Source organism: Enterococcus sp. DIV0187, from assembly GCF_051713785.1.
GTDB classification, from domain to species: Bacteria; Bacillota; Bacilli; order Lactobacillales; family Enterococcaceae; genus Enterococcus_A; species Enterococcus_A avium.
In genome coordinates, this window is sequence record NZ_JBIOQO010000001.1 from 2,905,001 (window position 1) to 3,135,686 (window position 230,686).

The following is a 230,686-nucleotide window of genomic DNA, read 5'->3' on the forward strand; positions in this document are numbered from 1 at the left end:
CAGGCAAAACACTGCGCCAAATGAATTCAAACGAAAATGATATCCGTGAAGAAATCGAGCATATGACTGGATACGGATCAGTTAAGTCTTATCCTGAAGGCGGTTATCTACCCTATTCCCCTAGAGCAAAGCAAATTTTAATTTTTGCTGATGATGAAGCTAAACGCTTCAATGCAAAATTGGTTGGAACTGAACACGTATTATTAGGGCTATTACGAGATGATGAAATCTTAGCTTCTCATATTTTAGTTAATTTAGGACTTAGTTTGCCTAAGATGCGTCAACTTCTATTAAAGAAGATGGGTGTAAATGAAACATCGAATGGAAATCAAGGTACTGGTAGTAGACGAAAAGCACCAGCGAAACCTGTACAAAGCAATTCACAAGGAACACCAACTTTAGATGGATTGGCTCGGGATTTAACAAAATTAGCACGGGAAAAACGACTGGATCCAGTGGTAGGTCGAGATAGTGAGGTTCGCCGTGTAGTTCAAATTTTAAGTCGTCGAACTAAAAATAATCCGGTATTAGTTGGAGAGCCAGGTGTTGGTAAAACAGCGATTGTCGAAGGCTTAGCTCAGCGAATTATTTCTGGAGATGTACCAGAAGATATGCGCGGAAAACGTCTGATGATGCTTGATATGGGTGCCTTAGTCGCTGGAACGAAATATCGTGGAGAATTCGAAGATCGCTTAAAAAAAGTGATTGATGAAATTTATCATGATGGTCAAATCATTCTATTTATTGATGAACTGCATACCTTGATTGGTGCTGGTGGAGCTGAAGGTGCAATTGATGCTTCAAATATTTTAAAACCTGCGTTAGCTCGCGGTGAATTGCAAACAATTGGTGCAACAACGTTAGATGAATATCAAAAGTATATTGAAAAAGATTCTGCTTTGGAGCGTCGTTTTGCTAGAGTGCAAGTGGAAGAACCAACACCGGAGGAAGCGGAAGAGATATTGAAAGGCTTACGTCCTCGTTATGAGGATCATCATGGAGTTGAAATTACTGATGAGGCTCTGCATGCGGCAGTATCTTTATCCGTTCGATATATCAACTCGCGTCAATTACCAGATAAAGCGATTGATTTGATGGACGAATCTTCTGCGAAAGTTCGTCTAGATTCGACAGATGAAGTTTCTGAGCTTACTGAGCTAGAAGATGAAATTCAAGATTTAGTAATAGAAAAAGAAAAGGCGATTCAAAATCAAGACTTTGAATCGGCGGCTCGTTTACGTTTACGGGAAAAACAACTATCTGAAACATTGGAGCAAGCCAAAATTAAAGCTGCTAAGCAAGAAAACGGCTATATTGATCAGGTTACTGATGAGGATGTCGCAGCAGTTGTTTCTCAATGGACAGGTGTGCCGCTACAGCAATTAGAGAAAAAAGAAAGTCAACGACTGTTAGATTTGGAAAAAGTTTTGCATAAACGAGTCGTTGGTCAAGAGGAAGCTGTTAAAGCTATCTCGCGGGCGATTCGTCGAGCGCGCAGTGGATTGAAAGATCCAAATCGTCCGATTGGTTCTTTTATGTTTTTAGGACCAACTGGTGTCGGTAAGACAGAATTGGCGAAGGCACTGGCTGAAGCAATGTTTGGCAGTGAGGAAGCATTGATTCGAGTCGATATGTCTGAATATATGGAGAAATATAGTACGAGTCGTTTAATCGGATCGCCTCCTGGTTACGTAGGATATGAAGAAGGTGGACAATTAACCGAAAAAATTCGTCAGAAACCTTATTCAGTTATTTTGTTAGATGAAGTGGAAAAAGCTCATCCAGATGTTTTCAATATTCTTTTACAAGTCTTAGATGATGGTCATTTAACAGATTCGAAGGGTCGGAAAGTTGATTTCCGTAATACGATCTTAATTATGACTTCTAACATTGGAGCGACGGAAATTCGTGAAGAAAAAAATGTTGGTTTCAATGTGAAGGATATCAGTAAAGATCATGCAATGATGGAAAAACGAATTCTAGAAGAATTGAAAAAGGCTTTCCGTCCAGAATTTCTCAATCGGATTGATGAAACTGTAGTGTTCAAATCATTAGATCAAGAACAAATTCATGAGATTGTAAAAATCATGAGTCGTGCTGTTTTAGATCGTATGAAGGAGCATGAAATCAAAGTGAAGATTACATCGGCAGCTTATGATGTTATTGGAAAAGTTGGATTTGATCCTGAATATGGGGCACGGCCAATTCGTCGGGCATTGCAAAAAGAAATTGAAGACCGCTTAGCTGAAGCACTCTTATCTGGTCAAATTCAGCTGGGAGATACGGTGACTATTGGGGCTAGCAAAGGCAAGATTACATTAACTGTTAAAAATCCAAAAGAAGAAAAAATACCAGAAAAAGTTTAAAAAACTTGGGAATGATGTTTTAACGTCATTCTCTTTTTTTGTCATCAGTTGGAAACTTTTTGTAGCTATGATAGTATGAGAAAGTCTAAAAGGAGGACATACCATGATCGAACTAATTGCGACAGCAGAATCAATGGCGCAAGCTGAAGAATTATTAGCTGTCGGAGTGGATACACTATACATAGGAGAAGAGGATTTTGGATTACGACTGCCCTACTCTTTTTCTCGTGAAGAACAAAAGGCTTTGATTGATTTGGCGCACGCCAATGGGAAAAAAGTGAACGTTGCTATAAATGGTATCATGCATCCTGATAAGATGAAGAAGATACCAGAATATTTAGCCTTTTTGGCAGATGTAAAGCCAGATCACGTAGTTGTTGGTGATACGGGTGTGATTTATTTATTACAGGAATACGATTTGCCATACATTTATGATGCAGAGACTCTAGTTACCAATGCACGACAAATCAATTTTTGGCAGAAAAAAGGAGCAGTTGGAGCGGTGTTGGCTCGCGAAGTCCCTTTTGAAGAAATGCAGCGTTTGAGTCAACACGTCGAAGTTCCAGTGGAAGTTTTGGTTTATGGTGCTACTTGTATTCATCAATCAAAACGCCCGCTATTAGATAATTATTTCAATTATACGAAGCAATCGGAAAGTACTTCTAAGGAACGTGGATTGTTTATTTCGGAACCCAAAAAGGCAGAAACACATTATTCGATTTACGAGGATCAACATGGCACACATATTTTTGCTGATAATGATTTGAATTTGATTAAGGAATTGTCAGAGCTTAATCAAGCAGGTTATCAAACATGGAAATTAGATGGTTTGTTTACACCTGGAGCGAATTTTGTGGCGATTGCTAAAGTTTTTGCAGAGGCTAAGGCAGCAATAGAAACGAATTCTTGGGATGATGCGATGGTTGACAACGCTCAACAAGAAATTCAAAAATATCATCCTGTTGGTCGAGGAATGGATACAGGTTTTTATCATTTAGACCCAACAGCGATTAAATAGGAGTAATAGCAATATGACAGAAAGAAAATTGAAGCGGCCGGAAGTTTTAGCACCAGCCGGGACATTGGAAAAATTGAAAACCGCCATTCACTACGGTGCAGATGCAGTATATATCGGTGGAGATGCATATGGGTTGCGTTCTCGGGCTGGAAATTTTTCATTTGAAGAGATGGAAGAGGGGGTGGCTTTTGCGAATCAGTATGGAGCTAAGGTTTATGTAGCTGCGAACATGGTGACCCATGAAGGTAATGAAGAAGGAGCCGGAGCGTTCTTCAAGAAGTTGCGTGACATTGGAATCTCGGCTGTGATTATTTCTGATCCTGCTTTGATCGAAATTTGTGCATCAGAAGCCCCTGGGTTAGAGATTCATTTATCAACACAGGCGTCTGCAACTAATGCGGAGACATTGAAATTTTGGCAAAATGAGGGTCTGGAACGAGTTGTGTTGGCCCGGGAAGTCTCAATGGAAGAATTAGCTGAGATACGCCGCAATACGGATATTCAAATTGAAGCATTTATCCATGGAGCAATGTGTATTTCTTATTCGGGCCGTTGTACACTATCCAATCATATGTCAATGCGAGATGCTAATCGTGGTGGTTGCTCTCAATCTTGTCGCTGGAAGTATGAATTATTCGATATGCCTTTCGCTCAAGAACATCGTTCATTAACAGAAAATGGTGATGTTACGGAAGAATTTTCTATGAGTGCCGTAGATATGTCTATGATCGAACATATTCCTGATTTGATTGAAAATGGCGTTGACAGCTTAAAAATCGAGGGTCGGATGAAATCAATTCATTACGTTTCAACTGTATCTAATGTTTACAAAGCAGCCGTTGACAGCTATATGGCTGATCCAGATAATTATGTCTGTAAACAAGAATGGATCGATGAACTGTGGAAAGTAGCTCAACGAGAATTATCGACTGGATTTTATTACCATGTACCGACTGAAAATGAACAATTATTTGGTCCGCGCCGAAAGATTCCTGTTTACAAATTTATTGGTGAAGTTCTGAGTTATGATGAAGCTAGCGGAATAGCGACTGTCCGCCAACGAAATCATTTTAAAATAGGTGATGAAATTGAATTTTACGGACCACATTTTCAGCATTTTGAACAGACAGTTACAGAAATGAAAAATGATGAGGGCGAATCAATCGACAGGGCACCTAACCCTATGATGGTTTTAACGATGCCTGTTGCTCAACCAGTCAAACCTGGTGATATGATTCGTAAGAAAAAAGACTGATAAATAAATCACTCGCTAAATTGGGAAGAAAGCTGATTTTTAGTGGGTGTTTTTTTAGAAAATAGCATCGGGCAAAAATCAATTCTTTTTTTACAGAATGTATTAAAATGAACGTAAACATGAATTAGGAGGTAGATGAATGAAGGATTATGATTACATAGTTATCGGTGGCGGAAGTGGCGGGATCGCCTCGGCTAATCGTGCTGGTATGCATGGAGCAAAAGTCTTGTTAATCGAGGGGAATAAAATCGGCGGAACCTGTGTCAATGTTGGTTGTGTTCCGAAAAAGGTAATGTGGCAGGCTAGCAGTATGTTAGAGATGATTGAGCGAGATGCGCCTAGTTATGGTGTACAGGCTGATGTTGGAAAATTTGATTTTAATGAGTTGGTTGAACGTCGTGAAAAATATATCGACTTTTTACATGGAGCCTACTACCGTGGACTTGATAGTAATAATGTAGAACGAATTGAAGGGTATGCGACGTTCAAATCAGATCATGTTGTCAGTGTAAACGGTGAAGAATACACTGCGCCCAATGTCTTGATTGCGACTGGCGGAAGACCAAGTCAGATGGAGATTCCTGGCGGTGAATACGCTATTGATTCTAACGGATTCTTTGAAATGACCGAACAGCCGAAAGAAGTTGTTGTTCTAGGGGCTGGTTATATCGCAGCGGAATTGAGCGGTGTGCTACAGGGGATGGGTACGCAAGTTTATTGGGCTTTCCGCCATAGTCGCCCATTACGGACATTTGATAAAATGTTGGCCGATAATTTAGTGGACATTTATCGTGAGAATAAGATGAAGTTGTATGATCATCATGTGGCAAAAGAAATCAAAAAAAATGAGGATGAAACCTATACTGTCTATTTTGAGAATGGGAATACACTGACAGGAGATAAGGTGTTGTTTGCTGGCGGTCGTATACCAAATACTGACAAGTTAGGTTTAGAGAATACTTCTGTGACGTTAAACGAGAAAGGCTTTGTCATTGTCGATAAATACCAAAATACAACGAGTGAAGGTGTTTATGCAGTCGGGGATGTGATTGGTAAGATTGATTTAACACCAGTAGCTATTGCCGCGGGGCGCCGTTTATCAGAACGGGTCTTTAATGGTAAGTCAGAAGAATTTTTAGATTATGAAAATGTTCCAACGGTAATTTTTACACATCCAACGATTGCAACAATCGGTTTAACGGAAGAAGATGCGCTTGAACGTCATGGGAAAGATCAAATAAAAATCTATCATTCGCGTTTTACACCAATGTATTTTGCATTAAGCGACTATCGTCAAAAATGTGATATGAAATTGGTATGTCTTGGGAAAGAAGAAAAAATTATTGGCTTGCACGCGATTGGTGTGGGTGTTGATGAAATGCTACAGGGATTTGCTGTAGCGATTAAAATGGGGGCAACGAAGAAAGACTTTGATGACACCGTTGCGATCCACCCAACTGGCAGCGAAGAATTTGTAACAATGAGATAAATAAAAAGACTGTAGACAAGATCCGTTTTATGGACAATGTCTACAGTCTTTTATTGAATGGAGCTTAAGCTGATTTCGCCAGAGGAGAGATGAACTTTTTCCTCCCCTAAATCGACTACTAGCTCACCAGTATCAGTGATCGCGATGGCAGTCCCCATGTAGGATTGATCTTTCCGTTTAAAAGTGATTTTTTTACCTAATACGAATGATTTCTTTCGATAAACATCCAGGTAAGTCGTTTGATCTGCCAATAAATTAAAGAATCGATTCCAGATGTTAATGATCAATTGATTTCTTGTTATGGTTGCTTGACCATTCGGAAACAAAGAAGTCGCTTTTTCCTGCAACTCATCAGGGTAGTTTTCCTGAGGAATGGAGAAGTTGATTCCCATACCAATAATAATGTATTTTAGTGAGTTGGTTTCAATATCGGTCATCGCTTCTGATAAAATGCCGACGATTTTTTTATGATTCAAATAAATATCGTTGACCCATTTAATTTGTGTATCCACGCCTAATAATTCATCGATTGCTTCGGATACAGCAACTGCCATCAAGATTGTATATTGTGGTAATTCTGTTAATTGCTCCTTAGGCTCCAAGAGCAAACTCATATAGATGCCCTGCTGTTTTGCAGCAAAGAAAGGGCGATTGAAACGCCCTCGAGGCGCTTCCTGCATATCTGCTACGATTAGTAAAGGTGATCTTTTACCATCCATCACAGCCTGCTGAGCATCTTTCATTGTTGAAGTAGAGGTTTCTAAAACGGTTATATCGACGTCTTGATGAATGCCTTCATGAATTTCTTTTGCATCTAAAATATCAGAAGCCTGGTAACGATAACCGTTCGCGGAATGTTGAATCTGATACCCCTTTTTTTCTAATTCTTTGATTGCTTTCCATATTGCGGTACGAGATACCCCTAATTCTTGAGCTAAGGTTTCGCCGGATAAAACATTTTTTACTGCTTTTAAACGGGCTAAAATTTTTTCCTTCGTCGACAATTTTTTCGCTCCTTTATTTTCATTCTGGGCTCAGTGTAACAAAAAAACAGGCGACATAAAAGTAGCCTGCCAAGAAAGAAGGGGGTGTATTAACTTAGTAACAAGGCATCGTCTTTTAGTTCGACACCGGAGTTTTGATGGAAGAGCTCCATCAATTTTGGTACAGTCAGATTTTGTTTTTCCTCTTGTTTCAAGTCCAAAGCAATCTGTCCCTGATGAAGCATAATTAAACGATTACCATATTTGATGGCATCCTCCATATTATGGGTTACCATAAAAGCTGTTAATTCTTGTTCACGAATCAAGCGCTCGGTTAATCCCATTACAGTTAATGAAGTTTTGGGGTCGAGTGCCGCTGTATGCTCATCTAATAAAATCAGATCAGGGCGTTGCAGCGTTGCCATTAATAGTGTGATAGCTTGGCGCTGTCCTCCAGATAGTAAACCAATCTCAGCATCTAATCGATTTTCCAAGTTCAGATTTAGCATGGCCAATTGTTCTTGGAAATAACTACGATCTTTACTTTTTACACCTAGTGAGAAGCCGCGTTTGTGACCGCGTTTCATGGCTAATGCTAAATTTTCTTCTACTGATAGACGAACTGCGGTACCCATTTTAGGATCTTGGAAGACACGACTGATTTTTTTTGAGCGACGTGTGACAGAATGTTTAGTGATATCTTCTTCATTTAAAAACATTTGACCTTCTTCGATCGGTAATGTGCCGGCTACACTATTTAGCAAGGTAGATTTGCCCGCACCGTTTCCACCGATAATCGTGACAAATTCGCCAGGGGCTAGACTCAAATTGATTCCACGCAGCACATGGTTTTCATTAACTGTTCCACGTTCGAAATATTGATGCAAATTCTTAATTCTTAATACTGGTTGCATTGGTATCAGCCCCTTTCTTTTTTGATTTCAAGGTAAATTTTGATCGAATTTGCGGTAATGATAAGCAAATCACCAAGACGATCGCTGAAGCCAATTTAGAGTCTGTTGGCTCGACGTTCATTTCGAATACTAATGCTAAAATGAAGCGGTAAATAATTGCTCCAGCAACAATCGTGATCAGTCGGACAAGGATCGGCTTATTATGGAGCAGAACTTCTGCAATAATGATTGAAGCGAGCCCGATAACGATTGTACCAACTCCTGAGTTCAAATCAGCAAAGCCGTTATTTTGAGCCAGCAATGCCCCTGAAAGAGCGATGCTTCCGTTTGAGATCATGTAGCCTAACAGCTTCATATTTTCGGTTTTGATCCCGTTGGCTTCACTCATATCTGGATTATCCCCTGTTGCTCGAACGGCTAAACCAATCTCTGTTCGGAAAAATAAAACTAATAACAAAATGACCACCAATACGATTAAGAGCCCGACTAGAATCACGGCATTATTTTTTGTCAATCCGAGATCTTGAGCTCCTGTAAAAACAGTACTTTCGCCTAATAATGCAATATTTGGAGCCCCCATTACACGGGAAGTAACAGAATATAAACCAGTCATGGTGATAATCCCTGCCAATAAAGCCGGAATTCTGAATTTTGTATTTAAGATACCTGTAACTAAACCAGCTAGCATTCCACCGCCAAATGCCAATAAAGTAGCTAATGCTGGATGCATACCGTTAACGATCCCGATCGCTGCGATCCCCCCGCCTAAAGGAAAACTTCCTTCGGCCGTCAAATCGGCAATATCTAAAATTCGAAAGGTCATGTAAACTCCGATAGCTAATAAAGACCAGAGCATACCTTGTGACGTCGCTGATAATAATAAAGTGATAACATTCATGATTCTTCCTTCTTTCTTTGCGAAGCTAGATTTAACTCATTCCTTTATTTAGGTTCCTTAATGCTGTCTGGGTCAATTCCCAAAGCTTCTGCCATCTCTTTATTGACTACTAATTTTAGGGTATCGGCAGATTCTACCGGAGTATCTTCAGGTTTTGCGTCCCCGTCTAAGATTTTTGCAGCCATTTTCCCAGTTTGTTTGCCTAGTGATTTGTAGTCAATCCCTACGGTTGCTAGGCCGCCTCCGTCAATTTGTTCTGTTGACCCTGCAACTAATGGAATTTTCTTTTCTTTAACAACATCTCCAATGACCGCTGCGGCGCTTGCGAAGGTATTGTCTGTAGGTACATAGATTCCATCTGTTTCACCAGCTAAAGATTCAGTAACTTGTTGTACATCATTTGTTGTATTTGCAGTTTTGACTTTTACATCAACGCCCGCCTTTTTCAAAGCTTTTTCAGCAAGATCTGCTTGGATTTTTGAATTGGCTTCGCCAGCGTTGTACATGATTCCGATCGATTTTGCATCTGGAACTATCGATAATAGTAGTTCAATTTGTTTGTCGATGGGAACCATATCTGTTGTACCGGTTACGTTTCCGCCAGGTTTTTTATCACTTTTAACTAATTTTGCCTCTTCTAAATCGGTCACGGCAGTTACAGTGATCGGAATTTCAGTTGTGGCGTTTAGCAAAGATTGAGCTGCTGGAGTAGCAATGCCTAAAAGTAAATCTGGTTCCTCTTTGACTAATTTCTCACTCATACTTTTCAGGTTGTCCTGATTATTTTGCGCATTTTGGTATTCGATTTTTAAATTATCGTCTTCTTTGTAGCCGCCTTCTTCTAACCCTTCTTTGAATCCTTCATAGGCATTGTCTAACGATGGATGCTGCACTAATTGTAAGACGCCTACTGTTTTCGTACTATTATTATCGTCTGTTTTATTTCCACCGCCACAAGCACCTAATATTAGTAAACTTACCAATCCAATTCCTGCCAATACTGTCTTTTTCATTATGTTCTCTCCTTTTTTAACTGGTGAAGCTAGATTTCCATCCTTTTTCATTCATAAAAAAATCACCCGCTTAGAAGTATCGAAACTCTAAGTGGGTGATACGAATACAAAAATAGTATACTTCTTCAGCCACTTAGATTTCTCTATGCGGCCGTTGGTACATCGAAATGCTCTAGCCATCATAGATACAAAAACACTCAAGTTGTTTGTATCCATCGTGATGAATACAAACCTATCTAAAATAGCTAAAGTAATAGCGGTTATTCGGTTGTGAGTTTTTCATATTCAGCATGGGAACAACCTCCAACATGTTTAAGATGTAGATTAGTATACGTTAAGAAAAATGAGATGTCAATAATAAATAGTCGAATATTCTGAATATTCAAAAATGTAAGCCGAATTGAATCAATTATTAGTTGCTGAAAGTTTTAAGAAAAACTTGCGAAGCTCTGATCAAAGCCTTGAGACTATTGACTTTTATGTTTACCTCATGTATTATATGAGTTTGCTAAAACTATCTGAAATGATAAAAGGCAGGAACGAAATATTGTCCGTTCCGGTTTTTAATAGGGAAACAAAAGTAGAAGCTCGCGAATAATTTTTCAAGAGAACGTTCTATTTTTGGTTTTTTTTTGCCTAAAAGCCGCAAAAAATGTCGCTTGTTACACTAATTTAATTTTTGTAACATTATTGTAATTTATCTTCGGATCGGTTTTCAAACTTTTAAGAGGGGTGAAGAACTTGGCTGGACACGTAGTAAAATACGGGAAACACCGAGAACGTAGAAGCTTCGCACGAATCAGTGAAGTGTTGGAATTACCGAATTTGATCGAAATTCAAACAGATTCTTATCAATGGTTCCTAGATGAGGGCTTGCGAGAGATGTTTGAAGACATTTTGCCAATTGAAGACTTTAATGGAAACTTGTCACTTGAATTTGTTGACTATGAATTGAAAGAACCTAAATACACGGTTGCAGAGGCTCGTTCACACGATGCAAACTATTCTGCGCCATTACATGTTGTCTTACGTTTAGTAAACCGCGAAACTGGTGAAATCAAATCTCAAGAAGTATTCTTTGGCGATTTCCCATTAATGACGGAACAAGGAACCTTTATCATCAATGGAGCGGAACGGGTTATCGTATCTCAATTAGTTCGTTCTCCTGGCGTTTATTTCCACGGAAAAGTGGATAAAAACGGAAAAGAAGGATTTGGTTCAACTGTAATTCCTAACCGTGGCGCATGGTTAGAAATGGAAACAGACGCAAAGGATATCTCATATGTTCGTATTGACCGTACACGTAAAATTCCTTTAACGACATTAGTTCGTGCTTTAGGATTTGGTTCTGATGATACGATTTTTGAAATCTTTGGCGAAAGCGAATCTTTGCGCAATACGATCGAAAAGGATTTGCACAAAAACCCAAGCGATTCTCGTACCGAAGAAGGTTTGAAAGATGTTTACGAACGTTTACGTCCTGGTGAACCAAAAACAGCTGATAGCTCTCGTAGCTTGCTAACTGCGCGTTTCTTCGATCCAAAACGTTACGATCTAGCAAATGTTGGTCGTTACAAAGTAAATAAAAAATTAGACCTTAAAACACGTCTATTGAACTTAACTTTAGCTGAGACATTGGTTGATGCTGAAACAGGTGAAATCATTGTTGAAAAAGGAACTGTTCTTACTCACCAAGTGATGGAAGAATTGGGACCAAAACTTGAAGGCGGCTTAAATTCAGTTACTTACTATCCATCTGAGGATGCAGTTGTAACTGATCCTATGACCGTTCAAGTGATCAAAGTCTTTTCACCAAAAGATCCAGAACGTGAAGTAACAGTGATTGGTAATGCGTATCCTGACTCTTCAGTACGTACAGTTCGTCCTGCTGACATCATCGCTTCAATGAGCTATTTCTTGAACTTAATGGAAGGTATTGGCAATGTCGACGATATCGACCATTTAGGAAATCGTCGTATCCGTTCAGTTGGTGAATTATTGCAAAATCAATTCCGTATTGGTTTAGCTCGTATGGAACGTGTTGTTCGTGAGCGTATGTCAATTCAAGACCAAGAAACATTGACACCGCAACAACTGATCAATATTCGTCCAGTTGTTGCAAGTATCAAAGAATTCTTTGGTTCTTCTCAGTTGTCACAGTTCATGGATCAAACGAATCCTCTAGGCGAATTGACCCACAAACGCCGTCTATCAGCCTTAGGACCTGGTGGTTTGACTCGTGACCGTGCTGGTTATGAAGTCCGAGACGTTCACTATTCTCACTATGGTCGTATGTGTCCGATTGAAACTCCCGAAGGTCCAAACATCGGGTTGATCAACAGCTTGGCATCTTATGCGAAGGTCAATAAGTTTGGTTTCATCGAAACACCTTACCGTCGTGTGGATCGTTCAACTGGTAAAGTAACGGATAAAATCGATTACTTAACAGCCGATATCGAGGACCATTACGTAGTAGCCCAAGCCAATAGCAAGTTGAACGATGACGGTACATTTGCTGAAGAAGTCGTTATGGCTCGTGCTACATCAGAAAACTTGGAAGTTACGATTGATAAAGTTGACTACATGGACGTGTCACCGAAACAGGTTGTCGCAGTCGCAACAGCTTGTATTCCATTCTTGGAAAACGATGACTCCAACCGTGCCTTGATGGGTGCCAACATGCAGCGTCAAGCAGTACCATTGATCCAACCACGTTCTCCATGGGTTGGTACTGGTATGGAATACAAAGCAGCTCATGACTCAGGTGCCGCTTTATTATGTAAAAATGATGGTGTCGTTGAATTCGTAGATGCGCACGAAGTACGTGTACGTCGCGACAATGGCGCATTAGATAAATACGACATCACGAAATTCCGTCGTTCAAACTCAGGAACTAGCTACAATCAACGTCCTTTAGTTGGTTTAGGTGAACAAGTTGAAGTCGGCGACATCTTAGCTGACGGACCTTCAATGGAAAATGGCGAATTGGCATTAGGCCAAAACGTCGTCGTAGCCTTCATGACTTGGGAAGGGTACAACTATGAAGATGCGATCATCATGAGCCGTCGTTTGGTGAAAGATGATGTTTATACTTCAATCCATATTGAAGAATACGAATCAGAAGCACGTGATACAAAATTAGGGCCTGAAGAAATCACTCGCGAAATCCCGAACGTTGGGGAAGACGCATTAAAGAACTTAGACGAAATGGGTATCATCCGTATTGGTGCTGAAGTTCATGACGGTGATTTATTAGTCGGTAAAGTCACGCCTAAAGGGGTAACAGAATTATCAGCTGAAGAACGTTTATTGCATGCGATCTTTGGTGAAAAAGCTCGTGAAGTTCGTGATACATCTCTTCGTGTACCGCATGGTGGAGGCGGGATCGTTCACGATGTGAAGATCTTTACTCGTGAAGCAGGCGATGAATTATCTCCAGGTGTGAATATGTTAGTGCGCGTGTACATCGTGCAAAAACGTAAGATTCATGAAGGGGATAAAATGGCCGGCCGTCACGGAAATAAAGGGGTCGTTTCTCGCATTATGCCAGAAGAAGACATGCCTTTCTTACCAGACGGTACGCCAGTTGATATCATGTTGAACCCATTAGGTGTGCCATCTCGGATGAACATCGGACAAGTATTGGAATTACACTTGGGAATGGCGGCTCGCCAACTAGGTATCCATGTTGCGACACCAGTCTTCGATGGTGCGCAAGATAGCGATGTTTGGGAAACAGTTCGTGAAGCTCGTATGGCAGCAGATGCTAAGACCGTTCTTTATGATGGACGTACGGGTGAGCCATTTGATAACCGTATCTCTGTCGGCGTTATGTACATGATTAAATTGGCCCACATGGTCGATGATAAATTGCATGCTCGTTCAATTGGACCTTACTCTCTTGTTACGCAACAGCCATTAGGTGGTAAAGCTCAATTTGGTGGACAACGTTTCGGGGAAATGGAAGTTTGGGCACTGGAAGCTTATGGTGCTGCTTATACCTTACAAGAAATCTTGACTTACAAATCAGATGATGTCGTTGGTCGTGTGAAAACTTACGAAGCCATCGTCAAAGGTGAACCTATTCCAAAACCAGGTGTGCCTGAATCTTTCCGCGTATTGGTGAAAGAATTACAAGCTCTTGGTTTAGATATGCAAGTCTTAGATATTAATGATAAAGAAATTGAGTTGCGAGATATGGACGATGATGATGATGACTTGATCACAGTTGACGCGTTGACGAAATATGCAGAACAACAACAGTCTGCAAAAGAAGTCGAAGAGCAAGCAGCTGCTGAAAAAGCGGAACAAAAATCTGATTTGATCCAAGAAATCGAAACTGCAGAAGACTTATAAGAGAGTCGCACTTGTCTGAAGAGGTTGTATCAGAAGTGTTTAGCTTTATGGAATTTAGACTTATTTCCGAAGCAGCTACTTCTGGAACGCCGTTTATGCATACGTAAGTCAGCTACTCCCTAGCTGACTTACGATAAAATGAAATGGAGGGAAACCCTTTTGATCGATGTAAATAAATTCGAAAGTATGCAAATAGGTTTGGCTTCTCCTGAAAAAATCAGAAGCTGGTCATACGGTGAAGTAAAAAAACCGGAAACCATTAACTATCGTACATTGAAACCTGAACGCGAAGGGTTATTCGATGAAAGAATTTTTGGGCCAACCAAAGACTGGGAATGTGCCTGCGGGAAATACAAACGAATCCGTTATAAAGGGATTGTCTGTGACCGTTGTGGTGTTGAAGTCACACGTTCAAAAGTCCGTCGTGAACGCATGGGTCACATTGAACTAGCAGCTCCCGTAACACATATCTGGTATTTCAAAGGAATTCCTTCTCGAATGGGTCTTGTGTTAGACATGAGTCCGCGTGCGTTAGAAGAAATTATCTACTTTGCATCGTATGTCGTAATCGATCCAGGTAATACAAGCCTAGAGAAGAAACAATTACTGACTGAACGTGAATATCGTGAAAAACGTGATCAATATGGTCAAGAATTCCACGCAGCAATGGGTGCAGAAGCCATTAAACAGTTATTAGATCATGTAGATCTAGATGGGGAATCAGCGGAATTAAAAGAAGAGTTGAAAACAGCGCAAGGACAAAAACGAACACGTGCTATTCGTCGTCTGGATGTCTTAGAAGCGTTCCGTTCTTCTGGTAACCAACCAGGTTGGATGGTTATGGATGTTATTCCTGTTATTCCGCCAGATCTACGTCCGATGGTTCAATTAGAAGGTGGTCGTTTTGCGACTTCTGACTTAAATGATTTGTATCGTCGTGTAATCAACCGTAATAATCGTTTGAAACGTTTATTAGATTTGAATGCACCAAACATCATCGTTCAAAATGAAAAACGTATGCTGCAAGAAGCGGTAGATGCACTGATTGATAATGGTCGTCGTGGCCGTCCAGTTACTGGACCAGGTAATCGTCCATTGAAATCTTTGTCTCACATGTTGAAGGGGAAACAAGGTCGTTTCCGTCAAAACTTGCTGGGTAAACGTGTGGACTACTCTGCCCGTTCAGTTATCGTTGTTGGACCTTTCTTGAAGATGTATCAATGTGGTCTGCCAAAAGAAATGGCGATCGAATTGTTCAAACCATTTGTAATGAAAGAACTCGTTCAACGTGAAATTGCATCAAATATCAAAAATGCGAAACGTAAAATCGAACGTCAAGAAGACGTTGTATGGGATGTCTTAGAAGAAGTTATCAAAGAACATCCAGTTTTACTTAACCGGGCACCTACGCTTCACAGATTAGGTATCCAAGCATTCGAACCAATCCTAGTTGAAGGTCGTGCAATCCGTCTTCACCCATTAGTGTGTGAAGCTTACAATGCCGATTTCGATGGGGACCAAATGGCTGTCCATTTACCTTTAGGTGAAGAAGCACAAGCCGAAGCTCGTATGCTGATGCTTGCTGCAACGCATATCTTGAACCCTAAAGATGGAAAACCCGTTGTTACACCATCTCAAGATATGGTCTTAGGTAACTACTACCTAACAATGGAAGAAGAAGGCCGCGAAGGTGAAGGAATGATCTTCCGTGACATGAATGAAGCTGTTTTAGCATGGCGTAATGGCTATGTTCACTTACATTCACGTGTGGCTGTTGACCCTAATACATTGGGCGACAAGCCATTTACTGAAGAACAAAAAGAACGCATGCTGATCACAACTGTTGGGAAAATTATTTTCAACGAGATTATGCCGCAAGAATTCCCTTATTTGAACGAACCAACTGATTTCAACTTAACACAACATACACCTGACAAATATTTTGTCGAAAAAGGTGCCGATATTCCTGCAGCGATCAAAGAACAAGAAATCATCTTGCCATTTAAGAAGAAAAATCTTGGAAACATTATCGCGGAAGTCTTCAAGCGTTTCAAAGTTACTGATACGTCAATGATGCTTGACCGCATGAAAGACTTAGGATATAAACACTCAACCCATGCTGGTATGACCGTTGGTATTGCCGATATCATGGCGTTAGCAGAAAAACAAGAAATCATCGACAATGCTCACAAACAAGTCGGCACGATCACAAAACAATTCCGACGTGGTTTGATTACTGATGATGAACGTTATGAACGAGTTATTGCTGTATGGAATGCAGCCAAAGATGAAATTCAACAACGACTAATGGAATCTTTAGATGCGAAGAACCCAATCTTCATGATGTCTGATTCTGGAGCCCGTGGTAACATCTCCAACTTTACTCAGCTTGCTGGTATGCGTGGTTTGATGGCCGCTCCGAATGGACAAATCATGGAATTGCCGATCATCTCGAACTTCCGTGAGGGTCTATCTGTCTTGGAAATGTTTATCTCGACTCACGGTGCTCGTAAAGGGATGACTGATACGGCCTTGAAGACAGCCGATTCAGGTTACTTGACTCGTCGTTTGGTAGACGTTGCCCAAGATGTTATCGTACGTGAAGAAGATTGTGGTACTGATCGCGGTCTAGAAATCTCTGCGATTCGTGAAGGTAATGAAATCATCGAATCATTAGAAGAACGTCTAGTCGGACGTTATACGCAAAAATCCGTGATGCATCCTGAAACTGGTGAAGTTCTATTGCCTGCTGATGCACTGATCAGCGAAGCAGATGCGAAACGTATTATTGATGCTGGCGTTGAGAAATTAACGATTCGTTCAGTCTTCACATGTAATACAAAACATGGTGTATGTAAACATTGTTATGGACGCAACTTGGCAACTGGTGATGACGTTGAAGTCGGTGAAGCGGTTGGTACTATTGCTGCTCAATCAATCGGTGAACCTGGTACTCAGTTAACTATGCGTACATTCCATACCGGTGGGGTTGCCGGAGATGATATTACACAAGGTCTTCCTCGTGTCCAAGAAATCTTCGAAGCACGTAATCCTAAAGGTTTGGCGGTTATTACTGAAGTTACTGGTGAAGTCGTTGAGATTGCTGAAGATGCTGCGACTCGTACGAAAGAAGTTACCGTCAAAGGTGAAACGGATACTCGTACGTATACGGTTCCTTACACTGCTCGCATGAAAGTTGTCGAAGGTGATATGGTTCATCGTGGTGCGCAATTAACAGAAGGATCAATTGATCCTAAACACTTATTGCAAGTACGCGATGTAATCTCCGTTGAAACATACCTGTTGCGTGAAGTTCAACGTGTTTACCGGATGCAAGGGGTAGAGATCGGCGATAAACATATTGAAGTAATGGTTCGTCAAATGTTGCGTAAAGTCCGTGTTATGGACCCAGGTGACACAGATATCTTGCCAGGTACATTGCTTGATATTGCTGACTTTAAAGATCAAAACTACAATACATTGGTTGCTGGTGGCACACCTGCGACATCTCGTCCAGTCTTGCTTGGTATTACAAAAGCTTCATTAGAAACAAACAGCTTCTTATCTGCCGCATCATTCCAAGAAACAACTCGTGTCTTGACGGATGCTGCGATCCGCGGTAAGAAAGATCCATTACTTGGATTGAAGGAAAATGTTATCATCGGTAAAATCATTCCTGCTGGTACAGGTATGTCAACTTACCGTAACATGGAACCAAAGGAAGTTGTTGTAGCTAGCGAAAATGTCTACAGTATCTCTGATATTGAAGCGCAAATGGCAGCTGAAGACGCTTTGAATAATCCATTAGGCTAGAAAATTCTGGCTTTAAAAGACCACAAGATTCTGAAAAAGAATCTTGTGGTCTTTTTATTTTCAGGCTATTATAAGAAGGTATCTGGCAAATAAGCAAGCTCACGTTGAACAGATGTTAAATTTCGTTTAGAGCGCTGTATAAAGACTATTGCCAAAAGTCATTTTATGAGAGAATGACAAAAAATATAGGGATATAAAATTTCTGAGGTGCCATATGAGCAGAGCAAAGAAAATCATCTTGATTGTCGTGGGAATCATCGTGCTACTTGTTGGAACGGCGACTGTCTATTTATTAAAAGTGAATAATGATGTTGATCAAGCAATCAATAAAATGACTAAAAAAGTCAATTATAAAAGTACACGTTCGGCTAAGGTCGATTTAAAAAGTGGGGAACCATTCTCTATTTTACTAATGGGAACAGACACAGGTGATAAAGGGCGGAACTATCAAGGACGCTCGGATTCCATGATGTTAGTTACTATTAATCCTAAGAAAAAACAAACGCTAATGACAAGTTTGGATCGCGATATTTATACTCAGATTGTTGGGTATAAAGGGGACAAGAATAATTATGTCGCGAAGGGCGATACCTATTATGATAAATTGAATGCGGCCTATTCACTAGGTGGTACTAAGATGGCGATCGAAAGTGTTCAAGAAATGCTAGATGTTCCTGTTGATTATTATGTTGAGATCAATATGAAGGGGCTAAAAACATTAGTTGACGCGGTTGGCGGAATTGAGGTCGACAACAAGATTGATTTTACTTTGGACGGTGTGCATGTCAAAAAGGGAAAGCAGGTTCTAGATGGCAGACACGCATTAGAATATGTGCGGATGCGCCACGAGGACCCAAAAGGTGACGTGGGCAGACAGGCAAGGCAACGAGAAATTTTATCTAAGATCATTCATAAGATTCTTTCTGTTGACTCTGTCACAAAGTATAAAAAATATTTGCGTGCAGTGGAAGATTATGTAAAGACCGATTTGAGCTGGAGTGAGATGCTGACGATCGCAACAGATTACACACCTGCTGCAAAGAACATCCAACAGACACAGCTAGAAGGCCAGGGCGAGATGATCAGTGATATTTATTTCCAAATTTTGGGATTGAATAATCTGTTAGAGGAACAAAATATCGTGAAGAAGCAGCTCGGATTGCCTACAAAGAAAAAATTGCCGAACCTTGATGAAGATGACGACAATCAATTATTCTTTGATGACAGCAGTGTGGATAAAATTAGTGCTGGGACGCATTATGATTATACTGGTTACGGAAAAATAATCTATCCGATTGATCCAGATAATTATTAAAAAAGCGAAATACTATTTATGGGAATGTCTCAATAATCTGGGACATTCTCTTTTTTTACGAGTGTCTGAGCAGATTCATTTCAATTTTTCTAAAAAGGGTTATGATGAGATCAAAAGGAGGCATATTTTATGGCAGAAGAAAAAGCAATTTTTGCTGGAGGCTGTTTTTGGTGTATGGTGAAACCATTTGACCAGATGCCTGGTATCAAGCAAGTTATTTCCGGTTACACAGGCGGACATGTACCAAATCCAACCTATGAAGAAGTTTGCAGTGGTACGACAGGCCATACGGAAGCCGTAGAGATTACATTTGATCCAGCGGTGATTTCTTATCAACAGCTGGTAGAAATCTATTGGCAGCAAACCGATCCTACAGATGCTTTTGGTCAATTTGCGGATCGGGGAGATTCCTATCGGCCGGTAATTTTTTATGCTACTCCAGAACAAAAAGAAGTGGCAGAGGCTTCAAAGGAACGATTACAGGCTAGTGGTCGTTTCAAAGAACCAATCGTAACATCGATTGAACCGGCTCAAACCTTTTATCCTGCTGAAGCGTATCATCAGGATTTTTATCGAAAAAATCCCGAACACTACGATGCTTACAGTGAAGGTTCGGGACGTAAGGGCTTTATCCGTAATCATTGGAACGCTTAACGGTTTTTTAGCAGGAATAATAGAAGGCCGATAAATAGGAAGGGTAAAAACGGCAGCTGTTCAGGAATCTTTTTACGCAAGGTCTGATAACCGAAAAAAATCAAACCACTGAGTGAAGCGATAAATAGAACCTGCAACAATTCATACCAAGATAAAAAGAAACTCCATAATCCAATTACCCAAAGATCTCCCAGACCTAAACTGTCTGGGAGTATTTTTTGGCTGAAGAAAAATACTCCGCAAACAATTAATGGTTGGAACCAATGCGGATGAAATAGAACCGCTCCGCTAATTAATAAAATCACTCCCGTTCCCAAAAAAATTCTCATCTCGACAATCATATAATCCCAGTCGATTACGGCTAAAACAAGGGAGCTCAATAACCAGAATACTTGCCATAGGCTTTTCCAATCTAAATCCTGTAAAAAAATTACAAAGAGAATCCCGCAAAATAATTCTAACCAAAAACTTCGCGCAGAGAATCTTTGCTGACAGTGAGTACAATGGAATCTTTGCTTCAAAGCTGAGAGTAGTGGAATCAGTTCAATCGCTCGAAGCGGGTGACCGCAATGATCACAATGTGAAGGTGGATAAATCAAAGACTCATTTCAAGGAATGCGAACACAAACGACAGCTAAAAATGAGCCAATAATTGTACCAAAAATGAAATTTACGATTGTTCTCACCTCCTTTTTCAATAAGATACGAAAAAAAAGCACTTTACCAGCATTTTCTTTGTACTTTTATCATAATTGTATTATGCTTTTATTAGAGTAAAAATTAGGAGGTACAAAGGAATGAAATTTGAGAAAACCAAAGAAGTATTGAACCAATTAGTTGCCGATTTAAGTCAAATGTCTATGGTCATTCACCAAACTCATTGGTATATGCGCGGCCCTGGCTTCTTGACATTGCACCCAATGATGGATGATTTTATGGATGATGTAAATGATCAATTGGATGAGATCTCAGAACGCTTGATTACATTAGATGGCTCACCTTATTCAACATTACGCGAAATGGCAGATAATACAAAAATTTCTGATGAAGTAGGACGCTGGGATCGTACGATGGAAGAACGGTTAGCAATTCTTGTTAAGAACTATCGTTACTTGGCTGATCTTTATCAAAAAGGGATTGACGTTACTGGCGAAGAAGGCGATGATCCAACACAAGATATCTTCATCGAATTCAAAACAGCCACTGAAAAACGCATTTGGATGATCCAAGCTCATTTAGGAAAAGCACCAGAAATCGATGCTTAATTCGTTCAGAAAAGGCACACATCATTAATGATGTGTGCCTTTTCTGTTGCTTAAATTCTTTTTACTAAATTAATCCATTTTATTCGAACATATGTTGTTACATATTAACTATCCGCAACTCGTAAAGCATAGGAATCCAATAAAATTCTCGCGATGATTTGTAAGGGGAGCCTCGATCGAACTTCATAATCAGGAAAATAAGATCCTTCAGACTTGAAGCCGACCAAAGCAATCTCGCAATAGTTCATTAGACTGGAGGCATTGTTGGCGGTTAATAAAATTGAACCGATTTCGGACTCATAACAATTTTTGGCGGCGACAACGAGTTCTTTAGTCTCTCCATTTAATGAAATGAAAATGACAATATCTCGCTTGGTTAGTTTTCGACTGATATTTTTGATGATCTCTGGGTCGTTATGCATTTGACAATTCTTCCCCGTCAATTGAAATTTCACCATCATTTCCTGGCCGATCATCTCTGAGAATCCTCGAGCAAAGATGATTACTCGTTCCGCGAATTTGATTTTTTGGATGGCATCTTCAATATTGCCAATTTCTATCATATTGATGGTTCGGACGACTTCCTGTTCATTCTTTAGAATAGCCCGTCGAATCCCTTTATCGACTTTATCTAATGAAGAGAAATTGATATTTTTATTTTCTTGTTCTTTTAGATGATGTTTAAAGGCAGTGAATCCTTCATAGCCTTTCTTTTTCATTGTGCGAACAATCGTAGCCGTAGAAACATTGGCCTGTTCGCTAAGTTTGACGATCGAGTAGTTGGGAATATCGAGAATGTGACTTTCAATGTAATCCCAAAGGTATTGTTCTGTTTCGCTCAATTTATGATCCATTGCTTCATTAACCTTCTTTCAATTATCACGAGTTAAAGGTATCACGAGTAATTAAAAGATGTAAAGCTTTTCAGTCATTAGCTTAAAATATGAAAACCTTTTCGTTTATGACTGCCTCATAATAAGATCAAGGAGGTCGTCACTTATGTCCATTTACACTTGTACCTTGAATTTAGCAATCGATCTATTTATTGAAACAGATACTATGGAGCCTTTTACTGTAAACCGAACAAAGGATGATGATATCCAAGCAAATGGAAAAGGAGTCAACGTTTCACTGATCCTAAAAATGCTGGGAGTTGATACAACTGCACTAGGTTTTCGTGCCGGGTTTACTGGGAATTATATAGAAGATTATTTACAGGAAAAGGAGATCAGCACTGATTTTATTGAAGTTCCTGGGATGACACGGATCAATGTGTTTACTCAAGTCAATCAAACAAAGGAGGAATACAAATTAGTCAATCAAGGTCCAGAAATACCGCAGCAAAAGGTTGAAGTTTTTTTGGATCAAATTAGAAACTTGCAGGCTGAAGATTATCTCTGTATCTCGGGAAGTTTGCCGAGGGGGATTGAATCGACAATATTAGTCGATATTAGTCGGATTTGTCAAGAACGTGATGTTCATCTGATCATTGATAGCAGCTACAAGGAGATCATGGACTGTTTGCCCTACCACCCCTTTCTACTGAAGCCAAACGAAGAGGAGCTAGCTTCATGGTTTGGCGAAATTATTGATTCAGAAGAAGCCTATTTATTTTATGGACAGCAATTGATAAAAGCAGGAGCGCAAAATGTGCTGCTATCACTTGGCAGTGGAGGAGCAATTTTTTTCAGTCAGACTAAGATTATTCGTGGGAATTCGCCAATAGGAAAAGTAGTCAACACAGCTTGTGCCGGAGATACATTATTAGGAACCTTTTTGGCTGGTTATTTAACGGAGCAGCCGCTGGAAGAGACGTTACGCAAAAGTTTAGCCGCAGGAAGTTCTACTGCATTTCGCAAGGGGCTGACTGATTTTTCGGATGTAAAAGAACTAAGTAAACAAATTGAAATCAAAGAAGAGGGGTTAAAAACATGGGAAATTATCAATTAATCGCAGCAACAGGTTGTCCGACAGGTATTGCTCACACGTATATGGCGCAAGAAGCATTGGAACAAGCGGCTAAGAAAAAAGGCGTGACCATCAAAGTCGAAACCCATGGTCAGATTGGGATTGAAAATGAACTGACTGCTGAAGAAATCAAGCATGCAGAAGCCGTTATTATCGCGGCAGACAAAGATGTTCATCCAGAACGATTTGCCGGGAAACGAATTATTGATGTGTCGGTTAGTACCGGAATCAAAGATGCGGAACGTTTAATTGATGATGCTTTGGCTGGAAAAGGCTCAGTAGCATCAGAGAATCAAGCAGTGGACACTTTAGAAGAAGAGACGGGAACTAACACAAGTTTCGGTCGCAGCATTTATAAAAATTTGATGAATGGTGTTTCCCACATGCTTCCTTTCGTAGTGGCAGGCGGTGTTTTGATCGCAATCTCATTTGCTGTTTGGGGAATTTATTCCTTCGATCCAGAGAATGTACAATATAATGCGACGGCCGCGATGCTGAAAAGTGTCGGTGATGCAGCAATGGGAATGATGGTTCCCGTCTTGGCAGCTTATATCGCGGAAGGAATCGCTAAACGACCGGGGTTAGTAGTCGGTTTTGTCGGTGGAATTGTCGCAACTAATGGAGGGACCGGGTTCCTAGGCGGAATTCTGGCAGGTTTTCTTGCGGGTTACTTGATCTTACTTCTGCAAAAAGTGATGGCAGGCTTACCAAAACAACTGGATGGCTTAAAAGCAATCTTCTTATATCCAGTGATCGGAGTTGCAGTAATTGGTATTATCATGTCGCTATTAGCTGATCCGATGAAGGCTGTCAATGAAGGTATGATGAGCTTCTTAGCCGGCTTTGAAAATTCTAATCCGTTAATTCTTGGTGTAATCGTCGGCTGTATGTGTGCCTTTGATATGGGGGGACCAGTCAATAAAGCAGCGTATGTTACGGGAACGGCGTTATTAGCGCAAGGCAATACGACTTTCATGGCCGGTGTGTCAGCAGCTTGTATCGCGCCACCGTTGATTACAGGCTTCGCGACATTATTCTTTGGAAAATATTTTGATACAAATGATCGTAATGCCGGATTAGTTAACTTTATCTTAGGTTCTACACATATTACCGAAGGGGCAATTCCATTTGCCGCAAAAGATCCGATTCGTGTATTACCGACGATGATGCTAGGTTCTTCGATTGCCGCTGTTCTTACCTATATGTTTGGTGTTCAAGTGCCTGCACCTCATGGTGGATTCTTAGTGTTGCCAGTTGTTACAGGGAAAATTCAATGGGTCGCTTCGATTTTGATTGGTGCGCTTGTCGGCGGTGTGATCTTAGGACTCATCCAAAAGAACAGTGTAGCTAAAAAAGAAAAGCAGACGACAGAACAGGTAGAAAAATCAGCAGTGGCTAAGTAAAGGAGTAAATGATGGGGATTATTCAAGAAGAAAAAATATTTTTAAATCAGTCTTTGACGACACAAAAAGAGGTCTTTGAATTTTTAGCCAATCAAGCGGTAGAGACGGGGATCTCAGCAGATGAGAAGCACGTTTATCAAAAACTGGTGGAAAGAGAGAACGAAGGCACTACCGGAATGATGGACGGCTTTGCTATACCCCATGCGAAAGATCAATCGATCAGCGAGCCAAGCATTCTCATTGTTACTTTAAATAAAGGAATTGAATGGAATAGTTTAGATGGACAATTGATCGACTTTATTATTGCGCTATTTATTCCAGACACAGAAGCAGGGACCACACACTTGAAATTATTATCCGCGATTGCACGATTATTGATGCGCAATGAAGTGACTGAAAAACTAAAAGCTGCGCAATCAAAAGCGGAAATTGCGACACTACTAAATGAAAAAATAGGTGAAAATGAATGAAGACAATCAGTGCAGGAAAGAAAAAATATCTCGATCAGCTAACGAATGAGAATGGTGTTATCGGGGCTTTGGCGATTGATCAGCGGGGCGCTTTGAAGAAAATGATCGGTAACTATAAGGAAGCGACAACGGATGATGTAATCAAATTCAAAGAGTTGGTTTCTCAACAGCTCACGCCTTATGCTTCAGCGATCTTATTGGATCCGGAATACGGGTTGCCAGCAGCAGAGGTGCGCGACGCCGAATGCGGTTTGCTTCTGGCTTATGAAAAAACTGGCTACGATGCGACAACACCGGGGCGCTTGCCTGATGTATTGAATGTTTGGTCAGTGAGACGTTTGAAAGAGGCTGGGGCAGATGCTTGTAAGTTCTTACTCTATTATGACGTGGATGAACCAGAAGAGATCAATGAACAAAAACGTGCGTACATGGAACGAATCGGCTCAGAATGTACAGCAGAAGGTATTCCATTTTTCTTGGAGATTGTTTCTTATGATGCAGAGATCGCAGACGCGACTTCCCAGGAGTATGCTCAAGTAAAACCACGTAAGGTGATTGGCGCGATGCAGGAATTTTCACAGGAACGTTATCAGGTTGATGTGTTGAAAGTGGAAGTGCCGGTAAATATGAATTTTGTTGAAGGGTTTGGCGAAACAGTCTGCTATACACAAGCAGAAGCAGCGGCGTATTTTAAAGAACAATCTGATGCAACCGAGTTGCCATTCATTTTCTTGAGCGCTGGTGTTAGTGCCGAGTTGTTTCAGGAAACGTTACGTTTTGCGAAGCAGTCAGGTTCAACCTTTAATGGCGTATTATGCGGCAGAGCAACCTGGGCGAATGGCGTCGAACCATTTGTGAAAGAGAGCGAAGAAAAGGCAATTGCTTGGTTATCTGAACAAGGGAAACAAAATATCATAGAATTAAATGAGGTTTTAAAAGAAACCGCAACCTCGGTTTATACAAAGGCATAAGCAAAAGGACTGTCCATTGCGGATAGTCCTTTTGACACTTTATAAGGCTGTTTTAGCTAGTTCGATTTGCTTTTTGACTTGGTCGAAACCAGTTCCGCCTAATGAATGGCGGCGAGTAACTGCTGTTTTTGAAGCTAGCGTATCATAGATGTCTTCTTCGATCACCGGATTGATGGCTTGATATTCTTCTAATGAGACGTCTTGCAGGTAGATTCCCTTTTGCGTACACTCTAATACAAGTTTTCCAACAATTTCGTGTGCTTGGCGGAAAGGAATGCCTTTTGTCGCTAAATAATCCGCTAGTTCCGTCGCATTTGAAAAATCTTTTTCCGTCGCATCGTGCATGATCTGGGTGTTAACGGTCATTGTATCAATCATCCCGGCCATGATATCTAAGCTTGTCGCTACAGTATGGACTGTATCAAACATGCCTTCTTTATCTTCTTGCAGGTCTTTGTTATAAGCCAGCGGTAAGCCCTTAATTACGGTGAGCAAGCCAATTAAATCACCAAATACTCGTCCTGATTTGCCGCGGATTAATTCCGCCATATCGGGATTTTTCTTTTGAGGCATGATGGAGCTGCCCGTTGAAAAGGTATCGGTCAGTTCGACAAATTTAAATTCATGGCTGCACCATAATATGATTTCCTCACAAAAACGTGAAAGGTGCATCATTAAAATCGAACTATTGCTTAAAAATTCTAAAATGAAGTCACGATCACTGACGCCATCAAGGCTATTCATGTATAGGTCGCTGAAGCCTAGCTCATCTGCGGTCATCTGACGATCAATTGGAAATGTCGTACCAGCTAAAGCTGCACAGCCTAACGGCGAGATATCCACGCGCTTCATACTTTCCTCCAAACGTGCCTGATCACGTGTCAGCATGCCATAATAGGCCATTAAGTGATGCCCAAAAGAAATCGGCTGAGCATGTTGCAGGTGAGTGTAGCCGGGCATGATTGTTTCGACATGCTCTTCAGCTTTATTAACTAAGACCGCTCTGAAATGGTGGACTTTCTCAATAATCTCAGTTAGATGTTCCTTCAAATATAAATGCATATCTGTCGCAACCTGATCGTTTCGGCTGCGAGCAGTGTGGAGTTTTCCAGCGACAGGTCCAATCTCGTCATGAAGCATTTTTTCCAAGTTCAAATGAATGTCTTCATTTTCAATCGTAAAGGTCAGTTCATCCTTTGCGGCTTTTTCTGCTAATATATTGAGACCCGTAGTGATTTGCTGCGCTTCTTCTTTTGTGATGATGCCCGTTTCGCCGAGCATTTTGACATGTGCTAAGCTGCCGGTAATATCTTGTGTTGCTAATTGCTGGTCAAAGGGAATCGAAGCACCAAAAGCGTCGATCCACGCTTCGTTTTTTCCATCAAAACGTCCGCCCCATAATTTTGCCATTGTTTTATCCTCACTTTTGTCTATGGATTTTTAACAAAAAAGACCGTCGCAACGGTCTTTTAATGTCTAGCTGAACGGATGTCGTACAGCTTTTCTTTTTCTAGCATGCAGGCTAGCTCTCTTATTGCTTGAGAACTGAACGTGCCTGCGTAGCTTTTAGTCTAGGGAGGAGGCATCTTTTCAGATACCTCAGGATGAAAACATTGCTGGTTTCCTTATTTCCTGACCGGAAAAGAAACTCTCCTATGAGCAATGGCAAGATGTGAAACCGGACGGCCTTATTTACCGGCAAGTAAAAGCCGCCTCACATCTGGTTTCTCTTGCACTTTCATGATTTCAAATTTTTCTTATTGTACAGTGGTCTGTTTGTTTTCAGTTTGCACTTCAGCATTTACTTTGGTTGGCAGGCCCCATAGTTTTATGAAGCCGATTGCTGCTTCTTGGTCGAACGTATCGGCAGATGTATAAGTCGCCAAATTTTCGTTGTATAAGCTGTTGTCAGATTTGCGCCCTTCAACAATTACATTGCCTTTGAATAATTTTACACGTAATACGCCGTTTACGACTTCTTGTGATTGCTTCAAGAATGCGATCAAAGCATCCATTGTTGGATTAAACCATAGACCATCGTAGATCATTTGACATAGTTGTTGTTCAATGACTGGTTTGAAATGAGCCATCTCGCGAACAAATACCAAATCTTCTAATTCTTTATGTGCCTTCATTAATACTTCTGCACCTGGGCATTCGTAAACTTCCCGAGATTTGATGCCGACCAGACGATTTTCAATATGGTCGATTCTGCCAATGCCATGTACACCTGCGATGGTATTTAGCTTCATGATCAATTTAGCTAATGATAATTTTTCTCCATCTAATGCAGTTGGTACCCCTTTTTCAAACGTGATCTCAAGGATCGTTGGCTTATCTGGTGTATCTTCTAGTTCAGCAGTAATCGCATAGGCACCCGCTGGCGGAGTTGCCCACGGATCTTCTAGGATGCCGCATTCGCAGGCACGTCCCCATAAATTTTGGTCAATTGAATAAGGATTATCCAAATCCGCTGGAATCGGTACTCCTTTTTCAGCTGCATAGTTGATTTCTTCTTCCCGGGACCATTTCCATTCACGGACCGGTGCAATGATCTTCAAGTTCGGATCAAGAGCGGCGATGGAAACTTCAAAACGGACTTGGTCATTTCCTTTACCAGTACATCCGTGAGCAATTGTCGTTGCGCCCGTTTGGTGAGCCAATTCAACTAATTTCTTTGAAATCAACGGACGAGACAAAGCAGAAACTAGCGGGTAAGAATTTTCGTAGTATGTATTGCCTTGCAATGCGACTAAAACAAAATCTTGCGAGAACTCCTCGCGCGCATCAATTGCATAAGATTCTGTTGCCCCAACCTGCAATGCTTTATTTTTAATAAATTCGGTGTCGCGACCTTCGCCAATGTCCAAACAGCAGGCAATCACGTCGTAGCCTTCGTCGACGAGCCATTTGATTGAAACCGAAGTATCTAAACCACCTGAGTATGCTAAAATCACTTTTTCTTTCATCCTGATTGCTCCCTTATCGCTTTTTCATTAAATTCTAATTAATGTGTTGAAGTCATATTAGCATCGTAAAATACAAAAAGCAAGCACTTTTTAAATATTTATGCAAAATATTTTCGAAAATACGTTTCTTTATTCATTTAAGTCTGTATAAAAGACAGGATTATGTATAGTAGGAGAAGTTAGAGAAAATGAAAATATTTTGCGTTTTCAAAGAGAAAAACATTGACATGGCAAGGCTTTGCAAGTATTATGGTAAATGGTATTGTTTGCCCCACGAGAGCCCCGGAAACTCAAGTGTTTGTCAAACATTCGAAATCGAAATTGGAGGAAAAAAACGTGCGTACAACATATATGGCTAAGCCAGGCGAAGTAGATCGCAAATGGTACGTAGTAGACGCAACTGATGTTCCTTTAGGACGTCTTTCAACAGTTGTTGCATCAATGCTACGCGGAAAAAATAAACCAACATTCACACCACACATTGACACTGGTGATTTTGTAATTGTAATTAATGCAGATAAAGTTAAATTGACAGGTAAGAAAGCAACTGACAAGATTTACTACCGTCACTCAAACTTCCCTGGTGGATTGAAATCAATCTCAGCAGGCGAAATGCGTGCTAAAAATTCTCGCCGTTTGGTCGAAACTTCTGTTAAAGGTATGCTTCCTAAAAACACTTTAGGTCGCGCTCAAGGCATGAAACTTCACGTTTACGGTGGAGCAGAACATCCACATGCAGCACAACAACCAGAAGTCTTAGACATCACAAACTTAATTTAATAGGAGGGAAATTCATTGGCACAAGTTCAATATAGCGGCACAGGCCGTCGTAAAAATGCAGTTGCTCGCGTACGTTTAGTACCAGGAACTGGTAAAATTACTGTAAATAAAAAAGACGTTGAAGAATATATCCCACACGCTGACCTACGTTTAGTAATCAACCAACCATTTGGTGTTACTGAAACAGCTGGTTCATATGATGTATTCGTAAACGTAAACGGTGGGGGCTACGCAGGTCAAGCCGGCGCTATCCGTCACGGTATCTCACGCGCTTTATTAGAAGTAGATCCTGATTTCCGTGCACCATTAAAACGCGCTGGATTACTTACTCGTGATTCACGTATGGTTGAACGTAAAAAACCGGGTCTTAAGAAAGCTCGTAAAGCTTCTCAATTTAGTAAACGTTAATCGTTGTTATATCAACGGTTTTGGACATCTGCCAATTGGTGGGTGTCTTTTTTTTCAAAAATCCCCACCAAATTCCCCACCAATTCCCCACCATTTGATTTTACAAGTTGGTTATAGGTAAAGTCAGCAGGTGTTAGTTTAATCACATTGTTTGCATTAATATACGTTTTTGTTGTTGCTATTTCTGAATGTGTGAGTGCTTCAGAAATGTTTTCTAAAGACATGCCATTTAATTTAGCAAGTGTTGCTGTGGTGTGTCGTAGCTTATGTGGAGAACAAGGCTCAAGGTTCGGATGACGTCTTTTAATTGATTTCATACGATAGTTTAAAAAATCTGTATGCACACATTGATTTACATTCCCTTTACGGTCACAATACGTAAATAGAAATTGGTCGCGTGTCTGCTTGATTCTTAATTGAGATAATTCTTTCTTTTGAACGTTTTTCCATTCCAACAATAATTGTTTCAATACGGCTGGTAGGTTTAAATCAGTTGATTTGTTTCCTTTGGTACTTTTGACGTTTCCAAATTTATCTAATGCTTGTACAAGATAGATTTGATTGTTTGAAAAATCTATATGTTTCCATTGCAAAGCATAGGTTTCGGATTTACGGTCAGATAGGAAGTAGGTAGTCCAGAATAATACATAGTCTTGAAAGGTTAAATCTTCATTATCATAATCTTCTTGTACAGCTTGAAACCATTCTAAAAGTTGTGATTCGCTTAGATATTTTTCTTCATTGCGCGTATTCTCTTTTATATGATTTTTTCTAATAGATTTGATTTTTTTCAGACTTTTGCTTAAACGATTATGTTCAATGTATTCATACTCTTCCGCTAAATCAAATACTTGATTGACATAGCTACGAATCACTTTGAAATTGGCATATTCTTTAGCTTTAGCGTTCATTTTTTGGATAACCAATTTCCGATTATGATTCAAATAGTTCAATGTGTAATTCCCAAACATAGGTAGAATATGCAAACGGAAAACATCTTCTGTGTTACTAATCGTTACTTTACTTGGTGGTGTTGGGTAGGAACTGGTTAATCCTGTTTTATAATCATTTAGCCAAGTGTCTTTATAAAAATCTTTGAATAAAACTTCTCCTCCAAGCTCAAAAGAACTAATATCTTGTGTGTTACGCAACTGTTGGATTCGATTTTCAAAATCTAATTCGGCTTGTTTTGCTTCTTTTCGAGTTTTGAAAATCTTATCGTAGTTAGCATTTGATAGACCCAATAGTTGTACAGCATCTACAGGATATTTTTTACGTACCCTGTAGCTATTATTTTTTGTTTTAGTGATACTCATTGAAAAAAACTCCTTTGTTTGCGAGTCAAAGGTGTGACTCAATTATACTTGGTCAGATAACCATTTATCAATGGACAATCTATCAAAACGAATGACACCATTGATTTTAATTTCAGGTAAACCATTTTCTATCCAACGGTCAAGTGTATTATTAGAAATTTGAAGGTAATCACAGGTTTGTTTTTTATTCATATATCGCTGATTGTTATCTGTTGTGTTATTTCTCATTTGTGAAATTTCATGCGAGATAAGACCGCGTAGGTACTGTTGAATTATTTTTGCTTGTTCATCATTAAGAATAATTTCTAATTTTGACATATTGCTTCTCCTCGTCATGTATAATGAAGGAAGCAAGTTTTAATTACTTGCTATCCTTAGAATTGCTTGTCACAGTTGTTTTTGCGGACGCTTGTGACAAGCTTTTTGCTTTGAGTAGATAATTGGTATCTGTTTGAAATAGTTCTCCTGTTTCTTCGTTTCTTTGTAGCTTGTAAATCCTTTTTTCAAGAACATTGTTGCCGTGACTATCAGTTGAAACTATTCCAAAATTTGGTGTGAAATCTTTTAAGTTATTTGCTTCTGAATCAATATATTCAACAGAGGGTTTCTTTAACCCTTGACTATTGAAATACCTTTTTTTACGGAACATCTCTTTGTTTGTCATCAATTCTTTGGTAATATATTTTGTTAAATAGCTTGCTGTTTTCTCTGAATCGACTATTTTTTCGCAATCTGTAAAGCCATATTGCCAATCTGCAAGATTATAAACTTGTCGTTCGTTACGTAGCAGAGGTTTTTCACTTTTGGGATAGGTTGCTTCTACAAAGTTGGCAGCGAGATTTCCTAGCAAGCCATGAAAATGAACAGCACCGCTTTTATGAAATTCAGGAATAATAATGTAATCAAATTTTCCGTATGTATCACGCATATAGCGACACCATTTTAATAATAATTTCTTGGAATTTTCGTAGTTGAAACTATCATTCTTCTTAGGGTCAAGCGTTAATGTTACAAACCATTCAAAATCATTCGCAAGGGCATATCCTCGTATTCTTCGCTTGATTGTATAGCTTTGTTTTTGTGTTCGTTCTTCCTGTGCTTCATCACTGATTTCGGATTGTTCATTCGCACCGCCTTTATGTTCAATGCTTCCAACTTGTTTGATTTGTGGAATGGCATAGGCGGTTACTTCAATCATTCCGTTACCAAAAGTGACAATTTTTTGATTGTATTGTTCAAATAGAGTTTCTCTGTAATCGTCTTTATTAAACTTCATCATATTCCTCATTAGTTGTTTATTTTTGTTCCTCTAGACTTTTCCGTCGTAACGTCGCCTTTTGTCGAGTAAGGCGACGGAAACTGACTCGAAGCCATGCCCCAGTGTTGCGAAACCTGCGAGGGGCACCCCTAGACACCGCTCTGGTATGCGTGCCAGCAGCGCGTGTTCGAGTGGTCTGACAAGTCTGACCACTCGAACAAAAAACACTGCACGCATGATCAGAGCGTTGTAAGGTGTGCTGTTCGCAGGTTCGCCTACTGGGGAACAGCATCGAGCATGGCTACTTCGTCCGTTTCCGAAAGCCTGCACTAAAATAATAGTCTTGCGACAATAGAGCCACATAAAGTCCTTGTTGAGCTAATTGTGGCTTATCAACAAAGTAATCTAAGGCAAACCATCGAGCCATTTGACGCTTGTCTGAGTTGATTACACGAACACTACCATCATCAAATTCGGTCACTTGGAAACTTTTAATCACTTTTGCCATCGCTCATACCACTCCTTTGAAAGAGATAAATCAACTGCCGAAAATCATTCGGTTTGTAATTCATGTAAGGTGCTTCAAAATAGCTAAGACCTAACTTAGGTGTAACAGCATAACCTTTTCCGACATCGCCCAAATAAGAACTTGCTAAATCTTTTTTATAGGCACCAGTTCCAATATGAAATAATTCTTCTGATACATTCGCACCCATCACATATCGTGTCTGACATTGTTCAGTAACAGCTTTGGGCAGGTCGGTAGCTAACAGTCGTTGAGAAGTCAGTACAATGACATAGCCCGCTAAACGTCCTTTTAGAGCCAACAATTTAAGCAAACGTTCCATTTCAGCTTTTTGCTTCTTATCGCCACTTTCAAGTGCTGAAAGAACTTCATCAAAAATGAGAACGTGAGCAGGTAGGTTCAAATCTGAGAAATTTGTGTCTAATCCTACTTGGTCGGTGGAATAGATTGTTTCATAATCGTGTTCCATTTGTTCGACAAGTGAGGTTAATAAATAAAGGATTTCTTCAGCACTTGAAGCGGTATAAATCCCTGTACTACGGAATGTTGCACCGAAGGAACTGTTTTTTGCATCAATAATATACAATTTATGCCCACGTTTCAAAAGCATTGCTGATAAGTAGCTTAGGAAAATGGTTTTTCCTGCACCACTCGGAGCAAGTAGAAGCGTGTGACAGGCTTCTGTTGTTAAATCCCATTCAAGTGAATCGTAGATTGGGATAGGCTTATAATTGGTCATTCTCTAGTACCTCTTTTCCATTCAAACGAGCAGGAAATTTCCCGAAGATAAATGTGACGTATTGTGAAGCTTCTTTGTAACTTAATAAGTTTTCAGCAATAAACTCTGACAGCTGTCCACCTAATTTTCGTTTGTCATTCACAAGTCCGTTTGAATATAAATGAATGGTTGTTCTTTTGTCTTTTATATCGTAATGCCATGTGACAGAATGTTTTAGCTTGCCATCTTCTGTTTGTTTTGTGAGCTGCTCTGTGAACAAGATTAGCTTCTTCCGAATTTGCAATGATCGAATCGGACTGAACCTTGATGAAAGGTAAATGATACTAACAGTTATTAGGAAGAAGGCTAAACCAACGATTGAAATGGTCATAAACAAATGCGCTTCTAAATGGAAGATTTCTTTGCTGTTGATATAGATAAACATGGGTAAAATTGCTAAAGCTAGTGAGAACATCATTGAAAAAATCTTCAATGATGTCATCACATTACTAGCAACACGAACGGTTACTGTATGCTTCATATTACTTACCCTCGTTTGTGACTGGAAGCAGCTTGGTTACGAGTAATTTTAAGCCAGTGGGTGAGTAGCCACCAAAGTTACCGCCACGCATATTTGCTTCTAGTGCAAAGCCATACTCAACGATTTGAAACTCTTGGTTAATCACTTCTGTACCGTCAACGGATTGATTAACCAAAGTGAAATCAAATTCCACCATATCAACGAGTGACGTACCAGCTACTGCATGAATTTTTTGAGTCGTCTCATTCGTTTCATCATTCTTAAATGGATTGCGAACGGACTTAATGATTACTTTTGTTGGAACTTCTACTGCTTTTTTTAAGGCTGTTTGAATCTCTGGATTTGCTACTACTTCTTTTACTTTTACTTCGTTGTATTTTGTTTTTGTCATGATGATGACCCCTTTAATGTATTCTAGCGACCATCAGCAACTAGTCAGCTAGTGACTCAACGAATATGCCTATTTGTTGAGCGTGGTTATCAGAGAATTGCTGTTCATCTGATAAATTAATGATAGCACCTTAAATAAGAATGATAAAAGGACAGTTAATTACTAATGTCACGGTATATAAGTACATAAACAGTGTAAATAAGGACGATAAAAGAAATTCTTTTGTTTGCAAAACTAATATATAAGATATAATTGAAGTAAATAACGATAAGGGAGTTTTTTTATGAATGAAGAACGATATACTGTGCTGGAAATAGCAGAAGCGGCTTTAAAAAAATACAAAGTATCTAAGACAGAGGGAACGTTAGAAGCATTAAAAAAACAAATCAGAAGAATTATTCAAAAAGAAAATTATCAACCAGAAAAAGAATCAAAAAAATCTGAGTATTCAAAAAGACCAGCTCAAGCATATTCTTTGCAAGTGAAGAATATGCTTGTAGATGATTTACTGTTCGATTATATGCTTGAGCTGGTGCAAGAACCATTTATTAAAGAAATTGAAAACTCTAGCAATTACAGACTTGCAAAAAAATCTAATGATAGGATTGAAAATGAATACGATAAATTTTTAAATTCGAGTTCGGAAGAGAAAGATGCTATGATTGGAAATCAAGAAAATCTTGAATTTTTTAATGAAAATTCTTCATTTATTCGTGAAAAAAAGATGGAAATTATGTTAGAAGCATTATTCTCGAAGTACTATACTTTAAAAATGGATGAATTGATAGAAGATGCAAATAAGATAAATTCTCTAATAAACTACAATCAAAATTTTTTTGGTAGAGTAGAGTTAAGAGAAATTTCTCGTTTTAATAGCTGGCAAAATTATGTAAGTGAAAATGAAAAGTAATAAAAAAATCACGGATTAAATTTCCGTGATTTTTTTATTACTTTATTGATGTCTTTTGCGGCGGAATGGAACAGCTGTAATAGTCAGTAAACCCATATCTAGGATTGCTAAATCAGAGTTATCATTTAAGTCTGTTTGTAGCAATATAGATGAAGATTTTGTATGATAACGTTCCATTCTAGTTTCAGTTAGTGGAACAAATTTAGAATCTGTAGTCCCTTTATTTGGCTTTACTTGCTCTGTGGTGCTACTATTTCCACCTTTAGATGGTTTTTCTTTTCTATAAATTCATATGGTGTTTTCCTTTTTTGTTAATGAATTGAGAATTTTGATATAAAAAGTACTAAAGCAAAAACAATGGGCTTTGATACTTTTTATTTGTACGACATTCAAAAGCAAAAAGAAACCCGGTCTCGCGAGGAGAACCGGGAAAAGGAGTGCTATTTTATTTACCCCATTCAATACCCGCATTACCGGGAGTGTCCCAGCCTCCGGGACTATCGGTAATTCCAGCACCATTGGGAGTTCCATTTCCTCCATTTGGTCCTACAGGTTGTTCAGGAGCTGGTTGCTCTGGCTGACTTGGTGCTGGTGCTGGCGCTGGTTGACTAGGCGCAGGTTGAGCAGGTTGTTGATAATTTGGTTGCGCAGGAGCTGCTTGTTGTCCTTGTTCATTATATGCTGGTTGACCAGACGATTGATTATTCTGTTCCGCTTGTTGTGCAGCTTGTTGTGTGGCTTCTGCTTGACGAGCAGCTTCTGCATCAGCCGCTGCTTTCTCTTCTGCTTTTACCCTTTCCTCTTTAATAGTAGCTTTTAATTTATCTAGGCTTTTGCTAATAGCTTCTTTATCCTTTTTTAGATAATCATCTGTGGCATTATCTAGTAGTTTTTGTACAGATGCAATATCTGTTTCCTTTTTTGATTGTTCAGCTTTATTTAAAGCTGTTTTTAACTCATCTGCTTGCTTAATGAAGCTGTTGAGTTTATTTATTTTAGTGGTGAGTGTTTCTTTTTCTTCTTTTTGATTATCACTTAGTTGTTCAATCGCTCTGGTTGCTAATTCAATATCTTTGCTGTCTCTTGATTCATATGCTGTATCGACAGCAGCTTTAGCTGTTTTAAAATCTGCTTTTTCCTTCTTTATTTGATCTTCATGTTTTTGTTGTGCCATTTCTTGAGCATGAACCTTTTCGTTGTGTTGAATGATAGAATTGGTTGATATGCCACCACCACAGATAATTAGAACAAGGGTAGCAAGCATTATTTTCTTTTTAGTATTCATTTTTAATTATCTTCCTTTGTATATTTTAATCCTTTACCTATACCACCGAGCACATCTGAGGATTCAATTGTAAATGATTTTTTATCTTCTGAGAGTTTAGCCGTCATGTGATAATCGCCTAATTCAATTTCAAGTTGATTATCGGAAATTGAATAAGTTCCTTCGTTAGTAGGTTCTCCGTCTTGCTTTTCAGTCACTTTATCGCCATCGAACGTCAAAGTATTGGTCGTTTCTTCAAAAATTAAATTAATAGTTGTGGTATATTCTCCAGATAATTTTTTTGCTCCACATGCTGATAACATCACAAGACTTACTAATGTAAATAAAACTAATGTAAACTTCTTTTTCATTTCTTTTCCTCAATTCCATTCATCATATTTATTATTTTCAACAAATAAAATTTTGTTGTGTTTTACTGCTTTTCTCCAAGTCTTGATTCCGCTGATTGGAGCAATAAGTGCTATCCAAATTTGAATAACAATATTTTGAACAATAATTTTCCATATTAGGCTCCAAATCGAACCAAAGTAAACAATGTTTCTAGAAAATGTATCCATTACTCCTCCTTGAAAACGCCAATATGAATAATGCCAAAATAAAAAAGCAGTAACAGCCCAAATAAAAGGAAATACACTTGCAGTACTAATTATCTTTAGGTCATCTGTCGACTGCATGTATCGAAGGAATAAAAATACTAATACACAAGCAATAAATCGTCTGACATTGTATTGTTTTTGATAAGCGGGATTCAAATGCTCTTTAATAGATGAATGAAATGACTTTATTTTTTCAGTATATACTCCTTTCGATGTAACTGTATTTTTTGCTTTATCCTTTTCTTCCATATGTTTTCCTCCCGTTTCTGTATAAATAACCTTTGAGTTAATTATAGAGTAATGAGATTTATTTGTCTATGTTTTGCGGGATTTAAGGACTGCTCGTTCCTAACAAAATTTATTAGATACGTTTAATCTAAATATGAGAATGAAGGAGCGTGAGTAGGAATGGAGTTAGAGCTTGAAATAGCGAAACGAATAAGAGAACTTCGTATTGCTAAGGATATGACACAAGAGCAGTTAGCTGATAAAATCGGTTTTGACGTATCCTATCTAGGTAGAATTGAACGAGGGAAGTCAGCAAACATTCAAATTAATACACTAGAAAAAATTATCAGTGCATTAGATGAGGATTATGTAACTTTTTTCTCATTTAAAGGAACAGAAAATAAATACTCACCGATTTTACATGGACTGTCACTATCTGCTAATCAGGAAGAATTGCTAGATATTATTGATAGAATTATCAAATTAGAGAATAAAAAATGATATCCAATATTTTATGATAGTAATAGAGTGACAATGTATTTATTCCAATATTAAAAGGAGGATTACTATATGACAGCAGAAATTAAAATAAATAGCGATAATTCAGTAACTATTAAACATTTGACTTACGAGCAATTACAAGGATTAAATACTATTTTTGGTAACCCAATGGAAAGTGCAAATGAACCAGTCAATCAAACCAATCAACAGTATCAAATCACTCCTGTTGAAATTAATGGTAAGCGTTTTGCTTATAGTGTGTATGATGCTACAAACAATGGCGAAGATACGTATACCATCGGGATTCAAATGTTGCGTGATTAGCCAAAAATAGAATCAATGCAAAAATAGGAAGCCATCAATTGTGATGGTTTTTTATTATGCTCAAAATCTACGAACAGGTGCTTTGATTTTCCATGTAGCTACTCATTTGTCAGTCTGATTATTTTGCTTTTCCCATCGGTATAGCAATATAGCAATAACCTTTTTTCATTGCAAGGGTCGGGCAAGCCACTCAAATAAATTTGCCCCTTTCCATTCCAAAAGAACATTGCTTTGTCCATTGCACCGACAGCGAAGAAGCAAAATGAACCATTCATAAAAAAATGTTCGGTAACTTTGAAAATTAAATCAAAAGAGCAAGTTCGTAAAGATTGCATCTTTACAATCTGCACCTCAGCTCAAAACAAAATGAATGGTTCAAAAATTTGAAAAGGGGCGGTTAACAATGGAAAAGCTAGTAACAGAAAAAATGATGATGAAACATGATGGTAAAAAAATGGGAGGAGATAGCGATTATTGGATTTATTTAACTAATCAGAAAGCATACAATGAAGGATTTTTACTTGGTGTGTATCTACACTTACCATTTTCAGATGAGGACTTGGAACAAGCATATAAGCAAATTTTAGTTGGAAATGAATTTGTTGATGAGTACGGTTATTCTTATGAAGAATATTTTATCAGTGATTATGATATGCCCTTTTCAGTGAATGAATATGATTTTCCACAAAAAATAGCAGAACGATTTGATGGATTAGAAAGCTATCTTCACTATCCACGTGAAGTAATTGAGCTAATAGCAGAAAATGAAGGTTATAGACCAACTATTTTTGAACTAGATGATAGCGAGATGATTTCAAATGATGAAAAACTTGGATATGCTTTAGTAGATGAAGCATTGATTCTTGTTCCAGCTCATTTAAGAAATTATCTGAATTATGAAGCAATTGGGCGAGATTATCTTATGACTATGGTTGGGGAATTTGTAGGGAACTATTATATAGAGTTTTCATAGAAAAAAATAAGCTGGCTCATGGTGAGTCGGCTGTTACTGTTGTATGAAAAGGTAGAAATCACAATATTGATTTTTTTGATGGATTAAATAATTTGAATATATATGTAGAATGACTCGAATAAAATATACACCAATGACTCGCTTTTTTTAGTATAAATCCCCACCATTGAATTAAAATCTATTGAAATTAGATAAAATTAAATGAAATTGAAATATAAAATTTCCGCTTATTTAAAGCCTTTTGAAACCTATTAAATAACATGTTTACCAAACCAGGTCTTAAGAAAGCTCGTAAAGCTTCGCAATTTTCAAAACGTTAATTCGTTTATACAGAAATTCAAAGACACTTTCCAATTGGGAAGTGTCTTTTTTCTATTTAAAGGTCCATTTTTTTCTAAAAGTATTTTCGTTTCAGATGGAGTAGTGTTGCGTATAATTATTTTGTCAAAACGCATGTGAAGATGTAATTTGAGATATCTTTTAAATCGTTGGTCAAGTTATTGATGGAGATTGGAAGAATAAATTTTCGCTCTTGATTTAGTAAGCAACGTTCGCAAACGATAAAACAATGAATGTTAAAAAATAATTCAGGAATATCGTCGATGGAATAATAAATCTCATCATTGATAAAAAAATAGTTTTCTGAAATGATCTTGTTAATATTGTTCCTAAACAACATATGAGAGTATTCATCTTTAGCAACAATTATGATGGGAATCTTCTTTTTTTCACCTTTTTTTAAAAGCGGCATGACTTGTTGACAAAACTGCAAAATGATTGATTCAGACATGGTGATAGTATTTGAAAAGTATTCTTTTAACCAAGCACATATGATTTTACTTACTTTTTCTTTTATATGGAAATCATTGCTGTTTATAAAAAAGTATTGGTTAAGTAAAAACTCATTAATTCCGAAAGAGGTGGTATAGACTAAATCCATCAAGGGTTTTTCAAATTCCATTTCCCCGAGTAGATTCATTTCGAATCCTGCCTCGAAATTTCTGATCAGCTGAACAACAGAAGGATGACTTTTGATTAAACGTGTACGATAGTATTGATAGTCTACTTCAATTAATCGGTAGCTTTCTGGGTTGTAAGGCAAATTTTTATAAACAAAAGAAATGAATGCTAAATTTTGATCATCCATCTCTACGTTTTGCTTTAAAAAGCAAGTGTTGATGCTATTAAAAATAATTCCTGTCTTCAAAAACGCGATCGTTTCGGCTTCTATCATTAGAGTGTCTCTTCTTGTAAGACTTAAAAAAATTGAGTATTGCAGATAAAGCAGACTTTTTTTACTGAGTCTGTTTTTTAAAAGCTCACTTATAGCAAGCGCAATTTTTTCAGATTGGAAGAAGAGCGGATTTTTATTAAGCTCACTAATGCCAATTCCCCGCATCCAGATAGCTAAAAAAATATACCTTATTTTCAATTTATTATCGAAGTCAATTTCTCCTTCAGAATTGAGTCCTAAACTTTGCCGAAAATATCTCTCAGACTTCTTTTTTAAATTGAACACTTTGGTCACTGAAATAAATTCATCCTCAGAGATTGAAGTATAATTATTTTTTCCCAAAAGGTATCGGTAGCATACTCTCAGAAAAAGTGAATCTAAATATAATTTACGAACCAACTCATAGCAGCTAGTGTCCGGTTTAAATTGAAAGGATAATTCTGATCGGGATATTTTATAGGAAACTAAGTCGTTTTCTAATTTAGAGGCGATCGTATAACAATCCCTTTTGATTGTGTTAAAGCTAGTATTTATATTCGTGGCCAGCTCGTTTATTTTTATTTGTCTACATTCATATAGTACATAAGTGATTTTAACTCTGCGCAGGATATCTTTTTCTATAAAATTGTCTATCAATGAACTGTCTCCTTATATTGTTAAACCTAATAAAATAAGCATCCTTCTATTTGTTATGGTGAAGATGAGGTGAGTAATCAACTTTTTCTACAAGCCTCTTAGACTTAGTTAGCTCATATTTTTTTCTATTTCACTAAATAATAAGTCACCTAAAAAGTATCCCTTATTCCAAGACGTGGTCAATTCGCCATCAGGAAACTGATAGATAGCTAGTTTCTTTTTGATTCGATTGGCCAAGTTAGAAAGCTGGCATAAATTGGATCTTGTTGCTTCTGTCTCCCAAATTAAAGAGCACATCTTTTCTCGAGAGAGCACTTTCCCATCTTTTTGATAGTCATAGAGATGGTACAATAATTTTTTTTCGTTTGAAGAAAGACTGAAAAAGAATAGCTCAGAGTTCTTTTCTTTTTGTAAGCTATGATTCTTTCCAGCAGCAAAAACTGTATGTTCCTGTTCACTTGCGAGTTTAGCAATTTTTTCCGTGATCTCCATATCCGTTGCTTCAGGTTCAATCCAATCATCAATTACATTGATCAAATGAGAAAATTCTGACTTCGTTAGATCTTCTTTATTTCCTTTTCTCAAAATAAACAAACCATTTTTCTTGAAGAAGGCATAAGACTTCGAAATATCTAAAGTAGAGACAGTGTCACTAAAAATGACCAATGAGAAATACTTGATAATTTGTGGAAAAAATTGAGCATCATTTAATAAATCGCAAGAACAATATACTTCATCATTTGAACGTTGTAGGATTGCTTGCAAATCTCTTTCAACCATTAAATTTTTTGTTATGATTAATATTCTTGCCATAAATACCACTCCTATCAGCGAATAAATATTTAGGGATTAGTTAAAATCATCTATTAATAAATTCGCCTTATTTCTTTGTTATTACTGCAATCTTACAGTATCAAAAATAGGCTAAATATTTTTTCCTTCTTTTTAATTTTTTTAATTCATAAATTAAATTTTTAAATAAAACACAATTGGATATCAACGCATAACCTATAATTCGTTGTTAATTATAAAAGCTCGCATCGGTCTCACAAGTATATTTAGCTTTATAAATGAAAAGAGTTAGAAACTTTTTCGGCATTACTTTTTTGTTAGTTTATACTATGTTGATTCGATGTTGAAAAATTTTCTGACCTTGTAAACTGACTATAGAAAGTTTATTTGGAGGAAATTTATGAAGAAGAAAACGAAGCTTATGTTAGTCGGAGTGATCGGTGTAGTGTTAGCCGGATGTGGCTTTTTTGCATTAAATTCTAAAAAGAAAGAATCGCCATATCATGTCTTTACAGTAAAAGCAGCTGATCCGTTACAACTTAAAGGTAAAGTTGAACCACTTAAGAAGCAGCTCTATTTTTTTGATGGAAATAAAGGGAGAATTAAAAATATTCCTGTAAGTAACGGTGAAGAGGTCGCAATTGGAACGCCATTAATTGAGTATCAGAATGAAGCCGTGGAAAATGAAACAGTCTCACAGCGGCATGCGGTAGAAAAAAGCTCATTAGATGCTTCACAAGCAGAGGCGACTGTAGCGGCAAATGAAAGACAAGTACAAACAATTACCAATCAAATCAATGATACACAGCAAAAAATGGCACAAGCAAAAGAAGAAGAAAAGACGGCTTTAAATGAACAGTTAAAACAGCAGCAGGGAGAATTGCAAACAGCGAATGATCAATTGAGTCAATCACGTTTTGCAGTACAAAGTGCTTATGAGGATGTTCAATCGGCTAAAGATGTATTAGCTGGACAACAGAAACAAGCATCATCGACAGTCAGTTCAGAAATTGCTGGGATTGCCTCGGTGGATGAAAAAGGAGAAGGTAGTCCTGAAGTTCCTGTAGTAGCGGTATCTAGCAAAGAGAAGCAGGTCAAAGGAATCGTTACGGAATATGACTTAGACAAATTGGTGCCTGGTCAAACGGTTCAAGTAACGACGGTCGGCAATGATAAAAAGGTTGACGGGACGATTAAGAGTATTGCTACTAGTGCGTTACCAACTAGCGGGGACAACAGCAATGTCGCTTCCTACGAATTTATTGTAGAAGGGGACTTTCCTTGGACAGATGATTTATCAACTTTAGTAACTTTGCAGCAAAATCAGCTTTTGTTGCCTGATTCTGCGATAAAGAAAACAAAAAATGAAAAATATGTTTATAAATATGTAAATGGCAAGGTCAAGAAAACAGCGATTCAAATAGTAACTGTCAGTGGGCATAATATAGTACAAAAAGGATTGAAAGCCAATGATAAAATCATTGAAAATCCAGATGATGAGCTAAAGGACGGTTCGGAAATTCAGGTAGCTGCGAATGATTAAATTGGAGCATGTGTATAAATATTATGAGACCGGGGACACACAGTTAACTGTTTTAGAAGATGTCAATTTTTCAATTGCTGCAGGAGAGTTTGTCGCCATTATGGGACCTTCTGGGTCAGGAAAATCGACATTGATTAATCTTTTAGGATTTATTGATCGTCATTTTGACGGAAGGTATCTATTTAATGGACGTGAAATTGGAGATTTCAAAGATGAAGAATTATCTGAGATTCGCAATCGCTCTGTAGGGTTTGTTTTTCAAAATTTTAGTTTGATTGAAAATTTGTCAGTAGCTGAAAATGTTGAGCTGCCTCTTTTATATAAAGGGGCTAAACATAATGAAACACAAAAGAAAGTGAAGAACGCCTTAACAAGAGTTGGATTATCAGAAAAACTGGATCAGCTTCCTAAGCAATTATCTGGTGGACAGCAGCAGCGAGTAGCAATAGCGCGAGCGTTGATTAATCAGCCAAATTTTATTATTGCAGATGAACCAACCGGAGCACTGGATACCCACACAACGGATGAAATCATGCAGCTATTCAAGCAGCTTAACGATGAAGGTGTAACAATTATTTTAGTAACACACGATCCTGAAACAGTTGTCTACTGTGATCGGCTATTAAAAATCAGAGATGGGAAAATGATCGAGGCGGTGCTGCAGTCGTGAGAAAGTACATACTCTGGAGGACCGCCTTTCGCTCCATTTTCAAAAATAAACGTCGTAGTTTCTTAACGATGGTGGGTATCATTATTGGGATTGCCGCAGTTATCACGATCGTTGCTTTAGGAAATGGGTTTAAACGAAACATTTTATCTGAGACAACTGGTACAGATGAAACAGGACAAACAAAATACATCAATATTAAATACAATGATTTTGATAATTTGGTCAGTGACAATAGCGGTATCTCGCAGACTGATAAAGATATGGTTGCAAACTTGCCGGAAGTAAAGAATGTTTCTTATTATAAAGCAACGAAAAAAGATAGTAATCCAATGGTGGATTTTTATGATAAGAATACGAAACTGTCAATGACCGTTAATCCGACGAAGGAAACAAATTTATCTATTTTAAACGGACGTCAGTTGAATGCAGCGGACAGTGATAGCTTGAATAAGGTTGTCGTTCTTGATGAGGTTGTAGCAAAACAGCTTTTTGGTTCAAAAGAATCGGCATTGAATAAAGGCTTTGATTTAAATGGTCAAGTTTTTACAGTTGTTGGTGTATCTGCAAATACTTCGGGTGAAATCGGACCACAAAACTATGAACCATTGGCCTTTTTTCCCAAAAAGACGTACACACGCTATTTAGGAAAAAAAGTGGATCATTCCGTTTTAGCGATTAAGTTCAATGCGAAAGCGAATAACGAAGCGGCAATGACTAAGGTATTAAAACAGCTCAACATGAATGGTGAGAGTCGAACGCTAGGAGAATATCAAAGCTATGATCCAAGCTCTGAAATTAAACAACTAGGATCAATGCTAGATCAGATGACTCTTTTTATCAGCGCAGTAGCGGCTATTTCATTATTTATTGCAGGTGTGGGTGTAATGAATATGATGTATATCTCGGTCTCAGAACGAACAAAGGAAATTGGGATTCGGCGTGCCCTTGGGGCAAATGCCAAATCAATCAAATTACAATTTCTGTTTGAAGGAATTGTTTTAACAGTAAGCGGCGGTATTATCGGCTATATTTTAGGTATTCTGATCGCTTTTGGGGCGTCCTTTGCACTGCCGTTTTCTGTTCGCCCTGATATGATGACGGTATTCATTTCGATCGGGACTTCGGTTTTGATCGGAGTAGGCTTTAGTTATTTACCAGCCTCAGCTGCAGCAAAAAAAGAATTGATCGATATATTGAAATAACTATTGCTTTTTAAACAGCTGTTTTAATGGATCAATCAACAGTGACTATTATTTAGCTAAACCTTCTGAAAATGGTAAAATTTAAGTATTCAACTAATAGTTGAGCACAAATTTTATGATTTCAACAGAAGGTTTATTGTTTGTTAGAATACTGGAGGGTATATTCATGGTAGAGATCGGAGCTAAAATCAAAGAGTTGAGAGAAGCAAAAAAAATGTCGCAAAAGGATTTGGCTGATTATCTAAATGTGACTCCGCAAGCTGTTTCAAAGTGGGAGAGAAAGAAAAGTTATCCTGATTTGGACATGCTGGTTCGATTGAGCAACTATTTTCAAATATCTACGGATGAACTTTTAGGAAAGTCAAAACCGTCATTTTTGGCTTCTTTCTTTTCTAAAATCAAAGGAGAAGAGAACATGGACAAGTCGATCGCGATTAAAAAATATCCTGAAGGTAAGGTGCCTAAAGCAGTAAATGTTGAAAATATGGCTGGATTTCTACGGATTACTTTTGATAATGATGAGATTCGATATCTAAGATCGCATCTTTTTGAGGGGATGATTGATCTTTTCTCTCCAAGTAGAGGAAAGGGAAAACGTGGACCATTGATGTTTGGAAAATATAATTCCTATAATTGGATCGGTTCGCAGTTTGAAATCAAAGAGTCGGGTGAAGTAGTTCTAAATGGTACGGATTTCTATTCACCAGAAGAGCTTTGGTATGATAGTAAAGAACATATTAATGAAATTACCTATCCTTAGTTTGCACTAAGGATAGTTTTTTCATTAGTCAGGAATTTGTATTTTTGCTTCTGCCTTAAAATCTTAGTATAATGACGTTGTTTTGATGTTTAGGAGGAAGTATACATAATGAAGAATAATTTTTGGGCGGAGCTGCCAAAGCCCTTTTTTATACTAGCACCGATGGAAGATGTGACGGATGTGGTGTTTCGTCATGTGGTAAAAGAGGCGGGGGCACCGGATGTTTTCTTTACGGAGTTTACGAATTCGGATAGTTTTTGTCATCCGGATGGGATCGAAAGTGTTCGTGGACGATTGGCCTTCACAGAAGATGAACAGCCGATGGTGGCGCATATCTGGGGGGATAAGCCAGAATTTTTCCGTGAGATGAGTATCGCGTTGGCGGATATGGGCTTTAAAGGAATTGATTTGAATATGGGTTGCCCGGTACCGAATGTCGCGGAGCGTGGCAAAGGCAGCGGCTTGATTTTACGTCCGGAGGTTGCGGCAGAATTAATTGAAGCGGCCAAAGCGGGTGGGCTACCAGTCAGTGTGAAGACACGGCTTGGTTTTACTGACACTGCTGAGATGGAGGAATGGATCAGTCATTTACTGAAGCAAGATATTGCGAATCTTTCGGTTCACATGCGAACGCGCAAAGAGATGAGTAAGGTGGCTGCGCATTGGGAGCTGATCCCTCGAATCGTAGAGCTGCGGGATGAGATCGCGCCCCAGACATTGATTACTATTAATGGAGACATTTTAGATCGTCAGATGGGTCTGGAGCTTGCTGAAAAATATGGTGTGGACGGCTTGATGATCGGGCGTGGGATTTTTAAGAATCCATACGCCTTTGAGAAAGAACCGCAAGAGCATTCGCCGAAAGAATTAATCGGTTTGCTGCGATTACAGCTTGATTTGCAAGACAAGTACGCGGAGCAGGTTCCTCGTTCGATTGTTGGATTGCATCGTTTCTTTAAAATCTATGTTAAGGGATTCCCCGGTGCAAATGATTTGCGGGTGAGCTTAATGAATACGAAGTCAACCGCTGAGGTTCGAGAGATTTTGGCTGATTTTGAAAGACAGCATGAAGAAATTTTCTAAGTGTCATTTGTAATAAAAAAATAAAAGGGTGGCTGATTCTGCAAGTAAATAACAGGATTAGCCACTCGTTTTTTCATTTCAAGGAGTCAGGTAATGATCTAGGTTCTATTATTCCCACGATTCTTGTTAGCTTGGTATAATAGAAAGGAACGATTGCGTATTTCATCATCTAAAAAATCAAGGAGTGTTTTTATGATCGAAGTAAAATTAGGCGATATTTCCCGTCTTGCTAATCGAGTAGACGCGATTGTGAATGCCGCAAATATAGCTCTAATTCCTGGTGGAGGTGTAGACGGCGCTTTAAATCAGGCAGCTGGTCTAAAATTGAAGCAAGCGATGGCTAAGATTGGTGGAACTCCTACGGGAACAGCCGTGATAACGCCAGCTTTTGATTTACCAGCAAAGTATGTAATCCATGCGGTAGGTCCACGTTATATTGATGGCCAACATGATGAAGAAACATTATTGTATTCAGCCTATGAAGCTGTTTTCCAATTGGCACGAGAAAATGATATACAAACACTTGCAGTACCGGTATTGAGCGCAGGCATTTATCAGTACCCCAAAGAAGCGGCAGCCCGCTCTTTATACAATGTAGCGAATCGAGTTGAAAATCAAAGGATTGCTACTCAAGTGATTGTATTTGATGATGTTTGGCTGGAAATTTTTAAGAAAATTAAACGTGGTAGTAAAGATGAAAGCGATTAATTATTTTTATCAGAATTTGGATAAAGTGATAAACTAGTCTATAAATAAGCGAAAAGTGAGGCGAACAATTTGAAAGCTATCTCGATTCATCCTGAGCCAGTAATGGATATTCTACTAGGAAAGAAGAAAGAGGAATACCGATCATGGACAACCCATCATCGCGGACCTTTATTAATCTGCTCGACAGCTATCAAGACTCCTGGTTGCATTTCAGGTTATGCTGTTTGTATTGTTGATTTAACCGATGTAAAAAAATTGGCTGACGATTCTTATGCATGGATTTTTGAGAATGTTCGTTGTATCAAACCGTTTCCAATTAAGGGGCAACGCCGGCTTTACCATGTGCCAGATGAGCAGATTGTTGTACCAGTGGAAGGTGAATTTAAGTTTGATGATGGTGAGAAGGTTGTGACTGAAAAATTTTGGCAAAACCATTATCTAGCGCTGATTAACTAAAAATTTTTGAGAGTACGAATATCAGGTAAAATTATGTAAAACTTGATGTGAGCACAAACGGCTTCCAGTTAGTGATTAGAGGCAAAGAATTCTTAATAATCAAAAGGCAGTTTCTTACTGTTGATCACTGGTACTGGGATTATACTTTTATCATGTAATATTAGCCTTTATGTCGGATAACTATAACACTGAATTAATAGAAATAAATAAAGACAAATGGTCTTTAAGAACTGACCTAAAAGATTGAGACAGTAATAAAAAATATTTTTCTAGGCTGCTGATTTCCGAAATTCTATCGGAGATCGGCAGTCTAGTTTTTGTTGAGTTAATAAAGAGGTAATTCTATTTCGTTTCAGGTTATTGTGTCAGGTCCTTACTTTAGCCCTTGCTTTTTTATTTTTTGAAAAAAATTGGGATAACCTATAATCGATGAATTTTTTAACGAAAAATGCTCAAAAATGATGATATTAACAAATAAATAGCCTTTAAAATTGCTTTTAACGTTTTTTAATTTGATTTGAATTCACTATTTTTTTACTTTTTCCTCTTCATCTTAAAAAAATCAATCTGTTAATTACGTATTTTGAATGATTTTGACTAAAAATTGCCACCACCATCTATTTATATTATTATTTGTTAACAACATTAGAATATTTCAAGTGTTTGATATTTCTTTTACTTTAAAAATGGAAAATTACTGAGAAAATGATTTATTGATCAATAGCCTTTCATTTTTTTATCAAAGTACAAAAATTATGAAGAAATGGCGGATGATGACGGTCAGCTAAAGGGGAGAGTTTACTAGCAAGTCGTTCTTTTGAGAGGAGAATGATCATGGATTTTCGTTCAGTTTTAGGAACAAGCAACAAACGGCGATTAGCATTATTAGAACGACTCTATTATCGTCGTGATGGGTGGTCGAGCGATCAATTATTAAGCGAGCTGAATTGTTCGCTGCCAATTTTATTAAATGATATTGAGTTGATCAATGATGAATATCCTAGTTTTCAAATTACGAAAACAAAAGGGATTTATCGATTGAATGTGGGGAAAAGAGTTAGTCTAGGGAATTTATACGCGAATATTTTGAATACTAGTCCAGAATTCCAGATTATTGAAGAACTTTTGTATGAAGAGTGCGAAAATATTACTGCATTAGCTAAAAAACTGTACCTCAGTTCTTCCAATACACAGCGTTATTTGAAAAAGCTAGAGAAAATCTTATCATTGGCGGGCATGGAATTATGTTATCGGCCATTGCGAGTAGAGGGAAACGAAGGAGAAATCCGAAATTTTTATTATCGATTTTATAGTGAGAAACAAAATGCTTTTGAAAGCTCGATGCCGAAATTACCAACGAAGCACTACCATATTATCGGAGAATATGTAGAAGAGTTTGTCAGAGTGAATCAAATTCATGAAAAATATGTTTTTCAAAAGCGCTTGATTTATAATTTCTATATTAGTATTTGGCGAGTGAAAAATGGTCATAGTTATCCAAAAGGAGAGCTGCGGACTGAAGGATTGTTTTTGCCTATGGATATCGAGTATAAGAAACTAAGACAAGCCGTTCGAGAAGGTTTAGATCTAGAATTAACACCAGAAATGGTGAGGGAAGGTCTGTGGTTAATTTTTTCTGATTCAATCGTATTCAGCTTTCAACACCGTGAACTTGCTATGACAGATAATGCAAACTATCAGCAGCTATTTATGCGTCATTATGAACTCGTGGAAGAATACAATGAGATGCTAGGCTACCGATTAGAAAAACAAAGCAGAATTGATTTAGCGACCGTTTTATCAAATGATTTTTATATGTATGATCCTCAAGGGCAATATGTCTGTTTACTATGGCGTAACAGAACTATGTTTTTATCGGAAGCATCAAAAATGTATAGTCGCGGAGTAGAAAAAATAACGAATTTAGTAAAAAGATTTGTAGCGAAATATGAGATGTATCAGGAAGAAGATTTTATCCGTAACTATGTCTATCTACTGATTACGATGGAAGAAAGGTGTATGGAATGGTTGGCAAATCAAGAACCACTATTAAAAGTTTTGTTATTATCTGATTTGACGCCTACAGAAGAAAGCTTTTTAGCGAAACAAATTTCTGATACAATTTATGGAAACTTCATAATCAATCATTTTGAGAATCTATCAGGAGGAATCGCTCAGCTGCATTATGAGTTGAAAAATTATGATTGCTTGATTACTACAGGTTCAGCTGAAGGCTTGCCGAATGATTATCCCGTAGTCGTAATTGATCCTTTTTTAACTAGTCAAAGTACACGTTGGATACAAGAAATGATCAGTGAGCTTGAAGAAAAACGGAATTTGGTCACTATGATAGAATAGTAGCGAAAGAAGGTTGAGTATGGATAATAATAGTATGGAAAAAATCAATCAATTTCGCGATGAACGAAACTGGCGTCCTTTTCATAATGAGAAGGATTTAGCCTTGTCGATCTGCTTGGAGGCGGCTGAACTATTAGAGCTTTTTCAGTGGAAAGATTCAGAAGAGGCGCGGACGCAAACGGAGCGGTTGAAGGAAGAATTAGCGGATGTACTGATTTATTCTTACATGATGGCAGATAATTTGGACTTTGATATTGACGAGATCATTAGTGAGAAATTGAAGAAGAATGCGATTAAATATCCGGTAGAAAAAGAGTAGATTTTCGATACTAGGTCGCAAAAAAAGCAGAATTTTCTGCTTTTTTATTCATGTAATTCCAACGGTAAGCCATCTGGATCAAAGAAGAAGGTCATTTTCTCTCCAGTAAAATCATCGGTGCGCAAAGGCTCGCAATCAATACCGTGACTATTTAAATAAGCGACTGTTGCTTCGATGTCCGTTGTTTTGAACGCAAGATGGCGTAAGCCTGCTGCTTCTGGAAAGCTAGGACGCTTTGGGGGATTTTTAATAGCGAAGATCTCTAATTCCGCATCATTTAACTGTAAATCCAATTTATAATCTTGGCGTTCTGGTCGGAAATTTTCACGAATGATTGGCAGACCAAGAATATCTACATAAAAATGTCGTGCCTTTTGATAGTCTGAAACGATAATAGCGACGTGATGGATGGCAGAAAAATCTGGTTTTTGCATGAGTAGGTCCTCCTTTTTTCTCATTATAAGCTAGTTGGATTAAAAAAAGTATGTTATACTCCAATCAATTGAAGAGAAACATTTGGGGTGCTTTTTGGCTGAGATTATACCCATGGAACCTGATGCAGTTAAAACTGTCGCAGGGAAATGTAGCTAGTTGACTGATTGTACCCGACCATTTTATTTTGGTTGGGTTTTTCTGTCTTTTACTCCTTTTGTTTCTTGTAGAAAGGAGTTATTTGTCGTGGAAAAAAGTAAAATTCATAAGTTGACGTTATTGGCTCTAATGATCGCATTAGATGTTGTGTTGTCTCCCTTGATGCGGATCGAAGGGATGGCGCCGATGTCCAGTGTGATGAACATTATCGCCGGAGTGTTGCTAGGACCATTTTACGGAACAGTCATGGCGTTAGTCTGTGCATTGATACGGATGACGATGTTAGGAATTCCGCCTTTAGCGTTGACGGGTGCAGTATTTGGCGCATTTTTTGCTGGTTTATTTTATCGTTTAGGAGGAAGGCTGATTTGGTCAATGCTGGGTGAAATCGTGGGTACAGGAATCATTGGTTCACTCTTATCCTATCCTGTAATGGTCTGGTTTACAGGGAGTCAAAATGAGTTGTACTGGCTAATTTACACACCGAGATTTGTCGGAGCAACGTTGATTGGTTCGGCGATTGCTTTTGTTGTGTTGGTTAAATTGCAGGAAACAACGATTTTTAAACGCTGGCAGCGATTGTTTTCAAGTGAAAGGATGTTTGGATGATCAAAACGAATGTTTCAAAGGGATTTCCATTAGAAAATGCTACGTTAGTTCATTGTATAACCAATGAAGTGACCTGTGAAACGGTCGCAAATGCATTGCTTTACGTTGGTGCAAAGCCGATCATGGCTTCTGATCCTCGGGAGTTTGAGGAATTATTTCAACAAACAGATGGGTTGCTGCTGAATATCGGACATCTGTCGGAAGAACGTGGGACCAGTCTGATGGCAGCGAGCAAACTAGCAAATAGCGTTCATAAGCCAACGGTGGTAGATTTGGTCGGTTATGGCATCAGTCGGGTTCGAAATCAAGTAGGGCGTTCGTTGGTGGCAGAAAATCCAACAGTAGTAAAAGGCAATATTTCTGAACTACGGAATTTTTGCGGGCTGTCGAGTCAAGCTCGTGGAGTGGATGGTAGTGAGCTAGATCAAAGTGAGGAAGCAATCGCTGAATTATCGGAAGCTATGCAGAAGTTAGCGGCTCTTTATCCGAAGACCACGTTCCTAGCAACAGGTACTCAAGATATTATTGTCGATCAAGAACGTATTTTTCATTTAATGAATGGTGTGTCTGCGTTGGATCGTTTTACCGGTACAGGCGATGTTGTAGGTGCGTTGATTGCAGCTTTATTAGGCAGCGGAATGAAAGCGATTGATGCGGCTGTAACTGCGGTTAGCTATTTTAATCTTTGCGGTGAGCAGGCAGGAGATACGATCGGTTTAGCCGCTTTCCGGCAAGAGACGTTGAATCAGCTTTCAATATTGATGGAGGAGAACTGGTGGACAAAAGTGAAAGGACGGGAAATGCAGTGGACTTAACCTTATATTTAGTGACTGGTCGGTATGATTTTCACGACGATCAATTTTTAGCGGTGATTGAAGAAGCCTGTCAAAATGGTGTGACATTAATTCAATTACGAGAGAAGACTTTGTTGACGGGTGCTTTTTATGAGCTGGCTTTGAAGGTAAAAGCTATTACGGATCGTTACGATGTTCCTTTAATTATTAATGATCGTGTTGACATTTGTTTGGCAGTCGACGCAGCAGGAGTGCACATCGGAGATGATGAGATGCCGGTGGGTATTGTTCGTTCGCTCATTGGTACAGAAAAAATTCTAGGGGTATCAGCAAAAACTGTGGATCGTGGCTTAGAGGCTGAAAAGGCAGGAGCGGATTATTTAGGGATTGGTGCCATTTTCCCGACAAAAACAAAAGACACTGCTTTGACTTCGATTGAGACGCTAAAAGCGATTAATGAGGCAGTGACGATTCCAAGTGTTGCGATCGGCGGTATCAAAGAAGAAAATCTATCTGATTTTCGTGGAACAGGGATTGATGGTGTTTCGATTGTTAGTGAGATCATGTTAGCGGAAAATGTTGGTAAAAAAGTTCAGGCTCTAAGGGAAAAAATAGCAGAGGTATTGGAGGAACATGTATGATCAATTCAACACCACAAGTCGTAACGATCGCAGGTTCTGATTCTGGCGGTGGCGCTGGAATTCAAGCCGATTTAAAAACGTTTCAAGCTCGAAAAGCTTTTGGTATGAGTATCATCGTAGCATTGACAGCCCAAAATACTTACGGAGTGCAGGATAGTATGGCGATTCCCAGTAGTTTTATCGAAGAGCAGTTTGATTCTCTAGCCGCGGATTTTACGATTGGTGCGGCAAAAACCGGGATGCTGGCAGATGTCGAACGCGTGGAAATTGTCGTGAAGAAATTGAAGCAAGTCAATTTTGGACCATTAATTGTTGATCCTGTGATGGTGGCTAAAGGCGGTCATCACCTGTTGCAAAATGATGCAGTGAAAACCATTAATGAGAAACTATTGCCGTTAGCTACCATCGTGACTCCGAATTTACCAGAGGCAGAGGTGATCATCGGACAGCGAATCGTTACGGATCAGGAGATGATCGAGGCGGCGAAGAAGCTGCAAAATTTGGGCACGAAAAACGTTGTTGTTAAAGGTGGGCATAGCCAAAATAAAGAGGCTGCTGATTTTGTTTTACTAGCATCAGGAGAAAGCTTCTGGATGAGCGCTCCGAGAGTAGAGACCGCCAATACTCATGGAACAGGCGATACCTTTTCGGCTTGTATCGCTGCTGAGTTGGCAAAAGGGAAAGATTTGAAGGAAGCGATCATCATTGGAAAGAAATTTATTCAAGCCGCAATTAGTCAACCTATTTTCGTTGGGCATGGTCACGGGCCAACGAATCATTGGGCAGAGATTTCTGATGACATTTTGATCAGATAAAAAGGAAGTTGAGGTCATCTCAACTTCCTTTTTAATTTGCTTTCAAGCAAATAGCCTGTCCTTGTTTTTGCAGATGAGCGACATGCTGTTCGCCCCAATTGCACAGGCTATCCAAAATATCTGATAGACTGCGGCCGTAGTTGCTTAATGAATATTCTACTTTCGGCGGAACTTGCTGATAGACTTTGCGATCAATGATATTGTCCTCTTCCAATTCACGCAGCTGCTGCGTCAGCATTTTCTGGCTAATACCAGTGATACCGCGCTTCAAATCACTAGGCCGCATGGGTCCATGTCTCAGATTGCAAAGAATAATGGGCTTCCATTTTCCGCCGATGACATCCATCGTCGCTTCAACACCGATCATATATGTACGATTTTCCAAAACAAATTTCCTCCTAAAAACCTTGATATAATCCAAAAGTTACTGAAAGGTACCTATAGTACAAAAAAGTGGGTACTTATCAAAAGATCATCAACAGTATATAGTATCTTCTCGTAGGTTACAAATACTTTTTTGATGTCTGGTTTCATGAACTGGCTTTATCGCTCAGAGCGAACGTTTATTTAAGAAACCATTTTTCAAAAGGGCGAAAAGTGGTTTTGATTGTCGTCACGCCTACCAATCCGCTAATCGGGCTGAAGCACGAAGTGGAACTGGCAAAGCTGAAGGAGTTCATGAAACCATTCTAAGGAGGAACAACATGGAAAAGAAAATTTCACCAAACTTCACGTTACTGGCTCTCGCAATCAACGCCTTTGCGATCGGGTCAACAGAATTTATTAGTGTAGGGCTTTTGCCGATGATCGTTAAAAGCTTCAATGTCACATTAGCTCAAGCCGGTTTAACCGTTTCTTTATACGCGTTAGGCGTCACGATCGGAGCCCCTTTATTAACGGTGTTAACCGGAAAATGGAATCGTCGCAATCTGATGATCGGGATCATGCTGCTGTTTATTAGTGGGAACTTATTAGCAGCCTTTGCACCGTCCTTTATGATTTTATTGCTGGGGCGTATTTTAGCGGCGCTGGCTCATGGCATCTTTATGTCGGTTTCCACCGTGATCGCGGCGGATGTCGTAGAACCTTCCCGTCGTGCTAGTGCGATCGCCATCATGTTTACAGGTTTGACTGTGGCGACCGTAACTGGAGTGCCGTTGGGGACTTTCATAGGTCAACAAACCACGTGGAATATGTCCTTTATCTTTATTGCAGTGGTTGGACTGTTAGGCTTAATTGCCAGTAGCTTCTTAGTGCCTCGTCAGTTGCCAATTCCCGGTAAAGTTGACTTGAAGGGCTTTGTTCGAATTTTTACCAATAAACCATTGGTCATGTCCTTCTTAATCACTGCCTTTGGTTATGGTGGAACCTTTGCGGCTTATACGTATTTGTCGCCAATTTTAGAAGGCTTTGGATTTTCAGCTAGTGCTGTTGTCATTATTTTGATTGTTTACGGAGTGATGGTGGCGATCGGCAATACGATTGGTGGACAGCTTGCCAATGAAAAACCGCTAGCTTCGTTGATTAAAATGTTTGGTCTTTTAATGGCGGCTCTTGTATTCTTATTTGCGACTACTTTGATTGGAAACAATATTCTAGGTTTGCTGGCGGCGTTGCTCTTGGGTCTGTTTGCCTTCATGAATGTATCAGGCTTGCAATTGTATGTTGTACAGTTAGCAGAGAAATATGTGCCGCAAGACATTACTTTAGCTTCAGCGTTTAATATTGCTGCCTTTAATATCGGGATCACACTAGGTTCGACAGTGGGAGCGCAAGTAACTGGGAAAATGGGCATCGCCTACACACCTATTTTTGGAGCCGTGATTGTATTGTTAGCGATTCTCTTGATTGTGCAGGTGAAGAAAAGTGAATCACCAGAAGCATCTAATGAAATGACCGAATGCAAAGAATAACAGAAAAACCGTGACGAACACTCGTCACGGCTTCTTTGCATCCTTCCAAATTTGAGCCAGAATATCTTTCAAGACTAAAAAGGCATCTTGATCGTTATAACCATAATTCTTTTTCAAAAGCAGAAGCATATCTTTTATTTTGGGGATGTAGTCATTCAAATCGACTTCTTTTTGATAAGTCGCTAAGATGGGGTATTTTTCCGCCCAGACATTCGTCCAATCGACTTTCGCTTGTTTTTCTTCACTCGTTTTGGCAATCACTTCTTTAATAGCGTTAAGATTCGGATCAAATTCGATCAATTCATCCAAAGAAATCTTGTATGTGACGGCTAATTTCTTCGATTGGTTAATGTCAGGCAAAGTTTCATCCAGTTCCCATTTTGAAATCGTCTGTCTGCTTACACCGAGTTTTTCTGCGACTTCTTCTTGTGACAAACCTCTTTTTTTTCGTGCATTGAAGAAATTCGTTCCTAATGTCATGATGTATCCCTCCAAACTTGATAAGTTAAGTTTAGCAGGATTTGATATAAAAACTAGCGAGTATCGGCTGAACATTTGCCCGTTACTTTAACATTAAGCAGGAGTGGCTGCTTTACGAAAATGAACCAAACAAGCAATCAACACGGCAAGCAATAAAGCCAATAAGAACAACAGTGAAATTTGTGAGCCTGTAATGGTGGCAGCGATAAAGTTCGATTGGGCTTGCTGTGCTAAATTGATGATTGTCGCAACAATCGCGGTAGCAACCGCGCCAGAGAATTGCTGCAAGGTATTGAACAACGTATTTCCATCGCCGTACTCATCTTCAGATAGTAAATTCATCCCCGTGGTCATTAGGTTACTGTAAGAAAAACCGATACCGATCATATAAAAAACATGTCCTGCAATAAAACCAAGTAAAAATGGCGAGCGTAATAACAGTGTTAACGCGATCCAGCCGATGGTGGCAAAGCTTAAGCCTAGTAAGATTGGTTTTTTCGCACCGAATGAATCCAAGACACGCCCAGAGATTGGTGCTAAGATCGCCCCAACAGCCGCACCAGGCATCATGACAAGGCCGGCAATAAAGGCGTCTTTACCTAAAACGATTTGAACGAAGTTAGGCAAGACAAAGGAAATGCCTAATAATAAGAACTGACAAACTAAGAAACCGCACAAAAATAGTACGAAGACTTTATTTTTCAAAACAGTGATTCGGACTAATGGATTTTTTCCCCGTGTCGCTTGCCGATAGAAGATCAATAAGCCAAGGATACCAACTGCCAATGAAAGTAGACTCGCTAAACTTCCAATTTGATTTAAGAACATCAATAGTCCGCTGAATAGCAATGCAACGCCAATGAGACTGACAATATCTAATGCACCAGCTTTTTTGACAGATATTTCTGGAATGGCATAAAGACCAATGATTAGTGAAAGCACTAAGATCGGTAATAAAAATAAGAAGATCGAATGCCAAGAAAGACTTGCAGTCATAATACCGCCATAGGTTGGTCCGATTGCTGGAGCAATGGACGTTGTCAGTGTGCCCACACCCATCATCGTTCCGCGCTTATGCATAGGGGTGAAATTTAAGATAATGTGGAACATCAAGGGTAACGCAATTCCGGTACTAATCCCTTGCAATAAGCGTCCAATTAACAAAATACTGTAAGAAGGAGACCACAAATCTGTCATCAATCCAGCAATGAAAAAAAGATTCGCGATGATAAACAATTTTCGAATCGAAAAATTTTTCAATAGATAATTGGAAAAAGGCACCATAATAGAGATGACTAAGAGATAAATGGTCGTGACCCACTGCACCATCCCGGTGGATATTCCGAACTGCTTGATCAGAGTGGGGAAGGTCACGTTCATGGCGGTTTCGATTAAGACACCCGCAAAGGACATGATTCCAGTGGCAAGGACAGCTAGTAACAAATGGATTTTCTTTTCTTTCATATAATAACCTCACTTTAATTCGACAAATAACTTTAAATTCGGGTGTCTCCATTATTTATTTTGCCAGGATAAGAAGCAGCATTAATGGCAGGCACTTCTTTCATTGCGCATAGCATTCTGCTAAACTGCTCAACGCTTTTGGTTATGAATCTGCTTGTATTTATTTACTGCAAAAAGCATAACTGACAAAAAGAGAGGTGGTTTCTAAATTAATAGAAACCGCCTCTCTCTCGACACGCATGACGTGTTATCTGTACGATTTATTCACAAAAAGCATTTTAAAGCTTTTTATGGAGAAGGTCAAGTTTAGCGTTGGATCAAAAAGCTGATAATGGCAAAAATTGCAATGTGTGCGGGATAGAAAATATAGAAGAAATTCCGCATACTGCGACCTTTTTCACCATTGTATAAAATGATTGGAATTGCTGAAAACATCATCATCCATTGATAATTCATCGTAAACGCATGCTGTATACCACCACCGAAAATCAAGGTTACTAACGCAATGACAACAAGTGCTGCAACCTGTAAAAATTTCTTACCGTGGAAAAGATAGAATAGAACTGCTAATAAAACAAATAGAATTCCGCCTTCAGTTAACAATAGTGTTGGTACAAGTAAATTAAATGCTTGGAAAAAAAGCATGCCGAATTTAGAATCAAGCAATCCGCTAGACAACAGGCCGATTGCTAAAACACTTAAAAGGGTTGGAACAAGGAACCAAATTACTCCCTTAGCCACTTTACGGTCTTTAATATATTCGCATGCTTGCATGTAGACAGTACCTAAGAATAACGTGCCAAAAATATTATTAATAACAATTGCGTCTCCAACTGCAAAATAGCGATTCAAAATCATATTGATAATTCCCATCAGCCAATATCCTGCTAATAGACGGAACATATATTTTTTTCGATTACGGGTGTGGACAAAACCTTCTGAACTTTCAAAAAGAAAAATTGGTGCGGCGATTCGACCAATCCAATGAAACCATATGGGCACTCCTAAAAATAGAAAAAACTCCGCAATGTGATCGAGTACCATGGTCACGACCCCTAAAACTTTTAACTGGAAACCATTCATCCCTTTATTCATAAAAAAATCCTCTCTTTCTTAACAAGAGGATAACGAAATTTTTTCCATCCATCCATTTATTGAGCGAACAATCTTCTTACAAAAATGTGAGATAGAAATGTCAGAAAATTCTTTAAACTCATTGACAATAAATGGAACCTCCGTTATCATTACAATCATAAATTAATTTAATTGCCATTTAAATTTAATTTTAAAAGGAGAATTTCTATGAACGCGACGACTACTAGACAAATGATCATTATTATTAGACTGAGGACTTGAAATCTGTTTTGGAAAAACAGTTTGAAGTCCTGTTTGACATTTGTTGAGTGGGATTCTCCAAGCATCCCACCAATCGGTGAGATGCTTTTTTCAGTTTGGCAGAGTAATAGTCTTGTTTCGGTTGAATGATTTGTTGGTTAATTGTAATGAAAAAAAGGAGTGGAGAAATTGGAAAATAACGTAACAGAAGTGAACTTTCAAGAAAAATCAATCTATACGGTGGAAACAACGGAGGCACCACAAGCAATTGGACCATATGTCCAAGCAAAAGTTGTAAACGGCATGCTGTATGCTTCTGGTCAGATCGCGTTAGATCTAGTAAGCGGAGAATTAGTCGGAGAAACGATTGAAGACCAAACGTATCAAGTATTACGAAATGTCGGCGGGGTATTGAAGGCTGTTGGAGCAGATTACGACAAGGTAGTAAAAACGACTTGCTTCTTGAAAAACATGTCTGATTTTGCAGCATTTAACCAAATTTATGCTAGCTTTTTTGATAAGGAAAAACCCAGTCGTTCTTGTGTGGGTGTTGCAAGCTTGCCGAAGGATGCTTTGGTAGAAGTTGAGATTATTGCGGTTGTTGAGTAAACGTGATTGAGAAAAATATATCAAAATGAACCCGGACACTCATTTTTCTAGCGAGAACGATGAGTGTCCGGGTTAGTTGTTCTAAATCAAATGTGCAAAACAAAAATGAATACTAAAGCAGCAACTGTTTGAACAGCACCAACAGAAAGGCCGTAAACTAAGAAACGCGGTCCTTCTTTTAGAAATTTTCGAAAATCCAAACGCAGACCGATGGCGGCTAACGCGGTCGTCTCGAACCAAGTACTGATAAAATGTGCTCCTTCATCAAAGATAGCGGGCAAAGTAACGAAGCTGTTAAGGACACAGAAAATTAAAAAGCAAGTAACATACCAAGGGATCGGAAATTTTTTCTTCGATCCTTTTACTGTTACTAGGTCATCCTGTTTGGCTTTGCGTTCAAATAGGAAAACAACCACGACTAAGAAAATGATACGCGTTATTTTGAAAAGCATCGCATATTTCACTGTTTCGGGATTAATCAAGCTTGCCCCTGCTACAACCTGTCCAACCGATTGTAATGTTCCACCAAGCAGTGCACTTTTACTTAATAGTGCATCTCCGAATAGTGACATTCCCAGAAAGGGCAGCGTCAGCATCATTACTGTTCCTAGTAAATTAACAAGGGTAATAATTTGACCTTTTTCCTCATCGTTTGCTTCAATCGCCGGTGCAATCGCACCAATCGCTGATGAACCGCAAACGGCATTTCCACCAGCCATCATCAAAGCCATTTTTTCATTAAATCCAAGTTTCCGACCGATCCAATAAGCACCGATGATAACGGTAGTCATGATTAGCAGGATAAAAATCAATCCTTTGATGCCCATTTCTCCAATCGTTTGGAAGGTGACGGTGAGCCCAAGCAGTACCACCGAATATTCTAATAATTTGCTTTCTGAGAACTTCGTCCCAGCGGCTAGAGCCGGTTGTTTAAAGAAGGTATTTCCCAAAATGATTCCTAATAGGATGGCTAAAGTGGCACCACCAAGCTTAGGTAAAAACAAAGCGAATAGTTTTGCAATGATTGCTACTCCTATAGATAAGCTCAATCCAGGTAAAATCGGTTTTGTTTTAGCATAAAAATTTGTAAACATCGTTAGACCTCTTTCTTATAAAATTGAAGGGTAACTATTTATTGGGCAAGTGAAGGCGCCCGAAAATTAGATAGTTCTTGTTATTAAAAAGCTTTTTTTACGTAAAAAATCAATTGATTTTCATTGGTATTTCATTTGCATGATAAATTATAACCGATATCTTCCATTATTATAATTTATTGATATAATACCTTAAATAGAAAAAAATAATGGAAGTGATTGCGATGTTCAAATGGTTAGAAACGTTCAAAGTAGTTTATGAGACGAAAAACTTTTCTAAAGCATCAGAGATTTTATTTATTTCCCAGCCAACTGTCTCAGCCCAAATCAAGCAATTAGAAAATGAATTTGGAACACAATTATTTATCCGTAGCGGAAGAAAAGAAGTGTTAGTAACACCGCAAGCAGATATTTTATATGAACGGGCCGTTGATTTAATGAACGATTGGGAAAATTTATATCAAGCTGTTCAAACCAATCAACAACAGATTATTCGTTGCGTGATTGGGGCTTCCCATACATTTGCCACTTATGTCTTGCCGTCGCTTCTAATCCAATTGCAGCAGGAATTTCCGCATATTCGTTTTAGTGTTCAAATGATGAACTCTTTAGAGGTTTTACAAGCGGTAGAGCATCATACAGTAGATCTGGGATTTATCGAGAAGCCTTTGTCTGCTCCTACCATTAAGCGTTTTTCATTGATGGAGGATCAGTTAGTTTTAGCAGGAAATCTAGAAAAGGGTCCATGGCTGGTGAGAGAAAATACATCCGGAGTCTATTATTACACAAAACGATTTTTGGAGGAAAAGGATATAGACAGTCCAGTCATGGAAATCCAAAATAATGAAGTGATTGTGGGCTTATTGAAGCAAGGCTTTGGCTGTTCATTAGTTTCGGAACGAGCGGTAGAAGGAATTCCACATCAGAGATTGGACGAAAGCTACAAGCGGAATTTTTATCTCATCCGACGAAAAACCAGCGCTTCTGATGATATTGTGAAATGTGGGGAATTCATTTACGAATGGAGTAAGCAGCAATAAATGAACGGCAAGACCCTTCATAACGAGAAGAATTGTTACAGTTTTTTAATGAGCCGATTAATCGGAAAGACACAAAAGGCAGCCTACCGGTAAGCGGCAGACTGCTTTTTAGTTACTTCATTTGTGCTGTGGTCAGATTGTTCAAGAAAATGACGGTTTCTTCTAAACGCTGAAAGTCGACGATCGATAAGTTATCTTTTGGTGTATGCATGACCGCCTCCATCAATAGATAGATTTGCGTTGAAGTGATCGCGACCACCGGGATTCCTGCTCCGGCAAACAACATATGATCGCCCATTGGCCAAGGTTCGACTTTTTCGATGGTTGAATAATCCGTCGCAAAGTTTTTCAACTGTTCGGTTAGTTGGTCTGGACATTCGTAAAGTGAGTAGGATACCGTACTATTTTGCATTCCAGCACCGTCTACGTTAATGGCGAATTCATATTCTTCAGGGTGGTTTAACGATTGCTCCATAAAGATCATTTCCCCGGGCATTGAATAGTAGTCCTCACCATTAAACAAAACAAATTCAAGTTGATTGTCTAATTCGTTTTGGATCAATTGTTCAGCTAACGTCAGTAGAACTGCGACTCCGGTACCGTTGTCTAACGCACCCGATGTGGTAGGCTTCGTGTCGATATGAGCAGAGTAAGCAAGCTTTTTTCCTTTGCCGAAAGTAGCAATCACGTTTGCGGCAGTGGCCGGGTTGCGCTCTGTCATTAGACGTAGGGTTGCGGCTTTTTTATTTAACAATGAAGGTAAGAGAGCCCCTTTGACTGTTCCACATGGAACATTGAAGTCGCCATCTTGGATAATCGGAACGGGAACCTCCTCAAGAAAACTAACGGTAATCACGGCTAAAGGCTGTTTTTGTTCTAATTCCCGAATAATTGCTTGATGCTCTTCAGGATTCCAAAAGACCATACTTTTCGGCATAATCGGTTCTTTACAAAGCTCGCCATACATAACACAAATCTTATTGGTTAAATCCGCGGCTGCTAATTCTTGGATCGTTTGGACACAAACCAACTCGCCGCTGACATTACAAGGCATCGCATATTCCGCAGCCGCTACTTCCACTGTTTGACCATCAACAATTAGTTCTGCACCATCATTTTGCCAATCCATACAAGGAAACTCCTGCAATCGAACCTCATAGCCTAAAGAACGAAACGTCTCCGCTGCGTAGTCAACTGCTGCTTTATTTCCTGCCGATCCAGTCGCTCGAGGACCGATTTCCTGACATAATTTTTCCATGTGACGTACTAAGCTGTTTTTGATAAATTCCATTTTGCAACACTCCTTTTTCCTTTTAAAGTATTTATTTTTCTTCCAGAAAAATAAATCTGATTGTCAAGCCGAATGTCATCCAACTACACTTTTCGCTCATAATACTATCTTGATTCACCTGCCATTCCTTTTGCATTAATTAAACTGGAAAAAGTTGGACTGAGATTCCTTTAGTTGATACCATAAGTATAGGAGAGCAGCGGGAGGATTTCTTGACCTTCCTTGTGCACTTGTCGGATTATTTGAAAGCTATTAGGAGGTATTATGGCAAACTTGGAGCATACTGCGGCGGTTACTCGCATGCAGACATTTATTGAAAAACATTTAGATGAAGAGATCACGCTACATGCTTTGGCACAGCAGGCCGGCTATTCGCCATGGCATTGCGCCAAAATGTTTAAAGAATACACAGATAAATCACCGTTTGAATACATTCGCAAGCTGCGGTTATCCAAGGCGGCTTTGGTTTTGCGTGATGAGGATCTGCGAGTGGTGGATGTTGCTTTGGATTTTGTCTTTGATTCTCATGAAGGCTTTACACGAGCTTTTCGTAAACAGTTCGGTGTTACTCCGAAGGCTTATCAAAAGAAGACACCGCCAATCCCTTTATTTACCCCATATCCTGTGGAAAGCTACTATTTAATGGGAGAGGAACGTACTAATTTACCTCCATTATCGAAAAATCTACATGTTCGCCTTATCGAGTTTCCAGCGCGTAAACTGATTCTATTACGAGGCAAGAACGCTAAATCTTATATCGAATATGCACAGGAAATCGGTTGTGATGTCTGGGGAATTCTTGCCAGTATCAAGGAAGCATTGTATGAACCAGTAGGACTTTGGTTACCGGAAAGGATGCGAACGGAAGAAACATCTGTCTATGCTCAGGGTGTAGAGGTTCCAGTTGATTATCAAGGGCTTATTCCAGAGGGCTTTGATGTAATTGATCTGTCTGCTTGTACGATGTTGCTGTTTCAAGGTGATCCGTATGATGAAGTACGTTTTGATGAAGCAATTGAAGCAATGATGGAGCAGATCAATACATATGATCCTAGTATAAATAATTGTCAGTGGGCAGAAAAAGAGGGACCACGGATTCAATTAGAGCCGCAGGGTTATCGAGGGTATATCGAAGCACGACCAGTTTATCTTAACTAAAAATCAAACGCTTTCGAAGGCTTTAAAGAAAAAGCTTAAATACTTTTTCTCGTACTATATATGAAGGAAAAAATCGGGAGGATTTTTTGTCAACCGTTGAGCTAAAAAATCAGTCGAAAGTCTGAGGCGCGCCCCTACCCGAATGCTATAATTAGCTCAATCACAAATAACAAATAAATCAGAAAAAGGTTGGGATAAAAATGAAACGAAGAGGTTCAGGTATCATTGTTGGGATTGTCGTGATCGCTCTGGCAATCGGAGCATACTTGGTAACGACATATAACTCATTGGCTTCAGCAGAAAACGATGTGGACGCAAAATGGTCGCAGGTGGAAAATGTGATGCAACGCCGGGCAGATTTGATTCCCAATTTAGTAAACAGTGTCAAAGGTAGTATGAACCATGAAGAAAAGATCGTTAAAGAAATTACAGATGCTCGGAAGGCATACAACAATGCCAAGACACCATCGGAAAAAAATGACGCAAACAATCAAATTGATCAAAGCTTAGGTACGATGGTGAACGTGATTCAAGAAAGTTATCCAACACTAGCTTCTAATGAAAATGTAAAAACCTTGATGGTCCAGCTAGAAGGTACAGAAAATCGAATCTCTGTTGAACGGAAAAACTATATCGAACAAGTCAATGACTACAACCAAAGCTTGGTTCGATTCCCTAGAAATATGGCAGCGAAGGTATTAGGATTTGATAAAAAGGCGAACTTTAAGGCTGATGAAGGTGCGAAAGAAGTCCCAGACGTCAGTTTTGAATAAGAATGGGTGAGAAAAAATGAAGAGGGAACAGCGTGCTTCAGGGGAACGGCTCCATCAGGAGGTTGTTGAGAACTATCGCAAGGTACGTAAACGTAATGGGGTCTTTTCCCTAATTTTAATTGTTGTATTGCTAGTCAGCGGGTTTGGCTTGTTTAATCTCTTTACGAACAATGGCTATGGAGATAAAAAGGCGGCCTATGATCAGCAATTGACGAAGTTGAATCAGGAACGAGAAGACATTTTGTCTGGTAAAAAAGTGACAGTTAACAAATCCTTCAAAACAGCTTTGAATGATAATTTGGCGAACTTGAAAGAGTATCCGAAGAAAGCCAACAATTATGATGTGGCAATTGAAGAAACGGATGGTCATTTGACCATTAATAAGAACAATATCTTTGTTTCTGACAACGCTAATATGCTGAGCCAGAAAATGAAGGAAAAAATTTATCAACTAAACAAACAATTAGCAGCAAGTACTAATGGTGCGCAATTAGAAGTGGTTACGATCCCGGAATTGCCCCGTGGAGAAGATATTGAATCGTATGCCAATAAGATCTTCAACCAATTAGGTATTGGGGATAGGAATGAAGACAATGGTGTTTTATATTTAATCGCCTTGGACGAACGAGAATTTCGTTTAGAAGTTGGCTATGGTTTAGAAGGTCTGATTCCTGATGGTAAAGCCGATGACATTATTAATAATGATGATGTAGTGGATGCCTTCAAGGATGAGGATTACGATACAGGGGTCAGCCAGGTTGTGGATGAAGTATTCGGAATTATGAATACGAAGACGGCTTTAGTGGATTCGCAAATTGAAAACGTCGAAAGTCAGCGGACAAAATTGATGTTCTTCCACTGGACAGGAGTAGTAGTTTTAGACTTGCTGGTCTTTGTCAGTCTATTATTAGTAGTAAATTTATTGAGGGCTCGTGTTTTTCTCAAAGAAAACTATAAAAAGTATCAAACGGAAACTACTTCGATTACTGGTGAAGATGAGATGCAACGGGTCGTTAAACATACGGAACTCTACCACATTTTATTAAGCGGTTTGCTGATTGGAATGTCAGTAAAAGGTGTCAATCGTGCGATTGTTCAAGGAAGATTGTTGCGAAATCCTTCTGCAGAAAAGAAAATGTTCGGTCGGATATTAATCGGCGATACGTTATACTCTGGTAACGGCGATATCCTGACAACGGCTTATCTAGCATCGAATTATAACTCTGATAATTGGTCCGATAATAATAATAGCGGATCAGGCGGTGGCTCCTCATGGGGGTCCTTCGGCGGCGGTTCATCCGGCGGCGGGGGCGCTTCTGGTGGCTGGTAAGTGAATAGGATTGAAGAAAACGTGAGGGGATTCCTCACGTTTTTTTTCGCTAGCCTTTAACTAGGGTACTACTGCGAGTCTGGCTTTAAAAAAATTCGCAAAGTCCCTTTGATGGATTTGCGGATAATTTTTATGAATGATTGGGATATTTTCTGCTTTATGAACGCTTCCTGACTATAATGAAAGTGAGGCGTTTTATTTTTTGTCCGTTGCAACGGTCAAAAACGAGTGAAGCGTTTTCTTTCTGACAGGTTATGATAAAAACAAGAAGGGGAGGTTGATAGCCATGGGAGCAAAGAAAAATCGTGAACAAAGGCTGTTACTACTTCTAACGAAACGACATGATTACATCACGTCCGAGGAATTGGCGGAGCATCTAGAAACTTCGCAAAAAACAATTTATCGCCTAATTAAAAAAATCAACGAAACACATGGCGAGGGACTGATCCAGTCAGAAAAGGGGCGAGGCTACAAATTAAACTACGAAAAATATATCAGCCAAGCAAACATTCAACCCAGTCAGCGCAGTCAATATTCTCCGCAGGAGCGTAGAAATCGTGTGATGGAGGAGCTACTGCTTTCATCGCCGAATGCGAAGAATGTTTACGACCTGTTTGAAGATTATTATGTTGGCGAGTCAGTCATTTTCAGTGATGAGCAAGTGATCGCTGAACACCTGCAGCGTTACGAGTTGAAATTGGAACGCAAGCAGCGGACATTGGCGATTTTAGGGAAAGAGGCGAATCTGCGGCGAGCGATTGCTGATTTGATTCAGGTGCATAATATCATTGAAATTGATGAACTGAAGCATCATTCAGAGCTGAACTTCAATAATTATGATGTGCTGTTTATCTTAGACCAGCTGAAGTTGATTGAAAAGCAATTGCAATTGACGATCCCGTATCCCTATAATGTCAATATTTTTTCTCATTTGTATATTTTGATCAGCCGTTTGCGTAAGGTTCATAGGCTTCCGAACGAAGAAATGAGTCCGCTTTCTAAAAAGGATCAGGAACGTTTGGAGCAAGACAAAGCACTTTATCAGGTTGCTAAGTCTTCAATTAAAAATGTTGAAAAGTATTTGCACAATGAGCTGCCAGAGTCAGAGGTTTACTATCTTTATCAATACTTAGCCTCATCGCGGATGCAAGGCTCGTTAAGTAAAGTAACAAAATTTTCTTCAAAGGTCGTGGAAATCACCAATACTTATCTGGATAGCATGAGTCAGCGGCTGAATATCTCTGCGAAAGGCGATTCGATCTTTCTTGATTTAGCGAATCACATCAAGCCTATGCTTAATCGCTTGGAACATGGCATTCATGTAAAAAATAGTCTATTGGATCAGATTAAAATGACCTATGAAGCCATCTTTTCAGATGTCAGTGATGTTTCTGATGAGGTCAGTCAGCGTTTTGAACTGCCGAAGATCAACGAAGACGAGAATGGCTTTATCACTTTGTATTTCGCACGAATCATTGAAACGAACCAATTACCAATTCGTACGGTGATCATGTGTACGACAGGTGTCGGTACTTCAGAGCTGCTGCGAGTCAAGATCGAAAAGAAATTTCCTGAGCTGGAGATTGTTGATGTCGTAGCTTCAAGGGATGCAAAGCATTTTACGGAAAAATATCCAGGCGTCGATCTGATTTTAACCACGATCAGTGTCAGCGATATGATCCCTATTCCATCCTTGTTAGTCAGTGCAATGTTCACACGCGATGATCAAACCCGACTACAAAAGAAAATCGAGGCGATTTATGATGAACGATAATTTTTTTCAAGTTTTCTTGGACCAGCCATTTAAAGACAAAGCACATGTGCAACGTTTTATTGCGGAGTTCGCTAATCCAGTTGAGGCGGAAGAATTGATTGATCTGTTGCAGCAGCGGGAAAAAGTCGGGAATACCATGATCGCGGAGCATGTAATCTTGCCGCATTTAGAAAGCCCGAAGATCAAACAAAGTCAGGTCCTACTGATCCGTTTAGCAGAACCGATTGATTTTGACGAGAAGACACCGGCAGTCCAGCTGATAATTACTATTCTATTGAAGAGTAACGAGAGTCAAGAAACTAAGAAGAAAATTGCCCAATTCACACGGCGCTTAGCAGACGATGATTTTATCGAACAATTACTAAGTCTTGAAAATGAACCGGCAATTTACCATATTTTATAGGAGGAATAAATAATGAAAATCGTTGGAGTAGCAGCATGTACAGTGGGAATCGCCCACACCTATATTGCGCAAGAAAAACTAGAAAACGCCGCAAAAAAAGCGGGTTGTGAAATGAAAGTAGAGACGCAAGGAACGATTGGGATCGAAAATGAATTAACGCAAGAAGAGATTGATCAAGCGGATATCGTAATCTTGGCAATCGATGTAAAGATTTCCGGAAGAGAACGTTTTGACGGCAAACGAATCATTCAAGTACCGACAGAAATCGCCGTTAAGTCACCAAATAAATTGATTGAAAAAGCCCAAGAGGTTGTTGCTCAAAAGGTTTAGGGGGAATTGAAATGGAAGTTAAGGACATTGTGGATTTAGACATCGTCAAAACCAATATGACCGCTAAGACCAAGGATGATGCCTTGAATGATCTGGCGAATCAGTTATTGAGGAATGGCTATATCTCTGAAGTAGAAGGGTTTATCAAAGATATTTATGCACGGGAGGCGGAAGGCCAAACGGGTATTGGAAATTATATCGCGATCCCTCATGGAAAAAGCGCCTATGTCAACAAGATCGGCGTGGCGATCGGGATCAATCAAGAGGAAATTCCTTGGGAAAGTTTAGATGGCAAAGGCGTGAAGGGGATCATTCTCTTTGCGGTGGGTAATGACAATGACGGAGCGACCAATCATTTGAAATTATTGTCGCTGTTTGCCAGAAAACTGGGGAACGACGAAGTGGTTGGCAATCTGTTGCAGGCGAAAAAGCCAGAAGATGTTGTTGAAGCATTCGCTTAGTTAAATGGAGGAAGAAAAATGAAAAAAATTAAAGAGTTAAATCTTAAAGGACACTTATTGACGGCGATCTCTTATTTGATTCCGATCGTCTGTGGTGCCGGCTTCTTAATCGCCATCGGAATGGCCTTTGGCGGTTCAAGTCAGGATGCATTGGTTCAAGGGAAATTTACAATTTGGGATGCGTTGGCAACGATGGGCGGTAAAGGCTTAGGCTTACTGCCAGTCGTGATTGCGACGGGTATCTCCTATTCAATCGGCGGCAAACCAGGGATCGCTCCCGGGTTCATCATTGGTTTGACAGCAAATGCTATCGGTGCTGGTTTTATCGGCGGAATCTTAGGTGGTTACTTAGCAGGTTATCTAGTATTAGCAATTTTAAAATATGTGAAATTACCAAATTGGGCAAAAGGGTTAATGCCAACGCTGATCATTCCATTCCTAACCTCGATCATCGGCGGCTTGATCATGGTCTATATCATTGGGGCACCAATTGCGGCATTAACATCATTATTAACAAACTTCTTGGATGGTTTAGGCAATTCTTCGTTATTAGTATTCGGTGGTGTGATCGGTCTATTAAGTGGTGTTGACTATGGCGGTCCGATCAACAAGACGGTTTTCGCTTTTGTATTGACGATGCAAGCAGAAGGATTGAACGGTCCGATTACTGCTTTACAGTTAGTGAATACAGCAACACCAATTGGATTTGGCTTGGCCTTCTTCATCGCAAAATTATTTGGCAAAAATATCTACACGAAATTAGAAGTTGAAACCTTGAAGTCAGCGGTCCCAATGGGTGTGATCAATATCGTTGAAGGAGTCATTCCGTTAGTTATGAACGATATCGTGCGGGGTGTCGTAGCAACAGCTATCGGTGGTTTTGCTGGTGGCGCAACAACAATGATCTTAGGCGCAGATGCGACCGTTCCGTTTGGCGGAGTACTGATGATCCCGACAATGTCGAGACCATGGGCAGGTGTGATCGCGATTTTAGTAAACGTGGTCGTAACAGCAGTTGTCTTAGCCGTAATCAAGAAAAATGTGACAGAAGAAGATGCAACGATGCAGGTTGAAAAAGAAGAAGAGGACATCAACCTAGAAGATATTCAAATCTTTTAGTCCGGAAAGAGTGGCGACACATGAAAAAAGTAGAATTCTCCCCATCACTAATGACGATGGATTTAGATAAGTTTAAAGAACAGATCACCTTTTTGAATGACAAGGTAGATTCTTATCATATTGATATTATGGACGGGCATTATGTCCCGAACATTACCTTATCTCCTTGGTTCATTGAAGAATTGCGGAAAATCACCACGTTGCCGATGTCGGCACATCTGATGGTGACAGACCCAAGTTTTTGGGTACAGCAGCTAATAGATTTGCAGTGTGAATGGATCTGTATGCATGCAGAGGTGTTAGATGGTTTAGCCTTTCGTTTGATTGATCAAATTCACGACGCCGGTTTGAAGGCTGGGATCGTGTTGAATCCTGAAACACCGATTGAAACGATTTTCCCTTATATCGAGCTGGTTGATAAGGTTACGATTATGACGATCGATCCGGGCTTTGCTGGCCAACGGTTTATTGAAAGCACCTTGGATAAGATCGTGGCGCTCCGCGAATTGCGTGAAGAAAAAGGATACGATTACGTGATCGAAATGGATGGTTCCTCCAACCGTAAATCCTTCAAACGGATTGATGCAGCCGGGCCAGATATTTATATCGTAGGTCGCAGCGGACTCTTTGGTTTAGACGAAGATATCGCTAAAGCTTGGGAGATCATGGTTAAGGATTATGAAGAAATGACCGGTAAAAAGCTTAGTTATGCAGAAGTAAACTAACGATAAAAATCTTGTAGCTGTAAAAGCTTCAAGATTTTTTGTTTATACAGAAGCAGTAAGTTGGTCTTTTGTGATATAGTATACAATAATGTAAACGGTTTAAAAGGATGGAGGAATGTGATGGAATATCGGGGACCTATGCTGGTAGTGAAGGATATGGAGCGGTCAAAAGCATTCTATCGTAAGTTTTTAGAGGTGGATATCGTTTCTGATTTTGGCGAGAATGTGACCTTCAATGGCGGCTTGTCATTACAAACGGAGGAATCGTGGATTCGATTTACTGGCTGTGAGAAAGAGTCATTCAACTATCAGAATAATACGGTAGAGTTCTATTTTGAAACGAAGGACTTTGATGGGTTTATCGAGCGGACAAAGGAAGAAGAGTTAGATTTTTTACGAGACGTCGCTACGATGGAGTGGGGGCAAAAGGTTGCTTGCTTTTATGATCCAGATAAGCACGTAATCCAAGTCGGAGAAGATCTGACGGTCATGGTGAAGCGTTTGGCTGCTGATGGAATGACTGTGGAGGAATTAGGTGAGAAGACCTTCCTTGGAAAAGAAATGGTTGAAAACATGTTAAATAGTTAAAAAGTTGAAGGCAGATAATTCTGAACTGCCTTCAACTTTTTTTATTTAAACGCTGTGTTGTCCAATTTTCATATAGAAAAGCAAATGAATTGGTCGGAGCCTGAAGACTAGCCTCTAGCATTTGTGCTAAAGCCGTTAGCTTCATTTGTACTTCTTGATCGGTCCAAGTAAATAACCCGGGATCGAGTAAAAAAATAATCGGTGACAGTAAAATTTCCGCTAGCTGTTCGGGATGTTCACAGACAAAGACGTTTTCTTCGACTCCTTGCTGCAAAATTTCACTAACGATTGGCGCAAGACGTCCCATGATAAAGGCCATCGATTTCTGATGGATCGCGGCATTTTGCGGTTCATGCAACGCACTATCGATTGTCTGATCGACAGCGGTGCTGCGATAAAAATACAGTAATAGCTTTATTTTTTCTAAGGCCGGAGCCTCGACAGCGGCTAATTTTATCCGACAGGTTTCAATCACGTGATTGTATTGGCGTTCAACTAAGGCATCTAAGACTTCCTCTTTACTTTTGTAATAATAGTAGAGACCACCTTTTGCGATCCCCGCTTTTGTGGCAATATCCTGAACAGAAGCAGTACCGGCAGTTCCTTCGTAAAGCAGTTCCTGCAAGGCATCTAAAATTAACTCTCGTTTACTCATCACATCGACCTCCAAAAATAGTATAGCATATTAAGTTGACCATCGTTCAAAAAGTTGTTATGATGGAATTGTTGAACGGTGGTCAAAATGAGGGAGGGGTTATTTTGTTAGTGTTAGGTGTATTTATCATCAGTGTGTTGCTACTTGTTTTGATCAGTGTAGGATTACTGATCAAAGGGTTCCTTTATTTGTTTAATCGATTTCGCGGAAGACAGGTCCTATTTGCAACAAAAGGAGTGAGAAGAAGTTTGTTAGGGATGTTGATAGTTCTGGTTTTAGGAATTACCTTAATAGTGATCACTCAGCTGACGGCGGCGACACCGAAAATCGCTAAGGAGAATAGTATCGCAGAGTTGCGGAAGGTTGAATTGAATGGTCGTAAGGAATGGATCAGCATTCGTGGTGAAAACCGCAGCAAGCCAGTACTTCTATTTTTAGCGGGCGGTCCGGGGGGATCACAGCTGGCAGCGACACGTTATGAACTTGCAAAATTAGAAAAGGATTTTATCGTAGTTAACTGGGAACAGCCTGGTTCGGGAAAATCCTACTCAGCGATCCCGCGGAAAAAGTTGACCCCTGAAATTTACGTTGAAGATGGAACGGCTTTGGTTCGTTCGTTGTTAAAAGAGTTCAAGCAGGAAAAGCTTTATCTGTTAGGTGAATCGTGGGGAAGTGCACTAGGAATTTTTATGGCAAAGGAACAACCGGAGCTGTACCATACCTTTATAGGCACCGGACAAATGGTAGCCTTTGAAGAAACGGAGAAAATCGATTACGCGCTGGCGATGAAGCTGGCAAAAGAGAATGGAGATCAAAAGGTCGTGGATACGCTAAGAAAAAATGGCGAACCGCCTTATCACGGAAATTCTGTTACCACCAAAAGCGCGACCTATCTCAACTATCTCAGTCAAAAGATGGCAGGAAATCCTGAGATTCAAAATGGCGGCTTCCAAACGATGCGGGATCTTGCGGCGAAAGAGTATGGCATCTTGGATAAGGTCAATTATCTGCGAGGCATTCTGCAAACCTTCAATCATGTGTATCCGCAACTGTACAATGTAGATTTGCGGAAGGAGTACTCAACATTAGATGTTCCCGTCTATTTTCTACTAGGGAAGCACGATATCAATGCGCCACTTAGCTTAACTGAAGATTACTATCAAAAATTGGACGCTCCCAACAAGGAAATCATTTGGTTTGAACACTCCGGTCACAATCCTTGGATCAACGAACCAGAACGCTTTGTAGAGGCGGTTCAGCAAATTGCCGAAAATAAAAAATAAGACTAGAGCACCCACGAAAAAATCGTGGAGACTCTAGTCTTTTTAATTTTCGAATTGGGCTTGATGCAGTTGATAATAGCGTCCTTGTTTAGCTAGCAGCTCTTCATGATTGCCTTGTTCGACGATATTGCCGTCATTGACGACTAAGATCAAGTCAGCTTCACGAATGGTCGAGAGGCGGTGAGCAATGATGAAGGAGGTTTTGTTCACCATTAAACGACCCATCGCTTCTTGGATTTGTAATTCGGTCTGGGTATCAACATTCGACGTTGCTTCATCGAGAATCAATAATTCGGCATTCAAAAGCATTGCCCGGGCAATTGTCAGTAATTGCTTTTGTCCTTGTGAGATTGCTAAACCATCTTCGGTCATCACCGTGTCGTAGCCCTTTGGCAGTTGTGCAATGAAATCGTGGATGTGAGCGGCTTTTGTCGCTTTGATCACTTCTTCTAACGTGGCATCTACATTTCCATAGGTCAGATTCTCAAAAATCGTTCCGGTAAAGAGCCAAGTATCCTGCAAGACCATCGCATATTGCTTTCGCAGACTGCTGCGAGTCGCTTCTTTGATATTTTGTCCGTCCAAGTAGATTGCACCGCTATCCGGATCATAAAAACGCATCAGCAAATTCACGATTGTGGTTTTTCCGGCACCGGTAGGACCAACAATGGCAACAACGCTGCCGGCAGAAATATCAAAGGATAAATCTTTGATGACCGGTTGATCTGCTTGATAGCCGAAGGAAACATGGTCAAAGCGTACGTCTCCATGAACTTTTTCAAAGACATGAGCATTTTTTACGTCTTGAACTTCAGGGTCTTCATCTAATAGCTTGAAGATTCGTTCAGCCGCGGCAATAGACGATTGCAGGTCACTGAAAATATTTGCTAATTCATTGATCGGACCGGAGAATTTTCGTGAATACAACACAAATGAGGATAGCTTTCCTAATGTTAAGTGACCAAACAGGAATAAAAAGGCACCTAAGATACTGATCAATGACAATGAAACATTATTTATGAAGTTGACAGAAGGACCAGTCATACTGCCGTAATATTCTGCATTGTAATAAGCAGTCATGGCTTCTTCATTCTTCTTGCCAAAGCGGGTGATCATTGTTTCCTCTTGATGATAGACCTTGGTGGTTTGTTCACCGGATAGCAGTTCTTCAGTCAGACCATTTAATTCACCAAGCTTGGCAGAACGTTGTCTAAACAAAGGCTGGAACTTATTGGTTAAGTAACGGGTCAGTAAAATCGACGCAGGCACAGTAACTAAAAAGATCGTCACCATCACTGGCGAGATTACCAGCATCATGACAAAGGAGCCGATAACCGTGACCAGACTACTCAAAACCTGAACGGAGTCACTAGCCAATGAAGTGTTAATCGTATCGATATCGTAGCTCATCCGACTGACGATGTCACCGGTTTGGTGCTGATCAAAATAACCTACGGGCAACGAAACGATTTTCTCAAACAAATCTTTCCGTAAACGAAACGCGATTTTTTGACTCAGAAAGATCATCAATCGTTTGATCCCGTAGCTTAAAATTGCGGAAGCCGCATAGAAAACTACCATCCAACTACAATAGAAGAAAACTTTTTGAAAGGCGACATTGCCTTTGCCAATCTGGATCGCATCAATCGCGTACCCAGACAATAGGGGACCGACTAAAGCAAATAGGTTACTGGCAATCGTCAAGACGATAGCTAAAAACAGCAGCCATTTGAATTGATACAAATATCCCCATAAACGCAGCAGTGTACCTCTGCGTGAGCCTTTATTCTTCAATGGCTTGCCCTCCTGTCTGTCCCTGATAGATTTCTTGATAGGTTGGATTTTCAGCTAATAATTCTTCATGGGTGCCATAACCAATCATTTGCCCTTTATTTAATAGTAGAATTTTATCTGCGTGCTGAATCGAACTGATTCGCTGAGCGATCAAAATCTTGGTGGTATCACCGAAATGTGTTCGCAAAGCCCTTCGTAGATTCGCATCGGTATGATAATCCAGCGCGCTAGAAGAATCGTCTAGGATCAGCAGATCAGGCTGCCCAATCAAAGCACGAGCCAAGAGCACGCGTTGTTTCTGCCCACCACTGAGATTTTGTCCTTTTGCTTCCAAGCGGTGCTCCAGACCATCAGCAAGTTTGTCGATAAATTCTCGAGCTTGTGCATCATCGATGGCTTGCTGGAGTTGCTCTTCTGAAAAGTTACGACCGAACAAAATATTTTCTCGAATCGTATCGGCAAAGAGTACGTCCTTTTGTAGGACAGCACCGATTTTTTGATGCAGTGCATCAAGAGAATAATGTTTGATCTCTTGTCCGTCTAATACTATCTGACCAGAAGTTCGATCGTATAGTCGTAAAATCAGACTGGCGATCGTGGTTTTCCCGCTGCCGGTCGCGCCCATAATCCCTAATGTTTCACCAGGATTTACGCTGAAGCTGATGTGTTCGATCGCATGACCGCCGTCAGGATAAGAAAAAGTCACATCATCAAAGACCAGTTTAGTAGAAGCGGCTTTTCTTTGATCCAATGTACCTGGGACCAAGGTTGGTTTCTTGCGCAATACTTCATTGATTCGATTTGCCGAAGCTAGACCACGAGAATACAGGACAAAGATGCGGGTGATAGAAAGCATCGCGTTCAGGATAATCGTGAAATAGGTCAAGAAGGCAACGATCACTCCTGGCTGAGTCAGTCCGGCATTTACACGATAGGCGCTAACGACAATCACAAGGGTCAAACCTAAGTTTAAAAATAGATCTAACAAAGCTGGAGAAGCAGCCAACGTTACATTGGCGGTTGTTTCCGCATTGACCAACGATTGATTGACGTTTTCAAAGCGCTGGCGTTCGTAGGCTTCTTTTGATAAAGCTTTAATCACGCGAGAGCCTGTTACATTTTCCCGCACCGTCAACACAAGTTGATCAACTTGCTTTTGCAATTTTCCAAATAAGGGCACGCCCTTTTTCGAGATATGCGTCACCATTACAAAGATGATCGGCATCACTGCCACTAAAACTAAAGTCAAAATCGGATCTAAGGTAGTAGTAATCAAGATTCCTCCGGCCAAAAGGATCGGCGCGCGAATTCCCATACGCAGCATAACACCAAGGGTCAAATGAATATTGTAGGTGTCCGATGTTACACGTGAAACTAATGAAGAGACCCCCACATCTTCAATCTGGGTCGTGTCTAGATAGGTGATTTTTTGAAATAGATCGCCGCGAATGTTTTCTGTCGTATCTTTTGCGATCCGTGAGACCATGCGGTTAGCGACGATATTCGCCCATAAGGAAAAAGCGGAAGCTGCCAACATCACACCGCCCCAAAAGAGAATTTTCTTGAGATCTTTTTGCGGAATCACATGATCTAGAATATAGGCCAAATTCCATGGAAGAACCAATTCCATCATGGTCCCCAAAAATTTGATGATAACACCTAACGTGACACGAGAACGGTAGGGTTTTAAATAATTAAGAATTAATTTCATGTTTACTCCTTTTTACACATTTCTCTTTCTGCTTTCTCTACGATCGTTTGCAATTCGGATAATAAGTTCGGTTGCTGTTCAGTCGGAATCTCCGCTAACAGCTTTTGATTCCAGTCTGCTAGGATCGAACGGATTTCTGCTTCGATTGCCAAAGCTTTATCTGTGGGGAAGATTCGTAAACGACGTGCGTCTTTCTCATCGTTTTGTCTCGTAATGAAGCCTTTTTGCTCCAGTTGTGCCAATTGGCGAGCGACATTGCTTTTATTGATAAAGATTTTGCAGGCCAAGGCTTCTTGTGAAATTCCCGGATCGTCACAAATACTTAAGATGTAGGTGTGATGCATTTCCCCTAAGCCCAATTTCTTAAATTCTTTTTCGCGATACAAAGCAGAAAGCCGCGCAATACGATTGATCATTTTTACAAAAGAATCCACCTAATTATTCCTCCTTGGTAGTTACGAATTCGCGTGTAAACAAGCACAGTATAGTATAGAAGAAAAACGTTGCGGGTGCAACGTTTTTGAGCTGTAAATAATTTACATCTCTATTTAAGTAGTGGCAGATGTAATTTTCTGTTGTTTATACACAAAAATTTACGTTCTTTACATAAAAACAACAATCTTTATTTTATCTTTGCAGGAACTTGACGGTGCCTTTACACTCCTTCGCTATACTTTTTATTAGAGAAAGTCAGCTTACAATGAGCAAGCAAAAGTTAAACTCGCTAGAAAATCACCTAAGAGCATAAAAGAATGGTAAACGAAAGAAGGAGTGGATCAGGTGCTAAAACTTGAGAATATCACGAAAAAATTTCAGGAGACGACAGTACTGGACGGGATCAATTTAGAAATTGAGTCTGGTGAGATCGTTTCAATCCTGGGGCAATCAGGTTCAGGAAAAACGACGCTATTAAATCTGATTTTAGGATTGGATGAGCCAAGCGGGGGAGAAATTTTCTTCAATAATCAGAAGATCACCCATACATTGATGGAAAAACGTCCCTTTAATATTGTTTTTCAGGATTACGCCTTGTTTCCTAATTTGACGGCTTATCAAAATTTGACCTACGGACTACGCAATAAAAAAGAGTGCTCCACCAAAGCGGAGGTAGACGAGCTGATTCAATTGTTGAATCTGGAAAAGCACCTAGAAAAACCAATTCATCAATTGTCAGGCGGACAAAAGCAGCGGGTTGCACTTGGCCGAACATTAGTGATGAAGCCGCAGCTGCTTTTGTTGGATGAGCCGTTGAGTGCCTTGGATGGAGTAATCAAGGAATCAATCAAAGAAAAAATCCAAGAAATTGCCCGTAAGCTGCATTTGACGATCATCATTGTTACGCACGATCCGGAAGAGGCCTTGACGATGTCAGATAAGATCGTTGTTTTAGATGAAGGAAAAATTGCTCAATGCAGTTCACCGATCGAAATTATGAGTCAGGCTTCCTGTCATTTTGTTGAGGAGTTTATTGTCAATCAGTTGGCAATCAAGCAACAGAACATTCAGCAAATCTTTCAGCAATCAGTCAATATGGTGGCCTCATGAGAGCGGCATTTCCATTGAAACGAGTGATTAGCTGGAGTGTGCTGATCTTCTTCTTTTTATTTTTAGCTTATCCGATCATTCAAATCATGTTAACAGCTTTCCCACGATCCGGCGGGAGCAGCTTGGATATTTTCACTCCAGAATGGCAGCGATCATTTGCTAACAGCTTGAAATATTCTTTAGCGGCCACGAGCTGTTCAACAATTTTAGGCTTTTTCTTGGCCTATGGAAATAATTTTACTCGAATCAATCGGCGATTTTTAAAGGTAAATGAAAGTATTTTGCATTTTCCGATGCTATTGCCAACGATTACTTACGGATTTGTCCTTATTTATGCCTTTGGCAAGCAGGGATTGTGGAGCAAAGTTTTTCAACAGGAACTGTTCCATATCTATGGCTCCATCGGTATTTTATTGGGATTCATCATTTATACATTGCCGCCGATCTTTATTTTGATCAACAATTCGATGAAATATTTGGATACTCAGCTATTCATTGTTTCACGCCTGATGGGGGATAGCTGGTATCGTTCGCTTTATAAAACGATCTTGAATCCATTGACGCGGGTGTTGGCGGTGGCTTTTCTACAGGGCTTTTTTATGTCCTTTACAGACTTTGGGATTCCCAGCGCGGTAGGAGGACAAACCCCGTTCATCACGACATTATTATATGAAGGCTTCATGGGAACCATTCCCGATTTCCAGTTTGGGTCATTAGTGGCCTTAACGATGTTACTGCCATCAATCATCAGTATTTTAGTATTGAACTATTTACAGAAGAAGGTCGTGCGCTATGAGCGTCCACGGCAGGCAGTGATCAAAAAGAATCCGGTAAGAGATTGGTGTTTTCGACTACTTTTCATCAGCATCTCTCTTTTCATTTTAGGAGTATTCGCGGTCTTGATTATTATTCCGATGGTGAGCAATTGGCCCTATGAATTGACACCAACCTTCAATAATTTCGCTCGCTTTATCCAAGATGACAGCTTGATTTTAACCTTGAAAAATTCACTGCTGATGGCTTTGTTGACGGCGGGAGTTGGGACGATTATTGCCTATTCGGCGGCGATATTGACCTCCAGAGAGCGGAAGCTTTATAAGGTCAATCAAGTAATTGACGGTATCGCCACCATTACGAATTCAATTCCCGGGATGGTTTTGGGAGTGGCCTACTTACTGCTATTCAGTGGAAGTCAGCTGCACAATACATTATTGATCTTAGTTATCGTAACGATCGTACATTATTTTTCAACACCGTATCAGATGGCGAAAGAGGCACTGCAAAAGATGAACTTGAACTGGGAGAACACCGCCAAGCTGATGGGTGATAGCTGGTTGAAAACAGTTTGGCGAATTTTGATCCCGAATTCAAAGGTGACGATTGTAGATATCTTCGCGTATTACTTTTTTAACTCGATGGTCACAATCAGTGCCGTCATTTTCTTAACAAGTGCCAATACGATGGTTATTACCGCCAAATTAAAAGAGCTTCAGCATTTTGGCCGGTTTAACGATATATTTATGCTTTCGCTGTTTTTGCTAGTAATCAATTTAGTCATGCAAGGAATTACTCAAATTATTAAAAGGATTGCCAGTTCCACTTTTCCCAGTCAGACAGCTGGTAAAAAGCTGCCTACAAAATTAACTGCTATTCAAAGAAATAAAGTATAGAGGAATGGTATACGGCTTGAAAATCGGACTAATTTTTCTCAAGAAAAATTAATCCATTAATATGAAAAAGGAGAATGATGAATGAACAGAAAAAAACTACTCGCACTGCTTGGAAGCTTGCTTTTCCTTCTATTATTAGGCGCTTGCAGCAAAAGTAATGCGGCTGACGAGAAAGTCACGATTTATACTAACGCTGACGAAGAACCGGTGGAAGTAATCAAGAATGTTTTAGACAAAAACGGGTACAAGGGCCAATACACGCTGCAATCATTCGGCACTTCTGAGCTAGGCGGAAAGCTCTTAGCGGAAGGAAAAAATATTGAAGCAGATTTAGTCACGATGAGTACCTTCTATTTAAATAGTGCTCAGAAAAAAGACAAGATGTTTAAAGAATTAACGCTTCCAGTCGAATCGTTAACGAAAATTCCGGATTACACGGCACCTTTTACCGTTCAAGAAGGAACAATTTTCTATAATACCGAGGTCATGAAGGAAATGAACTTACCAATTCCAACTAGTTTGAAAGATTTAGCCGATCCGAAATACAAGGATGCCCTGTCAATCTCAGATATCAAGCAATCTTCTACAGCGTGGCTGCTGTTTCAAGCGTTAGTTGATAATTACGGGGAAGACGAAGCGAAAACGATCTTGAAGGGGATCTACAAAAATGCAGGGGATCATTTAGAAAGTTCTGGTTCAGGTCCGTTGAAAAAGGTTCGGCTAGGTGAGGTTGCGATCGGATTTGGGTTACGACATCAGGCAGTCAAAGATAAACAGGATGGATTGCCGATTGATTTTGTTGAACCCTCAGAAGGAACGTATACATTAACTGAATCTTTGGCGGTGATTAATAAAGGCGACAAAACCAATCCTGAAGCAGAAAAAATGCTGGATTTGATTTTGGAAAAGGGTCGTAAAGACTTATTGGAAATCTATCCAAGCGCACTGTACAAGGATGAGCAGGTAGATAGTACACACGTAGCGAAGGACCAAAAAGTCTTTCCAACAGAATTAACCGCAGAATTATTAGAGCAGCACCAAAAATTAATCGATTAAGGAGCTTAGCATGGACTACAAATTATTGACACCCGGACCGTTAACGACGACTCAGACGGTTAAGCAAGCAATGATGGTGGATCATTGTACATGGGATGAAGAATACAAAACGATTACTCAGGAAATTCGACAAAAGCTATTGTCTTTAGCAGGTGCTTCCCCAGTAGAATATACGACGATCTTAATGCAGGGAAGCGGATCATTTGGTGTGGAATCAGTTCTAAGCTCGGTGATCGGACCGACGGATCATGTGCTTGTTTGTGTAAATGGCGCTTACGGGCGTCGAATGGTCAGCATGTGCGAACGGCATCATTTGGCTTACAGCGTTTATGAAGTTGCAGAAGATGAAATTCCGCAAGCAACGGACATAAAAAGCATTCTCGTGAATGATCCAACCATTTCTGCGCTTGCGATGGTTCACAGTGAGACGACTTCTGGTATTTTAAATGAGTTAGAAGAAATTGCTGCACTTGCCAAAGACAATGAGCTGCTGTTTATCGTGGACGCAATGTCTAGCTTTGGGGGAATTCCAATTGATGTTACGGCATTGTCCATCGATTTTCTAGTCTCAAGCTCGAACAAATGTATTCAAGGAGTACCAGGCTTTTCCTTTACGTTGGCCAAACGGGCACAGCTTGAGCAACGTAAAGAGTTTTCACGAACGGTGTCTTTAGATCTTTATGATCAGTATGAAACGATGGAAAAGGACGGCAAGTGGCGCTTTACTTCACCCACCCACACGGTTTTAGCCTTTCATCAAGCATTAAAAGAGCTAGATGCAGAAGGCGGAATCTACCAACGCTATATGCGCTATTTAACAAATAATCGACTGCTGCGGCAAAAAATGAGTGAATTGGGCTATCAGCCCTTCATCAAGCAGCATCAAGGGCCATTTATCACTTCATTTTTATATCCCAAGCAGAGTGCCTTTAACTTCGACCATTTTTATCAGCATTTGAAACAAAATGGTTTTGTGATCTATCCTGGAAAAATAAGTACCGTCGATTGTTTTCGCATTGGAAATATCGGTGAGATTTATCCAGAAGATATTGATCAGTTAGTCAAAGTAATTGAAAATTACTCGGAGGTAGCATATGTCAGTTAAAACAATTATTTTAGACTGGGCTGGGACAACAGTCGATTTCGGCTGTATGGCACCGGTTCATGCTTTCAAAAAAGCATTTAGAAATAAGAACATCAAGCTTTCCAATGAAGAAATCAGAAAACCGATGGGGATGCTTAAAATTGAGCATATCAAACAGCTGCTTTCGCTTGAGCAAGTAAAAAAGCAATGGCTTGAGCTTTATGGACGTCTTTCTGAAGAGAAAGATGTGCTAAGTATCTATCAGGATTTTGAGAAATACTTGTTTGCGGATCTCGCAGAGAACAGTCATTTAAAACCGGAAACCAAGCAGGCGATGAAAAAAATTAAGCAATTAGGCTATAATATTGGCTCTACGACTGGCTATACCAAAGAAATGATGGCTGTTGTATTAAACACGGCCACGATGGAAGGCTATCGTCCTGATTATGTCGTAACACCAGATGAGGTTGATTCATTGGGGCGGCCATATCCATTCATGATTTTTGAGAATATGCGCCATTTTCAAAACCATTCGATGGAAGAAGTGATTAAAGTAGGAGATACAATCGCTGATATTCAAGAAGGAAAAAACGCAGGGGTCTTGAGTATCGCTGTCACTGAGGGAAGCTCAGTGATGGGACTTTCTTTAGAGGAGTACAAACAGCTCTCAAAAGAAGAAATGGAACGGTTGAACCAACAAACAGCGGAAATCTTTTATCAGCATGGGGCGGATCTTTGTATTAAAAATCTACTGGAATTAGCTGAGCTTTTGCAGGAGCATTCAACGATTCCAAAATTACAAACAAAAAAGCGAGAATCAGCGTAGGCGAAGAGAAATATCGGCTTTAAAAGTCGATATTTCTTTATTTATTCAAAAAATAAAAAGAAAAAACAAAAAAAGATTTTTTCTGTTTTGCTATTCTTAATAATTTCATATTTAGCTAGATTTAGGCTATTACAAATTTGTAAGCGAATTCAAAAACCCAAATTCCTTATTTTTATCCAAAAATTAAATTTTATATTTCAAAAATGGCTGAGACATTCCTTATAAATGCGGGTAGAATAATATGTGTAACCAATGGTGCGTACAATGAAGGAGTTCTCGCTTTTTTATGGTGTTAATGCAAGGAATTTGATGCAAATTACTAGCGAACGATGACACTCATAAAAGTTCATACAAAAAATAAAAATACATATAAAGATCCGGTCATTGTAATTTTATTACTGACAGCATGCTGAAGGTTGATAAGCACTCAATCATGGATCATGTTGATTAGCTTCTCTCCTTATGCGAGGAGAAGCTAAAGTGCCGCGAGTCAGTGAAATAGTGTGACTTATCAAGTTGCTATTTAAAGGTTTAGCGATGAGCGGCGGCAGATGATTAGCATTCATTGGAAAATTTAAGTGGATGCATCATTATTGAAGAATGAATCAAGGATGCGGATTATTTTCAGCATCCTTGATTTTTTTCCATTCATTGGTTGCCCCTAGTGTTTCATTAAATACTTAGCTTGACTTGAGAGAGAAAGAAGGGGAAATGTTCATGAAAAAGATCGTTATGGTAATTTGCGGGATAGCAGTAGTTTGTTGGGGAGTTGCTAGTCTGCAAAGTGGGGCACTAAAAGCGGATAATTTACTTCAAGAATCCTCTGTCATAGAGACGACAGTTCCTGAAAGTTCTACCATTCTACCGGTTGAACCTGAATCCGTACCGAAAGCATCGGAGCCGATTACTGAAACACCAGCGCCAGCTGCACCAGCATCAGAAGTCCCTGCTGCACCAGAGAAACCTGTGGAACAGCAGCCGGCAGAAACTGCACCGACAGATACCATCCCAGAAATGCCTACACAAAGCAGCACAGTAGAACCACCGAAAAGCGATAGTTCAACTAGTGAAAGTTCCGCAAGTAGTGGTACATCCAGTGAGAGTTCGACGAGCCAGACCTCTAGTACGTCCAGTTCAACTACTACACCAAGCGAGTCATCGACTTCCAGTAGCAGTACATCTAGCGGATCGACCAGCTCAACTACTAGTAGTTCAACAGGAACAAGCAGCAGTTCTTCAACGGCACCGTCAAGTTCTGGTCAGGAACAGCCCCAGCCTAGTACACCGTCTACGCCGGGACCAGTTCCAAGTCCATCCCCGATACCTCCGGCTCCAAGTGAGCCTAAGGTTCAAACAAATACTGATGCTATTCAACAGCCGCCAGCTGCTTTTTCAGAGACGAGTACTTTACAGCTTCCAAGTGAGTTGAAGACATCTGAAGTTGCACAATCCGATTTAAAAGGCTATGAACTACCCTTGCTGTCCAGTTTTGAAAACAAAGCACAGGCCGCTTTGATTTATGACGGTATTAAAAAGCTTGGGACGGAACAGGAGCAGGATTTTAACGTGGAACAATTAGCCGCTAAGCTTTATAGCGATTTGTTTGCGATTGAGATCACAGGCACTCCAGAACAGGCAAGCGAAGAAATCAGTGTCGGCAGTCTGCTCTACCAAAAGAAAAACGACCAGCTTGAATTAGTCGGTGTCTATATTGGAAAAGAGTATTATCTGACAGTTGAAGATGTTGAAATTGATGCTTCTGATGAATCAACGGAAACTGCGACGGATGGAGTTACAGAGCTTGATACAGAAAAGGCTGAGAATGAAGAGTCAGATAAAAAGGAAAAACAGCGACAGGTCGTTCTTCAGCCAATGAGTATCGATGAAGACTTGTTGGTTCAAGCTTTGCCAACTGTGGAATTGACTGAATATGGCCAAACAATCTTGGCTGAATATCCTGCTTCTATTAATTTTACTGAAAATGAAGGAGCGAAGAATTTTATTTCAACCATCGCGGAGGATGCACGTAAGCTGGGACAAGAATATGATGTCTTTGCATCAGTGATGATCGCACAGGCTTTATTGGAAAGTGGTTCTGGGACAAGCAGTTTGTCATTGCCGCCAAATCACAATCTATTTGGTGTAAAGGGAACCTATCAAGGTCAGGCTGTTTCAATGGCGACTCAAGAGGACCGTGGGAATGGCGAGCTGTACTCGATTAATTCGGCCTTTCGAAAGTATCCTAATTATGCTGCTTCATTAGGAGATTACGTTCAATTATTACGCGGCGGAATCTCTGGTAATGACGGATATTATAAAGATACGTGGCGCTCTACCGCAAAGAATTATTTACGATCGACACAAGCCTTAACTGGAAAGTATGCTACGGATACTTCTTATAATAGAAAGCTAAACTCGATTATTGCTGTCTACAACCTGACACAATACGATCGTGTCAAAGTTGATCAGTCTTCAGGGATTTTCATTAAAGGAAAAGATGAGATTCCTGAAGAATACCGAACGATGATGCGCTACCCGGATTATAACGGAGTCAATTACAACACTTCTGGTTCGTATCCAGTCGGGCAATGTACCTGGTACGCTTTTAACCGCGTGAAACAATTAGGCAAGAGCGTCGATGACTTTATGGGAAACGGCGGTGAATGGGGAACCAAAGGAAAAGCATTAGGCTATGAAGTCAGCCGCGAACCAAAAGCTGGCTGGTTGATCTCCTTTACGCCAGGCACAGCTGGCTCAGATCCTCGATATGGACATGTTGCTTTTGTTGAAGTGGTTCGACCAGAGGGAATTTTGATCTCAGAAGGCAATGTTTATGGAGGTACGGTGATTTCATATCGAGTCATTGATTCAAGCTTAGCGAAATCAGATTTGGTTACTTATATTAAAGCAAAATAAAGGGGTGCCATCACTCATGGCAAATAAGCGACACGGGCACGCAGAGGATCCGTCGAATGACAGGAGTGCCATACTATTAACTGCTGGTCTTCTCATCATTCTATCTGTAACGATGCTGCTTGTTATGAGAGGACAATTACAAAAACACTATAGTGTCCACACGATTTCAGGTACTTCGATGATTCCGACGTTGACGGAAAAGGATCAAGTTCTCGTTAAAAAAAATGTTCAAGTTCAACGTTACGATATTATTGCTTTTTCAATGGATAAGGAAGAGGGGATGTTTGTCAAACGGGTGATTGGTTTACCAGGTGACAGTATGTTTGTTCGAAATGGCCGAATGGTTTTAGATATCGGAGAACAAGGTGATTTTGAAACGACGAATACGTATCAGTTGTCACCAACTGTAGCAGATGAATTTCAAACGTTAAATAAAATTCCAGAAGATGTTTACTTCGTTATTGGCGATCATGTAGATGTTTCTAAGGACAGCCGGTCGTTTGGTTTTGTCCATCGAAAGTCAATCGAAGGAACTGTCCAATTCCGTTTTCCAGCGATTCATCTCGCTAAATTGGAATACTAAAAGAAAAGGGGAAAATACGTGATAATCATTAACTGGATTTGTGTAGGGCTCATCATTTTAGTGCTCCTAGTGTGGTTATATCGAATGGTTATCAACGTTCGATTGCAGATGATTAAGCCACCAAGAGATGCATCGGCGACTTTTCAGCGGAAGTTGGATTATGTTAAGCAAATTCAACAATCAAAGCATGTATCGGCGTTATTATTCGTAATCTTCTGTCTCGCAGTGGGAATGCTTCTAAGCACATACAGCCTGTTTCAGGTACAAAATCAGCTGTATGCGATGAATGAGCAGAACAATACACTGAAAGATGATGTCCAAGTAATGAAAAAGGAACAAAAGAAATTAGTCAATAAGCTGCCTGTCAAAGAGTACCCGCAAGAGGGAATCGGCTTGCAGGATTATGCGTGGGACGAATTATTTTCTGATGATAGTCGTGAAAATCAATACGCAATGGAGAGTGATCTTTCCAGCAAACTCAGTCCTTACTTTGGGTTACCGACGACATTGATCGTCTTAGATATACCGACTCAAACGTTGAATATTGCCTTGGCTGGTGACTTGACCAGTGAAGACAATCGTCAACAAATTAAAGACAATATCACAGCCTTTGCTGCTGAAGCAGAGGGGATATCCAATCTAACACAGATCACCTTCCAGCTAAATGTAAGGGATGGGGAGAAGCAGAAACAAGATTATAGCTGTACTTTCTCTCGTGAGAATGGAGAAGATAAATTTTTAATGATTCAAGAAGAAGACTAACGGAAAGAAGGGAAAAAAATGGTAGCACAACAAAAAAAGAGCGGATGGTTTTTCAACAAGAACATTATCGATGAGATCAATTCTGTTCCAGAAGAGAGAGTTGAAAACGAGGAGCAAACCCCGCCGGCAGCGCAGGCGCAAACACAGGCGAAGCCTGCTCCCGCTTTGAAGATGGTTTCTGATAACACAATTCCAGAGACTCCAGAAAAGCAAGCGGAAGAAATCAAAGAGTTAAAACGTTTGATTTTTGAAAAGGAACAAGTTTTACAGAAATATAAAAAGGAAATGTCGGCACAAACTCAGCAGTTAACCAAAGAAAACGAGAATTATCGTCAATCTGTATTAAGGATGGGAGAAGAAAAGGCCCAAAATCGCCGCCAAATCCAAGATTTAGAAGCAGAGGTCCAACGAGCGCGTCAAGAAGTTCAACGACTGAAAGAGACACAAGAATTGGATCAGTTGAGACAGCAGTTGGAACAAGCTCTAGCAGAAAATGAAAAATTAAAGGATTCGGTAGCCCATTTAGCTACTGTAGAACAGGAGTTGGAGGAAATTCACGAAGAACATCAAGCGCTAGTTGCCCAGCAAAAAGATGAAGAAATCCAACGACTAGAAAAAATCCATCAATTGGAAGGCCAGATCGATGAATTGATTGCAGAGATCAATGAGAAAGACGAAGAATATTCTCAATTAGATAAGGTAATCGTTGAAAAAGACCAAGCGATGGACCAAATGGCGGAAGAACAAGAAGCGAAAGAGCTTCAAGAAAAAGAACTCCTAGATCTAAGAGAAAAAGTTGCCGAGCTTCGTGCAGAAAATGAACAATTAAAACAAGAAGCAGTTTCAGCACAGCAGGAAATCGGTGAAGTGTTGATTTCAGCACGAAAACAAGCCAATCGCATGGTAGAAAAATCCAAGATGGAAGCATATCGGATTATAGAAGAAGCGAAGAAAGAGTTGGCGATGATCAACGAGCAAGCCAAAGAGATTTCTGAAGAAGTAAACGAGTCTCGTCAGTCGGTTGCTTCAATGTATGAAGAGTTGCAAACTCGAGTAAATATCCTTGCGCAAGGAAAAATGCAAGAAGATGTAACGAAAATTCTAGACTAATCTATTCATAAGTTAAAAGAATGAAGGTATCAGCGTGTGCTGGTACCTTTTATTTTTATAGTAAAAAGCGGATTGTTTTCAGTTTTTTTTAAGGCTATACTTTAAAGTGATTGGGGTAGAAATATCCACTGTATAAACTATAAGACTAAAGGAGCGGATGAAATGAAATTAGCGATTATTCTGGAAACCAAAGAGCATGAGAAAGCTTGGAACGCTTTTCGATTTGGTGTAGCGGCTTTGAAGAAAGGGCATCAGATGAAATTTTTCCTTATGGGGGAAGCCGTGGAAGTTGAAAGTATTGAAGACGATCAATACAATGTGCCAGCGGAAATGCAGAAGTTGGAAGAGCAAGGCGGCGAGCTATTGGCTTGCGGCACTTGCCTCAAATCTCGACAATTAGAGGATCAAACCTCCTGTCCAATTTCAACGATGTTTGATTGTGTCGAAATGGTGGAGTGGGCGGATAAGATCGTAACATTTTAAAAGCATAGAAAAATCCCTGACTTGAAAACAAAGTCAGGGATTTTTTTAATCATTCAGATTGTTTAATGCTGCGGCCATTTTTTTATTATCGTGTTTTGAGTAGAAATAAAAGGTGATGATATGCAGAATCAATGTAAGCAGCAATACGGCGATAAAGAACGGTCGGATCAGGTCGAACATCTGAGTCGAATAAAGATACACGCCTGTATAAGCGCAAAGCGTATTTAACACTGTACAGATGACAATATTGATTGAAGCTTTAAAGGTCGAATAGTTCCATAAAAAAGGATAGACGATCCCGAATAAAAGGCCGATTAGAACGCTGATTCCAACGAGATTCCAGATATAATGAAAAGGAATTTTTGAAGAGAAATCTGTGAGTGAGCAAAGAATAGTGATCCAAATAAACGATCCAAAGCCTGCTTGAAAGAAATTATTTTTTAATTGTTTGAACATGATAGTTCCTCCTTGATTTTCTTGGCATAGTGACGACTGACAATATAAGTAGAATCTGTTTTGGTGTGAACTTCTAAACGCGCGTGCTCTCCTAATTGGAAGGATTGAACACAGTTTAGATTTAAAATCTGCGAATTATTAATGCGATAAAAATTTTGACTCTCTAAAGTAACCAATTCCTTAAGCCGTTTTTGCATGAGATAGTTCTGCTGATTGATTAAATGAACGTTGACTAAATGTCCCATGGTTTCAAAAGAGACTATTTGGTCTAGCGGTAATTTGATTGAACGGTTATTTTTGGGATCAATTGCCACAATTTCCTGTTCTTGTTGCAGCAGTTTTTCAAGACGTTCAAGTTTGGCCCTGTTTTCAGGATTCGCAAAAATATCAATTTCGTTTAAGGCTTTTTCTTTCACCCAGGTAAAGTTGATGTTCATATGTTTCCCCCTTCTGTGACTTAAGCATAGCAAGGATTGTCAGCAGAAAGAATCTTTTTTTCGTTTGTTGCAGGAAAAGAGAAGTTTGTTGCAAAAATTGGCAATGTCAAATAGTTCTTGCGTCACAAAAACAATAAGTAAGTGGTGCTTTCTAGTATAATTTAGTTAGAAATCCTATCATCAAGTTAGGAAGGAGAAATCATCATGATCGCTAAGATTTTAAAAGCGCAAAGAAAAGAGCGGGGACTTACACAGCAAGAGGCGGCAAAAATTTTTCACGTGACACGCCAAACGATTTCGAATTGGGAGAATGAGAAAAATTATCCCGACATTCCAACGCTAGTTGCCATCAGTGATTATTATGAAGTTTCTCTTGATTATTTGATGAAAGGGGATGTGAAGTATATGGCTAAGATAAAGCAAGAGGCAAAGCTGTTGCAGTCGATTCAAGTGGGTTTATTTTCTGTAATTTGTGCAGTTGCGCTGCTACTTTTTTCATTTGTTGGATTTGTAGCAGCGATCAATGGCGGAAGTCTGGTTGGAATCATTCCGATTCAGCTGTCGTTAACGATCGCTATGGGCTGGGTATGTGTGATCCACTTTAAAAACCTGAAGGATGTAATGACTCCTTCGGTTAAAAACACTGTTAGTATGTTTTTGCTGGTTACGTTGTTTCTCATAATTTTATGCACAACGCTCTTGATCCTGGCTGCGCTGGGCTATATTCATTTTTAAACAGACGATGTTGGTTTCTACAGGCATCTTTATTGCATTGACTAGGTTGGGACTATATATTTAGCGTGTAACGGATGACTCCCTGTTTTTTAGCGAAAAATGGAAAGAACTTCAAAGAGAGAAGGAATCTAGTCATGTTTAAGACTGTTGAAAGAGAGGCCGTGACAGTTTACGGTTGGATTACAACTTTGAATGCGCCGAATTCTGCGGATGGATTGGCAGAAATGAGTAAACAGAAGATGCGGTCAAAAGAAGAATATGCCTCAAAGGTTGAAGAGAATCTGCTAGCTGTAAACGCAGTTATCGATGGTGAACAATGTTATCTGATTGGAAATACCGAAACCACAGAAACTCGTCCATCTGAGTTTGAATTGCCTGCGGGAACGTATGCCTGTTTTGACCTAAACTATACAGACCAAGTAGAGTTGGATCAACTGATCGGCCGCAGCTACGGTGAATTGGCTCAAAGTGAAGATTTCCAAATTGCCGGAAATTTTAATTTAGAAGAGTACACAGGCGTAGGTAAGGTATTATTTTATGTGCTTATTCAAAAAATGAAGAAGTAAGAGTGAGAAAAGGGATTCATTCTGAGTCTAGGGACTATCAAGGGAAATTCGATTGATAGTCTTTTTTTCAAGGTTAAAAAGTGAAGAAAGAATCAAAATTATTAAAGCGGAAATAGGCGAGGAATGTGAAGAATTTTATTTTATAAGTGCATTTATCTGTATAGGGATAGATACATACAGAAATTAAATAGAATTCTTTTTTTTAACACAATCTCAATATTCGGAATATATCAAAATTTTAGTTGAATTTAACGAAATGAGAGCGTATACTCGTGTTTATTGAGTGCTAAAAATAAATATTTTTCAAACAAAAAAAGATAACGTTTGTTATCTCAGACTGTAGACAAAAGCTGTTCCAAGCTCGTAACTCGAGCTTGGAACAGCTTTTTATCTACTTCGTTTCGAATTTTTGAACAAAAAAATAAAGGCTCCTTGCCTTTCCATAGCCAGGTGGCTAATTTCTTTAAATTCATTGCAGCAAACACTAGCATCGTATGCGTCGCGACTTTTTCCAAGCCTCGATACTTGGTCCAACGCATCCCATGCTTTTCTTTTGCATCCGCAAATATTCGTTCAATCGTTTGTTTCCGTTTTTTGTAAATTGATTTATTCAGATCCGTTAGGCGAAGATGTTCCACTTCATCCATCAGATCTCCCCAAACATGTCTCGTGATGACTCGTTGATGATTTTTACTTTTGGTACATTGGTTTAGCAGAGGACAGTTCACACATTCTTTTGGATTGGATTTGTATTCTCGGTACCCTTCTCGAGTAACCGTTGAAAAAGCGAGCATTTGATCTTGCGGACAAATATAACAATCAAAATACTCGTCGTAGAGAAACTCATTTTTTGATAATAGCCCCTTTTTCCCTTTGGGCCTTGAATAAGGCAAACAAGGTCGAAGGTTCAAATGAGTCAAAAAGTGAACAAACTTAGGTGTCTTATACCCAGCATCAGCGACAACACAATTGATTTCAGGAAAAAGTCTCTTCGATTGTTTGACGAGCTGAAAGGCGACTTGACTGTCATGAATATTTCCAGGAGTGATGATTGTGCTAAGAATAAATCCGTTGTCGTCGCATGAAGTATGGGCAGAATAAGCAAATTGTTTTTCTCGTTCGCCTTTGACGTAGTAGCCGCTTTCCGGATCAGCTTTACTTATTTTTCTTTCTTTCAGCTTCACTTCCTTTTCTAAGTCCAAAGTAAAAGGGCGTTTTCCAGCCTCTATTCGTTGACGATTGATCTCATCTTCTAATTCATCCTGATAGGCTTTCGCTTCATCATGGGTCATTTCTTTCGTAAACTTATGTTTATTGGCGTTAGCTTTGATGTGGGTAGAATCAAGATACAAATGATCCTCTGTTACAAAACCTGCTTTAACTGCTTGTTCTAAAATATAGGCAAAAATATCCTCAAACACCGTCGTTTCTCTAAATCGGCGGACATAATTCTTTCCAAAAGTTGAGAAATGGGGGATTTTCTCCTCGAAGGAATAGCCTAAAAACCAGCGGTAAGCGACATTGGTATCGACTTCCTTAATGGTTTGCCGCATGGAACGGATACCGAATAAATACTGAATAAACACCAATTTGATCAGAATCACTGGATCGATACTTGGGCGACCTAAATCGGAGTAAGTGGCTTCAACGATTGGATAAATAAATTCAAAATCAAGCGCAGCATCAATCTTTCGAACGAGATGATCTTGAGGAACCAAATCATCAATCGTGAGCATCGCAAATTGATTTCTACCGTTCGTATTGTTTTTAGACATCATAACTATCACTCCTTGCATTCGTTTTCATAAATCTATTATAAAAGAAAAGACTGTAGACATCATCCATAAAATGGACTTTGTCTACAGTCTGAGATAACGTTTGTTATCTATTTTTTGTCACACTCAAACACATAAATCAGCGGAAAATAGGAGGAAAAAAGATGCGCAGGGAAAAAAATAGATGGCTGATCGCTTTGTCAGGCGTAGCGATTCATCTATCTATCGGTTCAGCATACGCGTGGAGCGTATTCAAGGAACCAATTAAAGAGATGACTGGGTGGGATAAATCATCAATCTCTTTTGCATTTAGTTTAGCGATTTTCTGTTTAGGAACATCAGCGGCATTTATGGGGAAATTTGTAGAAAAATTTGGCCCAAGAAAGACAGGAACGGTCGCCTCGATTTTATTCGGTTTAGGGATCATCTCGACTGGCTTTGCGGTTTCTAGTCATTCGCTGCCAATGTTGTATCTGACTTATGGGATTATCGGCGGAATCGGTTTAGGAGCTGGGTATGTTACACCAGTATCAACCATGATCCGATGGTTCCCAGATAGAAAGGGCTTGGCTACTGGACTTGCCATCATGGGATTTGGTTTTGCTTCTATGATCACTGGACCGATCGCCCAACAGTTGATGGTGCGTGTCGGTGTTCCTTCGACCTTTTATATTTTAGGGATTGCGTATTTCTTAGTGATGTTCACCGCTTCACGGTATTTGGAAAAACCGCCAGTTGGCTGGACGCCAGAAGGCTTTGAAGCGCCCAATCCAAAAGAAGAAGTGAAAATTCAATATCGCGGCGTGCAACTGACCGCCAATCAAGCGATTAAAACAAAAACCTTTTGGCTATTATGGTTTATGCTATTTTTAAATATTACTTGCGGAATCTCGCTTGTTTCAGAAGCTTCACCAATGGCCCAAGAAATTACCGGAATGACTGCTGGCATGGCAGCTACGATGGTCGGTGTGATGGGTGTATTCAATGGGTGCGGCCGGTTGGTTTGGGCCTTGATCTCAGATGTCTTGGGACGTAAGAATGTCTTCACGATTCTTTTTGTGATTGATATTGTTGTGTTGTTAAGTTTATCAGTAGTAAGCTCGCCATTGCTGTTTGCCGCATTGATCTGTTTGTTGATGACTTGTTATGGTGCGGGCTTTTCGATTGTCCCTGCGTATATTGGCGATGTCTTTGGTTCAAAGGAAGTCGGTGCGATTCACGGGTATATCTTAACTGCCTGGGCAGCGGCTGGGATGTTCGGTCCGATTTTTTTAGGGAAGATCACTGAAATGTTCCATTCATATACGAATGTTTTGCGAATATTCGCTGTTTTAGCATTGGTTGGTTTTGCGGCTTCCATGATCATTCGCGGATCAATTAAAGGTTTAGCGAAATCAACGGGTGATAAGACACCAAAAAGCTCAAATACTGAGCGTGCATAAAGAATCTATCCAAGGCGATTAAGACCAATTGGTTTTGATCGCTTTTTTGCGAGTTTGGCTTTTTGCAGTTTATTAAGCATGAGACGTACATGTAGTTTCTTACCAAAAATTGAACAAGCAGTTTAGCCAAATCGTATGCGCAGTGAGAACAAGACTAACTTTTTCGCTTTTTGAAAAAGTTAATCCATTAATATGAACTAGTTGCGAGTTTGGCTTTTTGCAGTTTGTTAAGGGGTGAGATGTAGATATAGCTTTTATCAAAAAAGAACAAGAGATTTAGTCAAATCGCATATGAGGCGAAAATGAATCCATTACATTTTTACCAACTGCTAGTTACAGGTGTAACACGGGGAAAGCTCGCTTTTCATATTTATTAAAATTTCTTTTTGAATAATAGTTGACTACTCAACTAATTCTTGATAAATTAGTTGAGTAGTCAACTATTGTTTTTTAAAAGATTCGGAGGGTATTATGAAACGAAGTGTCGGACGGTCGATTTCGATTTTGTATCGAAAAAATCAAATTTATTTGAATGCGGCGATGAAGCCGTTGAACATTACTACGGCAGAACAGCCGATCCTGATGTATCTTTATCGGCATAACGCAGTGACTCAGGAGGAAATCAGCACTTACTTGCAAGTAGATAAGGCACTGACGGCTCGGACGGTTCAATCGCTGATTAAAAAGGGTCTGGTTACAAAGGAAAAGGATGAAAAGGACAAACGCTGCAATAAAATTTCTATGACACAAAAGGGTCTAGATATGCGAGAAGCGATGGTCGAAAAATTTGTCGGTTGGAATAAGATCATGCTAGAGGGAATGGATGAATCTAAGCGTAATCTGCTTTTTGAATTATTAGAGGAGATGGTCGAGAAAACCGAACAACATGATTTAAAGGGAGGAAATTAAATGGAAGCAGCGAATCCGTTAGGGACAGAAAAAATTCCCAAGTTATTAATGCAATTTTCTATTCCAGCAATCATTGGAATGGTAGTCAATGCGTTGTACAACGTAGTTGATCGGATCTATATCGGTCATGCACCTGGCTTGGGAGCAAATGGTTTGGCGGGAATCACAATCGGATTTCCGATTATGATTATTTTATTATCGATTGGTATTTTATTTGGTGTCGGGGGTGCGACGCTTTTTTCTATGAAGCTAGGTGCCGGAAAAACAGAGGAAGCTGAGCGTGCAATGGGAAATGCCTTTTCTTTACTGATAATTAGCGGGCTCCTATTTATGCTGATGGGGCATCTGTTTTTATCTCCAATGTTGGCGACTTTTGGCGCTAGTGATAGCGTTCTTCCTTACGCCATCAGTTATATGCGGATTATTTTTTCAGGGGCTGTTTTTCAGATTGTTAGTATTGGCATGAATAACTTTTTACGAGCAGATGGACAACCTAAATTAGCCATGATCACGATGTTTATGGGCGCAGGCGTCAATATCATTCTTGATCCAGTCTTTATCTATGTTTTTGATATGGGGATGGCAGGCGCGGCGTTAGCTACAATCTTGTCACAGTTTATTTCAATGGTTTGGATTTTAAGTTATCTACTTAGTAAACGCAGCCATCATCAGATTCGACTTAAGAATATGCGAATCAAAGGGCGTGTCGCTGTGCGCATCACTACTTTGGGAATGCCTAGTTTTCTGTTGCAGTTGGGAAATAGCATTTTGAACGTCGTTTTGAATATGTCGTTATTGACCTACGGCGGGGATATTGCGGTATCTGGAATGGGAATCGTCAACAGTATTCAAACGATTCTATTGATGCCGATCACTGGACTTATTCAAGGTGCACAGCCGATCGTTAGTTTCAATTATGGGGCAAAAAAATTTGGTCGGGTAAAAGAAGCGCAAAAATATGCGATTACGGTCGCTACGACGATTGTGTGTATTGGTTGGTTAGCAACGAGGATCATGCCAGAACAGTTGGTGAGGCTATTCAATAATGAGCCTGAACTTCTGACGTTTGGAACGAAGGCCTTGCAAACATGGTTTTTGTGTTTGCCAGTTATCGGCTTCCAAATTGTCGCTTCGAATTTCTTTCAGGCCACAGGAAGAACCCGGTCGGCTATTTTCTTAACATTGACTCGTCAAATTATTTTACTGATTCCAGCAATTTTACTTTTTTCAAACACTTGGGGAATGGATGGCTTGCTGCATGCGGCACCTTTTGCTGATGCAAGCGCAGCTCTTTTGACGGGAATTCTTTATACGATTGGTATCAGACGCCTTAGTAAGGAAGAATCGGCGGTGTCTGATTTAGAGTATGAGGCTGAATAACTAGATAATGAATGAAGAGCAATCAAATTGATGGATTTGATTGCTTTTTTTTATTATATCTATTGAAAAATGATTCTCCATTCACATGAATAAAATCTCATGTTATTTTATCTTGACACTATTTTGACTGGATGATAAAGTATCGTTGTCGAATCGTAATCATTACGATTTATCATCCGCAAATTGTAATGGTCTAACGAGGATAGTTAGTGAGGTGAGGAGTCTAATTCTTTTAAGATTCTTTTGGAGAGTTTCGATCCAAAAAACGGGATAGAGGTGAAGCGTGTTTTTTTATTTGAATAGTCAATGAGAAAAATTTAAACGAGAGAAAGAGGTCTGAAATGAAAAAGAAATTAGGGATTCTACTGATCAGTCTACTTGCGCTTGTCGGTTTATCCGCTTGCAAAGAAGCTAGTCAAGCGGAGTCTAAAAATAAAGAGAAGCAGTTAAAAATTGTCGCAACTTTTTACCCAATGTATGATTTTACCAAAAATATTGTTGGCGATGCTGGAGAAGTTTCTTTGTTGATGCCTGCCGGAACGGAGCCCCATGATTATGAACCATCCGCCAAAGACATAGCAAAGATTACAGAAGCGGATGCGTTTGTTTATCACAATGAGAATATGGAAACCTGGGTACCAAGTACAATCGACTCTTGGAAGAAAGGGAAACCGAATGTCATTGAAGGCACCAAGGAAATGCTATTGCTGCCAGGTGGCGAGGAAGAACACGATCACAGTCATGAAGAAGGGCATCATCATGAATTAGATCCTCACACATGGTTATCGCCGCATCAAGCGATCAAAGAAGTGACTTCGATCAAAAATCAGTTAGTCAAACTGTATCCGGAGAAAAAAGCGATTTTTGAGACAAACGCTAAAAACTATTTAGCAAAGCTTGAAGACCTAGATAAAAACTATACAGATACACTTAAAGAGGCGAAGCAAAAGAATTTTGTCACACAGCATACTGCATTTAGCTATCTAGCTTTAGACTACGGTTTGAATCAGGTTGGAATTTCGGGGATCAATCCAGATCAAGAACCCGACCCTTCACGTATTGCGGAGCTGAAACACTACGTCGAAGATAACGGGATCAACTATATTTATTTCGAAAATAATAATCAAGGAAAAGCCGCACAAACACTTGCTGATGAAACAAACGTTCAGCTGGAGGTGCTCAATCCGCTGGAAAGCTTAACTAAGAAACAGATGGATGTAGGTGAAAACTACGTATCGGTTATGAAAGAAAATTTGAAGGCATTAAAGAAAACTACGGATGTTGCGGGTAAAGAAATAAAGACTGAAAAGGAAACTGCGGCGGAGCAGACAATCTATAACGGCTATTTCAAAGATTCTCAAGTAAAAGACCGAAAGTTATCTGATTATGCCGGTGAATGGCAATCCGTTTATCCGTTATTGGAAAAAGGTACATTAGATCAAGTTTTTGATTACAAAGCCAAACTGAAGAAAGATAAAACAGCAGCAGAATATAAAGAATACTACAAAACTGGGTATAAAACCGATGTTGATGAAATAAAGATTACTGGTAAGCAGATGGATTTCATCGTTAACGGGAAACATCACAAATATACCTATAAGTATGCTGGATATGAAATTTTGACGTATGAAAAAGGCAATCGTGGTGTTCGTTTCACTTTTGAAACCGATGATCCGAATGCTGGAAACTACAAGTATGTTCAATTCAGTGATCACGGGATCGCACCAGAAAAAGCGGCTCATTTCCATATTTATTTTGGTGGAGAAAGTCAAAAAGCCTTATACGAAGAGCTCGATAACTGGCCAACCTATTATCCAGTAAACATGACAGGTCAGGAAATTGCACAGGAAATGCTGGCGCATTAAACGGGAGGTAGAAATAATGGAGAAGACTGATCTAGCAAGTGCCTATCGCCGTTTGAAAAGTCCTAATATCAAGACGCGTAAACGTGCGTTGAAAATCATTAAAGAAGCGAAAAGAAATCAAATAAAGAAATAGTGGAATCTATCTCCTCGGCGGGAGATAGATTTTTTTAATATAGCAGAACCTTGTGAAAGAGAACCAGCAAGCGAGTTAGACCATAATAAATCTATCTAGAAGCTCAGTTTTTGACATCTTTTGTGAAGTATCTTGCAAAATAATGTTGAAAACAACCAGAAAAAATGGTTAAATGAGAATGAATCTCATTATCATTTGGGTTTCGTAGTTGTTGGTTGATTAATGAAAAATTAGGAAGGAGTTAAATAAATGAAGGATGAATCAGTCTTGATTCGTTACATCAAGAAAAAGCAGGGATTGTTAACAACCTCGGGGATTTTAGCGACGGTTTCAACCGTGGTCCAGTTCATCCCCTTTTATTGTATTTACAAAATTATTGAATTACTAATGGTCGGAGATTATTCGGCTGGCAGAATGTTCCATTGGAGCTTGGTCTCGATGGGCAGCGTATTGGTGGGGGTAATTCTTTTATATGCCTCATCTATGTGTTCGCATGTTGCTGCCTTTGATATTTTGTATGAAATCCGAATGGATATTCTGCAGCATTTGTCAAAGGTTTCAATGGGCTATTTTACGCGAAAATCCAGTGGTCAATTGATGAAGATCATTGATCAGTGTGTCGAAAAAATGGAATCCTTTATTGCACATCAAATTTCAGATATTGTCTCGGCTTTGATTTTCCCTCTGATCTATATTGGACTGATGCTGAAGATTGATTGGCGCTTGGGCTTGATGTCACTAGTCCCGCTTTTTCTTGCAGTTGGTATCTATGCTAGTTTGATGGGAAAAACGATGAAGAACAACAAAGTTAAACAATATCATGATGCGCTAGAAGCGATGAACAGTAATGGTGTGGAGTATATACGCGCGATGCCGGCAGTTAAAGTGTTTGGTCTATCTGTCGGAAATTTTAAGCGATTCCATCAAAGTATCAAGGATTATCGAAACCTGGTAATGGATTGGTCGAATGGCTTTCGAACAGGCTACGTTTTATTTACCACATTAATAACATCTGTTGTTTTGTTTGTGATGCCGCTGGGGGCCTATTTAATCAGTCAAAGTCCACAAGACAAAACTTTGTCACTAACGGTGATGCTGTTTATCATTTTGGCTTCAGGGACGACGGGACCTTTCATGAAGTTGATGTATGCCGCCTCTACCTTTAGTAATGTCAATGAAGGAGTAAAGCGAGTCGATGAGATTTTTGCTGAAGCACCTGTAATCGAAAAAGCGGATACCACGAAGTTTTCCGGCAATCGCATTTCCTTTGAAGATGTCTCGTTTGCCTACACAGAAGGCAACCAGGTACTGAAAAAAGTAAGTTTTGACTTGCAGCCAAATACGATGAACGCGTTAGTCGGACCATCTGGCGGCGGGAAAAGCACGATCGCTCAGCTGCTGTTACGCTTTTACGATCCGGCAGAAGGCGCAATAAAAATCGGCGGAACGGATATTCGCGAAGTAACGATTGATACTTTAATGCGGGATGTTTCGTTTGTTTTTCAAGATGTCACGCTTTTCAATGATACGATCGCGGCGAATATTCGCTTAGGTAATAAAAAAGCCAGCTTAGAAGAGGTTCGTTGGGCGGCTCAATTAGCGCGTTGTGATGAATTTATTCAAGAATTACCTAGTGGCTACGAGACGATGATCGGTGAGCAGGGTGTTTTCTTATCTAAGGGTGAGGCGCAGCGAATCTCAATTGCGCGGGCATTATTGAAAAATTCACCCATTCTGGTTTTGGATGAGGCGACTGCCTATGCGGATGCTGAAAATGAAGTCTACATTCAACAAGCAATCAGTGAACTGGTCAAAGGAAAAACGGTTTTGATCATCGCTCATCGTCTTTGGACGATTCAGCATGTGGATCAAATTTTGGTTTGTGATAAAGGCGAAATTCAAGCTGCTGGAACCCACGAAGAATTACTGGCAGACAATCCGCTTTATCAAAAATTGTGGATGATCAATGAAGAAACCAAAGATTGGGAGGTCAAGTAGGATGAAAGATGCGATTTACAATATTACCTCTGGTGAACCGAAAACATTGGCTCAATCGACTTTTTGGGCGACGTTAGAATCAATTGCCCGCTTACTGCCTGCAGTGATTGCATTTTATGGAATTTTCGAACTGTTTGAATCCTATCAGCAAAATCGTTCATTAGACACACGGCTGTATCTCTATTTGATTCTGGCTAGTGTGGTGTGGTTTGCGGTACAAGTCTTGATTTCTACGATCGCCTACGACAGACAATATACGGCGGCCTATGATGTTTCCGAAAAAGGACGCACCAAGTTAGCGAATCATTTACGCAAACTTTCGTTAGGCTTTTTAGATAGTCGCGATCCCGGTGATTTAACAACTATGATGTTGGGGGACTATGCACTGTTGGAAAGCGCGGTGTCCCATTTGGTTCCCCAGGCACTTGCAGCAGTCATTTTACTGATTATGGCCTTCATTTCTTTATGTTTGATTGATTGGCGAATGACGCTATGCTTGTATGCGATGCTGCCGATTGTCTTGTTGGTAGTTAAAGGGTCGAATATTTTAATGAAGAAATTAGGCGGACGACACATTCAAGCCAAAGTAGAAAGTGCTTCACGCCTTCAAGAGTATTTGCAGGGAATTAAAGAAATCAAAGCCTATTCTTTAGGCGGGCAGCAGTTTGCCAGAATTCAACAGGCTTTTGATACACTGCGCAAGGAATCCATCCGAATCGAAGGTTTTTTAGGACCGGTTGTCATGGTAGCTATCTCGCTTTTACGGATGGGCTTGCCGATCTTAGTTTTCATGGGTTCTTACTTGCTTGCACAAAGAAGTCTGGTAGAATCCGTTTTTCTAGTCTTTATTGTCGTGGCCAGTCGGATTTACGATCCCTTCACTACCTTGATGATCAATTATACTGAGATGCGATATGCGCTGATCAGCGGCGAACGAATCATGGAAATTCGCAATCAGCCAGAGGTACAAGGAACCGAGGAGCTAACTGAAGATTATACGATTCACTTTAAGGACGTGGGCTTTTCTTATAAAGACGAGCCGGTATTGCAGAAAATAAATGTAGAAATCCAGCCGAGAACATTGACCGCTTTAGTCGGTCCGTCAGGCAGTGGGAAATCGACGATCGTAAAACTACTGGCGCGTTTTTATGATGTTCAAGAGGGTGTCATCGAGATCGGTGGCAAAGATTTGACGACAGTGAATCCAGAAAACCTCTATAGTCATCTATCGATGGTGTTTCAAGATGTCTATCTATTTAAAGACACGATCTTAAATAATATTCGTGTCGGTAACCAGACAGCTACCTTTGAAAAAGTGGTAGAAGCGGCTAAAAAGGCCCATTGTCATGAGTTTATCAGTGCCCTTCCAGATGGCTATGACACATTGGTGGGTGAAGGCGGATCAACCTTGTCGGGCGGAGAGAAGCAGCGAATCAGTATTGCTCGAGCCTTCATTAAACAGTCTGAAATCATCTTATTGGATGAAGCGACAGCGGCCCTCGATTTAGAAAATGAAGCGGGCGTTCAGCGCGCCATCAAAAATCTGGTAGCAGATAAAACCGTGATCGTAATTGCTCATCGATTAAAAACCGTCATGAACGCTGATCAGATCGTTGTTTTAGAAAAAGGAAAAGTGGCGGCTAAAGGAAAACATTCAGACCTTTATCAAACCTGCGACCTTTACCGAAAATTAGTCGATATGCAAAATGAAGCCACCAATTGGAAATTTAGTAAATAGTAATTCACTAATAGGGAGTATTAAGGAGTGACAGAATGAAAAAGAAAAAAACAGATAAGCTTATCTCGAAAGATTATTTAACGATCGGATTATACACAGTAGTAGAAATCGTCGTAATGATGGTCATGTCGATGGTGACTCTGCCGTTCATGGCTTGGTTTTATCCCTATGCGACTGCTTTTGTTTTGTTTTTTACTTGTCCGATCTACTTATTGATGGCCTACAAGGTTGGCAAAAGAGGGACGCTGTTACTTTTTGGTGCGATTAACGGACTATTTTACGCCATAATGGGAACCGTCTATATCCTGCCAATCACAATAATCGGCGGGGTGATCGGCGAAGTGATTTTGGCGAAAACCAATGGGTACCGAAAGTTGGGTGCTCAAACTGTGGCCTTCACGATCTATAATCTTCTATATGGATTTTCAAATTATATTATTTTAGCAATTTCTGTTGACTACTATTATACATTGATGGAAAGTACCGGCTACACAGAGAATCGGCTTGAATATTTAACGGAGCCATTTTGGATCATGGTTTCTGCCGCAGCGTTGATTGTTGCGATCTGTTTAGGCTGCATCTTCGGGTACAAATTATTGAATAAGCACTTTGTAAAAGCGGGCGTCATCAAATCTGCTTAGCTAAAAGGAGACATTTATGAAAAAAAGTATCGATCCGAGAATCCAGTTTCTTTTACTGATCCTTCAAAGTATTTTAGTGTTGTGCGCTGGGATGGATCAATTGATTTTATTGAACGTCTCCGCGCTGCTGTATTTAATTTATTCAGGCTTTTTTCAACTGGCGATTAAAATGAGTGTGGTGATCGCCGCAACAACAGCACTATATTTTTATATCGTCGCGACGGATCAGCAGTGTATAAAAATTCTTGGTTTTTTATGCTTTCTGGTCTTGCGGTTCGGTCCGGTCATTATGATGGCGCGAATATTACAAGAGGTACCGACCGGACATTTAATGGCTGCGATGCAGTCCTTAAAATTACCGAAAAATTTTATTCTCACCTTAGCTGTGACGTTACGCTTTTTCCCTATCATCAAGATAGAAAACGACACGATCCAAATGTTCGCCCGCTTGCGAGGCTTATCCTATTCTCAATCTAGAAACTGGCTGCGACCCTTGCAGGCGTTTGAATGCACCTTTGTTCCTTTAATGATGCGAACCATGAAAATTACGGATGAATTGACGGCCGCTGCTATGACGAAAGGGATGAATCATCCTGGACAGCGAACGTCCATTTATCAGACGCGTTTGACTAGCAGAGATTTATTAGTGGTTGTTCTTTTTATCGGTTATGCGATCTGTATTTTTACATTCAACTTTTTGGAGGTCTAGAGGATGAGGGGAAAATCAGCGATCAAATTAACAGATGTCTGTTTTAGTTATGACGGCGAAGAACCGCAATTGAACAACCTATCGTTAGAAATAGACAAAGGAGAGTGTGTGTTGGTGACTGGGGCCTCAGGTTGCGGTAAAACCACGCTGACGCGTTTGATTAACGGACTAATTCCCCACTATTACGAAGGAGAATTAACCGGTGATCTTCAATTAAATGGAAAAAGCACCTCAACTTTAGCAGATTGGGAATATGGGGAACAAGTCGGAAGTGTTTTTCAAGATGCTCGTTCACAATTCTTTACTTCTAATGTGTTAGACGAGTTGGCCTTTGCCTCTGAAAATTATCGGCTTGAAGCAGAAACGATTACTCAGCGAATTGATCAGGTACTAGAATTAAATCGAATGGATTATTTAAGAGAACGAAAATTATCACAGCTTTCAAGTGGTGAAAAACAAAAGGTTGCGATGGGAGCAGTCGAAGTTCATCATCCTGAGATTTTTGTACTGGATGAACCTTCCGCCAATTTAGATAATCAGAGCAATGCGCAATTAGCAGCAACAGTGGAGCAGCTAAAAAGAACAGGAAAAACGGTGGTGATTGCGGATCATCGCATTCATTATTTGATGGAGGCTGCTGATCGAGTTGTTTATATGGCAAAAGGTGAAATCGCGGCCCAATGGACGATTGAAGAGTTTCGCCAGTTATCAGAGGCGCAGCTGCATTCAAAAGGCGGGAAATTGCTCTTGCGGAATTATTAAGAGCAGAAACGGCTGTGAAGGAGCCATTTTTATCCTTGAAGGATTTAACAATCGGCTACCATCGATTAGCGCCAAGTTTGATTAAGAACCTTAATATAGAGTTACCTAAGGGCGAAATTGTACTGTTTACTGGTGGGAATGGCTTAGGAAAAACCACCCTAGCTCGTACCCTGTGCGGATTGAACAAAGAAAAGGCAGGGGCGATCAGTATCGAAGGTCAGCTTCAATCGGCCAAAAAACGCCGCGGGAAATGTTGGTTTGTATTGCAAGATGCGGATTATCAGCTGTTTTCTGACAGTGTGCTGAATGAACTGCTGTTGGGGATGAAAAAAACTGAGGAAAATCAGGCAAAAGCAGAGAAACTATTAAAAGAATTAAATTTATGGACATTCAAGGATCAGCACCCGGCTACATTATCTGGTGGGCAGAAACAACGCTTGGTTTTTGCTGTTGGCCTAATGCGAGAGCCTGAATTACTAATCCTAGACGAACCAACTTCGGGCTTGGATGTGGGAAATATGCGACGAGTTCAACGAATGATCGTCGATTTCGCCGATAAAGGGATAACATTCGTTATTATTACCCATGATTTTGAATTTGCGAAAGGATTTGGTCAACGTACAATCGAATTAAGTCAGCATGGTGCTCAAAGTACGCAGCAGCCAGACTTGGCATTACTTAAATGAATGGAGAAGACTTCAAGACAGTAGTATCTGCTGTCTTGAAGTTTTTTGTGTATAAAAATGAAAAAGTCGGGGTGATTGGATTAAATAGAAGAGCTTGATTGCTTTTCGTATTTTTTGGAATATACGTGTTGTTAAAAAAACTAATACATAACCCGTATCCTTAATTTTTCGACGATCTTTTGCAGCTGCTCCGGCAAAGGTCGATCGGTAACGATGATGTCGACTTGATCTAAGGGAACACTGATGTTGAAGTGGGTTACGTCGAATTTACTATGATCCATTAATGCGACTAAGCATCGAGTGCTTTTGGAAAAGCTTCGTTTGATTTCCGCCTCATAAGGATTCGTGTCTGAGATCCCCTTCTCACTCAGCCCACGTCCGGAAGTGAAGGTGATATCGCTGTAATGCAGTCCAATATTATTGACCGCTTCTGTGCCGTACGTATTCATATATGAAGGATTGACCTCGCCACCAGTCAAATGAACCTTTTTCTTATCAAATTGCAGGATCGTTTGAGCAGTCGTCACCGAATTCGTCAAACAGATCAGATCCTCAAAGCGTTCTAATTTCTCCGCCAGCTTCATTACTGTCGTACTGGAATCGAGAAAGATTTTCTGTCCATCCTTCACCAGCGTAGTCGCTAATTTGCTAATGTGTTCTTTTTCCTTTAATTGGATTCTATTTGTATAATGCAGCGAAAGATCCATTGGAGAAACGACTGGTTCAATAATGCTTGCGCCGCCGCTTACTCGATTGATTTGCCCCTGCTTCTCTAAAATACTTAAATCTCTTCTGATCGTCGCACTGCTGACGAATAATTCTTTAGCCAACTTTTCAGTCGTGATAAACTTTCGATCCTTCAATAGATCAAGGATCGTTTCATGTCGTTCAATAGGTATCATGGAGTCACTCCTTTTTAGTTTTGTCCATTTTTGATTGAAAAAGCGTATAAATGTGATTGTTGATAATAAACTGCGCAAGTTATTGTTCAAAAATGATTGATTGCTATAATTATAACTGTAAACGTTAACAAATTCTACATAGGCCTATGTAAATAAATTCGGAGGGATTGGGTTAGTTTGGAAGAGTGGTTAAATCTTAAAGGAAAAACAGCAATCGTAACTGGTGGTTCCTCTGGAATCGGTGCATCGATCATCAAAGAGCTGTGTGGATTAGGTGTGAATGTTGTCAATGCTGATTTGAATGAAGGATCGTTTCAGCATGAGAAGCTTTTCTTTGTGAAAACGGATGTTTCTTCACGGGAATCGGTTAAAGAAGTAGTATCTAAAACACTTGATAGATTCGGACGAGTCGATTGTTTGATAAATAATGCCGGAATCAATATCCCGGCTTTGTTGGTTGATTCGAAGAACCGACATGAGATTTCTGATGATTTGTTCTCAAAAATGATCAATGTCAATTTACAAGGAATCTACTTGATGAGCCAGCAGGTCGGAAAGCATTTGGTCAAGCAAGGAAATGGGGTCATCATCAATATGTCTTCCGAAAGTGGATTGGAAGGATCGGAAGGGCAAAGTATCTATGCCGCGACTAAGGCGGCAGTCAATAGCTTGACCCGCTCTTGGTCGAAAGAATTAGGCAAACAAGGTGTACGAGTAGTTGGTTTAGCACCAGGTATCATGGAAGAGACTGGCTTACGTACCTTGGCATACGAAGAAGCCTTGGCTTATACCCGAAGCTTGACGGTCGATGAGTTAAGAGCCGGCTACAGCAAAACAAGTACGATCCCATTAGGCAGAAGCGGCAAGCTATCAGAAGTGGCAGACACAGTTGCTTATTTAATGTCTGATCGAGCTTCATATATTAGTGGCGTGACCATTAATATTGCTGGTGGAAAAACGAGAGGCTAGGAGAATGATGATGAAGACAAAAGCGGTTCGATTATATGGAAAAGAAGATTTACGTTTAGAAGAGTTTGAATTACCAAAAATCAAACGAGACGAGATTTTGATGAAGATCGTGACAGACAGTATCTGCATGTCTACGTGGAAATTAGCCAAACAAGGCGAGGATCATAAAAAATCGCCAAATGATTTGAAAAAAGAACCAGTCATCATTGGTCATGAGTTTTGTGGAGAACTGGTACAAATCGGTGACAAATGGCGAGATAATTTCAAAAAAGGTCAAAAATATGTCTGTCAAGCGAATTTACAGTTACCTGACGATCCATCGTGTCCCGGATACTCCTATGTTTATTGCGGTGGGGACGCGACATACATCGTGATTCCAAACGACGTTATGAAGCAGGATTGTTTACTTGAATTCAATGGTGATACTTATTTTGAAGGCTCTTTGGTCGAGCCACTCTCTTGTGTGGTTGGTGCATTTAAAGCCAATTATCATTTAAAACCAGGCAGCTATGATCATCAGATGGGAATCAAGGAGCAGGGAAATTTCCTGCTACTAGGTGGGACTGGTCCAATGGGATTATTGACTATTGATTATGCTTTGCACGGGGAAAGAAAGCCTCGGAATTTAGTGGTGACTGATTTACATGAAGATAAATTGGCTAGGGCGGAAAAGCTTTATCCGAGTACAGACGAAACGACCGCTTCCTTTATCAATGTCGTGGAACAATCATTGGAAGAACAAAAAGCGGCATTATTAAAAATTGCGCCCAACGGCTTTGACGATATTTTTGTTATGGTACCGACGGAGGGAATCGTCGCCTTAGCTTCAGATCTGCTAGCTGAGGATGGCTGCTTGAATTTCTTTGCTGGACCGCAAAATCGAGTGTTCCGCTCGTCGATCAATTTCTATAATGTGCATTATTACTATACTCATTATGTTGGAACCTCCGGCGGAACGACAGAGGATATGCGCGATGCGATTAATTTGATCGAAAATAAAACTGTCGGTGTAGCTAAAATTGTAACCCATATTTTAGGATTAGATGCAGTAGCAGAAACGACATTAAAACAACCAGAAATCGGTGGAGGTAAAAAATTAGTCTACGTCGAAAAGGAAATGGAACGACAAGCAATTGATGACATTGATCCTTCAAGCGAACTTGGGAAGATATTGGCAGAGAATCAGGGTATTTGGTCTAAGACAGCTGAAAATTATCTGTTGGAAAAATAAAATTGAATCGAGGAAAATGACATGTTGGTAAAAATGAACGAGTTATTGAAAGAAGCACAGACGAAAAAAGTCGGTATCGGAGCATATAATGTGCCAAATCTAGAAGCAGTTCGAGCTGTGATTGCAGCCGCAGAAGAATTAAATCAGCCAGTTATTCTTGCTCACGCACAGGTACATGAGCCGGTGATCCCATTATCAGAAATAGGACCGATTATGGTCCAGTATGCTAAACAAGCTAAGGTTCCGGTATCCGTTCATTTAGATCATGGTACTTCTTTTGATTTATGTGTACAAGCATTGGAGATGGGGTTTACATCGGTCATGTTCGATGCTTCGGATCAGAGCTTTGAAGAAAATGTAAAAGGTACGAGTGAAATGGTCAAAATTGCTCATGCTTTAGGTGCCAGCGTTGAAGCGGAGTTAGGACATGTTTTTACTTCTGAAGTCGGTGGCGAAGCCGGAGCGGAAGACCGTGTTGTCTATAATGTGGAAGATCATGCAGGAGACGACATGTACACTGATCCTGAAGCGGCTAGAAAATTTGTTGAACAAACCAATGTCGATTGTTTGGCGATTGCTTTTGGAACAGCTCACGGTATCTACTTAACGAAGCCGGAGTTAAATTTAAATCGCGTTTCTGAAATTGCTGAAGTAGTTGATATTCCATTGGTGATGCACGGCGGCTCCGGTGTTTCCAAAGAAGACATGCAAACAGCGATCAAAAACGGCATCTGTAAAATCAATTACTTTGCTTACATGAATAAATCTGGCGGCGAAAAGGTCAAGGAGTATATCACTAGTCTAGGCTCAGAAATACCATTCTTCGATGAAATCAGCAAAAAAGGGATCGAAGGCATGAAGGAAAATGTAGTAGAATCAATGAAAGTGTTCAGTATGCAATAAACATACGAATTCAGGTCTCAGATAATTCTATTACCTGAGACCTGTTCAAAAAATGAAAAGAGGCGAAAAAAATGGTAAAAATTATCGCGGCGACTGGTTGTCCTGTGGGAATCGCACATACGTATATGGCTCAAGAAGCACTGGAAATGGCAGCGAGGGCTAGAAACATTTCGATCAAAGTAGAGACTCATGGGCAGATCGGTGTTGAGAACGGGTTGACAGATGAAGAGATAGCGGGAGCGGATGCGGTCATTATTGCGGCTGATAAAGATGTCGGAATGGATCGTTTCGTCGGCAAAAGAGTAGTTGAAGCGTCGGTAACACAAGGTATCAAAGATGCAGATAAACTAATAGAAGAAGCATTGAATGGCGGCGGTCATATTATTGGTGGTGATAAAGCTGCGACTGTGAATGTGAAGAAAGCTACAAAACCAAAAGCAAGCTCTTCAGGAAAATTATCTTTAGGCAGTGCGATGTACAAACATTTGATGAACGGAATCTCCCATATGTTACCGTTCGTAGTAGCTGGCGGTTTCTTAACTGGGATGTCGTTCCTATGGGGAATCTATAGTGCTGACCCTACAAATGCACAATATAATGAAATCGCTACCATGATCAAAACGATTGGCGGTGTGGGGATGGGCTTAATGGTTCCGATCTTTGCCGCATATATCGGGATGAGTATCAGCAGTACCCCAGGTCTAGTCGCCGGTTTCATTGGCGGGATGATCGCGGATACTAGCGGAACTGGTTTTATCGGCGGGATTTTTGCCGGCTTCTTAGGCGGATATGTTGTTTACTTTTTAAGTCAAGCATTCAAAAAGCTACCGAAGATTTTAGATGGATTAAAGGCGATTTTCTTACTGCCCGTTTGCGCGGTGTTTATAACCGGCATGATCATGCTCTTGTTAGCCGAACCAATCGAAGCGCTAAATAGTGGATTGACCGGATTTATTGCTGGCTTCCAAGATTCCAGTCCGATCGTTTTAGGTACATTAGTTGGTGTTATGTGCTGTATCGATTATGGCGGTCCCTTCAATAAAGCCGCTTATGTAACAGCGCTGGCTCTGCTGGCTGAGGGCAATCAGTATATGATCGCCGGTGTTTCAGCTGCGTGTATCGTTCCACCTTTAGCGACCGGAATCGCGGTTTTGGGCTTTAAAAAATATTATGACGAAGAAGAATTCAGCTCAGGTATTGTAAATATTTTATTAGGTTGCACCCATATTACAGAAGGTGCGATTCCTTTTGTGGCAAAAGATCCGTTGAGAAATATGCCATCCATGATGTTAGGCGGAGCGATCGGTGCTTCCTTAACCTATATGTTCGGCGTTCAAGATCCGGCCCCCCATGGTGGCTTCATTGTGATTCCTGTCGTTGAAAAAGCGCATCTGTGGGTACTTTCGATCATTATTGGCGCGATCGTCAGCGGTCTGCTACTAGGCTATTTTAAGAAACGTTCTTACACAAAAATGATGGCAGCGGAGGGATAGCATGGTACTGATTGTAAAAGAATTAATCGATTTACGGCAAACCTGTCGTTCTAAACAAGAAATTTTTGAACAAGCGGCTTCCATAGCCTTCCACCAGGATCGAATTACTAATCCAGTAAGAGTCGTTGAAGGACTCTTTCAGCGTGAAGCTCAAGTAAGTACAGGAATGATCGATGGATTTGCGATTCCTCACACGCAAAATGAGGCGGTCAAGCTTCCTTCGATCATTATATTGCGAAATGATGCCGAAATTGAGTGGGAAACCTTAGATGATAATGATGTAAAATTTGTCTTAGTAATCTTGATTCCAAAACAAGCAGAAGACAATCTGCACCTCACGATTTTGTCTTCATTATCACGTAAATTAATGGACGAAAAATTCCGCAAATACCTTTTGGCAGCAGAATCAAGAACGGAAATAGTGGATCTGTTGGAAGACTTCACTTGATTATTTTTTGAATAGCTTAAATAAAACTAAGATTTTGTCTACCAACTTTTAGATTCATTAATCAGTAAACACAAAGTAAATTTTTTTTTGACTAAACATAGGAACGAGGTGTGTCAATTACTTTTACACACCCTCGTTCTTTCATTTATACTTGACAAATAAATCATACACTTATATTATAGATAAATAATATCTCTAATAAGAAATGGAGGGAAATGTTATGAAGTTTACCAAAGCCGCAAATATGGGACTGCATGTCATGGTCTATTTTGCTCAAAAGGATCAGATAGATAGTAATTTGAGTATTCATGACTTAGCGGACAAATTTGAGGTTTCACCTTCTTATTTATCAAAAATTTTAACCCAATTAGCAAAGGCAAATTTGATTTCATCGGTTTCAGGGGTAAAAGGCGGTTATCGTTTAAAAAAGAATTCAGTGGAAATTTCTTTTTTGGATGTCATTCATGCAATCGATGGCTTTCCCGATGAAGTCAGCTGTTTGGCTAACAATCAGCATAGTTGTCCAATCAGTAAAGTTATCAACGAGGGTGAAGATAAAATGTGGGAATATTTTGACTCGATGAAGCTCAGCCAGCTATCTGCGCTTTAAATGAAGTTTGATGCTTCATTTTTAGAATAATTAGCGATATAAAATATCTATAATATAAAATGGAAAAGGATGATGAAAATGTCACACCATACTCACGAACATCACAATTTAGACAATGAAGAAAATTTCAAACGAATTGTCGCAGCTTTAGATAGTGAAAAGCGCAAGCAGCAATTGTCAGCTGAAGCAATCATCGGTTATTTGCCAGAACTAGCTGGGAAAACGGTCTTTGATGGCGGGGCTGGAACGGGATTTTTGACCCTACCGTTAGCAAAACAGGCCGAAAAGGTGATCGCTTTTGACCAATCACAAAAAATGCTGGAATTGATCCAAGAACGAGCAAGGAACGCACGGCTGACAAATATCACAAGTATGAGTGGTGATATTAAAGCAATCGACTTGCCAGACAGCTCAGTCGATATTGCGCTCGTTTCGGTGATGATTCATGAGGTTCATCCGTTTGAGGTGGCGTTGAAGGAGTTGGCGCGCATTATTAAGCAGGATGGACAGTTTGTTATTTTAGAGTTTGAATCAGAAACTATGCATGCCAATGGTGGGCATCGAATTCCGTCACATGTAATGAAGGAAAGTTTGGAAAAACTGCAATTGCCGATTATCCAACAATTAGTACCAGCAGAAGGAATGTATTTATTCATTGTAGGTAAAAAATAAGTCAAAAGCTGTTCCAAACTCGAAAATTACGAGCTTGAAGCAGCTTTTGTCTATTAAAAATCAAATGCATCTGGATCTGGACCGCTCCGCAAGGCTTCATTCAGTTTGTTTAAGCGTTCCATATCGATGGTATCCAATGCAAAATCAAAGATATCCGCATTGCTTTGCATCCGTTGTTCATGCACGGATTTTACAACGAGCAAGATATCTTGCTGGATATCCCAGCGTAGGACGATTTGGGCAGGTGTTTTTTGATGCTTTTCAGCAATCGCTTTAACGACTGACTCATTTAGAATCTTTCCTTGCATCAATGGAGACCATGCTTGGATTTTAATGTCATGCTTTTTACAGAAATCCCGAAGTGGTTGTTGGGTTAATTTTGGATGCAACTCTACTTGATTGACTACGGGAACGATTTTTGCGAAGGACAGCAATTCTTCTAAATGATGGATTTCAAAATTGCTGACACCAATCGCTTTGATTTTTCCAGCTGCATATAAGTCTTCTAAAGCCTGCCAAGATTCTTTGAAGGCATTTTTGCCTGGCCAATGGATCAAGTATAGATCAAGATAATCTAAAGCTAAACGGTTCAGTGTTTCTTCGAAGGCTTTGATTGTTTCGTCATAGGTTAAATGATTGTTCCAAACCTTTGATGTGACAAATAACTCTTCGCGGCTTAGTTCTGTTGCGGCCAAGCCTTCTTTGATACCGATTCCTGTTCCAACTTCATTTCCATAAATTTGAGCGGTATCGATTAATCGATAGCCATTGATGATCCCATTTTTAACGACCTCAGGGGTATCTTCGTCAGAAATTTGAAAAACGCCTAAACCCAATCCGGGAATTTTTGTTCCGTTGTTAAATGGTACTTTATCTGATAATGAATGAATCATGTGAAAGCCTCCTTATCGTTTCCTGAAGCTAGTACATTTGGCAAGTCTATTTTTGTATAGTACGTACTTTAAAGTTCTATAGTTACTAATTGGTAACTTTTGTACAGGAATGGGATAAGTTGGGTTAAAAAATTTTTATAGCTTTACAACAAATTCAATCACTTATCCTATGTTAATGACAGAGCTTTCCTCCTTCGTTACAATAAATAAAAAGCGAAGGAGCGGCCGATGAAGGAAATTGAGCAGATTATCAAGAACTTGGTGAAACGGTATGCCAAAATTCCGATTGAGGAAGAGATTCTTGGACAGTTAATTGATTTAGGAGAGTTTGTGGATTTTCCTGCTGGGGACTTAATTGTGGCGGCTGGCGATGAGGAAAATAAGCTGTATGTATTAGTGAATGGGTTGATCCGCAAGTATTATTTGGATTATCAGGGCAATGATATAACTCATCAATTTTTAGAAACAGGCCAGGTTTTCAGCACGCAGCATGTGGTGTTTAGCGGACGAGTCATGTGTAATTTCGAGGCAGTAGAACCGTGTCGATTGGTATGTTTTGATTATGCGCAGGTTCAAAAGCTGATGCTGGAAGCTTCTTCATTGAGCCAAGTTTATATCGGCATTCTGGAAGAAACTCTGCGCGTTAAATTAGTCCGAGAGACGGCCTTATTAACGGAAAGCGCCACGGAACGCTATGTGAAAATGAAGGCTGAGATTCCAGATATTGATCAGCGCGTCAGTCATGCTCATATTGCTTCTTACATTGGTGTGACGCCAGTATCTTTGAGTCGAATTCGGCGGACGTTAAGGGAAGAAAATTAATGAGAAGGAGCCGAAAAATGCTAGTGAGTATCCTTGCTGTCTTGCTTATTTTAGTAATGATTCTTTTGGCGGTTATTCGTCAAAAGGATTTTGTAATTGAAAATGTTCCTAAATTGACGGTAACAAGTCCGGCATTTAAAGCGAGTGGCACGATTCCGGTTGATTACACTGGAAATGGAAAGGATAGTTCTCCGGAACTGCATCTTTCTGAGCTGGATGAACGAGCTGTTTCTTTAGCGATAATTATGGATGACATTGATCATCCCCTAGCCGGAGTTTATAATCATTGGCTGATTTGGAATCTTCCGGTGATGGATACGATTCCAGCGGAAATACCGCAAGGAGAACAAGTAGCTGCGTTGAATAATGCTGTGCAAGGAATGGGCTATGGGAAACATCTCTATCGCGGACCCAAGCCGCCATTTGGCAGCCATCGTTACAAATATCATATCTTTGTCTTGGATAAAACGTTGGAATTACCTGCATCTTCTAGGAAAAAAGAACTATTGACTGCAATGGAGGGTCACATTCTACAATATGGTCATTTAGTTGGAGAATATGGAAAGTAAGCGGTCTGATTTGAACCAGCGGAGCGTTAAAAGGTAAGATGAAAGCAAGAGAAAATAAAAAAGGTAGAGGAGAGAAACCATTGATTAAAACAATCCGTTTAAAAGTTCCTCAATGGCAGGGTGGAAATAATCCAACCTATTCACTTGGTTCAGATTTGCTTTCGTTTTTGGTGCCTAAAAATTTGGAGCACAAAGAAATCAATGTTCCTATTCCTGAATATGAAGTACCGTTGATAAGAGAAAATGGTGTGACAGCTCAAAGTATTGTGGCTGAGAATGTGGACCAGACAATGGCGATCATTCAAGAGGAGAAGCCTGATAAAATAATCACTTTAGGTGGCGATTGTCTAGTTTCGCAGGCGCCTTTTGATTACCTGCATGGAAAATATGGGGAGCGATTAGGGATTATTTGGCTCGACGCTCATCCAGATATTTCAACGCCGGATGTTTTTTACAATGAACATGCAATGGTTTTGGGAAATTTGTTGAAGGCTGGTGATCCTGTACTAGCAGAGAAGGTTCAGCATCCGTTTGCGGCCAAGGATATTTTATATGTTGGGCTTCAAACTCCTAGCCCAGATGAAAAAGCGATTTTGGAAGGATTGGGAATAGATTATCAGGTGCAAGATCAAGCGCGGATCGCACCTAAAGAGATCCAGGCTTGGCTAAAAAAACAACAGTTTACCAAAGTAGTTATTCATTTTGACCTGGATGTGTTAGATCCTAATGAATTTCGGATGTTGTATTTTTCAGAACCTGGAATCACAGAGTATTCTGCTGCAGCCGGAAAGATGTCCTTATTAGAAGTGAAGGAGACCATGGAAGCTATTGCAGAGCAAAGCGAGATCGTTGGATTGACCATCGCGGAGCTGTTGCCATGGGATGTTCAAAACCTAAAGAATCTTTTGTATGATTTTGAGATTTTTCGATGAAGAAAAGACAGGAAGAGGCGCCTCTTCCTGTCTTTATTTTGGGTTCATTTGCAGAGTTATCAGTGTTGTTAAGGTATCACCGTAGTAATCCTCGCCAGAAAGCCCATCGGTTATTACCCAGCCTTGTGAATTCATCAGGTTGCCATAGGCTTCCTTTTGGTTTGCGGCGTAAAGAATTGGTGCCGAAAAGCTTTTGGATTGGTTTGATGATAAGGCCTTCCCTGATAGAGTGTAGCCTTCATTAATCGTGTTTTTTTCTAAGAAGAAGTTCATCATCTTGCTTAAAACTTGATTGACATCTTTGTTATTCGAGCTAGCAAGTCGCCAAGGGATTCGACAGGCATTGGCGCCATAATTGCCATCATTAGCTCCAGCGATTTGATTTTTTTTTGCCTGAGTGACCGTGTCTTTTTCTACCCAAGCAAAGTCTGGAAGTAATCCGGTTTTGTGCTGATTACTTAAATTTTCCAGTGTCTTTACTGAACTTTCCTTAAGTGTTCGCCAGAAATTATCACCACTAAATGCCGCGAAGGTATCAAAATAGCTGGGAACAATATCCGATGGTCGAATCAAGTTATAGGAGTCAGAATCCTTTGTGGCCCAATCACCGACAGTTAATAATTTGTTAGTAGAATTATAGTTTCTCGCTTTTATTCCTAAAAGCAGTTTTTTCGCTGCGGCTTTATAGTCCGTTTGGCTATTGGGCCACTGTTTGCTTGCTTCGATCAAAGCATAAGCAATATCCAGATCGCCATCTGTAGCATTCGTCGCTTCTTTTTTTATTGGTTTATTTGCTTCATATGTTTGCTGCCAGCTCATTAGCGGATTATCTTTACTGATTTGAAAATTCTTGTAGTATTGGTACAATTTATTGAAATCTTTTTCAGAAGCCCAACCACGTTTTACAGCCTCCATGGTAATCAGCATGCCATAGCCATGTCCTTCAGACAGTGAGATATCGATTTCTTCCTTGGGATTTGTTTTGACAAAGGTCCCTACAGAGCTTTTCTTCACATAAGTAGAGTGCCATTGCTGATAAGCTGACTTCTCTAATTTTTTCTGATTGTCGTTTATATTAAATAGTACCATTGCGATATAGCCCCAAAAAAGCAATGCCAATAGTGACCACATAATCGCAGGACGTCTGCGCATAAAATTGCCTCCTAATTATCGAAACGTTTTGTTTTATACCAAGTGCTGCTATCACGTTGAAATATTTTATCTCCTATATAGGAAAAAAATGAGACGATGGAAATGCCTATGAATAGCAGGGAATAGGTAAAGTAAGATGCAATGGCATAAAAGAAATTCGCGGCGGTCGCCTGCCCAAACTGACTAGATAAGGCCAACTGAATTTGCAGCAAGTAGATCGCAAACATTAAAGCCCAGTTCACCAGTAAAAGAGCGCCGATCTGCCGATTGCTTCCGCCAAAGGTAAAAATCGCATTGACCGAAGGAAACCAAATATGCAGAAGCATTGCAACTAGGTTGGCGACAAACATGATATTCGATAGAATAATCGCCGTTGTAAACCAAAAGAATGTATTGAAATAATAGATACTTTGTAAACGGATGCGCCAGTTGGAGCCGCCGAAGATATCCTTGAGATTGCTTACGATAACCTCGTAATTTCCCTTAGCCCAACGTTTCCGTTGTCGATAATAAACGGACAAGGTCTCTGGTTCTTGCTGGAAGGCCTCGGAACGTGGAGCCAAAGCGATCAATTTGCCGCGCTTCATGATTTTAAAGCTTAATGCGGTGTCCTCAGTCAAGGCGCCATTGTCCCAACCGCCCATTTCCCGGATCATCTCCGTTTGAATAATAAAATTAGTACCGGGGATCTGTCCAATTTTAAATAATTGCCATAAGCCTGTATGGATAATTCGTTGGCTAGTGACAATTTCCAAATTAATACAACGGGTCAAAAAGTTACGTTTATAATTTCTTGTTTTATTTCTGCCAAAGACCGCTCCGTAACGGTCTGGGTCTTCCAAAGCTCGTTCCACTAAGAAATGGAGCGCATTTTGCTCTGGCATGGCGTCTGCATCATAGACACAGAGGTATTCCCCATGGGCGATTTTTAAGGAATCGTTCAAGACACCGGCTTTTCCTCCAGTTCCTCTACGGTCGATTACTTTAGTTAAATAGTAACCCTCGTACTCTGGCTGCTGAAAGATGGTATGAACTCGATCATAAGTTTCATCGTCACAATTATCCGCAAATACTAGGATTTCCATTTTTTCTCGAGGATAATTCATACTCAAAATCGCCTTTACGGTATCTTGGATGACAATCTCCTCATTATGTGCTGGAACCACAATTGTGATCAGCGGGTAGGAGCTGAGGGGCTCTAATTGATTTTTCGGTGGACGAATATTTTTTAGTAAGAAATAAACAGCTCCAAATAGAATGACCAAGGTAATAAGCAGCGAGCACCAGATTGAGATGACCCCAAACATTAATAAAATCGTACTCATTAGTAATCCCGCCTCCTAAAGTAACGCCAAATTCGGTCCTTGATGATCAATAAGCAGAAAAATAAGACAATCGCGGCAACTAAGAAAATCCCCGTGACAATCTTGCTCGCTTCAAAGAAATAATTGAGTAATTGATCCATCTGTTTTTCCTCCTTATAAAATGTATTCATCGGTCAAATCAGCCTCAGAGCGACGTTGTACGCGACTGATTACTTGCTCGGCGGTCAACTCTGTAGAGCCCTCAATGACAATCTCACCAAAACGAATGATCGTATTTTGTGAGCGCTCCGCATTTTTGAAAGGAAATAATGAGAGTTGTATCTTGGTAATCTTATTCAATTCTTGGATGAACTCAAGGCTGTCACCTGATTGATAAATTGGAGACATGACAACGAAGGTTCCATTTCCTAAATAAAATTGATCTTCTTCAGGTAGTCGAATATCAACTAATTCTTGGGCCAACGCCTGTAATAATTGATCTGTCGCCTGATCATTTTGATACTTTAGCTGTTCAATGAAGTCAACAGTATAAAAGGAGACAACCAAACCACGGCCAGTTTTAGCATACAAATTCATGGCACATTTAAATTTTTCAAAGCGTGATTCGAATTCTCCTTTATTGTACAAGCCTGTCGTTTCATTCAGGGTCGTCAAATAATGGCGCATTCTTGGCTGGAAGGCATTCATGCGTTGATTGAACAGCACGCTGTTTTTCGCCATCAGACCCAAAACAGCAAAGACTGGAATGACAATGATCAAATAGACTTTTTGCAGATTTGGCATTAGGATCGGAGTGTAATACAAAAGAAAGATTCCTGTAGAAATTACCAGCATAGAAAAAACTGCGACGGTAATCGTATTGCCTAAAAAGCCTACCAATAGCCCTAAAAAGGCTAAAAGGGAGAGGGTTACAACAGGAACAAATCCAAAACGATCATCTAAAATTAAATTTTGAATCAAGAAGACAGCGGCTAGTAAGATCGACATCCACTCGATTCGAATTCTTCGTAAATAGTTCATATCATTGTTCTCCTTGAAGGCTGAAATCTTCTGGGCGGTCTGCTAATTGAAAATAATGAGCGATTGCTTCAGTGATTCGCAGACTGGCTTTTCCGTCACCATAAGGATTGCTGGCTTTTGCCATTTTCTCGTAGGCAGCGGAATCCTCAAATAATTCTCTGATAGTTTCGTAAACAGCTTGCGTTTTTGTTCCAACCAATCTGAGCGTGCCTGCTGCAACTCCTTCCGGCCGCTCTGTTTGGTCACGCAAGACTAGGACGGGAACCCCTAATGAAGGAGCCTCTTCTTGAACCCCGCCGGAATCCGTCAAAATCAAGTAGCTTTGTTTAGCATAGTTATGAAAATCAACTACATCTAAAGGTTCGATCAACGAAATGTTTTCTGCTTCGCCCAATAGTTCTTTTGCCGCCTTTCGTACTGCTGGATTTTTGTGCATTGGAAAAATAAATTGAGTATCCGGATAGTCATAGGCAGATTTATGGATCGCCTCGAACACAGAATACATTGGTGCGCCTTGATTCTCGCGCCGATGCATCGTGATTAAGACGATCCGTTTCTGACCTTTTGAAATTTCAACTGGAATTTCGTAATGGTCATCTAATGTATTCTTCATTGCATCAATAGCGGTGTTTCCCGTGACATAGATATGCTTTTCCGAATGATTTTCCTTGATCAGATTCTCTTTGCTTTTGAGTGTTGGTGCGAAATAAAGATCGGTTAGACTATCGGTTAATTGCCGATTCATTTCTTCTGGAAAAGGCGAGTATTTGTCCCACGTTCGCAGGCCAGCTTCGACATGACCGATTGGAATCTGCTGGTAAAAAGCACTCAAGGCTGCTGAAAAGGTTGTTGTAGTATCTCCGTGAACCAATAAAATATCAGGACGATCTTTTTGTAAAATAGCGGTCAATTTTTCCATGACACGACTGGTAATTTCGTTTAAGGTTTGTCCTTGCTGCATAATATTTAAATCATAGTCAGGAATGATTCCAAAGGTCTGCAAAACCTGATCAAGCATTTCTCGATGTTGTCCCGTAACGACTACTTTTACGATGAAGCGTCCATCCGCAGTCAATTGTTTGGCCAAAGGCGCCATTTTTATCGCTTCCGGTCTTGTTCCAAAGACTAAGAAGACTTTTTTTCTCATGATATTCCTCCTGCGAAAGTCTAATTTTTATGAACGAATAGACTATATTAAGCAAAAAATAAGACTCATCAGTTATAATTGTGAGTCAATTCATTTGAATATAAACATTCATTCACTTATTTTTATTTCCTACCTAGTATAGAAAACGTCTGTCATTTTGTCTTTTAAGAACACTTGATATTTTAAGAATGTTTCACAAGATAAGGGAAGCAAAGGAAATAACATAAAGACAAAAAAACAAGAAGAAACCGATCTTCTTGTCAGACTGTAGATAAAAGGTGCTTCAGGCTTGTAGTTTGGGTTTTGAGCAGCCTTTTTATCTGTTTTATTTTTAAATGTGTATCGCTCTTTATATCCTCCCAAAAAGAATAACGTCTATTTCTAAGGCAGCGGGTCGCTTAATCACTTGAATCGCTCATTTTTACTGTATCTTTTTTCCCCCGCAGATACCAGGTCAATCCGATGACGTGAGCGAGGTATAGCACCGCTAAACAAATTCGCATCAGTGTATTATCCACTAATAATCCTGGGATTAGAAAGACTACAAGGATCATTAAAAACATTTTGACCATCCCAGCGTTGGTGATTTTCTTTTTGAGGATCGGCTCATCCACAGTTCGTTGATAAAAAGAGGATTGAATGAATTTGTTGTAATATTTATCTGAACTGCGCAGCCAAAAGAAGGCCGTCAGCAAGTAAAAAACGGTCGTTGGCAAAAAGGGCAGGAAGATTCCCAAAGTTCCTAGTGCACATGTGATCGCACCAAAAGAAAAATAGATGATTTTTTTCACAAGTCTGCCTCCATTAATGAATTGAAAGAAAATGCTTACGGGCTAATCTTATGATAAATGAAATGAATCAGCAATCGTTTAACGGAAAAAATATTCTGCTAGATTCAAAAAGAAGCTGAATAAACAGAAGAGAAAATCATTTTCATTATTTCTTTTTTTAATAAAAAAGTTTATCTATCGAGTCATTTGCCGTAAAATTTTAGTTAAAAGAACTGTGTAATGTTGAGGGAGTCATTTGTTCGTTGTAAAGGCTAAAAGGGAGAGGAACCAGATTATGAAGCGCTTTTTAAAAATTAGTTTGCTGGTGTTAGTCATTCTCGGAGGGTGCGGGAGCAAAGAAGCGGAAAACGAGACGAGAAATAAAACTTCAGAGGCATCGAAACCCAAAACAAGTAATAGGGTAAAGCTGACCTTCTCTGCGGTAGGGGATAATTTGATCCATGATTATATCTATGATCATCTCAGACAGCCCGAAGGCACCTATCGTTTTGATGAGATGTATGAACCAACACGCTATTTGAACGAGGATCGAGATGTTTCCTATATTAATTTGGAAACGATTTGTGCAGGAGAAGAGTTAGGATTGTCAGGATACCCGACTTTTAATGGTCCGACGCAGGTTTTAGATTCGCTGCATCAGGCGGGCTACAATTGGTTGTCTGCGGCGAGCAATCATACCATGGACAAAGGCGAGGAAGGGATCATCAAACAATTAGAGTATTTGGAAAAATATCCTGATATCACTGTGACAGGGTCACAAAAATCACCTGAGGCAAAACGATTGCAGATCAAAAAGATCAAGGGTGTCAATGTCGGATTTATGTCCTACACTTTTGGCTTGAATGGGATTCCCCTGCCAGAGGGCAAAGACTATCTCGTTAATCTGATTGATGAGGAACAAATCAAAAAGGATATGGAGGAATTAACGAAGGAAAGTGATGTGCAAATCGTCAGTATGCACTGGGGAGAAGAATATCAATTTACTCCGAATGAAGAGCAAACGCATTTAGCACAGGTATTAAGCGATGCTGGCGTGGATGTAATTGTCGGGGGACATCCCCATGTGATTCAGCCGATGGATTATCTGACAGGAAAATCAGGGAATCAAACGTTGGTAATGTATTCTTTAGGAAACTTCATTTCTTCTCAAGCAGAAAATGATCGTATGCTGGGCGGTATGGGCCGCTGGACGATTGATTACAATAAAAAGCAGAAAGATGTCAAGATCGAACAGGTCGAATTTTGGCCGACCATTACGTATATTGGCGACAATTATCAAACGTACAAAACCTATGCGCTAAAGGATTATACAAACGAGTTAGCCAATCAGCATATGATCCATGTCAATCAAGGGCAGGATTTGTCCCGTGAGTATTTTATCGAACGAACAAAGCAGATCATGAATGACAAAGTAAAGATTGTTTATTAACACCGCAAGTCAAATCAAGCGACAAGCTTTCCTGATTTCTATACTAAAGACAGGGTGGTGGAAGAATGTATGAATGGCAGCGGCAGATCCAACAGATTGTCGAGGAGATTGATTACTGTATCGAAGGCTACAATGATGAAGCATTGACACTGCGGAGGCTTGCTCGCAAAATGGGCTACTCTGAATTTTACGCGACGCGGAAATTTAAGGAAATTTCTGGGATGTCCTTTCGTGATTATTTGCGTCAGAGAAAATTAGCTTTTGCGTTAAAGGAAGTTCGCGACAAGCAGAAAAGCTTATTGGATATCGCCTTTGATTATGGTTTTTCCTCTCATGAAGCCTTTACCCGCGCATTTAAAATGATGTATGGGGTCGCTCCCAGTGAGTATCGCAGGGAGCCAAAGCCGGTGGTACTTCGAACCAGAATCAGTTCTTTTGACCGCTACTTTTTAGGATTAGGAGAGATCGGCATGGTGAAATCTAGTGATGATATCAAGACGTATTTTGTGACGATTCCAGCCCATAAGTTTCTTTATATCAAAAATAATCAGAGTAATGGCTATTGGGATTTTTGGGAGAAGCAAGGTCAGATTCCCGGACAGGATTGTGATACGATCAGCGGCTTATTGGACAGTATCAAAGGAAAACTAGATGATAATGGCGGTCATAAACCTGACAGCAGCAGCGGCCAAGTGATGGCGTATATCAGCGATTTAGAAGGGCGCCTTTGTGACTGGGGCTTTTTGCGATCGGAATGCTACGGTGCTCGTTTACCTGCTGATTATCAGGGAAAGGTGCCAGAACAAATGCTGATGGTGGATGTTCCAGAAGCAGAGTATCTTGTTTTTGAACATGGTCCGTTTGATTACGAACAGGAAAATCGCAGTGTCGAGGAAAAAGTAGAGCAAGCAATGGCAAGCTTTGACTTTTCGTCCACTGACTATCACTATGACACTACGCCAGGGCGAGTAATCTATTTTTATCATGATCCAGAACGCTTTTGGAAATATGTAAGACCAGTCAAAAAATAAAAAAACAGGTTCTGAAGGGATTTCAGAACCTGTTTTATTCGTTAGCTTACTTTTTTCCTACGATAGTAGATAGCAAAAGCGAATGCTGCTAAGACCAAACCGATAATCGTGAGATATCCTGATTTACTAGAGCCTGTTTGTGGTAGGCTTGAGTCAGAACTAATCACGCTGGTACTTGAGCTAGGAAGTTTCTTTGATAAATAAGTATTCGATTTATCAGAAGGAATTAATGGATTGATAAATTTCACCGTTTGTTTTCCATCGTTGATATCCGCATGTGTGGCAATTTCGAAGTCTTCTCTTAGCAGTGATTCAAAGACGACGATTTCTCGTCCTTGCAGATTTCCTCCATTAAAGGTAAAGACGACAGACACTTTTCCGCTGACCAGATTTTTCTTTTCAGTTACAGTATCCTTAGCTTTATCTTTTGACACTTCTCCGACACCGGCAATGAAGGTCGTTGAGGCAGTAAGGGTTTTTCCATTCGCTGATAATGGACGTCCTGTTTTCTTATCCATCAAAATACCAGTGACTGTATAGACTTGGCCCTCAATCAGATTCTCGTAAGACACTTCATCGTTTAGCGTTACTTTTTCAGTTGGATCAAAAAGCTTCGTTCCATCGTTGGCATTGGTTGCATTTGTACCGATTTTTGGATCGGTGAATTTGATGGTTTGTTTTTCATCATTGATATCGGCATGAACAGCAACTTCTGTCTCATTTCGAGTAAGTGACTCAAAAACCACGACTTCCTTATTGTGCAGCTTCACGCCAGCAAAGGTGAAGGTAACATTTACTTTCCCGCTGACCAGATTTATTGGGACTTCATCAGCATCGACAGCTTCCTCTTTAGAGACCTCGCCAACGCCAGCAATAAAGGTCGTTGAAGCCGTGACTTTTTTATTATCGACTAATAATGGTTCACCAGTTGACTTGTCCATCAATGTTCCAGTAACAGTATAAACTTTTCCCTCAATCAGATTTTCGTAAGAGACCTCATCGTTGATTGTGATTTCTTTCAACGGTTCCACAATTTGTGTGCCATCATTTGCGTTAGTTGCCTGCGTGCCGATTTTTGGATCAGTTACTTTGATCGTTTGCCCTTCATCGTCCAAATCTTTATGTTCTGTAACAAAACGATACTTACCATCTACAGAGTGTTGACGCTCAAGCGTTTCGAAAACCACTAAATCGCCTGCGACTGAAGAAGCATCGAATTCAAAGACGACTTCAACCGTGCCATCGGCTGCTTCTGCTGTGAATTCTGTTTCCGCGGTGACTGTTTCTCCATCGACCATCAAAGGCTGACCGCTTGCTTTATCCATCAACACACCGGATACCTTATACTTCTTGCCGATTTGCAGATTAGAATAAGCAACAGTATCTACGAAGGTTACTTTCTTCTCAGGGTCGACTAATTTTGACCCATCCGTCTGGTTCGTTGCGGTTGTTCCGATTTTTGGATCATCGAACTCGACCGTTTGACCTTCATCAGTAAGATCACTATGAGTAGCCACTTGAATATTATCCGTCAATAAATCTTCAAATACGACAACGGTTTTTCCAGCCAAAGCGGAAGCCTTGAAGGTGAATGATAAAGGAATCGTTCCATCTGGTTTTTCTGGAACAAAGGTCTTTTCGGCAGTCACTTCTTGACCATCCACTAGTAACGGCTCACCTGTTTCTTTATCCATCAATTTTCCTTTAACCGTGTATTCACGACCGTCTGTGTAGAGATTCTTGTAGTCCACATGATCGACAATCGTTACTTGTTCTTCTGGCGAGAGATTCTTGTCACCATCTTCTTCATCGGTTGCGGCGGTTTTCACATCCGGTTCAACGACTGCGTTAAGTGAAAATTGCGTTGGATTATAGACTCTTCCTCGAACCACATTTTGCAGCGTGCTATGCTTATAGACAACGGTTGCCCCAACATAATCGCTATCAATATCAAAGGCGAACTTAAGCTCGCTGACATTTGTGGCTTCATTGGCGGTAATCGTCAACACATTGCCATTCTTTTTCACATCCATCTCCGCGGGTTTCGACACAAGCTTATACGCGGATAAACTCTTGTTTGTATCTGTTAACGTCAGTGTCTGCCCAACATCGATCTTGATGTTTTGACCTGCGAAACTCGGTTTTGTGTAGAAAGGACGAATCTTTTCTTCAATTTCGGTCTTGAATTTATTATAGCCAGCTAAGCTTACATGACCTTCAGAGTCAGAAACCGATTTTAGACCAATTCCAGTCGCCAGCTCTTGAGTATACTTTTCAGTGTAAAAGGCGTTTTCAACCGATTTTTGCTTTTCGTAGCCAAAGTAAGCAGCTAACGAAATACGTTGAAGTTTCGTTGAAGTGTCTTCTCCAAGGGTAAATCCTGAATTTTCTCCCGCATAAAGGGGTGCACCAGGTTCGATACACCATAAGCGCTCTCCGTCGTTATCATGTTTTGAAAACCAGCGTGATCCTTCTTCGCCATTGGAATATACCCAGCTGACGGATTTGATATTATAGTCAGCATCGATATAGACATCACTCGCTCCTCTGGTAAGCGAGGAAGTTCGATAGCCGTATCTTTCCTCAAGCACGCCAAGAACTTCTTTTAAATCTTCACGAACATCGGTGCCATTCGTTGATTTCAGCTTTCCATTGTCGCTAAACGTATAATCGTTTTGTGCTAAGTATTCATCTACGGACATCTCCGCGTCTGTTTGCTCTTCACTTGGCATTGTATCAATAACTTCACTTATTTCATTTGTTGCTGTTGTCTCTTCGCTTGCAAAGGCCGCAATCGGTTGTGCGGCGAAGTTGGAAAGCGCTAAGACTAACATCAGTTTATTCATTATTTTTCCGCTAAGTTTTTTCATCTTCTTCCCATTTCTCCCTTCTGTTTTTGACATCAGATCTTATTTATTCCTTATAGAGCCACTCCTTCCATTTATTGACAAATAATTTATTTAATTAGTGATAGTGAATACTAAAAAATAACAACGTCTTATCTTCATTATAAATTGTTTATTTATTACTCCGTGACAGATTTTTTAGGCTTTTTTCCATTTTATGCCCCTTAACGACGACAGCATTTTTTATTAAAACGAAAAATAAAACTGTGTCGTTCATTGTTATAAATATTGAGGATAAATACTGTAAAATATCTCGATTTGATAGGTATCTGAGAGGAATAGTTAGAAAGAAAAATGAAAATGTCCTGTTTCGGTGTATTGAATAATTTTGACAAAAAGATAGTTATATAAATAATTCAAATGGAAATTATTTGATTTCCATCATTTTCCATGCTAATTCGGTGGGTTTTCTCCGATATTTGGTTTAGTTTTGGTGCGTGGATGACAATTTTATTTATTTATTTTCTTTTTATGTCTCTTGTCCTCGTGAAAATAAAGAAGAGGTGGTATAACTAATGCGGTTAATGAGAGAGAACGATTTTCATATTTTTAGCGAGGGAGCTGTTCAATAATTTTGTTGTAGGTATGTTCTTTATCAGCTGCGAGATAATGATGACACAACAAAAAAACAGCCCATAAAAAACTAGGCTGCTCTAGAGAATTTGAGAAAAATCGTTGGACCGGAATGGCGCTGCCGTTTATTCGTGAATAGGAGCTAATCCGAAAGTCCAAAGACTTTTGATCAGCTCCTGACTGATTATTTTCTTTTAGCTCGGAGATATTCTTCAAAGCGTTTCATACCAAGACAGCTGATAAGAATAAAAGGGAAAAATTGAATTGGAAATAAGAAAAGCAATAACGCGGCACATACATAAGGCTGGCGGAGAATAATAGTGGTACTAGCTGCCACAGCTACACCCACGATTAAGCCTGGTGTATAAGGAATCAATCGGACTACAGCAAAGCCGATTGCAGTGCTAGAAAAGATTGCCGGAAAAATCTTACCACCTCGCCAACCAAAGGAAAAGCAAAGATTCGTCAAAAAAGCCTTTCCGATTCCCAATAACAATAGATTGATGAAGGAGAGCTGAAGTGCCTGTTTGGAAAGGGGCAATAGCTGCTGTTCACCAGAAAATAGAAAATACGGCGACCACAAAGCAAATATCCCGATACAGAGTCCGGCAATCAATGCAGAAATAACTAGATTATCAATTTTTGCAGCCAGACGGTCAGTCAGCTTCTCAAGTTCCAAAAAGAGAAGACCGAATAAACCACCGATCAACCAACTAACAGGGGAGAAGACTATTGCCTGCCATTTCCAAGAAATATTTTTGGGGAAATGCAGTGAAAAAATACTTTCTTCTGGAAATAATCGTTTAATAAAAAGGAATCCTAAAAGTCCGAAGCCTGTACTAAGTGCATAGAGGATCGTTTTTTTTACTTTATCATTACCTGTTGGCGGATTATTTTGCTCAAATACTTCACTGACACCAGCCAACGGTGCGCGAAAAATAGCGGCTAACATTGTTCCAATACCTAATTCTAATAGTTCTTCTTTGCGTTGTAGAGTTAGCTTTAGTCGGTCACCCATCCAAGTGATCAAGCCCCCCATAATTCCAGCAAGTGCGGCTTCGGGTCCTAGGCTGGCACCAAACATCAAGACGATGATTGCTGACAAGAAATTTTTGCCTATTTGCTTTTTGTAGGTTACCCGCTTCTTTTGTTTGAATTCACTTAATGTTTCATGCATAGTTGTCGGGTATCGTCCAATTTTAGTTTGAATAAGACCAACCAAGCAGCCGCCAATTAATCCAACAAGTATCGGATAAAAGGGGATCGATAAGGTTTCTGGAATAGTTGTCCATACAACGTCTATCATAAGGTTTGTGAATGATAAAAATACAGCGGACATGATTCCCACCAACAAGCCTAAAACACAGCTATATCCGACAAATAATGTAGAAAAGCGCATATGACACCTTCTTTCTTGAAAAGTGGTTTTAAGATCTGAACGGGTTCCTGAATTGATCCTGGCCTTCTATAGTCACAGCGCGAGTATCACTCTAAAAAATCCTGTTGTTTTCTTATTAACAATCCTAACATAAGTGAAGCCTATCGCCAGTTAATCAAGCAAAAAATCCGCAGTCAAAGAGACTGCGGGTTAAAAATAGAGAAGACTAGTCTCTGCTCATTGAATTTTTCAAAAATTCTTCATCATTAGGGTCACCAGAACCGCGTTGGTTTTTATCGATCGCTGCGATGAGGCTCATTTCTTCATCTGTTAATGTGAAGTCAAAGACATTGATATTTTGCGCAATCCGTTCTGCGTGAACCGATTTTGGAATTACAATGATTTCTCGTTGCAAGTGCCAGCGCAGAATGATTTGAGCAACTGATTTATTGTGAGCTTCAGCGATTTTCACTAACGTTGGATCGTCTAAAACATTGCTCTTGCCTTGACCAAGCGGGCCCCAAGCTTCGTGAGCGATATCCAAGCTTCTCAAATACTTATTTAATTCCTTTTGCTGGAAGTAAGGATGAGTTTCGATTTGGTCAACAGCGGGTTTTACTTTTGCCGTCGTTAATAATTTTTCTAAATGTGGTTTTTCAAAATTAGAAACCCCGATGGATTTGATCAAGCCATCGTTGTATAAATCTTCCATTGCTCGCCATTTTTCGTTGTAGCCGTCACTTGGCCAGTGGATCAAGTAAAGATCCAAGTAATCTGTTTGCAATTTCTTCAAAGATTCGTGGAAAGCTGCGATTGTTTCATCGTAAGTCCTATTGCTGTTCCAAACTTTTGAAGTGATGTACAGGTCTTCACGCTTTACATCACTCTCAGCCAGTGCTTCACCGAGCCATGCTTCATTGTGATAGATCGCTGCCGTATCAAAGTGACGATAGCCTTCTTTTAATGCAGCGGCTACTGAACGTTTCAAGTCATCTGCATCTTGAACTTTAAAAACACCTAGGCCCAATTGAGGAATCGTTTGACCATTGTTTAGCTTTAACTGTTCCATTAAGAAAACCTCCTAAATATAGTCGTTCTATGTACAAGTATACCTCTGTGTTGACGATATCGTAACAAATTTGTTTGGTGAAAACGAATAGGTTGTATCTGTATTTATTTTTGCATTTAATTAACGCTCTATAGTCAACTCTAAATAACGTTCCGCACTTCAGTCAGGATTTTCAGATGACCTTTAATTATTCAGACCAATCCTACAAGACTTATAAGATAGTTCATATTGGATCTGTATTGATTGTAAAATAAATACTAAAACCTTAAAACAGGAGCAAATCTGAAAAATTAGATTTGCTCCTGTTTCTAATAGTATATTTATCTCCAGCCTAAATCAGGGGCGACATCTTTTACAATCGTTTCAAGTAAGTGCATATTGTAATCTACTCCCAAGGTGTTCGGGATCGTAACTAACACCGTATCCGCTTCTTTGATCGCTTCGTCCTCAGCTAATTCCTTAACGATCTTATCTGGTTCACCCGCAAAGGTTTTCCCAAAGATTGTAGGATTTTGATGATAAGCCAAGAAACCGACTTGATCGTATTTCGCATCATCGCCTTGATGACCGAATAGCTGACGATCCATATCTGTAGTAATCGGTTGGATTGAACGGGTGACTAATGTTCGTGGCTCGAAGTCGTGACCAGCTGTTTTCCAAGCTTCCTTGTATGCCCGCAGCTGTTTAGCTTGTTGGATATGGAAGGGTTCGTTGGTTTCGTAGTTTACCAACGTTGACGATTGCAGGTTCATTCCATGCTGCGCTGCCCAAACGGCAGTCTGAGTCGAACCAGCACCCCACCAAATTCGATGGCGTAAGCCTTCTGAATAAGGCTCCAAGCGTAATTTTCCAGGTGCTTGCGGGAACATTGGCTGCGGATTTTGTTCAGCGAAACGTTCGCCTTCGATTAATTTTAAAAATTCCAGTGTCCGTTCACGGGTAATATCCTTGATTTCTTCTTCGCTGTAGTCGTAGCCGAAATATTTCCAACCATCAAGAACCTGCTCAGGTGAACCACGGCCCACGCCTAATTGCACTCTTCCTTGAGTAATAATATCTGTAAGTCCAGCATTTTCTGCCATCATATAAGGATTTTCATAACGCATATCAATCAAACCAGTCCCAATCTCAATCTTGCTGGTTTTCGCACCGATCGCTGATAATAATGGGAAAGGGGAGCCAATTTGATCCGCAAAATGATGCACGCGGTAATACGCACCATCGATTCCGATCTTTTCCGCTTCCACCGCTAGATCAATCGATTGCAGATAAGAATCCTGCGCCGTTTTAACAAGTGAACCTTGGTCCATCCAATGACCAAAACTCAAAAAGCCGATTTTTTTCATGAAGATGACCTCCTTCATACTCTTTAAATTTACTTACTTTTAATAAGTTGAACCGATTCTACTACGATTGAATATAAAAAGCGAGGATTTGTTCTTGGGAGAGAAACAACCTGATAAAGTGACAATCTATGTAACGAGGGAGTTAAAGTCTATGGAGGATCTTAAAGCTATTCTCTCTACAGCATCCATTCTAGAAAAAATTGAAAAACCATTTGAAGATTGCCATAATCCCTAAAACGAGTACACTGAATCTGTTAAAATATGTCTAAGATAATAATTCAAATGACTGTATTTAAAGAATTGTTTCGTTTAATACTTTTTCAAAAGGAGATTATTTATGAAAAGAGTTCTATCACTATTTTTGGTTGTATCATCTTCTTTTTTACTTGCTAGTTGTGAGGACAACAATAAGCAAAGCGCTAATAGCTCAGAGAGTCATTCATCCACTAAGAAAGAAGAGGATTCTTTTAGTGCGAAAAACTCAAGCTCGATTGAAGAAACACCAACCTCCACAGAAATGACAACTTCCAGCTCTTCTAACAAAGCAGTAGAAACTACGGAAGTTGACACAAAGAATCTAAGCGAAGAACAAGTAAAAAGATGGATAGCATCCATTTGGATCAAACGAAAGAACATAGATCCGTTTAATGACCCGAAATTCGAAATTATTTTAGAAACGAAAGAGGACGGTTTACTGTATGCGTCAGTAGAAGCAACTCACGAACAAATAGATACATTGGATTCGTTTAGAATCAATTCCGATGGCTTTCTTGAAGAGTCTGGTTACTTCTTAAGTATGCCTGATAAAGGATGGATCGTAGTATCAAAAAACTATTTAGATACTAGCTTGGTCAATGTTGAAGGACAAACCACTTCGGCCACCGGAGAAAATACGCCATCAGATCATGAAAGAGCGGAACTGGTTCGAAATCTTATGAAACAAAATCAAGGACTGGATGAAGATGTTTTAGCGTCCATTCCAGATGAAGAGATATTAGCAGCAAATGCAGGGAATGTGACTAATACTCAAGTAGCGCAGACTGCGGAGAATTTGGTGATGATGTATCCTGAGTTGAGGCCATAGAAGAACCTAAAAATAAACAGTAGAGAAGAGGAAACTAATGAAAAATCACAAGAAACTTGTTGAATCTGTTGTTGGGATGTTAAGTAGCTATTTTAATTCAGAGAACATTTACAAACCCAAAATAATTAGAGATCAATATATTTTGGGAAGAACGATGAAAAACCATGTAGATATATACTTGGAATTTATTCAAATGAATAATGTTGAAAGAACGATAATAAATGTAGTCTCTAGTAGAGAAGCTACAACGGAAGATGTTTTAAGATTATCAAATACTCTAAATGATTTAGAGTTCAAAGCAAAGGGCGTTTTGTATTATGATTCTTGTATTTCAAATGAAGCATTAATAGTATCTAAACATAAGATAGAAACAGTTAAATTTGTTCTTCAAAATGAAATTATTAAAAGCTTACGTAAGGCAATCGAAGTATTATTGCCTGATGAGTCAACTATTGGAGATCCCTTTTGGGTAGTGATGGAAACAGATGAAAGAGGTAAAAACACAGGAACTTATCATTGTTGTGAAGGCAGGGTGATTCCATTGTATTTATCACGTAGGCAAGCTCAAAAAATAGCTGAATCTATGGAAGATAATCATAAAGTTTACGGCTTAAGTCAAGTACACTTAAAGAGTCTCTTAAATATGGCAAATTTGGATGATTTTCAATTAGGTTTGATTTATCCAAGATTTGGATTATTGAAGCCAGCACTGATTATTGCACCTGGCAATGATAATATTCTTAAATGGTATTTCAGGGAGAACGAGTATGTTTAATAAATTTAAAAATAGAGGAAGAAAATTTGAAGATGTAATAGAAGATATCTGTCGAAAGATAGCTGAAGATGAAAGAATTAACGCGAAAATATCAAAAAGAATTCCTATAATTGGTGCTGATAATACTATGCATGAATTTGACGTTTTATATGAGTATGAACATTTCGGATTACAATATAGGGTTGCCCTCGAATGTAAAAGCTGGAATAAAACTATTAATAAGAGCCAAGTAACAGATTTTGCTTATAAATTGAATAGTGTAGGCAATATTAATGGGATCTTTTTATCAGAGACTAAATTACAAAAGGGAGCCAAAATGGTTTCTGAATACGAAAATATTAAATATATAAATTATTCAGATTTTAGAAAGTTTAGTCTTAGCCATACCGAAAAATATCTTATTCCAAACTATCGAACAATAGGTGATCCTTTTTGGATGTTCTTAAACACTAATGGAAAGAATTTTTATGATCAAAATATTTTTATTAATGAAACGCTTTATCTTTTTGAAAGCAAATATTACGCAATCCAATTTCAAGAGGCTATGTTTAATCCGAATAATAGTTTCATTAAGTTAATTGGTGTTAGCCAGCAACATTTAAAGGACATCAGGAGTTTTTATAATACACACAAAATTAATGTAGCTCTATTTAACACCCTGGAAAGCGATTTGAGTAATAATATCTTTCGTTTTATCGAAGCAGATTTAGATGATATAGACTCAATGATTCGATAACAGGTTTATCAAAAATAATACACATCAAAAAACCTAAGAGGTATTGGTTCTCTTAGGTTTTTTCGATTAAAAGTTAGGAGGAAAGAAAATTTAGTTGTGGAAATCTAGAATCAATCACCTGCCTTACTTTCACATTATGTTGATTAATCCTTGTTGTCGTTCAGTCAATTTTCAATAATCTTAGAAAATTGATTGAAAATAATTCGTTTAACACGCCTTAGGTTGTTCTCCGTACCATAGTCAATTTCCAACAGGGCTTTTTGCATACTTAATATTTCTTCTGGATTATATTCTTGAGCAATAGACTTTAGGTATTCTTCATAGTCGTTTATAAGTTCAATAACCGTGAAATAGATGAATTCGTCTCTTTGTATTGGCGAAAGGTTCTTAAAATGTTCACACATATCAATTCTGGAAATAAGAGATTCTGGTAACTTTTCAAAATAATTGTGTTTAGTTAAATTTGAAGTTAGTATGATAATATATCCATTCAAATCAACAACATCTCCATTTAGATCCGTATATGAGCCATCTTCAAGTAATTCATAAAAGAAATCAAAAATTGCTTTATCAGCTCGATCGAATTCATCAATTAGAATGATTTTAGAATCGCTTTTTTTAATTTTATTTGTAAGCTCTCCGCCTTCTTCGTTACCTTGGTAGCCCCTCGGAGAGCCAATTAAGCTCCATAATGATCCTTGTCCTGAATAGTTTCCGAAGTTTATTTTTATTTGTGGTGTCGCAGGATATAAGTGTTTATGTAGTAAACGTGCCACTTCTGTTTTTCCACTACCTGATGAGCCGCATAATAGTAAAGAGAGTATTTTACTTCTACCCAATTTGTTTAGAACGATAAATGAGTTCATTTTTTCTTCAAATCTCTGCAAAAAAGCTTCTTGCCCAAAATATTCTTTTCTTATCTTTGTAAATAGTTCATTTGCTTTTTTTTTGTCAAAATCTAAAATCGAATTAGGCGTAACAAGAACCTCTTTTGAGGCAGAAACATCTGTCTCAATTACTTCCGAAAATAAGGGGTATATCTTTTCGTAAAAGGACTTCTTATAATCTTCATTGATACAGAACTCAATATTTTCTGTATGAGTCAATTCTACAATTGCAATCTCAATACCGAAAGACGACTCTAAAATAGAATTTGAAAATAATCCACTAATATCTACTAAATAGTGTTCATTCTCATCTATTTCATCATAGTTAACTAAATACAAAAAACCATTTTTAACAACTAGTTGTGATAAGTTCAATAAAACTTTATTCTTTTTCAAACCTGGGAGAGTTCCATTCTTATACATAGTTATTGGTTTTAGAGTTGCAGTTTTTTCTGATTTAGTATTTGTTTTCGGTGAATTGGAGCCATCTTTCGATTCGTATTGAAATCGACCTTTAAATATTTTATTAGCTAAATCATAATATGATTGTTCAATTAAAAACTCACATTCAGTGTTATTCTCAATAATTTCATCTAACTCAATTTCGTATTTAAATTGAAAACCTTCATTATATTTTAGTAATGATACTAAAGAAGTAATATCGTAGTATTTTTTAGTATCTGTTTCATCACCAATAGAAATCAAATCACCATTTCGATTAAACAAAGTTGAAATAGATGTAACAATTCCGGACTCAGATAATGTATCATAAGTTTTTTTGAAATTGTCATATTCGTAACTAATTAGCTTCCTCTTCATTGGCTCCTCCTTCGATAACAACTTGTTGCAGGATAGCAATAACATCAATATAATGCGTGATAGACTCTCCTTCAGATGGTTTTTCAGTTGTATTTGTAGAGAATGAAATAGTATCAAATTCATCAGCTTCATTCATTACAGTTACCGGATTTTCAGCTTGTTTTGTATTTGGTTCTTGATTCTCCTTCGATTTAAGCATGTTATCAAGAAATTGAACTGGTCTATCATACTTTCCTTTATAAACACCAACCACTGTAACGGTTCCGGTAAGCAAATCATTGACAGAATAATTATTTTCAAATTGAGAGTTTCCAGTGAAAGGAATCGTAATAATATAAGATCTATCATTTTTTGAGAAATTCAATTCATAAACATATTCAGATAGAAATGAATTTAGTATAGAGGAAAGATTCATTTCATAGTCCAAACCTTGTTCTTGTCCACGTATGTTAAAACCATTAAATGCTCCACTCATCATCATTTTTATTGCTTCTGAATTTTGTTTATCAAAGAGCTCCATTTTCACATCATCAAGTTTTATAATCTTTCCTTCTGTAAGGTCGCTGAATTCAGTAATTGATTCAGCTTTATTAAGAACAAGTTCAAGAAGCTTTGATTTAGTATTTTTTATTTCGAAACTCTCACGTAAGGCCTCTTCTTTCTTTGAGGAGCTTCCAACAGATTCTTGTGTAGAAATATTAATTGGTATGCCTTCATTATTAACTCCAAAATTGAACTGTTCAGACTCAGTATTCGAAGAACTAGTCACCTTTTCTTTTTCTACAGTCATCTTTATCTTATTGTTAATTAGCATAGCTAACTCATATGTTTTAGAAAAATTCACGAAATATATGATAAATAGATTTTGAGAGAAATTTTGTTTGTTAGTATCTTTGTGATTACTACTAATAGTTTCATTCTCTTTATGTAAAAGAATAAATAATACTAGTGAACAAGTTAACAATACAGCCATAATTAAGTATGCCCACATTAATAAAAATTTTGTACTAATGGTTGAATAACTAATTACGATTGAAAGACCATAAATCAAACTAGTTAATAACCTTTTAGATTCAAATTTTACTTCATTCTTATTTTTAATACTTATAGAAGTTATCATTAGGATTGACATTGGCAATAGTGATATTGCGAAACTAAGATTATCGTGGATAAGCTGATCAACAGTTACTCTAACAAACACTGAAAGTAATACAATAATACTAGTTGATAAAATATATTGAAAAATAGTTTTTGATTTCATAATTCCTCCCAGTTATACTTTTTATTATTTAATTGTAGCACTATACTTCATTCAAAACATTGTGTTTTTAAATCTGATAAAAGTCTTTTTTATTAGAGAAACATATCGTTTTTACTCACCATGCTTAAATTCCAAAATAATTATCTAAAGATTTTAATAATGGGATAATAGGGAGATTCTTCACTAATATAAGATAATTAAAAAAATTCTAGGTCTCAAAAATCTCAACCTCATAAATTAGTTTGAGATAACTGTTCCAACTGTAAATCATCATTTTATAAATCCAAATCCTAAATACATTATCTAGAAGCAATTGTGGTAAGCTGAAGCTGCAATGGAGGTGGAAATTACTACAATACGCAAGGTTCGAAACTGGATTTAAATTTTGTTCATTCTGTAAATAGGAAGGCAAAAGAAGGAAAAATCTTATATACAGAAGCCTACGATCTTTTAGGAGCAAAAGGTAAAACCTACGATAATTTGGTGAAACACATGGAAGGCGATAATGAAGAGGCCCAAAGAGATTGTTCCAAAAAGAATACAATCATTTCTACAAATACTAAATAGCCGAACGACCAAACACTATCACATCGATAGTCACAAAGTCACTCGGCTTTTCAAAACTTAATTCTCATTCACAATCTTCTGAATCACCTCCGCCAAATGTCGAATCACATTCGGTGCGCTAGTGCGGAAGTCATCGATAAACGATCCCGACAGACTATCAACGGTACCGACTTGTTTGTTCATGATATCAAAGATGGCAAGGGTTTTATCTTCGGGCTGCCATTTCACTTTCCAGTAGGGACCTTCTAGATCGCCATCTAGGATTTGCTGGCTATTATCGAGTACGGCTTGTTGGATGACTTCTTCTTCGGTGATTTTATCGCCTTTTTCTTTGAAGTAATTTAGTTTTTGTTCGACTTCATACATATTTTCGGGAACTAATGAGTACATGATCGGGACTCCTTTTCTCGCTTATTTGCGAGGTTTTACTTTCTTTTGTTATATACAACTTCGGCTAAATCTGCAAAGAAAAACCCTTATACCGCGATTTTGGTATAAAGGTTTGGATCGTCTATTCTCGCCAATATTCTGGCCGCATAAATTCATCGCAACAGCGCACGGTTCCAGCGTAGTCTTCAATCGGAAAATCAGCCTTCAACGCTTGAACCATCCATGCATCTTCTTTGCCTTTTTCTACAGGATAAGGCGCTTGGAAATCGAGTGGCAACGCGGGCTTGAAGCCATGCTTTGGATAGTACTCGATATGACCTAAGACAAAGACTAACTCAACGTGCTTTTGCTGCAGCAGGCGCAGTCCTTCTTTGATCAATTGTCCGCCTATTCCTTGCTTTTGATAATCGGGCATAACGGCTAAAGGCCCCAAGATCATAACCGAAAGCTGTTCGTGATTCGTGAGTGTTGCCTTCGTAAACAGGATATGTCCGACAGGTTTATCCTCATCAAATGCTAAAAGAGATAAAAACGGCTGAGCGGTTGGATCGGCCAATAGCTTCTCAGTCAAATCGGCCTCGTCTACTTCTCCAAATGCGTGTTTTTCGACGTGGTAAACCGTTTCGTTGTCTGCTTTAGTTGTTTCTCGAATTGTCAGTTTCATTGTTTTGCTCTCCTCATATAAATGATTTTTTTAGCTGAATGAAGAGCAAATCACCGATAATAAACACAAGTTAGTCAAACAAGAGCCCCCTTTGTTTTGATAGCTTCATTATAAAAGAGACCGATTACAACTACAAGTGACGTTAAGAGCTACTGCTTGATTGCCTAGGAAAAGTTCAAAAATAGCTTGACTCTTCCTTTGGGTAAGCCTTCATAATGAAGTAAGTCAGGAAAGGAGATGAACGATGAATAATTTAGTCAAAATCAGAGAGGTATCCAGTAAATACAATATTACTGCGCGTGCGCTGCGTTATTATGAAGATATGGGTATCCTGAATAGTACTCGCAGCGAGGGGTCCACGTATCGGATGTACGACGAAGAAGCCGTTCGACGGATCGAACAGATTCTTATTTTACGCAAATTGAACATCAGCATAAAGGACATCCAGCGGATTTTCAAAGCTTCCGGCTCGGATGTTGTGCTGGAGGTTTTAGGTAGAAAGGTCAACGCGATTGACGATGAGGTTTCTTTGCTGAATGAACTGAAAGGTATTGTGCTTGATTTTATCGAGGAAATAGAAAAAATGAATTTTTCGGATAATGCCGATATCAAGCAGCTCTACAACAAGGCCAAGGACATCGAGACGCAGATTGTCAACGTAGACTATATTGGCAAACCGGCGAATATCAATCGCTTGATCGAGATCACGGATAAATTAGATAAGAAGGTTCCCGATGTGATGGTGATCAGAATTCCATCCTTTAGGGCAGTCACCTCTGGCGAACGCACCTTTGAAGAGATCTTCAAAAAAGGCGGCTATATGTTTCAGCTGTGGCAGCATTTCCCGCTGTATCGTCCAGTTATTTTTGACTGTTTGGACTTTATGCTGGTAAATGAAGACAAAGCCACTATGATATGCGCGGTTAAAGAAGGCGTCAGTGAAGCCGATGTGAGCCCGCTTGAGCTGATTGATTTTCCAGGTGGTCTGTATGCGATGGCCGTCAGTATTGACGAAGACGATGAGAGCATCCAGAAAGTCCAAGACAAAATTTTTCAGTGGGTAGAAGGAACAAACTTCGAAGTGGATAAATCCCGCAACTTTATGTTCAATATGCCTTATTTGGACGAAGAAAATGCGTACCAAAAGGACATCGAGAAAGGTCTGGGCTATCGCCAAATGCAACGCTATGTTCCGATAAGATTGAAGGACAGGCTGTAGAATCATCCTGTAGCGGATCATCTGATCCAAATCAATCAAGCTGAGATTAATCAGGGACACGTTGAATCCAAGCATAGCTAAAAAACTGCTAAATAGACAATTCATAAGTGTTCCTTTGAGTAAAATAGGTAAAAAAGTCATCAAAAATACCGTCGCTTTCTAATATATTTTCACACCCCCTGAGACCGTGATCGCAGGGGGATTGTTTTACTTCCTACGCATGAATGACAGGATTTCGTTGTGAAGGGTTATTCTCGTGGTGTGCTCTCTGGCGCTTCTTTGTTTCGAGTTCGATACTTGATTTTTTGAATCCAACGAAACAGTCCTTTGCCTTCCTTAGTGCTCTGTACTTCAGTGTCGGGAATTTGCTCTATATTTGACTCTGCTTCATCGCCAATAATTTGCTTGTCTTTGCTTGTCGGAAGGGCCTCATTGTTGATCGTTATAGAGTCCGAGGTATCTACCGTTTCAATGTGTTCATACTGACGTTCAAGTGCTTGGCTTAAGACAGGGATGCTAGGTCGCAACAACTTGGTTGGCAGGGTTTCTTTTACTTTGTCAGATTCATCAGTGACTTCAAAAGAGCAAACTTTTTTACGGGTAGCGTCCTTCATTTTTTCTGCTTCAATTTGTGTTTCTTCGGGGTCATGCTCCAAATCAAAAATCATGGTTTCAATCGTAGTGACGAACTTCGCCGATAAGACGGAATCAAATAGTTTTACGCCATCTTTTTCAAAAAGGTCTAGTGTCGTTAATAGTTCGCAAGCTTCTTTGATTTCTTCTGCCGGCAAGCTGGTGTCCACACCTTTGTAGCGCCAGTTGTGCTTGCCACCGTTATTCTTCGTAAATAATGCAATTAAATCTGTCGTTTCGGTTCTCATCGAATCCTTCCTTTCTTGTTTTATGCGTAGGGTGTTTTATCTCAGGTCTCCGTCGTTTCTTCAGGGCGGACAGCTGAAATAAGTGAACGAACAGCAGAGACGACTTTCTTGCCAAAGTTTCTTATGGGAAAGACTCTTAAGGCCAGCCTTTTCCACTCAGATTCCATGAAGTAATCTTTGAAATAATAGAAGAAGCGTTTCATTGTGCGTGTGGCTTTGGTATTCATAAACAGGTAGCGGACAAGATCCTCCAGAATGTGGGCGAACTCTTGCGCACCAAGCTTGAAGCGTACGCGTAAGGCTAATATATACTTGATGGTTAAACTACTATTTTGTGTTTCTTGGTAATACTCTATGATGCGTTTTTCTAGTGTTTCTGGTTTTAGTGAGAATGTTTGATTGTATGTCAAAAGCTGTTCATTCATTAGGGTTTCCTCCTCATGGGTGTGTTATATGATCGTTCAGTGTTTTTCTATTTGAGAAAAGGAAGCAGCGTCCTGCATAGCCTTATTATTTTTGTTAACTACACGATACGAGATTTAGCAAAAAGATGCGAATCGCAAAATAACCATTACCCCCCCTCAATTTGACACGTTTTAGGGTGAAAAGAGGCTTTTTTACCCTGAAAATGGTTATTTTAGGGGGGGAAGTGTCAAATTGCGATTTGAAATGATTTTCAATTTAGAGTACAATTAAAGTTTTTGTTCAATTAGAATGTTTAGGTCTTAGAAACATTGAAAGACTGTTTGAATCACTTGAAGTTGAGGGGCTAATTCTAAGTTGTCGCTTGATATGATTGATCGAAAAGGAGTATGAGTATAGTCTAGGGTTTAGGTGAAAGGTAATTTTATTCATTCGATTAAAACCGCATGAGTCTTTCCTTTGACAGTAATCGCTATCTATGGTAATTTTTTAACTATTCTAAATGGTCTAAATATTTTTGGAGGTATAGTCATGACATTCAGCAAACAGTTCGCAACTGAATCTTGCTGTTGTTGTATGGTGCTAAAAAGCAGCATACCGTTTTGTCATGTCTATTAACTGCCCAATTTTCGATTATTTTGGCTACCTGTATACCCGTTGAACGGGAATTTACAGGAGCAATATAGTGGAAGCTCAAGGTGCTGATTAATAGTCGGCGCCTTTTTTTGTTACCTAAAATTGAACGACAAACATGCGAAAAAAATAAATACGAGGAGAGCAATGATGATTATTAATTCTATCCAAGCGGCAATCGGACATACTCCGTTGCTGCGATTCACTCACCATCAATTTGAAGAAATTCCCGAAGGTTCAGCGATTTATGCGAAGCTGGAATATTTGAATCCAGGGGGAAGCATCAAAGATCGGCTAGGTGTTTATCTAATTGAAGAAGGCTTCAAACAGGGCAGGATCAAAGAAGGGACGACTATTATTGAACCGACCGCTGGGAATACGGGGATTGGCGTGGCCCTTGCAGCGTTGGAGGCGGGCTTACCGACGATTTTTGTAGTTCCAGAAAAGTTCAGTTTGGAGAAGCAAGCGTTGATGCGAGCTTTAGGAGCGGAAATTGTCCATACGCCAATTGCTGAAGGGATCAGTGGTGCGATCGAAGAAGCGAAAAGACTGCATGAGGAACTTGCTGACAGTTATCTACCCTTACAGTTTGAAAATCCCGCCAATCCAGAAGCGTATTATCGCTCGTTGGCACCGGAATTGGTTGAGGATCTTGGAGAAGGTATCACCAGCTTTGTAGCAGGAATCGGTAGTGGCGGGACCTTTAGCGGGGTGGCGCGGTATCTATTAGAACGAAATTCCGCGATTCGCTTGATTGGTGTGGAACCTGAAGGCTCGATCCTGAACGGTGGAGAGAGTCATGGGCATGAGATTGAAGGGATCGGTGTTGAGTTTATTCCGACATTTCTAAACGAGTTACCGATCAGCTGCTTTGCTACGATTAGTGATGACGAAGGCTTTGCGATGACCCGAAAGCTAGCGAAGGAGCATGGAATTTTGATTGGCAGCTCATCGGGAGCCGCGATGGTAGGGGCCTTGGCAGAGGTTGCTAGCTTGCCTGCGGGAAGTCAAGTGGTGACGATTTTTCCCGATGCAGGAGATCGTTATCTATCAAAGGAGATTTATTTGAGAGAAGCTTATTAAGGATTATCCAGTAGTCTAATTTGCCAAGTCATGGCTATTATGAGTTGGCAAAAAAATGCGTGAAAACAACAGAAAGGAAACTTGCTGCTGGCGCAGGAGTATTACATGACAGAAAGGAAAAGCAAAAGGGCTTTGGAGGTGTGACTGATAGAGCCTAAAAAGTGAGTGATAGAAATAAAAATAGAGAGAGGTTAACAACATGGGATTGGAGTTTATGCCGATCTTTGAGGAGTGGGCAGTGGTCTACGACGATGAGGTGAATGGCGGAAATCCTGAATATCAGGAAGTTTTCGCTAATTACTGGCAGATACTGGATGAAATCAATGCTGCTTCGGGGGAGGTAGTATTAGAGTTCGGTAGTGGAACAGGCAATTTAACCGAAAAACTAGTCGTTGCTGGCAAGACCGTTTATCCAGTCGAGCCATCACCGGAAATGCGAAATATCGCAGCGGAAAAACCAGCGTTACACGAGACCACCTTTTTCGCTGGCGATATGGAAAAATTCCCTGTACCCAATGAACCAATAGATACGATCGCTTCAAATCTGGTCTTTCACCATTTGACCACAGAGGAAAAGACGCGAGCGATCCAACGCTACAGTCAGCTATTAACTACTGGCGGAAAGATCGTTTTTGGAGATACGATGTTCCTATCGCAGAAGACGTATACGGAAATCTTGGAAGTAGAAAAAGCAGCAGGACGAGCCAACTTAGCAGCTGATCTCGAACGGGAATACTATTCCTTAATGAGTGAGCTGGAAGAACTATTCCGAATGAATGGCTTCCAAACAAGGTATAAACAAATGAATCGCTTTGTTTGGTTAGTTATCGCAGAAAAAATAATGGAGGCAGAATAAATGAAAATGAATGTTGAGAGCTTCAATTTGGATCACACAAAGGTAAAGGCGCCCTATATTCGGGTGGCAGATAAGAAGACCGGAGCGAATGGTGATTTGATCGTCAAATACGATGTCCGCCTAAAACAGCCAAATCAAGCCTATATGGATATGGCGGCGCTACATTCGTTAGAGCATTTAACGGCAGAGCTAATTCGTAACCACGCAGATTACATCGTGGACTGGTCGCCAATGGGCTGCCAAACAGGTTTTTATTTAACCGTTTTGAATCACGACAATATCGATGAAATCATGGACGTAGTAGCGTTGACAATGCAAGACGTGTTAACGGCTACCGAAGTTCCCGCAAGCAATCCAGTGCAATGCGGCTGGGCAGCGAACCATACGTTGGAAGGTGCACAGGACTTAGCGAAAGAATTTTTAAGTAAGCGTGGGGAATGGTCTGTCATTTTTATGAATGAATAAGTGTTTTTAATTGGAGACTGACTCATGAATGAGTTGGTCTTTTTTTTGATGTATCATAGCTATTTGTGTTGTCCGTTATCTGTTCTTTGGATAATAATCGTTATTTTTAAAAGTTTGAGAGGCTAGTAATTCTTTTTTTAAACAAAATTTTTCATTTTTATTAAAAATTTGGGATTTTGTGTATTTACTGACTTAAAGTCTTATAAATAGCCGTTTTCTATAAAAAAGCTCGTGATATAGCGCGTTGCTGGCGTTAATGTTTACGGCTAGAATAATAACGGATGTGATTAAATCGATTTTTTGAAACGAATATTTATCAAATAATAAGATCAAATTATGAGCAGAAGATTATCAAGCTACAGGAATGAATAACTATTGAAGTAAATCCTATCTAGAGGGAGCCTGACAGGATGGTCTAGCAGAACAGCCTTTCCATTTTAGGTAAAAATAGGAAAAAGAGCGTGAAATCAACGGAAATTCGTGATTCACGCTTCTTCTGATCATCTTTCTGGATAAATATTGGCTTCAATTTCATCACGCTGTTTCGCTAAAAATGGTGGTAAAGCTAGACTTTCTCCTAATTTTTCCAGTGGCTCATCAAGTGTAAAACCAGGGGTCAAAGTCGCAAACTCTATACGATTTCCGCCAGGCTCACGAATGTAAAGGCTTTTAAAGTAACCACGGGAAACTAGCTTTTCGATCTGCCAGCCTTGTTTTTCTGCTCGTTGATACAACTCATTTAAGGCGGTATCATCAACAACCGCAAAAGCGATATGATCTGCACTGCCTCGTCCCATGTGACTAGGCTTGTTAGCTTCAGTAGGCAAGATTTCGAGAAAATCCGTCGCGTTCAATTGAATTCGCTGATTAACTGTTGCCCACCCAAGAAACGTCTCGAAAAAAGCACTAGTCGCTTGAGGATCGCTAACGTGGAGCTGACTAGAATGCAATCCTATGATTTGTTTATCTGCTGGAACGTCATTGTTGACTTGATGATCCATCGCCAATGGCGGTAAATCCGTCTCAGTTAAGATGATTTCTACCTGATCGGGGTCAAAAAAGTGAATTTGGCGATCATTTACAGAATAGTCGATAGAATATTTGTTCAACCGTTCTTGCCAATAAGCCATGCTAGTTTGCGGAAGCTTCAGACCTATTGTGGAAATGAAGTTTTGATTTTCGTAGCGATGTCCTAGGCTAGGGATAATAAAAAAGGTTACGACACTGCCGGGCGCTCCTTGATAATCGCCGTAGTAGTAATGAAGCATCCGATGATTATCTTGATTGACTGTATTTTTAACAAAGCGCATCCCTAGAATTTCTGTATAAAAATGGACATTTTCATGACTGTCTTTGGTTAATAATGAAATATGATGAAATGCTGGCATAAAATCCCCTTCTTTTTTGCTTACTTTTGATAAGTTTAAAAGAAAGGTGAAAAATGAGCAAGTCAAGCGGCTCGGTAGAGTAATTAGTGATGGATAAAAATAATGGCAGCCGTCATTTTCAGTAAACGTTTTCTTTTTTTGTAGGAAGTATTTGTTCTTCTCGTGTTTCTATTAGTTATTCTTAGAGTTCCTTTTTGATTCTTATATCCCTTAAAAGGATGTTTTCTTATTTTGTTAATAACAAGAAGTAAGTTCAGATTTACACCTAAAGTTGCTCTGTAATTTAATCTATAGTTAATGCTTGATATATAGAAAATTCCTTTTCTTTTTTCTTAAGGATGGGGAATAGCTAAGCAATAAAATCATAACGAAAATAAATAAAATAATATACAAAAAATAATTGTTTATATTTTCTGTAAATTAGAGGTGTTCTATAGCAAAGTTGAAACATAATTGTTTTTCCAACTTGAAGCAAACTTTTTGGAAAAAGTCCTAACCCTTTTATTAATAATATATTTGACGAATTATACATATAGATAATTCATGTATAGGGAAACAAATTTCTAATAAGTATATTTTTGGATTTGTTCTTTTGATAAATGATTAAATGATTAGAAAATAAGGCATAATTCTGCTTAATTACCATGATATTAACATGTTTTACAAAGCGGAAAATGTTATTATTAATTTTTAAAAGCAATGTTATGATATCTTATGTAAGCGGTTATATGTATGTCTATAAACATATTTCTTAAATTTTATTTCGAAATAAGTTGATTTAAAAAGACCTTCCTTTGTTTTTTTTTTTAATTTACAAAAAAAAAAAAGAAAAATGAAGAAATCAATTTCTGTTATTGTCATTACAGAAAGGAGGTCTAAGGATATAAAAGAGAACAGTTATTTTATAAAGAGAGGAGGATGCAAATGCAGAGACTGAGAAAGCTTACAGTATTTTTCATCCTAACTTTCATTGCCCTATCCCAAGTTTCGCTTGTCAGTGCGGAAACTTCTGAGCGAATCATTGAAAGCTCTAGTAATGAAAGTAGTTCAGAATCGTCAGAAGATCCAGAAGAACCGAAGGAATCCGTTAAAGAAAGCGATAAAAGTGACGAAGACGCTGAAATTGTTCGTACATCGGAATCGGAAGAGTTACCTACTTCTGAGAAAGAGGAGACTGTGACTAGTAGTTATGGTCCGGCAAAGAATAAAAGGACGCTAGTTAGGCCCTTTTTGGTAGGCACAGCGGATAATCCTTCAAATGTTCACCCTAGTTGGGGAGAGCTTGGAGATTATCACAATCCGAATGGATACGAAAGCGGTGTAAACATTTCGAATGTTTTTCGACCAGGTATCTCAAGTTCAGGACTGCCGCCGCAGGTATATGAGAATGGTAAGGTGCTGACGATTACGAAGGATCAGAAAAGTCAGCTGGGTGCTGTCTGGTCCAAGAATAAAATCGATCTGTCGTATGATTTTGCCTTTCGATTTGATATTTACTTAGGCTTAAAGAAAAGAAAAACTACAAGCCCTTCTAGTGAAATGGGAACAGGTGATGGGATGACCTTCACTTTTACAAATGATCCGCGAATTGGAACTGCTGATGAAACAAGCGTGATCGGTTCTGGCGGGAAGGCGTTAGGTGCTTATGGCGTCGGTAGTGCGGGAAGAAATTATGTTCGCAATGCCATCTCAGTTGAGTACGATACGTTTTATAACGATGACCAGGATTCCGGCCTTTCAGCTACTGATCGTCGATATGGACATATCGGAGTTGTCAAACCTGCTGAAACAACACCCAAGGGGCATCTCGCAGTAACGAATTCTAATTTTTGGCTGTCATTTGGTGGGACGTATTACGATAATAGGCTCCTTCCAGGCTGGCGTTCAATGGTGGTTGCTTGGCATGCAGCTAGTCGTACGTTAATGATCCGTGAAGAAAATGATGTAGATGACGGCATTCCGCCAATCAGCTACACCTTCAAGGATGAACAAGAAATGCTATCGACATTTGGTGGTTCGAAGGAAGTTTACTTCGGCTTTACTGGTTCAACAGGGTCGTTGGCACAAACCAATGCCTTGATGATCCGCGAAATGCCAACAGCAATCAAAAGTCAAGAAGCAACAATTCAAAATGTCACGCAAAATTCATCTGTTGGTACGGATGTGACTGCGCAGCGTGGGGATAAGTTAGAAATCAAGGATTCCATTAAAATCAAGAAAAATTCCTTTGGTTCTAAGAATGTCACCATTGAAACGACTTTACCATATGGTCTCGATTTTGATGACAAGTTGAATCTGAGATTGAATGGTACTGAGATTCCTGAAACGCTTTACGAAATTAGTGGTCAAAAGCTTAAATTTCCTAATTTGAATCTGGAAAACACGAGCAACGATCTGCTGAAGGAGTATGTGATTGCCTTCAATGCGAAGGTAAGCGAGGGCGCAGCAATCGGGAAGTCATTGAACACGAATTTTCATCTGACCAATCCCGATGCCTTAGAGGTAGATTACACGTCAAATAATGTCTCGGTAACAGTAGAGGATCCGCCTGCTGCAAATCTAGTCCTTCATCATAAGAAAGCTGACTCTAAAAGTGTTGAGACGGAAACAATCTCAATGCCAATTGGGAAAAAATTTCGTTTGATCGATTACAAAAAAGCGACATCCGATTATCAAGACTATGTTTATACGGGACTTGAGGGCGGCGATTCAGATGAAACCGAACATGAAATGACCTCAGCTGGTGCAGAATTTACGCTCTTGTATAAGCCAAAGGGTGAATTTAAAATGACGGTTCCAAAGATTTTTAACTTTGGCTCATACCCCATTCAGCAAAAAGAAATCAATGCGACAAAACCTAAAGGATACGAAGCAGATGGCAGTACACAAACTGATTTGAGTATTAAGGATACGCGTTATCAAAAATCAAAATGGACGCTTTCTTTAGCTCAAAGCAAACCGATTCAATTAGAAGGGGACGGTGATCGTAAATCACTAGCAGATACGTTGTACTATTCGGATGCTCAAATTAATCAAAATGCTTCAGTTGTTGAATCGGATACATTTACGACTGATACTATTTTGAATATCAGCAGCAGTTGGACAGACACTAAGGGCTTGATGATGAAAATACCGTTTAGTAAGCAATACAAAGGCGTCTATACAGGTGAGCTAACCTGGACGTATGCTTTAGCACCATAGACTGGAGGTTTGAGAGATGCAAGTTAAGAAAAAACCTAAATGGCTATTGATCAGTTGCTTAATGATTTCTTTTTTCTTTCATTCAACAAGCCTAGGTGCTTATGCAGAAGAAAAACAAGAATATAGCAGTAATGGCAGTGTAACGTTATATGGAGAATATAAGTTTGAGGAAGAATCAGCTAATCCGAAAGACAAAAAAGAATTACCAGGGACATCTGGTAATGGGAACGACTATGTTGATCGTGGAGCAAGCACGTCTTCTTTACCCGATACTATTCCACAATTAGGGGATTCTAGCTATGTAAGAGCTAAAATTTTCGGCACACTGATTTTAGGAATGATCGGATGCATGATAGTAAAAGAACGAAAAAAAGGAGTGCAAGCATGAAGAAAACAAAATTATTGGTATTGGCACTAATCTTAGGGTCTATCTCTACAGGTGCTATTTCAGCAAATGCTGAAGAAGCAACTGGAAAAATCGAATTTATTCAAGGAGCCGGATCTAATGGAGATGATCTTTACATTGATCATGTATCCAAGTTAGATTTTGGGCAAAAATCAATTAGTTTGACTGATCAAGATTATAAGAGCACTGGACATACATTTTCAGTCGTAGACCTAACGGGTATTTATTCAGGCTGGAGTTTGTCAGTTAAGCAAAATGCCCAATTTAAAGGAAATGGGGGAAATGGGAAAGATTTGTCAGGGGCAACTTTATCATTGACTGACGTAGGAACCCCAGTTGGAGTAACAGGTGTGACAGCACCTTCTAAAATCAATCCAACAATCAAATTTGCGAATTTCAATCAAGATCAAATAATCGTGCAAGCTGCTAAAAATGAAGGAAGAGGTCAATGGACCTTTAATCATAATGCAAATTTACATGTGCCAAAAACAGCCTTAGCTGAAAAAACAACGTACCAAACAACCATGACTTGGACATTGGAAAAAGCTCCTACTAGTAATCCTTAATCCAGAATGAAAGCTAAGTAGGACACGCAAATATCATACAAAAAAAAGTTGAAACCTCAGGAGGAAAACATGAAAAAAATTACTATTTTATTAACAGGACTTTTATTAAGCTCAGCTGTATTAGGCAGTCTATCAGTGGATGCAGCTACGTATTCATCAAATGGCGTCGTGAATTTTGAAAAGGACGATACTCCAACTCCCCCAGTTGATCCAGTTGATCCAGATCCAAACAAGCCGGTTGATCCCGTTGATCCAACTGATCCAAATGGCCCAGAGCCTGGTACCCCTGGACCATTGTCAATTGACTATGCATCAAGCTTTGACTTTGGTACACAAAAAATCTCAACTCAAACACATACTTATAATGCCGCATTGCAAAAGTACAAAAATGGAACCCCTGCTGATGGCCCTAACTATGTGCAAGTAACGGATAAAACTGGTCTTTATACAGGTTGGGACTTAACCGTTAAACAAGAATCACAATTTAAAAAAGGAACGACTGATTTAACAGGTGCAGCTATGACGTTGAATAAGATCAAAGCTAAAAGTATCAGCGGATCTGCTGCTCCTACAACTTCCACTAAAGTAGATCTAAATCCTGGTGATGAGCATAGTATTGCCTCTGCCGCTGCAGGACAAGGTAAAGGAACTTGGGCTTTCCATTTTGGCGAAAATGCAACGGATGCAGCCGATGCGGTTAGCTTAACAGTACCAGGGACTGCCAATGCAGAAGTTGGGAAATACACGACTAGCCTAACTTGGAAATTAGTGGCAAAACCTTAATTTAATAGGAGGCAAAATATGAGAGCAGTAACAAAGTTTATCATTACCGCAGCAAGTTTATCGATTTTTGCCTCAACTCAAACAGCTGCACATGCGCAAGAACAATTTTATCCAAGTGAGGGTGATGTAGGCTTTACATCAGGGAATGAAATTACACCACCCGTTGATCCAAATGATCCCGACCCGAATAAGCCGATACGTCCAATTGATCCAACTAATCCCAATGGTCCAAAGCAAGGAACGCCCGGGCCGCTATCAGTCGATTTCGTTTCCAGCTTAGACTTTGGTGAGCAAGAAATCACGAATAAAGATCGAACATATTACGCTAGAGCGCAACGTTACGTTGACACGGAATATTTAAGCCCAAATTATGTGCAGGTGACAGATACGAGAGGTGAGTATACTGGCTGGCAATTATTAGTCAGACAAACCAATCAGTTTCATGCGGAGAAGGCAGCGAAGTATCACACGTTAACGGGTGCAAGAATCACTTTGAAAAATCCGGAAAGCGCTAGTGTATCTGATAGTCCGGCTCCAGTGCTTAATCCTCAAATTTATTTAGAAGGCGATAATCGTTCAAATGTAGTCATGCAGGCGAGCGAAAACGCTGGGATTGGTACATGGGTAAACCGCTGGGGAACTGTCGAATGGGTAGAAGAGAAAGATCAAGAAGATAAAGTGAAAGAAATACCTGTAATCAAGTCGGTGGAACTTTCTCTGCCTGGAAAAACACCAAAAGAAGCTGTTAACTATTCGACAAATTTGGTTTGGACATTAACAAGCAGCCCGATTGATTAATACTTGTCATTAAAACGAATAAGGATGTCAGTTGCGAGTTCCACTACGTATTTTTAATACGTTAGTGGAATCGTATGTCGACGATAATAAGAGAATTTGATTCAAATTTACACATCTTTATTAGAGTCAGTTCAACTTTTAGCAGGAGATATAGCTAGAGAAGTATTAGGCAAAAATGTTTCATAAATGGACTGAATACTTTAGTTGAATGATATACGGCATTCGAATAGAACTAATTTTTCCGTGAAAAATTAATTCATTAAAACGAATAAGGATGTCAGTTCAACTTTTAGCAGGAGATATAGCTAGAGAAGTATCAGGCAAAAATGTTTCATAAATGGACTGAATACTTTAGTTGAATGATATACGGCATTCGAATAGAACTAATTTTTCCATGAAAAATTAATTCATTAAAACGAATAAGGATGTCAGTTCAACTTTTAGCAGGAGATATGGCTAGAGAAGTAATAGGCAAAAATGTTTCATAAATGGACTGAATACTTTAGTTGAATGATATACGGCATTCGAATAGAACTAATTTTTCCGTGAAAAATTAATTCATTAAAACGAATAAGGAGGAGAATCTGTGAAAAAAATCTTGTGGATTGTTTGTTTGTGTCTAGTATTTGCTTATTCCCTGGAGGTCAATGGGCAAACCACTAGTAAAGGCGATATTCGTTTTTTCTACACAAAGAATCAGCCGAGAAAGCTACAAATTGATTATGTTTCCGAGTTTTATTTTGGACAGCAATCAATTCAAACAATCGACAAAGAATATTTCGCATTTTTACAGCCTTTTCGTGTGAAAGCAACAGGTAAATTGGAAAAAGGGCCCAATTTCATCCAAATTACTGATAACCGACAAACTTATACTGGTTGGAATTTAGAGCTGAAGCAAGAAAATCAATTTTCAGATTCTGAAGGCCGTATCTTAGATGGTGCAAGTATTTCATTTGAACATGGAAGAGCTGTCACAAATTCAACTTCAGAATTGCCTGATGGGAAAGAGCGTTTTGTGCTCTTTCCCAATGAGTCTGTAAATGTGATGCAGGCCAAAGAAGGTACTGGTGAAGGTTCATTTCAATTTGTTTGGGGGAAAGATGCTGAAGAAGGAGAAAAAAGTATTCACTTATCTGTTCCAGGTCGAACAATCAAATATGACACCAACTATACAACCAATTTTCAGTGGATACTTGTTAGCGCGCCCTGGCAGTAAAGCCTAAAAATATTATTTTTGAATTTGAAAGGAAGTCTCATGAAAAAATATAGTGTACTATCACTTATTTTAGTTACGTTAAGTATTTTCTTCCCGTTAAGAGCTGCTCAAGCTTCTGAGTTTTCGTTTAATGTCGATCCGATTTTGCCGGAGAGCCAACGAAAAGGGCAATTGGGTTACTACGATATTCTTCTTGAACCGGGAGGAACACAAAAACTAGAAGTTGATCTATCAAATGCTACCGATAAAGAAGTAAAAATAAACGTTGGAATGACTAGCGCCAAGACGAATGATAATGGGGTAGTAGAATATTCGCCTAATGATTTACCACTACATGCCTCACAAAAGCATGATCTCGAAAAATTAGTCGACTATAAGAAAGTAGTCACCTTAGCACCTAAATCAAAAGAACGCTATTCCTTTACTGTAAAAATGCCTCAAGAAGAATTTCCTGGGATTATTGCCGGAGGAATTTCATTCCAAGAAGTTGATAGCGATGAAAAAGAGAAAAAGGATTCCGAAGGCATGGCCATCAAAAATAAATTTAATTTTGCAGTGGCTGTATTGATGCGACAATCAGAGGGAATCTCTGGAACAGGAGAATTGACCCTACAAAAGGCCGAAGCCAATCAACGGAATGTTAGGAATGTTATTCGTGGATACTTCAGCAATGATAAGCCGTTTTACATAAACAATTTAGCCATTGATGCGGCAATCTATAAGGAAAAAGATGGAAAAAAAGTTTATTCAGAGAAAACAGAAAATATGCAGATGGCACCAAATTCTGGATTCTGGTACAACATTCCTTTACAGGGAGAAGAACTAGAAGCTGGTGAATACCTTTATAAAGGAACTGCTTACGGAATAAAAGATAAAAATGGGGAATTTACTTTCGGGAAGGACAACGAAGGAAAACCACAGAATTATCAACAGAAATGGGAATTTGAAAAGAAATTCACCATTACTCAAAAAGCTGCACAAACCTACAATAAAAAAGATGTTGATGTCTTAGACGCTGCTCCGAACTATACATGGCTTTATTACCTATTAGGAGCGATTATTTTACTGCTTATCCTCACGATATTGCTATTGATTCGCAGAAAGGATAAGAAAAAAACGGATGAATAGACTAGTTCTCAGAACTATGTTGATAGGAGCATTGCTGGTTGCTATTGCTTTGATGGGAGTAGACAAGATCAAAGAGTGGTTGCTTCTTTATCATCAGAACACAGAGATAACGATCACTTCAAATTTAGCCAATACCCCACAACCAGTAGTCGAAGAGATTCAGCCTTTGCAACTGTCCAGTTTTTTAGCAGCGAAGGTCCCAAAAACTACTGGCATAGGAACTATTGAGGTACCCGCTGCTGATATTTTTTTACCAGTTTTTTCAGGTCTAAAAAACGAAGAGCTCTTAATCGGTGCGGGTACCATATTCCCTGAACGAGAGCCATCCAAAAATAATTTAGTCATTTTAGGGCACTATGTTGGCAGTCAAAATTTTTTGTTTGGTTCGTTGAATCAGGTGAAAGTAGAGGACTCCGTATTCTTGCATTATCTGGGGAAAAACTATGAGTACAAAATAGTAGAGAAAAAAGTAATTGATGAACGAGATATTCAGGTTATGCAGGAAACGAAGAAACCTGAACTAACACTACTTACTTGCGACAGTACAAATGCAACGAGCAATCGAATTTGTGTGAAGGCTTGTTTAGTCAATGCAAAGAATTCTATTAATCAAAGCGATAAAACGATGAACAAGCGATATCTAGGCAAGCCAAAAGTGCCCTCAAATCAATTAATTCTTTCTAGTATTGGGTTGATATTTTTATTGATTCTTTTCTCTTGGTTTATTTGGATGATGACAGGCAGAAAGAAGGATTGAGATGAAAAAATATTACATACCAGTACTATTCAGTTCATTAGTAGCAATGTCTTTTTCAATAGGCAGTATTTCTGAAGCAGTCAGCAATCCAATTTTTAACTCGCAAAAACCGGCCGAAGAGATTGTTCCTGAAAAAGTTAAGAGGGAAGAAAGAAAAGCTAGAAAAAATAAACCTGTAGGCACGATGCTTGAAAAAGCAAAAGAGAGTGATTCAGCCGTGGTTATCCCAAAAAGAAAAGGAATATTAGCTACGAATGACCATTTTTTTGATTATCCAATCAATAAATTTCCTGTTCCTAGTGGTGATGGAAAAGAAAATATAGGGACGCTGAGCCAAATGGCTTATATGTTATCGGGAACTGTACTATTTGGACAAAAAGGACCCTTTTAAGTGGGGATGCAACTGGCTGTTTTATTATTTGGAGGAGCAATTAAGAGTGATTGAACAATTGATTGAAAAGAAAGACCTTAGAAAATACCACCTAATTAAATTATTGGAGATGGACCCATTTTTATCAAAGTCAAAATCTTTCATCAAAGACGAGTTCAAATTGTCAGAATATTTATTGCGAGTAACGATTGATAGACTTCAAGAAGATTGCTGTGAATTTGGGATTACAGAAGAATTCAAAATTACTGAAGACGATAGCATTATTTCTATAGAGGAATTGGGCGGTGTGACATCCAATTTTTTTCTAAAAAAGTACCTTCAAAAATCTATAGGGGTAAAGATGCTCTTACAGATTTTAATGGGAAAATTTGATTCGGCACCTGAATTTGCGAGTACCCATTTCACCAGCAACTCGATTGTCTACAAGTGGTTAGACAAAGTACAAGAATCGCTAAAACCACTAGATTTGGAATTAGTAAAAAAGAAGGGCAGTTACTCGATCGCTGGTAACGAACGCACGGTTCGACTGCTAGGTGTAAATCTTTTGCATCGGACGGATCTTGCCGGGTCACTATTTAGCGAACAAATGCTCATAAGAGCGACCCACATTGTAGACATTATTGAAAGAAACTATAAACCAATGCGCCCTTCACATAAAAATAGAATCATTAATTATGTGCTAATTGCTCTTTCGTCGGATAAAAGTACTAGAAAATTATCTAGAAGAATAAAAGAGAAGCTGATGAAATCAGAAACGTTTAAAGAATTAAAACAGCTTTTACTTGCGAACGGAATAAAAAAACTCTGTCAAGAAAATGAGCTGAATGAGTTCATAGGAATTTTGATATTGAATGAAGCTTTGCCTGAGCAGGCGGCGGAAGAATTAGTAAATGAAGAAATACAAAGTGATCTCATTGAGCTTTTTATAGAAAAGCTATTTCAGTCCTTTCCACAAATTTATACTTCTTCTTTAAAAAAGGAAATCACGAATAGAATGGCCCGAATTCATTTCAACGCGATATTCAGTGGAAAGGTCCTGCTTTTTGAAAATATTTTTGATTTGTCATATTTTCAAGAAAATTATCAAGTTGTTTTTGATTTTTGCCGGAGCTTTATTGCTACTCAAAAGAAAACAAAGAACCTATTTGTTCAAGAGCATGCAGTCTATTTATACTATCACTATCTATTAATGCTCGTGAATTGTTTGTCACCGGAAATGCTTCAGAGTGCCATCAATATCACGATTGATTTCTCTTTTGGTGAAGAATACAACCTTTTCATAAAAAGGAGCATTAAAAATATTTGCAGCCACTTGAACCTCGATTTTCAACCGACGTTAATGAAAAATACTGATGTGCTGCTAACAGATTCCAATAATTTAGACAATAGTAAATTGAATAGCACGTTAGTTATCTATTGGCTGGAGCCGCCACGCGCGATTGATTGGTTTAATTTCGTTAACATCCTCATCAAAAAAAGAAGAAGTTTTGATTAATAAAGTAGCTTTGTTAAGTAACTATAGAAGGAGAGAAATAAAGGAATGCAAATTCTAATTTTAACCAAAAACATATTAGCTGAATACGATATTCAACATAGACTTCAAATCTTGAGCCATGAAGTCTATTGTTCTGCTCACTTACTGACGTTGTTAAAAAAAGGAACACGGATAAGCAATTTTGATTTAGTTATATTAAGCAATACGTTATCAGATCAAGAGGCTATGGAAACTTTAGAGAATTTGAAAAAAATGAAGCGCCCGATTTTACGAAAATTTGATACAGAACAAACCCTAGAAGTTGAAGAGTTCTGGATGAATCATGAAGTGGATGGGCTAATTACATCTCATTCGTTGGAAGTGATTAGAGAAGTCATTACCAAGAAATACTTAGCCAATAAGACATTCAATCAAATGAACCAGTTATCTCCATTAAACGAGACAAATCACGTAAAAATAAAACGAACAATTTCAGAATTGAATCTATCAGCAATGGAGCATAAGTTACTTAAATACCTTTATTTTACAGAAGGGAAAATTGCTTCTCGGGATGAGATCTGCGAACATTTGTGGCAAGGAGGAACAACGCAATCTAAGTTATCTTCTTTATCCGTGTTAATAAAGAAAATCCGAAAGAAATTACAGATTAGAAATATTCCAGAAACAATCATTCAAACAATGTGGGGCAAAGGATATCAAGTAACAAGTGAATTCTATGAATTCTTATGTATCCAGTAGCGTGAACTATCAACGAAATAACTAAGCGCTCAGAATGACTATCTGAGCACTTGGTCCTGCTTTTTCCTCATAGAAAATCTAAACAACCTCGTTTTTTCTATTTTTCAATTTATCGGAATATAAATATCCGTCAAACTTTTATCCTTCGATTTTCTGGGCGGTTCAGTTACGTACAATTCAAACGGAACGGCATCGCGAACTTTTCGTTCATCCTTAAACAGCCATTCTTGATACATATACTGCCACGCATCCCCATATTCCTTCGTGGATAGTTCAAAATGTCCAACACCGAATTTTCCTGAAATACTTGATAAACAAATATTGCCGGTTTCCTGAAGGGGCCGATCATTTAGAATCGTCATGGCAACGCTTGTACGTAAATTTTTCGCTTCAGTAATAAATGGATTGTCATCGTAAATGGTTAATACCTTGGTCTCATTTTCAACAATGAGTTCATTCTTTGTCGCAAACTCAAATAGTTCGTTGAACATTTTTCGGCTCTGTTTTCTAAAGGCGGCATAGCTTCCTCTGAAACGAATGTAGATGAAGGTCAAGTCCTCTAAATTTTCTATGGTAATGCTTTTTGGTTCGATCATTTTCATGTCCTCCCTTTCGAATAACTTCATTATTCCATGTTTCTATCAGAAGCTCTTGTCATTTCTTGCTGTTTCCGATAGCTGGAAGGGCTGACGCCAAAATGTTTTTTGAAGGCTCTGCTGAAGGAACTCGCATCGTTATAACCGTAGCTTAAGGCAATGTCGGTTAATGAAATAGAAGAAGCAATACATAGAAAAATAGCCGCACGTTCTAGCTTAAATCTAGTCACAAATTCCTTCAATGTCTCCGATGAATATTTTTTAAACATTCGATGGAAATAAAATTCTGAAAAATACGCGTTTTTGGCTAGATCACTCAATGAGATTGGCTCCGCGAGATGCTGTTCGATGTAGTCTTCAGTTTTATTAATTAACCGCAGGTAGTTTTGTTCCGTTGAGTCCGCCATGTTTTCTTGCTCCTTTTATGTTGTATATCATTCCGCTAAAATACCTCGAAACTTGTCTAAGTTTGTTTCTTTTAGTTTATTATAGAAGACCGTCTGCCTTTTTACGAATGCTCTAGTTAATATTGAGGGGAAGTTAAGCATAGGATTTTACTTACTATTAGTAAGATGTTAAGGTAATCTCAAGAAACGAATAACGACACTCGCTGGCGTTGTTCCTTACAGGAGGTTTTAACCATGACAGTGATTATTCCCACATTTCAATTAAGTGCCACCGCACACATGGGCCGCGTGGCATTGAAAGTAGCAAATTTAGAAAAAATGACCCGTTTTTACCAAGAAGTGATTGGGCTGCAGGTCTTAGAACAAAGCGCAATTCAAAGTACTTTAGGTGTTGATAATACGGTACTACTAGAATTACATAAGGTGCAAGAGCCGCTGCCTTTGACACCAAAAACCGGTTTATATCATGTAGCTTTTTTATTACCGACTCGAAAAGATTTAGGAAATGCGCTGCGTCACTATTTGACGATCGAGGCGCCTTTGATTGGTGCTAGTGATCACGGCTATAGCGAAGCCATTTATTTAAATGATCCCGAAGGTAATGGAATCGAAGTCTACCGTGACAAGCCGCAAAGTGAATGGGATATTCGTGCCGATGGTGAGATCGTTGGCGTGACTCTTGAGATGGATGCCGAAGCGGTTATTGCTGCGAGCGATGGCGCAGGGGGAGGATTTCCAGCAGGAACGACGGTTGGTCATGTGCATTTAAAAGTAGCGGATCTGATACAGACGGAAAAATTTTATACAGAAGTTTTAGGGCTATCCTTGAAGAATAATTTTGGCAATCAAGCCAAATTCTTTGCGACAGGGGATTATCATCACCATATCGGGTCCAACATCTGGTTAGGAAAAAATATTCCTGCCATGTCTGAACAGGATTTAGGCTTGGATTATTTTAGCTTCGTCGTACCTGATCAAGCAGAGTTGAATCGTTTGGAAGAGCATTGGAAAAATCAGATCGATTATTCCAAAGACGAAAGCGGCAGTTTGACCGTCGTCGATCCAAACGGTATTATCATGAAGTTTGAAAAATAGAATCAGAAGAACGATCAACGAAGAGCGGAAAGCTGATTTGAAAAAAACAATAAAGTGGAGTGGTTGCAGAGACATTTGCGACCACTTTTTTGTCTAGGTTTCGAATTATGGGTGTGCTTTGATTGCCTTTAACGATATAATTCTTATGAAAGGATTCGATCATTTGAATAGCTGGAAACATTGATATAATCACGATGCTTGTCATTCGAGCTTGTCTTTTTCAGAGTGCTTTGGTATCTTGCTTGTAAGTTGTCTTATCAACAGGTAATTTTGATTTAGGGGGATGAAGTATTGCTAGGCGAAAAATTAAAAAAACAACGGCAGTCAATGGGATTGACTCAACAGGAGGTGGCAGATCATCTGCACGTCTCACGACAGACAATCTCCAATTGGGAAGTCGGACGGAATTTTCCAGACATTCCCATGATCATTTCAATTAGTGATTACTACCAAATCTCCTTAGACGAATTGTTGAAAGGTGATGAACAATTAATGGATAAAATGAAGAAAGACGCAGAGCTCATCAAACGAACCAAGCGAAGAAAAATTTTTGACGCAGCCTTTGTGGTGATATTGCTGCTGACGGTGCTTTTTGCTTTTATAATGAGCCGGATACCGGAGCTTGCGAATCAAAGGATATTGCCGATGCTAATTGTAGGAATCGTGTTTCTTTTTACGATCCTGCGCTTCTTTCTAATTATTCCCAAAGACGATAAAGTCAGCGGAAGATACGCCCCGATAATCATTCCAAAATCATTTGGCGTCGGCTGGGCGATCAATCCTTATCATCCGTTGGGGTTAGCGCTGTTGATCGGGTTACTTGTAGTTATTGAGTTAATGATCTTTTTTGGATGAAAAATTAATCAAACTAAACGAGAAATAAGAACCTAAACACTGGATCTAATTCGGTGTTTAGGTTCTTATTCTTTTATGTGGTCATTTTCAATGAGGGCTTCGCGTCAATTATTTCGATAATGGACGACCGCGTCTATTTTGGACCGGCTGGGCGTTTTGTTTGGCCTTCACTTTATTTTTAGATTGTTGCTGCGAGTGCTCGAAGGCTTTCTTTTTCTTCTGATGCAGAAAATCCTCCAGCTTCGCCTTAGGCTGTGTCATGAATGCTCCTCCTTTCAGCAAAAAACGTAGTTAGCAGTCAGCAAGTAATTTCATCCGCATGTGAACCAAATCCTTTCATTCGTACTATCTTTAGAATAAAGGAGAGATTCGCAGACGGAGGAGCATCCTTGTGTATAAAAAAAGAAAGAGCCAAAGACAGCTCTTTCTTAACATTGTTTTTTCATTGTGCGAATGATCCGTTGAATACTTTTGATATCCAAATAATAGCTGCCAGCGAGCTCGCGAGTACTTTTTCCCATCTGATAATCCTGATAGATTTGTTGGTTTCTTCGTCTGAGCAGTTCTTTACTAGCAGTCTTGCTGCCCCAAGGCAAGCGATCCTTTGTTTTCTTTGGTATATAAAGGATTGTACCATTCACATATTTTTGGATCTCTTTTACGATCTCCTCTGGTAGAAGTTCGAATGCATTTTGATAAGCCATCTTTTAGCCTCCTAATAATATAAAATTTAGGATTCAGCAAAAGCTCTTCAAGCATTCCTGCCAAGCTTTTGCTAGGCTTTAATAATAATTACTCCCATTGTAATGCTCCTTTCGGGTACTAGGTTTAGTATAGCATGGGATAGCAGATGAGTTCACTTGATTTCTTTTGATATGTCGATCATCATTTTTTGATGCCAAGGTTCTTTCATTAAGCTAATTCAATAAGAATTTCATTTCTTGTACTTCCTTTTAAATAGAAATCCCTCATTATTAATATGAAATAGGAGCGAGGCTCTTGACCTTAAAAAAATGTTCATTTAACCAATCGCTAGGATCATATCTAGATTATACACACGAGCTGATCTCTGAATATCGCGTTCACCTTCTTTTTGAACTGTTAAGTAATCTTTAACAGTTGGATTTTCATCTAACTCTTTGTCGGCAAAAATATTTTTGATGTGTAAACTGATATTATTTTTGGTTATTTGAAAAAACTCAGCAATCTCTAGTTGCGACCGCCAAACGCTTCCTAAACATGTCAAAGACAAGGCGGGCATAAGCATGTGAATAACCAGCACCTTTTGAGGAGAATAATCATGTCCGAAATTGTTGAACATCTGTTACTGTAAGATTATTAAGTGGAGCATATCCGTTTGATGATTTAGTAAGTCGTAATGAAATGGTACGATTTTTTAGAAATAAAAATTGTGGACAGTTGAAATTTAGAATGTAAAATAACTAAATATCCATATGTTGTTACGAAATTCAATTTCATATTTTTTTATGTTCTGTACAATACGCTGTCAAAACAAGGGGATGCTATGTTTTATCTAGTGTTATCATGATACTATTCGTTTATCAAATAACGAAAAAAAGAGGGTAAAGCCATGCTGACTATAGCATTTGTCGGATTTGGGTATAGTGTTTGTGATATCTTCCTTATGTTGATGAACGAAAGGATTTCATTTAGGAAGTGATGATTAGTTGTCAATTGAAAAAATTCCCTTAATCGGTTGTCGGATGATAGGGAATTCAACTGTAAGCGTGTTTGAGGTTAAAAAAATTGATGAATTACTCTTAAATAGTAGTAAGCAAAAGAAAAAAATAGTATTAGAAAACTTAAGAACCAGATTGAGAACAGTGGATGTAGTAAAAACAAGTTTTAGCGATGATGATTTAGCTTTTTAAGTCGGCTCTATTGGTTTCAAATTTTTTAAGTTAGAATACCCATTTCAAAACTATTGTGTTCTATTTCATATTAATAAATATGTTACAATGTTATTGTAGAAAGAATATTCAAGATATAATATTATTGTTAATAAGAGGGATAATTAATGGCAAATTTAAAAGAGCTTTTTCCGGAGTTTTATCAATCTAAATTAGATATGAAAGATTTGAGCAGTGAAAGTGAGAATTTATTAGTACTAGATACAAATTATCTTTTGGATATAATTCAATTGCCTACAACTGTTTCAAAAAAATACATAGAAGCGTTAGAAAAAGTAAAAGAAAATATTTATATACCTTATTTAGTGGCTCTGGAGTTTAATTTTAAAAAGAGTAGTTTGAAAAAAGGAAAAATTAAAAAGATTAGGAAGTATAAAAATGAGATAGAGCAATCAGTTGTAAATATAAATAAAAAAATTGATGAAATTGATTTAGTAGATAAAGAGGAAAAAGAAATTTTTACTAATGAGCTACTAACAATGACAGAAGATTACTTAGCTGAATTAAAAAAAGTAATAGATAGTAAGGTATCTTCGATGATTACGGAGGAAGAAAACGAATTATATGAAAGACTTATTTCTGTAATTGAAAATAAAGTAGGTAATAAATATAGTCAAAAGTGGATAGATGAAATAGAGAAGGAGGGAGAGGAGAGATACAAGCAAAATATTCCCCCTGGATTTAATGACTCTTCAAAAGAAGACGAAATCGATTCACTTAGAATGTATGGTGATATAAAATATTGTAGGAAATATGGTGATCTTATAATATGGAAAGATATTATTGAGTATTCAAAAGAATATACGAAAATGGGGAAAAAAGTTGTTTTTATTACAAATGACGGGAAAGCTAAACAGAAAAGAGATTTGTTGTACAAAGTTGATGACTTAACAGTTGGACCTAACATCCATTTAATGAATGAATTATATATGGAGTCCAATAAAGAACTTCATATTTTAAATAATTTGAGATTTGTCCAATTAGTGAATGACTTAAGTGATGTAGAGATGAGTAAGTTGAAAAAGTCTTCCGAAAAAATGTATAGAGTGAAAATTCCTCATGATCAAATAGAGGAAGAACGAATTAAGCTACTGAAAAAAAGTATAGAAAATAATGAGTACGAATTTGGAATTTCTGATGATGGATATTTATTTAAAAAGGAAAAGAATCATATAGACAATTTATACAATTCTGCTATCGAAGATATTGAACGAAAAGAATTAAGAAAATATATCAATATGATGAAGCATGACAGAATTCATGACAGAAACAAAGAGGAATTTTATAAAATGTATTTATTAAATAAATTAACCGAATCTGAACTGAAAGATTATAAGCAAATGGAACTTTGGGATAAAGATGATCATTCAAATAGAATGTCTTATGATAGTAAATCTGGAAAGTTCATTTTTAATTTTGACGATGATTTAGAAGATAATTTTGATAATGAAGAAAATGAGTAACTGGAAAATTAATATATAATAACAAAGACTTATTTTAATTAGATTTACAATTTGAATAAGTCTTTTTTTTTGCGGTATTTTATTAGTGAAGCAATATGAAGGAAAAAAGTAATTTAACTAGGATGAATTGGTTGCAAAATGGTTGTACAAAACAAAAAACAACCATGAAACCCTCTGATATCAAGGGGTTCACGGTTATTATAATTATTCCCACTCCACAGTAGCTGGTGGCTTAGACGTAATATCATACACAATCCGATTGACATGAGCCACTTCATTCACGATCCGAACAGAAATTTTTTGCAAGACATCCCATGGGATACGCGCGAAGTCTGCGGTCATACCGTCGATTGAGGTAACCGCGCGGATACCGACTGTGTAGTCGTAGGTACGGCCGTCGCCCATAACACCGACTGAGCGGATGCCTGGTAAGACAGTGAAATATTGCCAGATGTCGCGGTCAAGGCCGGCGTTGGCGATTTCTTCACGTAGGATTGCATCTGATTCGCGGACGATTTCTAGTTTTTCTTCAGTGATTTCACCAAGGACACGGATACCAAGACCTGGCCCTGGGAATGGTTGGCGCCAAACGATTGAGTCAGGCATACCAAGCTGTGTTCCTAATTCCCGTACTTCGTCTTTGAATAAGGTATTTAATGGTTCGATCAATTCGAACTGCATATCTTCTGGTAATCCACCGACATTATGGTGAGATTTGATTGTTTGTGCTGTTTCGGTACCAGATTCGATGACGTCTGTATAAAGTGTTCCCTGGGCTAAGAAGGAAATGCCTTCTTGACCGGCAAGTTTGGTTGCTTCGTCGTCGAATAGGTAAACGAATTCGTTTCCGATGATTTTGCGTTTTTTCTCTGGATCAGAAACGCCAGCTAATTTATCCAGGAAACGCTCTTTAGCATCGACCTTGATAATGTTCAAGCCGAATTTTCCGCCAAGTGCTTCCATGACTTGTTCGCCTTCGTTTTTACGTAATAGACCGTGGTCTACGAAGATTGATGTTAATTGGTCACCGATAGCTTTTTGTAAAAGCACCCCTACGACAGATGAGTCCACACCGCCTGATAGGCCAAGTAGGACTTTTTTGTCGCCGACTTGTTCGCGGATTTTTGCGACCTGCATGTCGATGAAGTTATCCATCGTCCAATCACCTTTACATTGGCAAACATCTAGGGCAAAGTGACGTAATAGTTCATTGCCGTATTCTGAATGACGTACTTCTGCGTGGAATTGGATGCCGAAGAAGTTACGGTTTGTATCTTGGATTGCTGCGATTGGGCAGTCTTTGCTGGTGCCGATTTTTTCAAAGCCTTCTGGTACTTGAGTTACTAAGTCGCCGTGGCTCATCCAAACGGTTTGTTCTTTTGGTGTATCAGCGAATAGGACGGCATTATCAGAAACAATTTCTAACGTTGCTTGCCCGTATTCACGGTTTTTAGCGGGTTCAACTTTTCCGCCTAGGTTATATGTGATCAGCTGCATGCCGTAACAGATTCCTAAAATTGGAATCCCTAATTCAAAGATTTTTTGATCAAGGGAGAAGGCTCCTTCGTCATAAACACTATTTGGGCCACCTGATAAGATGATCCCTTTTGGATTCATGGCTTTGACTTCTTCAGCAGTGATGCGGTGGCTCAAAAGCTCTGAGAAAACACCGAATTCACGGATACGACGAGTGATTAATTGGTTGTACTGACTACCGTAGTCGAGTACGATGATTTTTTCTACGTTTGTCATTTCGGCAGAAACGTTTGTCACAATTATTACCCCTTTTCAAGTTTTATTATAAAAGAAAGCAAGCTTTCTTTATAAGCTAGTATTTACGCAAATAGATTTCATCAATGATATGATGCTTTGCCTTGTGCAAGATAATATCAGCTCGGCCTCTTGTTGGCAAGATATACTCTTCCAAATTCTTCAAGTTGACATTTTTCCAGACATCCTCCGCCATGGCAAGCGCTTCTTTGCGATCACCGATTGCGTAGTCATAATAGTAGTTATCCGGATCTTTAAAGGCGGTGTCCAGCAAGGATTCGAACCGTTCGATATACCAACGCTCGACCATTTTCGGATCAGCATCGACGTAGATCGACAGGTCGAAAAAGTCACTGACATAGATTTGCTGATTGGCTGGCAGCTGCAAGGTATTGATTCCTTCGACGATTAAAATATCCGGCGAATCGATCAGCTCGTATTCGCCATCCACGATATCGTAGACATCATGGGAATATTTTGGGATGGGAATATTTTCTTTGCCTGATTTTACTTCGTTCAAGACGTCAATCAGGTTCTCCATGTCATAGCTTTCGGGAAAGCCTTTGCGATCCATGATCCCGCGTTCTTCTAAGACAGCGTTTGGATATAAAAAGCCGTCAGTGGTGATTAATTGGACCGTTTGATGTTTGAAAAGGCGGTCTAATAAGGTCTGTAATAAACGAGCGGTGGTACTTTTTCCGACGGCAACACTTCCAGCGATTCCGATGATAAACGGCGGCATCTTCACATAACGGTGCAGAAACAACCCTTTGCTTAACGTGAGCGACTCAAAATCCTTCATATAAAGATGGATCAGGTGACATAAGGGTACATAAACATCGGCCACATCCTTCATCGAGATTTGGTCATTCAAGCTTTTGATATTGTCAAGCTCTGCTTGTGTCAACGGTGTGTTTCCCGGTGTGTAGAAATCTTGCCACTGGTCGCGGGCGATCCGGAAATAGTTCCCTCTTTCGTTCATAAGAACCTCCTTATTCATATTAAAGTAATCATTTTTCAAAAGGCGAAAAATGAATCCTATTTTCATGCCGTATACCATTCAACTAAGTGTGTCCAAAATATACTGATTTAATAACTAAAATGAACGCCAAACAGAGTAAACTGCGAAAAGTTGAACTGGCATCTTTATTCATATTAAAGTAACCATTTTTCAAAAAGCGAAAAATGAGTTCAATATCATGCGCATTCCAGTCAATTTCAAGTAAAAAGCTGAACTGGCAACTGCGCTTATTCTACCATAAAAACAGTCTTAGAAAGTGTTCTATTTCCAAGAAATCCGAATAATTTCCTAACACAAAACGTTATAAGCCATTTTAGCCGAAAAAAAGTGTAAAAAGCTATCGTAATGATAGGAGTTTCATTGTTTTTTTAGTTGCGGAGGAAAAAACTAGGGAGATGTTAAGAAAAGCCAAGAAACAACCTGAAAAAGTGTATGATAGAAGCAGAAGATTTAGGAAAGTCTAGTGGTAATAAGTCAAGATAATTTTTCAAAAGATTTTTAAAGGTAGTTAATTTTTGAAGCGCACTGAACTAAACCCGACCAAAATTAAAAATTTTTTCGGGTACTTCCAAGGATTAGCGTCAATAACATACTGTTATTTATCTATCACGCTCCTTGGTGGCATATAGAGTTGATGGTTACGTAGTAGCGTATCCACCAGACGCGTAAATTTTCTTGCGGTTAGTACGATGGCTCGTTTGTGTTTATGCTTGGGTGTTTCAGCGTATTTTTTCTTATAATACGCATGGTACTCAGGCTCGTATCTCCTTACGGAGTTGGTGGCTTCAACTAGATAATAACGGAGATAACGATTGCCTCGTTTGGCCATAGGAGTATTTTCATACTCAGAGTTACCTGATTGGTTCTGTCGCCAATATAAACCGGCATATTTAGCCAATTTGCTTTCATCTGAAAAGCGATTGATAGGGCCAATTTCAGCGAGTATACCCGCAGCATAAACAGGACCGATTCCTGGAATACTGGTTAAACATTGATATTCAGGTAGCACAACGACTAAATCGTCAATGGCTTTGTCTAAGTCTTTAATTAACTTTTCAAGACTACGAATTTCTTTGGCTAGAACACCCAAAACAATATCTACAGAGTCCTGATGGACTTTTCCTAACCGGTAGGAACTACGTATGGCTTTAGAAATTGCCTTTGCAATTCCTTCGGGATTTTTAAAACGATACTTCCCTAGTTTTTGAATTAGGTTCGCAAACTCTTCTAATGACAGTTCGGCAAGTTGGTCCATTGTGTAATCTTCCGTCATTAGAGTTACTAATGTGGCACTTAAAACGGATCCACCTTCTGCTTTTAGTTCTTTAGAAAGCGTGTTGCATTTATAATAAATGTTTTCGATAAAGTGTTGCTTTGTACGAACCAGCTGTTTAATTAGCTGATAACGCGTTCTAGTTAAGTGTTGGAGGGCAAGGTATTCTTCCTCTTTAATGATGGAGTTGACTTGCCTTTGGATGCGAAAATAGTCAGCGATATAAAAAGCATCAATTTGATCGTTTTTGTTTTCTTCAAAAATATCACGATACTTTTTAATTTTATTTGGTTGTTCAACTGAAACCATAAGGTTCAATTGATTTAACTCAAGATCTTCTTTAAAAAACATAGCTGGATGAAAGCTATATAAAGATGTGGCCTCCATTCCAATCACTAAGCTCTCTATCTCAAATTTTTGAGAAAATTCGAGAATGTATTCTTTGATCTGGCTTGCGCCAAGTTGACTATTTCCATAAGATGCTTCTTTTAAAACAGAGCAAGTTGAATCGTCTGTCATAAAGCAAGCATCTAATTTTTCAGAACTAACGTCTAAACCGACAAATAGTTTCATGTGGAAGGACCTCCTTTCATTGATTATTCGGAAATTGCTTGGGTACTGTGGGATATCCCAGAATCACGTTGTCTAACGACAGCCTCGCATAATAGAGTTTCATTCATTAAACCTCTAAGCCACCCAATCTCTACTAGGATTGGTAGAGGTCAATGGACTCAGCTAGTGTGTTGGAGGTTATACCAACGGTTCGGGTCACAGACTTTCTGTCGCAGTAAAACTGCAGAAGGTGATAGCGTCTTCCCGTAAGTCCTTTCCAAGACTTATTATTCAGGAATATCCTACAGTATCCAAGTAGTAATCGTTATTTTATTTAAACATATTAGGAATAGCCCCTAAGGGCGATTGAAGGAATGAAAGTTTCTTCAAAATATATATTACGAGCAGGTGGTGAAATGAAGAAACTGGAAGAAATGACGCTGGCGGAATTGTGGGAATTATTTCCAATTATCTTGAAGGATCATAACGTGGATTATGAGAAATGGTACGGGGAAGAAAAACAGCAGTTAACGAAATTGTTCGTTGATTTTGAGATACAACGAATCAATCATATCGGCAGCACCTCAGTCGAAGGCTTGATTGCTAAGCCGATCGTTGATATATTGCTGGAATTTCCTGATGGGTATGATGTGGAAGAAGCTTCAGCAAGGCTGAAAAATGCCGGCTGGATCTTGATGATTGAAGATAAGGAGAAACAAACATTAGATTTGAATAAGGGCTACACATCGGAAGGCTTTGCGGAAAAGGTTTATCATCTGCATGTTCGTGCTATAGGAGATTGGGATGAGTTTTATTTTCGGGATTATCTACGAAAGTATCCAGAAGTTGCGCGGCAATATGAAGAATTAAAGCTTACGTTAAAGGAAAAGTTTGAGCACAATCGTGATGCCTATACGGATGCGAAATCGGATTTTGTGCAGAAATATAGTAAAAAGGCACGACAGGAATTCGGCCCGCGCTATTTGCCTAAATAATTTCCGCATTTCGTGCTATGATAAGGAAGAAAATTGTTAGAAGGAGTGTGTATGATGAAAAAAATCGTTTTATTCGGAGACAGTTTATTAGCTGGTGTCATGAATGGTGAAACTAGTGATATTTTAGATAAGTATATTCTTGATGAACTGACGGAGATGGGCTTTCCCGGCTACTCATTAGTCAAGTTAGGCAAGCGCGGCGAGACTTCTTCTGATGGTTTGGCTCGGGTGAGTGAAGCCGTGGATGCAGAAGGTGATTTTGTGGTCATTTCTTTTGGAACCAATGATTCGTTGAAGCAGACAAATTCACTTGACACCTTTGGCGAAAATATTAGAGAAATCATTGAATCCTTTGATGCGTCAAAAGTGATTCTATTGACGACAGGTTACATCAATACAGACATTTATTCAAAGGGAGACAATGAGCGTCAACAGCTCTTCGCCCAAAAAGCGAAAATGATAGCGGCAGAATCGGGCGTTAACGTAATCGATCTGTATCACCACATGACTGTTTATCCAAAACCAAAAGAGTTTGTGCAAACATTCGACGGCATCCATCCGTCAGACGAGGGCTATCATTTCTTAGGGGCCTTGATTGCACGTGATATTAAAGAAATTTTATTAGCAGAAGGGTAAGAACATGGCAAATCATTATTATTCGGAAAATCCTGAGACGGCACACGACTTGCATCAATGGTCGTTTGAATTGGCGGGAAAAAATTTTCAATTTGTGACGGATAGCGGAGTCTTTTCTAGGGACACCGTTGATTATGGCTCACGTGTATTAATCGAGCATTTCGATGCGGAGGAGTTACCGGAGGGAACATTGCTGGATGTTGGCTGCGGCTATGGTCCAATCGGTATGGCATTGGCCTATCAGACTGGGCGTTCAGTCGAAATGATCGACGTGAATAATCGTGCGGTGGAACTGGCGCAAGGAAATGCGAAGCGCAATGGCATCGAAGCAGATATTCATCAATCGAACATCTATGAAACCTTGCATCAAAAAGAATATGCCGCAATCGTCAGCAATCCGCCGATCCGTGCAGGAAAAAAAGTCGTTCATCAGATATTAAGCGATGCAGAACCGTTGTTAAAAGATGGCGGTACACTGACCATCGTGATCCAAAAGAAACAAGGTGCGCCCAGCGCAAAAAGTAAAATGGAAGAAGTTTTCGGCAACGCCGAAATAGTGGCGAAGGACAAAGGCTACTACATTATTCGCAGTGTGAAGGAATAAATTGATCCCGTTCATTCGATATCTGAATGGACGGGTTCTTTGTCTTTAGGGAAAAGGCTTGCATGTGTGGTCGAAGAAAGGGTACAATCACATTGACTCATGTTTTTCACAAATGTGATAAGGAGGTAAGTCTATGCAAAAAGAAGAAGATAAATTATTGGTTCGCATTGCTGAAATGTATTACCAAGAAGATAAAAATCAAAGTCAAATCGCGAAAGAGCTGAATATACATCGCAGTACGATCAGTCGTTTGCTGAAGCGTTCTCGTAACGAAGGAATCGTGAATATTTCCATCAACTATGATAAAGCGGGAACCTACAGTATCGAAAAGGAATTGCAGGAAAAATTCGATCTGGAAAAGGCAATTATAGTGCAAGCGGGAACAGATTTAAGTCGTACGCAAAAGGATAAAATGTTAGCACAAGGGGTCGGTGAATACCTAACAGAGATTATTAAGGATGATATGATCTTTGGCTTTTCTTGGGGCGAAACCATGTCCGCAATACCAGAAGGGCTGACAAATTATGCGGTAGATAATATTCTCTGTGTCCCAATGATCGGCGGACCGTCTGGGCGTTTAATCAGTGATTATCACGTCAATACAATTACCTATGAAGCATCAAAAAAACTAAATGGTCGAGCATTATTGATTGACTCACCAGCTTTTCCCGAAACGGTCGCGTTGAAAAAAGCCTTGATGGAAAATGATTTTAATCAAGAATTGATCGATTATTGGCGCAAGATTGATATTGCCATTTTAGGAATCGGTTCGCCGACATTGAAGGCGAGTGAAAGCTGGAAACAGTTCTATGGCGAAGATGTGCTGGCTTATTTAGAAGGAAAAAAAGTGGTGGGAGATGTGGTGTCACGCTTTTACAATATTGAAGGCGAACACATTGAGAATAGTTTAGATGATCGTCTGATTGGAATCGATATCGCTGACTTGAAGCGAACACCGTATCGAATCGGTGTAGCAGAAGCAGTCGATAAAGCCGACGCGATTGCCAGCGCATTAAAGGGTCAGTATATTAATGTATTAGTCACGACGGAAGAAACTGCGCGAGAAGTATTGAAAAGATAGGGGAGTCCTATCTTTTTCTATTTTAAGGAGGAGCTATGCAGGTTATTCGTTTGCTTCAAACAATCTTGATTTTATTGAGCCACAAGCAAGTTACCGCAAAGGAATTAGCGGAGCGATTCCAAGTGTCGGTCCGGACGGTTTATCGTGATGTCGATGCGCTGAGTTTGGCAGGAGTTCCAGTCTATGCCAATAAAGGGCGAAATGGCGGTATTTTTCTGGATGATGCCTATCATGTCAGTAATGCTTTGATTGATAAAGAAGAGCAGGATGATCTATTTCTTGCTTTACATTTATTGCAATCTGTAGGCTTAGCTGATACGGATGAGCTGCTGAAAAAAATGGGCACGGTCTATGATTGGAGCGAATGGCTGGAGGTCGATTTGAGTCAGACCGAGATCACCAGCCAAACCTTTGAAAAAATCAAAGAGGCGTTATTCAATCATTGTGAGATCAACTGTGTTTACCACACCGAATATGGCCAAACCCGGCTCTTGTCTTTAGCACCAAAACGTGTACTGTACAAGTATCAAACGTGGTATTTGCTGGCTTGGGAATCAAGTAAGCTAGATTGGGGCTTATTTCCACTCAAACAAATTCGAAACGTTGTTTTAAAAGAGCCAATAGACTATCCGTTTCCAGAGGAAGAATTGGTGTTTCCACAGTTGTCTGTTCGGCTACGATTCAGCAAGCGGATCGCTTATAAAAAGTATGCCGAGTTCGCGGATTTTGCTTGGACGGACAATCCTGACAGTAGCTTTGATGCGACTTTGAACTTCACGGAATTCGATGATCTCTATCGTTTTTTAATTCCGCTAGGAAAAAATGTTGAAATTCTTGGCCCGGATTGGATTCGCGAGAAGGTTTTAAATTACGTTGGGGCATTTTATAAAAATCATTTTTAATATGACATGTTCTGGCACTTTTATTCGATACACTTATAGAAAAAGGAGGAGATATCAATGAAGTTTGAACAAATCATGAAACCAGATCAATGGATTCTTTCTCAAACCTTTACCGTGAAGGTCGAAGAAATTCCTCAAGTTATTGGACCAACCTTTATGAAGCTAGGCGGGTTTATTCAAGAGCAAGGAATCCAAATATTAAGTACACCATTTGTTTCTTATAAAAATATGGATGAAAATGGCGGATTGGATGAATCAGCCATTGAGATGGAGGTTGGTTTTCCCGTGGCAGAGAAAGTCAAAAATGCTGCGGAGATCGAAAGCGACAGTTATTTCCTTCCGTCCTATAAGGCGTTATCTGCACTTTATGTCGGGCGTTATGATGATATGACTGAGCCCTATTTCGCCATGATGGATGAGATTAAAAAAATTGGCGGGAAATTCAGCGGGATTTCTTATGAGTATTATTTGAGCGACGAGGAGATACCTGAGGAACAGCAGGAAACGATTATGGAATTGGTTTACGAATAGTATCTATTTAGACGAGTTGGAGAAACTCGTCTTTTTTTATGCCGTCTTGCACTTTTGTGATTTTGTTTTAAAAAAATTGCAAAAAGTTATTGACAACGTTTTCTAGTGCGGTTACTATAAAAGTGCAACAAATGTTAAAAGTAAATCACAAATGTTAAAGGGGTATTTGCTATGGATTGGTTAGGTGTACAAGGAAAAACGGTCATTGTTACTGGAGGTTCATCAGGGATTGGTGCAGCTATCGTTGAAGAGTTATGTGATTTAAAGATCAATGTGGTGAATGCGGATTTACGCGAAGGGACATTTACTCACGAAAATTTAGTTTTTAGTCAAACAGATGTTACTTCTCCAGAATCGGTGGAACAGACGGTAGCGACAACAGTGAAAAAATTTCAAACAATTGATGCAGTTGTCAATAATGCGGGTATCAATATCCCAGCCTTGTTAGTTGACGAGAAGATGTCCGAGGAAGGGAAATTCCAAATTAATGAACAGATATTTAATAAGATGATCGCGATTAATCAAAAGGGTGTCTACTTAATGGGCCAAGCAGTTGGTCGTGTAATGGTCAAGCAAGGCTATGGGGTCATCATTAATATGTCATCAGAATGTGGCTTAGAAGGTTCGGAGGGACAAAGTGTTTACGCGGCAACAAAGGCAGCGGTGAACAGCTTTACTCGCTCATGGGCAAAGGAGTTAGGAAAAAAAGGTGTCCGTGTTGTTGGAATTGCTCCTGGGATTATGGAAGAAACCGGCTTACGTACGATCGAGTACGAAACAGCGTTAGCCTATACGCGGGGAATAACAGTCGAGCAATTACGTGCTGGGTACACGAATACTAAGACAATTCCATTAGGTCGTGACGGTAAATTAAGAGAAGTAGCAGACTTAGTTGCCTACTTCATTTCTAACCGGTCAAGCTACATAGATGGTGTGACTGTTAACGTCGCTGGCGGAAAAACACGAGGGTAATTTTTGATTCTGCTGATCGTGAGAAATAAGCGGTCGGCAGAATTGTAAAATAAAAAAGAACTGGGAGGAGCTTATGAACAAGGTAATTTTGGTTGCGCATGGGAAGTTGGCACACGAAATGAAAAAATCAGCAGAAATGATTTTTGGTACGCTACCGGATTTTGAATCGATCGAATTTTTGAAAGAAGAAGGATTAGACACGATCCAAGAAAAAGTTGCTGGGGCAATGAAGGAAGATGCATCATATCTGATTTTGACAGATCTATTTTGTGGGACGCCTTATAATGCCAGCTGTGCAGTTGCAATGAAGAATCCTGAACGCGAGATTGACGTGATATCAGGAATGTCGCTGCCGATTGTCTTAGAGGCAGCAAGTATGCTAGGCAGCAGTTTAACAGAGATTGTGAATCATGTTACAAAAATATCCTGCGACACAGTGAAAGCGTTTAAACAACAGGTGATTGAAGAAGAGGAGGATTTATAAGATGCAAATCAAATTATCGCGGATCGATGATCGCTTGATTCATGGACAAGTGGCAACAGTATGGGCAAAGGAAGCTGGTGCAAAGCGGATCATCGTTGTTAGTAAAGAAGTGGCTAATGATGAGATTCGTAAAACATTGGTCAAACAAGCAGCCCCGCCAGGAATCAAAGTGAATATCGTGACTCCGGAGAAAGCAGTGAAGGTCTATAATAACCCAAAATATGCAGATGAATCAGTGTTCTATCTATTCACGAATCCAATGGAAGTATTGGAATTAGTCGAAATGCAGGTGCCAATCACATCCATCAATATCGGCGGGATGCAATTCAAAACAGGACGGACACAAATCACCAAAGCTGTTTCAGTTGATCAAACAGAAGCGGATGCATTTCGCAAGCTTGAAGCAGCAGGTGTGGAGTTAGATTTGAGAGTCGTTGCGACCGATCCGAAGGGTAATTTTGAAGAGAAGCTAAAAGAAGCAGGGTTCTAAAAGGAGGCAGGATACTAGTTCCACTTTTTTCAGGTAAAAATTGTAAGCAAGATAAAATTCTATTGAGTACTGAAAAATCTGGTGGAGTGGTATACGTATTGAACATCAAACTCATTTTGAGAAAAATGATTACCTTAATATGAAATAGGAGGACACAATAATGGAATTATCAGCGTTGCAGATTGTACTTATTTTTCTTTTTTCTTGTATTTGCGGGATGGGCAGTGTGTTAGATGAATTTCAGACGCATCGACCGTTGATTGCGTGTACGATGGTTGGTCTGATTTTAGGCGATGTGCAGACGGGAATTATTCTAGGAGGAACATTAGAATTGATTGCTCTAGGCTGGATGAATATTGGGGCGGCGCAGTCACCGGATTCAGCTCTGGCGAGTGTGATTTCTACTATATTAGTCGTTGTTGGTCAGCAGGATATTCAATCCGGAATTGCGATTGCGTTGCCAGTGGCAGCGGCGGGGCAAGTATTGACGGTTATCGCACGGACAATCACGGTAGCTTTTCAACACGCAGCGGATCGTGAAGCGGAAAAAGCAAATTTCAATAAGATTATCTTCCTTCATTTCAGTGCCTTATTCATTCAAGCTTTACGAGTAGCAATCCCAGCTACGATTGTGGCGGCTTTTGTTAACGCTGAGATGGTGACAAATATGTTGAACATGATACCAGATGTAATCACAGGAGGTTTAGCAGTTGCCGGTGGGTTCATCGTAGTTGTCGGATATGCGATGGTCTTGAATATGATGAGCGTGGCATATTTGATGCCTTTCTTCTATCTTGGATTTGTCATGGGCGGTTATTTAGAGTTTAGTTTGTTGGCGTTTGGAATTATCGGGCTAATTACTGCATTGATTTACGTGCAGTTAAATCCGAACTTTAAGAAAAACGAGGTTCAAGGAAATCAGGTCGCAGCAGTTGTCGCCGGCGAGTTAGCCGATGATGAGCTGGAAGATTAAGGAGGAGTACAAATGGAAAATACTTCAACAGTAGAAACGAAAAAAGATATTTATGCGCAATCGCAATTAACGAAAAAAGATTTGATGACAACGTTTGTCTTTTCAAACTTCCAGCAGGCGTCCTTTAACTTTGAACGGATTCATGCGTTGGCTTTTTGTGTGGATATGATTCCGACAATCCGTCGAGTGTATAAAACCAAAGAAGAACAAGCAGAAGCCTTGAAACGCCATTTGACTTTCTTTAATACGACACCAGCTGTTTGCGGACCTGTTATCGGCGTAACGATGGCGATGGAGGAAGCACGAGCAAGCGGTGCGGATATCGATGATGGGACAATCAATAGCTTAAAGGTTGGGTTGATGGGACCTTTAGCTGGTGTCGGCGATCCATTAGTTTGGGGAACCTTACGTCCGATCACCGCAGCATTAGGTGCCTCGTTGGCTTTATCTGGAAATGTGATGGGACCAATTTTATTCTTCGTAGCTTTTAACGTGATTCGCTTGGCGATGAAATGGTTTGGATTGACTTACGGCTTCAGTAAAGGGATGGATATTGTTAAAGATCTGTCGGGCAATTTATTACAGAAATTGACTGAAGGTGCGACAATTTTAGGATTATTCATCATGGGGGTTCTGGTAACGAAATGGACCACTGTCAATATACCGCTAGTCGTATCGAAAACACCAGGTGCGGATGGCAAAACAGTTATTACAACTGTGCAAAATGTTTTGGATGATTTAGTTCCAGGTTTACCAGCGTTAGGTTTGACCTTGTTGATGATGTATTTACTAAAGAAAAAAGTCAGCCCAATCGTTTTGATTTTTGTGTTGTTTGCAGTAGGAATCATCGGTTATTGGTTAGGAATTTTAGCATAATATTATAGAAGAAATTAGGGGGAGCAGTAGTGAAAACGAAAGCAGTACGTTTATATGGTAAGAAGGATTTACGTTTAGAGGAATTTGAATTGCCTGAAATCAAAGAGAATGAGATTTTGGCTTCAGTCATCACTGATAGTATTTGTATGTCAACGTGGAAGTTAGCCAATCAAGGGGCGGATCATAAAAAAGCGCCCAATAATCTTGCGGAAAATCCGATTATTATTGGTCACGAATTTTGTGGCGAACTGTTGGAAGTTGGCGGCAAATGGGCACATAAATATAAAAAAGGAGAGCGGTATGTTTTGCAGGCGAACTTGCAATTACCGGATCGTCCAGATTGTCCCGGCTATTCGTATCCTTACACTGGCGGCGATGCGACCTACATCGTGATCTCAGAAGATGTCATGAATCAGGACTGCTTGATCCCTTATAAAGGTGATACCTATTTTGAAGGCTCACTGATTGAACCATTATCCTGTGTAATTGGCGCCTTTGAAGCAAATTATCATTTAAAAGAAGGGTCCTATGAACACAAGATGGGAATCAAAGCTGATGGGAATCTATTGATCATGGGCGGGACTGGCCCAATGGGTTTATTAGCAATCGATTATGCTTTGCATGGACCCATCAAACCAAAGAAATTAGTTGTTACCGATCGTGATGCGGAAAAATTAGCTCGTGCAGAAAAGCTCTATCCAAGTCAAAACGGTATTGAAGTTTCATATATAAATGTAGCAGATGTTGAAGATCAAGTCAGTCTTTTGAAGGAAAAAGCAGATGGAGGCTTCGATGATATCTTTGTAATGATTCCAGTGGCACCAGTAGTAACGGATGCGGCGGACATGTTGAATCCGGATGGCTGCCTGAACTTCTTCGCGGGACCGCAGGACAAAGAGTTTTCGGCGCAGGTGAATTTTTACGATGTGCATTATTCCTTTACGCACTTTGTGGGAACGTCTGGCGGTAATACCGAGGACATGCGCAAGGCGGTAAAATTGATTGAGGATAAGCAAGTTAAAGTTGCCAATGTCGTTACCCATATTCTAGGATTGGATGCAGTAGGGGAAACCACGTTGAATCAACCAGCGATTGGCGGCGGAAAAAAATTAGTTTATACCCATAAACAATCTGAACTGAAAAAACTTTCAGAGATTGATAACAATTCAGAATTAGGCGAAATTCTAGCAGAAACAGATGGTATTTGGAGTCAGAAGGCTGAAAATTATGTTTTGAAGAATTATCCAAATATTTAATTTTTAATTAAGTAAATGAATAAATCAAACGTTTTCACATTTTCTACTGTACCAACGTTCGGGTTTTGGTACGCAATTTATGTAACTATAAAATAAGAACTGCCGCAGAAAAGAACTGATTCTGCGGCAGTTCATTTTATAGATGCTCTTTTAAAATGACTTGATTGGCAATGTCTGAGTAGACTTCATTATGGACAGTACCGGCAGTTAATTTTTGCGTTACAGAGTACATCTTTTTCAGAAAGTGAAAGCTGTAATTTATAGGCACTGGAAAAAGAAAGTAAACTATTTATAAAAATCGTGATGAATATTGGATCGCTGTTATTTGAAATTCGAGATAAAAACCTTGCCTACTTTAAAAGCTCCAAATTTACATAATCCAAGATGAATCATTTGTAAAATGCAGCGTTCGCGACGCCTAGATTCATTTTTTCACTGTTTTGCTTATCAAAAAGATCACAGCTTAGATTTTTTTGGTTCATAATCATTTTAGAGAATTTGATACTTTTCGTTATATGTTTAATTCGCAATCATCTTATCTCGCTTTTTATAGATTTAAATAAAATGGCCAGCAGTCTTTGTTGGGCACATCATAGTCTTTTTTCAAAAACTATCTGAATCGTGCGAAAACGGTGTAGGCTAATTAGAATTGATGCATAAATTCTTGCTGATTTTTGATGGCACCTAAAACGTCTGCTATTTGCTTAACTACTTTTTATTTCTAGGAGCCTTTAAATTCCACTTTTTTCCTACAGAATAAGCAAGAAGTCCGGCCTTTTGAAGAAAAATGCTTTCTTTCTATTTTTTCCTTTGCTACACTTAAAAAAAACGCAAAGAGAGGGACCGTGATGAAGATCACCATTAAAGAGATCGCTGAGATGGCTGGCGTGTCAGTAACGACTGTCTCACAGATTTTAAATAATAAAGGCAGCCGCTTCAGCGAACAAACGCGCAGAAAGGTTTTAGCCATTGTTGAAGAACATCAATACAAACCGGATTTTTTTGCAGCGAACTTGATTAATCGTCATTCAAAAACGATCGGGATGATCGTGCCGGACGTAACCGACTTTTTTTTCTCAAAGGTGATCGAAGGAGTAGAAAGTTATTTAAATCCTCTAGGTTATATGATCATTTTGTGTAACTCTCGCCACGATATTGAACAAGAAAAACGTTATTTAAATGAGCTGTCACATCGGTCAGTAGATGGTATTTTGTTGGCCACGCCTAATCATCTTGAGGGAGAACACAAGTTGGGCAGTGACTTTTACCGTAAACACCCGATTGTTTTGATCGACCGAGGCTTGAACGATCGCGATTGGGGCCAGCTATTAGTAGAAGAATATGCCGGGGCACAAGAAGTCCTGCGGATGTTGGTAGATAAAGGGCATCGTCATATAGGTATGTTAAAAGAGAGTCAAGGCTATTATCAATTAACTGAGCGGGTGAAGGCCTATCGGCAGGTAGTTTTTGAGTATAAATTGCCATTTGAAGAAAGCTATATTTGTTCTGGACAATTAACGATCTCCGGCGGTTATCATGCGGCAAGAGAGGTATTAAAAAATAAGAAAATCACGGCGATATTTTGCGGAAATGATGAGATGGCTCTTGGTTGCTATCAAGCGATTTATGAAGCGGGATTAAAAATTCCTGAGGACATTTCGGTCGTGGGCTTTGACGGGTTAGAAGTTAGTGAATACATGGTTCCGCCTTTGACAACTGTCTTTCAGCCGAGCAGTGAAATTGGCTTTTCAGCAGCAAAATTTTTAGTAGATGCCATTAATTTCCCTTCTCAGCGAATTCCGAATAAAATCTTCCAAACTAAATTAATTATTCGTGAGAGTGTTAAAAAAGTAGATCAGGGTTGACAACGGGAGCAGTACCCGTTATAGTAACGATGGCAGCGCTAACAGAAAGCGCTTCTGTATTTAGTAAACTGTTTTACTAAAGTGGTTTACCTTTCGCCATTTTATTGTATAATATCTTTTGAAGCTTGGAGGAAAACCTATGAGAATGGTAGATTTGATCGAAAAAAAGAGAGACGGTAATGCCCTATCAAAAGAAGAACTCGACTTCATCATTGATGGCTATACAGACGGAAGTATTCCAGACTATCAGATGAGCGCTTTATTAATGGCAATCTTTTATCAGGACATGACGGATGAGGAAATTTCTCATTTAACTTTGGCTATGGCAAACTCAGGAGACATCATTGATTTGTCATCTATTGAGGGTGTGAAGGTGGATAAGCATTCCACTGGCGGTGTTGGTGACACCACAACTTTGGTTCTTGCGCCACTTGTAGCAAGTGTAGACGTACCTGTAGCAAAAATGTCTGGACGCGGTCTTGGTTTTACTGGAGGTACTTTAGATAAATTCGAATCAATTCCCGGCTTTAAAATCGAATTATCCGATCAAGAATTTGTTGATATTGTAAACAAGAGTAAAGTAGCTGTCATCGGTCAGTCAGGAAATCTGGCTCCAGCGGATAAGAAGTTGTACGCATTACGTGATGTAACAGCGACAGTGGATTCCATCCCGTTGATTGCCAGTTCGATCATGAGTAAAAAAATCGCAGCGGGTGCAGATGCAATCGTTTTGGATGTGACTACCGGCGAAGGTGCCTTTATGAAAAACATCGATGATGCAAAACGTTTAGCGAAAACTATGGTACGCATCGGAAAGCTTGCTGGACGTCAAACGATGGCTGTGATTTCGGATATGTCTGAGCCGTTAGGCCAAGCAATCGGAAACAGCCTAGAAATCGTGGAAGCGATTGATACCTTGAAAGGAGAAGGACCAGCTGATCTAACAGAGATGTGCTATGTATTAGGTAGTCAGATGGTTGTTTTAGCAGGTAAAGCGGCGACGTTGGATGAAGCCAGAGCGATGTTAGAGGAAGCCCTACATTCTGGTAAGGCGCTAGAAAAATTCCGTGAAATGGTTAAAGACCAAGGTGGGGATGCAACAGTAATTGATCAAACGGACAAGATTCTAACCGCTAAATATGAAATTGAGTTGCCAGCTAAAACCTCGGGGTATGTCACTGATTTAGTAGCCAATGAAATTGGGATTGCAGCAATGCTGTTAGGCGCGGGACGTAAAACGAAAGAAGAAGATATCGATCATGCCGTTGGTATCAAGCTGCATAAAAAAGTCGGCGATAAAGTTGCTGAAGGCGAATCGCTATTAACAATCTACGCGAACTCCAATGAAATTGACGAAGTAGAAAAATTACTTTATGAAAATATTTCGATTGGTGAAGAGCCAAAAGAGCCTATTTTAATCCACGATATTATTACAGAATAAGTATTTAAAACTTTTTTGTAACAATAAAAAGTATATTATAATGAAAGAAGCGAGGGTCAGAAATGGAAATAAATCGAATGATCGACCACACAATTTTAAAGGCGGATGCCAGTAAAGAAGATGTAATGAAAATTATTGAAGAAGCTAAGAAATATCGCTTTTACTCTGTCTGCATCAATCCAACATGGGTGTCGCTTGCAGCCAAAGAATTACAGGGTGAGCCCGTTGCAGTTTGTACGGTGATCGGTTTTCCGCTTGGAGCAAATACTACTGAAACAAAGGCGTTCGAAGCAGCAAACGCGATTCAAAACGGTGCGGATGAAGTGGATATGGTTATCAATATCGGCGAACTGAAAGATGGCAACGACGAAAAGGTTCAAAAAGACATTGAAGCAGTCGTAGCAGCCGCAAAAGATAAGGCCTTAGTTAAAGTGATCATCGAAACCTCTCTATTAAATAATGAAGAAAAAGTCAAAGCCTGCGAATTAGCCAAAGCGGCGGGAGCAGATTTTGTAAAAACCTCTACGGGATTCTCAACAGGCGGCGCAACAGTCGAAGATGTGCGTTTGATGCGTGAAACTGTTGGTCCAGAAATGGGTGTTAAGGCTTCCGGTGGTATCCATAATGCCAAAGAAGCAGCAGCAATGATCGAAGCAGGGGCTACTCGTTTAGGTGCCAGCTCAGGAGTTGCTATTATGAACGGTCTTTCTGGTACGGGGTACTAAAAAACGGAGGCATGACACATGAGTAAGCAAGAATGGATCGATATCGCAGTTGAAGCACTCGGCAAAGCGTATGTCCCATATTCGAAATTTCCTGTCGGCGCATGTCTTGTGACGAAGGAAGGAAAAACCTATCAAGGAATCAATATTGAAAATGCTTCTTACGGCTTAACGAATTGCGCAGAACGAACAGCTATTTTTAAAGCTGTTTCGGAAGGCGAAAAAGCCTTTAGTCATTTAGTAGTCGCTGGTCACACACCAGAACCGATTTCTCCATGTGGCGCATGTCGTCAAGTTATGGCGGAATTTTGCGATCCAGCGATGCCAGTAACCTTAGTCGGTGACAACGGAGTAACAAAAGAAATGACCGTTGAAGAGTTACTGCCGTATACCTTTACTGACAAAGATTTATAAACCATGTTCATTCAGTCGCAGGACTGTTGAAAAAAACATATTTAGGGGGCTTTACAGAAATGAAAAAAGCAAAATTATTTGGCCTAGGTACCGTAGCAATGGCAGCGTTGCTGACTCTAGGAGCTTGCGGCGGCGGTAGTGGCGGCGGTTCAACTGATTCTTCAGGCGGAGCGGCCAAAGACGATGCAAAACACAGTGTAGCAATCGTAACAGACATTGGTGGGGTGGACGACCGTTCATTTAACCAAAGTGCTTGGGAAGGTCTTCAAGCATGGGGTAAAGAACACGATATCAAAAAAGGTACTGGCGGATATAACTATATCCAATCAAACGATGCTTCTGAATATGAACAAAATATTTCACAAGCTGTTACTAACGGTTTCAAAACAGTTTTCGGGATTGGTTACTTACTAGCTGACCCAATCTCAGCAGCAGCAGATCAAAACCCAGATACAAACTTCGTTATCATTGACTCAGTGATTGAAGACAAAGATAACGTTGCTTCGGCAACATTTAAAGACCAAGAAGCAGCTTACCTAGCAGGTGTAGCAGCAGCTGAAACAACAAAATCAAATAAATTAGGTTTTGTTGGTGGTGAAGAAGGTGCCGTAATCGACCGCTTTGAAGCTGGTTTCGTTCAAGGGGTAAAAGATACTGCTAAAAAATTAGACAAAGACATTTCTGTAGACGTACAATATGCGGCTTCATTTGGTGATCCTTCTAAAGGGAAAGCTTTGGCAGCGAACATGTACAATGCTGGCGTAGACATCATTTATCATGCTTCAGGCGGTACTGGTCAAGGGGTCTTCTCAGAAGCGAAAGCACGTAACGAAAAAGCTGACGAAGCTGACAAAGTTTGGGTTATCGGTGTCGATAGCGACCAACAAAACGATGGCAAATACAAATCTAAAGACGGTAAAGAAAGCAACTTCTGTTTGACTTCAACACTTAAAGGCGTTGGCGCAGCGGTTCAATCAATCTCTACGGATGCATTGAATGACAAATTCCCTGGCGGCAAACACTTATCATTTGGTTTGAAAGACGGCGGTGTTGATTTAACAGACGGCTATCTTTCAGACGATGCGAAAGCAGCTGTTAAAGAAGCAAAAGAAAAAGTTTCTGCTGGCGACATCAAAGTTCCAGAAACTCCTGAGAAATAATTATTCAGGTGACCATAGTCTCCAACGCGTGAGGCTATGGTCCTCTTTTAAAAAAAGTTTTCTTCTTTTAGACAAGTCACAGCCAGTGCTTGATTTGTCTAAGGGAAGAACGCCCTTAGCGTTGCAATGTTTTGTCAGGTTTTAAAAAGCGATAGGATGTGAAAAGAAAGTGACAGAAGAACAAAATGTCATTGAGATGCGCAATATCACCAAGCAATTTGGTACGTTTAAAGCGAATGACAACATCAATCTTCAGATTCGAAAGGGCGAGATTCACGCGCTTCTAGGTGAAAATGGCGCTGGAAAATCAACATTGATGAATGTCTTGTCTGGGCTATTACAGCCAACTTCTGGTGAGATTCTAATGGATGGTCAACCCGTCGATATCTCAAGCCCAACGAAAGCCAATCAATTAGGGATCGGAATGGTCCATCAGCATTTCATGTTAGTGGATGCCTTTACCGTCACAGAGAACATTATTTTAGGCAGCGAGCCGAAGAAAAACGGCATGCTGGACAAAAAGAAAGCTAAAGCTGAGATCGTGCGTTTATCTGAAGAATACGGGTTAAAAGTTGATCCAGACGCTTATATCCGTGACATTTCAGTGGGTATGCAGCAGCGGGTCGAAATTTTGAAAACCTTGTATCGTGGTGCGAATGTTCTGATTTTTGATGAACCAACGGCTGTATTGACACCGCAAGAAATTGATGAGCTGATTACGATTATGGAAGGCCTAATTAATGAGGGCAAATCGATTATTCTGATTACTCATAAGCTAGATGAAATCAAAAAAGTCGCGGATCGCTGTTCCGTTATTCGTCGAGGACAATACATAGGAACGGTCGACGTCAAAGATGTCAGCTCGCAGCAATTAGCGGATATGATGGTGGGACGTTCTGTTTCATTCAAAACAGATAAGGTACCAGCAACGCCAGGCGAAGTCGTTCTTTCAATTAAGAATCTTGTTGTAAAAGAAAGTCGCGGCTTAGAGGCAGTGAAGAATCTTTCGCTGGATGTCCATCGCGGGGAAGTTGTTGGAATTGCCGGAATCGATGGTAATGGACAGACAGAGCTGATCCAAGCTCTTACTGGTTTACGTAAAGTCGAAAGCGGAACAGTCACAATTAGCGGAAAAGATGTAACAGGCAAAGCGCCGCGTCATATTACTGAAACAGGCGTCGGACACGTGCCGGAAGACCGTCATAAATATGGTTTGATTTTACCGTTGCCATTATCGGAGAACATCGCGTTGCAATCATACTACCATGAACCATTTAGTAAAACGGGTATTTTGAACTACGGTGAGATTGATCGTTACGCGAAGCGCTTGATTGAAGAATACGATGTACGGACAACCAGTGAAAAAGCACCAGCGGCTTCACTATCAGGCGGGAATCAGCAAAAAGCGATTATCGCACGAGAAGTCGATCGTGATCCAGATCTGCTGATTGTATCACAGCCAACTCGTGGACTGGATGTTGGGGCGATCGAATATATCCACAAGCGTTTGGTTGAACAGCGCGACAAGCAAAAAGGCGTGCTATTAGTAAGCTTTGAGCTGGATGAAATTTTAAATGTCTCTGACCGTATCGCGGTTATTCATGCAGGGGAGATCGTTGGTATCGTAGATCCGAAAGAAACTTCTGAAAACGAGCTTGGGCTATTGATGGCCGGCTATAGTTTAGAAGAAGCGCGAGCAGAATTAGCAAAGGCTGGTGAGACAAATGAATGATCGCTCAGAAAGAATTAGAAATATTTTAGTACCGATTATTTCAGTTATTTTAGGATTTGTTCTTGGTGCTGTTTTGATGTTAGTATTTGGGTTTAACCCAATCGAAGGTTATAACGCAATGTTTAGCTCCGCATTCCAAAGCAAAATGTCTATCGGAGAAATTTTGGTTGGTGCGGGACCGTTAATCTTTACTGCGCTGGGGTTCTCAGTAGCCAATTCAGCTGGATTCTTTAACGTCGGGCTGTCTGGGCAAGCGCTCTGCGGCTGGGTCGCAAGTATCTGGGTCGCATTAAGCATGCCGGATTCACCGAAATTCGTTGTTTTGCCATTAGCGATCATCGCTGGTGCTTTAGCCGGAGCTGCGGCTGCAGCGATTCCTGGATTATTGCGTGCATTCTTTGGAACCAGTGAAGTTATCGTAACCATTATGATGAACTATGTGATTTTGTATGTAGCGAATCATATCGTTAATCATGTAATGTCACCAGATATCATTTCAAACAAGGGTGTAACTAAAGGTGTCGGCTTGAATGCGTCATTACGCGAACCTTGGTTAACAAACTTATTTGGCGGTTCGCGGGTCAACATGGGTATTATTTTAGCGTTAGTCTTCTTAGTGCTTGTGTGGTTCTTAATGAAACGAACAACGCTAGGGTTTGAAATTCGTTCCGTTGGTTTGAATCCTTTTGCCTCTGAATATGCAGGGATGAGTAGTAAACGCACGATCGTGATCTCCATGATCATTTCAGGTACCTTAGCTGGTCTTGGTGGTGTCGTTTATGGACTAGGAACATTTATGAATTACTTTGTTCAAGGAACATCAGTCAGCATAGGGTTTGACGGAATGGCGGTTTCACTGTTAGGAAACGGAAGCTCAGTGGGAATTTTACTCTCCGCACTGCTGTTCAGTATCTTGAAGCTCGGCGGACAAGGGATGCAGTTTTCAGGTATTCCAAGTGAATTAGCCAATAGTGTAATTCCGTTGATCATCTTCTTCGTAGCCATCAACTACATCGTACGTGTTGGTCTAGCAAAAGTCATGGGCGGTAAAAAAGAAGTTGCTACTGTCCAAGAAATAGAAAGTGCTCCGAACGAAGAATCTGAAAAAGGGGGCAAAGTCTGATGAATATGGATTTAGTAGCTTCAATTATTGCTCAGACACTTGTATATTCAGCACCGTTGATTTTAACGGCTTTAGGTGGCGTCTTTTCTGAACGCAGCGGGATCGTTAACGTTGGTTTGGAGGGAATCATGGTTGCAGGGGCGTTTAGTTCAGTGGTCTTTAACTTAGCTTTTGCCGATCAGTTTGGTGCAATGACTCCTTGGTTGGGTGTTTTAGTCGGTGGTTTAGCGGGGATGGCATTCTCCTTACTGCATGCTGTTGCGACAGTTAGCTTCCGTGCAGACCACATCATCAGTGGTACAGTAATGAACTTATTAGCACCGCCATTAGCGATTTTCTTGATCAAAGTGATTTATGGAAAAGGTCAAACAGACACGATCCAACAGCAATTTGGTTATTTTGATTTTCCAGGATTAAGTAAGATTCCTGTACTTGGTGATCTGTTCTTTAAAAATACAAGTTTGCCAGCATACTTTGCAATTTTGATTGCGGTACTTTCTTGGTTTGTGATCTTTAAAACGCGTTTTGGTTTGCGTTTACGTTCTGTCGGTGAAAATCCGCAGGCAGCTGATACTTTAGGAATCAATGTTTACGCATTACGTTACTCAGGTGTGTTGATTTCTGGTTTCCTTGGCGGAATGGGCGGGGCAGTCTTTGCACAATCCATCGCTGGACGCTTTGCACAAACAACCATCGCAGGTCAAGGGTTCATTTCACTAGCAGCGATGATCTTTGGTAAATGGAATCCATTAGGTGCGATGGGAGCTGCGATCTTCTTCGGATTCGCGCAAAACTTGAGTATCGCAGGATCAAACTTACCGATCATTTCACAAATTCCAGATGTGTATCTACAATCGGCACCATACGTCTTAACCATTGTGGTATTGGTCATTTTCTTAGGAAAAGCAGCAGCACCAAAAGCAGACGGTGTCAATTACATCAAATCAAAATAATTCTTTCGTTTTCAAAGGGTGGGGCTATGGGACAATGTTCTTAGTCGCGCCCTTTTTGCCAGTCCAACTTTCGCAGTTGCTCAAGGTCGGACTGGCAAAAATAAAATCTTAAAAGCAGGCATAAATACGCGAGGTTTAGTTGGATGGTATGCGTGATGAGGATCAAACTAACTTTTTCGCTTTTTGAAAAAGTTAATACCATAATGCGAATTAGCTGCGAATCAATTGTCCAAACGTATTATAGTAGTGGAATCGTATGCGTACGAAGATAGAATCATTTTTCATGGTTTTCGAAAAATGAATTCCGCTAAACTGAGCTAGTTGCCAGTCCAACTTTCGCAGTTGCTCAAAGTCGGACTGGCAAAAAAGTTAATCCTTTAAATCGAATTAGCTGGGTGTTTCATAATTTAGCAAGGCGTAGCTTTTATTTTACGGAACACTAAGAACCCAATATACTGGAGCTGTGGCAATTAGTTTAACAGCACAAAGGTTTTGTTAAATATATAAGTGGGATTCGTCTTACTTATTTTGATATAAATAAATAGAAAGAGGGAATAGAAATGTTTAAGCGCATTCACTTAGTCGTAATGGATTCAGTTGGTATTGGAGAAGCACCGGATGCTGAAAAATTTGGAGATGTCGGTTCAGATACTTTAGGTCATATTGCAGAAGAAGCTGGATTGAACATTCCGCATTTGGAACAGCTTGGTCTTGGAACGATTCGTCCACTGAAAGGTGTGAAGGATGTTGCGGAGCATGATGGCTATGCGACAAAATTGGAAGAAATCTCTGTTGGTAAGGACACAATGACAGGTCATTGGGAAATTGCTGGATTGAATATCCAAACACCTTTCCGCGTTTTTCCAGAAGGATTCCCACAAGAATTGCTTGATCAAATCTCTGAGTTTTCTGGTCGCGGAATTATCATGGGTGCCAACAAGCCTTATAGCGGAACTGAAGTTATCAAGGACTTTGGCGAAGAACAAATGAAGACTGGCGATTTGATTATCTACACGTCTGCTGACCCTGTATTACAGATTGCAGCACACGAAGAAATCATTCCGTTAGAAGAATTGTACAAAATTTGTCAATATGTTCGTGATATTACGAAGGACGATCCTTACATGATTGGTCGGATTATCGCACGTCCGTATGTTGGTGAACCAGGTAACTTCACACGTACTAGCAACCGTCACGACTATGCCCTTGATCCATTTGGTAAAACTGTTTTAGATTCATTAAAAGACAATGGTAAAGATGTGATTGCGGTTGGTAAAATCAACGATATCTTTAATGGCCAAGGAATTACGGATGCTGTTCGTACAAAGAGCAACATGGATGGCGTTGACAAGTTGTTAGAGGTAATGAAAAATGATTTTACTGGCTTGAGTTTTACGAATCTCGTTGATTTTGATGCTTTGTTTGGTCATCGTCGGGATGTTGTCGGCTATGCTCATGCGATTGAAGAATTTGATTTACGAATTCCAGAAATTTTAGATGCGATGCAAGACGACGATCTATTAATGATCACTGCTGACCACGGAAACGATCCAACATTTACTGGTACAGACCATACTCGTGAATATGTACCCTTATTGGTTTACAGCAAGAAAATGGCGGCACAAGGGAAATTACCGCAAGGCTACTATTCAGATATCGCTGCAACGATTGCTGAAAACTTTGACGTGCCAGCGACAGAAAATGGCGAAAGCTTCTTAAAATTATTGAAATAAAAAATATTCTATATAAGGAGACGTTTATGACAGACTTACAAGATAAAATTCAGCAAACAGCAAGCTATATTCAAGAAAAAGGAGTAGCAGATGTTGCATTTGGATTGATCCTAGGTTCAGGACTAGGTGAATTAGCAGAAGAAATTGAAAACCCTGTAGTGATCCCGTACAACGAAATTCCACATTTCCCTGTTTCAACAGTGGTTGGTCACGCGGGACAATTAGTCTATGGAAAATTGTCAGGAAAAAATGTATTAGCGATGCAAGGTCGCTTCCATTACTATGAAGGAAACCCAATGGATACAGTGACGTATCCTGTTCGTGTCATGGCAGCATTAGGCATTCATTCAGTGGTTGTGACAAATGCTGCAGGCGGCGTGAACGAAGGCTTCCAACCAGGGAATTTAATGCTGATCACCGACCATATCAATTTCATGGGCACTAATCCGTTAATCGGACCAAATGATGAAAACATGGGTCCACGCTTCCCAGATATGAGTGCAGCTTATACGAAAGAATACCAAGAAAAAGCGCGTGAAGTCGCAAATAAATTGGCTATCGATTTGCAAGAAGGAGTCTACATAGGCTTCACTGGACCAACTTATGAAACGCCAGCGGAAATTCGGATGGCTCGTACAATGGGCGCGGATGCTGTTGGAATGTCAACCGTACCGGAAGTCATCGTGGCGTCTCACAGTGGACTGAAGGTTCTAGGAATTTCTTGTATTACCAACTTAGCGGCGGGTATGCAGGCGAATTTAAACCACGCTGAAGTTGTGGAAACGACGGAACGTGTCAAAGAAGACTTCAAGAAATTAATCAAAGAAATCTTAGTGGTGTTATAATCGTATAGAAGTAAGTATATTATTGGGAGGAATACAATGAGCGTTCATATTGAAGCGAAACAAGGGGAGATCGCAGATAAAATTTTACTGCCGGGAGATCCGTTACGTGCGAAATTTATCGCGGAAAATTTTTTAGAAGATGCGAAATGCTATAACAATGTACGAGGCATGTTAGGCTACACAGGAACTTATAAGGGTGAACGTGTGTCTGTACAAGGTACTGGGATGGGCATGCCTTCTGCTGGTATTTACGCACAAGAACTGATCCAATCTTATGGCGTGAAAAAATTGATTCGTGTGGGAACCTGCGGTGCGTTGTCTAAAGATGTTCACGTGCGTGATTTGATCATTGCTCAAGGAGCGGTGACAAGTTCTTCAATGGTGAAAAAACATTTTCCAGATTTCCACTTTGCACCGATTGCTGATTTTGATCTGATGATGAAATCTTATAAAGTGGCGATGGAAAAAGGCTTTACTACTCATGTTGGGAATGTATTGTCAGAAGATACCTTCTACAAAGATGATTTAGCACCAACCTTCAAATTAGCGGAATATGGTGTCTTAGGTGTTGAGATGGAAGCTGCAATCTTGTATTACTTAGGCGCGAAATTCCATGTTCAAACCTTGGGCATTATGACGGTTAGCGATCACATGGTGACAGGTGAAGAAACCACTTCAGAAGAACGTCAAAATACCTTTAAAGATATGATGTATGTAGGGTTGGAAACGTTGATTGCAAAATAAGATCTTAATCGCTCTTCATTTGTGAAGGGCGGTTTTTCGTGTATTTTAAGAATACTAGGTATAATAGAAGAAATGCTTAGTAGGAGGAATAAGATGAAAGTAGTTGTACGCAAACGCACAGTCGGTAATATTCCTTTGCTTGAAGTCGTCGCAGAAGACAAAATTTATGAACCGCTGCCGCTGATTATTTATTATCATGGCTGGCAAACGGCAAAAGAATTAGTGCTGACTCAAGGTCGAAAATTAGCAGCGAAGAACTTCCGTGTACTATTGCCGGATGCAGCGAATCATGGTGAACGTAAGACGAAAACTTCGGAGATTCCTTCCCTGACTTTTTGGGATAGTATCCAAACAAATTTGTACGAGTTCGGTTTTTTGGTGGATTATTTTGAAAATCTTGGATTGGTCATGGGGAAAATTGGCGTTGGCGGGATTTCGATGGGCGGGATTACCACCTGCATGCTATTAACTCAACATCCGGAAATCAATGTAGCTGCTTGTGTAATGGGTTCACCGGCTCCGATCAAGTATCGCGAACGAATCGCTATGCATGCTGGCGAATTAGGATTCTATTTACCGAAGGATTATCGGCAACTGACTTCGTGGTTAGAAGCATATGATTTATCCTTAGCTCCGGAAAAAGTTGCGGGGCGTCCTTTATTCTTTTGGCATGGAACAGAAGATGAAAAGGTGCCTTATCAACATACCGCTGATTTTATTAAAGCGAATTCGCAAGACAATATTACCTTTGTCAGCGCGGAGGAACGGCACTTTGTTCAGATTGCCACGATGGATCAGATTACGGAATTTTTTGCGGATAACTTAGGTATATCTGAGCGAACTTAGTTCCATTCTGGAAAACTTTAGTTTATGCTTATTGGATAGAAGTGAACAGTAGGAGGAAAGTTAAATGGAGAATTTTGATTTTCATGTAACGACGGATATTCGTTTTGGTAAAGATCGCTTGGCCGAATTGCCGGAAGTATTAAATCAATACGGCAAAAAGGTCTTGATTGTGTATGGTGGAGGCAGTATCAAAAAGATCGGTTTATACGATAAAGTGATGGAGCAGCTGAAGGCGAACGGCAACGAAGTCTTTGAATTAGCCGGTGTTGAACCAAACCCACGAGTAGAAACAGTACGTCGTGGTGCAGAGATTTGTCGTAAAGAAAATGTTGACGTGATTTTAGCAGTCGGTGGCGGTTCAACGATTGACTGTGCGAAGGTCGTCGCGGCGGCGACTAAATTTGAAGGAGATGCTTGGGATTTAGTCTTGCAGCGTCGAAAATATCAAGGTGGCGCATTACCATTAGTGACGATTTTGACATTAGCTGCAACTGGTAGTGAAATGAACAGCGGTGCAGTAATCTCAAATCTTGCCACTCATCAAAAATTAGGCACTGGAAGCAAATCAATGCTTCCAAAGGTTTCTTTCTTAGATCCACAGAATACTTTTAGCGTAAACAAGTATCAAACAGCGGCAGGCTCGGCTGATATCATGAGTCACTTGATCGAAAATTATTTCAAACGGACAGAAGGAACCGATGTCCAAGATTCTGTTTCTGAAGGCTTGATGCGTTCAGTGATCAAAAATTGTCCGATCGCGTTGAAGTATCCTGATGATTACGATGCCCGGGCGAACCTGATGTGGGCAAGTACCTTAGCCTTGAACGGCTTAACTGGCAGCGGCAAACCCGGCGCATGGTCTTGTCATCCAATGGAACATGAATTGAGTGCCTTTTATGATATTACTCATGGTGTTGGTTTAGCAATCTTAACACCGCGTTGGATGGAATATGCTCTGAATGATGAAACAGTCGATAAATTTGCCAGCTTTGCATGGAATGTCTGGAACGTTGAAGAAAAAGTTCCAATGTTGGCGGCTCGTATCGGAATTCAAAAGTTATATGATTACTTCAAGGCCTGCGGTATTCCGATGACCTTGCCAGAAGTTGGCATCAATGAGGAGAAATTCGATGAAATGGCGAAACAAGCGGTAGCTCATAGCACGATTAAGACCGATGCGTTTGTGCCATTGGACGAAGCAGCGGTGAAGGAAATCTTTACAGCTTGCTTAACAGAAAGCAGTTTTGAATAATTCCATTAGACTGAAAAACGGCGACTCATGACGAGTCGCCGTTTTTGTTTGGCATGATAAAATGTAAAATTCGTGCAAGTGTTTTCCGCAGAATTTCTGTAACTTTAGGGTGAGACAGTAAATAAGTAATAAAGCCGCTGCCAGCAACTAAGAGAATTAAATGAAGCAGAGGATTTTTTTCAAATTGTGTAAATTCTACTAATGGCGCCACTAGATAAACATGAAGCAGGTAGATAGCCAAGGTTCGTTGTCCCCATGCTGTGAAAAAATGAGGTTTATTATTAACGAGGGCCAAAAAGACGAAAATAAAGGCAAAGCCAATTCCGTATAAAAAGACGATCGTCAGTAAATTTTGCAGTAAAGGAACGGGAAAGAACGCATATGCACGATCTCGCCATAAAAGTTCCGGCGGCAAATTATTCTTGGTCCAAAGATAAGCGTTAATAATTCCAAAAATAATAATTCCAAAACTGATTGCTCTTCGAAAAGGAATCTTGCGGATTCGAGCGACGTGTTCGGGAGTCGTATAATACCCCGCTAAAAAATAAGGCAGAAAGCCTAAGGTTCGTGCCATTGCCATATAGGTCCCAAATTCGGTCAGAAAACCGGAGAAAATTCCGATAATAAAACTTAAAATTAAGATTCTCCGTACTTTTACGAGGTCAGGTAGCAATAAACGCCAGATAAACATACAATATAAATACCAAAGGGTCCAGCCTGGACTTAAGATCATGAACTGGTCGATCTTGCCGATGGCCAGCATGATCAGAGTCAAAATTAAATTTAATAGCAGATAAGGGACAAGGAAGGTTTCCACAGCTGTGGAGCGACCTTTTTTAAGATTTTTTGAGAAATAACCGGAAATAAAGATAAAAACCGGCATATGGAAAAGGTAGATGAAGACGTAGAGAAACTCACCGACCTTGTTATCTAAACGAAAATATTCCAACGCGTGTCCTAAGACCACGAGCAAAATCAGGATGCCGCGAATATTATCGTAAAGGTATTCACGATTTTGTTTTGTGATTGTGGACACCTCCTTCAGATTCCGTTATGCTTAAGAAGCAGACTGCGATAGTCCACCGTGTCTATTGTAGCATGAAACGTCGAGTTCTATGCGATTATGTGGGAATTATTTGGAGGATAAAGCGATGCGCTATTCAGCAAAATTAGTAAAGAATGTTTTTAAAGTCATCAATATGAAAAAGCTTGTGGGAGCAACAATGGTAGATCCGCCAAAACGTCGGCGTCTAATTAGCCGTCAACTTTCGCAAACAGATATCCCGCAAAAAATCGCTGAAATCGATGGACATCAATTAATCACGTTATTTCCAGGTCATCCTACGAGACGTCATGTGTTTTATCTACATGGCGGAGGGTATGCGCTAGAAGCATCGCCATTTCATAAAGAAATTCAAGAGCGTTTTGTGAAACGCTATAATTTAAAAGTAAGCTATTTCGATTATCCCTTAGCACCTGAGAATACGGCAGAAAAGACGGTACCTCTAACGGAGCTGGCCTTTCGCCAGTTGGCGTACTTATATCCAGATGACTGCTTTTTCCTATTTGGTGATTCTGCTGGCGGCGGATTAGCGATGAGTCTGGCACAGCACCTACGGAATATTGATCTGCCGAAGCGGCCAAAGAAAATCGCCTTAGCCTCACCATGGTTAGATGCGTCATTGAGTGACCCGCGTTCTCAGGAATTGCAGAAAAAGGATGTTTTATTAGAAAAAGACTTGTTGGCGGAAGCTGGCGAAAATTATGCAGGGGAATTACCGTTGACCGATCCGATGGTTTCGCCGATTTATGGTAATTTTGATCAGCTTGGGGAACTTCTGGTCGTTGCTGGCACTGATGAAATTTTATATCCTGACGTACTGCGGCTGCAGGATCGCATTAAACGCAGTCAAGGAACCACGATGCGTCTAGAGGTTGTGGAAGGAATGATGCATGATTTTGTCGTTTATCCATTAAAAGAATCACTCCCATACGTTGATCAAATTGGTGAATTTTATCAATAATGAGCTAGAAAACAACTTAACCAGATAAAGGAGGGGAAGGATGGCACAAAAAACAAAACAGCGCGCTCCTTGGCAGCAGAAAGTTATTCAAATGGCACCAGCCATTGGCCTAGCTGCCTTTATTATTATATTGATCTACATTAGACATTCTGGAATTTTTAGTTCTGTCGCTGATTTGCAGCATTTTATCAAGAATTTTGGTAACTTTGCTATTGCAGCCTTTATCGTTGTGCAGGCCATCCAGCCGATTGTACCTTTCTTACCTGGCGGGTTTGCTACGATTGTTGGAATGCTGATGTTTGGTAATATTCCAGGAGTTTTGTATAGTTATATAGGATTGGTGATTGGAGAAGTCGGATTGTTTCTATTGGTTCGCCGTTTTGGTTCGAGATTTGCTCGGCTCGTCCTGTCTGAGAAAAATTTTGAGAAATTTGAGACGACGTTGCAAGACCATACTCAAGACATCAAAAAGCTATTGATTGTTTGTTTTATATTTCCATTTTTGCCAGATGACCTAACCTGTCTGGTTGCGGGAATGACGGATCTCTCTTTTCGGGAGTATCTGAAGATCGTATTGATTTTTAAAATCTGGTCGGTGGCTTCCTACGGCTATTTCTGTTTATTCGTCTTAAATAAAACATTCGCTGGTCTTTAAAATTAGAATCGAAACAAGCAAGGGACTGATTTTATCGAATCAGTTCCTTCATTATTGATTTAAAATGAATAGGAGAGAAAATGAAATGATTCGTTACGGTATTTTAAGTACAGCTCAAGTTGTTCCACGTTTTGTGGCAGGAGTGAAGGAAAGTCAAGGTGGTACAGTAACGGCAATTGCATCTCGTGAAATCAAAAAGGCCCAGAAAATGGCTCAAGAGTTAGACATTCCACAAGCTTATGGCAGTTACGAGGAGCTTTGTCAAAGTGAAGATGTGGATATTGTTTATGTGGCGGTCTACAACAAGGGGCACTATGACGCCGCAAAATTAGCATTGTTGAATAATAAACATGTTCTATTAGAAAAGCCTTTTACTATGACGCTGGCTCAGGCGGAGGAATTATTTGCGCTGGCTAAAGAACGCAATTTATTTTTAATGGAGGCGCAAAAGGCGCTATTCCTGCCAATCACCAAACAAATTCAGCAGGTGATTCAAAAAGGAAAAATCGGAACGCTGCGCTGGTTAGATTCAGTAACAGCCTATCCCAACATTGATCATATTTCGTGGTTCCGTGATTTAAGTGCGGGCGGTGGTGTTTTTCGAGGAGCCGGAACGTATCCGTTAGAATACATGCAGCATTTATTAGGGGCTTCACCTGAGGAATTCAAAGGAACGCTGACTTTTCCAGAAGGACAATCTGACGCGCAAGCGCAGGTAACTTTGAATTTTCCAAACGGTGTGATTGGTACGATCTTTTTGACTGTCGATCTAGATCTATCAAAGCGAATGATTATTTACGGAGAAAAGGGAAAAATCATTATTCCTGATTTTTGGAAAACAGATACAGCTGAAATTCATTATAATGATGGGCAAAAAGAAACGCTTCACAGTAATCAACACAGTGAGTTTGTTTTTGAAGTCGATCATGTGAATGCTTGTCTGGAGCAAGGATTACTGGAAAGTCCAATTGTCACCAAAGAATTGACCTTGAAAACAGTGGCGATCACGGAAGCAATTTATAAGAACTATCAAAAATGATTGTCAAAGACTAAGCGGATGTGCTATAGTTTGTCTCATGCGACGAGTCGAGTGGATCTGAAAGATTGATCCTTCGATACCAGAGGCACACGACGCAAGTCACCTGTCGGATTTCAGGGTGTCGGAAAGAAGCTTAGTGGACGAAGAACCTTTCTATCAATTATTTGGTACTGGGAGAACCCCTCTTAGAATTTTATTCTAAGAGGGGTTTTTTGCGAGTTACGCTTTTCGCAGTTTAATAAGAAAAGAGCATTGATCTCAGATTTTGAACAAGTAAATAGTAGTGGTGTTTAGCGGAATCGTATGCGTGGCGAGAATAAAACTCATTTTCCTGGTTTTTAGGAAAATGAATACATTATGACTGAGCTAGTTGTCAGTTATGCTTTTCGCAGTTTGTTAATTGATAAGATGTATTATGGTTTCTAGTATGAATAAGTAGACAAGCTGTTTAGCATAATGATATGCGAAACGAGAATAGATTCATTTTACCGGTTTTTGGGAAAATGATTTCCTAATTCCGAGATAGCTTCGAGTTACGCTTTTCGCAGTTTAATAAGAAAAGAGCATTGATCTCAGATTTTGAACAAGTAAATAGTAGTGGTGTTTAGCGGAATCGTATGCGTGGCGAGAATAAAACTCATTTTCCTGGTTTTTAGGAAAATGAATACATTATGACTGAGCTAGTTGTCAGTTATGCTTTTCGCAGTTTGTTAATTGATGAGATGTATCTATGTTTTCTAGCATAAATAGTAGATAAGCTGTTTAGCATAATGATATGCGAAACGAAAATAAAACTCATTTTCTCGATTTTTTGAGAAAATGATTTCCTATAGAAAGAAAAACTAAATTAACGATGAAAGAATCCCTTGACCTTTACGTTACGTCAAGGTGTAAGATGTTCTTGTCAGGAGGTACAAAATGAACTATACAGTGAAACAAATGGCGGAAATTTCAGGTGTCAGTGCACGGACGCTGCGATTTTATGATGAGCGCTCATTATTAAAGCCAGCTTTTTTAAGTGAGGCAGGCTATAGGATGTATACCGAAAAAGAAATTGATCGGCTGCAACAGATTCTTTTGTACCGCTCGATGGGGATTCCATTGAAAACAATTAAGGAATTAGTGGACCGACCTGACGAAAAAGTCGCGGATACGTTGATTCAGCAAAAAATCCAATTGGAGCAAAAGCGCCAAGAACTTGATCAGCTGCTGGAAACAATCGATAAGACCTTGCGTTACTATAAGGGAGAAATAATTATGACGAATAAAGAAAAATTTGAAGCCTTCAAACAAGAAAAGCTCACAGAAAATGAAGCAAAATACGGACAAGAAATCCGTGAAAAATATGGAGAAGAAACAGTCGAGGCCTCGAATCAAAAATGGCAAAATATGAGTGAGGCCGATTATCAAAAAATGCAGGCAACAGAAGCTGCGCTAACTGAGAAATTGAGTAACTATTTGACAGAAGAGACACCGTCTTTGGCTAAAGAAATTTATCAGTTGCATAAAGAGTGGCTGAGCTTCAGCTGGAAAGCCTACTCCGGTGAAGCTCATAAGGGATTGGCTGAGATGTATTTAGCTGACGAACGTTTCACTCAATATTATGACGAAAAAAGCGGGGCAGGAGCAACAGAAGCGTTGGTGCAAATCATTCAGACATATGCGTAAAAAAATCGAGCTGCGGCTCGATTTTTTTATTGTTTTCAATGTACCTATCCTGTATCGACCAATTAAGAGGCAAAACGTATTCGATTTGTTTTATAAGGGTGTTCTATTAAATAGAAAAATCAATAGATCTATCGCTTTTTGTCTTTTTTAAATAACTAAAATATTTTTAGATAAAATAAAGTACATTGGTTAGTGCAACACTCTTTTGTAAATTATTTTTAATTTTCTTAATGTGACAATCGTTAATTCAGAATTGCTTAAAAGCACTATTGATAGCAAAAAATGAGTAACCAAGCCGTTTATTCATGTTTTTGTCAGTTTAATAATAAATATTCGACTTTATATGTCTAATATACTTAATCGATAATCAACTAAATGAATGTTATAAATTTTAATGAAAACTAAAGTAAAGTGATTTAATAACCGTTTGTTGATGACTGCTGCAAAAAATACGGGCTAAATATTCGTGTTTTTTGCAGTTATAAATAACTTAAATACAATTATTTTGTAATTTGCGGAACTTTTTTTTGTCTTATAAAATAATGGCGAAGGGATAGCTTGGGATAAAGGGGGTAAGGGTATGCATGGGAGAAAAAAGAGGGTTCTTATTTTAATTGGGGGAATCTTTTTAAGTTTGATAGGTTTAATGGGTGCAAGCTCACGAACAATTGCGGAAAACGACGCGAGTGTATTGATTGAAGAGTCATTTTTGAAGGTTTCCTACAAAACAGAACGGACAGATAAGGAAAATCTCTTTCATATTAAGTTAAGCCGCGAGGGGAAAAGTGAACAACAGCAAAATCGCTTAAAACTAAAAATAGTGACGGAAAAAGAAAAAGTCATTGATTACCCTGTAGTCGACGGAATGGAAGAAAAAGAGGGATGGCTGATTGAAAAAGATTTTACACATTCACAAGAGCGTGAACTCACGATCGCGGTCCCTAAGAAACAGGAAAAGCTTCAAATGTATCTCGAATTAAATGAACAAAATACAGAAAAAAATCAGAAGGAACAAGCAGGAGCCGAAGCTGATACTGATACTGATATATTGGAATTAAGTGACCCTCTCTGGTTAAAAGTAGAACAAGAAGCTACGAAAAAAGCTCCAAAAAAATCAGTACCTGAAGACAACGAGGGGAATCAAACTACTGAAGCTGAAGGTAGTTTTTCACTTTATTCGGAACAAAATAGTTTTTCAAAAGCCATTGATTTACCAGCGTTGACAAACGCTAGAAACTTGGCTCGGACCAATTCATATACCAATAAAGAACCAAGCTATAAGACAGACAATGGAAAATATCCACAATATTCTTGGCAGCCAACCGGTCAGACGAATGTGATCAATCATCAAGGCGGAAAGGATAATACAGCCGCTAATGTTTGGGATGGACTTCAAAGTTGGAACACGTCTACAGATAATTATACAAATTCTTATATTTATTACGGCGTTGGCGGAAAAGAGAAAGGGGATATTGCACTAAGGAAATATGCGACTGAAACAACCAAGAAGGATGAGTTTAACGTAAAGTTGAATGTCCGAGGAGACTCGCTTACCAGACCTGGTGTTGATGTGATGTTTGTATTGGATAACTCTGCATCAATGACCTTTACTCAACCGGAATACAAAATTGGTGGAAGACTGCGAAAAGATATTTCAGTAGATTCTTTGAGTCATTTAATTACTCAGTTTAAAAACAATGTTCCTGACAATGGGTATCTAAGGATCGGCAGTGTTGTATTTGGCACGAATGTGATCAGTACATCTAATTTGTCATCACGGTACAGTGATTGGGATCAGTTAGTGACAAATTATCGCAATGCTAGTACGCAAAACCACCAGACCTATACGCAAGGTGGATTGATTGAAGCACAAAAAAGACTGTTAGCAGATAATAATGGACGAAGAAAGTTTCTCTTTCTTTTAACTGATGGAGCCCCAAATAGAAGCAAGGACCCGTTAGCAGGCAAAAGGGATACGGCAATTTTTCCTTCCAAAGTAAGAATTACTCAGTATAAACCACTGTCTTCAGGACAAACGGATGGAAATGCAGGAGTGACACTCGGTTCGAATGGAGCGACCTCACTTTATGTGCTGTACAATGGACTGGAGCCTCCTGCTGTGGATAGAAGGTTTAGAATTACTAATATTGAAGATCCTGGAAATGTTAACAATAGACTCCTAATCGAATCTCATTTAGATATGGCAAATTCTCAAGCGGCAGATTTAAGAGACAAAGGGATTGAAATTCAAGCGATCGCCATGGGAGCCTATGGTGGGGCTGGAGAATTCCATAGCGCGGAAGTACTAGTAAAGGGACTTTACAAAATGACTACTCAAAGAGCTAATACTACTGGTAATTCAGAAAAAGATTACTATTTCTACCAAGCACAAAATCTAACTGATTTTGAAAAATCCTTCCGGGAATGGTTTGAATCGACGCTTATGACTGTTGAACAAGGTGTGATTGAAGATCCGTTGGGAGATATGGTGGAATTAGTGGGAACGCCTGTTGTATCGGATATTTCATTAAGAAATAGATTAGGCACAAAAGCGATTGATGCAGACAAAATGGCAAGGGTTGACAGCTCTGATCCAAGGAAGATAAAAGTAACAAATATCAATCTTTATGGGAATCAGGAAATTGAAATAAACTACAAAATCCGCTTGAAAACGGAGGCATCAAGCTTTACTTCCGGAAGTTGGTACCCAGCCAACGGGAAAACCGTATTACACTCTATGCCCAATCGTACAGAGGACAAATTAGATTTTGGTGTTCCATCTGTTCGAGCGTTCAATGAAGATTTTGTTATTCCAGTAAAAAAAGTTTGGTCAGATGATGAAAATAATCGTTGGAAAATGCGTCGAGAGATAACGGCTGTTTTACAAAGAAAAGACGGAACTCAATGGGTCAATTTACACGAAGTCCATTTGAACGAAGAAAATAGTTGGGCAGCTCGCTTCCCAGCAGTTTCTGGAAATCCTATTATCGAGTATCGAATTATTGAAAGAATTGGAGATAAGAATAGAGTACCGAGTTATGCCAATCCAACTTACAGTCAGGAGAGTTTTACGTCTAGTAATCTAGACCCAGCAGGAATAACTATCACGAATCGATTGCTGACTACTGATTTTTCATTTAAGAAAGTAATGAAAAATGGGCAACCTTTTACTGGTGCAGATGACAAACGACCGAGATTTACTTTGACAGAAACGTTAACAGGTATAGTAGTTGCAAGTGATGTTATCCCAGATAATGGAGGGGTCGTTAATTTTACTAATCTTCCTACGGGTCTCTATCAAGTAAGTGAAACATTTGTTCCAGAGGGATTCAAAAAGTGTGATGATTTCACATTTACAGTGGCAGAGAGGTCGGATGGTGCGGCAGTTATTGCTGATTCACCCAATAAAACGATCATTAATGAATTAAATAAGTTCAGACTAACTGTTATTAAGACTGATGAACAAGGAAATGAAATCGAAGGTGCGGCATTTCGTCTGAAAAATTCATCAGGAGCGTACAACGAAACGATTTCTTCTGGTTCAACCTTTGTATTCACAGACATACAGCCAGGTGTTTATTATCTTAAAGAACTCACAGCTCCAAATGGTTATACTGGTTTAGAGGAAGAAATTACCATTGACATTTTTGACAACGGTGTGGTGTCATTTGACGATCATCCGTGGGTAACTAACACCGTTATACTAGATGAAGACGAGAATCAAATCACAATAAAAGTAAAAAATTATCATCGAATAGGAATCTTGCCAAGAACAGGCAGTTTTGCCAATAGAACCTTCATTCTATTTTCTGCCATGTGCTTTATTACAGGTGTTGGATTATTCATACTCTATCTATATATTAATAGGAGGAGAGGATAATTAGCCAGCGGCTCAGAAACAAAATGAAAAAATAATAGGGAGCTATACGCGGAAATTCAAGGATAATAAAAGCCGGGATCAAATCAGCAATCTGATTTTGATTTCGGCTTTTTAACTATGTATCTAAACGTGAAAGCTAACTCCGAATTAGGGAAGAATTTTTTCGAAAGAAGCGAAAGCGTTCATTAGATTGTCGTCGCGCATACGATTCTACTAACCTGCTAAAAGTAGGAAGAAGAACTCGCAGCTAACGCCGGATTAAGGAAACATTTTTCAAAATCCGTGAAAAATGTAGGAATTGTCGTCGCGCATACGATTCTACTAACCTGCTAAAAGCAGGAAGAAGAACTCGCAGCTAACGCCGGATTAAGGAAACATTTTTCAAAATCCGTGAAAAATGTAGGAATTGTCGTCGCGCATACGATTCTACTAATCTGCTAAAAGCAGGAAGAAGAACTCGCAGCTAACGCCGGATTAAGGAAACATTTTTCAAAATCCGTGAAAAATGTAAGAATTGTCGTCGCGCATACGATTCTACTAATCTGCTAAAAGCAGGAAGAAGAACTCGCAGCTAACGCCGGATTAAGGAAACATTTTTCAAAATCCGTGAAAAATGTAAGAATTGTCGTCGCGCATACGATTCTACTAACCTGCTAAAGCAGGAAGAAGAACTCGCAAAGACGATCGAATATGTCGGTCGATCGTCTTCGTTCGTTAGTTTTATTTTGGAAAGAGAAACTAACTGTGGGTAGTATAGCATAGAATAATTGTTTTGCATGGGATACTTTGCTGGCTATGTCTTCTATAAAATGAAAATATTCTAATAAAAGCCAAAAAGTCAGATTTATGTTTGGAAAGTGTTCATTATTTTATTTTACTTGCAGCAATTTATTTTTCTCCATCATAATCTTTCGAACCATCGATTGAACATTTTTCAGGTCTTCGTATTTGTCTTTGCATTCTAGAAACAGGATGGGTTTGTTGTGGACGTTCTTGATTGGGAAAAATTTATTCGTACTGATAATCAAATCAACAGATTCATCGGCTAATAAAAAGCGATTTGGATCGACAAAATTCAATTTAACTAGTCCGTTAGTACTTTTCATAAAGAATTTTTTTAGCCAGATAGAATTAAACTCGCCTTTTGAATCATCAATAAAAATAGATAATTCATATTCTGTCATAAATTCATTAGCAATACTTAAAGCGGCGTAAAGAAAAATGGCGTAGTCAAGCTGTGAATAAATTAGGCTATTACGTGGACAAATATTTTCAAAACGAACCCGCAGATTTTCTTGTACAATCGCCATATCTTCCGGATAAAGATTGTGATGCTCGCCGATTGGTACATAATTATAAAAGCTTTTGAACAATAAGCGTGTATGAATGACATATAGTTCTTTTTCCAGTTCGTCATAGTCAAATTCAAATTGGTTAAAAAGCAGACCGATGTTTTGAAAAAAGAACTGATTGGCCTGATAGATATTTGAATCTATCTCTTGGTGATATTTCTTTATTTCACGGAAGAAGCTGGTGTTGCGATAAAAGACCATTTTTGATTGTAAGAATAATAGCATAAAATAAAGTTCATCTTTAAAATTCGCGTAAGCCGAGACATTTTCTTCCGTAATAAAATGAAAATGCTGGACAAATTTATTTCCGATCAGGATGGATTCCACCGGCAGTTCATTATTTTCAATCGGATGATTGGATAGATAACGGATCAGCGTAATATCTACTAGATAATCATATTGAATTTTAGTGATCGGGTCGATTTGATCTGAAAGTAGAAAGCTGAGTTTCTCAAAAATAAAATTCTTTTCAGTCGAATTTTCGATATTAAAGGGATGCCCGTAGCCGCCGTATAGCTGCCAAAAGAAGCTCAAGAAGAAGAGGCGAATCGTCGGTTCTAAACCGGATAATACAATCTCGCCATTTCTAATATGAAGATCAATATTGGCTTCTTTAAGGAAATCCCGCACTTCGTACACATCTTTTTTCAAGGTGGAATAACTCAGGTTGTATTTGTCCGTCAGGGAATCCATCGTATTTTCTTTATTTAGCAGTAACCCCTCCAGCAGGTCAATCTTGATCGAGATGTGATAGATGGCTAAGCTCAATTCTTTGTTCTCCACATAATTTTGTTGAATAATTCGGTAGTTCCGCTCCGATATAGTTAGCGGATCGATTCCAATATGTTCCTTTACTTCGTTAGAAAGCATCGCTAAACGCTCTAAATATTTCAACGTTGTTCGTTTTTCAAAACCAATTTGCTCTGAAATTTCATTGATATCGTGAAAGCCTGGATTTTCCTTTAAATAAGTAAAAATGGCAAAAAGCGCCTGACTTTCAAAATCTAATAATAGATCGATGCTCATGAATTAACACTCCCTCAAGGTCACTAGTATAATCCGCAATGATTAAAGGAGGGGTAAGCACTATGTGAAAGTTGATTTAAAGATAATTGCGAGGATTCTTTTTTGCATCCGCTTTTTTTGTGAGAACTATCATTTGATACAAAAAATTTGTGCTGGCTTTCTAAAAGTTTGCGTCTATTTTTTGCACAATTTGAACCTTTTCCTTTTTTTCTTAAAAACCTTTTTTATTTACCACTAGATTTCATGGAAAAGGGCGATGATTAAAGGTTTTCTTCCATCGTGGTGACAGCATGTCTTTTAATATTTTTTCTAATTTGCTATGTCTGGCGTGGTTTGACTTTGATTGTGTAAAGTCTATGATGATGGCTGTAGTTCGAAAAGTGCGCACTTCGATTGCAATGAATTTAAAGGATGTGTCACAAATGAATAACGAAGAGAAGAACGCCTCTATCAGCGATCATAATCAGCTCACAGGTGTTCAACTATTCTCAATGACTACTTCAATGGTCATGACAGTCTACGGTTTTGCGGCCTTCGCTAAACAAGGACCAACAGCATTGTTTTTCCTATTTTTAGCAGGGATTCTATGGTTCATTCCCGTTACTCGGTCCGCTGGAGAAATGGCTTCAGTTGATGGCTGGAGTAAAGGCGGGATCTTTACTTGGGGACGTCATATGCTAGGTGAACGCCTAGGTTGGTCTGCTCTATTTTACCAATGGATTCACATCACAGTTGGTATGTGTACCATGATGTATTTCATCATTGGCTGTTTATCAATCACTTTCAACGTTCCAGTTATTAATACGAATCCATTGTTCAAATTCATCATCATGATGGTTATCTTGTGGGGCTTGATCTTCGCACAACAACGGGGAACAAAAATCACAGGAAAAATTGCTCAATGGAGTTTTACAATTGGGGTTATTATTCCAGTCTTTCTATTGTTGTTCTTAACGATTACTTATTTAGTAAAGGGTAATCCTATGCTAATCAAAATCAATCCACACACGATTTTACCATCAAGCTGGAGCGGCAACGTGTTAGTCGGATTTGTGCCATTTATTTTAGCCTTTGCAGGGGCGGAAGGTTCAGCTACTCACGTTAAAGACTTAAAGAAACCATCTATTTATCCAAAAGTAATGATGGCCTTGGCAATTTGTGCGATTGCTTCTGATATTATCGGAACGATTTCAATCGGGGCAACAATTCCCAATGCCAAAATTCAATTAAGTACTGGTATTGTTTATGCTTATGGCGCTTTGGTTCAACAATTTCCATGGATCAATGTGGTCTTTATTGAACGGTTGATTGGTTTGCTACTAGCAATTGGGATCATTGGTGAAATCAGCAGTTGGGTCGTTGGACCAAATGCTGGAATGTACGAAGCAGCGAAAGAAGGCTACTTGCCAGAACGCTTTGCTAAAATAAATCCTTATGGTGTCGAAACGAACGTCATGATCTTGCAAGGTGTGATCGTCTCAATCATGGCTGCGTTACTAACCTTTGGTGCCGGTGGAGACAAATCAAACCTTTCATTCCAAACAGCGATGAGTTTAACGGTTGCTCTGTATACCTTAATGTATATGCTGATGTTTGTTACTTATTTAGTTTTAGTGTTCAAACACGACGATTTGCATCGGACATTCCGTGCAGCCAAATCAAAAGTAATGCGTGTCATCATGGGTGTTCTAGGTTTAGTTTTATCAGCTTTCGGGTTTGTCGTAACATTCTTCCCACCAGCTGCTTACAGCATGCAACAAAAACATACGTACCTAACATTATTATTAACGGCTTTTATCATCGTTTTCTTTATACCTTTCATCATGTATTTGTTCCATGGAAATTGGACCTTGCATCATCATGATAAATCAGGAAAAAATTTGCACCATCAAGTTCATTAGAAAATATAAGAAAGTACAAATAAGGATGTCAGTTCCGCTTTTCACAGTTTATCTAGGCAGTAAGAAAATAAAAAAGTTTTTTGAAATACAGCTAGAGAAGTTTAGCGGAATGATATACGGCAAGAGAAACGAACTCATTTTTCCCTGGAAAAATGATTACTTTAATACGAATAAGGATGTCAGTTCCGCTTTTCACAGTTTATCTAGGCAGCAAGAAAATAAAAAGTTTTTTGAAATACAGCTAGAGAAGTTTAGCGGAATGATATACGGCAAGAGAAACGAACTCATTTTCCCCTGGAAAAATGATTACTTTAATACGAATAAGGAGATCTTTTAAATGCATACAGATTATTTAGAAAGTTCATTTTTAGGAAGCAGAGAAGCAGCACGTAGCATGCCTAAACAAGTATTACCTGATGAGGGTATGAACCCTGACACAGCCGAGACGCTCGTCAATCATATTCGGTTGAATGAAGCGAAAGCAGATCAAAATTTGGCTACATTCTGTACGACTCAAATGGAACCACAAGCGGATCGCTTGATGCTTGGTTCACTTGAAACGAATGCGATTGACAAATCAGAATATCCAAAAACCACAGCAATGGAAAATTATTCAATTAGTATGATTGCCCATATGTGGAATATTGGTGAAGGCAAAGAATTATATAAAGACTTCATCGGAACTTCAACAGTAGGTTCTTCAGAAGGTTGTATGCTAGGCGGATTGGCTTTGTTGCACAGCTGGAAACACCGCGCAAAAGCAGCCGGATTAGATATCGACAACTTGCATGAACACAAACCTAACTTAGTTATCATGTCTGCATTCCAAGTAGTATGGGAAAAATTCTGTACGTACTGGAATGTCGAGATGCGGGAAATTCCAATGGATGAAAACCATATGTCATTAAATACTGACATCGTGATGGATTACGTAGATGAAAATACGATTGGGGTCGTAGGTATCCAAGGGATCACTTACACTGGCCAAGTAGATGATATTCAAAAATTAGATGAACTTGTTTCTGAATACAACAAAACAGCTAAATTACCAATCAAAATCCACGTAGACGCAGCCTTTGGCGGTTTCTTTGCACCATTTGTTGATGGGTTCAAACCATGGGATTTCCGTTTGAAAAATGTAGCATCAATCAATGTTTCAGGACATAAATACGGGATGGTCTATCCTGGGATTGGCTGGATTGTTTGGCGTGAAAATACGGAAGAATATTTACCATCAGAAATGCGTTTTGCTGTACCTTACCTTGGAAGCAGCGTAGATTCGATCGCTATTAACTTCTCACATAGCGGGGCACATATTGTGGCACAATACTACAACTTGATTCGTTTTGGTCGTGAAGGATTCACAGCTATCATGAACAATGTCAGAGAAGTATCTAAACGAATCAATACAGAATTAAAAGCACTAGGTATTTTTGATATCATCAATGATGGATCAAAATTACCAATCAACTGTTGGAAAATTGCGGATAATATCGAATTAACTTGGAATCTATACGATTTAGAAGACAAGTTGAAGGAATACGGCTGGCAAGTGCCTGCTTATCCACTTCCAAAAGATCTTGACGATGTAACTATTAGCCGAATCGTCGTTCGTCCAGCTATGACCATGGCTATCTGTGATGACTTCATTGATGATTTACATCGCGCAATTGACGATCTAAATCGTAATCATTTGATTCATCACGCATCTTAACCTATAATAGCATCTGTTATTAAAGTCCTAATAATTGCATTATTTATTAGGGCTTTTAAACTGGAGGGAATCAAATTGAAAAAAGACAAAGTAGAAGTTACCGGCGACGTACGAGTTCGTTACGCACCAAGTCCAACAGGTTTTTTACATTTAGGGAATGCGCAATCGGCGTTATTCAACTATCTGTTTGCCAAACATTATAAGGGAACTTGGGTATTGCGAATCGAGGATACTGACTTGAAAAGAAATGTTCCGCATGGTGAAGAAAGCCAGATGGAAAATCTTCATTGGTTAGGTATCGACTGGGACGAAGGTCCGGATAAACCGAAAGTTGAATTTGCCCCTTACCACCAAAAAGATCGTGTGAATTTGTATCACAAATATGTACAACAATTATTAGACGCTGGTTTAGCCTATAAAGACTATGCCACCGAAGAAGAATTAAAAGAATTACATGACCAACAAATCGAAGCCAAAATCGCGCCTCATTATGATGGTCGCTGGTATGGCGCAACAGAAGAACAAATCAAACAAGCCGAAGCAGAAGGCCGAAAACCGACCGTTCGCCTTCATTTGCCTGAAGACCATGTTTATGGCTGGGACGATATGATTAAAGGCCGGGTGGAATTCAATTCAGACAATATCGGCGGAGATTTCATTATTGAAAAAAGTAATGGCATGGCAACGTACAATTTTGCCGTAGTGATTGACGACTATTTGATGAAGATGACTCATGTTTTACGCGGGGATGACCATATTGCGAATACACCAAAACAAATCGCAGTATACGAAGCACTAGGTATCCCGCAACCGCTATTTGGTCATATCACACTGATCTATAGCTTGGATACTCATAAAAAATTGAGTAAACGTGATAAAAATACCCTGCAATTCATTAGTCAATATCGTAAATATGGTTACTTGAATGAAGCGTTGCTGAACTTTATCGCCTTTCTTGGTTGGTCACCAGTGGGAGAAAAAGAATTGTTCACTCGTGATGAATTGATCGAAGCTTACGATATCAATCGGATGTCTGCTTCGCCTGCTTATTTCGATCAAAAGAAACTTGACTGGACCAATGCGGAATACATTAAAAAAACTTCCGTTGACGAATTAACTAGACGAATCATGCTGTTAGTTGACGCTGCTGAAACAGACGTAGCAGAACAATTAAAAGCAATCGGCATCGAAAAGGATCTTGATTTTGTTAAAAAAGTCGTGGATATCTATCACACAGAAGCCAAGACTTTAATGACATTTATGGAAAAAATCTTGTTTATCAAAAATGCCAACCAAGTGACCTTCACTTATACCGACTTGGCAGAATTTGATAGCGAAGGCGTTAAACAAATTTTGACTGCGATGTCAGAAAAAATAAAAGATGCGACAGAACCAGTGGATTATCCTGCCATCTTGTCAGCTGTTCAAGCAGAAACAGGACAAAAGGGTCGTAAACTGTATATGCCGTTGAACGTCGTCTTCACCGACAGTAAATCTGCTCCTCAAATCACAGATATTATGTCGGTTATGCCGAAAGAAACGGTTCAGCATTTGATTGACAATGCGTTGGCGTTTCTAACTAAATAAATGGAAAACTGCGATTCTCGATGAGAGTCGCAGTTTTTTAGTTAATCATTGTGCTTGGTCTTTTAAAATTTCAGATGCATTTGTTTCTGTTTAAAGATTTTTCCAATTAGAACTGAATGATTCTCTTCATCGATTCGGTAAAAGATTGCATAACTTTGACCAATCAAGATTCGATAAGTCGGAATGTCAAAACCATATAATGGAGAAACATCTTCATACATTTTAGGAAATAGTTTTAATAATTCTAGTGAGCGATAAATTAATTGAACGAAGTGTTTGATTTTTTCTTCTGAAAGAAAAAGTTCGTTCTCCCATTCCGATATAAGCTGGATCAGGCTATTTCTAAAAGAGACGGAATAAATGAGCTGATAAGATTTCATTTCTCACCCCAACCATATTTGCTAAAGAGCGTAGTCATTTCTTCTTCAGAAACAGTATGATTCGTTTCAAACTCTGCAAAACTCTCTTCGATTAACTCACGATCTTTCTTTTTTGCGACTTCTTGGGCATCTAATATGAAGTAATTTCCTTCTTTTTTAACCTCCAAGATATCTCCCTCGTGTAATCCCCATTCTTTAGGGAATATTCCTCCAACGGAATTACCAATCTTCCGTACTTTGATTTGTCCCATTCAAATCCCCTCTTTTTTATAGAATTATAACACGTTATAACTATTTAAGGAAGTTATGAATATCTAGTAGCAACTAAAAAAGTCTTGATATGATGATAGAATTGAGTCATTAATATGAATGAAGTTGCCAGTTTTACTTTCTACTTCAGTAGATTAGTAAAATGGTATCCGGAATGAAAATCAATCAATTTTAACCAAAATTGAATCGTTACTATGAATGAGGTGAGGGAATGATCAATCAAAAGGCGTTGTTTTTGTATCCGCAGAATCAACGGATTATTTTTCGGAATCAAGACTGTATGTATGTGAGGCCACATGCGGCATTGTTGCCTTATATTTCGAATTATACATTGACTTTTCCGACGAAACAGGCGATTTCTGAGAATTATACGGTCATTCCTCATGGTTGTGGGACATTAGTATGCGGGTTTAAGGACCATCAAATCGAGAACCAGCTACTTGGGCCAATGACTGCGGCTGCCAATGTAGGTGAGGAAGCTGCGACTTTCAATCAGATATTCATCGTGGAATTTCAACCGGCTGGACTTCATGCGTTTCTAAGTCTTAAGCAAAATGAATTAGCGGATCGGCATTTTTCTTTTCAATTGCTTCATGCCAAATTGAATCAGGTACTGATGGAATTGTTGGAGGCAGCGGAAAGTGTGGAAGAGCTACTGGCTGGAGTTGATCGTCTATTTGTTCATGCTCTCTTAAAGGACTGTCCGCCAGAGTTGGCTACTTCGAGAAAAATGATCGTTCAACAATCAGGAAATATCTCCTTAAAGAAGTTGTCTAATGAGGTATTTTATAGTGAACGCCATCTTACGCGACTGTTTAATGAATATCTGGGAATGAGCACCAAAATGTTTGCTCGTTTAGTCCGAGTTAATCAAACGATCCGTTTACTAAATCGAAGGCAAGGGGTAATTACAAAAGTGTTGGAACCCGCCGGTTATTACGATTTCTCTCACTTCAATCGTGATTTTAAACTGATGACGGGCATTACACCGCAAGCTTATCAACGGAAGATGTCCGATTTTTACAGTGAAATCGCCAAATTCTAAGGGTATATTTAGTAAAAAAGGAAGGAGAGTCGAGTAGCGGCTCTGATGGTGATAGGAATGAATTTTGGTGGAGTGTTATTGGCAGTGAAGGATATGACGAAGGCGAAGCAGTTCTATGTAGAGGTTATGGAACAAAAAATAGAAATGGATCTGGATAATGTTCATGTTGCTTTTGAGAGCGGCTTTTCATTACAGGCTGATTATCAAGGGTTGTTGGGTGTTCCATTGAATCCAAAGGAGCAGTCGGATAATTTTCAACTGTATTTTGAGGTTGAGGATTTAGACAAATGGGAAGACAAGCTTTCAAAGGTTGAAGGAATCGACTTTCTGCATCACAGTAAAGAGTATCCTTGGGGGCAGCGTGTGCTGCGTTTTTACGACTATGATAAATTTATCGTGGAGGTCGCAGAAAGTATGGCTAGTGTGGCGAAACGCTATTTGGCTCAAGGCATGACTGTAGAAGAAACGGCTGAAAAAACAATGTTTCCGGTCGAGTTTGTTGAAGGATTGGTTTAAATAGAAGGAAGAGCTAGAGTGGCTATTCTTTTTTGATTGAATTAATACGTGATGGAACTGTAAATAGTAGGCAACAGCTCTTTTTAGGAGATTGTTGATTAAAAAAACTGCCGCAAAAAATTGCGGCAGTTTCGTGTTTTTAGATAAACAATGCTTTATATAATGCGATTGCTACGATTGAAGCAATGATTGGGGCAAGTACTGGTACCCATGAGTAGCTCCATTGTGAATCGCCTTTGTGTTTCAATGGTAAGATGGCGTGCATGATACGAGGACCTAAATCACGAGCTGGGTTTAAACCTGGGCCAGTTGGTCCGCCGAAGGATGCGACTAATGTCCAAACTAAGAAACCTAATGCTAAGTGTGCTGTTCCTAAATTGTTTTGGAAGAATGGCGCTTTGGTAATTCCTAGTGCGCCGAAGAATAAAATGAATGATCCGAAGAATTCATTCACGAATCCGTTAAATTTAGAACCGACACTATTGATCGTTGAGAAGGTACCTAACACATGTAGTTTGTCTTCTGTTTGATCGTAATAAGGCTTGTAGCTGGCTACTACGACTAATTGTCCGACCATCGCACCAAGAATTTGGACAACGATGTAAGGAAGAACCTCCGCCCAAGGGAACATGCCGCTAACAGCTAAACCAATCGTAAACGCTGGGTTGATGTGATTGCCGCTGATACCGCCAAAAATCATTGCAGGAATCATAACCCCGCAGCCATAACCTACTGCAATCAACATCCAGTCACTTCCGTAACCTTTTGTCCCTCTTAAATCAACATTGGCAACTGCACCGTTTCCTAGCATTACTAGCAAAGCAGTTCCCAAGAACTCAGCTGCTAACCGAGTAGTCAGTGAATAATCCATAAAGACCTCCTATAAAATAATTGAAATGAAAATGTAAATGAAAATTTCATTTTATATCTTAATCCCATTCTTTGTAATTAGCAAATGTTAACCTCAGAAAAACGAGAAATTTCTATAGGAAATGACAACAAACGTTATGGAAGCAAAGAACAGCTTCTTTTTAGCTCCAAAAATTGTTTTTCATAAAAAAATCTCGTTCAATTGAACGAGATTGTGTCAGTTGATTAAAACTAGATGACGAAAGTTTGGGTTGTTTTCGATCAGCTTATGAGCTCCGTAGAAATTTTTATCTGAAAAGCCGTTTAGCTGTGCAGTCAAAATGGATGTTAGTTGATTTTTTTCCCATAAATAGACCAAAAGCTCCATGATCTTGCGGGAATACTCGATGCCTTCATCGGTAGTAAAAGAAGCCTCCAAGAAATCTTCGCAATAGAAGTTGAGATAGTCTGGATCAAAATTTTTCTTTTTCTTATTAATGAAGTGCAAGAGCAGCACCTTGGCCGTATCCTTGAATTCCGACAGATGATCGAAGTTTTTTTCCTTTTCAGTATCTAAATTGATCACATAATCAACCGGTGTCATTTCCGCGTTTGTCAATTCTTTTGATAGCTGAGTGGATTGAGAGACGACGACATCCGCCCCCATGTTTTTGATCCAGATTTCTGAATTGTTTTTATCGATCGTAGCGGCGACCTTCAAGCCAGCCCACTTCGCTAATTGGATAATGGTCGCGCCTAGCCCGTCAGAGGTGTTTAGGATCAATAGGTTTCCCTGATTTTTTTTCGGCTTAGGTGTCAATTGCAGTTGGCTGAACAACACTTCAAAAGCCAAGAAAAAGCTATAGGAAAAAGCGGCGGCTTCATCGGTAGGAAAAGAGTCTGGCAGTTTGACGATGGAACGGACATCAGCGATTTGAAAGTTACTATAGCTGCCGTATTTTCCGACCTTATTTACATAGAGAACACGGTCACCAACATTTAAGTATTGATTGCTGCTGCCTAGTCGGGTAATAATGCCGACACCGCCAAAGCCTAAAATATAGGGTTTCTTCGCTCCTTTAATCGTTTGTCGAATCTGGGTATCTAAGGTACTTATCGAGATAGCGGAAATTTTTATCATCACATCATTTTCTCGTAGTTTCGGAAGCATGATCTTGTATTGTTCAAATTTTTTGTCTTCTTTTAAACGAAATTTTTTCTCGAAGCCAATTGCGTCTGAAATCATTCGTTTTACCCTCCTCAGAAATAAATTTCTGAATCTCCAATAATAAAATGGCTACTTATAATATACTTGATTTCACAAAGAGAAGGAAATATTTTCTTTAAAATAGCAAAAGAATCAGCGAGTTTTATCAAAATTTTGAAACGATGTTTGTTCGAAGGGAAAATCACTACGAATTTTTATCAACATGGGTAGTTGATAACTTGTGACTCAGCGATAAGATAGGTAGAATTACGATAGTAGGAATAAGGGGGAGTAACATGTTCACTGAAAAGAGTTTTGAAGTTTTTGATATCGACGGCTTGGATGAACGAATGGCAGCGATTCGCCAGGAAGTTCAACCAACTTTTCAACAGTTAGATGAAGTTTTTCAACAGGAGTTAGAGCCGCTGCTAGACGAAAAGCTATTTATCCACATTGCCCAGCATCGCCGCAGGACGACCTATCCGCCTGAAAATACTTGGTCAGCATTGAGCCGACAAAAGCGTGGATACAAAATGGAGCCGCATTTTCAGCTGGGAATTTGGCCGGAGTATGTTTTTATGTGGCTGTCCTGTATTGATCAGCCGAAGGAAGAAAAAGCGATTGCGCAAATTTTACTAGACCATCCAGAAATTTTTGAAAACTTATCCCCAGATTTTGTTCTATCCGGTGATCACACAAAGCCGAAAGTAGAAGAGCTATCGCCAGAACGCATAGAAAAACTGTTGATAAGGTTTCGTGATGTGAAAAAAGGCGAATTTCAAATTGGTCGAATCATCAAAAGGGAAGATCCGATTTGGAAAAATCCGCAAGCCGCTCAAGCATTTATGGTAGAAACCTATAAACAATTGGTACCAATTTATCAATTAGCGAAGCAAGCAAGTTTTGCACAGGTGGAAAACTAAAGCATAATTTCAGTCAAAAAGGGTATGAAAATAAAATTCTTGTGTTGGGGATAACTAGTTCGACAGCGATTTTTTCGCTGTTTTTTTTATCCGTTCAAGAAAAATGGAGGGAGGTGAGAGAATTGGTCAATCTGAAGCACTTTCTTAGAGTATTAAATTTTTTTACTTTTTTGAGGATCAAGTTATTTTCAACGAATAATTTAAAATAGTTATTGAAAGCGTTTTACGGAAATGTCCATTTCAATGGACATAAGAAAAAATGTACGTGAATAAAAAAAGGCTATATTAATGACAAGGAGGTTGACAAAATGCAGCTAAGCAAACGTGAAACACAATTGATCGAACTGTTTATCAAACATGGGATGACACTCACCGCTCAAGAGTTAGCTGAATTTGCCAATGTTTCCACGAAAACCATTTACCGTACGATTAAAAAAATCAATGAAGCCTCCGATGTCGGAGAGCTCATTTCAGCGGAAGTCGGAAAAGGATTTCGTTTAGATTATGACAATTATTTAAAAGAAAGTGTCCGAAAACGAGGCAATGATACTGTGCAAGGTCCATCAGAAAGAAGGAATACAATTCTGTTGGCTTTGTTATTCAAATCCCCCAAAAAAGTGTTGATCAATGATTTGTTCGACGAATATTATGTCAGCAATACCGTGATTACGAATGATTTGGTACGGATGAATGAATTTTTGCTGAAGTACCAGCTGTCACTGATTCGCAAAGGACAACGTGTCTCTATCGAAGGAACAGAAAAGCACATTCGCAAAGCGGTGAATCATTTGATCAGCGCGAATCGTGTCTGGGAGGAAGACTTTTCCACACAACAGGAAAAAATCAGTTCCTATGACATCAACTTTATTACTTCGTTATTAGAGTACATTGAAAGAAAATTGCAAAACGGGATTGCTTATCCCTATAACAGCAATATCTTTTCTCATATTTACATTTTAATCAAACGTGTACGGGAAGGAGAAATTCACGCAGATACCTGTGCGGAGCTGTTAGATCCTGATGAAGAAGCACTGATCACGCAATATGATCAACTGTATCAGCTTTCCAAGATGGTGATTACAAAGCTGAATCATTATCTGAATATTGTTCTACCGGAAAGTGAGACGTTTTATTTATTCCAATACCTGATTTCTTCGCGAATGGAAAAGGAACCAATCAAGCTGAATCGAAAATCAAAGGAAGCATTGGCGATCACTGATTTTTTTGCCACCGAAATGAGTCGCTTGATGGGGATGAAGGTCGATCATCAGCCGAATCGCCAAGATCTTTATGAGCACATTGACCCATTATTGTATCGTTTGAAAAACGAGATCATCGTTAAAAATGATTTATTAGGAGATATCAAGCTGGAGTATCCAGAGGTTTTTCAACAAGTCCAACAGGTCAGCAAAGCGGCCGAAGAAAAGTTTCAATTAAATGAGATTTCTGAAGATGAGATCGGATTTTTGACTTTGTATTTTGTGAAGTATAAAGAAATGATCCATTCGAAAAAACGTGTGCTGATCATGTGCAGCAGCGGGGTAGGGACTTCAGAGCTATTGAAGGTAAAGGTTCGCAAAGCATTTCCCGAGTTAGAAATTGTCGATGTCTTATCGGCACGCAAATTTTCCAAGGCACCAGAAAAGTATCAAAACATTGATCTGATTTTAACCACTGTCAATTTAACCATCGACATGATGATCCCGACGATTTTGGTGAATTCAGTATTTACAAAACAAGACGAAAAACGAGTGAAAGAGATGTTAGGAGAGATATGAGATGACAGCAGAGCAAATGATGGACGATTTCAGTATCGCGGATGTGATTACCGAAGATTTAATCCAATTAGAAATGAAAGCGACAACAAAAGAAGAAGCAATTCATGAATTGACACGATTGCTAATGGCAAATGGGGACATTGCTGACGAGGACGACTTTATGGCAGATGTTTTCGAACGCGAAGCAGAAGGCATGACGGGAATCGGAAATAGTATTGCGATTCCTCATGGAAAATCGGATAGCGTGATCAAGACCTCGTTAGTTGTCGGTAAAGCCGCCATGCCGATCCCATGGGAATCCTTGGATGAGGAACCTGTTCGCGTAATTATTTTATTCGCCGTGAAGAATACCGATGCCAACACTATGCATATCAAGTTATTGCAGAAGGTTGCGATGCTCTTAGCCGATGAAGATTTCATCGAAAATATGGTCAATGCTCGGACCAAAGCGGAAATGATGGAATTGTTATCAAAGGACCCAATGGAAGAAGATTAAAAAAGAAAATGGAGGAATAGATGATGAAAATTGTTGGAGTCGCAGCGTGTACGTCAGGCATCGCCCATACGTACATTGCCAAACAGAAATTAGAAAAAGCCGCCAAAGCCTTAGGTCACACCGTTCACATCGAAACACAAGGAACCATCGGAACAGAAGACGAGTTAACCATGGAAGAAATCAAAGCCGCCGATGTCGTGATTATCGCCGCAGACATCAAGATCGGCGGAAAAGACCGTTTTGAAGGAAAAAAGGTGGTGGAAATCCCGACCAGCATGGTAATCAAAGCACCAAAGGGTTTGATTAATAAGATCGAAGAGGAAATTGTAAAGGCGTAGGAAATTATTTCTTTAACTTTAATATGAAAAAGGATGCCAGTTCCACTCTTCATAGTTTAATCAGTGAAGAAAACACAGCATAGAATTAGTCCACTGCAAAAGAATAAAAATCCTAGTGGAATGGTATACGGCTTGAAAATCAGACTTATTTTTCTGGAAGAAAATAAATACATTAATTTGAATAAGGAGATGAACTAAATGTTTAAGCAGCTTCAATTGAAAAAGCATGCCCTGACGGCAATCTCGTACATGTTACCGGTTGTTGTTACGGCAGGGTTGTTGATCGCGATTGGAAATTTGACAGGTGGCGGAGTGATTGAGGATTATAAGGCGGCCTATTCGGTTCCAGATGCGTTAGTCTCATTGGGTGTTTTGGGGATGGGATTATTGGCACCGGTTATCGCGGGGGCCATCGCGTATTCAATTGCTGACCGTCCGGGTATTGGACCTGGTTTGTTTATGGGGTTGATCGCGAATGCCATCGGTGCTGGTTTCTTAGGCGGGATGCTCGGTGGTTACTTGGTTGGTTTCTTTGTACTATTCTTAGTGAAAAATCTGAAGGTTCCAAAATGGGCACAAGGTTTGATGCCGATGATGATCGTACCGCTCTTATCTACATTGATCATTGGCTTATTGATGTTCTTTGTCATCGGATTGCCGATTGTTTGGGCAACAGAAGCGTTGACCGAATTCTTAGAAGGGCTACAAGGTTCGGGTAAATTCTTATTTGGCTCAATTGTTGGCGGAATGGCTGCCTTTGATTTCGGTGGTCCGGTTAATAAAGTAGCGTCACTATTTGCCGATGGCTTGCTACTAGAGGGTGTGCAGGGACCAGAAGCCGTGAAAGTATTGGCTTCTATGGTACCGCCGTTTGGTGTCACGATCTCTTGGGTATTATCTAAAATTGTTCGCAAACGCAAATATTCCAAAGAAGAGGAAGACAATATCAAAATCGCTTTCCCAATGGGACTTTGCATGATTACAGAAGGTGTTATTCCAATCGCAGCAGTTGATCCATTGCGGGTGATCTTCTCTTGTACAGTTGGCGCGGCAATTGGCGGCGGCTTGAGTATGTCGTGGGGCGTTGGTTCGCCGGTTCCGTCAGGCGGAGTGTTCATTATCCCAGCGATGACTGATCCATTGAAGTTTACGTTAGCGTTATTGATTGGTTCAGCGATTACCGGAATTTTGTTGTTCGTTCTGAAGAAAGAGCCAGTGGAAAATGAAATCAAGGACGATGAAGAAGAGGAAGAAGTAGATTTTTCTTCCATCAAGATTTCGTAGTAAGGGTGTCAGTTCCACTTTTCGCAGTTAGATTCGTTGAAAAAACTTAAATCAAAAGCAACACAGAATCACAGGTAATGAACCCAGTGGAATGATATACGGCTTGAAAATCGAACTAATTTTTCAGAGAAAAATTAATTCTTTAGTATGAAAAAGGAGTTTTGTCACATGTATGTTTCGATGAAAGAAATGTTGCAAAAGGCCAATCGTGAAAACTATGCCGTAATGGCGATCAATTGCTTCAATTTGGAAACAGCCAAAGCGGTAATCGAAGCGGCAGAGGAAATGCGTTCACCGATTATTGTCGATTTATTGCAGGATCATTTAAAAGAGCATTTGGATATTCGCTATTTGACCCAACCGATTATTCGAATGGCAAATAATGCCAAAGTCGAAGTGGCGATTAATTTAGATCATGGACAGGATGTCGCGTTCGTGAAACAGTGTCTGCATGAAGGCTTTTCCAGCGTCATGATGGATGCTTCGATGTATTCGTTAGAAGAAAATATTCGGATCACTAAAGCCATGGTAGAGCTGGCGCAGGTCTACAATGCCAGCGTAGAAGCTGAAGTTGGCGATATGGGGGCGGTGGCTGGTGATCATTTTACCAATGATGAGATGTACACCGATCCCGACGATGCGATTCGTTTTATTAACGAGACGGGTGTTGATTGTTTAGCACTGTCTTATGGTTCCAGTCACGGAGATTATCCAGAAGGGTATGTGCCGGATTTCCGGTTTGATATTGTCGAAAAAATCAAAGCAGCGACAAATTTACCGTTAGTATTACATGGCGGATCAGGCGCAGGTGAGAAAAATATCCTGCGTTCGATCGAATTAGGGATCAATAAGATCAATGTGGGTTCAGATTTTATGAAGGCGCAAAAAGCCGAAGTCCAAAAGCAATTAGCAGAAAATCCTGAGGTGGATTATCCGACGCTTGTTCATCAAACGATGGCAGCTGGAAAAGAAGTTGTGAAACGGTATATCGAACTTTCGGGTTCAAAAAATAAATCTTAAAATGAGAATGGAGACAAAGTCAAATGTTAATCAATATGAAGCAAATGCTAGAAGTCGCAAAGGAAAATAAATTCGCCGTAGGAGCCTTTAACGTCGCAGACAGTAATTTCTTACGCGTAGTCATTGAAGCAGCGGAAGAAAATGATGCGCCAGCGATCATCGCGGTTCATCCAACTGAGTTAGATTTTACCAAAGATGAATTTTTCCAATATGCGGTATCTCGTGCAAAAAATAGTTCGGTGCCATTCGTTATCCACATGGATCATGGGGATAACTTAGCCAGCATCATGCGCGCTGTCCACTGTGGATTCAGTTCAGTCATGATCGATGGGTCATTACTACCGTTTGAAGAAAATATCGCCATCACGAAGGAAGTCGTTGATGTTTGTCATAAGATTGGTGTTTCCGTTGAAGGGGAATTAGGTACGATCGGGAATACGGGAACATCGGTTGAAGGCGGCGTGTCGGAAGTTATTTACACGAAACCAGAGGATGCCGAAGAATTTATTGAAAAAACCGGGATCGATACATTGGCAGTGGCAATTGGTACGGCTCACGGAATTTATCCAAAAGACATCAAACCTGAATTGAAGATGGATGTACTAGAAGACATCAAGAGCAGAGTCGATATTCCATTGGTGCTTCATGGCGGATCAGCTAATCCAGATGAAGAAATTGCCAAAGCGGTTCAAATCGGGATTCAAAAGGTCAATATTTCATCTGACTACAAATATGCTTTCTACAAAAAATGTCGTGAGATTCTTTCGACTACTGAATTATGGGACCCAAATGCGATCTATCCAGAATGTATTGATGCAGCTAAAGCCGTTGTCAAACAAAAAATGGAGCTGTTCAATTCGATCGGGCAAGCTGCGATTTATCGTAAGGAAAACGTGTTGCCTTGGAGACAGGACTTGAATTAAAAAATTAAAAATAGGTTCTAGGCTCAAAATTTGAGCTTAGAGCCTATTTTTATTCTAACAATTAAACATTGTTTTGTTTCTTTTCTAACTTTTGTTGAGAACACATTATGCGGCATCAATAACATAGGCGTTTCCAACTTCAAAGATTTAACGATACACCAATTTTGTGAAGGGCAACCTTCTACCAAGCAAGACCCCCAGATATCCAGCTGCGACTGCTTTGATTGCGCCTGGCAGAATAAAAGGAATCATTCCGGCAGAAAAAGCCGTATCCCATGGTAAACCTCCGCTAAATTTCAGCCAAAGGGAACCGAAGAACAGAGTAATAAAAGCCCCGACTAAATTAGCGGCGATTGACCAAAAATAATTGAAGGTTAATTTTTCTAAAATCAGACCAGTAACATAGGCTTGAAAAATAAATCCAACTAAAAAACCCCCGGTCGGTCCGAAATAATGGGCAATTCCCGCTGAACCGCCAGCTAACACAGGTAAACCGATCATCCCCATCAATAGATACATCGCTACGGCAATAGTACCGGTTTTCTTGCCTAAAATAGTTACCACGAACCCTACAGCAAAGGTTTGTAAAGTTAATGGAATAGGCCCAAAAGGAATGGTGAATTGGGCTAAAATACTTATTACTGCTGCAAATAATCCGGCTAAAACAATTTCTCGACTACTTAATTTCATACACTCACTCTTTCGTTAACTAAATATTTTATTTTGGTTAACGAAAGTATAATGGATGGTTAACAAGATGTAAAGGAAAATTTTTAGTACTTAGTAGAACAAAGTAGTTGACAAAATAGCTACTTAGTTATACATTATAGCTGTACTTAATATTACAAAGTACCGAATGATGATTAAGGAGTGAGTAAAATGCAGGAAGCAATTAATGTTGTTGATTTGGAAAAATCTTTTTCTGATCACAAGGTGTTAGATAAAATTAGTTTTCATGTGCCGACAGGAAGCATTTTTGCTTTATTGGGAACGAATGGTTCTGGGAAAACAACAACAGTCAAAATGATGACCACTTTGCTGAAGCCAGATAATGGCTATATTACGATCGATGGAATGAATGTGTTGGAGCAGTCGTTAAAGGTTCAAAAGGAATTTAGTTTGACCGGACAATTCGCTGCGGTAGATGAGGTATTAACGGGACGGGAAAATTTAGTTTTGATCGCAAAGCTTCGTCATATGAAAAATTATACGGAAAAGGTTGATGAGCTGTTAACGGAATTCGATCTGCAAGAAGCGGCGGATCGACCGACGCAAACGTACTCTGGCGGGATGCGGCGTAAATTGGATTTGGCGATGAGCTTGATCGATCCGCCCAGAATTCTTTTCTTGGATGAACCAACGACTGGATTAGATCCGCAGGCGCGGGCTGCTCTATGGCAAATGATCCGTTCGTTGAAAAAAGCGAGGGTGACGATCTTTCTAACTACGCAGTATTTGGAGGAAGCGGAGCAGTTGGCGGATACCGTGGCGATTTTGAATCGTGGGAAAATCGCATTGCAGGGAAGCATCGCAGAGGTGAAAAAGCAGTTGCCAAAAGAAACCTTGGAATTGACCTTTGCGGATGAGGAAACATTGGAAGCTACTGAACAGCTTGTCGGAGGAAAAATGAATAAGGAATTATTGGCGCTGAACGTTGTAACAGATAATGAAGTTGAACGAATCACGACGATTTTAAATCAATTGCAGGCGGCGAAGATTGAGATTTTAACCTTTACCCAAAAACAATCTTCTTTGGATGACGTCTTCTTTATGATTGTCGAAAACCGGGTAACTCAAAATAATCTATGAAAAACAAGCCTAAATAGCGTTTATCAGAACTGAATCGGATCGAATGACTCGAATAGCACCTGACAATCTTACACAATGGCTTGTCTCAGAGGTGAGGGCGCCCAGTTGTACGAAAGAAAGGCACGACAAAGCTCACCCTCGGTCATCCAGTGTAAGCCATTGTTACGGATGGTCAAGTGTGCGCTCCGCCTATTCTTGTGAGGACAACCCGTTACCGAAAGTCGCTAAGCTGCCTGTTGCCTTCTGATAAATTGTTCCGACATCGTCATGAGCTTAACCCATTTCTGAGGCATGTCCTCACATCCATTAAGCTCAGGTAAAAGAACAGGTACGCGTTTCTTTTCCAACTTAGAATGCGGGCGAAGAAAGTTGAAATACGTCGTGAACAATGTGACTTGGGCAATCGGACCTGCGTCAGAGTTGAAACCGCCTAAGGGCTTGTAATTTCCTTTAAACGTTCGATTCAGTCGCTCAATGATTTGTTTCAACGGACGATATTCCGTTGAAACCTCGTCTTCGTTGGTCAAGCCGATCACTTGAATCACATCAAAGTTGATGCCATTTTGAGCGAAGAACGCCTCGGCCAGCTTGTAGATTGGATTGCCGTCGACGACTAATTTCAAGTCAGCTGACAGCTGTTCAAATCGACGAACGACATCGTGGATCGCTTTGATTGCCGTCTCTGTATCTCGATGGCGACTGTATCGATGAGAGAGAATAATCTTTTTCTCGGCGTCAAAGAAGAAGTAAATGTAGTGCCACTTGCCTTGGACCCGGATATAGGTTTCGTCGCCGCAAAACTGGTCTGAAAGCTCATACGGGTAATAATCTGTAAACGGCTGAACCAGTTGCGCCACCGAGCGAGCGTAGCTTCGAATCGTTTGTCCGGAAATTTTTACCTGATGAATGTCAAACATCAAGGCGGCTGTCTTCTCGGCAGACAAGCCATAATTGACATGGTAGGTCAAGATCAATCCAAGCACATAGGGCGAACTGTGAATATTCTTGAGCTGAACGTGGGTTTCGAAATCTGGCGAGTGCTCTAACTCCGACAGAGACAGCTCAAAGTTGCGGTAAATGTAATGCATCTTAAATAAGTGCTTGTTTTTCTTGAAGGCTTTTAGCTCTTTCTTTGACAGACTTTTGAGACGTTTTTTGTAGTACGGACAATCCGTGTTGCGACATTTGTGAATCGTGAATCCGTTGCGCTGTTTAATCTTGTCGAGGGGCTTTTCGCAATGTGGACAGTGAAAAGCAACGTCTTTTGAGAAGCGGCTTTTGTGATTAAACAAGGTATCGCAAACTTTACAACGAAACTGCTCGTTCTCAGCAGTACCGTTATTCAGATAGAGATAGTCTGAAGGAGCCTGACAGCGCGGGCAGTGAACAGCGGGATCAAAGGCTTTTGAGGCTGCCTGTCGACTGACAGGTTTGATTTCTTTGCCGGTTTCTACGAGCGCCTTTTTTTGAAGCTGACGATAATCAAATTTTTGAAGTTCGATGACTTTAGGGAGTTCATCGACCGTTAGTTTTTGATAGTCTAAATCTGCGATATCAGTGGGTTTAGGAGCTTTGGAGTTTGAGAAAAGCAAACTCAATTGATAGAGAAGAAAAAGAATAAATTTACGTTGGGTATTGATAGTTTCGACTAAATCTGAATATAATGAAGCTGACATTTGTACTTTCCTTTCTCTGTTTTTTTGGATGTGGCTGTCAACTTCATTCTAACAAACAGAGGGGGTACAAGTGTCTTTTTGTATCTAAAAATGGATCTATCAAGGTTTGGAAGACCTTAACCAACGGATTTTAGAAATATATTTTGAATTACCGAAAACCGAGGGGAGGGAGAAAAATGAACGTATTCGCAGATACGATGGTATTGACCGGACGAATGATGAAGCATATGACCCGAAGTGTGGATACAATCATGACCGTGGTACTGATGCCGATCATGCTAATGCTGGCATTCATTTATATTTTCGGTGGGGCGATGACGATCCCGCAAGAGACCTATAAAGGCTTTATCGTGCCGGCAATTTTATTGTTTACTGTTGCCAGCGGCGTTGGTTATACCGCTTTTCGTTTAAACACGGATGTTCAAAATGGTATTTTTGAACGGTTCCATTCCATGCCGATCGCGAAGTCCGCGATTTTGAATAGTCACGTGATGACCAGTGTCATTTTCAATTTTATCTCAGCGCTACTTGTTCTGATCAGCAGTATTTTAATTGGATTTCGCCCAAAGGCAGATGTATTTGATTGGGCTGTGGGGCTGCTGCTTTTGCTGGTTGCGACTTACGCACTATCTTGGATTGCCGTCCTCTTTGGATTGATCGCTAGGAATAATGAAACAGCAATCGCCTTTTCTTACTTGCTGATTGGTCTATTATTCATCAGCTCAGGCTTTGTGCCAACAGAAACATTGCCTAAAGTTTTGCGAGGTTTTGCAGATTATCAGCCAATGACCCCGATCATTAATTCTTTACGTTCAATTTTGACCGACGGAAAAATTCCCGCAGATATCTGGGTGGCATTCGTATGGAGTATTGGCGCAATCGTGATTTTCCAAGTATTATCTATATATGTCTATCGGAAAAAATTACGTTAGTACAGCAGCTGGGAAGGATGATAACAGTGAACGGGATTACAGAGATGCTAAAGGGCGTGCTTGAAGGAATGATCTTAGAAATTATCAATCAACACGAAACCTATGGCTATGAAATTACGAATAACCTACAAAAATATGGCTTTGAAGATATTGTTGAGGGAACGGTTTATACAGTTTTATTAAGACTAGAAAAGAAAAAATTAGTGACTGTTACAAAGAAAAAATCTTCACTTGGTCCGATGCGAAAGTTCTATTCATTGAATGAAGCAGGAGAAAATGAATTGGCGTTGTTTTGGCAGCGTTGGGAATTTATTTCTGGACAGATCGATAAGCTAAAGGAGAGTCAGAACAATGAGTGATAAAAATGTATTTAGCTACTTCAAAAGAGTTTATACGGACAAAGCAGAATATAGGGAGCAGATGGCGGGACTAAAAAAATTACCTCGTGAATATCAGGTAGTCTACAAAGAAATCCAAAATTTCTTATGGGAATTTACAGCAGGGGACGGCATGGATATGCTAACGCCAATGTATGAATTGTTGGCCTTCTTTGAAGAAGGTGCCAGCAATCATGTTCCAGTATTGGAATTAGTTGGCGAAGACGTGGGGGAATTTGCAGAGAATATGCTTCATGAGATTCAAGCGAAAACGCGAATCAATGAGTTAAAACGCAAAATGAATGAACGGGTCGCTAAAGAGATCAATAAGGGAAAATAAATAAATTCAAGCATCGTTGGGAGGAACTCTGATGATGCTTTTTGTTATGAAAGAAGTCCTTGGTGTCAACGAGTCCTTACTAATGCATTCGACAATTCTTCATCCATTAAAAAAACAAATGTTCTTCGGTCTAAAGTCCTATTTAGATTTTGTACTTTCGTTGGAAGTAGCGATCAGAACTTTCCTCTAAAATTTAAAGAGTAAGCAACAAGTGTAAGAATTTTGGAATGGAAGGAATGGAGCAAAAAAATGAAAAAAATAATTATTGGTATCGGAGTGTTAGTGGCAGCGGGGGCTGGTTTTTTCCTCTATCAAAATACCCAAGCAAACGCAAAGGATGACACTGCAGTGGAACTGTACCAAGTTAGCAAGCAAACACCGCTGCATTTAAAAGGGCAGGTTCAATCAACGAAAAAACAAACGGTTCTAGTTGATTCAGAAAAAGGCCCGATTCAAACCATTCACGTAAACGAAGGCGATCATGTGACGAAAGATCAGATTTTGGTGACTTATCGTTGGGGTGAAGTGATTCGAGCAGCGAACGATTCAGTGGTAACGGCCTTAAACGAAGATGCAAAAAATGATCCGCAGCAAGCCTTGATGGTCTTAAAGAGCGAAGAATCTGCCATTAAGGGAACAGTCACCGAGTATGATCGTTCTAAGATTACCTTGAACGAACCGATTGAGATCAAATATGCGAATAACGAAAAAACGGTCAAAGGCAAATTCACTTCATTAGCAGAAATGAACAACGAACCAACGAAAGAGGACACAAACAGTTTGGTGACCTATAACTTTACGGCGGTTCCTGACGAAACGATACCTGTTGGCTATTCTGTTGAATTATTGATCCCACGCAATGAGATCCATTTACCCCTTAAGAGCGTGGTGAAAAAGGACGGTGAACAGGTGGTCTACAAAGTCGCTAAAGGAAAAGCTGAAAAACATACCATCTCTGCTGAAAAAGGCAATGGCTATTATATTTTACGTGAAGGCCTGAATGAGAACGATAAAATAGTCAAAGATGCAAAAGACGTCAAGGATGGGATGGATGTGACCGTTGAATGATCGTGATGGAAAATATCAACAAATTATACACGGCGGATCAGGAGCAGATTCATGTCTTAAAGAATATTAGTCTGACCATCGAAGAGCACGAATTTGTCGCAGTAATGGGGCCATCTGGTTCAGGAAAATCAACGCTGATCAATACGATTAGCTTTTTAGATGGTGATTTCGAAGGAAGCTATCGTTTTGAAGGAGAAGATGCGTATCGCTTCAACGATGAGAAGCTCTCAGCTTTGCGGAATAAATCGGTTGGTTTTGTTTTTCAAGCATTCCAGCTGATCGATAACAATACGGTTATGGAAAATGTGGCGTTGCCGCTGCTTTATGGCGGAATGAAGCAAAAGCAAACCAAACCGCTGGTCATGGAGGCTTTGCGAAAAGTCGGGATTGCGGATAAATACAATAAATTACCGAAGCAGCTTTCTGGAGGTCAGCAGCAGCGAGTGGCGATTGCTCGGGCTATCGTTGGCAATCCTAAATTTATCGTGGCGGATGAACCGACAGGTGCGCTAGACAGTCATACCTCTGAAGAAATCATGCAATTATTTAAACGCTTAAATGAAGAGGAAAAAGTCACGATCCTAATGGTAACCCATGATCCAGAAGCGGCAGCGTATTGTCAACGGATTATTACGGTAAAAGATGGCGAGATCTTGGAAGAAGGTGTTGCACATGCGGTTTAGTGAAGTATGGAAAACGTCTTTCAAGGCCATTGGAAAAAATAAACGGCGAAGTTTTTTGACCATGATTGGTTTGATTATTGGAGTTTCTGCGGTGATCACGGTCTTTTCGATTGGTCGCGCCTTTGAAAATTATGCGTCAGAATTTATTGGATTGGATCAATTTGATGGCAGTGTTGGTTATACCTATACGCCGAAAAATGGGGATTTCTATGAGAATGGGTTAGATGCGTTTACCGAAGAGGATATCAGTAAGATTGAGAGTATCCCTGGGGTGCAATCAGTGAGCTATTATGACAATTCTCGCAATGGCATCAAGTACGCAGACCAAACCTTTGATGATGTGGGAAATGATGGTCGTTGGAATTGTTTCAAATTATTGAAAAATGAAGGGAGCGAGGTCCTGTATGGTCGTCCTCTTCAAGCCAGTGATTATTATAATGAAAATCCCGTTGTGGTGATTGATCAGACTGCTGCAAAAGCAATCAAAAAAGAGGAGCCAGAAGCACTAATCGGTCAAAGTATCAAGATCGGCGGGCATTTATTTGAAGTTGTTGGAATCATGAAGGACCGCAATGGCGGTTCCATTGTCTCCACCTCTGAGGATTACGTTGTTGCAGAGGTGCCAGAAAATGTCTATGAGCATTATTTTAACACTGAAGATCGCAGTATGATCCAAGTGAAAATAAAGCAAACTGCCAATGTAAAAAATGTCTCGAAGGAAGCAGAAGAGACTTTGAAAAAATATGGCACATGGAAAGAACTGGGAAGCTATAAGTCAGAGGATTTGGCTGGACAAGTGGACCAACTGCGCATGCTGCTGACCAGTATTACCTTACTGATCTCGGTGATTGGCGGCATCTCGCTCTTTATTTCAGGAATCGGTGTCATGAACATGATCTATATTTCTGTCTCCGAGCGTACCAAAGAAATCGGTGTACGGCGAGCGATGGGTGGTACGAAAGGCAACATTATGATGCAATTCTTACTGGAAGGTATCTCGTTGACCTTGGTCGGCGGAACGATCGGTTATCTCATCGCGATGCTTTTAGGTTTTGCCATCAGTACGTTCACTCCGTTGTCGGTACGGCCGGATCTATTCACGGTGACGCTGGCATTTGGCTTGTCGGTAGTGATCGGGATTGTCTTTAGCTGGCTGCCGGCGAAGAGTGCAGCGAAGAAGGATATTGTGTCGTTATTGCGTTAATGGATAAAAATTGCCCGTAAACAGTAGTCTACGGGCGATTTTTTTGTCCGTTTTACAAATACATATGCATCGGATACGTCATGTAATTTGGTCCAGCAACTTTTTCTGCTGTTACAAAACCAGCAGGAGCTTTGATCACAGATGGAATCCGATTCACCATCGTCGCACAGGTGTGAGCGACAGTGTCTGGTTTATCTAACGAGAAGACCATATCTGGTTCGCCAGTGATTTCCCAATCACACATATCGCCGTCTGTTTCACGATAAACTTTTCCGATACACTCGACCTCCAGCTCAATACCTTGATGAGTCCGGATCGTGGTTACTGCCGACATTCCAATCGCGTCCCCAGCTTTGATCGTTGCTCCAAGAGTCTCGGAATAAACATCTTCATCCAAGGTGAATGGCACACTCTTTTGGGAAATACTTTGAATCGTCCAGTTCATCTTTGAACAAATCGCTTCACCAGCATTCCACATGTAAGATGGCAGGCTTTCTGCTTGAGCAATTTCTTTATCGAAACGTTCCAGATCATAGCCGGCTCCATGTGCTTCGGCTAGAGCTAATCCATAATCTTCCACATTATAGCTCACCGCACCCTTGACCTTCTTGATATCGTTCATTCCAGCCATCATCAAGCTAGGCATATTGATCCAATAAATGTCTTGCATACCGGTCCCCATGATTGTCACGCCATTGTCTTTTGCTAATCTATCCAGCTTGTTGGTTTCAGCAGGGGAGGTATTCCACGGATAGATGGCTTCTTCACAAGTCGTAATCACATTGACCTTATTCTTCAAACACATCTCATAAAATTCGTACATTTCCGGCATATAACTAAAGATCGTTACTAAGGCAATATCTGCATCACAATTGTCAAAAACTTCCTGCGCATTGTCTGAAATCTTGACGCCCGTCGTATAACCTAACTCGGCAAATTCACCAATATCTTTTCCTACAACCTCTGGGTTTGTATCAATTGCCCCAACAATTTCAGCCCCATGCTTGTACAGATAATTAATGATTACCTTTGCCATCTTGCCGCACCCGTACTGAACTACCTTGATCTTTTGTAAACCCATTGAAATGCCTCCTTATTCATTTTTAAGAATTAATTTTTCAAAGAAAAATTAATTCTATTTTCATGTCGTATACCATTCCACTAGTTTCTTGGGCGCCAAATCCAACGTTTTTGTACATTTTTTTATTTTTCACGATAAAAACTG

Annotated in this window: 222 protein-coding genes, 1 pseudogene and 1 riboswitch (1 of these 224 only partly in view); of the genes and pseudogenes, 153 read left to right on the forward strand and 70 right to left on the reverse strand. The window is 39.5% G+C overall.

What is annotated here, in order from left to right:
• The 4 genes from IGI52_RS14255 to gor form a co-directional block, all read left to right on the forward strand.
• A protein-coding gene (locus IGI52_RS14255; protein ID WP_016181826.1) for an ATP-dependent Clp protease ATP-binding subunit crosses the window boundary here: on the forward strand, positions 1-2,366 show its 3' portion. The gene continues 133 nt to the left of window position 1, outside the view; only the last 2,366 of its 2,499 coding nucleotides appear in the window; its start codon lies off the left edge, out of view; it ends in the stop codon at positions 2,364-2,366.
• 103 nt (positions 2,367-2,469) lie between these two features.
• On the forward strand, positions 2,470-3,384 hold the full coding sequence (locus tag IGI52_RS14260; RefSeq protein WP_049219598.1) for a peptidase U32 family protein: 915 nt from the start codon (positions 2,470-2,472) through the stop codon (positions 3,382-3,384).
• Between the two features lie 13 nt (positions 3,385-3,397).
• Complete coding sequence (locus tag IGI52_RS14265) at positions 3,398-4,639, forward strand: peptidase U32 family protein (protein ID WP_049219596.1); 1,242 nt, start codon at positions 3,398-3,400, stop codon at positions 4,637-4,639.
• Between the two features lie 139 nt (positions 4,640-4,778).
• Entirely contained in the window at positions 4,779-6,128 is a 1,350-nt protein-coding gene (gene gor / locus IGI52_RS14270) for a glutathione-disulfide reductase (protein WP_049219594.1), read from the forward strand.
• Between the two features lie 50 nt (positions 6,129-6,178).
• Here the strand turns inward: gor and IGI52_RS14275 are convergent, their stop codons facing one another.
• The 4 genes from IGI52_RS14275 to IGI52_RS14290 all read right to left on the reverse strand — a co-directional run bounded on the left by IGI52_RS14275 (position 6,179) and on the right by IGI52_RS14290 (position 9,936).
• Positions 6,179-7,132, reverse strand: coding sequence for a biotin--[acetyl-CoA-carboxylase] ligase (locus IGI52_RS14275; RefSeq protein WP_311872167.1), 954 nt, complete (start codon positions 7,130-7,132; stop codon positions 6,179-6,181).
• Between the two features lie 89 nt (positions 7,133-7,221).
• Positions 7,222-8,025, reverse strand: a complete 804-nt coding sequence (locus IGI52_RS14280; protein ID WP_049219602.1) for an ABC transporter ATP-binding protein — start codon at positions 8,023-8,025, stop codon at positions 7,222-7,224.
• A complete protein-coding gene (locus tag IGI52_RS14285) occupies positions 8,003-8,923 on the reverse strand; it encodes an ABC transporter permease (RefSeq protein ID WP_376712719.1) in 921 nt (306 codons plus the stop codon). The genes IGI52_RS14280 and IGI52_RS14285 overlap by 23 nt, the downstream gene beginning before the upstream one ends.
• A 44-nt stretch (positions 8,924-8,967) precedes the next feature.
• The gene (locus IGI52_RS14290) at positions 8,968-9,936 is read right to left on the reverse strand and encodes an ABC transporter substrate-binding protein (protein ID WP_311872165.1); all 969 of its coding nucleotides are present in this window, start codon (positions 9,934-9,936) and stop codon (positions 8,968-8,970) included.
• Positions 9,937-10,677: 741 nt separating this feature from the next.
• Between IGI52_RS14290 and rpoB the strand changes: the two genes are divergently transcribed.
• The 4 genes from rpoB (at position 10,678) to msrA (ending at position 20,074) form a co-directional block, all read left to right on the forward strand.
• Positions 10,678-14,292 carry a DNA-directed RNA polymerase subunit beta gene (gene rpoB / locus IGI52_RS14295; RefSeq protein WP_016181818.1) on the forward strand — a complete coding sequence of 1,205 codons (3,615 nt, stop codon included), beginning with the start codon at positions 10,678-10,680 and terminating at the stop codon, positions 14,290-14,292.
• Between the two features lie 159 nt (positions 14,293-14,451).
• The gene (gene rpoC, locus IGI52_RS14300) at positions 14,452-18,105 is read left to right on the forward strand and encodes a DNA-directed RNA polymerase subunit beta' (protein WP_016181817.1); all 3,654 of its coding nucleotides are present in this window, start codon (positions 14,452-14,454) and stop codon (positions 18,103-18,105) included.
• A gap of 214 nt (positions 18,106-18,319) precedes the next feature.
• A complete protein-coding gene (locus tag IGI52_RS14305; protein WP_176675619.1) occupies positions 18,320-19,420 on the forward strand; it encodes an LCP family glycopolymer transferase in 1,101 nt (366 codons plus the stop codon).
• Between the two features lie 129 nt (positions 19,421-19,549).
• Positions 19,550-20,074: a peptide-methionine (S)-S-oxide reductase MsrA gene (gene msrA / locus IGI52_RS14310; RefSeq protein ID WP_048719525.1), complete on the forward strand. Its 525-nt coding sequence runs from the start codon at positions 19,550-19,552 to the stop codon at positions 20,072-20,074.
• On the opposite strand, the gene IGI52_RS14315 is transcribed toward msrA, so the two are convergent.
• The gene (locus IGI52_RS14315; protein ID WP_172702296.1) at positions 20,071-20,673 is read right to left on the reverse strand and encodes a prepilin peptidase; all 603 of its coding nucleotides are present in this window, start codon (positions 20,671-20,673) and stop codon (positions 20,071-20,073) included. The genes msrA and IGI52_RS14315 overlap by 4 nt on opposite strands.
• A 198-nt stretch (positions 20,674-20,871) precedes the next feature.
• On the opposite strand from IGI52_RS14315, the gene IGI52_RS14320 reads away from it, so the two are divergent.
• Entirely contained in the window at positions 20,872-21,339 is a 468-nt protein-coding gene (locus tag IGI52_RS14320; RefSeq protein ID WP_016181814.1) for a Dps family protein, read from the forward strand.
• 104 nt (positions 21,340-21,443) lie between these two features.
• Here the strand turns inward: IGI52_RS14320 and IGI52_RS14325 are convergent, their stop codons facing one another.
• Complete coding sequence (locus tag IGI52_RS14325; protein ID WP_102872061.1) at positions 21,444-22,193, reverse strand: MurR/RpiR family transcriptional regulator; 750 nt, start codon at positions 22,191-22,193, stop codon at positions 21,444-21,446.
• Between the two features lie 145 nt (positions 22,194-22,338).
• Here IGI52_RS14325 and pfkB point away from each other — a divergent pair, with 145 nt between their 5' ends.
• The 4 genes from pfkB to lacD are packed head-to-tail and all read left to right on the forward strand — an operon-like array spanning position 22,339 to position 26,151.
• Entirely contained in the window at positions 22,339-23,289 is a 951-nt protein-coding gene (gene pfkB, locus IGI52_RS14330; protein ID WP_311872162.1) for a 1-phosphofructokinase, read from the forward strand.
• On the forward strand, positions 23,271-24,710 hold the full coding sequence (locus tag IGI52_RS14335; protein WP_438781597.1) for a PTS fructose transporter subunit IIC: 1,440 nt from the start codon (positions 23,271-23,273) through the stop codon (positions 24,708-24,710). The genes pfkB and IGI52_RS14335 overlap by 19 nt, the downstream gene beginning before the upstream one ends.
• Before the next feature lie 11 nt (positions 24,711-24,721).
• Positions 24,722-25,180 carry a fructose PTS transporter subunit IIA gene (locus tag IGI52_RS14340; RefSeq protein WP_438781598.1) on the forward strand — a complete coding sequence of 153 codons (459 nt, stop codon included), beginning with the start codon at positions 24,722-24,724 and terminating at the stop codon, positions 25,178-25,180.
• Positions 25,177-26,151, forward strand: coding sequence for a tagatose-bisphosphate aldolase (gene lacD, locus IGI52_RS14345; RefSeq protein WP_016181809.1), 975 nt, complete (start codon positions 25,177-25,179; stop codon positions 26,149-26,151). The genes IGI52_RS14340 and lacD overlap by 4 nt, the downstream gene beginning before the upstream one ends.
• A gap of 39 nt (positions 26,152-26,190) precedes the next feature.
• On the opposite strand, the gene argH is transcribed toward lacD, so the two are convergent.
• Positions 26,191-27,561: an argininosuccinate lyase gene (gene argH, locus IGI52_RS14350; RefSeq protein ID WP_102872065.1), complete on the reverse strand. Its 1,371-nt coding sequence runs from the start codon at positions 27,559-27,561 to the stop codon at positions 26,191-26,193.
• Positions 27,562-27,908: 347 nt separating this feature from the next.
• Positions 27,909-29,120, reverse strand: a complete 1,212-nt coding sequence (locus IGI52_RS14355; protein WP_102872066.1) for an argininosuccinate synthase — start codon at positions 29,118-29,120, stop codon at positions 27,909-27,911.
• A 351-nt stretch (positions 29,121-29,471) separates the two neighbouring features.
• On the opposite strand from IGI52_RS14355, the gene rplM reads away from it, so the two are divergent.
• Positions 29,472-29,900 (forward strand): 50S ribosomal protein L13, encoded by a 429-nt coding sequence (rplM, locus tag IGI52_RS14360; protein ID WP_192935230.1) that lies wholly within the window; start codon positions 29,472-29,474, stop codon positions 29,898-29,900.
• Between the two features lie 15 nt (positions 29,901-29,915).
• The gene (rpsI, locus tag IGI52_RS14365; protein ID WP_010744355.1) at positions 29,916-30,308 is read left to right on the forward strand and encodes a 30S ribosomal protein S9; all 393 of its coding nucleotides are present in this window, start codon (positions 29,916-29,918) and stop codon (positions 30,306-30,308) included.
• Positions 30,309-30,319: 11 nt separating this feature from the next.
• Here the strand turns inward: rpsI and IGI52_RS14370 are convergent, their stop codons facing one another.
• The 7 genes from IGI52_RS14370 to IGI52_RS14400 form a co-directional block, all read right to left on the reverse strand.
• Positions 30,320-31,624, reverse strand: a complete 1,305-nt coding sequence (locus IGI52_RS14370; protein WP_438781600.1) for a tyrosine-type recombinase/integrase — start codon at positions 31,622-31,624, stop codon at positions 30,320-30,322.
• A gap of 42 nt (positions 31,625-31,666) precedes the next feature.
• Entirely contained in the window at positions 31,667-31,942 is a 276-nt protein-coding gene (locus IGI52_RS14375; RefSeq protein WP_438781601.1) for a helix-turn-helix domain-containing protein, read from the reverse strand.
• 43 nt (positions 31,943-31,985) lie between these two features.
• Complete coding sequence (locus tag IGI52_RS14380) at positions 31,986-32,900, reverse strand: rolling circle replication-associated protein (RefSeq protein ID WP_438781602.1); 915 nt, start codon at positions 32,898-32,900, stop codon at positions 31,986-31,988.
• Between the two features lie 283 nt (positions 32,901-33,183).
• Positions 33,184-33,390, reverse strand: coding sequence for a hypothetical protein (locus tag IGI52_RS14385; protein ID WP_438781604.1), 207 nt, complete (start codon positions 33,388-33,390; stop codon positions 33,184-33,186).
• A complete protein-coding gene (locus IGI52_RS14390) occupies positions 33,374-34,147 on the reverse strand; it encodes a cell division protein FtsK (RefSeq protein WP_438781605.1) in 774 nt (257 codons plus the stop codon). The genes IGI52_RS14385 and IGI52_RS14390 overlap by 17 nt, the downstream gene beginning before the upstream one ends.
• The gene (locus IGI52_RS14395) at positions 34,134-34,667 is read right to left on the reverse strand and encodes a hypothetical protein (RefSeq protein WP_438781606.1); all 534 of its coding nucleotides are present in this window, start codon (positions 34,665-34,667) and stop codon (positions 34,134-34,136) included. The genes IGI52_RS14390 and IGI52_RS14395 overlap by 14 nt, the downstream gene beginning before the upstream one ends.
• 1 nt (position 34,668) lies before the next feature.
• A complete protein-coding gene (locus IGI52_RS14400; protein ID WP_438781607.1) occupies positions 34,669-35,058 on the reverse strand; it encodes a hypothetical protein in 390 nt (129 codons plus the stop codon).
• A 283-nt stretch (positions 35,059-35,341) separates the two neighbouring features.
• Here IGI52_RS14400 and IGI52_RS14405 point away from each other — a divergent pair, with 283 nt between their 5' ends.
• On the forward strand, positions 35,342-35,968 hold the full coding sequence (locus tag IGI52_RS14405) for a hypothetical protein (RefSeq protein WP_438781608.1): 627 nt from the start codon (positions 35,342-35,344) through the stop codon (positions 35,966-35,968).
• Positions 35,969-36,413: 445 nt separating this feature from the next.
• Here the strand turns inward: IGI52_RS14405 and IGI52_RS14410 are convergent, their stop codons facing one another.
• From IGI52_RS14410 to IGI52_RS14420, 3 genes are read right to left on the reverse strand one after another with little or no spacing between them, the layout of a single operon-like run.
• Positions 36,414-37,253 carry a hypothetical protein gene (locus IGI52_RS14410; protein ID WP_438781609.1) on the reverse strand — a complete coding sequence of 280 codons (840 nt, stop codon included), beginning with the start codon at positions 37,251-37,253 and terminating at the stop codon, positions 36,414-36,416.
• Between the two features lie 2 nt (positions 37,254-37,255).
• Positions 37,256-37,603, reverse strand: a complete 348-nt coding sequence (locus tag IGI52_RS14415; RefSeq protein ID WP_438781610.1) for a hypothetical protein — start codon at positions 37,601-37,603, stop codon at positions 37,256-37,258.
• Positions 37,604-37,612: 9 nt separating this feature from the next.
• Positions 37,613-38,098 carry a hypothetical protein gene (locus IGI52_RS14420; protein ID WP_438781611.1) on the reverse strand — a complete coding sequence of 162 codons (486 nt, stop codon included), beginning with the start codon at positions 38,096-38,098 and terminating at the stop codon, positions 37,613-37,615.
• A 159-nt stretch (positions 38,099-38,257) separates the two neighbouring features.
• Between IGI52_RS14420 and IGI52_RS14425 the strand changes: the two genes are divergently transcribed.
• The 3 genes from IGI52_RS14425 (at position 38,258) to IGI52_RS14435 (ending at position 39,875) form a co-directional block, all read left to right on the forward strand.
• Positions 38,258-38,578, forward strand: coding sequence for a helix-turn-helix domain-containing protein (locus tag IGI52_RS14425; protein WP_438781612.1), 321 nt, complete (start codon positions 38,258-38,260; stop codon positions 38,576-38,578).
• 69 nt (positions 38,579-38,647) lie between these two features.
• Complete coding sequence (locus IGI52_RS14430; protein ID WP_438781614.1) at positions 38,648-38,902, forward strand: hypothetical protein; 255 nt, start codon at positions 38,648-38,650, stop codon at positions 38,900-38,902.
• 403 nt (positions 38,903-39,305) lie between these two features.
• Positions 39,306-39,875, forward strand: a complete 570-nt coding sequence (locus tag IGI52_RS14435) for an antirestriction protein ArdA (RefSeq protein ID WP_438781615.1) — start codon at positions 39,306-39,308, stop codon at positions 39,873-39,875.
• Positions 39,876-40,311: 436 nt separating this feature from the next.
• On the opposite strand, the gene IGI52_RS14440 is transcribed toward IGI52_RS14435, so the two are convergent.
• Positions 40,312-41,451, reverse strand: coding sequence for a hypothetical protein (locus IGI52_RS14440; protein WP_438781616.1), 1,140 nt, complete (start codon positions 41,449-41,451; stop codon positions 40,312-40,314).
• Between the two features lie 402 nt (positions 41,452-41,853).
• Positions 41,854-42,558 (reverse strand): helix-turn-helix domain-containing protein, encoded by a 705-nt coding sequence (locus IGI52_RS14445; RefSeq protein WP_016181804.1) that lies wholly within the window; start codon positions 42,556-42,558, stop codon positions 41,854-41,856.
• 379 nt (positions 42,559-42,937) lie between these two features.
• Between IGI52_RS14445 and IGI52_RS14450 the strand changes: the two genes are divergently transcribed.
• The 9 genes from IGI52_RS14450 (at position 42,938) to IGI52_RS14490 (ending at position 51,636) form a co-directional block, all read left to right on the forward strand.
• Positions 42,938-44,080 (forward strand): efflux RND transporter periplasmic adaptor subunit, encoded by a 1,143-nt coding sequence (locus tag IGI52_RS14450; RefSeq protein WP_438781617.1) that lies wholly within the window; start codon positions 42,938-42,940, stop codon positions 44,078-44,080.
• Entirely contained in the window at positions 44,073-44,750 is a 678-nt protein-coding gene (locus IGI52_RS14455; RefSeq protein ID WP_311872049.1) for an ABC transporter ATP-binding protein, read from the forward strand. The genes IGI52_RS14450 and IGI52_RS14455 overlap by 8 nt, the downstream gene beginning before the upstream one ends.
• Positions 44,747-45,952 (forward strand): ABC transporter permease, encoded by a 1,206-nt coding sequence (locus tag IGI52_RS14460; RefSeq protein ID WP_311872050.1) that lies wholly within the window; start codon positions 44,747-44,749, stop codon positions 45,950-45,952. The genes IGI52_RS14455 and IGI52_RS14460 overlap by 4 nt, the downstream gene beginning before the upstream one ends.
• Positions 45,953-46,118: 166 nt before the next feature.
• Positions 46,119-46,712 (forward strand): helix-turn-helix domain-containing protein, encoded by a 594-nt coding sequence (locus tag IGI52_RS14465; RefSeq protein WP_016181800.1) that lies wholly within the window; start codon positions 46,119-46,121, stop codon positions 46,710-46,712.
• A 108-nt stretch (positions 46,713-46,820) separates the two neighbouring features.
• Positions 46,821-47,795 carry a tRNA dihydrouridine synthase gene (locus IGI52_RS14470; protein ID WP_176675382.1) on the forward strand — a complete coding sequence of 325 codons (975 nt, stop codon included), beginning with the start codon at positions 46,821-46,823 and terminating at the stop codon, positions 47,793-47,795.
• A gap of 192 nt (positions 47,796-47,987) precedes the next feature.
• Entirely contained in the window at positions 47,988-48,503 is a 516-nt protein-coding gene (locus IGI52_RS14475; RefSeq protein ID WP_311872051.1) for a macro domain-containing protein, read from the forward strand.
• 69 nt (positions 48,504-48,572) lie between these two features.
• Positions 48,573-48,959, forward strand: a complete 387-nt coding sequence (locus IGI52_RS14480; protein ID WP_016181797.1) for an ASCH domain-containing protein — start codon at positions 48,573-48,575, stop codon at positions 48,957-48,959.
• Between the two features lie 834 nt (positions 48,960-49,793).
• Positions 49,794-51,317, forward strand: coding sequence for a helix-turn-helix domain-containing protein (locus IGI52_RS14485; RefSeq protein ID WP_049219522.1), 1,524 nt, complete (start codon positions 49,794-49,796; stop codon positions 51,315-51,317).
• 19 nt (positions 51,318-51,336) lie between these two features.
• Entirely contained in the window at positions 51,337-51,636 is a 300-nt protein-coding gene (locus IGI52_RS14490; RefSeq protein ID WP_016181795.1) for a nucleotide pyrophosphohydrolase, read from the forward strand.
• Between the two features lie 44 nt (positions 51,637-51,680).
• Here IGI52_RS14490 and gloA2 read toward each other — a convergent pair whose 3' ends face one another.
• Entirely contained in the window at positions 51,681-52,070 is a 390-nt protein-coding gene (gene gloA2, locus IGI52_RS14495) for an SMU1112c/YaeR family gloxylase I-like metalloprotein (protein WP_016181794.1), read from the reverse strand.
• A 73-nt stretch (positions 52,071-52,143) separates the two neighbouring features.
• Positions 52,144-52,233: riboswitch (TPP riboswitch) on the forward strand.
• 123 nt (positions 52,234-52,356) lie between these two features.
• Here gloA2 and thiW point away from each other — a divergent pair.
• From thiW to thiD, 4 genes are read left to right on the forward strand one after another with little or no spacing between them, the layout of a single operon-like run.
• Positions 52,357-52,836, forward strand: a complete 480-nt coding sequence (gene thiW, locus IGI52_RS14500) for an energy coupling factor transporter S component ThiW (protein ID WP_048717960.1) — start codon at positions 52,357-52,359, stop codon at positions 52,834-52,836.
• Positions 52,833-53,651 (forward strand): hydroxyethylthiazole kinase, encoded by an 819-nt coding sequence (locus IGI52_RS14505; RefSeq protein WP_311872053.1) that lies wholly within the window; start codon positions 52,833-52,835, stop codon positions 53,649-53,651. The genes thiW and IGI52_RS14505 overlap by 4 nt, the downstream gene beginning before the upstream one ends.
• Complete coding sequence (thiE, locus tag IGI52_RS14510; RefSeq protein ID WP_311872054.1) at positions 53,612-54,271, forward strand: thiamine phosphate synthase; 660 nt, start codon at positions 53,612-53,614, stop codon at positions 54,269-54,271. The genes IGI52_RS14505 and thiE overlap by 40 nt, the downstream gene beginning before the upstream one ends.
• Positions 54,268-55,086 (forward strand): bifunctional hydroxymethylpyrimidine kinase/phosphomethylpyrimidine kinase, encoded by an 819-nt coding sequence (gene thiD, locus IGI52_RS14515; RefSeq protein WP_016181790.1) that lies wholly within the window; start codon positions 54,268-54,270, stop codon positions 55,084-55,086. Before thiE ends, thiD begins: the two co-directional genes overlap by 4 nt.
• Before the next feature lie 31 nt (positions 55,087-55,117).
• Here the strand turns inward: thiD and IGI52_RS14520 are convergent, their stop codons facing one another.
• A complete protein-coding gene (locus IGI52_RS14520; RefSeq protein ID WP_102872077.1) occupies positions 55,118-55,471 on the reverse strand; it encodes a winged helix-turn-helix transcriptional regulator in 354 nt (117 codons plus the stop codon).
• A 319-nt stretch (positions 55,472-55,790) separates the two neighbouring features.
• Here IGI52_RS14520 and IGI52_RS14525 point away from each other — a divergent pair, with 319 nt between their 5' ends.
• On the forward strand, positions 55,791-56,999 hold the full coding sequence (locus IGI52_RS14525) for an MFS transporter (protein ID WP_311872708.1): 1,209 nt from the start codon (positions 55,791-55,793) through the stop codon (positions 56,997-56,999).
• Positions 57,000-57,023: 24 nt separating this feature from the next.
• Here the strand turns inward: IGI52_RS14525 and IGI52_RS14530 are convergent, their stop codons facing one another.
• The 3 genes from IGI52_RS14530 to IGI52_RS14540 all read right to left on the reverse strand — a co-directional run bounded on the left by IGI52_RS14530 (position 57,024) and on the right by IGI52_RS14540 (position 60,038).
• Positions 57,024-57,479 carry a helix-turn-helix transcriptional regulator gene (locus tag IGI52_RS14530; protein WP_311872706.1) on the reverse strand — a complete coding sequence of 152 codons (456 nt, stop codon included), beginning with the start codon at positions 57,477-57,479 and terminating at the stop codon, positions 57,024-57,026.
• A 93-nt stretch (positions 57,480-57,572) separates the two neighbouring features.
• Positions 57,573-58,943: an MFS transporter gene (locus IGI52_RS14535; protein WP_311872705.1), complete on the reverse strand. Its 1,371-nt coding sequence runs from the start codon at positions 58,941-58,943 to the stop codon at positions 57,573-57,575.
• 306 nt (positions 58,944-59,249) lie between these two features.
• Entirely contained in the window at positions 59,250-60,038 is a 789-nt protein-coding gene (locus tag IGI52_RS14540) for a TraX family protein (protein WP_311872703.1), read from the reverse strand.
• Positions 60,039-60,467: 429 nt separating this feature from the next.
• On the opposite strand from IGI52_RS14540, the gene IGI52_RS14545 reads away from it, so the two are divergent.
• Positions 60,468-60,887, forward strand: a complete 420-nt coding sequence (locus IGI52_RS14545) for a RidA family protein (RefSeq protein ID WP_218109400.1) — start codon at positions 60,468-60,470, stop codon at positions 60,885-60,887.
• An 86-nt stretch (positions 60,888-60,973) separates the two neighbouring features.
• Here the strand turns inward: IGI52_RS14545 and IGI52_RS14550 are convergent, their stop codons facing one another.
• On the reverse strand, positions 60,974-61,981 hold the full coding sequence (locus tag IGI52_RS14550; protein WP_102872083.1) for a YeiH family protein: 1,008 nt from the start codon (positions 61,979-61,981) through the stop codon (positions 60,974-60,976).
• Between the two features lie 224 nt (positions 61,982-62,205).
• Here IGI52_RS14550 and IGI52_RS14555 point away from each other — a divergent pair, with 224 nt between their 5' ends.
• Positions 62,206-63,021, forward strand: a complete 816-nt coding sequence (locus IGI52_RS14555; RefSeq protein WP_049218327.1) for a LysR family transcriptional regulator — start codon at positions 62,206-62,208, stop codon at positions 63,019-63,021.
• Positions 63,022-63,133: 112 nt separating this feature from the next.
• Here IGI52_RS14555 and IGI52_RS14560 read toward each other — a convergent pair whose 3' ends face one another.
• On the reverse strand, positions 63,134-64,312 hold the full coding sequence (locus IGI52_RS14560) for a M28 family metallopeptidase (RefSeq protein WP_311872701.1): 1,179 nt from the start codon (positions 64,310-64,312) through the stop codon (positions 63,134-63,136).
• A gap of 264 nt (positions 64,313-64,576) precedes the next feature.
• Here IGI52_RS14560 and IGI52_RS14565 point away from each other — a divergent pair, with 264 nt between their 5' ends.
• The 10 genes from IGI52_RS14565 (at position 64,577) to IGI52_RS14610 (ending at position 72,973) form a co-directional block, all read left to right on the forward strand.
• A complete protein-coding gene (locus tag IGI52_RS14565) occupies positions 64,577-65,470 on the forward strand; it encodes an AraC family transcriptional regulator (RefSeq protein ID WP_271818488.1) in 894 nt (297 codons plus the stop codon).
• Positions 65,471-65,670: 200 nt separating this feature from the next.
• Complete coding sequence (locus tag IGI52_RS14570) at positions 65,671-66,243, forward strand: LemA family protein (protein WP_048717938.1); 573 nt, start codon at positions 65,671-65,673, stop codon at positions 66,241-66,243.
• A gap of 16 nt (positions 66,244-66,259) precedes the next feature.
• Positions 66,260-67,573: a TPM domain-containing protein gene (locus tag IGI52_RS14575; RefSeq protein WP_438781618.1), complete on the forward strand. Its 1,314-nt coding sequence runs from the start codon at positions 66,260-66,262 to the stop codon at positions 67,571-67,573.
• Between the two features lie 286 nt (positions 67,574-67,859).
• Positions 67,860-69,347, forward strand: coding sequence for a BglG family transcription antiterminator (locus IGI52_RS14580; RefSeq protein ID WP_438781620.1), 1,488 nt, complete (start codon positions 67,860-67,862; stop codon positions 69,345-69,347).
• Entirely contained in the window at positions 69,334-69,750 is a 417-nt protein-coding gene (locus IGI52_RS14585) for a PTS sugar transporter subunit IIA (protein WP_438781621.1), read from the forward strand. The genes IGI52_RS14580 and IGI52_RS14585 overlap by 14 nt, the downstream gene beginning before the upstream one ends.
• A gap of 12 nt (positions 69,751-69,762) precedes the next feature.
• Positions 69,763-70,080 carry a PTS fructose transporter subunit IIB gene (locus IGI52_RS14590; RefSeq protein ID WP_034877290.1) on the forward strand — a complete coding sequence of 106 codons (318 nt, stop codon included), beginning with the start codon at positions 69,763-69,765 and terminating at the stop codon, positions 70,078-70,080.
• 11 nt (positions 70,081-70,091) lie between these two features.
• Positions 70,092-70,541 carry a PTS sugar transporter subunit IIA gene (locus tag IGI52_RS14595; protein ID WP_049219910.1) on the forward strand — a complete coding sequence of 150 codons (450 nt, stop codon included), beginning with the start codon at positions 70,092-70,094 and terminating at the stop codon, positions 70,539-70,541.
• Positions 70,542-70,559: 18 nt separating this feature from the next.
• The gene (locus IGI52_RS14600) at positions 70,560-71,660 is read left to right on the forward strand and encodes a PTS fructose transporter subunit IIC (protein ID WP_137440364.1); all 1,101 of its coding nucleotides are present in this window, start codon (positions 70,560-70,562) and stop codon (positions 71,658-71,660) included.
• A 20-nt stretch (positions 71,661-71,680) separates the two neighbouring features.
• Positions 71,681-72,385, forward strand: a complete 705-nt coding sequence (gene alsE / locus IGI52_RS14605) for a D-allulose 6-phosphate 3-epimerase (protein ID WP_438781623.1) — start codon at positions 71,681-71,683, stop codon at positions 72,383-72,385.
• Positions 72,386-72,505: 120 nt separating this feature from the next.
• Complete coding sequence (locus tag IGI52_RS14610; protein WP_102872092.1) at positions 72,506-72,973, forward strand: VOC family protein; 468 nt, start codon at positions 72,506-72,508, stop codon at positions 72,971-72,973.
• A 31-nt stretch (positions 72,974-73,004) separates the two neighbouring features.
• Here the strand turns inward: IGI52_RS14610 and IGI52_RS14615 are convergent, their stop codons facing one another.
• On the reverse strand, positions 73,005-73,628 hold the full coding sequence (locus IGI52_RS14615) for a TetR/AcrR family transcriptional regulator (protein WP_438781624.1): 624 nt from the start codon (positions 73,626-73,628) through the stop codon (positions 73,005-73,007).
• 110 nt (positions 73,629-73,738) lie between these two features.
• Here IGI52_RS14615 and IGI52_RS14620 point away from each other — a divergent pair, with 110 nt between their 5' ends.
• Positions 73,739-74,911, forward strand: a complete 1,173-nt coding sequence (locus tag IGI52_RS14620) for an alpha/beta fold hydrolase (RefSeq protein ID WP_438782252.1) — start codon at positions 73,739-73,741, stop codon at positions 74,909-74,911.
• A gap of 42 nt (positions 74,912-74,953) precedes the next feature.
• Here the strand turns inward: IGI52_RS14620 and IGI52_RS14625 are convergent, their stop codons facing one another.
• The 3 genes from IGI52_RS14625 to IGI52_RS14635 are packed head-to-tail and all read right to left on the reverse strand — an operon-like array spanning position 74,954 to position 78,850.
• Positions 74,954-76,705, reverse strand: a complete 1,752-nt coding sequence (locus tag IGI52_RS14625) for an ABC transporter ATP-binding protein (protein WP_438781625.1) — start codon at positions 76,703-76,705, stop codon at positions 74,954-74,956.
• Positions 76,695-78,416, reverse strand: coding sequence for an ABC transporter ATP-binding protein (locus IGI52_RS14630; RefSeq protein WP_438781626.1), 1,722 nt, complete (start codon positions 78,414-78,416; stop codon positions 76,695-76,697). The genes IGI52_RS14625 and IGI52_RS14630 overlap by 11 nt, the downstream gene beginning before the upstream one ends.
• Positions 78,417-78,418: 2 nt before the next feature.
• Entirely contained in the window at positions 78,419-78,850 is a 432-nt protein-coding gene (locus IGI52_RS14635) for a MarR family winged helix-turn-helix transcriptional regulator (RefSeq protein WP_438781628.1), read from the reverse strand.
• Positions 78,851-79,196: 346 nt separating this feature from the next.
• On the opposite strand from IGI52_RS14635, the gene IGI52_RS14640 reads away from it, so the two are divergent.
• The 10 genes from IGI52_RS14640 to IGI52_RS14685 all read left to right on the forward strand — a co-directional run bounded on the left by IGI52_RS14640 (position 79,197) and on the right by IGI52_RS14685 (position 90,451).
• The gene (locus IGI52_RS14640; RefSeq protein WP_016181757.1) at positions 79,197-79,961 is read left to right on the forward strand and encodes an ABC transporter ATP-binding protein; all 765 of its coding nucleotides are present in this window, start codon (positions 79,197-79,199) and stop codon (positions 79,959-79,961) included.
• Positions 79,958-81,631 (forward strand): ABC transporter permease subunit, encoded by a 1,674-nt coding sequence (locus IGI52_RS14645; protein WP_438781630.1) that lies wholly within the window; start codon positions 79,958-79,960, stop codon positions 81,629-81,631. The genes IGI52_RS14640 and IGI52_RS14645 overlap by 4 nt, the downstream gene beginning before the upstream one ends.
• An 81-nt stretch (positions 81,632-81,712) precedes the next feature.
• Complete coding sequence (locus IGI52_RS14650; protein ID WP_438781631.1) at positions 81,713-82,687, forward strand: extracellular solute-binding protein; 975 nt, start codon at positions 81,713-81,715, stop codon at positions 82,685-82,687.
• A 10-nt stretch (positions 82,688-82,697) separates the two neighbouring features.
• Positions 82,698-83,792: a 2-aminoethylphosphonate--pyruvate transaminase gene (gene phnW, locus IGI52_RS14655; protein WP_438781632.1), complete on the forward strand. Its 1,095-nt coding sequence runs from the start codon at positions 82,698-82,700 to the stop codon at positions 83,790-83,792.
• Complete coding sequence (gene phnX, locus IGI52_RS14660) at positions 83,782-84,597, forward strand: phosphonoacetaldehyde hydrolase (RefSeq protein WP_438781633.1); 816 nt, start codon at positions 83,782-83,784, stop codon at positions 84,595-84,597. The genes phnW and phnX overlap by 11 nt, the downstream gene beginning before the upstream one ends.
• A 717-nt stretch (positions 84,598-85,314) precedes the next feature.
• The gene (locus IGI52_RS14665; protein WP_311872456.1) at positions 85,315-87,513 is read left to right on the forward strand and encodes a glucosaminidase domain-containing protein; all 2,199 of its coding nucleotides are present in this window, start codon (positions 85,315-85,317) and stop codon (positions 87,511-87,513) included.
• A 16-nt stretch (positions 87,514-87,529) separates the two neighbouring features.
• On the forward strand, positions 87,530-88,096 hold the full coding sequence (lepB, locus tag IGI52_RS14670) for a signal peptidase I (RefSeq protein WP_311872457.1): 567 nt from the start codon (positions 87,530-87,532) through the stop codon (positions 88,094-88,096).
• A gap of 18 nt (positions 88,097-88,114) precedes the next feature.
• Positions 88,115-88,858, forward strand: coding sequence for a hypothetical protein (locus IGI52_RS14675; RefSeq protein WP_016181750.1), 744 nt, complete (start codon positions 88,115-88,117; stop codon positions 88,856-88,858).
• Positions 88,859-88,876: 18 nt separating this feature from the next.
• On the forward strand, positions 88,877-89,968 hold the full coding sequence (locus IGI52_RS14680; protein ID WP_016181749.1) for a hypothetical protein: 1,092 nt from the start codon (positions 88,877-88,879) through the stop codon (positions 89,966-89,968).
• A 162-nt stretch (positions 89,969-90,130) separates the two neighbouring features.
• On the forward strand, positions 90,131-90,451 hold the full coding sequence (locus IGI52_RS14685; protein WP_127978246.1) for a DsrE/DsrF/TusD sulfur relay family protein: 321 nt from the start codon (positions 90,131-90,133) through the stop codon (positions 90,449-90,451).
• 45 nt (positions 90,452-90,496) lie between these two features.
• Here the strand turns inward: IGI52_RS14685 and IGI52_RS14690 are convergent, their stop codons facing one another.
• Together IGI52_RS14690 and IGI52_RS14695 are read right to left on the reverse strand one after the other, a co-directional pair.
• Positions 90,497-90,907, reverse strand: a complete 411-nt coding sequence (locus IGI52_RS14690; protein WP_049221335.1) for a hypothetical protein — start codon at positions 90,905-90,907, stop codon at positions 90,497-90,499.
• Positions 90,892-91,344, reverse strand: a complete 453-nt coding sequence (locus IGI52_RS14695; protein ID WP_137440352.1) for a LytTR family DNA-binding domain-containing protein — start codon at positions 91,342-91,344, stop codon at positions 90,892-90,894. The genes IGI52_RS14690 and IGI52_RS14695 overlap by 16 nt, the downstream gene beginning before the upstream one ends.
• Positions 91,345-91,548: 204 nt before the next feature.
• Here IGI52_RS14695 and IGI52_RS14700 point away from each other — a divergent pair, with 204 nt between their 5' ends.
• The gene (locus IGI52_RS14700) at positions 91,549-92,079 is read left to right on the forward strand and encodes a helix-turn-helix domain-containing protein (RefSeq protein WP_016181745.1); all 531 of its coding nucleotides are present in this window, start codon (positions 91,549-91,551) and stop codon (positions 92,077-92,079) included.
• A 134-nt stretch (positions 92,080-92,213) separates the two neighbouring features.
• On the forward strand, positions 92,214-92,645 hold the full coding sequence (locus tag IGI52_RS14705) for an effector binding domain-containing protein (RefSeq protein WP_438781634.1): 432 nt from the start codon (positions 92,214-92,216) through the stop codon (positions 92,643-92,645).
• Positions 92,646-92,977: 332 nt separating this feature from the next.
• Here IGI52_RS14705 and IGI52_RS14710 read toward each other — a convergent pair whose 3' ends face one another.
• Positions 92,978-94,423: an IS1182-like element ISEfa7 family transposase gene (locus IGI52_RS14710; protein WP_438780458.1), complete on the reverse strand. Its 1,446-nt coding sequence runs from the start codon at positions 94,421-94,423 to the stop codon at positions 92,978-92,980.
• 161 nt (positions 94,424-94,584) lie between these two features.
• Here IGI52_RS14710 and IGI52_RS14715 point away from each other — a divergent pair, with 161 nt between their 5' ends.
• From IGI52_RS14715 to IGI52_RS14765, 11 genes are all read left to right on the forward strand, one after another.
• Complete coding sequence (locus IGI52_RS14715) at positions 94,585-95,862, forward strand: L-lactate MFS transporter (protein WP_016181743.1); 1,278 nt, start codon at positions 94,585-94,587, stop codon at positions 95,860-95,862.
• A gap of 471 nt (positions 95,863-96,333) precedes the next feature.
• Positions 96,334-96,771, forward strand: a complete 438-nt coding sequence (locus IGI52_RS14720) for a MarR family winged helix-turn-helix transcriptional regulator (RefSeq protein WP_438781635.1) — start codon at positions 96,334-96,336, stop codon at positions 96,769-96,771.
• A complete protein-coding gene (locus IGI52_RS14725) occupies positions 96,772-98,151 on the forward strand; it encodes an MATE family efflux transporter (RefSeq protein ID WP_137440349.1) in 1,380 nt (459 codons plus the stop codon). It begins immediately after the preceding gene.
• Positions 98,152-98,492: 341 nt separating this feature from the next.
• Complete coding sequence (locus tag IGI52_RS14730) at positions 98,493-100,016, forward strand: metal ABC transporter solute-binding protein, Zn/Mn family (protein WP_438781636.1); 1,524 nt, start codon at positions 98,493-98,495, stop codon at positions 100,014-100,016.
• Between the two features lie 16 nt (positions 100,017-100,032).
• Positions 100,033-100,149 (forward strand): putative metal homeostasis protein, encoded by a 117-nt coding sequence (locus IGI52_RS14735; protein WP_102866097.1) that lies wholly within the window; start codon positions 100,033-100,035, stop codon positions 100,147-100,149.
• A gap of 249 nt (positions 100,150-100,398) precedes the next feature.
• The gene (locus tag IGI52_RS14740) at positions 100,399-102,147 is read left to right on the forward strand and encodes an ABC transporter ATP-binding protein (RefSeq protein ID WP_311872462.1); all 1,749 of its coding nucleotides are present in this window, start codon (positions 100,399-100,401) and stop codon (positions 102,145-102,147) included.
• Position 102,148: 1 nt separating this feature from the next.
• Complete coding sequence (locus IGI52_RS14745; protein WP_311872463.1) at positions 102,149-103,885, forward strand: ABC transporter ATP-binding protein; 1,737 nt, start codon at positions 102,149-102,151, stop codon at positions 103,883-103,885.
• 35 nt (positions 103,886-103,920) lie between these two features.
• Positions 103,921-104,526 (forward strand): MptD family putative ECF transporter S component, encoded by a 606-nt coding sequence (locus IGI52_RS14750; RefSeq protein ID WP_049221309.1) that lies wholly within the window; start codon positions 103,921-103,923, stop codon positions 104,524-104,526.
• Positions 104,527-104,542: 16 nt separating this feature from the next.
• On the forward strand, positions 104,543-105,235 hold the full coding sequence (locus IGI52_RS14755; protein ID WP_438781637.1) for an energy-coupling factor transporter transmembrane component T: 693 nt from the start codon (positions 104,543-104,545) through the stop codon (positions 105,233-105,235).
• Positions 105,236-105,238: 3 nt separating this feature from the next.
• On the forward strand, positions 105,239-105,997 hold the full coding sequence (locus IGI52_RS14760) for an ABC transporter ATP-binding protein (protein WP_311872466.1): 759 nt from the start codon (positions 105,239-105,241) through the stop codon (positions 105,995-105,997).
• Between the two features lie 35 nt (positions 105,998-106,032).
• Positions 106,033-106,683, forward strand: coding sequence for an ATP-binding cassette domain-containing protein (locus tag IGI52_RS14765; protein WP_311872468.1), 651 nt, complete (start codon positions 106,033-106,035; stop codon positions 106,681-106,683).
• Between the two features lie 140 nt (positions 106,684-106,823).
• On the opposite strand, the gene IGI52_RS14770 is transcribed toward IGI52_RS14765, so the two are convergent.
• Positions 106,824-107,585, reverse strand: coding sequence for a DeoR/GlpR family DNA-binding transcription regulator (locus IGI52_RS14770; RefSeq protein ID WP_216453823.1), 762 nt, complete (start codon positions 107,583-107,585; stop codon positions 106,824-106,826).
• Between the two features lie 177 nt (positions 107,586-107,762).
• On the opposite strand from IGI52_RS14770, the gene IGI52_RS14775 reads away from it, so the two are divergent.
• The 7 genes from IGI52_RS14775 to IGI52_RS14805 all read left to right on the forward strand — a co-directional run bounded on the left by IGI52_RS14775 (position 107,763) and on the right by IGI52_RS14805 (position 113,911).
• Positions 107,763-108,554: an SDR family oxidoreductase gene (locus tag IGI52_RS14775; protein WP_311872470.1), complete on the forward strand. Its 792-nt coding sequence runs from the start codon at positions 107,763-107,765 to the stop codon at positions 108,552-108,554.
• A gap of 10 nt (positions 108,555-108,564) precedes the next feature.
• On the forward strand, positions 108,565-109,785 hold the full coding sequence (locus IGI52_RS14780; protein WP_438781639.1) for a zinc-binding dehydrogenase: 1,221 nt from the start codon (positions 108,565-108,567) through the stop codon (positions 109,783-109,785).
• Between the two features lie 21 nt (positions 109,786-109,806).
• Positions 109,807-110,688 carry a class II fructose-bisphosphate aldolase gene (locus tag IGI52_RS14785; RefSeq protein ID WP_311922419.1) on the forward strand — a complete coding sequence of 294 codons (882 nt, stop codon included), beginning with the start codon at positions 109,807-109,809 and terminating at the stop codon, positions 110,686-110,688.
• Positions 110,689-110,759: 71 nt separating this feature from the next.
• Complete coding sequence (locus IGI52_RS14790) at positions 110,760-112,181, forward strand: PTS fructose transporter subunit IIC (protein ID WP_311872477.1); 1,422 nt, start codon at positions 110,760-110,762, stop codon at positions 112,179-112,181.
• 1 nt (position 112,182) lies between these two features.
• Entirely contained in the window at positions 112,183-112,629 is a 447-nt protein-coding gene (locus tag IGI52_RS14795) for a PTS sugar transporter subunit IIA (RefSeq protein ID WP_216453819.1), read from the forward strand.
• Between the two features lie 220 nt (positions 112,630-112,849).
• Positions 112,850-113,239 carry an RrF2 family transcriptional regulator gene (locus tag IGI52_RS14800; protein WP_016181734.1) on the forward strand — a complete coding sequence of 130 codons (390 nt, stop codon included), beginning with the start codon at positions 112,850-112,852 and terminating at the stop codon, positions 113,237-113,239.
• A gap of 78 nt (positions 113,240-113,317) precedes the next feature.
• Positions 113,318-113,911, forward strand: coding sequence for a class I SAM-dependent methyltransferase (locus IGI52_RS14805; RefSeq protein ID WP_311872481.1), 594 nt, complete (start codon positions 113,318-113,320; stop codon positions 113,909-113,911).
• A 53-nt stretch (positions 113,912-113,964) separates the two neighbouring features.
• Here IGI52_RS14805 and IGI52_RS14810 read toward each other — a convergent pair whose 3' ends face one another.
• On the reverse strand, positions 113,965-114,804 hold the full coding sequence (locus IGI52_RS14810) for an aldo/keto reductase (RefSeq protein WP_311872483.1): 840 nt from the start codon (positions 114,802-114,804) through the stop codon (positions 113,965-113,967).
• A gap of 228 nt (positions 114,805-115,032) precedes the next feature.
• Between IGI52_RS14810 and IGI52_RS14815 the strand changes: the two genes are divergently transcribed.
• From IGI52_RS14815 to IGI52_RS14825, 3 genes are all read left to right on the forward strand, one after another.
• A complete protein-coding gene (locus IGI52_RS14815; RefSeq protein ID WP_311872485.1) occupies positions 115,033-115,626 on the forward strand; it encodes a Crp/Fnr family transcriptional regulator in 594 nt (197 codons plus the stop codon).
• Positions 115,627-115,643: 17 nt separating this feature from the next.
• Positions 115,644-116,195 (forward strand): YbhB/YbcL family Raf kinase inhibitor-like protein, encoded by a 552-nt coding sequence (locus IGI52_RS14820; protein ID WP_311872488.1) that lies wholly within the window; start codon positions 115,644-115,646, stop codon positions 116,193-116,195.
• Between the two features lie 80 nt (positions 116,196-116,275).
• A complete protein-coding gene (locus tag IGI52_RS14825; RefSeq protein WP_311872491.1) occupies positions 116,276-117,127 on the forward strand; it encodes an arginase family protein in 852 nt (283 codons plus the stop codon).
• Positions 117,128-117,160: 33 nt separating this feature from the next.
• Here IGI52_RS14825 and IGI52_RS14830 read toward each other — a convergent pair whose 3' ends face one another.
• The 6 genes from IGI52_RS14830 to IGI52_RS14855 form a co-directional block, all read right to left on the reverse strand.
• Positions 117,161-118,279 carry a glycosyl hydrolase family 8 gene (locus IGI52_RS14830; RefSeq protein WP_311872493.1) on the reverse strand — a complete coding sequence of 373 codons (1,119 nt, stop codon included), beginning with the start codon at positions 118,277-118,279 and terminating at the stop codon, positions 117,161-117,163.
• An 11-nt stretch (positions 118,280-118,290) separates the two neighbouring features.
• Complete coding sequence (locus IGI52_RS14835) at positions 118,291-119,604, reverse strand: glycosyltransferase family 2 protein (protein ID WP_311872494.1); 1,314 nt, start codon at positions 119,602-119,604, stop codon at positions 118,291-118,293.
• On the reverse strand, positions 119,604-119,744 hold the full coding sequence (locus IGI52_RS14840; RefSeq protein WP_164872404.1) for a hypothetical protein: 141 nt from the start codon (positions 119,742-119,744) through the stop codon (positions 119,604-119,606). Before IGI52_RS14840 ends, IGI52_RS14835 begins: the two co-directional genes overlap by 1 nt.
• Before the next feature lie 13 nt (positions 119,745-119,757).
• On the reverse strand, positions 119,758-120,624 hold the full coding sequence (locus IGI52_RS14845; RefSeq protein WP_311922516.1) for a GGDEF domain-containing protein: 867 nt from the start codon (positions 120,622-120,624) through the stop codon (positions 119,758-119,760).
• A gap of 1 nt (position 120,625) precedes the next feature.
• On the reverse strand, positions 120,626-121,771 hold the full coding sequence (wecB, locus tag IGI52_RS14850; protein WP_311871627.1) for a non-hydrolyzing UDP-N-acetylglucosamine 2-epimerase: 1,146 nt from the start codon (positions 121,769-121,771) through the stop codon (positions 120,626-120,628).
• 398 nt (positions 121,772-122,169) lie between these two features.
• On the reverse strand, positions 122,170-122,562 hold the full coding sequence (locus IGI52_RS14855; protein WP_311871626.1) for a YbaN family protein: 393 nt from the start codon (positions 122,560-122,562) through the stop codon (positions 122,170-122,172).
• 274 nt (positions 122,563-122,836) lie between these two features.
• Here IGI52_RS14855 and IGI52_RS14860 point away from each other — a divergent pair, with 274 nt between their 5' ends.
• Both IGI52_RS14860 and IGI52_RS14865 read left to right on the forward strand, forming a co-directional pair.
• A complete protein-coding gene (locus tag IGI52_RS14860; protein ID WP_311871624.1) occupies positions 122,837-123,991 on the forward strand; it encodes a CapA family protein in 1,155 nt (384 codons plus the stop codon).
• Between the two features lie 65 nt (positions 123,992-124,056).
• A complete protein-coding gene (locus IGI52_RS14865) occupies positions 124,057-125,022 on the forward strand; it encodes a helix-turn-helix transcriptional regulator (protein ID WP_311871622.1) in 966 nt (321 codons plus the stop codon).
• 41 nt (positions 125,023-125,063) lie between these two features.
• On the opposite strand, the gene IGI52_RS14870 is transcribed toward IGI52_RS14865, so the two are convergent.
• The 4 genes from IGI52_RS14870 to IGI52_RS14885 form a co-directional block, all read right to left on the reverse strand.
• Positions 125,064-127,925, reverse strand: a complete 2,862-nt coding sequence (locus IGI52_RS14870) for a VaFE repeat-containing surface-anchored protein (protein WP_438781641.1) — start codon at positions 127,923-127,925, stop codon at positions 125,064-125,066.
• Between the two features lie 760 nt (positions 127,926-128,685).
• Positions 128,686-129,900: a chloride channel protein gene (locus tag IGI52_RS14875; RefSeq protein ID WP_311871620.1), complete on the reverse strand. Its 1,215-nt coding sequence runs from the start codon at positions 129,898-129,900 to the stop codon at positions 128,686-128,688.
• 205 nt (positions 129,901-130,105) lie between these two features.
• Positions 130,106-130,948 (reverse strand): aldo/keto reductase, encoded by an 843-nt coding sequence (locus IGI52_RS14880; RefSeq protein WP_311871619.1) that lies wholly within the window; start codon positions 130,946-130,948, stop codon positions 130,106-130,108.
• A gap of 320 nt (positions 130,949-131,268) precedes the next feature.
• Complete coding sequence (locus IGI52_RS14885) at positions 131,269-132,294, reverse strand: LLM class flavin-dependent oxidoreductase (protein ID WP_016181713.1); 1,026 nt, start codon at positions 132,292-132,294, stop codon at positions 131,269-131,271.
• Between the two features lie 337 nt (positions 132,295-132,631).
• On the opposite strand from IGI52_RS14885, the gene IGI52_RS14890 reads away from it, so the two are divergent.
• The 3 genes from IGI52_RS14890 to IGI52_RS14900 are packed head-to-tail and all read left to right on the forward strand — an operon-like array spanning position 132,632 to position 134,889.
• On the forward strand, positions 132,632-133,378 hold the full coding sequence (locus IGI52_RS14890; protein ID WP_311871618.1) for a hypothetical protein: 747 nt from the start codon (positions 132,632-132,634) through the stop codon (positions 133,376-133,378).
• A 37-nt stretch (positions 133,379-133,415) separates the two neighbouring features.
• The gene (locus tag IGI52_RS14895) at positions 133,416-134,153 is read left to right on the forward strand and encodes a hypothetical protein (RefSeq protein ID WP_311871617.1); all 738 of its coding nucleotides are present in this window, start codon (positions 133,416-133,418) and stop codon (positions 134,151-134,153) included.
• On the forward strand, positions 134,146-134,889 hold the full coding sequence (locus IGI52_RS14900) for a restriction endonuclease (RefSeq protein WP_438781643.1): 744 nt from the start codon (positions 134,146-134,148) through the stop codon (positions 134,887-134,889). The genes IGI52_RS14895 and IGI52_RS14900 overlap by 8 nt, the downstream gene beginning before the upstream one ends.
• A 164-nt stretch (positions 134,890-135,053) precedes the next feature.
• Here IGI52_RS14900 and IGI52_RS14905 read toward each other — a convergent pair whose 3' ends face one another.
• The 4 genes from IGI52_RS14905 to IGI52_RS14920 all read right to left on the reverse strand — a co-directional run bounded on the left by IGI52_RS14905 (position 135,054) and on the right by IGI52_RS14920 (position 139,477).
• Positions 135,054-136,595 carry an AAA family ATPase gene (locus IGI52_RS14905; protein WP_311871615.1) on the reverse strand — a complete coding sequence of 514 codons (1,542 nt, stop codon included), beginning with the start codon at positions 136,593-136,595 and terminating at the stop codon, positions 135,054-135,056.
• Positions 136,576-137,856, reverse strand: coding sequence for a hypothetical protein (locus IGI52_RS14910; RefSeq protein ID WP_311871614.1), 1,281 nt, complete (start codon positions 137,854-137,856; stop codon positions 136,576-136,578). Before IGI52_RS14910 ends, IGI52_RS14905 begins: the two co-directional genes overlap by 20 nt.
• A gap of 624 nt (positions 137,857-138,480) precedes the next feature.
• Positions 138,481-138,813 (reverse strand): hypothetical protein, encoded by a 333-nt coding sequence (locus tag IGI52_RS14915; RefSeq protein WP_311871613.1) that lies wholly within the window; start codon positions 138,811-138,813, stop codon positions 138,481-138,483.
• Positions 138,814-138,934: 121 nt separating this feature from the next.
• Positions 138,935-139,477 carry a GNAT family N-acetyltransferase gene (locus IGI52_RS14920; protein ID WP_311871611.1) on the reverse strand — a complete coding sequence of 181 codons (543 nt, stop codon included), beginning with the start codon at positions 139,475-139,477 and terminating at the stop codon, positions 138,935-138,937.
• A 244-nt stretch (positions 139,478-139,721) separates the two neighbouring features.
• Here IGI52_RS14920 and IGI52_RS14925 point away from each other — a divergent pair, with 244 nt between their 5' ends.
• Positions 139,722-140,696: a MerR family transcriptional regulator gene (locus IGI52_RS14925; protein ID WP_311871610.1), complete on the forward strand. Its 975-nt coding sequence runs from the start codon at positions 139,722-139,724 to the stop codon at positions 140,694-140,696.
• 248 nt (positions 140,697-140,944) lie between these two features.
• Here IGI52_RS14925 and IGI52_RS14930 read toward each other — a convergent pair whose 3' ends face one another.
• Both IGI52_RS14930 and IGI52_RS14935 read right to left on the reverse strand, forming a co-directional pair.
• Positions 140,945-141,577 (reverse strand): hypothetical protein, encoded by a 633-nt coding sequence (locus IGI52_RS14930; RefSeq protein WP_311871608.1) that lies wholly within the window; start codon positions 141,575-141,577, stop codon positions 140,945-140,947.
• Between the two features lie 41 nt (positions 141,578-141,618).
• Complete coding sequence (locus IGI52_RS14935) at positions 141,619-142,002, reverse strand: hypothetical protein (RefSeq protein ID WP_311871606.1); 384 nt, start codon at positions 142,000-142,002, stop codon at positions 141,619-141,621.
• Positions 142,003-142,783: 781 nt separating this feature from the next.
• Here IGI52_RS14935 and IGI52_RS14940 point away from each other — a divergent pair.
• The 3 genes from IGI52_RS14940 (at position 142,784) to IGI52_RS14950 (ending at position 145,037) form a co-directional block, all read left to right on the forward strand.
• Positions 142,784-143,716: a PLP-dependent cysteine synthase family protein gene (locus IGI52_RS14940; protein WP_311871630.1), complete on the forward strand. Its 933-nt coding sequence runs from the start codon at positions 142,784-142,786 to the stop codon at positions 143,714-143,716.
• 199 nt (positions 143,717-143,915) lie between these two features.
• Positions 143,916-144,572 (forward strand): class I SAM-dependent DNA methyltransferase, encoded by a 657-nt coding sequence (locus IGI52_RS14945; protein ID WP_311871604.1) that lies wholly within the window; start codon positions 143,916-143,918, stop codon positions 144,570-144,572.
• Complete coding sequence (locus tag IGI52_RS14950) at positions 144,573-145,037, forward strand: S-ribosylhomocysteine lyase (RefSeq protein WP_016181700.1); 465 nt, start codon at positions 144,573-144,575, stop codon at positions 145,035-145,037.
• Between the two features lie 500 nt (positions 145,038-145,537).
• On the opposite strand, the gene IGI52_RS14955 is transcribed toward IGI52_RS14950, so the two are convergent.
• Complete coding sequence (locus IGI52_RS14955; protein WP_016181699.1) at positions 145,538-146,425, reverse strand: VOC family protein; 888 nt, start codon at positions 146,423-146,425, stop codon at positions 145,538-145,540.
• Positions 146,426-147,349: 924 nt separating this feature from the next.
• On the opposite strand from IGI52_RS14955, the gene IGI52_RS14960 reads away from it, so the two are divergent.
• The 11 genes from IGI52_RS14960 (at position 147,350) to IGI52_RS15010 (ending at position 157,904) form a co-directional block, all read left to right on the forward strand.
• On the forward strand, positions 147,350-149,626 hold the full coding sequence (locus tag IGI52_RS14960) for a lectin-like domain-containing protein (RefSeq protein ID WP_016181698.1): 2,277 nt from the start codon (positions 147,350-147,352) through the stop codon (positions 149,624-149,626).
• 16 nt (positions 149,627-149,642) lie between these two features.
• Positions 149,643-150,014 (forward strand): hypothetical protein, encoded by a 372-nt coding sequence (locus IGI52_RS14965; RefSeq protein WP_016181697.1) that lies wholly within the window; start codon positions 149,643-149,645, stop codon positions 150,012-150,014.
• The gene (locus tag IGI52_RS14970; RefSeq protein ID WP_311871599.1) at positions 150,011-150,598 is read left to right on the forward strand and encodes a WxL domain-containing protein; all 588 of its coding nucleotides are present in this window, start codon (positions 150,011-150,013) and stop codon (positions 150,596-150,598) included. The genes IGI52_RS14965 and IGI52_RS14970 overlap by 4 nt, the downstream gene beginning before the upstream one ends.
• Before the next feature lie 69 nt (positions 150,599-150,667).
• Positions 150,668-151,381, forward strand: coding sequence for a WxL domain-containing protein (locus IGI52_RS14975; RefSeq protein ID WP_048720485.1), 714 nt, complete (start codon positions 150,668-150,670; stop codon positions 151,379-151,381).
• Between the two features lie 18 nt (positions 151,382-151,399).
• Positions 151,400-152,179: a WxL domain-containing protein gene (locus IGI52_RS14980; protein WP_311871597.1), complete on the forward strand. Its 780-nt coding sequence runs from the start codon at positions 151,400-151,402 to the stop codon at positions 152,177-152,179.
• Between the two features lie 586 nt (positions 152,180-152,765).
• Positions 152,766-153,395 (forward strand): WxL domain-containing protein, encoded by a 630-nt coding sequence (locus IGI52_RS14985; RefSeq protein WP_127978287.1) that lies wholly within the window; start codon positions 152,766-152,768, stop codon positions 153,393-153,395.
• Between the two features lie 39 nt (positions 153,396-153,434).
• Complete coding sequence (locus tag IGI52_RS14990) at positions 153,435-154,523, forward strand: DUF916 and DUF3324 domain-containing protein (protein WP_102872142.1); 1,089 nt, start codon at positions 153,435-153,437, stop codon at positions 154,521-154,523.
• Positions 154,516-155,280, forward strand: a complete 765-nt coding sequence (locus IGI52_RS14995) for a class A sortase (RefSeq protein WP_016181691.1) — start codon at positions 154,516-154,518, stop codon at positions 155,278-155,280. The genes IGI52_RS14990 and IGI52_RS14995 overlap by 8 nt, the downstream gene beginning before the upstream one ends.
• Position 155,281: 1 nt before the next feature.
• On the forward strand, positions 155,282-155,671 hold the full coding sequence (locus tag IGI52_RS15000; protein WP_016181690.1) for a hypothetical protein: 390 nt from the start codon (positions 155,282-155,284) through the stop codon (positions 155,669-155,671).
• Between the two features lie 46 nt (positions 155,672-155,717).
• The gene (locus IGI52_RS15005) at positions 155,718-157,166 is read left to right on the forward strand and encodes a helix-turn-helix domain-containing protein (protein WP_127978289.1); all 1,449 of its coding nucleotides are present in this window, start codon (positions 155,718-155,720) and stop codon (positions 157,164-157,166) included.
• 45 nt (positions 157,167-157,211) lie between these two features.
• Positions 157,212-157,904, forward strand: a complete 693-nt coding sequence (locus tag IGI52_RS15010; protein WP_016181688.1) for a winged helix-turn-helix domain-containing protein — start codon at positions 157,212-157,214, stop codon at positions 157,902-157,904.
• A 104-nt stretch (positions 157,905-158,008) separates the two neighbouring features.
• On the opposite strand, the gene IGI52_RS15015 is transcribed toward IGI52_RS15010, so the two are convergent.
• Positions 158,009-158,500, reverse strand: a complete 492-nt coding sequence (locus tag IGI52_RS15015; protein WP_311871595.1) for an AraC family transcriptional regulator — start codon at positions 158,498-158,500, stop codon at positions 158,009-158,011.
• Between the two features lie 29 nt (positions 158,501-158,529).
• Positions 158,530-158,907: an AraC family transcriptional regulator gene (locus IGI52_RS15020; RefSeq protein ID WP_311871593.1), complete on the reverse strand. Its 378-nt coding sequence runs from the start codon at positions 158,905-158,907 to the stop codon at positions 158,530-158,532.
• Between the two features lie 234 nt (positions 158,908-159,141).
• Between IGI52_RS15020 and IGI52_RS15025 the strand changes: the two genes are divergently transcribed.
• Together IGI52_RS15025 and IGI52_RS15030 are read left to right on the forward strand one after the other, a co-directional pair.
• Positions 159,142-160,002 carry a VOC family protein gene (locus IGI52_RS15025; RefSeq protein WP_311871591.1) on the forward strand — a complete coding sequence of 287 codons (861 nt, stop codon included), beginning with the start codon at positions 159,142-159,144 and terminating at the stop codon, positions 160,000-160,002.
• Between the two features lie 291 nt (positions 160,003-160,293).
• On the forward strand, positions 160,294-160,857 hold the full coding sequence (locus IGI52_RS15030) for a helix-turn-helix domain-containing protein (protein ID WP_311871589.1): 564 nt from the start codon (positions 160,294-160,296) through the stop codon (positions 160,855-160,857).
• Between the two features lie 108 nt (positions 160,858-160,965).
• On the opposite strand, the gene IGI52_RS15035 is transcribed toward IGI52_RS15030, so the two are convergent.
• From IGI52_RS15035 to IGI52_RS15045, 3 genes and pseudogenes are all read right to left on the reverse strand, one after another.
• Complete coding sequence (locus tag IGI52_RS15035; RefSeq protein ID WP_311871588.1) at positions 160,966-161,118, reverse strand: hypothetical protein; 153 nt, start codon at positions 161,116-161,118, stop codon at positions 160,966-160,968.
• A gap of 167 nt (positions 161,119-161,285) precedes the next feature.
• Positions 161,286-161,561: a CD3324 family protein gene (locus IGI52_RS15040; RefSeq protein ID WP_438781646.1), complete on the reverse strand. Its 276-nt coding sequence runs from the start codon at positions 161,559-161,561 to the stop codon at positions 161,286-161,288.
• A gap of 320 nt (positions 161,562-161,881) precedes the next feature.
• Positions 161,882-162,091, reverse strand: a pseudogene (locus IGI52_RS15045) (cell filamentation protein Fic); the annotation flags it as partial.
• A gap of 454 nt (positions 162,092-162,545) precedes the next feature.
• On the opposite strand from IGI52_RS15045, the gene IGI52_RS15050 reads away from it, so the two are divergent.
• Positions 162,546-162,749: a hypothetical protein gene (locus IGI52_RS15050; protein ID WP_311871583.1), complete on the forward strand. Its 204-nt coding sequence runs from the start codon at positions 162,546-162,548 to the stop codon at positions 162,747-162,749.
• A 146-nt stretch (positions 162,750-162,895) separates the two neighbouring features.
• Positions 162,896-164,251 (forward strand): PIN-like domain-containing protein, encoded by a 1,356-nt coding sequence (locus IGI52_RS15055; protein ID WP_311871581.1) that lies wholly within the window; start codon positions 162,896-162,898, stop codon positions 164,249-164,251.
• 204 nt (positions 164,252-164,455) lie between these two features.
• Here the strand turns inward: IGI52_RS15055 and guaA are convergent, their stop codons facing one another.
• The 3 genes from guaA to IGI52_RS15070 form a co-directional block, all read right to left on the reverse strand.
• Complete coding sequence (guaA, locus tag IGI52_RS15060) at positions 164,456-166,024, reverse strand: glutamine-hydrolyzing GMP synthase (RefSeq protein ID WP_311871579.1); 1,569 nt, start codon at positions 166,022-166,024, stop codon at positions 164,456-164,458.
• Positions 166,025-166,079: 55 nt separating this feature from the next.
• Entirely contained in the window at positions 166,080-167,003 is a 924-nt protein-coding gene (gene coaA / locus IGI52_RS15065) for a type I pantothenate kinase (RefSeq protein ID WP_016181677.1), read from the reverse strand.
• Positions 167,004-167,637: 634 nt separating this feature from the next.
• A complete protein-coding gene (locus IGI52_RS15070) occupies positions 167,638-168,888 on the reverse strand; it encodes an IS110 family transposase (protein ID WP_002346915.1) in 1,251 nt (416 codons plus the stop codon).
• 395 nt (positions 168,889-169,283) lie between these two features.
• Between IGI52_RS15070 and IGI52_RS15075 the strand changes: the two genes are divergently transcribed.
• The 25 genes from IGI52_RS15075 to IGI52_RS15195 all read left to right on the forward strand — a co-directional run bounded on the left by IGI52_RS15075 (position 169,284) and on the right by IGI52_RS15195 (position 193,497).
• On the forward strand, positions 169,284-169,862 hold the full coding sequence (locus tag IGI52_RS15075; protein WP_311871577.1) for a GrpB family protein: 579 nt from the start codon (positions 169,284-169,286) through the stop codon (positions 169,860-169,862).
• 54 nt (positions 169,863-169,916) lie between these two features.
• On the forward strand, positions 169,917-170,498 hold the full coding sequence (locus tag IGI52_RS15080; protein ID WP_016181675.1) for an SGNH/GDSL hydrolase family protein: 582 nt from the start codon (positions 169,917-169,919) through the stop codon (positions 170,496-170,498).
• Between the two features lie 4 nt (positions 170,499-170,502).
• Positions 170,503-171,102, forward strand: coding sequence for a class I SAM-dependent methyltransferase (locus IGI52_RS15085; protein ID WP_016181674.1), 600 nt, complete (start codon positions 170,503-170,505; stop codon positions 171,100-171,102).
• Between the two features lie 133 nt (positions 171,103-171,235).
• Positions 171,236-172,183, forward strand: a complete 948-nt coding sequence (locus IGI52_RS15090; protein WP_016181673.1) for a sugar-binding transcriptional regulator — start codon at positions 171,236-171,238, stop codon at positions 172,181-172,183.
• Positions 172,184-172,218: 35 nt separating this feature from the next.
• Positions 172,219-173,085 carry a helix-turn-helix transcriptional regulator gene (locus IGI52_RS15095; protein WP_016181672.1) on the forward strand — a complete coding sequence of 289 codons (867 nt, stop codon included), beginning with the start codon at positions 172,219-172,221 and terminating at the stop codon, positions 173,083-173,085.
• 57 nt (positions 173,086-173,142) lie between these two features.
• On the forward strand, positions 173,143-173,616 hold the full coding sequence (locus IGI52_RS15100; protein WP_016181671.1) for a GyrI-like domain-containing protein: 474 nt from the start codon (positions 173,143-173,145) through the stop codon (positions 173,614-173,616).
• Between the two features lie 171 nt (positions 173,617-173,787).
• Positions 173,788-174,588 carry an SDR family oxidoreductase gene (locus IGI52_RS15105; protein WP_016181670.1) on the forward strand — a complete coding sequence of 267 codons (801 nt, stop codon included), beginning with the start codon at positions 173,788-173,790 and terminating at the stop codon, positions 174,586-174,588.
• Between the two features lie 73 nt (positions 174,589-174,661).
• Complete coding sequence (locus IGI52_RS15110) at positions 174,662-175,072, forward strand: PTS sugar transporter subunit IIA (protein ID WP_016181669.1); 411 nt, start codon at positions 174,662-174,664, stop codon at positions 175,070-175,072.
• 1 nt (position 175,073) lies between these two features.
• Positions 175,074-175,562: a PTS system mannose/fructose/N-acetylgalactosamine-transporter subunit IIB gene (locus tag IGI52_RS15115; RefSeq protein WP_016181668.1), complete on the forward strand. Its 489-nt coding sequence runs from the start codon at positions 175,074-175,076 to the stop codon at positions 175,560-175,562.
• Positions 175,563-175,722: 160 nt separating this feature from the next.
• Positions 175,723-176,535, forward strand: coding sequence for a PTS mannose/fructose/sorbose transporter subunit IIC (locus tag IGI52_RS15120; protein WP_016181667.1), 813 nt, complete (start codon positions 175,723-175,725; stop codon positions 176,533-176,535).
• 12 nt (positions 176,536-176,547) lie between these two features.
• Positions 176,548-177,411 (forward strand): PTS system mannose/fructose/sorbose family transporter subunit IID, encoded by an 864-nt coding sequence (locus IGI52_RS15125; protein WP_016181666.1) that lies wholly within the window; start codon positions 176,548-176,550, stop codon positions 177,409-177,411.
• Positions 177,412-177,440: 29 nt separating this feature from the next.
• A complete protein-coding gene (locus IGI52_RS15130; RefSeq protein ID WP_311893613.1) occupies positions 177,441-178,667 on the forward strand; it encodes a zinc-binding dehydrogenase in 1,227 nt (408 codons plus the stop codon).
• A gap of 848 nt (positions 178,668-179,515) precedes the next feature.
• The gene (locus IGI52_RS15135; protein ID WP_016181664.1) at positions 179,516-180,532 is read left to right on the forward strand and encodes a LacI family DNA-binding transcriptional regulator; all 1,017 of its coding nucleotides are present in this window, start codon (positions 179,516-179,518) and stop codon (positions 180,530-180,532) included.
• A 139-nt stretch (positions 180,533-180,671) separates the two neighbouring features.
• Positions 180,672-181,973 (forward strand): pyrimidine-nucleoside phosphorylase, encoded by a 1,302-nt coding sequence (locus IGI52_RS15140; RefSeq protein WP_016181663.1) that lies wholly within the window; start codon positions 180,672-180,674, stop codon positions 181,971-181,973.
• A gap of 62 nt (positions 181,974-182,035) precedes the next feature.
• Positions 182,036-182,698: a deoxyribose-phosphate aldolase gene (gene deoC / locus IGI52_RS15145; protein ID WP_016181662.1), complete on the forward strand. Its 663-nt coding sequence runs from the start codon at positions 182,036-182,038 to the stop codon at positions 182,696-182,698.
• A gap of 18 nt (positions 182,699-182,716) precedes the next feature.
• Positions 182,717-183,109, forward strand: coding sequence for a cytidine deaminase (locus IGI52_RS15150; protein ID WP_016181661.1), 393 nt, complete (start codon positions 182,717-182,719; stop codon positions 183,107-183,109).
• 59 nt (positions 183,110-183,168) lie between these two features.
• On the forward strand, positions 183,169-184,269 hold the full coding sequence (locus IGI52_RS15155; protein WP_016181660.1) for a BMP family lipoprotein: 1,101 nt from the start codon (positions 183,169-183,171) through the stop codon (positions 184,267-184,269).
• Positions 184,270-184,465: 196 nt separating this feature from the next.
• The gene (locus tag IGI52_RS15160) at positions 184,466-186,001 is read left to right on the forward strand and encodes an ABC transporter ATP-binding protein (RefSeq protein WP_172702342.1); all 1,536 of its coding nucleotides are present in this window, start codon (positions 184,466-184,468) and stop codon (positions 185,999-186,001) included.
• Positions 185,994-187,124 carry an ABC transporter permease gene (locus tag IGI52_RS15165; protein ID WP_016181658.1) on the forward strand — a complete coding sequence of 377 codons (1,131 nt, stop codon included), beginning with the start codon at positions 185,994-185,996 and terminating at the stop codon, positions 187,122-187,124. The genes IGI52_RS15160 and IGI52_RS15165 overlap by 8 nt, the downstream gene beginning before the upstream one ends.
• On the forward strand, positions 187,124-188,077 hold the full coding sequence (locus IGI52_RS15170) for an ABC transporter permease (RefSeq protein WP_016181657.1): 954 nt from the start codon (positions 187,124-187,126) through the stop codon (positions 188,075-188,077). Before IGI52_RS15165 ends, IGI52_RS15170 begins: the two co-directional genes overlap by 1 nt.
• Before the next feature lie 560 nt (positions 188,078-188,637).
• Positions 188,638-189,810, forward strand: a complete 1,173-nt coding sequence (deoB, locus tag IGI52_RS15175) for a phosphopentomutase (RefSeq protein ID WP_016181656.1) — start codon at positions 188,638-188,640, stop codon at positions 189,808-189,810.
• Positions 189,811-189,836: 26 nt separating this feature from the next.
• Entirely contained in the window at positions 189,837-190,655 is an 819-nt protein-coding gene (locus tag IGI52_RS15180; RefSeq protein WP_016181655.1) for a purine-nucleoside phosphorylase, read from the forward strand.
• A 36-nt stretch (positions 190,656-190,691) separates the two neighbouring features.
• Positions 190,692-191,399 (forward strand): purine-nucleoside phosphorylase, encoded by a 708-nt coding sequence (gene deoD, locus IGI52_RS15185; RefSeq protein ID WP_016181654.1) that lies wholly within the window; start codon positions 190,692-190,694, stop codon positions 191,397-191,399.
• 93 nt (positions 191,400-191,492) lie between these two features.
• Positions 191,493-192,245: an alpha/beta fold hydrolase gene (locus IGI52_RS15190; protein WP_016181653.1), complete on the forward strand. Its 753-nt coding sequence runs from the start codon at positions 191,493-191,495 to the stop codon at positions 192,243-192,245.
• 64 nt (positions 192,246-192,309) lie between these two features.
• Positions 192,310-193,497 (forward strand): iron-containing alcohol dehydrogenase, encoded by a 1,188-nt coding sequence (locus IGI52_RS15195; RefSeq protein WP_016181652.1) that lies wholly within the window; start codon positions 192,310-192,312, stop codon positions 193,495-193,497.
• Positions 193,498-193,522: 25 nt separating this feature from the next.
• On the opposite strand, the gene IGI52_RS15200 is transcribed toward IGI52_RS15195, so the two are convergent.
• Positions 193,523-194,533, reverse strand: a complete 1,011-nt coding sequence (locus IGI52_RS15200) for an acyltransferase family protein (RefSeq protein ID WP_016181651.1) — start codon at positions 194,531-194,533, stop codon at positions 193,523-193,525.
• 115 nt (positions 194,534-194,648) lie between these two features.
• Here IGI52_RS15200 and IGI52_RS15205 point away from each other — a divergent pair, with 115 nt between their 5' ends.
• The 5 genes from IGI52_RS15205 to IGI52_RS15225 all read left to right on the forward strand — a co-directional run bounded on the left by IGI52_RS15205 (position 194,649) and on the right by IGI52_RS15225 (position 202,763).
• The gene (locus IGI52_RS15205) at positions 194,649-195,521 is read left to right on the forward strand and encodes an alpha/beta hydrolase fold domain-containing protein (RefSeq protein ID WP_016181650.1); all 873 of its coding nucleotides are present in this window, start codon (positions 194,649-194,651) and stop codon (positions 195,519-195,521) included.
• A 40-nt stretch (positions 195,522-195,561) separates the two neighbouring features.
• Positions 195,562-196,176 (forward strand): TVP38/TMEM64 family protein, encoded by a 615-nt coding sequence (locus IGI52_RS15210; protein WP_016181649.1) that lies wholly within the window; start codon positions 195,562-195,564, stop codon positions 196,174-196,176.
• 85 nt (positions 196,177-196,261) lie between these two features.
• Positions 196,262-197,215 carry a Gfo/Idh/MocA family protein gene (locus IGI52_RS15215; RefSeq protein ID WP_016181648.1) on the forward strand — a complete coding sequence of 318 codons (954 nt, stop codon included), beginning with the start codon at positions 196,262-196,264 and terminating at the stop codon, positions 197,213-197,215.
• 918 nt (positions 197,216-198,133) lie between these two features.
• A complete protein-coding gene (locus IGI52_RS15220; RefSeq protein ID WP_016181647.1) occupies positions 198,134-198,883 on the forward strand; it encodes a MerR family transcriptional regulator in 750 nt (249 codons plus the stop codon).
• Between the two features lie 580 nt (positions 198,884-199,463).
• Positions 199,464-202,763 (forward strand): vWA domain-containing protein, encoded by a 3,300-nt coding sequence (locus IGI52_RS15225; protein ID WP_311871571.1) that lies wholly within the window; start codon positions 199,464-199,466, stop codon positions 202,761-202,763.
• A gap of 869 nt (positions 202,764-203,632) precedes the next feature.
• Here the strand turns inward: IGI52_RS15225 and IGI52_RS15230 are convergent.
• Complete coding sequence (locus tag IGI52_RS15230; protein ID WP_016181645.1) at positions 203,633-205,141, reverse strand: helix-turn-helix domain-containing protein; 1,509 nt, start codon at positions 205,139-205,141, stop codon at positions 203,633-203,635.
• A 422-nt stretch (positions 205,142-205,563) separates the two neighbouring features.
• On the opposite strand from IGI52_RS15230, the gene IGI52_RS15235 reads away from it, so the two are divergent.
• The 3 genes from IGI52_RS15235 to gltX all read left to right on the forward strand — a co-directional run bounded on the left by IGI52_RS15235 (position 205,564) and on the right by gltX (position 210,343).
• On the forward strand, positions 205,564-207,042 hold the full coding sequence (locus IGI52_RS15235) for an amino acid permease (RefSeq protein WP_016181644.1): 1,479 nt from the start codon (positions 205,564-205,566) through the stop codon (positions 207,040-207,042).
• A 337-nt stretch (positions 207,043-207,379) separates the two neighbouring features.
• Positions 207,380-208,756 (forward strand): glutamate decarboxylase, encoded by a 1,377-nt coding sequence (locus IGI52_RS15240; RefSeq protein WP_016181643.1) that lies wholly within the window; start codon positions 207,380-207,382, stop codon positions 208,754-208,756.
• Positions 208,757-208,831: 75 nt separating this feature from the next.
• Entirely contained in the window at positions 208,832-210,343 is a 1,512-nt protein-coding gene (gene gltX / locus IGI52_RS15245) for a glutamate--tRNA ligase (protein WP_016181642.1), read from the forward strand.
• Between the two features lie 62 nt (positions 210,344-210,405).
• Here the strand turns inward: gltX and IGI52_RS15250 are convergent, their stop codons facing one another.
• Both IGI52_RS15250 and IGI52_RS15255 read right to left on the reverse strand, forming a co-directional pair.
• On the reverse strand, positions 210,406-210,723 hold the full coding sequence (locus IGI52_RS15250; RefSeq protein ID WP_016181641.1) for a type II toxin-antitoxin system RelE/ParE family toxin: 318 nt from the start codon (positions 210,721-210,723) through the stop codon (positions 210,406-210,408).
• On the reverse strand, positions 210,720-210,974 hold the full coding sequence (locus IGI52_RS15255; RefSeq protein WP_016181640.1) for an AbrB/MazE/SpoVT family DNA-binding domain-containing protein: 255 nt from the start codon (positions 210,972-210,974) through the stop codon (positions 210,720-210,722). Before IGI52_RS15255 ends, IGI52_RS15250 begins: the two co-directional genes overlap by 4 nt.
• A gap of 230 nt (positions 210,975-211,204) precedes the next feature.
• On the opposite strand from IGI52_RS15255, the gene IGI52_RS15260 reads away from it, so the two are divergent.
• Both IGI52_RS15260 and IGI52_RS15265 read left to right on the forward strand, forming a co-directional pair.
• On the forward strand, positions 211,205-212,038 hold the full coding sequence (locus IGI52_RS15260; RefSeq protein ID WP_016181639.1) for an AraC family transcriptional regulator: 834 nt from the start codon (positions 211,205-211,207) through the stop codon (positions 212,036-212,038).
• A gap of 57 nt (positions 212,039-212,095) precedes the next feature.
• Positions 212,096-212,554, forward strand: a complete 459-nt coding sequence (locus IGI52_RS15265; protein ID WP_034877305.1) for a VOC family protein — start codon at positions 212,096-212,098, stop codon at positions 212,552-212,554.
• Positions 212,555-212,693: 139 nt separating this feature from the next.
• Here IGI52_RS15265 and IGI52_RS15270 read toward each other — a convergent pair whose 3' ends face one another.
• Together IGI52_RS15270 and IGI52_RS15275 are read right to left on the reverse strand one after the other, a co-directional pair.
• On the reverse strand, positions 212,694-213,425 hold the full coding sequence (locus tag IGI52_RS15270) for an MIP/aquaporin family protein (RefSeq protein WP_016181637.1): 732 nt from the start codon (positions 213,423-213,425) through the stop codon (positions 212,694-212,696).
• Positions 213,426-213,641: 216 nt separating this feature from the next.
• Entirely contained in the window at positions 213,642-214,649 is a 1,008-nt protein-coding gene (locus tag IGI52_RS15275) for an alcohol dehydrogenase catalytic domain-containing protein (protein ID WP_016181636.1), read from the reverse strand.
• A 257-nt stretch (positions 214,650-214,906) separates the two neighbouring features.
• On the opposite strand from IGI52_RS15275, the gene IGI52_RS15280 reads away from it, so the two are divergent.
• From IGI52_RS15280 to IGI52_RS15310, 7 genes are all read left to right on the forward strand, one after another.
• Entirely contained in the window at positions 214,907-215,533 is a 627-nt protein-coding gene (locus IGI52_RS15280) for a DUF1054 domain-containing protein (RefSeq protein WP_016181635.1), read from the forward strand.
• 308 nt (positions 215,534-215,841) lie between these two features.
• Positions 215,842-217,311, forward strand: coding sequence for a BglG family transcription antiterminator (locus IGI52_RS15285; protein ID WP_016181634.1), 1,470 nt, complete (start codon positions 215,842-215,844; stop codon positions 217,309-217,311).
• A 1-nt stretch (position 217,312) separates the two neighbouring features.
• Positions 217,313-217,807, forward strand: a complete 495-nt coding sequence (locus IGI52_RS15290) for a PTS sugar transporter subunit IIA (RefSeq protein ID WP_016181633.1) — start codon at positions 217,313-217,315, stop codon at positions 217,805-217,807.
• Positions 217,808-217,830: 23 nt separating this feature from the next.
• Positions 217,831-218,145, forward strand: a complete 315-nt coding sequence (locus tag IGI52_RS15295; protein ID WP_034877263.1) for a PTS fructose transporter subunit IIB — start codon at positions 217,831-217,833, stop codon at positions 218,143-218,145.
• A 198-nt stretch (positions 218,146-218,343) separates the two neighbouring features.
• Entirely contained in the window at positions 218,344-219,429 is a 1,086-nt protein-coding gene (locus IGI52_RS15300; RefSeq protein WP_016181631.1) for a PTS fructose transporter subunit IIC, read from the forward strand.
• 168 nt (positions 219,430-219,597) lie between these two features.
• On the forward strand, positions 219,598-220,449 hold the full coding sequence (locus IGI52_RS15305; protein ID WP_016181630.1) for a class II fructose-bisphosphate aldolase: 852 nt from the start codon (positions 219,598-219,600) through the stop codon (positions 220,447-220,449).
• 23 nt (positions 220,450-220,472) lie between these two features.
• Positions 220,473-221,372 (forward strand): ketose-bisphosphate aldolase, encoded by a 900-nt coding sequence (locus IGI52_RS15310; RefSeq protein WP_016181629.1) that lies wholly within the window; start codon positions 220,473-220,475, stop codon positions 221,370-221,372.
• A 147-nt stretch (positions 221,373-221,519) separates the two neighbouring features.
• Here the strand turns inward: IGI52_RS15310 and IGI52_RS15315 are convergent, their stop codons facing one another.
• Positions 221,520-222,062, reverse strand: a complete 543-nt coding sequence (locus IGI52_RS15315; RefSeq protein WP_016181628.1) for a biotin transporter BioY — start codon at positions 222,060-222,062, stop codon at positions 221,520-221,522.
• Positions 222,063-222,251: 189 nt separating this feature from the next.
• On the opposite strand from IGI52_RS15315, the gene IGI52_RS15320 reads away from it, so the two are divergent.
• The gene (locus IGI52_RS15320) at positions 222,252-223,181 is read left to right on the forward strand and encodes an ATP-binding cassette domain-containing protein (protein ID WP_311873023.1); all 930 of its coding nucleotides are present in this window, start codon (positions 222,252-222,254) and stop codon (positions 223,179-223,181) included.
• 224 nt (positions 223,182-223,405) lie between these two features.
• Here IGI52_RS15320 and IGI52_RS15325 read toward each other — a convergent pair whose 3' ends face one another.
• Positions 223,406-224,857 carry a DDE-type integrase/transposase/recombinase gene (locus IGI52_RS15325; RefSeq protein ID WP_311873022.1) on the reverse strand — a complete coding sequence of 484 codons (1,452 nt, stop codon included), beginning with the start codon at positions 224,855-224,857 and terminating at the stop codon, positions 223,406-223,408.
• A gap of 176 nt (positions 224,858-225,033) precedes the next feature.
• Between IGI52_RS15325 and IGI52_RS15330 the strand changes: the two genes are divergently transcribed.
• The 7 genes from IGI52_RS15330 to IGI52_RS15360 are packed head-to-tail and all read left to right on the forward strand — an operon-like array spanning position 225,034 to position 229,461.
• Positions 225,034-225,789: an ABC transporter permease gene (locus IGI52_RS15330; protein ID WP_016181626.1), complete on the forward strand. Its 756-nt coding sequence runs from the start codon at positions 225,034-225,036 to the stop codon at positions 225,787-225,789.
• 26 nt (positions 225,790-225,815) lie between these two features.
• Positions 225,816-226,148 (forward strand): PadR family transcriptional regulator, encoded by a 333-nt coding sequence (locus IGI52_RS15335; RefSeq protein WP_016181625.1) that lies wholly within the window; start codon positions 225,816-225,818, stop codon positions 226,146-226,148.
• Complete coding sequence (locus tag IGI52_RS15340) at positions 226,141-226,506, forward strand: DUF1048 domain-containing protein (RefSeq protein ID WP_016181624.1); 366 nt, start codon at positions 226,141-226,143, stop codon at positions 226,504-226,506. The genes IGI52_RS15335 and IGI52_RS15340 overlap by 8 nt, the downstream gene beginning before the upstream one ends.
• Positions 226,507-226,537: 31 nt before the next feature.
• The gene (locus IGI52_RS15345) at positions 226,538-226,696 is read left to right on the forward strand and encodes a hypothetical protein (RefSeq protein ID WP_016181623.1); all 159 of its coding nucleotides are present in this window, start codon (positions 226,538-226,540) and stop codon (positions 226,694-226,696) included.
• A 59-nt stretch (positions 226,697-226,755) separates the two neighbouring features.
• The gene (locus IGI52_RS15350) at positions 226,756-227,574 is read left to right on the forward strand and encodes an efflux RND transporter periplasmic adaptor subunit (RefSeq protein ID WP_016181622.1); all 819 of its coding nucleotides are present in this window, start codon (positions 226,756-226,758) and stop codon (positions 227,572-227,574) included.
• Positions 227,571-228,257: an ABC transporter ATP-binding protein gene (locus IGI52_RS15355; protein ID WP_016181621.1), complete on the forward strand. Its 687-nt coding sequence runs from the start codon at positions 227,571-227,573 to the stop codon at positions 228,255-228,257. The genes IGI52_RS15350 and IGI52_RS15355 overlap by 4 nt, the downstream gene beginning before the upstream one ends.
• Positions 228,247-229,461, forward strand: a complete 1,215-nt coding sequence (locus IGI52_RS15360; protein ID WP_016181620.1) for an ABC transporter permease — start codon at positions 228,247-228,249, stop codon at positions 229,459-229,461. Before IGI52_RS15355 ends, IGI52_RS15360 begins: the two co-directional genes overlap by 11 nt.
• Before the next feature lie 52 nt (positions 229,462-229,513).
• Here IGI52_RS15360 and IGI52_RS15365 read toward each other — a convergent pair whose 3' ends face one another.
• A complete protein-coding gene (locus IGI52_RS15365) occupies positions 229,514-230,542 on the reverse strand; it encodes an NAD(P)H-dependent amine dehydrogenase family protein (protein WP_311871996.1) in 1,029 nt (342 codons plus the stop codon).
• Between the last annotated feature and the right edge of the window lie 144 nt (positions 230,543-230,686).

Bases quoted from the DNA above. Each gene is read 5' to 3' on its own strand.
- IGI52_RS14475 (WP_311872051.1), top strand. From the start codon at position 47,988: ATGATCGAAGTAAAATTAGGCGATATTTCCCGTCTTGCTAATCGAGTA.
- IGI52_RS15160 (WP_172702342.1), top strand. From the start codon at position 184,466: ATGCGCAATATCACCAAGCAATTTGGTACGTTTAAAGCGAATGACAAC.
- IGI52_RS14845 (WP_311922516.1), bottom strand. From the start codon at position 120,624: ATGAACTATTTACGAAGAATTCGAATCGAGTGGATGTCGATCTTACTA.
- IGI52_RS14735 (WP_102866097.1), top strand. From the start codon at position 100,033: ATGGAGAAGACTGATCTAGCAAGTGCCTATCGCCGTTTGAAAAGTCCT.
- IGI52_RS14445 (WP_016181804.1), bottom strand. From the start codon at position 42,558: ATGGCAAGAATATTAATCATAACAAAAAATTTAATGGTTGAAAGAGAT.
- IGI52_RS14455 (WP_311872049.1), top strand. From the start codon at position 44,073: ATGATTAAATTGGAGCATGTGTATAAATATTATGAGACCGGGGACACA.
- IGI52_RS14320 (WP_016181814.1), top strand. From the start codon at position 20,872: ATGAAATTTGAGAAAACCAAAGAAGTATTGAACCAATTAGTTGCCGAT.
- lepB (WP_311872457.1), top strand. From the start codon at position 87,530: ATGGCAAATAAGCGACACGGGCACGCAGAGGATCCGTCGAATGACAGG.
- IGI52_RS14840 (WP_164872404.1), bottom strand. From the start codon at position 119,744: ATGGATCAATTACTCAATTATTTCTTTGAAGCGAGCAAGATTGTCACG.
- IGI52_RS14805 (WP_311872481.1), top strand. From the start codon at position 113,318: ATGTCACACCATACTCACGAACATCACAATTTAGACAATGAAGAAAAT.
- IGI52_RS14745 (WP_311872463.1), top strand. From the start codon at position 102,149: ATGAAAGATGCGATTTACAATATTACCTCTGGTGAACCGAAAACATTG.
- IGI52_RS15340 (WP_016181624.1), top strand. From the start codon at position 226,141: ATGAGTGATAAAAATGTATTTAGCTACTTCAAAAGAGTTTATACGGAC.
- IGI52_RS14390 (WP_438781605.1), bottom strand. From the start codon at position 34,147: ATGACCAATTATAAGCCTATCCCAATCTACGATTCACTTGAATGGGAT.
- IGI52_RS15090 (WP_016181673.1), top strand. From the start codon at position 171,236: ATGCAAAAAGAAGAAGATAAATTATTGGTTCGCATTGCTGAAATGTAT.
- IGI52_RS14790 (WP_311872477.1), top strand. From the start codon at position 110,760: ATGGTAAAAATTATCGCGGCGACTGGTTGTCCTGTGGGAATCGCACAT.
- IGI52_RS14505 (WP_311872053.1), top strand. From the start codon at position 52,833: ATGATCAAAACGAATGTTTCAAAGGGATTTCCATTAGAAAATGCTACG.
- IGI52_RS14550 (WP_102872083.1), bottom strand. From the start codon at position 61,981: ATGTTTACAAATTTTTATGCTAAAACAAAACCGATTTTACCTGGATTG.
- phnX (WP_438781633.1), top strand. From the start codon at position 83,782: ATGTCAGTTAAAACAATTATTTTAGACTGGGCTGGGACAACAGTCGAT.
- IGI52_RS14425 (WP_438781612.1), top strand. From the start codon at position 38,258: ATGGAGTTAGAGCTTGAAATAGCGAAACGAATAAGAGAACTTCGTATT.
- IGI52_RS15155 (WP_016181660.1), top strand. From the start codon at position 183,169: ATGAAAAAAGCAAAATTATTTGGCCTAGGTACCGTAGCAATGGCAGCG.
- pfkB (WP_311872162.1), top strand. From the start codon at position 22,339: ATGTCCATTTACACTTGTACCTTGAATTTAGCAATCGATCTATTTATT.
- IGI52_RS14530 (WP_311872706.1), bottom strand. From the start codon at position 57,479: ATGACATTAGGAACGAATTTCTTCAATGCACGAAAAAAAAGAGGTTTG.
- IGI52_RS15000 (WP_016181690.1), top strand. From the start codon at position 155,282: ATGAAAAAATATTACATACCAGTACTATTCAGTTCATTAGTAGCAATG.
- msrA (WP_048719525.1), top strand. From the start codon at position 19,550: ATGGCAGAAGAAAAAGCAATTTTTGCTGGAGGCTGTTTTTGGTGTATG.
- IGI52_RS15230 (WP_016181645.1), bottom strand. From the start codon at position 205,141: ATGAGCATCGATCTATTATTAGATTTTGAAAGTCAGGCGCTTTTTGCC.
- IGI52_RS14385 (WP_438781604.1), bottom strand. From the start codon at position 33,390: ATGGCAAAAGTGATTAAAAGTTTCCAAGTGACCGAATTTGATGATGGT.
- IGI52_RS14355 (WP_102872066.1), bottom strand. From the start codon at position 29,120: ATGAAAGAAAAAGTGATTTTAGCATACTCAGGTGGTTTAGATACTTCG.
- deoD (WP_016181654.1), top strand. From the start codon at position 190,692: ATGAGCGTTCATATTGAAGCGAAACAAGGGGAGATCGCAGATAAAATT.
- IGI52_RS14975 (WP_048720485.1), top strand. From the start codon at position 150,668: ATGAAAAAAATTACTATTTTATTAACAGGACTTTTATTAAGCTCAGCT.
- IGI52_RS14705 (WP_438781634.1), top strand. From the start codon at position 92,214: ATGTTTAAGACTGTTGAAAGAGAGGCCGTGACAGTTTACGGTTGGATT.
- IGI52_RS15105 (WP_016181670.1), top strand. From the start codon at position 173,788: ATGGATTGGTTAGGTGTACAAGGAAAAACGGTCATTGTTACTGGAGGT.
- IGI52_RS14920 (WP_311871611.1), bottom strand. From the start codon at position 139,477: ATGAAACTGACAATTCGAGAAACAACTAAAGCAGACAACGAAACGGTT.
- IGI52_RS14405 (WP_438781608.1), top strand. From the start codon at position 35,342: ATGAATGAAGAACGATATACTGTGCTGGAAATAGCAGAAGCGGCTTTA.
- IGI52_RS14560 (WP_311872701.1), bottom strand. From the start codon at position 64,312: ATGGAATTTATCAAAAACAGCTTAGTACGTCACATGGAAAAATTATGT.
- IGI52_RS14700 (WP_016181745.1), top strand. From the start codon at position 91,549: ATGATCGCTAAGATTTTAAAAGCGCAAAGAAAAGAGCGGGGACTTACA.
- wecB (WP_311871627.1), bottom strand. From the start codon at position 121,771: ATGAGAAAAAAAGTCTTCTTAGTCTTTGGAACAAGACCGGAAGCGATA.
- IGI52_RS14420 (WP_438781611.1), bottom strand. From the start codon at position 38,098: ATGGAAGAAAAGGATAAAGCAAAAAATACAGTTACATCGAAAGGAGTA.
- IGI52_RS14725 (WP_137440349.1), top strand. From the start codon at position 96,772: ATGGAAGCAGCGAATCCGTTAGGGACAGAAAAAATTCCCAAGTTATTA.
- IGI52_RS14260 (WP_049219598.1), top strand. From the start codon at position 2,470: ATGATCGAACTAATTGCGACAGCAGAATCAATGGCGCAAGCTGAAGAA.
- IGI52_RS14740 (WP_311872462.1), top strand. From the start codon at position 100,399: ATGAAGGATGAATCAGTCTTGATTCGTTACATCAAGAAAAAGCAGGGA.
- IGI52_RS15190 (WP_016181653.1), top strand. From the start codon at position 191,493: ATGAAAGTAGTTGTACGCAAACGCACAGTCGGTAATATTCCTTTGCTT.
- IGI52_RS14730 (WP_438781636.1), top strand. From the start codon at position 98,493: ATGAAAAAGAAATTAGGGATTCTACTGATCAGTCTACTTGCGCTTGTC.
- IGI52_RS15055 (WP_311871581.1), top strand. From the start codon at position 162,896: ATGGCAAATTTAAAAGAGCTTTTTCCGGAGTTTTATCAATCTAAATTA.
- IGI52_RS14685 (WP_127978246.1), top strand. From the start codon at position 90,131: ATGAAATTAGCGATTATTCTGGAAACCAAAGAGCATGAGAAAGCTTGG.
- IGI52_RS14540 (WP_311872703.1), bottom strand. From the start codon at position 60,038: ATGAATAAAGGGATGAATGGTTTCCAGTTAAAAGTTTTAGGGGTCGTG.
- IGI52_RS14555 (WP_049218327.1), top strand. From the start codon at position 62,206: ATGTTCAAATGGTTAGAAACGTTCAAAGTAGTTTATGAGACGAAAAAC.
- IGI52_RS15015 (WP_311871595.1), bottom strand. From the start codon at position 158,500: ATGATCGAACCAAAAAGCATTACCATAGAAAATTTAGAGGACTTGACC.
- IGI52_RS15135 (WP_016181664.1), top strand. From the start codon at position 179,516: ATGAAGATCACCATTAAAGAGATCGCTGAGATGGCTGGCGTGTCAGTA.
- IGI52_RS14990 (WP_102872142.1), top strand. From the start codon at position 153,435: ATGAAAAAATATAGTGTACTATCACTTATTTTAGTTACGTTAAGTATT.
- IGI52_RS15115 (WP_016181668.1), top strand. From the start codon at position 175,074: ATGCAAATCAAATTATCGCGGATCGATGATCGCTTGATTCATGGACAA.
- IGI52_RS15180 (WP_016181655.1), top strand. From the start codon at position 189,837: ATGACAGACTTACAAGATAAAATTCAGCAAACAGCAAGCTATATTCAA.
- IGI52_RS14750 (WP_049221309.1), top strand. From the start codon at position 103,921: ATGAAAAAGAAAAAAACAGATAAGCTTATCTCGAAAGATTATTTAACG.
- IGI52_RS14305 (WP_176675619.1), top strand. From the start codon at position 18,320: ATGAGCAGAGCAAAGAAAATCATCTTGATTGTCGTGGGAATCATCGTG.
- IGI52_RS14720 (WP_438781635.1), top strand. From the start codon at position 96,334: ATGAAACGAAGTGTCGGACGGTCGATTTCGATTTTGTATCGAAAAAAT.
- IGI52_RS15345 (WP_016181623.1), top strand. From the start codon at position 226,538: ATGATGCTTTTTGTTATGAAAGAAGTCCTTGGTGTCAACGAGTCCTTA.
- IGI52_RS15285 (WP_016181634.1), top strand. From the start codon at position 215,842: ATGCAGCTAAGCAAACGTGAAACACAATTGATCGAACTGTTTATCAAA.
- IGI52_RS14630 (WP_438781626.1), bottom strand. From the start codon at position 78,416: ATGAAATTAATTCTTAATTATTTAAAACCCTACCGTTCTCGTGTCACG.
- IGI52_RS15140 (WP_016181663.1), top strand. From the start codon at position 180,672: ATGAGAATGGTAGATTTGATCGAAAAAAAGAGAGACGGTAATGCCCTA.
- IGI52_RS15255 (WP_016181640.1), bottom strand. From the start codon at position 210,974: ATGGGACAAATCAAAGTACGGAAGATTGGTAATTCCGTTGGAGGAATA.
- IGI52_RS15320 (WP_311873023.1), top strand. From the start codon at position 222,252: ATGCAGGAAGCAATTAATGTTGTTGATTTGGAAAAATCTTTTTCTGAT.
- lacD (WP_016181809.1), top strand. From the start codon at position 25,177: ATGAAGACAATCAGTGCAGGAAAGAAAAAATATCTCGATCAGCTAACG.
- IGI52_RS14375 (WP_438781601.1), bottom strand. From the start codon at position 31,942: ATGTCAAAATTAGAAATTATTCTTAATGATGAACAAGCAAAAATAATT.
- IGI52_RS14370 (WP_438781600.1), bottom strand. From the start codon at position 31,624: ATGAGTATCACTAAAACAAAAAATAATAGCTACAGGGTACGTAAAAAA.
- IGI52_RS14280 (WP_049219602.1), bottom strand. From the start codon at position 8,025: ATGCAACCAGTATTAAGAATTAAGAATTTGCATCAATATTTCGAACGT.
- IGI52_RS14535 (WP_311872705.1), bottom strand. From the start codon at position 58,943: ATGAAAGAAAAGAAAATCCATTTGTTACTAGCTGTCCTTGCCACTGGA.
- IGI52_RS14885 (WP_016181713.1), bottom strand. From the start codon at position 132,294: ATGAAAAAAATCGGCTTTTTGAGTTTTGGTCATTGGATGGACCAAGGT.
- IGI52_RS14645 (WP_438781630.1), top strand. From the start codon at position 79,958: ATGAGAGCGGCATTTCCATTGAAACGAGTGATTAGCTGGAGTGTGCTG.
- IGI52_RS14430 (WP_438781614.1), top strand. From the start codon at position 38,648: ATGACAGCAGAAATTAAAATAAATAGCGATAATTCAGTAACTATTAAA.
- IGI52_RS15025 (WP_311871591.1), top strand. From the start codon at position 159,142: ATGACAGTGATTATTCCCACATTTCAATTAAGTGCCACCGCACACATG.
- IGI52_RS15150 (WP_016181661.1), top strand. From the start codon at position 182,717: ATGAGTAAGCAAGAATGGATCGATATCGCAGTTGAAGCACTCGGCAAA.
- IGI52_RS14450 (WP_438781617.1), top strand. From the start codon at position 42,938: ATGAAGAAGAAAACGAAGCTTATGTTAGTCGGAGTGATCGGTGTAGTG.
- IGI52_RS15315 (WP_016181628.1), bottom strand. From the start codon at position 222,062: ATGAAATTAAGTAGTCGAGAAATTGTTTTAGCCGGATTATTTGCAGCA.
- gor (WP_049219594.1), top strand. From the start codon at position 4,779: ATGAAGGATTATGATTACATAGTTATCGGTGGCGGAAGTGGCGGGATC.
- IGI52_RS15260 (WP_016181639.1), top strand. From the start codon at position 211,205: ATGATCAATCAAAAGGCGTTGTTTTTGTATCCGCAGAATCAACGGATT.
- IGI52_RS15080 (WP_016181675.1), top strand. From the start codon at position 169,917: ATGAAAAAAATCGTTTTATTCGGAGACAGTTTATTAGCTGGTGTCATG.
- IGI52_RS14710 (WP_438780458.1), bottom strand. From the start codon at position 94,423: ATGATGTCTAAAAACAATACGAACGGTAGAAATCAATTTGCGATGCTC.
- IGI52_RS15270 (WP_016181637.1), bottom strand. From the start codon at position 213,425: ATGGATTATTCACTGACTACTCGGTTAGCAGCTGAGTTCTTGGGAACT.
- IGI52_RS14565 (WP_271818488.1), top strand. From the start codon at position 64,577: ATGGCAAACTTGGAGCATACTGCGGCGGTTACTCGCATGCAGACATTT.
- IGI52_RS14595 (WP_049219910.1), top strand. From the start codon at position 70,092: ATGGAAGTTAAGGACATTGTGGATTTAGACATCGTCAAAACCAATATG.
- IGI52_RS14490 (WP_016181795.1), top strand. From the start codon at position 51,337: ATGGATAATAATAGTATGGAAAAAATCAATCAATTTCGCGATGAACGA.
- IGI52_RS14400 (WP_438781607.1), bottom strand. From the start codon at position 35,058: ATGACAAAAACAAAATACAACGAAGTAAAAGTAAAAGAAGTAGTAGCA.
- IGI52_RS14890 (WP_311871618.1), top strand. From the start codon at position 132,632: ATGAAAAGAGTTCTATCACTATTTTTGGTTGTATCATCTTCTTTTTTA.
- IGI52_RS15220 (WP_016181647.1), top strand. From the start codon at position 198,134: ATGAACTATACAGTGAAACAAATGGCGGAAATTTCAGGTGTCAGTGCA.
- thiW (WP_048717960.1), top strand. From the start codon at position 52,357: ATGATCGCATTAGATGTTGTGTTGTCTCCCTTGATGCGGATCGAAGGG.
- deoC (WP_016181662.1), top strand. From the start codon at position 182,036: ATGGAAATAAATCGAATGATCGACCACACAATTTTAAAGGCGGATGCC.
- IGI52_RS15280 (WP_016181635.1), top strand. From the start codon at position 214,907: ATGTTCACTGAAAAGAGTTTTGAAGTTTTTGATATCGACGGCTTGGAT.
- IGI52_RS14875 (WP_311871620.1), bottom strand. From the start codon at position 129,900: ATGCGCTTTTCTACATTATTTGTCGGATATAGCTGTGTTTTAGGCTTG.
- IGI52_RS15300 (WP_016181631.1), top strand. From the start codon at position 218,344: ATGTTTAAGCAGCTTCAATTGAAAAAGCATGCCCTGACGGCAATCTCG.
- IGI52_RS14680 (WP_016181749.1), top strand. From the start codon at position 88,877: ATGGTAGCACAACAAAAAAAGAGCGGATGGTTTTTCAACAAGAACATT.
- IGI52_RS15210 (WP_016181649.1), top strand. From the start codon at position 195,562: ATGGCACAAAAAACAAAACAGCGCGCTCCTTGGCAGCAGAAAGTTATT.
- IGI52_RS15070 (WP_002346915.1), bottom strand. From the start codon at position 168,888: ATGAAACTATTTGTCGGTTTAGACGTTAGTTCTGAAAAATTAGATGCT.
- IGI52_RS14340 (WP_438781598.1), top strand. From the start codon at position 24,722: ATGGGGATTATTCAAGAAGAAAAAATATTTTTAAATCAGTCTTTGACG.
- IGI52_RS15120 (WP_016181667.1), top strand. From the start codon at position 175,723: ATGGAATTATCAGCGTTGCAGATTGTACTTATTTTTCTTTTTTCTTGT.
- IGI52_RS14910 (WP_311871614.1), bottom strand. From the start codon at position 137,856: ATGAAATCAAAAACTATTTTTCAATATATTTTATCAACTAGTATTATT.
- IGI52_RS14830 (WP_311872493.1), bottom strand. From the start codon at position 118,279: ATGCGCAGACGTCCTGCGATTATGTGGTCACTATTGGCATTGCTTTTT.
- IGI52_RS14870 (WP_438781641.1), bottom strand. From the start codon at position 127,925: ATGTCAAAAACAGAAGGGAGAAATGGGAAGAAGATGAAAAAACTTAGC.
- IGI52_RS15125 (WP_016181666.1), top strand. From the start codon at position 176,548: ATGGAAAATACTTCAACAGTAGAAACGAAAAAAGATATTTATGCGCAA.
- argH (WP_102872065.1), bottom strand. From the start codon at position 27,561: ATGGCAAAATTATGGGGCGGACGTTTTGATGGAAAAAACGAAGCGTGG.
- rplM (WP_192935230.1), top strand. From the start codon at position 29,472: ATGGCTAAGCCAGGCGAAGTAGATCGCAAATGGTACGTAGTAGACGCA.
- phnW (WP_438781632.1), top strand. From the start codon at position 82,698: ATGGACTACAAATTATTGACACCCGGACCGTTAACGACGACTCAGACG.
- IGI52_RS15020 (WP_311871593.1), bottom strand. From the start codon at position 158,907: ATGGCGGACTCAACGGAACAAAACTACCTGCGGTTAATTAATAAAACT.
- IGI52_RS15095 (WP_016181672.1), top strand. From the start codon at position 172,219: ATGCAGGTTATTCGTTTGCTTCAAACAATCTTGATTTTATTGAGCCAC.
- IGI52_RS15290 (WP_016181633.1), top strand. From the start codon at position 217,313: ATGACAGCAGAGCAAATGATGGACGATTTCAGTATCGCGGATGTGATT.
- IGI52_RS15310 (WP_016181629.1), top strand. From the start codon at position 220,473: ATGTTAATCAATATGAAGCAAATGCTAGAAGTCGCAAAGGAAAATAAA.
- IGI52_RS15305 (WP_016181630.1), top strand. From the start codon at position 219,598: ATGTATGTTTCGATGAAAGAAATGTTGCAAAAGGCCAATCGTGAAAAC.
- IGI52_RS15100 (WP_016181671.1), top strand. From the start codon at position 173,143: ATGAAGTTTGAACAAATCATGAAACCAGATCAATGGATTCTTTCTCAA.
- IGI52_RS14780 (WP_438781639.1), top strand. From the start codon at position 108,565: ATGAAGACAAAAGCGGTTCGATTATATGGAAAAGAAGATTTACGTTTA.
- IGI52_RS14690 (WP_049221335.1), bottom strand. From the start codon at position 90,907: ATGTTCAAACAATTAAAAAATAATTTCTTTCAAGCAGGCTTTGGATCG.
- IGI52_RS15040 (WP_438781646.1), bottom strand. From the start codon at position 161,561: ATGGCTTATCAAAATGCATTCGAACTTCTACCAGAGGAGATCGTAAAA.
- IGI52_RS14815 (WP_311872485.1), top strand. From the start codon at position 115,033: ATGAAGGAAATTGAGCAGATTATCAAGAACTTGGTGAAACGGTATGCC.
- thiD (WP_016181790.1), top strand. From the start codon at position 54,268: ATGATCAATTCAACACCACAAGTCGTAACGATCGCAGGTTCTGATTCT.
- IGI52_RS15235 (WP_016181644.1), top strand. From the start codon at position 205,564: ATGAATAACGAAGAGAAGAACGCCTCTATCAGCGATCATAATCAGCTC.
- IGI52_RS14995 (WP_016181691.1), top strand. From the start codon at position 154,516: ATGAATAGACTAGTTCTCAGAACTATGTTGATAGGAGCATTGCTGGTT.
- IGI52_RS14570 (WP_048717938.1), top strand. From the start codon at position 65,671: ATGAAACGAAGAGGTTCAGGTATCATTGTTGGGATTGTCGTGATCGCT.
- IGI52_RS14470 (WP_176675382.1), top strand. From the start codon at position 46,821: ATGAAGAATAATTTTTGGGCGGAGCTGCCAAAGCCCTTTTTTATACTA.
- IGI52_RS15240 (WP_016181643.1), top strand. From the start codon at position 207,380: ATGCATACAGATTATTTAGAAAGTTCATTTTTAGGAAGCAGAGAAGCA.
- IGI52_RS14945 (WP_311871604.1), top strand. From the start codon at position 143,916: ATGGGATTGGAGTTTATGCCGATCTTTGAGGAGTGGGCAGTGGTCTAC.
- IGI52_RS14325 (WP_102872061.1), bottom strand. From the start codon at position 22,193: ATGGATCATAAATTGAGCGAAACAGAACAATACCTTTGGGATTACATT.
- IGI52_RS15165 (WP_016181658.1), top strand. From the start codon at position 185,994: ATGAATGATCGCTCAGAAAGAATTAGAAATATTTTAGTACCGATTATT.
- IGI52_RS14960 (WP_016181698.1), top strand. From the start codon at position 147,350: ATGCAGAGACTGAGAAAGCTTACAGTATTTTTCATCCTAACTTTCATT.
- IGI52_RS15350 (WP_016181622.1), top strand. From the start codon at position 226,756: ATGAAAAAAATAATTATTGGTATCGGAGTGTTAGTGGCAGCGGGGGCT.
- gloA2 (WP_016181794.1), bottom strand. From the start codon at position 52,070: ATGCAAAAACCAGATTTTTCTGCCATCCATCACGTCGCTATTATCGTT.
- IGI52_RS15295 (WP_034877263.1), top strand. From the start codon at position 217,831: ATGAAAATTGTTGGAGTCGCAGCGTGTACGTCAGGCATCGCCCATACG.
- IGI52_RS14895 (WP_311871617.1), top strand. From the start codon at position 133,416: ATGAAAAATCACAAGAAACTTGTTGAATCTGTTGTTGGGATGTTAAGT.
- IGI52_RS14880 (WP_311871619.1), bottom strand. From the start codon at position 130,948: ATGGAACAGTTAAAGCTAAACAATGGTCAAACGATTCCTCAATTGGGC.
- IGI52_RS14485 (WP_049219522.1), top strand. From the start codon at position 49,794: ATGGATTTTCGTTCAGTTTTAGGAACAAGCAACAAACGGCGATTAGCA.
- IGI52_RS14265 (WP_049219596.1), top strand. From the start codon at position 3,398: ATGACAGAAAGAAAATTGAAGCGGCCGGAAGTTTTAGCACCAGCCGGG.
- IGI52_RS14800 (WP_016181734.1), top strand. From the start codon at position 112,850: ATGAAGTTTACCAAAGCCGCAAATATGGGACTGCATGTCATGGTCTAT.
- IGI52_RS15085 (WP_016181674.1), top strand. From the start codon at position 170,503: ATGGCAAATCATTATTATTCGGAAAATCCTGAGACGGCACACGACTTG.
- IGI52_RS14770 (WP_216453823.1), bottom strand. From the start codon at position 107,585: ATGATACCTATTGAACGACATGAAACGATCCTTGATCTATTGAAGGAT.
- IGI52_RS14435 (WP_438781615.1), top strand. From the start codon at position 39,306: ATGGAAAAGCTAGTAACAGAAAAAATGATGATGAAACATGATGGTAAA.
- IGI52_RS14935 (WP_311871606.1), bottom strand. From the start codon at position 142,002: ATGAATGAACAGCTTTTGACATACAATCAAACATTCTCACTAAAACCA.
- coaA (WP_016181677.1), bottom strand. From the start codon at position 167,003: ATGAACGAAAGAGGGAACTATTTCCGGATCGCCCGCGACCAGTGGCAA.
- IGI52_RS14915 (WP_311871613.1), bottom strand. From the start codon at position 138,813: ATGTACTCATTAGTTCCCGAAAATATGTATGAAGTCGAACAAAAACTA.
- IGI52_RS14665 (WP_311872456.1), top strand. From the start codon at position 85,315: ATGAAAAAGATCGTTATGGTAATTTGCGGGATAGCAGTAGTTTGTTGG.
- IGI52_RS14755 (WP_438781637.1), top strand. From the start codon at position 104,543: ATGAAAAAAAGTATCGATCCGAGAATCCAGTTTCTTTTACTGATCCTT.
- IGI52_RS15250 (WP_016181641.1), bottom strand. From the start codon at position 210,723: ATGAAATCTTATCAGCTCATTTATTCCGTCTCTTTTAGAAATAGCCTG.
- IGI52_RS14980 (WP_311871597.1), top strand. From the start codon at position 151,400: ATGAGAGCAGTAACAAAGTTTATCATTACCGCAGCAAGTTTATCGATT.
- IGI52_RS14905 (WP_311871615.1), bottom strand. From the start codon at position 136,595: ATGAAGAGGAAGCTAATTAGTTACGAATATGACAATTTCAAAAAAACT.
- IGI52_RS14335 (WP_438781597.1), top strand. From the start codon at position 23,271: ATGGGAAATTATCAATTAATCGCAGCAACAGGTTGTCCGACAGGTATT.
- alsE (WP_438781623.1), top strand. From the start codon at position 71,681: ATGAAAAAAGTAGAATTCTCCCCATCACTAATGACGATGGATTTAGAT.
- IGI52_RS14835 (WP_311872494.1), bottom strand. From the start codon at position 119,604: ATGAGTACGATTTTATTAATGTTTGGGGTCATCTCAATCTGGTGCTCG.
- IGI52_RS15225 (WP_311871571.1), top strand. From the start codon at position 199,464: ATGCATGGGAGAAAAAAGAGGGTTCTTATTTTAATTGGGGGAATCTTT.
- IGI52_RS14525 (WP_311872708.1), top strand. From the start codon at position 55,791: ATGGAAAAGAAAATTTCACCAAACTTCACGTTACTGGCTCTCGCAATC.
- IGI52_RS14415 (WP_438781610.1), bottom strand. From the start codon at position 37,603: ATGAAAAAGAAGTTTACATTAGTTTTATTTACATTAGTAAGTCTTGTG.
- IGI52_RS14585 (WP_438781621.1), top strand. From the start codon at position 69,334: ATGATGAACGATAATTTTTTTCAAGTTTTCTTGGACCAGCCATTTAAA.
- IGI52_RS15075 (WP_311871577.1), top strand. From the start codon at position 169,284: ATGAAGAAACTGGAAGAAATGACGCTGGCGGAATTGTGGGAATTATTT.
- IGI52_RS15360 (WP_016181620.1), top strand. From the start codon at position 228,247: ATGCGGTTTAGTGAAGTATGGAAAACGTCTTTCAAGGCCATTGGAAAA.
- IGI52_RS15275 (WP_016181636.1), bottom strand. From the start codon at position 214,649: ATGATTTCAGACGCAATTGGCTTCGAGAAAAAATTTCGTTTAAAAGAA.
- IGI52_RS14925 (WP_311871610.1), top strand. From the start codon at position 139,722: ATGAATAATTTAGTCAAAATCAGAGAGGTATCCAGTAAATACAATATT.
- IGI52_RS14795 (WP_216453819.1), top strand. From the start codon at position 112,183: ATGGTACTGATTGTAAAAGAATTAATCGATTTACGGCAAACCTGTCGT.
- IGI52_RS14600 (WP_137440364.1), top strand. From the start codon at position 70,560: ATGAAAAAAATTAAAGAGTTAAATCTTAAAGGACACTTATTGACGGCG.
- IGI52_RS14410 (WP_438781609.1), bottom strand. From the start codon at position 37,253: ATGAATACTAAAAAGAAAATAATGCTTGCTACCCTTGTTCTAATTATC.
- IGI52_RS14715 (WP_016181743.1), top strand. From the start codon at position 94,585: ATGCGCAGGGAAAAAAATAGATGGCTGATCGCTTTGTCAGGCGTAGCG.
- IGI52_RS14810 (WP_311872483.1), bottom strand. From the start codon at position 114,804: ATGATTCATTCATTATCAGATAAAGTACCATTTAACAACGGAACAAAA.
- IGI52_RS14865 (WP_311871622.1), top strand. From the start codon at position 124,057: ATGTATGAATGGCAGCGGCAGATCCAACAGATTGTCGAGGAGATTGAT.
- IGI52_RS14940 (WP_311871630.1), top strand. From the start codon at position 142,784: ATGATTATTAATTCTATCCAAGCGGCAATCGGACATACTCCGTTGCTG.
- IGI52_RS15170 (WP_016181657.1), top strand. From the start codon at position 187,124: ATGAATATGGATTTAGTAGCTTCAATTATTGCTCAGACACTTGTATAT.
- IGI52_RS14590 (WP_034877290.1), top strand. From the start codon at position 69,763: ATGAAAATCGTTGGAGTAGCAGCATGTACAGTGGGAATCGCCCACACC.
- IGI52_RS14610 (WP_102872092.1), top strand. From the start codon at position 72,506: ATGGAATATCGGGGACCTATGCTGGTAGTGAAGGATATGGAGCGGTCA.
- IGI52_RS15010 (WP_016181688.1), top strand. From the start codon at position 157,212: ATGCAAATTCTAATTTTAACCAAAAACATATTAGCTGAATACGATATT.
- IGI52_RS15265 (WP_034877305.1), top strand. From the start codon at position 212,096: ATGAATTTTGGTGGAGTGTTATTGGCAGTGAAGGATATGACGAAGGCG.
- IGI52_RS14760 (WP_311872466.1), top strand. From the start codon at position 105,239: ATGAGGGGAAAATCAGCGATCAAATTAACAGATGTCTGTTTTAGTTAT.
- IGI52_RS14900 (WP_438781643.1), top strand. From the start codon at position 134,146: ATGTTTAATAAATTTAAAAATAGAGGAAGAAAATTTGAAGATGTAATA.
- IGI52_RS14285 (WP_376712719.1), bottom strand. From the start codon at position 8,923: ATGAATGTTATCACTTTATTATTATCAGCGACGTCACAAGGTATGCTC.
- IGI52_RS15215 (WP_016181648.1), top strand. From the start codon at position 196,262: ATGATTCGTTACGGTATTTTAAGTACAGCTCAAGTTGTTCCACGTTTT.
- IGI52_RS14820 (WP_311872488.1), top strand. From the start codon at position 115,644: ATGCTAGTGAGTATCCTTGCTGTCTTGCTTATTTTAGTAATGATTCTT.
- IGI52_RS14930 (WP_311871608.1), bottom strand. From the start codon at position 141,577: ATGAGAACCGAAACGACAGATTTAATTGCATTATTTACGAAGAATAAC.
- IGI52_RS14380 (WP_438781602.1), bottom strand. From the start codon at position 32,900: ATGAAGTTTAATAAAGACGATTACAGAGAAACTCTATTTGAACAATAC.
- IGI52_RS14395 (WP_438781606.1), bottom strand. From the start codon at position 34,667: ATGAAGCATACAGTAACCGTTCGTGTTGCTAGTAATGTGATGACATCA.
- IGI52_RS15195 (WP_016181652.1), top strand. From the start codon at position 192,310: ATGGAGAATTTTGATTTTCATGTAACGACGGATATTCGTTTTGGTAAA.
- IGI52_RS14290 (WP_311872165.1), bottom strand. From the start codon at position 9,936: ATGAAAAAGACAGTATTGGCAGGAATTGGATTGGTAAGTTTACTAATA.
- IGI52_RS15325 (WP_311873022.1), bottom strand. From the start codon at position 224,857: ATGTCAGCTTCATTATATTCAGATTTAGTCGAAACTATCAATACCCAA.
- IGI52_RS15355 (WP_016181621.1), top strand. From the start codon at position 227,571: ATGATCGTGATGGAAAATATCAACAAATTATACACGGCGGATCAGGAG.
- IGI52_RS14575 (WP_438781618.1), top strand. From the start codon at position 66,260: ATGAAGAGGGAACAGCGTGCTTCAGGGGAACGGCTCCATCAGGAGGTT.
- IGI52_RS15035 (WP_311871588.1), bottom strand. From the start codon at position 161,118: ATGACACAGCCTAAGGCGAAGCTGGAGGATTTTCTGCATCAGAAGAAA.
- IGI52_RS14860 (WP_311871624.1), top strand. From the start codon at position 122,837: ATGAAGCGCTTTTTAAAAATTAGTTTGCTGGTGTTAGTCATTCTCGGA.
- IGI52_RS14965 (WP_016181697.1), top strand. From the start codon at position 149,643: ATGCAAGTTAAGAAAAAACCTAAATGGCTATTGATCAGTTGCTTAATG.
- IGI52_RS14950 (WP_016181700.1), top strand. From the start codon at position 144,573: ATGAAAATGAATGTTGAGAGCTTCAATTTGGATCACACAAAGGTAAAG.
- IGI52_RS15205 (WP_016181650.1), top strand. From the start codon at position 194,649: ATGCGCTATTCAGCAAAATTAGTAAAGAATGTTTTTAAAGTCATCAAT.
- IGI52_RS14580 (WP_438781620.1), top strand. From the start codon at position 67,860: ATGGGAGCAAAGAAAAATCGTGAACAAAGGCTGTTACTACTTCTAACG.
- IGI52_RS14955 (WP_016181699.1), bottom strand. From the start codon at position 146,425: ATGCCAGCATTTCATCATATTTCATTATTAACCAAAGACAGTCATGAA.
- IGI52_RS14970 (WP_311871599.1), top strand. From the start codon at position 150,011: ATGAAGAAAACAAAATTATTGGTATTGGCACTAATCTTAGGGTCTATC.
- IGI52_RS15110 (WP_016181669.1), top strand. From the start codon at position 174,662: ATGAACAAGGTAATTTTGGTTGCGCATGGGAAGTTGGCACACGAAATG.
- IGI52_RS14650 (WP_438781631.1), top strand. From the start codon at position 81,713: ATGAACAGAAAAAAACTACTCGCACTGCTTGGAAGCTTGCTTTTCCTT.
- IGI52_RS14695 (WP_137440352.1), bottom strand. From the start codon at position 91,344: ATGAACATCAACTTTACCTGGGTGAAAGAAAAAGCCTTAAACGAAATT.
- IGI52_RS14615 (WP_438781624.1), bottom strand. From the start codon at position 73,628: ATGAGTAAACGAGAGTTAATTTTAGATGCCTTGCAGGAACTGCTTTAC.
- IGI52_RS14785 (WP_311922419.1), top strand. From the start codon at position 109,807: ATGTTGGTAAAAATGAACGAGTTATTGAAAGAAGCACAGACGAAAAAA.
- IGI52_RS14465 (WP_016181800.1), top strand. From the start codon at position 46,119: ATGGTAGAGATCGGAGCTAAAATCAAAGAGTTGAGAGAAGCAAAAAAA.
- IGI52_RS15330 (WP_016181626.1), top strand. From the start codon at position 225,034: ATGAACGTATTCGCAGATACGATGGTATTGACCGGACGAATGATGAAG.
- deoB (WP_016181656.1), top strand. From the start codon at position 188,638: ATGTTTAAGCGCATTCACTTAGTCGTAATGGATTCAGTTGGTATTGGA.
- IGI52_RS15365 (WP_311871996.1), bottom strand. From the start codon at position 230,542: ATGGGTTTACAAAAGATCAAGGTAGTTCAGTACGGGTGCGGCAAGATG.